This window comes from Streptomyces sp. NBC_01515, from assembly GCF_045040345.1.
Lineage (GTDB): Bacteria > Actinomycetota > Actinomycetes > Streptomycetales > Streptomycetaceae > Streptomyces.
The window spans coordinates 8,442,522-8,673,207 of record NZ_CP109416.1; the positions used below are offsets into that span (position 1 = coordinate 8,442,522).

Sequence of the window (230,686 nt, forward strand, 5' to 3'; positions counted from 1 at the left end):
GCCCACGTCGTCCGTGTCGACGGCCGCCGCTCTGACGGCGGCCAGGCACAGCCGCGTGCACGCCGTGCCGGCGACGGCCCAGGCCAGGAGCAGGAGGAGGACCCAGAACATGCCAAATTTCTATGCCAAAGGCCCAGTGCGACGCCATGCCTTGTTCACAATCCGGACGGAGCGTTGTCGGTATGTGACGTTCCGATTGTCCGGAAACGAACCATGGACGGACTACGCCCGCAACGGTTCTACGGCTGGCCCGACGGCGGTGGGGCGGAGGCGGCCGGCGGGAGCGTGTAGGTCGGGGAGACCGACGGGGCCAGCGGGACCACCTGGCCGGGGTCGGCCGCGGCCGAGACGCTGGGTACGGGCGAACTCGACGCCGCCATGTCCCGGGCCAGCGTCGCGAAGTCGACGTACCCGGTGGCCTCCAGGACCTTGATGTGGTCCAGGACGGTCGTGTTCGCGTCGTCGGCGAGGGCGCGGACCAGGGAGTTCTGGGTGGTGGCACGGACCTGCGCGACCACCGTGAACACCCTGCCGTGCGCCAGGCGCAGGATGTTGGCGAACTTGCGGTCGAAGTCCACGCCCTGCGCCGCGTTGAGCGTCGCGAGCCACTGCTGTTGCTGCGCGTTGGGCTGGTTCGGCAGCGGCAGCCCGAGCCGGGCGGCGACATCGCGCACCCGCTCGTCCAGGAACGTGTGTCCGTCGATGAGGTGCTGCCCCGCCGTCCGTACGGCCGCGGTCGTGCCCTTCTCCTCGGCCTGCTGGCCGGCCGGCAGCTCCCACAGCCCGGCCAGCCGGACCTTCGTGACGAAGTCCCGGTCCAGGGCGGACAACGGCCCGTACTGGGTCGTCACCGTCTGGGCGCTGAGCACGTTGGCGCCGGTCGTCCCGGACCGGTCGGCGTAGGACCAGACCGGGAAGACCAGCGCGGCCAGCGTCGCGGTCAGGCCCATGACGATGACGCCGGTGCCACTGAATATGCCTCGGCCCTTCACGGGGGGTCGCGGTCGCATGGGGTGCCTCCTGTCACGGCACCGCACGTGAGTGTGCTTTTCGTGCGCTTCTCGTGCGGAACCGCAATATTACTGTGGAGTCACTGTCGGCTTCCAAGGCCCCACGAAAGCCCCACGTCAGCCCCGCCCCGAGCCCTCAACGGCGCAGCAGCACCCGCCGGGTGGCACGGGCGAGCCGGACCGCGGGCCGCGTCGAACGCGGGGCCGGCCCCGACCGCTCCAGCCACCACTCCCGCACCCCCCGCCGCACCTCCGCGTCCTCGGGTCCGCCCGACAGCAGCAACTGCCCGGCGAAGTCCAGCGCGTCCCGCCGGTAACCGCCGGTCATGGGGTGCGAGTGCGCGTACGCGAGGAAGGCCGGCCGGTACAAGTCCCCGAGGATCACCGGCAGTTCGGGAGCCACCTTCGCCACGACGTCGGCCCGCTTCACCCCGAGCGCCCGCGCCTGCACACCGAGCCGCACCCGGTCGAACCCGTCGGGGACGGGAGTTCCGGCGACCAGGGCGGAGAGGAGGGCGGTCTGGGCGAGGGCGAGGCGTTGGCGGGCGCACTCGGAGGACCGCGGTGCGGCCGGGGGAGCGGGCGGGGTGGCCGGAGCGGCGGCGGTGGCCTGCGGCGCCGGTGCCGCCTTCGCCTCCCGCGCGGGCACCCTGCTCGCGGCCGACCGTGCCCACCCCTTGGTCAGCGCCCCCTGAATGGCCTCCAACTCCCGCTCCAGCTCGGCCGGTTCGGGGAAGTTGTCGTCGCGCTCCAGCAGTACCCCGGGCGGGGAGACGCGGGACGCGAGGTCGGTGAGGATGGCGAGGACCGGCGCGGGGACCGGGTGGGCGTGGGTGTCGTGCCAGACGCCGTCGCGTTCGACGCCGCCCGCGACATGGACGTAGGCGATGGCCTCGACGGGGAGTTCGGCGAGGGCCTTGGCCGGGTCCTCGCCGCGGTTGACGTGGTTGGTGTGCAGGTTGGCGACGTCGATGAGGAGGCGTACGCCGGTGCGGTCGGCCAGGTCGTAGAGGAACTGTCCCTCGGTCATCTCCTCGCCCGGCCAGGCGAGCAGCGCGGCGATGTTCTCGACGGCGAGGGGTACGGGGAGCGCGGCCTGGGCGATGCGGATGTTCTCGCAGAGCACGTCGAGGGCGTCCCGGGTGCGCGGGACCGGCAGCAGGTGGCCGGCTTCCAGGAGCGGGGAGGCGGTCAGGGGGCCGCCCGCGCGGACGAACGCGATGTGCTCCGTGACCAGCGGTGCGCCCAGCGCCTCGGCCCGCTCGGCGAGCGCCGTCAGCCGGCCCTCGTCGGGTCGGTCGGCGCCGCCGAGGCCGAGGGAGACGCCGTGCGGGATCACGGTCACGCCGCGCTCGCGCAGCCGTAGGAGGGAGTCGGGGAGGTGGCCGGGGCAGACGTTCTCGGCCACGGCCTCGACCCAGTCGATGCCCGGCATGCGCTCCACGGCGTCGGCGATCTCCGGCCGCCAGCCGATGCCCGTTCCCAGTCGCTCCATCGTCCGTCCCCGTTCTCCGTGCAGGCCATGAACTCCACAGGTCCGCTGTTCGGCGTGACGGGGGTATCGCCCACGGGCAAGGCCCCGAACCTCGGCCGCGTCACTTTCAGAGCAACATTTGAGGTTCGGGGCCAGGACTTCGGGGCCGGGACCCGGACGGCCGGGAGGGCCCTAACCCAGCACGCCGTTCGAGTCGACCGGATCCGGTCGGCCGGTGTTGACCGTGCCCGGTGCGGTCGGGGACGGCCGGGAGGTGGTCCGGATGTTCGGGCTCGCCTCGGCGACGGGGGCCGAGGGCGCCACCTGGCCGGGCACCGGCGCGGCGGGGCCGGTCGGGCTGGCGGTGGAGGCGTTCGCGATCCCGTTGGCGATCGCGTCGAAGTCGACCCGTCCGGTCTTCTCCAGCACCGTGATGTGGTCCAGCACGGTCTGGTTGGTGTCCGAGGCCAGCTGCCGCACGAGGGTGTTGCGCGTGCTGTTCCGTACGGCGCCGATGGCCGGGAAGATCTTGCCGTGCGCGGCCCGCAGCAGGTTGACGAACTTGTACTCGTACTCGGCGCCGGTCGCCGCGCTCATCTCCCGCAGCCAGCCCTGCTGTTGCTCGTTCGGCACATTGGGCAGCGCGACATTGAGCTGGGCAGCGACGATCCGCACCCGCTTGTCGAGGTCGGTGTGGCCGACGATGAGATGGTCCCCGGCCTCCTTGATCGCCTGGCTGGGCGCCCGCTCGATCGCCTGCTGCCCGGCCGGCAGCTCCCACAGCCCGGCCAGCCGCACCCGCACGATCAGATCCCGGTCGGCGGCCGTCAACGGCCCCCACTCGGTGTTCACGGTGCCCGCCGCCACGTTCGCCTGCCCGGTCCCCGCCCGGTCGGCGTAGGACCACACGGGAAAGACGAGCGCACCGGTGGTGGCGAAAATGGTGGCGACGAACACAGCCGTACCGTTGATACGACGCAAGGGAGCCTCCCGGGGGAACCAACTGGTCGTTGGAGAAGTTGACGCGTGGCCAGTGCCAGGAGGTACGCGCGGAGCGGTTTCCTTGTTCAAAGGGAGGGCAGCTTTGCTCAAAGGGCAGGCAAAGGAAGCGAGTTCAGCGGTCCTTCACGGGCCAGTGCTCCGGCGTCCGGCCGAGCAGTCGTAGCGTCTCGTCGAGCGGGCCGGCCTCCGGCGGTACGTCGAGCGGCGGGCCGAAGGCGAACTCCGGTCCGCGTACGGCCGGTTCGGTGGGCACCAGTCGGGCCACCACCAGGGCGATGTCCAACACGTCCTCCGACAGGTCGAGTGCCGTGCCGAGGGTGGCGGCGACGTCCCACGCGTGGACGACGTAGTCGATGAAGTGGAAGCCGATCGCGGTCCGGCCCGGGAAGCTCGCGCCCAGCTCGGGAAGCGCGAACTCCCGCTCGGTGGCGCCGGGTTCGGCGAACGCGGCGAGGACGGCGGTGGCCGCCGCGCGGTGTGTCCGGGCCGGCTCGCTCATGTCCTCGGGTTCCTGCCAGTACGCCCTGTCCTGGCCCGCGTCACGTGCGGCGGCGGCGAACCCGTGATGCTGCGCGGCCATGTGCGCCACGAGCCGCCGCAGGTCCCACCCCGCGCAGGGGGTGTCCCGCTGCCAGTCCTCCTCCTGCGCCAACTCCACTACGCGCAGCGCCTCGTACACGGCAATCCGGTCGAGCTCGACGATGTCCGTTCCGGTGGCTGTCATGGGCTTGAGCCTAAAACTGCGCGAACGGTCGTGCTACTTGTTTTCGGCCGAAGTGAGGAGAGGGGAAAAGCGCTGTGCGCGGAGAGGGCCAATGCCTTGTATGCCGCATGCATGTCGTTTGTATGTCAGGGGACTTGAGGAGCTGTCGAAGGGTCGGTGGCCGCGCCCCGCAGTCGTGCCGCTATGCCGATGCGGGCCCGGCGGTACGCGGTCTCCTCGTCGTGCAGTACGGAGACCGCGTTGGCCGTCTCCATCAACGCGACGATCTCGAAGGCGAGTTGGGGTATGTCCGTGTCGGTCCGCAACTCGCCCGCGTCCTGGGCCTCGGTGACCGTCCGTTCCACGAGGGCCATCCAGTCGCGCTGCGCGCCGACCATCGCGTCGTGCACCGGCCCGGAGCGGGCGTCGAATTCGGCGATGACTCCGTAGAAGAAACAACCGCCGGGGAAGACCCGCCCCCGTGAGTACTCCAGCCACAGCTCGCACAGCCGCCACAACCGCCCTACGCCGGGCGGGACTTCGGCGGCGGGCCTGATGACCTTCTCGGTGTAGATGCGGGCGGCCTCGCGCACGGTGGCCAGTTGGAGTTCCTGCTTGGAGCCGAAGAGTGCGAACACCCCGCTCTTGCTGAGTCGCAGCTCGGTGGCCAACCGGCCGACGGTCAGGGCCTCCAGGCCCTCGACGGAGGCGATGTCGACTGCGCGGCGCAGGACGAGCCGCCGGGTGCGGTTGCCCCGCTCGACCCGGCCGTCGAGCCGTGCCGTACCCGCGTCCTCGTCAGGTGTCCTGGTCGCTCCGCCTGCTCTCATGGTGGTCCACCCTAAGCAACACGGGGGAAACGGACCCTTCCTAGGATGCGGCGCGTGCACCTGATCGTCCTGGACGCCCCCACCGAGTGGAGCCGGTTCGCCGAGGGTTCCGTCGAGCGCCGCATGCTGCTCGCGCTCGGCGACCACCTCGGCACGCCGCTGCGCCCGAAGCCGCTCATGCTGCCCGACGGCAGCCGGGTCGAGGTCGAGGGGATCGACGCGGGCTGCCGCGTACTCGTCCAGCTCGTCGGCAATCAGGGTGCGTACAAGCCCGCCTACCGCAACAAGGTCATGGCGGACATGTTCAAACTGCTCTGGCTGCGGGAGTCCGTACCGACTGCCGAGCGCGCGGTCCTGCTGGTCACCGAGCTGATCGTGCAGGCCCTCGGCGGCTGGGTGGCGCGCGCCGCGGCGGACCTCGGGATCGAGATCCACGTCTTCGACGGCAGCGCGGTCGCCCCGCTGCACCTTCCGTCGCGGTCAGACGTAAAACGCCCGTAACAGTCAACTGCGCTGTCCCGAAACACAATCTTCCTACGGTCGGGGGCACCTAAGCGGATTTCCGCGTGGCAGTCAGTCGCACTCGCTACGCACGCTCTCCGACTTCCAGGATCGGGCACTTGTGCCCGCGACATGGATGGGAGCGTGAAGGTGACTGGTACGCCAGCACTCCAACTGCGGTCGGTACGACGGGTCTACGGCTTCGGGTCCGCCGCGACCACGGCCCTCGACGACGTCCACCTCACGGTGCCGTCGGGCCGTTTCGTCAGTCTCATCGGCCCCAGCGGCTGCGGAAAGTCCACCCTGCTGCGTCTCGTCGCGGGCCTCGAACAGCCGGACCTCGGCGAGGTGTTGGTCCACGGGGTGACACCGGCGGAGGCGTGCGCGGCCAAGATGATCGGCCTTGTGCCGCAGAGCCCGGCGCTGCTGCCGTGGCTGTCCGTCCTGCGCAACGTCACGCTGCCGCAGAAGATCAACCGGGGTGCGGGCAAGCGGCGCGAGCGCATCGCCGACTTCACCGAGCGGCAGGCCGCGGCCGTCCCCGACATGAAGGAACTCCTCGTCAAGGCCGGTCTCGGCGACGCCCTGCACAAACTTCCCGCCCAGTTGTCCGGCGGCATGCGCCAACGCGCCGCGATCGTGCGGGCGTTCGGCCTGCGGCCCGACGTGCTCGTCATGGACGAACCCTTCTCGGCGCTCGACGAGTTCACCCGCGAAAGCCTTCAGGATCAACTCCTCGACCTGTGGGAGGAGTTGAGGACGACCGTCCTGTTCGTCACCCACTCCGTCTCCGAGGCCGTGCGGCTCTCCGACACCGTCGTCGTCATGGCGCCGAACCCCGGCCGGATCGTCGAGAGCATCGACGTCGACCTGCCTCGGCCTCGCGGTGAACGGCTTTTCGGGGAACGGCGGTTCCACGAGTACGAGGATCTGGTGCGAGAGCGGCTGCGGCGCGCGTGGAACAGTGAAGCCGCGTGAGTGGGGGCGTGAGGGATATGACCGTCGCCGACGAACGCACCACGGAAGCCCCGGCGGGCGGGACGACTGGCAAGGCCGGGAAGCGACCGCCTGTTGAACCGTCCCGGTTCAGTCTGAAGCACCCGAGGTCGCGGATCGCGTGGATCCGGCCGGCCGTGTGGTTGCCGCTTGTCGTGATGCTGGTGCTGCTGGCCGGGCTCTGGCATTGGGGGGCTGAACAACTTCCCTATCTGCTACCGCCGTTGTCGGAGGTGGGCAGTTCGCTCTCCGATGAGCTCGGCTACTACGTCCACAACGCGCTTGTGACTCTTGGTGAGGCTACGGCCGGGCTGGGGATGGGGTTCGTCGGGGCGTTCGTCCTTGCGGTGCTGACGAGTGAACTTCCGTTGGTGCGGCGGGCGGTGATGCCGATCGCTGTCGTCCTCAATGTCACGCCGCTGGTTGCCATCGCGCCGGCCCTTGTTGTGGCTTTCGGGTTCGGGCCGATGCCCAAGCTGATCATCACTGGGCTGATCTGTTTCTTTCCGATTCTCATCAACACGGCTACGGGGTTGCGGTCTGTTCCTCAGCAGGTGTTGCAGGTGTATCGGACGATGGATGCGAGCCGGGTCGAGTTGTTGTGGCACGTGCGCGTTCCTAATGCCCTGCCGTATCTCTTTGCCGCGCTGCGTATCGTCTTTCCGCTGTCGATCATTGGCGCTGTGGTGGCGGAGATGTCGGCGTCGGGGTCTACGGGGGGACTGGGTACCGCGATCAGCGTGGCCTCCTCGATGAATCAACTCCCTGTTGTCTACGCCTCGATCCTCGTGCTTGCGGTGATGGGCGTGTTGTTGTTGCTGGCCGTCACGTTGGTTGAGCGACGTGTGTTGCATTGGCACGACAGCGTGCAGGAGTAGCTGCGCCGGCTCGGTTGTCTTGAACCTGCGGGCCCGGTGGGGGTTGGTCGCGCAGTTCCCCGCGCCCCTTTGGGGCGCGCCTGTCTGGACCTTGTCCATTAACTTCTCGGCATTCACGCCAGTTTGGAGTCACCCATGCGTCATCACCATCGCCTCACCAGATCTGCCCTCGTCGCCGCCGTGTTGGTGCTCGGAGTCGCCGGATGTGGCTCCGGGTCGGACGACAGCACCTCTGCGGGCTCGGCAGGTTCCGCGATTTCCGCGAAGCGGTGTGCTGAGAACAAGGCTGCCGGGAAGATCACGTATCTCTCCGGCTATCAGTTCCAGTCCTCCGTCTCGATCCTCGAATACATCGCCGCCGCCAAGCTCGGCTACTTCAAGGACCTTTGCCTCACCGTCGATCTGAAGCCCGGCAGTGGTGACACCGCGCAGAACACCAAGTTGCTGGCCGGGGGACAGGCGACCGTGTCCGCGATCTCAGAGCAGGATCTGATCCAGGCGCAGGCCAACGGGATTGACATCAAGGGGATTTCCTCGTACTCGAATGCCGGGCTCGACATTCTGATGACGAACAAGGACATCACCGATCTGACCCAGTTGGACGGGAAGGTCGTCGGGCACAAGGGGTATGTGCCCGCCACCGTGGAGGCGATGCTGGTCAAGGCCGGCGTGAAGTGGGACTCGCTCAAGCTGGTCAAGGAGGGGTACGACCCCTCGGTGCTGCCGCGTAAGCAGGGCGGCCTCGAAGCGCTCACCGGGTTCGTCTCCAACGAGCCGAATCAGCTCAAGGCGGCCGGCAAGGACGTCACCGTGTGGAAGCCGGTCGACTATAAGATTCCGAGTTCGATCGGGGCGATGGCCGTCAACCCGGCGTTCGCCAAGGCGCATCCGCATGCCGTCGAGGACGTGTTGCGGGCCGCGCTGCACGCGTACGCGTACTGCTCCGCCAGCGAGGCGCACATCAGCGAATGCGTCGGCTACGCGGCCAAGTTGTCCGGCCCGACCTACGACAAGAAGCTGAACGCGACGATCTGGAAGACCGAGACGCAGGTCGTCAAGGAGAACCCGACGCCCGGACAGCCGCTCGGCGGGATCGACCCCGACAACGTCACCCAACTCGTCGCCATGCTGCACCAGTTCAAGATCGTGTCGAGCGGTGTGACCGCCGCCAAGGCCACGGGGTGGTTCGACACGTCCTTCGTCAAGGACATCTACAGCGGCGACAAGCTCGTCTGGCCCGCGCCGTAAGAACGCAAGAGACCCGCAGAGCCGTAGAAAGGTCCGTGACGTGCCCGCGAAAGAGTATGGAATCTTCCTTCCCATCGGGAACGGCGGCTGGATGCTGTCCACCACCGCGCCACATCCCGAGGCGACCTACGCGTACAACAAGCGTGCCGCCGTGCACGCGGAGAGCATCGGGCTCGACTTCGTGATGTCGATGGCCAAGTGGCGTGGTTTCGGCGGGAGTACGGACCACTGGGGCCGTTCGCTGGAGTCGATGACGATGATGGCGGCGCTCGCCGAGGCGACCAGCCGGGTCAAGATCTGGGCGACTCTGCACGCGAATATCCACAATCCGGCGATCGCGGCGAAGATGCTCACCACGCTTCAGGACATCTCCGGCGGGCGGGCCGGGATGAACATCGTGAACGGGTCGTACGCGGGGGAGTTCGAGCAATTCGGGGACTGGGACCCGGAGTTGAGTCACGAGGACCGGTACCGGATGACGGAGTTGTGGACGGAGGCGGTCACGCGGTTGTGGACCGAGGACTCGGTCACGCTGCGCACTCCGTACTTCGACCTCGTCGACTGCGAGTCCCGTCCGCATCCGGCGACCCGGCCGACCGTCATCAGCGCGGGGCGGTCCGAGGACGCACGGCGGTTCCAGGCGCGGTACGCCGACGGCGCCTTTCTCGCCGCCGACAGTCTCGACGACATGCGGTCGCTCTCGGCCGACGTGCATGCGCGGGCGAAGGTCAACGGCCGTGTCTGCAAGACGTATTCGATGCTCACCGTCGTCCAGGACGACACCGACGAACTGGCCGTCAAGAAGGTGAAGGAGTGGGGCGTCGGCGTCGATCGTGAGGCGCTCGCCCATATGCGGCACACCTGGGGCGTCCCCGCTGACCAGGCCCGCGCGTGGGCCGACGGCGCCAACGGGGAGGCGGCCTTCCAGACGCCGTACGTCGCCGGATCGGCCCGCACGGTCACCGAGCACATCGAGTACATCGTGCGGGAGGCCGACCTCGACGGACTCATGCTGATCTTCCCGGAGTACGACGAGGACATGCTGCTGTTCGGCGAGACCGTGCTGCCCGAGCTGCGCGCCCGCGACGAGGTGGCGGCCTGATGTCCGACCTGCGGGACAGACAACTCGCCCAGCTCGCCGGGCTGTTCAGCAGGCCCGCGCTCGTCGTGGTCGACGTGCAACGCGACTTCGCCGATCCGGAGCGGCTCGGGGCGTACGGCCTGACGGACACGGCGCTGGCGACCCTCGACCGGACCGTCACCCGTATCGCCGAGCTCGTCGACGTAGCGCGCGCTGCCGAAGTGCCCGTCGTCTGGGTCGAGTTGGGCAGCGACCCGGCACAGCCGTGGCGGTCGAGCAACTGGCTGCGCGAGGGCGACTACGACGCGCCCATGAGCCCGGACGAGCCGTGCCGGGTCGGGACGGCCGGTGCCGAGTGGTATCAAATGCAGCCGGAGGAAGGGGAGTTGCGTGTTGTCAAGCGCGGCTACAGCGGCTTCCTCGGTACCGATCTCGACACGCGGCTGCGCGCCGCCGGTTACGACTGGCTCACCGTCGTCGGGCTGACGAGCGAGTGCTGTGTGTACGCCACCGCGCAGGACGCCGTCCAACTCGACTGGCCCGTCGTCGTACCGCAGGACACGACGACGGCCTACGACCACCACGTCAACGCCGCCGCCCTGTTCCAACTGGGGCTGAACGTGTCCCTGTTGAGCGACGCCGACGAAGTGGCCGAGCTGTGGAAGAAGGCCGCGCGATGACCGGAATGCACATCGGCTACGACCTCTCCTTCACCCACACCGAGGGCGCCTGGGCGCGACAGGGCTCCTGGATCGGGCGGGACTTCCCCGACGTCCGCATGTTCATGGAGCTGGCGCAGACCGCCGAACGCGCGGGCGTGGGACTGCTGTTCTTCGGTGACGGCAGCGGCATCCCCAGCACCTGGCGGGGCAGTATCGCGCCGGCCGTGGAGTGGGGCATCCAGTGGCCGCGCCACGACATGGCGCCGGTGATCGCCGCGATGTCCACGGTGACGGAGAAGGTCGGCTTCGGGCTGACGTACTCCTCGACCTTCATGCATCCCTTCTACGTGGCACGGCTGTTGAACTCGCTCGACCATGTGACCGGCGGCCGGATCGCCTTCAACGTGGTCGCCTCCACGCGCGGCGCCGACGCGGCCAACTACGGGTTCGCCGAGCTGATGGACCACGACCTGCGTTACGAGCGGATGGAGGAATTCGTCGACGTCTGCCGGGCGTTGTGGGACTCCGTCGCCCCGGACGCCATCGTCCGCGACCGGAGCACGGGCCGGTTCGCGGACCCCGAGAAGGTCCACCCCATCGACCACGAGGGGCGCTTCTTCACCGTCAAGGGCCCGCTCGCGTCCGTACCCGGTCCGCAGTACCACCCGCTCATCGTCCAGGCGGGCAACTCGCCCCGGGGCATTGCCGCTTCGGCCCGTTTCGCCGACCTCGTCTTCGGCTTCGGCGGCAACCTCGCCGGCCAGCAACGCCACCGCAAACTGCTCGACGAGGCCCTCCTCGCCGAGGACCGGGACCCGGAACACGTGGGCATCCTCTGGGCGACCCAGGTGATCGTCGGCCGCACGAAGGCCGAGGCGTCGGCACGCTGCGAGGCGGTGCACGAGTTCTGGAACGAGGAAGCCGTCGCCACCTACCTCTCGCACAACGCCGGCTACGACTTCTCGACGCTCCCGGCCTCCTTCCAACTGGGAGAGCTGCGCGACGAGTTGGCGGCGGCCAACGCGAGTCCCGCGGGGATCGTCGGCTCGCTCGTCGCGGAGTTCGGCGCGGCCCACACCATGAGCCGTGGCGAGTTCTTCGAGCACGGCCGGGGGCGGGCGACGGGCCTGGACCACAGCGTCGTCGGCGACCCGGCCACGGTGGCCGATGCGTTGGAGGAGACCTTCGCCGCGACCGGATCGCGCGGCGGCTTCATGTTCTCCAGCCCGCTCGCCATGCCCTCCGGCTTCGCCGCGATCAGCGAACTGCTGCTGCCCGAACTGCGCCGCCGGGGTGCTCTCGCCCCGCCGTACCAGGGGCCAACTCTCCGCGAGAACCTGGCAGTTTGAGATGCCCGCGGTCAGTGCGGGTGCGATTGCGGATGGGGATGGGGGTGGGGGCTCGGGCGTGCGGCGCGAGTGGTTCGCGCTCGGCAGCCTCTGCACCGGGTTCTTCATGCTCCTGCTGGACAGCACGATCACCTCGGTCGCGCTGCCGTCCCTGATCAGCGGGCTGCACGCCGACGAGACGGCCGCGATGTGGGTCAACAGCGGCTACCTCATCGCTTATGCGGTGCCGTTGGTCGTCGCGGGCCGGCTGGGGGATCGCTACGGCCATCGGCGAGTCCACCTGGTCGGCCTCGCGGCCTTCACACTCGGCTCGCTGTTGTGCGCAACTGCCGCCTCCATCACGGCACTTGTCGCGTGGCGAGTGGTGCAGGGCATCGGGGCCGCGCTGATGACACCGCAGTGCCTGACCCTCATCAAGGCGCTGTTCCGGCCGCCGCGGCTCGCCGTGGCGCTCGGGGTGTGGGGCGCGGTCGGGGGCGCGGCGGTGGCTGTCGGGCCGTTGCTGGGCGGTTTCCTCGTCGCTGCCGGGGGCTGGCCCGCGGTGTTCTGGGTCAACGTCCCTGTCGGGGTGGGCGCGTTGGTGGCCGTGGCCGTGTTCGTGCCGGTCCTGCCGCGGCAGGAGGCGCGCATCCCGGTGTGGGCGATCTGCGCGAACGCGAGCGGGGTCGGTGCGCTGGTGATCGGCATCCAGGGGACGGATGCGGCGAGTGGTGAAGTGCTGGGCGTGCCACGGTGGTTGCTCGTCGTCGTCGGTGTGGTGGTCGTCGCGGGTGTGGTGTGGTTCCAGCGCCGGGACGGTCAACGAGCCCTGGTGCCGGTCGAGTTGTTGCGCAGCCGGGGGTTCGTCGTCGCGGCCTGGGCCGGTGCGGCGGCGGCCTTCTGTTCCGGGTCGGCGATGATTCCGCTGATGCTGTACCTCCAGCGGGAGCGCGGGCTCGACGCGGGCGCGGCTGCGCTCACCCTCGTACCGATGGGCGTGGTCTGCCTGTTGGGGGCGCCGGTGTCGGCCCGGCTCAACAATGGGATCGGGTCCCGCGCGGTCGCCGTCATCGGCTCCGGTGCTCTCGTACTGGCCATCGGGACGTCGGCGGTGCTCGTGGCGACGGACGCCCCGATCTCCGCACTGACCGCCACCTTCGCGGTGTACGGGGTCGCCAACTCCTTTGTCTGGTCGCCCCTTTCGATCGCGGCGGTGACCTCGGTAGCCCCGGACGAGGTCGGGGCGGCGTCCGGAACCTTCAACGCCATGAAGCAACTCGGCGCGGTGCTGGGCAGTGCCGTGTGCGCGGTCCTGCTGGCCGGGCACGGCTACGCGACGACGCTCGGCGGGCTCGCGGCGGTCGGAGTGCTCTGCCTCCTGGCGTGCGCATTCCTACGTACCGAGCCTCCCGGCAATGGAGCCCTGCCGGTGTCCGCCGCGCCACAACTACCCACAGGAGTCGCGTGATGAATCCTGACGAGGCCTCATGAGGCCCGATGCGGACGGGGGCTGCACGATGACGGCAACGGAAGGCATGGCCGGCCTGGAGGATCTGGACGGCATCACCTCGGATCCCGGCGAGATCACGAGGGCGTTCTCCGGGTTCCCGTCGGGCGTCGCGGCACTCTCCGCGCGCGTCCACGGCGACCCGACCGTCATGATCGTCTCGTCCTTCGCGGTCGGCGTCTCCCACGACCCGCCCATGGTCTCCTTCGCCGCACAACACACCTCCACGACCTGGCCGTTGCTGTCCCGCGCGCAGACCATCGGAATCTCCGTCCTGGGCGAGGGCCACAGCGACAAGGCCCGCCAGCTCGGCTCCCGCAGCAAGGCGGCCCGCTTCACCGACCTGCGCACGGTGGAGGCGGAATCCGGCGCGATCTTCCTCGACGGCGCACCGGTGTGGCTGGAGTGCACCGTTGAGCACAGCTATCCGGCGGGCGACCACGACATCATCGTGCTGCGGGTGCTCGCGATGCGGTCCGACGATGAGAGGAGTCCGTTGGTGTGGCATCGAAGGACCTTGAAGATGCTGGGTAGTTGAGGGTGCTTCACACTCAGGGGGCGCTCGCGGCGGACGGCCCGCGCCGGGTCTGCCGTAGCCGCTCGGGAAGCGGTCTGCGGTAGTCGGGCAGCAGGCGCTGGGCGAGGAACGCGGACTTCAGGAAGAGGCGGACGGCACGCTCGCGGCGAGGGGAGAGCCAGCCGATCCGATGGAGCCGGCAGACCCGCTCGCCGGCGAGATACCGGGTCAGGTCCCTGCCGAACGCCCGTAAGGGGGTGGGGAACCAGTACTCGGCGAAGAACTCCATCATCGCGGTCGCCACCCGGTGGCCGGACTCCGTCTCCTCGTACGGCCGGGACTCCGACTTCAGGGCGAACTCGGTCATCGCGTCCCAGTCCTCCGGGAAGGCCTCGTCGGCCAGCGGGCCGGACTCGCGCTCCAGGAGGCGGAAGAGGGTCCGCGCCCAGCGATGCCAGGCGGTCTTCATGTTCTCGCTCGTACCCGGCAGGCCGAGCGAGGTCTGCAGACGGTCGGCGAACGTGGCCAGCAGAACCAGGGGGTAGACGAAGTCGTCGACGTCGTCGAAGTTGCCGGGCAGGTGCGGTGTCCCACGGGCGATGGCCAGGTGCATCCGGTTGAGCCGTCCGGCGGCCTCGCGGCCCGCGGCGCTGGACAACCCGTCCACCATCCAGGCCATCAGGAACGCGTTGCCGTCCTCGAAACGCCGCCGGGGCCGAGTCTCCAGCTTCTTGGTGTGGGCGAGGGTGGCGGACCCGAAGCCCGGCCGCATCATGCGCATGGTGCCCGGATAGACCATCATCGCCAGCGCGAACTCGGGGACGCGGTGGCCGACGTAGAGCGAGATCATGCGCTCCCAGTCGGTGTCCGGATCCATCCGGGCCAGTTCGCGGTCGACCCATTTGTAGCCACGGCGCACTGCCGGTACCCCCTCGTGGACGTTCAGAAGGGAGACGCCGCAGCAGGGCTGTCCGATGCCACGACCCGTCGTGATCCGAGTCACCTCGACCGTGAGTCATGGCGTGAGCCATGGATCTCCACCCGAGGGTGGAGCCGCTGAATCAGCCCGTGGGTGGTGGTGATCGACGTGGGTCGGGGCGCAGCCTTGTGCCATGGGCTCACTACATTCCGCACTCGTCGCTCTCACCGGCATCTGTGTCGCGATCTTCGTCGTCGCGTGGATCGTGGGCGCTGTCTACTTCGGCGTGAAGGGCGAGGCCGGGTCGCGCGGCTGGGCGCGAGGCCTGCGCCGTACGCTGCCGCAGCGGGCTCTGCTGATCGCGGGCTGCTGCGCGTTCTCCCTGCTGGTCAACCACACCCCGGACTCCTTCTGGCGCCACCTCCAGTACTGGCAGCCCGAACTCGCGATCCTGGGCGCCCTGCTCGCCGTAGCCTCCACCGCGCTGCTGCTGTGGGCCCGTTGGGTGCTGGGCGTCATGTGGGCCAGCATCCCGCTGGTCCACGAACACCACGAACTGCGCACCGAGGGCCCCTACCGCATAGTGCGGCACCCCATCTACACCGGACTCCTCGGCCTCGTCCTCGGCGGGATGCTGGCCTGCGGCTTCGGCATATGGATCGTGTTCCTGGCCGTCGCCGTGCCGTGGCTGCTGCGCCGGGTGCGCATAGAGGACGGGATGATGGCCGACCGGTTCGGTGCGTCCTACGACGCCTACCGCGCCCGCGTTCCGGCGTTGATCCCGTGGACCCGGCCCGCTCCGGTCGGACCCCGGGCGGTCGACAGCCCGCAGGGGTAGTCCAGTCCGGGTCCCTCGTGTGGCTGCCATCGGCGTCAATTTCTGCCCCAGGAGCGGGAGTTGACGGGGTCACGTGGTGTTCGTGCCGATGTTCTTCACCTACTCCGGCCTGAACACCCGGTTCGACGTCTTCTCCGACCCGTCCGTGCTGCTGTTCGGGGCGGCCGCCGTCGTCCTCGCCGTGGCCGGAAAGTTCGGCGGCTGCTGGGCCGCCGCCCGGCTGCGCGGCGAACCCGGCCCGGTGGCCGTCCGGGTCGGCGCCCTGATGAACGCCTGCGGTCTCATGCAGCTGATCGCGCTCAACATCGGTCTGTCGGCCGGCATCGTCAGCGAGGAGCTCTTCACCGCGCTCGTCCTGGTCGCCCTGGTCACCACGGTCATGACGGTTCCGGTACTGAGCCGGCTGGACCGCCGCGACGCCAGATCCCGGACAGCGGAGGGGGCACCCGAGGGCGAGGAGGAGGTGGCGGCGGCGCCGAGTTGAGCGGGCGGATGCGGGGTGCTGGACGGAGTGGCGCACTCCGCACCCCGCACGCCGTACGTGTCCGGCGCCGAAGGGGACGGTGGTGGCGCGGCTCCGTCCGACCGGCCGCCGACACGGCCGTACGCCTTCCGCGACGGTCGGCGTGGGCGCCTCGGTTGAGCTGGATCAGCCTCGTCGCCGCAGCGCCGGATGCTCCGCCACGACGGTCGCCGAGCCCGGCGCGATCTCGGTGAAGCCCGCGTCCTTGACCAACGGCAGCCCGCTGCCGATGAGTTCGGTCCACTGGGCGGGGCCGGCGGTGCGGACGGAGAGCGGGAAACCCGCCTGGCGCCAGGCGGTCCGGTCCTCGTCCGACAGTTCCCACCAGGCGAGTTGGGCGCCGTGGCCGGTCTGGGCCATGGTTTTTCCGGCGGACATGTCGAGATCGGGGTTCAGCCAGAGCACCGGTGCCGTGCGGTCCGCGTCGGCCGGCGGTTCGGGGTCGTCGAGGTCGGTGCCGGAGACCTGGAGCCGGGCGAGATCCTTGGGCCAGCCGTCGAGCGGGACGGGCGGGAAGACCCGTACCTCCGCCGACTTCCCGGTCACGGTGATGCCCGGCAGCGCCTCGGCCCGCCGCCACTCGGCCCCGCGCGCCCGCCGGACCACCTTCCGGATCCGCGCGTCCTGCCAGTCCCGCATGACCTGCGCCCACTCCCCGTCCCCGACGGCCCGCTCGTCACTGAGGATCGTCAGCACGGCCCGAGCGGCGGTCTCCAGCGCGTCGGTACGGGCCGGGGGAGCCTCCCGCTCGATCCGCACCACGAGGGGCAGTACGAACTGCGGAGCCTCGTCGCGAACGGTGGGCTCGTTGAGGAAGGGGTCGGCGTTGTCGCCGGGAACGATGGAATCACTGGTCACACCCTCCAGTCTGCCAGGCGGAAGATCGGCCCTTCGAGGCACCGCTGCGAGGACCTCCCAGGGCACTCACCTCCCGCAGTTCATCCTGAACAGGCGGTGCGCTGGGCCTCCTGCCACTCGCAGACGGGGCACAGCGTGATCCCCTTGTGCGACTCCGGGTACTCGGTCGGTTCCTGGCACAGCACACACTCCGCGTACGCCGGCGCCGGCTCTTCGTCGCTCATACGACCAGCGTAAGAGGAGCGCGCGACCAGCCGATCCCGGCCGACCTCAGCGGTGCCGGTCCGTCGCCCCGATCAGCTCGGAGACCTTCACGAACCGGTATCCCTTCTTCCGCAGCTCGGGCACGATCATGCGGACGGCGCGTTCGGTCGCCGGGGCGGCGCTGCGCGTGCAGTGCATGACGACGACCGAGCCGGGCTTCACACCCTCCAGCACCTGCTGGGCCACGGCGTCCGAGTCCGTCGCGAACGCGTCGCCGCTCACCACGTCCCACTGCACCGCCGTGACACCGACCGCGCTCAGCGTCTTCAGTGCCTGCCGGTCGTAACACCCGCCGGGGAAGCGGAAGTACGGCATCGCGTTCGGCACGCCGGCCTTCTTGAAAGCGGTGTACGCCCGCTCCACATCCGCCTTCATCCGGTCCGGGGACACGGTCGGCAGGCCGTAGCAGTCGCCGGTGAAGGCGTAGTGGCTGTAGGAGTGGTTGGCGATCTCGAACTGCGGGTCGCGTCCGATGGCGCGGGCCTCGGCCGGGTACTCGTCGGCCCACCGGCCCGTCATGAACACGGTCGCCGGCACCTTCAGCGTGCGCAGCGTGGAGATGAGCTGCGGATTGTCGAAGTGCTCGCCCCGCGCCGCACGCGGCCCCTCGTCGGCGGTCATGTCGGCGTCGAAGGTCAGCGCGACGGTCTTGCCGTCCACCCGCGGACCGTTCTTGAAGACCGGGGTCAGACCGGCGGGGCCGGGCGCGAGCGTCGGCGGTCGCGAGACGGCGGCGGTGGGCGCGCTGGGCGCCGGACGGCTGGCGTGGGGCGCCGAGGGGGCCCCGCAGGCGGTGAGCGCGGCGCCGAGTGCACAGGCGGCGGCGACTCGTCGTACTCGAATGGTCACCGAGCGAACGTAACGCAGCAAAAGGGATTATTCGGTTATATGCATCCCTTGAGTGTCCTGCGTCCCCTGGCCTCCCCGCGTCTCCAGGGCCAGGGCCAGTTCCGACCGGACCAGCTCCAGCAGCCGCCCCACCCAGTTGCGCCCCCGGTCGTCACGGGCGTCGAGCCAGAACCGCGAGTCGGAGAGGCCGGTGTAACTGATCCGCGCGTCCTCGGTGCCGAGCAGAACCGCCGCGAGTTCCGGATGCTGGGTGAACTTGGCCCGCAGCAGCCCCGCCATCACCGCGAGCCGCAACCCGGTCCAGCCGTCCCGCCGTACGACCCCCCTGCCCACCTCCTGCGTCTCCCGCCCGGAGGGTGCCTCGCGGATGCGGGCACGGTCGGCGGGGTCGGCCGCCGACAGGGCCCAGTAGCCGTGCAGGACGGACGGGTACGTCTCGCCGTCGTAGGAGATGGGCGCGGGGAACTCGTTCCGCAGCACGAACAGGTCCGGCTCGGCCGGCCAGCCCCGCGGGTAGACGGCCTGGTGCGAGGTGATGGTCGCCCGCCCGGCCGTGACCGGGTCGTCGGCGTGGAGCGCGGCCCGCTGCCGCTCCGCCTCCGCGAGCGCCGCCTCCCCGCGCCGGAAGTACTCCAACTGGGCCTCGTGCATCTCCGCCGTGATCAGGGGGCCGTCCCCGTCGACGTGCACGCCCACGTCGGTGAGGAGGATCCGCAGCGGGCGGTCCTGCCGGTCCATGTCGCCGAGCACGAAGATGCGCAGGTGCTGCGGCACGGCGAGATACGCCGCCCGCAACAGCTCCCGGTTCGCTTCGCTCGGCTCCCGGGCGTAGCGCTCCGCGGCATCCCAGCAGCGCCGAGCGGCGGTCGGGCGGCCGTTCAACTCCTCGACGCGGTCGGCGACTTCGAGCAGAAAACTCTCCGGGGTGCGCGGCCGGCCCCACCGGGAACGCCACTCCGACTCCTCGTCCGGCCGGTCGGGAGCGTCGGGAGGCGTGAGCGCCAACCGGCCCGTGTCCAGGTGTTTCTTCAGGCCGGGCAGATCCTCGGCACCGCAGGAAACGCTCCCGTCGGCGTACAGGACGAGATCGTCGACGTAGTACTCGCCACCGAAGTCGGCTCGCCGCCAGATGTGGCACCAGACCCCGTCGATCCGTTCCCCGTCCACCATCCGATACGTCGGTCCCCGCCATGCCATGGGTGAACCGTACCGGTCCCCGCTCAGCCCGAACTCAGCAGCTGCTCCCGGGACTTGGCCACGTCGAAGTCCGCCTTCGGGTACTGCGGGTCCAGTGCCGTCAGGTGTTCCAGGAGGAGGCGGCTGATCGCCCAGTTGCGGTACCACTTGCGATCGGCCGGGATCAGGTACCAGGGGGCGTCCGGCGTGGAGCAGCGGTCGAGGGCGATCTCGTACGCCTGCCGGTACGCGGGCCACAGGGCGCGTTCCGCGATGTCGCCCGGGTTGAACTTCCAGTGCTTGTCCGGGTTGTCGAGGCGTTCCAGCAGGCGGCGCCGCTGCTGGTCGTAGGAGATGTGGAGGAAGCACTTGACGACGGTCACGCCGTCGTCGGTGAGGGATTTCTCGAAGCGGTTGATCTGGGTGTAGCGGTCGTTGATCTCGCGGTGCGGGGCGAGTTCGCGGACGCGGGCGATGAGGACGTCCTCGTAGTGGGAGCGGTCGAAGATGCCGATCTCGCCGGGGTGGGGGAGGGCGCGTCTGATGCGCCAGAGGAAGTCGTGCTTCCGCTCCTCGGGGGTGGGTGCCTTGAAGGCGCTGATCCGGCAGCCGGAAGGGTTGAACAGGCCGATGACGTGCTTGACCGTGCCGCCCTTGCCGCTGGTGTCCATGCCCTGGAGGACCAGGAGCAGGCGGCGCCCGTCGCCTGCCGTGCTCGATGCCCAGAGGCGTTCTTGCAGGTCGGCGAGGTGTTCGCCCATCCGGGCGGTGTCCTTGAGGCCGGCGGACTTGTCGGCGGGTCCGCCGGGGGTGGCTGCCGCGTCGTAGGAGGAGAGGTCGACCGGGCGGCCGGCGGGGACGCGCAGCAGGTCGGCGACGGGGACCGCCTCGCTCTTCTTCCCGTTCCCGCTCTTGCGCTTCGCGCCCTTCTCGGCCATGGGGCACCTCTTCCGGTCGGCTCCCTCGATCCTGCGGCGCGGGGGCCGTGCCCGCCAGTCAGCGGGCGGGACTACTGGTCCACGGCGGGCGGCGGCGGAACGGGAGGCGGCTGTTGCGGCTGCGCACGTTCCAGGAAGCGCAGCAGTTCGACCGGGAAGGGGAGGACGAGCGTCGAGTTCTTCTCGGCGGCGACCGCCACCACCGTTTGCAGCAGCCGGAGTTGGAGTGCGGCGGGCTGTTCGGACATCACCCCGGCGGCCTCCGCCAGCTTCTTCGAGGCCTGCAACTCGGCGTCCGCGTTGATGATCCGGGCCCGGCGTTCGCGGTCGGCCTCGGCCTGGCGGGCCATCGAGCGCTTCATCGTCTCGGGGAGGGACACGTCCTTGATCTCGACGCGGTCGATCTGCACGCCCCAGCCGACAGCGGGGCTGTCGATCATCAACTCCAGCCCCTGGTTGAGCTTTTCGCGGCTGGAGAGCAGATCGTCGAGGTCGCTCTTGCCGATGATCGAGCGCAGTGACGTCTGGGCCATCTGCGAGACCGCGAAGCGGTAGTCCTCGACCGTGATGATCGCGTCGGCCGCGTTGACGACCCTGAAGTAGACGACCGCGTCGACGCGCACGGTCACGTTGTCGCGGGTGATGCCCTCCTGCGCGGGGATCGGCATCGTCACGATCTGCATGTTGACCTTGCGGAGCCGGTCCACGAACGGGACGACCATGGTGAAGCCGGGTGCCCGCACCTCGCCGGCCACCCGCCCGAGGCGGAAGACCACCCCGCGCTCGTACTGCTTGACGACCCTGGCCGCCGCAGCCACGTAGACCACGCACGCGGAACCGGCCGCCGCGCCCGCCACCAGCAGTTCCTGGAGCATCCTGACCCCCTCGTCGAGAGGCCGTTCTGTCTGCTCCTGCAAGGGTATGCCCGACGCCTGCTCCGGGGCCACGATCACCCCGGAGCAGGCACCGCCGCCGCTACTTCACGGTAGTGGCCGTGGCCTTGATCGCCGTGACCTTCACCGGCTCGGTACCGGCCGCGCTGTGCCGCTCGGCCCAGTTCTCCAGGGCCGTACGGCAGGCGTGGTCGAGGTGGTGCAGGCCGGAGAGGTGCAGTTCGACCGGGCGGTCCTGGGGGAGCGCCTCCAGGCTGTCGAGGATCTTCGGCAGCCGCAGGAAGGTCGCGTTGCCCGACAGGTAGGCCTGGACCGGGCCCGCGCCCTTGTCGACGACCTCCAGCTTGATGTGCGAGGCCTCCCACGCCGTCTTCGCGACGGCCAGCGCGAGGCCGATGAGGACGCCCTCGAACATGCTGACCGCGACGATCGACAGCGCCGTGACTACCAGGATCAGCGCTTCGCCCCGGTGCTCGCGCCACAGCGACACGATCTCCCGGACCGGGATGAGCTTGGCGCCGGCGTGCACGAGGATGCCCGCCAGGGCCGGGATCGGGATGTACGCGAGGACGTTCGGCAGCAGCGCCGCGAACAGCAGCAGCCATACGCCGTGCAGCACCCGGGACGCCTTCGTCCGCGCGCCCGCCTGCACGTTCGCCGCGCTGCGCACGATCACCGCGGTCATCGGCAGCGCGCCGAGCATCCCGCACAGCGCGTTGCCCGCGCCCTGCGCCACCAACTCCTTGTCGTACTGGGTGCGTTGACCGGAGTGCAGCCGGTCCACGGCCGCCGCGCTGAACAGCGACTCGGCGGACGCGATCAACGTGAACGCGACGATCGTGCCCAACACCCCGACGTGCGCCAGCTCACCGAACGCACTCAGCGGCGGCGGCTGCAACGAGCCGAGCAGCCCCTGCACTTCGACGGTCGCCACCGGCAGCCCGAACACGAGCGCCGCGAGCGTCGCCAGTCCTACGGCGGCCAACGGACCCGGCACCGTACGGACCTTGGCCGGCATCCGCTTCCACAGCACCAGCACGGCGATGGTGGCGGCGCCCAGCGCGAGCGAGGCCAGCGCCTTCGTGCTCCCGACGGCGTCGACGAGCGCGCCGGGCAGCTCGGCTATCTTGTCCAGCCCCGAGGCGGGGGCCTTCGCCCCGGCCACCGAGTACAACTGCCCGGCGATCAGCACCAGTCCGATGCCGGCCAGCATGCCCTCGACGACCGAGACCGAGATGGCCCGGAAGTAGCGCCCCAACTTCAGGACGCCCATGGCGATTTGAAGCACACCGGTGGTGAGCACGATGACTCCGAGGGCGGGCAGCCCGTACTCCCGCACCGCCTCGAAGACCAGCACGGTCAGACCGGCGGCGGGACCGGACACCTGGAGGCTGCTGCCCCGCATGAGTCCGGTGACGAGCCCGCCCACGATGCCGGTGACCAGGCCGAGTTCGGCCGGCACACCGGAGGCGACGGCCACGCCCACGCAGAGCGGGAGCGCGACCAGGAACACCACGAGCGAGGCCGCGAAGTCCTGCCGTAGATAAGGGAACTTGGGCGTGCCGTCGTTCTTCTTCGGGTCGTTCTTCTTGTTCTTCCTCAGGTCCATGGCGCGGCTCACAGGGCCTCGAACCGGTCGGTGTCCGCGCTGTGTTCGAGCACGGCACCGGTGTGCACCTCGTAGTACCAGCCGTGCACCCGCAGCCGTCCGTCCGCCAACCGCCGCTCCACACAAGGGTAGGAGCGCAGCCGCAGCAACTGGGCGAGCACATGGTTCTGCACGGCCCCGGCGACCGTCGGGTCGGCCGTGTCGCTCGGGGCGGGTTCGTCGGCGGCGTGCGCGAGCCAGTCGCGTACGGCCGGGACGGCGGCGAGGTCGTCGCCGCGCACCAGCGCGCCGACGGCTCCGCAGTGGGAGTGGCCGCAGACGACGACGTCCTGGACGCCGAGCACCTCCACGGCGTACTCGATGGTGGCCTCCTCGCTGGTGGGGCTGCCGGAGGCGTACGGCGGGACGATGTTGCCGGCGGTGCGCAACTCGAAGAGCTGGCCCGGGCGGGCGCCCGTGATCAGGGCCGGGACGACCCTGGAGTCGGAGCAGGTGATGAACAGCACCTGCGGGGACTGGCCTTCAGCGAGTCCGGCGAACTCCTCAGGGCGTTGTCCGAACGTACGGGCGTTGTCGATGAGGGGCTGCATGGCGTGTTGGCTCCTCCTGGCGCGCCCTCTGGGCGCGTCGGGCTTGCATGACAGTGTGCGTGGGGGAAGTGACTGCCTGCTCAGCTCTCAGCAGCGGAAGACCTGAAGTGCCGCCGGAGTGTGTGCTGTCGAGGATCTCGATGTGCGGTGCCGCGCCGTGCCGGGCGCCACGGAGGTGCGTACGGCGGCCGGGTCCTGTGTCAGGAGCGGGCGTTGGGGCGTCTCGGGTCCGCAGTCGGCGGAGCGGTATCGGTCGCGCAGGCGCAGCGGGACGGTGGGAGTTCCGGAGGCGCCGCAGTCGCGGAACGTGATCGTCTCGGCGCGCAGGGCCTTGCCGCTGAGCTTGAGCCCGGGCTGTGCCTTGGCCTCCGCATGACGCGCTGTGTGCGCGGGTGCGAAGGATTCCGTGGAAGCGAAGACCTGGAGGGCGAACAGGACGAGGGTGAGGAGCGTCACGACGCTCCGAGCCGTCTTACCTCGGAACATGCGCCCCCCTTCAGCCCGTTCGCGTTCCTAGTACAGACCAAGGCCAGGTCAACGGCTGGTCAAGTAACACGGTAACCCGGTGAAGTTGTTTGCAGGGTTAACGTGGCGTTTCCGATGCAAGAGAGCGTGAAAAGCGCGCCTGGGCTGGCGTGAACTAAGCGGTTTTGACGAGGCCCTTGGCGTCCCGGGCCAGCGCGGTGAGGCGGGAGATCGCGCGGAAGTACTTCTTGCGGTAGCCGCCGTTCAGCATCTCCTCGCTGAACAGCCGGTCGAAGGGCAACCCCGAGGCCAGGACCGGCACTTCACGGTCGTAGAGCCGGTCCGCGAGGACGACGAGCCGCAGCGCCGTCGACTGGTCGGGTATCGGCTGGACGTCGGTGAGGCAGACGGCCGTGAGGTCGTCGGTGAGGGCGCCGTAGCGGCTGGGGTGGACCTTGGCGAGGTGGGCCAGCAGGTGCGGGAAGTCGTCGAGGGAGGCGCCCGGGGTGGCGTACGCCGCCTTCGTCACCTGCTCGTCGGAGAACGGGGGCGGGGCCTCCGGCAGGCCGCGGTGGCGGTAGTCGTCGCCGTCGATGCGCAGCGAGCGGAAGTGCGCGGACAGGCCCTGGATCTCGCGCAGGAAGTCGACGGACGCGAAGCGGCCCTCGCCGAGCTTGCCCGGCAGGGTGTTGGAGGTGGCGGCGAGCGCCACGCCCGCGTCGACCAGCTTGCCGAGCAGGGTCGACACGAGGACGGTGTCGCCCGGGTCGTCCAGCTCGAACTCGTCTATGCACAGCAGGCGGTGGCCGGAGAGCGTCTGGACCGTCTTCTGGAAGCCGAGCGCGCCGACCAGGTTCGTCAGCTCGACGAAGGTGCCGAAGGCCTTGAGCGCGGGCTCGGCCGGGGTCGCGTGCCAGAGGGAGGCCAGGAGGTGGGTCTTGCCGACGCCGTAGCCGCCGTCGAGATAGACGCCACGAGGGCCGGCCGGGGTCTTGGCCGCCCTGCCCTTGCCGAAGCCGAGGAAGCCGCGCTTGGCGGTGCCGGCGGAGTGCGCCCCGCCGAGTCCGGCGGCGAAGGCCTCCAGGACGCCGACCGCCTCGGTCTGGCTGGGCTGGTTCGGGTCCGGGATGTACGTGGCGAAGCGCACGGAATCGAAGCGGGGCGGCGGCACCATCTCGGCGACCAGCCGGTCCGCGGGGACATACGGCTCACGGGTGCACAGGGACAGCGGGGCCGCGTCTGCTATCGGGCTGATCCCGGAGGCGGCGGAGGAGGATGACACGGTTCATCAGTCTAGGGGGCGTGCCACACTGCACGACATGCGACGCCTGTTCCCTGTGACGGATGAAACAGCAGCCCAGGCCTCGAACGGGGGCCCCGATGCGCGTGGGGCGGACCGGGAGTGGGGGCTTTCGGAGCTGGCGGAGGCGTACGCCTACCCCGCCGCCGACAGCCCCTGGCTGCGCGCCAACATGGTGTCCACGCTCGACGGGGCCGGTCAGCACGAGGGGCGCTCGCAGCCCATCTCCGGTGACGCGGACATGCGGATCTTCGGCACGCTGAGGGCGCTGGCCGATGTCGTGGTCGTCGGTGCGGAAACGGTACGCCAGGAGGGCTATCGGCCCGCACGCGCGCGTGCGGAGTTCGCGGCGGCACGCACGCGTGCCGGGCAGGGGCCCGCCGCCGTGATCGCGGTCGTCACCGCCAGCCTCGACCTCGACTTCTCGCTTCCGCTTTTCGCCTCGCCCCTGGTGCCGACGCTGATCCTGACGGGCGCCCAGGCGGCGCCGGACCGGGTCGCGGCCGCCGGGAAGGCGGGCGCCCGGGTGGTGGTCGCCGGTGACGGCGCGGGTGTGGACCCCGCACGGGCCGTACAGGCGCTCGCCGAACTGGGGCACACCCGGCTGCTGGCCGAGGGCGGGCCGCGGCTGCTGGGGCAGTTCGTGGCCGCCGGGGTGCTCGACGAGCTGTGTCTGACCCTGTCGCCGACGCTCGTGGCGGGGGAGGCACAGCGGATCTCCGGCGGGCCGTCGGTTAAGGTTCCCCAGCACTTCGAACTGGTGTCCCTGCTGGAAGAGGCCGGGTTCCTGTTCGGTCGCTACCGTCGGTCCTGAGAACGGGCGGAATGATCCGTTCCGTTTGTCTTTCGACGGGCACACTAAATCCGGCAGTACCCGTGCGATCACGGGGCAGGATGGTTTCCGCAGGGCCTCGACGGCCCACGGAGGAGAGAGGGCCCGCGGGTCCTCGAAGGAGAAGGGGCGCCTGGTGTTCACAAGCGTACTGATGATCGAGAAGGCCCTTACGTCCGCCGACGTGGAGTTCGTCACCACCTTGCACGGTGACGAGACCGTCTCCTTCCACGTGTTGCTCCAGCCCCGCGGCGACCAGGCGGACCGCCTGCTGCGGGCCATCGACGACGTCGCCCTCGGCGAACTCGACGAGGCGGCACACGAGCGGGAGACCCCCGAGGGCAAGGACGCGGCGGCACTCGGCACGCAGGCTCTGGAGGTGTCCCTGACGGCCCTGCACGCGGCCGGCAGCGAGGCGCAGGGGCAGCTCATCGAGGACCACCCGCTGGACGCGCTCAAGACCCTCGTGGACGAGATCGGCGCGGACGAGGTGATCGTGCTGACCGATCCCCACTACGTGGAGGAGTTCTTCCACCGGGACTGGGCCTCGCGCGCCCGTCACAAGGTCGGCGTACCGGTACTGAAGCTGTTCTCGCACAGCAAGGAGTAGGTGACCTCCGGTGTCAACGTTTGACCGCACCTCGGCTTAGGCTGGCCGTCGAACGTCCGCCGTACCAGTACGGAACCAGCACGCACAGGGAGACACACATGGCACCCGGCCTTCCCGCCGCCATGGACCGACCGCACTTCATCGGCATCGGCGGGGCCGGGATGTCGGGGATCGCCAAGATCCTCGCGCAGCGCGGGGCGAAGGTCGCGGGCAGCGACGCCAAGGACTCCCCGACCGCCGACGCCCTGCGCTCCCTGGGCGCCACCGTGCACGTCGGGCACGCCGCGGAGCACCTCGCCGACGACGCCACCTGCGTGGTCGTGTCGTCGGCGATCCGCAAGGACAACCCCGAGCTGGCCCGCGCGGCCGAGCTGGGCATCCCGGTCGTCCACCGTTCGGACGCGCTGGCCCGCCTGATGGACGGCCTGCGCCCGATCGCCGTGGCGGGCACGCACGGCAAGACCACCACGACGTCGATGCTCGCGGTCTCCCTGACCGAGCTGGGCCTGAACCCGTCGTACGCGATCGGCGGCGACCTGGACGCCCCCGGTTCGAACGCGCTGCACGGCGACGGCGAGATCTTCGTCGCCGAGGCCGACGAATCGGACCGCAGCTTCCACAAGTACGCCCCCGAGGTCGCGATCGTCCTCAACGTGGAGCTCGACCACCACGCCAACTACGCGTCCATGGAAGAGATCTACGAGTCCTTCCAGACCTTCGCGGACCGGATCGTGCCGGACGGCACGCTGGTGATCTCGGCGGACCACGAGGGCGCGCGGGAGCTGACCCGACGGGTGTCGGCCGGTTCGGTGAAGACGGTGACATACGGCGAGGCGGAGGACGCCGACGTACGCATCCTCTCCGTCGTCGCACAGGGCCTGAAGAGCGAGGTGACGGTGGTCCTCGGCGGCGAGGAACTCACCTTCACCGTCTCGGTGCCCGGCCGCCACTACGCGAGCAACGCGGTCGCGGCCCTCGCCGCCAGCGTCGCGCTCGGCATCCCCGCCGCGGAACTGGCGCCCGCGATCGCCGCGTACACGGGCGTGAAGCGGCGCCTCCAGCTCAAGGGCGAGGCGGCCGGCGTCCAGGTGATCGACTCCTACGCCCACCACCCCACGGAGATGACCGCCGACCTGGAGGCGATGCGCGCGGCGGCCTCCTCCGCGCGGCTGCTGGTCGTCTTCCAGCCCCACCTCTTCTCCCGCACCCAGGAACTCGGCAAGGAGATGGGCCAGGCCCTCGCCCTCGCGGACGCGTCCCTGGTCCTGGACATCTACCCGGCCCGCGAGGACCCGATCCCCGGCATCACCAGCGACCTGATCATCGAGGCCGCGCGCGCCGCGGGCGCCGACGTGACCCCGGTCCACGACAAGGCGGACGTACCCGAGGCCGTCGCGGGAATGGCGAAGCCCGGTGATCTGGTTCTCACCATGGGAGCGGGCGATGTGACAGACCTCGGCCCGCGGATCCTGGACCGTCTCGCGAAGTAAGGGGCTGAGCTTCATGTCGTACGACGTCGAAAAGCCGGACGAGGAATGGCGCGCGGAGCTGAACCCGGCCGAGTACGCGGTGCTGCGGCAGGCCGGCACGGAGCCCGCCTTCGTCGGTGAGTACACCGACACCAAGAAGAAGGGCGTCTACTCCTGCCGGGCCTGTGGCGCAGAACTCTTCACCTCCACCGAGAAGTTCGAGTCCCACTGCGGCTGGCCGAGCTTCTACGACCCGAAGGACACCGACGCGGTCGAACTGATCCAGGACCGCTCGCACGGCATGGTCCGCACCGAGGTGCGGTGTGCCCGGTGCGGTTCGCACCTCGGTCACGTCTTCGAGGGCGAGGGCTATGCCACGCCGACCGATCAGCGGTACTGCATCAACTCCATTTCGCTGCGGCTGACGCCTGAAGAGGGCTGACGCGGGCTGGTTAGTCGCCTGGTAGCGGGGTGGTGAGAGCGCTCTGGGACAGCGAGGCGGCCCCGCACCTGCGTGCGGGGCCGGCCGGGAAGCGCAGCCGGCCGGTCGTGTCGTGCGCGGCGCGCCGCACCGTCTCGGCGACGTCGCTCTCCTTGGTGAACAGGTCCTGGCCCGTGAAGGAGCCCATGGTCTTCTTCGCCCATGCCGCGTAGGGCTCGACCGTCTTGGCCCGCACGCCGAAGGGCGCGAGTTCGAGCGAGAGGGGCATGTGGCCCGGCACCACGCTGGAGGTCACGCTGACGACCACGCCGGAGCCCCACTCGCGGAACTGGGGGAGCACGGCCTGCGTCGTCGCCATCACGCCGAACGCGTTGGTCTCGAAGACGTCCCGTACCCGGGCCATGGGGGTGCCCTCGAACACGCCGATCGACGGGACGCCCGCGCGAGTTAGATCGCGCTCGCTGAGCCCGTCGTTCGAGTACCTTTCGTCGCGGCCGACGCCGGACGAGAGCTGACGGTCCGTCGAGGGTGCCTCGTCAGGCCTTGGCGCCGGACATGCCGCTGGTCACCACGATCGCGGCCACCGCGCCGGTCCCGGTGCGGCCCAGCCAGACCACGCCGCCCGACTCCGCGGTGAACGTGACGAGGTCTGCCTGTCGGGTCTCGTCGCTCAACCGCTCGCAGTCGTCGGGCAGTTGCTCGGACTCGCGATCCACCGGGGCCCCGTCCACGAACGTGCGGAACGGTGCGACCAGGGTCGTCCACGCCTCGGCGTCGGCGAAGCAGCCGACGTTGGCGTCGGAGGAGAACCCGACCTGTTCACCCGGCTGAAGCCGGTCGATGTCGTCGTGGATCCCCAGGCCCATCTCCCACCCGGCCACGGGGTCGTGGCTCAGGCGTATCCGGGTCGCGGCGCACGCGATGCCGTCGAAGTGCTCACCGAAGAACTCGTACGGCCCCGCCGTCCAGGCGATCTCCACCGGGTAGGTACCCGGTGGAATCCGCACGGCCAGCTCGCGCGGGGGTCTCGTCGGTGACCCGTCCTCGTAGTCGCCGTCCTCGTCGTCGTGCCACGGCGCGTCCACGATGAGCCGGCCGGTGGGTAGGCGGATGGTGGTCATCCGCTCAACTCCCGTGACCACGACCGGCGTTGACGGATCGTCGTACACCGTCCCCAGGTGCGCGCCGGGCGTGAACGCCGTCTCCAGATACCAGGCCGCCTCCGGCCCGGCGGCCAGCCGGGCATCCCCGAACCACTCCATGTCCCGTCCCTCCCTTGCCGCCCGGCCGGACGGTCAAGGGAAAAGGTACGGCGGGCCACTGACATCGAGCCGGGCGCACTGACAGCGAGCCGCGTGCACCGACACCGAACCGCGTGCTACGACCCGGTCGTCCCGAAGGTGACCTTGTAGTAGCAGGCCCCCTTGCACGGCATCGTCGCCCCGTCGTCGAAGGCGTACGAATAGGCGTACGGGGCCGCCCGCTTGAAGACCTGGGTGTAGTCGACCGGCCACTTCGAGGGGACGCAGTTGTCGCGGCCCGCCCAGGCGCCGCGGCAGCAGTACGTGTCGCCGCCGAACGCCGCGCAGGGCGGCTCGCAGCCGACGACCTGGCCGCCCGACACCGCCTGCATCGCGGTGGGGCAGTCGACGTCCGACGTGCAGACGCCCTTGTAGCAGCCCGAGGAACTCACCGGGTCGACGGTCGTGGTGTGCGAGATGTTGATGTACATCGGCAGGTTCGAGCCGTCGACCATGCTCACGTCGTAGAAATCCATCCCGGCGTACGCGTCGAACGTGAACTCACCCAGTGTGGTGGGCGGGTTGGCGCCCTCGCACACGCTGGTGCAGTCGCCGGTCGCGCAGTGGCCGGCCGCCGTGGAGGTGCAGCCCGTGCGGCCCCAGATACGGCCGCCCCAGTTGTTCGCCACGGTCACCGACAGGCTCTGGCCCGGGGCGAGTCGGCGGCCCTGCGGGTAGACGGCGGTGTTGGTGACGATCGCCCAGACCGTCTTCGGGGTGCGGTTGACGACCGTGATCAGGCGCTTGCCGACGGGGGCTGTAGAGGGGTGCTCTGCCGGGTCAACTGCCTTGGCGGTGGGCTTGCTTGTGCTCTTCTTCGAGGCGGCGGTCTTGGGGGACGGAGAAGCCGAGGCGCTCTGACTGGGAGAAGGCGAAGGTGAAGGCGAGGATGACGCGCTTCGGGACCCGGCCGGGCGCGCGGCCGTGTCCTGGTGGGCCGTCGTGCGGGTGCCGCCCGTTCCGGACGGCGTCCACACGCTGTAGGCGATCAGCACGGTGGCGGCCGTGGCGACGGCGGCCGCCGCGACGTACCACCAGCCTCGGCGGTGTCGCCGCGGGCTCGCGCCGAGTCTTCTGCGTCCTCGTGCCATGGTCCTCGCGCCTTCCTGATGCTCTCCGGATGTGGTCCAGATGTGGTCCTGCCTATCGGTGACCTGTTCGGCGACGGCTCGACAACATAAATTCGGACGCGACCGGCTGATTTCTTTTGCTGTCCTGTTTTCTGTAGTCCTTGCGCGCGTCGGCGGTCTCCGAATCAGGGACACGTCACGGCCGGACCACACGCGGAGGAACGAACGCAGATGACCGAGAAGCCCAGGAGTGGACCCGACGCGGGCGTGGTGACGGCCGCGTGCGCGGGTGACCGGCAGGCCCTGGACCACCTGCTGACGCAGTGCCTGCCGCTGGTCTACAACATCGTCGGCCGGGCCCTGAACGGTCACGCCGATGTCGATGACGTCGTACAGGAGACGCTGTTGCGCATGGTGCGGGGGCTGCCGAAGCTGCGGGATCCCGCAGCGTTCCGGTCGTGGCTGGTGGCCATCACGATCCGGCAGGTACGGGACCGTGAGCAGATACGGGCCGCCGACCGCGACCGCAGGGCGCACCTGGAGGACGCGGAGGCGATCACCGACCCCGCGCTCGACTTCGCCGGACTGACCATCCTGCGGCTCGGGTTGACCGAGCAGCGCCGCGAGGTCGCCGAGGCCACGCGCTGGCTCGACCCAGACGACCAGGAACTGCTGTCCCTGTGGTGGCTGGAGGAGACCGGCGAACTCGAACGGGCCGAACTCGCCGGTGCGTTGGGGCTCTCCGACCGGCACGCCTCCGTCCGCGTGCAGCGGATGAAGAAGCAGATGGAGGTCTCGCGGGTGGTGGTGCGGGCACTGGTGGCCGCGCCGCGCTGTACGGCGCTGGAGGAGACGGCCTCGACGTGGGACGGCACGCCAAGTGCCTTGTGGCGTAAGCGGTTTGCCCGTCACATCCGTGGCTGCGGGGTGTGCCAGGGGCTCGACGCGGGGCTGCTTCCGATGGACCGGCTGCTGAGCGGGCTTCCGTTGGTGGCGGTGCCGACGGGACTTGACCCGGCGCGGGTGCTCAACGCCGTGCTGGGGCAGGGCGGTTCGTCCTCACCGGCGGACCAACCCGCGCACTCCACGCACTCCGCGCACCGGGGAACCCGTCGGCGGCACGGACGCCGGTCCGGTCGTATGGGCAAGCAGATTGTGGGTGGTTCGGCGGCGGTCGCCGTCGTCGTGGTGGCCGCGCTGGTCGCGCCCCGGCTGACGGGCGGTTCCTCCGCTACGACGGCTGCGGCATCGCCCGCTCCGGTGGTCAGCGTCACCCCGAGCCCCACGCCCACGCCCTCGGCCTCTCCGAGCGCGTCGCCGAGCCCGTCCCCGACGCCGAAGGCCAAGCCGAGCCCCTCTCCCTCGACGCACACCGCCGCCGCCCCCGCGCACATCGCCTCCGGTGCCAAGAAGGGGGTCGGGGTGTGGTCGTTCGGCGGGGTGAGTCAGGCGCTGGCCGCGAGCGGGGCGAGCTGGTACTACACCTGGTCCACACAGCACTCGGGGATCACGACGCCCTCGTCGGGGTCGTTCGTGCCCATGATCTGGGGAGCGAAGTCCGTCACCGACTCCTCGCTGGCCCAGGCCCGGTCGTACGGCCCGTATCTGCTGGGGTTCAACGAACCGGACATGGCACAGCAGTCGAACATGACGGTCGAGCAGGCGCTGCAGCTGTGGCCCCGGCTCATGGCGGCGGGCAAGATCCTGGGCAGCCCGGCGGTCGCCTACGGCGGTGACACGGCGGGTGGCTGGCTGGACCGGTTCATGTCCGGGGCCGAGGCGAAGGGGTACCGCGTCGACTTCATCACCCTGCACTGGTACGGCGGCGACTTCCGCACCCCGCAGGCCGTCGAGCAGCTGAAGTCGTACCTGGCGGCGGTGTACGCCCGCTACCACAAGCCGATCTGGCTCACCGAGTACGCGCTGATCGACTTCTCCCAGGGGACCCGTTTCCCGTCCGCGCAGCAGCAGGCCGATTTCGTCACCGCGTCCACCAAGGCGCTGGACGGGCTGTCGTACGTGCGGCGCTACGCGTGGTTCGGGCTCGGCGCTGACGCGTCGAAGCCGAGCAGCGGGCTCTTCACGGACGGTACGACGACGACCGCGGCCGGGCGCGCCTTCCAGTCGGCGGGCTGACGCACACGCGATGGGCGCCCGGTCCGAGAGGCCGGGCGCCCATCCTGTGCGCGTGCCGAGGTCAGGGGCACCGCGGAGTCAGGGGCTCACGCCCCAGGTGATGCGGTAGCCGCACTCTCCCGAGCAGGTGAGGACGCTGGTCGCGTCGTCGTTGACGTAGGAGTAGGCGAAGGGTTCGGCCTTCTTGAACACCGCCGCCGAGTCGACGGGCCAGGACGACGGGACGCACTGGGGTCGTGCCGCGTAGGCGCCGGTGCAGCAGGTCCTATCCGTCTTGAACACCAGGCAGGCGCTCAGGCAGGCCACGACCCGGCCGTCCCGGATGCGCTGGAGCTTGGTGGGGCAGGTGGCGTTGGCGTCCCGGGTGCACCCGGCGGCGGAGCAGCCGTTCGCGTCGAGCTTGTCGTGGGACGAGCCGCCGTAGCTGTTGATCCACATCGGCAGGTTGTTGCCCTCGACCAGGCTGACGTCGTAGAAGTCCATGCCGTTCCAGGCGTTCAGGTTGAACTCGGCCAGCGTGGAGGGGAATTCGCCCCAGGTCGAGCCGCACTGGAAACGCCCGCAGTCGCCGGTCAGGCAGTGGCCGTCGCCGGACGCGTCGAAGGAGCAACCGGTGCGCGCCCACACCCGGACGTCCCAGTGGTCGGGGACGGTGAAGCTCAGGCCGGCCCCCGGCTTCAGCACCCAACCCGTCGCCTCCACAGGGTGTTTGGGGTCCGCGGCGATCGCGGGCCAGATCGTCTGGTCGAGGCGGTTGACCAGGGTCACGGTCCGCTTACCGGCGGGCGCGGTCTTCGGCTGACCGGCCGCGCGGGACGGCGAGGCGCTCGCCTTGGACGGCTTCCGCGCCTCGGGGGTGGGCGAGGGGGAGGGCGTGGCGCGCGGCGACGACGTCGTCGTGGCCGGGGGTCCGGAGCGGGACGGGGTGCCGGCCGCCGCCGTGCTGTGCCCGGACGGCGGACCGGCGACCGTACGGTCTCCCGGGGTTCCCGTCTGCGCGCGGGTCAGCAGGACGCCGGTCACCACGGCGAGGCAGGTCAGGAGTACCGCAGCGGCCAGGCCGACCTGTCTGCGTACGGGGCGGGGCGGGCGGAGCGCACGGCGGTGGCCCGCCACGGCTCGTGCGCGCCCTTGTCGGCGGATGGACAACCGGCAACGAGCCATGTCTCAACACTCCTGTCCGTACCCACGCTCCGCCGCGCGGCGATCCGGCCGGCGGAGTCTTCCGTAGAGGAGACCGGCGCGGGTCCTGCCGGACAACGGAAACGGGGACGGCAATACCCACTTCGCCGTGGCGGTGAGCAGTGCTGGTCATAAGTCGATCAGAAGTTGGCACCCTGGCCGCGCGTAATCCCCCGTACATTGCGGCAGCGGGGCCGAAGATCATCTGATCGGCCCGGGAGTCCGGACCTCCGCGACCCCGATACCCGCGATCCTGTTCAGAAATTGCTCTGGAGACACACCGATGAAGATCGCCAAACGTCTCATCCTCACCACCGCGGCCGTCACCGCCGTGGCCGCCGGCACGCTCGTGAGCGCGACCGTCGGCCAGGCCGCCACCCCGCAGCCGCCCCTCCGCCTCGGCGTCACCGTGCCCGACGCGCTGAAGGTCCCGGACGGCAACAAGCTCACCGGCGTCTTCTCCGCCGCCGGCGTCCAGACCTACACCTGCACCAACAGCGCCTGGACGCTGCTGGAGCCGGCCGCCACCCTGTGGGCCAAGAACGACCGCGCCAAGCGTCCCGTCGCCCTGCACTCCCGCGGGCCGGTGTGGGTGTCCACGGTGGACGGCAGCGCGGTCAACGGCTCCGCGATCGCCAACTCGCCCAAGACCGGCGCCATCCCCGAGCTGCTGGTGAAGGCCACCGCCACCCGCGGCACCGGGACGTTCGCCGCCGTGTCCTACGTCCAGCGCCTCAACACCAGTGGCGGCGTCGCCCCCGCCACGGCCTGCACCGGCACCAGCACGGACCAGGTCAGCGTGCGGTACACCGCCACGTACGCGTTCTACAAGCCCGCCAAGTAACTCGTCGGGTGGTGAAGGCAGTTGGCCCCTCGGGCAAGTTTGAGGGGCCAACTGCCGGAACACGTCCGTGAACGGCCCCGCCGCGGACGCCCTCTCAACTCCCTTGCGGGGGCTCCTGTCCGGCCCTGATCCGGCCGTGCACCTCCCAGTCCCACACCGTCTCGCGCACCTCGTCCAGGGCGCGGGCGAGATGCCTGCGGTAGGTGCTGAACGCCAGGTTGAGCTTCCGCGCCACGGCATCCTGCGTGGACGTCGAGTGGTACGTCAGCGTCAGCACGTCGTGCAGATGCCGGGTGCGGGCATGGGCGTTGAGCCGCTGAACGGCCTTGCCGATCAGGTCGCGCAGCGCGGTCACCGGGTCGCCCTCACTGAGTTCCTCCACCAGCCGGCCGCGCAGCAGCGGGTTGTCGGCGAGCCCGCCGGGGTCCAGCCAGCCGCGCAGCGCCTCCCGGACGGCGGCGTCCGACTCCTCCCGACTCAGCGGTGTGACACGGGACTTGGGCTTCCCGGCGACCACGGCCGGTGCCCCGCCGAGCAGACGCGCGTCGATGCCCTCGGCCCACTCCTCCGCCCGCGCCGCCCGCCAGTCGTGGCAGAACAGGCCGTACCCGCGATCGGCGTGCACGGCCCGGCGGGGCGGCTGGAACATGCCCAGATACGTCAACAGCGGTGCCCAGAACTTCGGTTCGGCGCTGACGAAGCACGACCAGGCGCAGTGCTTGGCGCGCAGCACCTCGAAGACGATCCGCATCCGCACCAGGTCCCATGACCGCGAGGGGCGGTGGTGGTTCTCCTCGTGCACCATGAACCGTGCCACGCCGAGGTGCTCGCCCTGGCGTGGGGGAGTCATCGCGGAGACCAGCTCCCACGCCTCCGCCAGCACGGGGTCGGCCGCCCGGGTCTCGTCGTCGAGCGCGTCGATCCTCAACCAGGCCATGAAACCGAGGAGTTGACCCGTGTCGCAGCGCCGGTGGACGTGGAACGCCTCGGGCTGACGTCTCAACCAGTACGAGACCGTACGGGCGTTGTGCTCGCCCTCGACCTTGAGGGCCAGCTCGATCAGCGCGGGGGCGTCCTCCGGGCGCATCGGCTGCTCGTGGACGTCGGGTTCGTCCCGGGTGCCCTGGAACTCCCTCAGCCACTGGGCCCTGGAGACGATGTGGTCGAACTCGCGGGCGGCGCGCAGGGCTTCCTTCTCCGGTGCGTCGCGGACTCGTTCCACCAGGTGGCGGCGGATCGTGCGGTGCATGGCCTTGTAGCGTTCCGGGTCGCGCCAGCGGAAGTCGCCGTCGAGGGCGTCACGGACGACGTCGTAGGGGCACATCCCGAAGGGGCCCGACTTCATGAACGACAACTGCCGCAGCCAGGCGAAGAGTTCGGTGGCGTCCTCGTCCGGGAGCGCCACGCGGAGCAACTCCTCGGTGGTGTCGGCGACATGGCCGCACACCTCCAGTGCCCGCCGGTGGGCGGGCGAGGGCGGTCTGCCGACGATGTGGGTCAGCAGGCGGTCGACGACCGTGCGCAGCGGGGCCCAGAAGACCTCGTCCGTCGACGAGTTGCCGTGGGTCGCTGCTTCGGCCACCAGGCGCAGGGCGAGCGGATGGCCCGCGGCGAACCGGAGGAGGGACGCGTGCGGTGCGGGGTCGGCGCCCTGCGCGGTGAGCAGCGCCGCCGAGTCCGCGGGCCCCAACTCCCGCAGGGGCACGACCTGGAGGACCTCGCTCCACGCGAGGTCCGCCTTCCAGAGGGGGTCGGGTGCGTGCCGTCCGGCGACGACGACCAGGGCTCCGGCCGGTAACCGCGGCAGGAACCGGTCGCGTATCCACTCCTCCATGGCGCGGTAGCGCTCGAAGTCGTCGACCAGCAGGACAGCGTTGTCGCGGGCGAAGACCTCGGCGGTCGCCTCCTCGAAGGCCGCCGGCGAGAGCTCGACCGTACGGGCGTCGACGCCGACGACCGGCCGCCCCGCAGCCTGTGCCTCCGCGGCGAAGCGCTGCAGCAGCGCGCTCTTCCCCATGCCGCCCGGGCCGTGCAGCACGATGACCATCGGGGCGCCGGGTTCGCCGGCCAACGCCCGCCGGAACAGGGCGAGTTCCTCGCGCCTGCCGACGAAGTTCTGCAGGCGGGCGGAGGCCAGTCTGTCGGCCAGCCGGCCGTTTCCGGCCGATCTGCCGGGTCCGTCCGCCGAGTTGGCGTCGCCGGGGCCGGACCGCAGGGCGGAATCGTCCTTCGCCATGCCGTTCCCTTCCCCGGAGTCGACCGCTTCGGACCGCTGCGAAACCTACCGGGTCGGGCCGGACGACGGGGCACGGCGAGACCTTACGGCGGGCTTACGGACGACTCCGCCGATCGCCGGAGAGCCTGCGGCGGGACGCCGACCGGACACCGGACAAGACGCCGTAAACCTGCGAGGGGGCCGTCCGTGGAAACCCCTGCCGACCCGCTTCTTTGTCCTATTCGTGCTCGTTGAGGAACGCAGAAGGGTCCGTAGCCCTCCTTCTGTGTGAAGGAAACAGCACAGGCAAGGAAACCGGGGACTGAGTGGCATGGGTTTGACCAGCGAGACTACCGTTTATGTGGTGGCGGCCGTGGCTGCCGTCTGCGTGGCGCTGCTGGTCTGGGTGTGGCCGCGGCTCGCCAATCGGGGTGTGCGGCACGTGCTCGGGCGGCTGGCAGCCATTGGAGTGACTCAGGTCACCATCATCGCGGCGTTCGCGTGCTGGCTGAACTCCTCGTACCAGTTCTTCGGATCGTGGGGCGAGCTGTTCGGCAACGTCGACACCGCTCCCGTCGGCGTGACCCAGGCGGCCGACCACAGCGGTGACGGCTCGATCGGCGGCGTCACCGTGAAGGGCGCGCTGGTGCAGCCCGCCGGCGACGAGCAGCTGAGCCGGGTCAGCGGACTGCCCACCGGCAACCCCGCGGTGAACGGCAAGGTGGAGTCCGTGAAGGTCATCGGCCGCCGTACGGGAGTGGTCGACCCGGCGTTCGTCTACCTGCCGCCGCAGTACTTCCAGAAGGCCTACGCGCGCCAGCGCTTCCCCGTCGTCGTCGCGCTCAGCGGCTACCCGGGCAGCATCTTCAACCTCGCGCAGTACCTGCGGGTGTCGCAGACCGCCGGGCAGCTGCAGAAGAGCGGGCAGATGCAGCCGACCATCATGGTGATGATCCGGCCGACGATCGCCCCGCCGCGCGACACCGAGTGCGTGAACGTCCCTGGCGGACCGCAGACCGAGACCTTCCTCGCCAAGGACCTTCCGCAGGCCCTCAAATCCGTCTACCGGGTGGGCCACGACGCCAGCGCCTGGGGCGTCATGGGCTACTCCTCCGGCGGCACCTGCGCCCTGCAGCTGACGATGCGCAACCCGCACGTGTACACGACGGCCGCCGCGCTCTCCCCGGACTACCGGATCAAGGACGACCCCACCACCGGCAACCTCTTCGGCAGCGGCCTCGGCCGGGTGAACCGGGTCAACGGACACGACCTGATGTGGCGGCTGAAGCACCTGCCCGTACCCCAGGTCTCCGTCCTGGTCGCCGACAGCAAGCACGGCGAGCGGGGCTATCCGCAGACCGTCGCCTTCATCAAGGCCGTCAAGGCGCCCATGCGCGTCGCGTCGATCCTGCCCGAGTCCGGCAGCCACAACTTCCCCACCTGGGTGCGGGAGATGCCCGCCTCCCTGAAGTGGATGAACCAGCAACTCACCTTCCCCCAGGACGTCGTGCCCCGGCACGTCCCCAAGAAGGGCAACAGCACCGTGCGGGCGGAGGGCACCGAGCCCAAGAAGCCGACGGCCGGGACCCGCAAGTAACTCGCGGCGGGTCACGGCCCGTTCGTGCGCCCCAGCGTCCCGGGCAGTTCGCCCCGCCGCCGGATGCCCAACTTCCGGTAGGAACTGGTGAGATGGGTCTCCACCGTGCGGCGGGCCAGATGCAGCAGATCGGCGATCTCGGTGTTCGTCCGGCCGTCGGCGGCCAGTTCGGCGATCCGCCGCTCACTGGTCGTGAGCGACCGCGAACCGGTACGGGCGGGCGCCGAGCGCCGGGCCCCGCTCTCGCCCAACGCCTCTTCCGCCAGGGCCCATTGACGCGTCGCTCCCAGCCGCTCGGACCGCTCCGCGGCCTCCCGCAGACAGGCCCGGGCCCGCCCCCGGTCCCCGGCCGCGGTCAGCCCGCGGCCCCGCACGATCAGCGCCGACACCAACTCGGCCTCCGTGCCCACCGGCCCGCCCCGCAGCAGTCGTACGGCCTCCTCCGCGAGCTCCAGACCGCGCGGGCCGCCGGTCGCCGCGGCCAGGACGCGCAGTGAACGGCCCACCGCGCGGGGCGTGTTCCACACCCGGGACAGCCGCAGCTCCTCCTCCGCCAGGGCGATGGCCTCCCGGGGGCGGGCGAGCGCGAGACGGCATTCGGCGGCGGCCGTGCGCCACGGAGTGACGACCGGGCTGACCACCTCACGGGCCGACTGACGGCGCCCGCACTCCAGGAAGTCGTGCAGCGCGCCCGCCGTGTCGCCGGTGGCGGCGCGCACCACTCCCCGCGCGTAGAGAAAGCGGTTCAACTCCCAGGAGTCGGGCGCCGACCGCAGATCGAAGCCGTCCGCGAGCCGCAGCGCCCGCGCCTCCTCGCCGGTCGCCACGAGCGAAAGCAGCACGTGCGCCTGCCGGTTGGAGGGCCCGCTGCGCGCCTTCTCGCGCGGGCACGGGTCCGCCAGCAGCCGCGCGTGCTCGCCGCGCGCGGCCAGGATGTCGGCCCGTACGTTGACCAGCGCCTCGTGCATCGGGTGCAGCACGTCGGGCCGCTGACCGACCAGGCCGCGCTCCACCAGCCGTTCCGCTTCCGGAAGTTCGTCGGCCCACTGGGCAACGGCGGCGGCCGTGCCGATCAGGAACGGCTCGGTCAGCGGATCGGCGGGCTGCGCGAGCAGCGCCCGCAGCCGCCGCATCGCCTCCGCGGCCGGGATCAGCCCGGCCGTGGCCGCATGCCGTACGACCAGCGCGTGACCTGCCGTGCCGACCAGCTCGGGCGAGTGCTCGGCGGCGTCGCACAGCCACCGGTACACCTCCTTGCGCACCGTCTGGTCCTGCTCGGACAGCAGCACCGAGGCGGTCTGGAGGGTGCGGATCAGCTGCGGCCGGTCCGTCAACTCGTCCTCCACCGTGCGCAGTACGTCCACGGCGGCCAGGGTCCGGCCCCGGCCGGCCAGCGCCGTGCCGAGCGCGACCGCAGCCCGCACCGTGTCCTGCGGCGCCCCCGACAGCCGTAGCGCCTCGCTCAGGCGGGGGATGCCGGCCGAGGACGTCTGCGCCCTGTACTCCAGGGAGCCCAGTTCGGTCAGCAGGCGCTGTCTGGGGGCGTCCCGGAGCGGCTCCTCCAGGACCCGGCGCAGGAAGGCCGCCGCGTCGGACGTGCGGCCGTCGCGCAGCGCGAGCGAGGCCGCCTCCTGGAGCGCGGCCGATGCCCAGGGCTCGCCCACCGGGTCGGACAGCAGCAACTGCCGGGCGACCGTGTCGGGGGAGACCCCGTGGCGCTGCATCGTCTCGGCCGCCGCCGCGTGCGCGGCCCGCCGCCGGGTCGCGGGCACGCCGGTGAGCACCGCGTCGCGCAGGAGTGGATGCGCGTAGCGCGGACGCCCGTCGGGGTCGGGGCGCAGCACCCCGAGCCCGCTCATCGCGGTGAGCCAGCCGGTCACCCGCGCCGGGTCGGCACCCGCCAACTCGGCGATCACGGCGGCCAGTTCTTCGGCGGGGCAGGTGGCGTGGCCGCTCGGCAGATCCCGCGGGGTGCCCCCGTCCCACCCCTCGTCCAGCGCGGCCAGCGTCCGGGCGACCTCGCCGGTGGCCGGACCCGCGCTGTCCAACCACCAGGACACGGCGGCCGGATACGCGCCCGGGTACAGCGCGGCCGACGACTCCGGCACGGTCGGATGCCGACCGGCGCCGAGGTCGTCGAGCAGGGCCCGCAGCAGCAACGGATTGCCTGCCCCGGCCCGTACACAGTCCTCCACCCACGGCTCGGGCGCGTCCGGGTGGGCCGAACGCACCAGCTCGGCGGCCGAGTTCGCGGTCAGCGGGGCCAGCGTGAGCGTGCGGACCAGGGCGGGCGACAGGGTGTGGGTCAGGCCCGGTGTCGATGGATCGACGTCGTACTGGCTGCGTTCCGTGACGACCAGCAGGATCCGTAACCGGTCGACGTGCCGGGCGGACTCGACCAGCCAGCGGTGCGAGGCCGGGTCGGCCAGATGGACGTCGTCCACGGCGATCAGCAGCGGTGCCCGGTCGGCGTACGAATGCAGCACCCGCCGGAACAGATCCGCGCTCGCCCGCTCGTCCCCGGCGAACTTCGCCTCCCCGAACTCCGGTACCGGAGCCATCAGTTGCAGCACGGTGGCGTACGGCACCGCCCGGTCGCGGGGCGAACAGCGGGCCCGCAGCACCCGCATGCCGTGCGCCCGGGCGTCCGCCACGGCGGTCTCCAGCACGGTGGTACGGCCCGTCCCGGTCGCCCCGCGCAGCAGCACGAGCCGGCCGGCACCGGCCCGGGCCCACGCGGCCTCCGCCACCAACAGCCGTGTCGCGTCCCGGTGTTCGGGCGGTGTCGCGAACGCTCCGGCGTCAGGCGTCGACCCCGTCATCGCGGTCCTCCTCGTGTCCCTCGTACCCGTCGTGCCGGTCGCCTCCGCCACCTTGGCCGCTCACTCGCCGTGGTCCGCCGTACGTCCGATCTCGTGGTGCTGCTCGTGGTGCTCCACGATTGCGCGCGCCCCGCCCGCCCGTGAGGGTGAGGAGTACACGGCCGCCACCAGCACACCTGGGGTGGCACGTAGTTGGATGTGGATTCGAGGGAGAACGTTGCTCAGCTCATCGCGGCCCGCACACCCCGGTACGGCCGACCCCGCCGACCGGATACCCGTGGCGGTGCACGCCCCGGACCCGATCTCCCGCGAGGGAGCCCTCAGCCAGCTGCGCCGATACCCGGAGATCGACCTCCGCGAGGAGAACGACACCGGGCCCGGCAGAGTGGCCCTGTTCATCGCCGACACCCTCGACGAGACCGCGCTCACCCGGCTGCGCCGGCTCGTGCGCAGCGAGGGCGGGCGGGCCGTGCTCGTCGTCGGGGCGCTGCGCGAGGCCGAGTTGCTCGACGTGATCGAGTGCGGGGTCGGCGCGATCGTGTGGCGCGGGGAGGCGACCGCGCAGCGCCTGGTGCAGGCCGTGGTCGCCGCGGCGCGTGGTGACGGCGACCTGCCGGCCGATCTGATCGGCCGGCTCGTCGAACAGGTGGGGACTCTGCATCGCAGCGCGGCGGGCCGGTCCGGAGGCCATCCCTCGGGACTCTCGCCGCGTGAGGTGGACGTCCTGCGGCTGGTCGCCGAGGGGCTGGACACCGGAGAGATAGCCAGCAAGCTCTCCTATTCCGAACGAACCGTCAAAAACGTCGTGCACGGGTTGACCACACGCCTTCACCTGCGCAATCGGGCGCATGCCGTGGCGCATGCCCTTCGGGAAGGCTACCTCTGACCGAACGGGCACTCGAAGGAGAACACGCGGGCAGCGTGTCGTGCCCTGTGCCCGTCCCCAAGGTGCTTGCGGGGACGGGCGGTTGGGACGGCACGATCGGGGGACGGCCGACACGGGCGTACCGGGCGCCGACGCGTACCGCGGGGCACGACAGCACGGCAGGGCGGGAGTTCGGCGGTGATCCACGAGGTGGACGAGGTTCTGGGTGACCTGATCGGCGGCGGCGCACTGGCCGGTTCGGGCATCGAGGTCTCCTTCGACGCCCCGACCCGCGACTGGGCCGCCCGCCGCAACACCCCCACGATCAACACCTACTTGTACGACATCCGGGAGGACGTGCACCGTCGCCAGCGCGGGCATGTCGTCGTGCGCGACGAGCGGGACGTGGTCGTCAAGCGCCGCCAGCCGCCGCGCTGGTTCCGGCTCTCGTACCTGGTGACGGCGTGGACGAAGCGGCCGCAGGACGAACACCGGCTGCTGTCCGCCGTGTTGTCGACCCTGATCCCGCGCGAGCTGCTCGCCCCTGCCGAACTTCCCGGCTCCCTGCGTGAGTTGGGCCTGTCGGTGCCGATCTCGGTGGCCGGTATCCAGACCGAGTCCCGCTCCCTCGCGGAGATCTGGTCCGCCCTCGGCGGCGAACTCAAGCCGTCCCTCGACCTCGTGGTCACCGCGCCCTTCCCGGCCTACCCCGAGTACGACGTCGGCCCGCCCGTCACCGAGGGCGCGGCGGTCCGCGTCAGCGGCCTCGACGGCACGGAGCCGGGCGTGGAGGAACGCGCCCACCGCCCCCGCCAGGTGGTGGCGGTACGGGAGGCCCGCGAGGTGGCCCGGCGCAAGAGGGCGCCGGGGACGCCGACATGACGGTCACGGAGGACGCGTTGGCCTTCGCCGTCGAGCCGGAGACCGACGCCCTCCTCGCGCGCCTCGGTCACCTCCGTGAGCGTGTCGCCCTGCTCGTCGACCGGCGTTCCGCCGCCGACCCCACGGCCGGTGACCCGATGCGCGGCCTGTACCTCCCGGAAGAGGCGGTACGGCAGCTGCTGCTGCGCTCGCCGGAACCGGAGCGGGAACTGGTCGCGCCCGCACCGGAGTTGGCGCACAGCCCGGCCGACCGACTGGCCGCCCTGCGCCTGACCGACCTCGACACCGCCCTCCTCCTCGTCGCCCTCGCCCCCGACCTGGACCGCACCTTCGAGCCGCTCTACGGCTACCTCAACGACGACGTCAGCCGCCGCCGGGCCACCGTGGGACTCGCCCTGGACCTGTGCGGCGTACCCGCACACCAGGCGGAGGGCCGGGCCCGGTTCCTTCCGACGGCCCCGCTGTCCGCCCTCGGGCTGCTCACCGTGGAGGACCCCGAACGCCCCTTCCTCAGCCGCTCGTTGCGCGTGCCCGACCGGGTCGTGGCGCATCTCCTCGGCGACGACACCCCGGACGCGACCCTCACCGGGCACCTCCACCCGCTGCCGGTGCCGAGCGCGTCGCACGACGGGCAAGAGCCTGGCGGGCAAGAGTCGGGCGCGGACGGCGAGTTCACCGGCTTCGTGGACCGGCTGGCCGCGCTGCTCGCCGAAGGTCCGCCCCTCGCCGTGTATCTGAGGGAGCGTCACGAGGGCGACGGGCTCGTGTGCGTGTCGGGTGCCCTGCACGCGGCCGGTGTGGCCGCCGTGCGGTACTCCGGACCTGTGGAGCGGGTGCCGGAGCTGTTGCGCGAGGCCCGGCTGAGTGGCCGTACGGTCGTCGTGGGTGGACTGTCCGACCAACCCGGCGCACTGGTACGGGCGTTGACCGATGCCGCCGACGTCTCCGTGCTGATCGCCGGTGCGCGGCCGTACGACCCGCAGTGGTGCGAGAGCGATCCGCTGATCCTGGAGGCGCCCCGGCAGCGGGCCGCGGCGGTGCGGGCCTGGACGGACGCCGTCGGCGAGCAGAGCGGCTTCGACGTACGGGCCACCGTCGCGCCGTACCATCTCGGCGCCGACCGCATCGCGCGCGCCGCCCGGGCGGCACATGGTCTTGCCGCGTTCGACGGCACCCCGATGAGCGCCGCCCATCTGCGGCTCGCGGCACGGCAGCAGTCGGCGTCCGGGCTCGAACAGCATGCCCGGCGGATCCGGCCCGCCGTCGACTGGCGGGACCTGGTCCTGCCCGAGCGGTCGCTGACCCAGCTGCACGAACTCGCCCTGCGCGCCCGGCACCGCGACCGGGTCCTCGGCGACTGGCGGCTCAGCGCGGGAGGCGGCCGGGGGCGTGGTGTGCTCGGCCTGTTCGCGGGGGAGTCCGGCACCGGCAAGACGCTGTCGGCGGAGGTCGTCGCGGCCGAACTCGGCCTGGATCTCTATGTCGTTCAGCTGTCGTCGATCGTCGACAAGTACGTCGGCGAGACGGAGAAGAACCTCGAACGGATCTTCACGGAGGCCGACCGCACCGACGCCGTGCTTCTCTTCGACGAGGCCGACGCCGTCTTCGGCAAGCGCTCCGAGGTGAAGGACTCGCACGACCGGTACGCCAACATGGAGAGCGCCTATCTGCTCCAACGCCTTGAGTCCTTCGACGGGATCGCGCTGCTCACCACCAACCTGCGCGCCAACATCGACGAGGCGTTCACCCGCCGGCTGGACCTGGTCGTCGACTTCCCGTTCCCGGACCCGGCCCAGCGGCTCGCGCTGTGGCGGCACGGCCTGACCCATGTGCCGAGCGTGCCCGACCTCGAACTCGGGCCGTTGGCCAAGGAGTTCGAGCTGGCCGGCGGTTCCATCCGAAGCGCCGTCGTCACCGCCGCCTACCTCGCCGCCGGACGCGGGGACACGGTGACCGCGGCGGACCTCCTCGAAGGGGCCCGCCGCGAATACCGCAAGGCGGGGCGGCTGGTGCCGGGAGAAGGCACCTGGTAACCGCCCCTCCAGAGTGGATCAAGAGCCGTCAGTTCGGCACCGTCAGCCTGACCGCCACCAGCCAGTGGTTGTTGTCGAGGGTGCCCGAGAAGCCGTAGTCGGGCCGCGGGTTGGTGCATTTCTGAGGGTCCCAGCCCCAGCCGGAGCTGCGGACGATCCAGCAGAGCTGACCACTGCCGATGTTGTTCGCGAAGCCCGTCATGTACGCGGAACCCGGCTTCGGGGTGCCGATGTAGTTGTCCTTGCCGTCGGCGATGATGTGCGTCCACCCCGGGTCCCAGTACTTGCCGAGGCCGTTGGTCGACGCGGGGTCGTGGATGAAGGCGTTCGCGGCCGAACCGGCGGTCCCGGAGACCGCGATGTTCACGGAGAGGATCTGCTCGTCGTCGGTGGAGGTGGCGGCCGTGGCACCGTCGCACTCCGGGGTCTGCCAGCCCTTGCCCCCGATGTAGATCCGGTAGCAGACATGGCGTCCGGAGTCCTGCGCGGCCAGCTTGTTCACGGCCGTCGCCGCCGTCACGGGCTTCGGCTTGGCGGACGGCTTGGAGTCTCCGCCGCCACCCGACCCACCACCCGCGGCAGCTGCGGCCGAGGTCTCGGCCGCCGGGGGCGCGCTCGTCACGACGGGCGAGGGCGGCGGGGGAGCGGCGCTCAGGGTGGGGCTGGGCGCGAGCGTACTGACGCCCGCGTCCTTCAACTGCTCGGTGGCGGCGGTCCGCACCTGCGGCTTGTACGCGATCCACAGCATCACGAAGGTGAGCGCGAGCGCCATGAGGACACCGAGGAAGGTGGCCAGCCAGCGCGGCAGGAATCCGCGCTGGAGGTAAGTCCCCTCCACGGGAAGGGGGTTGGCGCCGGACCGCAACACGCTGAGCGTGTACGGCCGTTGCTCCTTCGGCCCGAACCAGATGATCTTCCGCGGCTTCAGGGACGCCTTGACGAACGCGGCCCGGCCCGGCTCGATCTGCACATTGCCCGGATGGATGTCGTACGACAGCTGGTCGCCGTTGTCGCTGCCGCTGATCGACGCCGTGAGCTTGGTATTGCCGAGGTTGTCCACGGCGAGTTGGGGGCGGCCCCGGAAACGTCCCTTGACCGTCGGCGGCACCAGCTCCGCCCGCACCTCCGTGAACGGGGTGATGGTCAGATTGCCCTCGGGGACGGTGACCGCCTCCGGATGCTCGGTCGGCGTGATCCGCACCGCGTACGGGTTCGGGCCCGCCGTCGCGTCCGGGGTGCGCGGCGGCGCGAACGTCAGGTCGACCGTCCCCGTCGTGCCCGGATAGAGCCGCAGCGTCTGCGGCTCCACAGTGGTCCAGGGCGCGATGCTCCCGACCGGCTCGAAGCGGTACTCGTCCACGACGTCGCCGGTGTTGCGCAGCCGCAGCCGCACGCGGGTACTGCCACCGGGATCGACGGTCGCGGACGCGGGCTCCAGGGAGGTCCACAGACTCATGAGCCGACGCTACGACGGATGGTGAGGGCGCGTCAGCAGCCGCCGGGGCAACAGGAGTTGCCCAAAAGGGCCGCCCGCCAAACCCGTCACTGCCCCCGCGGCGACGGCGTCCACCGCGGTGGCACGGTACTACGGAGGACATGACGCGGCGGGCTGCCCGCGAACCGTGCCGCGGACTGCCCCTGAGGGCAAGGAAGTTGCCCCGAGGCAGGCACTCGGGGACGTTTCGGCGGCCGGGTCGCGCGCGTGACGCTTGAGGGCGTCCTGTCTCGTACCCCGAGGAGAGCAGAGTATGCCGTCCTATCTGTCGCCCGGCGTCTACGTCGAGGAGGTGGCCAGCGGCTCGCGCCCGATCGAGGGAGTGGGCACCTCGGTGGCGGCCTTCGTGGGCCTGGCCCCGACCGGTCCGCTGAACGAGCCGACCCTGGTGACCAACTGGACGCAGTACGTCGCTGCCTTCGGTGAGTTCACCGACGGGTACTACCTCGCTCACTCCGTCTACGGCTTCTTCAACAACGGCGGTTCGGCCGCCTACGTCGTCCGCGTCGGCGGCACCGGCGAGGGCACCGCCGCCGAGTCCAACTCCCCGTCCGCCGTGACGGGTTCGGCCGCCCCGGCCGCGCTGCCGCCCGGCGAGCCGGCCCAGCTCGGCACCTTCGCCGTGACCGCGCTGGCACCCGGCGACCTGAGCGTCGAGGTGACCGACGCCGAGGGCGAAGGCCCCGCCGAACGGTTCCGGCTGATCGTCAAGGACGCCGGCAAGGACGTCGAGAGCTTCGACGTGACCGCGAAGAAGGGTGGCCGCAACTACGTCGTCACCCAGGTCAAGGAGCGCTCCAGGCTCATCGCCGTGGCCGAGACGGCGCCCGCCGCGCAGCTGGCCCGCCCGGAGAACCAGACGGTCGCCCTCACCGCGCCCGCTCCCGCCTCCGCTTCACCCGCCGTACCCGGCAAGGGAAATGACACGGCGTCGCATCCCGGCCCGGCCACCTACCTCGGCGACTCCTCCGACCGCACCGGCTTCGGCGGTCTGGAGGCCGTGGACGAGATCTCCATGGTCGCGGTGCCCGACCTGATGGCCGCCTACCAGCGCGGCGCGATCGACCTGGAGGCCGTCAAGGCGGTCCAGTTGGGCCTGATCGCGCACTGCGAGCTGATGGGCGACCGGGTCGCGGTCATCGACCCGCCGCCGAGTCTGAATGCCCGTCAGATCCGGGTGTGGCGGCAGGAGACGGCCGGTTACGACTCCAAGTACGCGGCCCTGTACTACCCGTGGATCAAGACCTTCGACCCGTCCAGCGGACAGTCCCGGCTGATCCCGCCGAGCGGCCACATCTCCGGCGTCTGGGCCCGCAACGACTCCGAGCGCGGCGTGCACAAGGCACCGGCCAACGAGGTCGTACGCGGCGCGGTCGATCTGGAGACCCAGATCACCCGCGGTGAGCAGGACTTGCTCAACCCGATCGGCGTCAACTGCATCCGCGCCTTCCCGGGCCGAGGCATCCGCGTCTGGGGCGCCCGCACCATGTCCTCCGACCCGGCCTGGCGCTACCTCAACATCCGCCGGTACTTCAACTACCTGGAGGAGTCGATCCTGATCGGCACCCAGTGGGTGGTGTTCGAGCCGAACGACCACGCCCTGTGGGCGCGGATCCGGCGCAACATCTCGGCCTTCCTGGTCAACGAGTGGCGCAGCGGTGCCCTGTTCGGCCAGCGGCCGGAGGAGGCGTACTACGTCAAGTGCGACGAGGAGACCAACCCGCCGGAGTCCGTCGACGTCGGCCGGGTCGTCTGCGAGATCGGCATCGCGCCGGTCAAGCCGGCCGAGTTCGTGATCTTCCGACTGGCTCAGTTCTCCAGCGGCAGCGGGGAGTTGGAGGAGTAGGCGAGGCCGGGCCTCCCGTCACTCCAGGTCGTCATCTCCCCAGGTCGTCTTCAACACCCTTAGAAGGACAGCGAATTCATGAGTCTCCAGCCGGGTGACGCCCTCACCTCACACAATTTCGGCCTGCAGATCGACGGCGTGATGGTCGAGTACCTCGCGGAGGTCAGCGGCCTCAGCATCGAGCAGGACGTCATCACGTACCAGCAGAACACCCCCAACGGCCAGAACGTGGTCAAGAACATGCCGGGCGTGAAGAAGAACGGCACCTGCACGGTGATTCGTGGCATGACCCAGTCGGCCTCGTTCACCCAGTGGATCAACGAGTCGATCTCCGGTCAGATGACCACCGCGCGCAAGAACGCGTCGATCATCATGATGGACTTCCAGAACAACCCGGTGAAGCGCTACCACCTGCGCAACGCCTGGTGCAGCAAGATCGACGCGAGCACGGTGAAGGCGGGCGAGGCCGCCGCGCTCACCGAGTCCGTGACCATCGTGTTCGAAGAACTGGTCATCGAATAATGAGGCGTTCGGCGGTGGGCGCGGCTGTGGCTGCGCCAAGTGCGGAGCCGGTGGCGGAGATGGGGGCCGGTCCGATACCGGCCCCGGCCGCCCCCGCGCCCGCTCCGGCCGTACGGCAGACGCTGCGGACCGAGTTCCCCTTCCAGCTGCCGCGCGGTTACGTCGACGAGTCCGGCACGGTCCACCAGGACGGGGTGATGCGACTGGCCACCGCACGCGACGAGTTGGTGCCGCTGCGGGACGTCCGCGTGCAGGAGAACCCGGCGTATCTGTCGGTGGTGCTGCTCGGCCGGGTGATCACCAGGCTGGGCACCGTCCCCATGGTCCACGACGGGATCGTGGAGAACATGTTCGCCTCCGACCTCGCCTTCCTCCAGGACTTCTACCGCCAGATCAACGCGGAAGGCCACACCCGCGCGGCAGTTCAGTGCCCGCACTGCGCGGAACCCTTCGAAGTGGAGCTCGGCGGGAGCCGCCTGGGGGAATCGTGACGTACGCGACCGACCGGCTGCACGAGGAGATCGCGTACGTCGCCTACCACTTCCACTGGAGCCTGGAGAACATCCTGGACCTCGAACACCACGACCGCCGCCGCTACTTGGGCGAGATCGCGTCCCTGGTGACGCGCTCCGGGGCGGAGGGCTGACCGGTGGGGTTCTTGGACCGGTTGCGGGGGCGGGCTGGAGGCGACGCCAACTCCGGTGCGGGTAAGGGAGTTGGCGAGGGTCGGAGTTCCGGTGAGGTGGCTGGCTCCGCAGGTCCGGTGAGTTCTGCTGCTGCGGCTGCTGCGGCTGCTGCGGCTTCTACGGCTTCTGCGGTGGCCTTGGCCGCGTGGCCGGGGTTGCCGCCGATTCAGCGGGCTTCCGCTGCCGGGGGGACCGGGGTTGCCGACGCCGGGTTCGGTGCACGCTTGCCCACCTGGCAGAACCCGTCGTTCACGGGGTCGGGATTCCGTGCGGTGCTGGACGCGGAGCGGAGTGCCCGGATCGCGGGTTCCTCGCTGCCTGCGGCGCCGGTGCGGGCGGTACCGAGCCTGGGTCAGCCTGCGGGTGAACTGCCGTTGGCTGGGCGGGGGCTGGTTGCGCAGCCGGGGCCGGTGGTGCCGTTGCGCGCGACTGCGGGGCCTGTGGCGCAGCGGGCTGTGCCTCTTGCGTCGAGGGGGGCCGTGGGCGTGCGCGGTACTGCTCCGGCTCCTGTGGTTGGTTCGGTTGAAGCGGTGGGCCCGGCTTCCGGTATTCGGGTGACCGCGGTGCCGGCGTCGGAGCAACTCCGGCCGAGGACGGGGTCGTTGACGAGGTCGAGTGCGGCTGCGGTGCAGCGGCGGCTGGTTGGGCGGCGGAACTCGGGGGCTGTGGGGGGTGGTTCGGGTGGGGAGTCCGCGTCGGATGCAACTGGCGGTGATCGAGGGGAAGCTGAGCCGGGCGGCGGATCACCTGTTCCGTTCGCCGTCCCGGCCGCCGGTGACGTTGTAGAGCAACTCGGTGCTGTTGCGGGCGCAGTTCGTGGTGGGGGGGAGCGGCGGGACGTGGTTCCGGCGGCTCCGAGCAGGCCGGCGGTCGGCTCCGGTGAGGCGAAGCCCGCGGTGCAACGACGACCGGCGACGCCATCGGGCACACCGCAGATGCGACTGGCGGACGGTAGTAACGAACTCGTTGGCCCCAGCGTGACCGGGCCCGAAAGTCGCCCCGTCAGGCGCGGTAGCGCAGCTCCAGTTTCCGGGAACGGGACGGACCGCGTGCAGCGGGCGGGTGCCACGCCGGGTGCCACGGCCGGTGCTTCGGCCGCTCCGAAGTCCACGATGCCCTCGACGCCGACGCCGACGCCGACGCCGACGCCGACGCCGACGCCGACGCCGACGCCGACGCCGAACTCCGCAGTGCCGTCAGCCGAGTTGTCACCAGCCACGCCCGCTGCCCCTGCGCAGCCGACGGCCCCGAACACCTCCCGCGCACCGATGCCCGTACAGCGCGCCGCGACTGCTCCCGGCCCGCACGGAGACGGCATCACCCAGCCCCAGCCCCAGCCTCACGCCCCGGCATCCCTCGCAGAGCCGACGGACTCCGCCCGCACCCGGACCGACGATCCAACCCCCGGTCCTACGCCCCCTCCCGCACCCCAGATCCAACGCAGCGCCGCCCACCGCCCGCCTCGCAGCCCCCTCGGCGCCCCTCTCGCCACGCGCCCGAACGAGACACGGCAGCCCTCAACACCCGTACTGCAGATGCCCAGTTCGACTACTCGTCCCGCGCAGGGCAACATGCCCAATGCCCCTGCCCCGCACGATGATTCGCTCACGGCTCCGGCGCCCACGTCCTCGTCGGCAGTAGGTTCGCCAGCACCCGACCCCGACCTTCCGGCTCCCGTGACGCCCACTCCCGTCCGGCGCCGTTCACCCCTCGGCGCTCCGGTCACCGCCACCCCCGCAGACGCGAGGCCGCTCAGCGGTTCGCCGTTCTCGCCGGAAGGCGCTGGGCACCGTACGGAACCGGGTTCGAGGCCAACAGCGGGACCCGGGCCGACGATCCAACGAAGCGTCGCCCCCAACACGGCCGTGCCGCCCCCGGCCACAGCCCTGCCCCACCAGCCCGCCGCATACCCGACCACCGCCCATCCGCTTGCCGCACCCCCAACCACCGCGCCCAGGCCGACCGCACCTCCGGCCAACCCGGCGACACCGGCTCCAGGGCCGACGGTCCAGCGGAGTGTTGCCCCGGGCGGGCTGGTGTCGGCTGCGCAGGTTTCCTCGGTCACGGGCTCCACACCTGCCGCGCTCCCGATCACCGCAGCTCCGGTCGATCCGGCGACACCGGCAGTTCCGGCAACACCGGCTCCGGGGTGGGCGATTCAGCGGAGTGTTGCCCCGGGCGGGCTGGTGTCGGCTGCGCGGGTTCCCTCGGCCACGGGCTCCACACCTGCCGCGCTTCCCATCGCCGCAGCTCCGGCCGGGCCGGCGGCTCTGGTGGCACCGGGTCCGGGGTGGGCGTCTCAGCGGAGTGTTGCCCCGGGCGTGCCGGTGTCGGCTGCGCGGGTTCCCTTGGCCACGGGTTCCACGCCTGCCGCGCTCCCGATCGCCGCAGCTCCTGCCGAGCCGGCGACACCGGCGGCTCCGGCAACACCGGGTCCAGGGTTGGCGATTCAGCGGAGCAGTGCGCTCAGCACGCCGGTACCGGCCCCGCAGGCTCCGTCAGCCACCGCTCCGTCAGCCACCGCTCCCTCGGCCACCGCTCCCTCACTCGCCACGCCTACGACCACCGCAGACCCGACGCCTGTAGCCCCGGCCGCGAGCCCGTCTCGGGCCGCGTTTCCGTCCTCGGTCGGTCCCCGGCCCCCGGCGATGACTCCAGCCTCAGCCGTGACGCCGTCTCCAAGCGGGCCTCCGCCCTCGGCCGTGCCCTCAACCCCTGCTCCGCCCAGCCCGACCGCTCTCGCCCCGACCGCGCCCGCCCTCACCACCTCCCCGCTCACCCCGCCCCACCCCAATCCCCCAGGGGCGCGGGGAACTGCGCGACAAGCCCCCACGCACCTGCACCCGGCAAACAACCCGAACCACCCACCCCCGGCGCAGCGCCCCGCACCCCCATCGCCCTTCACCCCCGTACAACGTCACCGCCGCACGGCACCCACCAGGCCTGTCACACCCGTAGTACCCGGCACGAGCGCACCCCCCAGCACCTTCGGAGCACCGGGCGCCCCCGTACTACCCGGCACGCCCACAGTCCTCGGCGCCCCCAACGCCCCTGCCGTACCCGTAGTACCCCTACGCCTCTCCACCCCCGCACCGCACACCCCCCTCCCGGTCCTCACCCCACCCGCACCCGGACCCCTCCCCACCGCATCTCGCTCGCTCGCCCCGATCCCCACGGTCCAACGCACCCCCGCCGCCCCCGCCACCCTGAACCAGGCCCGCCCCACCCTCACCAAAACCCCCACCACAGTCGCCGCCCCCGCCTCACCCCCGCCGTACACCCCACCCCCCTCCCAGTCACCCCCACCCCCCGACCCGCCACCCCCGTACTCCCCGACCACAACCGCCAACGCCGCAGACCCCCCACCCCCCGCCTACGAGGCAATCCCCGCAGGCCAGTTCGACCCCCGAGACCTAACCGACTTCCAGCTCGACGAACTCGTGCACCGGATCATCGGCCGCATCACCCGCCTGATCCGCACGGAACTCCGCCTGGACCGCGAACGAATAGGCAAACTCCGCGACCCCCGCCACTGACCGGCACCGCAAGGCAAAGCACCGCAACAACAGAAAGGCAGGCCCACCCCCGATGTCCCGCCTCGACCCGGGCTCCACCATCTGGTTCACCCTCAGCATCGACGGCGAGAGCCTCGGCTACTTCAACGGGTGCGACGGGCTGTCGTCGACGGTGGAGATCGAGCACCGGCAGGAGGGCGGCAACAACGGCTTCGTCTGGCAACTCCCCACCCGTGTCACCTTCTCCACCATCCGGCTGACCCGCCCGCTCACCCCGGACACCGCGAAGGTCGCCAAGTGGATCTCCTCCGTGCAGACCGGGATCAAGCGCCCCACCGGACAGATCGCGGCCCTGCGCGCGGACGGTTCGGAGGTCGCGCACTGGGGGCTCATCGACGTGCTGCCCGTCAGCTGGCAGGGGCCTTCCCTCGACCCGGCGGGACCGGCCGTCGCCACCGAGGTCCTGGAGATCGCGCACCACGGATTCACGGACTGAGCGCGGCGGAGGAAGGGAGAGCAAGACCATGGCCACCACCAGCAGGGGCGCCGGCAAGAGCCTTGTCCGTGCCAGCCTCGCGATACATGAGCCACCCGTCGGGGGCAGTACCACCCCGGGCGGGCTCATCAAGACCTTCGCCTTCGACTTCAACCCGGCGCAGCTGTCCCTCACCCGCCGCGCCCAGTGGAAGACGACCCCCGCACAGATCGAACGGGACGGCTCCCTCCCGGAGTTCATGGGTTCGCAGCCGCGCGAGATGGGCGTGGAGATCTTCCTCGACTCCTCCGACGAGCCGACCAGCAACTCGGTGCTGAAGAAGGTCGAGTCACTGCTCGCCTGCTGCGACGTGACCACCAAGTCCATTGCCGCCAAACAGCCTTCGCCGCCCTGGGTGGTGTTCCAGTGGGGGTCGTTCTCCACCGCCCGGTTCACCGCCTACGTCTCCTCCGTCGAGGCCGCCTACTCGCTCTTCGGCACCACCGGCGTCCCCATCCGCGCCACCTGCCGGCTCCAACTGCACGAGATACCGAGCAACACCAAGGGCCAGAACCCGACTTCGGGCGCGCTCACCGCGCAGCGCGTCCACCGGGTCGTAGCGGGCGACTCGTTGCAGTCGCTGGCCTGGCGGGAGTACGGCGACTCCGCCGCGTGGCGGGCGATCGCCGAGGCCAACGGGATCGACGACCCGACGCGACTCGCGAACGGTGTCGAACTCGTGCTGCCCGCCGCCGAGGAGGTGCGTACCTGATGGTGAAGTCCGCGTTCTCCAACGTCGTCGAAGTGAAGATCGGCGGCGCCAAGATCCCTTCCGAGTACGCCCGTTACCTCGTCGACAGCTACGTCGACCAGGGCGTCGGCGTCCCGGCCGCGTTCCGGCTCACCTTCCGGGACCCGTACCGGCTGATCCTCGGCAAGCTCGGGGTCACCTTCGGCACGAAGGTCGTCATCGCGCCGGTCGCCGACGGACAGGGCGCCTCCGATCCGCTGCTGACCGGTGAGGTCACCGGACTTGAGGCCGACTACGACGGCACCGGCACCTTCACCGTCGTGCGCGGCTACGACTTCGGGCACCGGCTGCTGCGCCAGCGCCGCGTCGCCGCCTACCGCAACCAGAGCGCGTCCGACATCGCCCGCAAACTCGCCGCCCAGGACGGGGTGCCGATCGGGAAGATCACGTCCACGCGCACCGTGTACGAGTTCATCTCCCAGTCCAACGTGACCGATTGGGACTTTCTCGCTCGGCTCGCGGACGAGAACGAGATGGTCATGTCGGTGGACGCGGACGGCAAGTTCCAGTTCGTGGAGCCGAAGCCGTCGTCCGGTGCGCCGTCGCCCGAAACCGACGGCGACAAGAGCCCGTTCGTGCTCCAGGCCGGGCACGACATCCTGCGGCTGCGGGCCGCCGTGACCGCCGCCGACCAGGTCGGCACGGTCGAGGCGCGCGGCTGGGACGTCACCACGAAGAAGAAGCTCACCGCCACCTCGCCCGGGGCCTCCAATCCGTCCATCGGCATCGGGACCACCCCGGGCGCGGCGGCCGGAAAGTTCAAGACGGCCAAGCTGGTCGAGACGGGCACGCCGTACGACAAGCAGAACGAGGTGAAGTTCGCCGCCGCCGCCCTCGCCGACGACGTGACGTCCTCCTTCGCCGAGCTGGAGGTCGTCGCGCGCGGAAATCCCAAGCTGCGGCCGGGAGTTCCGGTCGCGCTCGCGGACGTGGGCTCGCCCTTCGAGGGCAAGTACACGGCCACCTCCGTACGGCACGTCTTCGGTGACGGCAAGCACTACGAGACCTGGGTGACGGTCAGCGGACGGCAGTGGCGTTCGCTCTACGGGCTCGCCTCGGGCGGCTCGGAGACCGCACCCCGGCTGCCCGGCGTCGCCAACGCCGTGGTCACCGACGTCAACGACCCGCTCAAGCAGGGGCGGGTGAGGTTGCAGTTCCCTTGGCTGGACGACACCTACGTCAGCGACTGGACGCGCACCGTGCAGTGGGGCGGGCTCGGCGGTGGCGGGATCTTCCCCATGGACGTCAACGACGAAGTGCTGGTCGCCTTCGACCGGGGGGCACTTGACCATCCGTTCGTGATCGGCGGGCTCTACAACGGCAAGGACAAGCCGACCGTCGTCGGTGACGTGCCGCTGCACGACGCGGTACGGAAGAAGGCGAGCCGGCACACCGTCTCCGACCGGGACGGCAACCGGATGGACCTGCTCAGCCAGAAGACCGGCGGACGCAAGCAGGGTGTCCGACTGGCCTCCGGGGACAAGCGGTTGACCATCACCCTGGACCGCACGAACACCGAGATCGTCGTGGACAGCAAGGGCGAGGTCACCATCAAGGGCAGCCGCGCGGTGTCGGTCGAGGCCGGTACCGACCTCACCCTCAGCGCCCGGCGCAGTCTCACGATCAAGAGCGGCGGGCCGCTGAACATCGAGGGGCGCGGGCTGGTCAACGTCAAGTCGACCACCGGAGCGATCACGGTGGACGCGATGGGCGCCCTCAACATGAAGGCGCTCGGCAACGCGATGCTCACCGGCGGCGCGAGCGTGCAGATCAACTCCATCGCCAACGTGGGGATTCGGGCCGTCACCGTGCCGATCATGGGCGTGGTCACCCTCAACGGCCTTGTCCCGATGGTGATTCCGGCATGAGCGGCCCAACGGCCAAGGACATGAGTGGTCCAACGGGCAGGGAACAGGCGGGTGTTGTCTGATGGCCGAACAATTCGTGGGCTCCGGCTGGTCGTTCCCGCTGCGCATCGGGCCGACCGGCGGCATCGCGCTGGTCAGCGGGGAACGCGAGGTCGAGGAGGCGATCCGGCTCGTCCTGTCGACGGCGCCGGGCGAGCGGCCGATGCGGCCCGACTTCGGCTGCGCGATCCACGACCTGGTGTTCGCACCGGTCAACGAGCAGACCGCGGGCCGGATCCAGCACGAGGTGCACGTCAGCCTCGACCGCTGGGAGCCGCGCATCGAGGTCGACGACGTCGAGGTCACCGCGGGCACCGAACAGAGCGTGCTGTACATCGATGTCCGCTACTCGATCCGCGGCACCAACAACCCGCGCAGCCTCGTCTTCCCCTTCTACGTCATCCCGTCCCACGACGAGCCGGACACCTCCGGTACGCCCGGCACGGCTGCTGAAAGCGACAACTGACCGATGGCCCTCCCCTCCCCGAACCTCGACGACCGCCGCTTCCAGCAGTTCGTCGACGACGCCAAGCGCTACATCCAGCAGCGCGCCCCGGAGTGGACCGACCACAACGTCTCCGACCCCGGCGTCACCCTCGTCGAGACGGTCGCGCACATGGCCGACCAGATCGTCTACCGCCTCAACCGGGTACCGGACAAGAACCACTTGGCCTTCCTCGACCTGGTCGGCATCACGCTCTTCCCGCCGTCCGCGGCCCGTACCGACGTCACGTTCTGGCTGTCGGCGCCCCAGGAGGAAGCGGTGCAGGTGCCGCTCGGCACCGAGGTGGCGACGATGCGCACGGAGGGCGAGGAGGCGGTGGTCTTCGCCACCGAGCGCGAACTCGCCGTAGTACCAAGCGCGTTGCGGCATCTCGTCGTGCAGCACCGGGGCAAGCAGGTCGTCGACCGGACCCACGACCTGGCCGAGGGCAACCACGTCATGTGCTTCGCCGAGGCGCCCGACCCCGGCGACTCCATGCTGTTCGGCCTCACCGCCGCCGTCCCGCACTGCGCTCTCGCCCTCGAACTCGACAGCCGCGTCGACGGAGTTGGCGTCGACCCGCGCCAACCGCCCCTGGTCTGGGAGGCGTGGACCGCCGACGGCTGGCAGCCCTGCGAGGTGGACCGTGACGGCACCGGCGGCCTCAACCGCCCCGGCGCGGTCGTCCTGCACGTCCCCGGCGGCCACACCCTGTCGCGCAACGGCGGCCAGGAAGCGGGCTGGTTGCGCTGCCGCGTCACCGAACCCCACTCCGACCAGCCCTTCTACACCACCTCGCCGACCGTCCGCTCCGCCGAGGCCTTCACCATCGGCGGCACCACCACCGTCGTCCACGCCGACACGGTCTACGACGAGGCGCTCGGCGAGTCCACCGGCCTGCCCGGACAGCGGCTGCGGCTCTCCCACACACCGGTCGTCGGCGACGCCGTACCCCTGCTGCTCCAGACCGCCGAGCACGACGGCTGGACGGACTGGCAGGTCGTCCCGCACTTCGCCGCCTCCGGCCCCGACGACCGCCACATCACCCTCGACGCGGCCACCGGCGAACTCGCCTTCGGACCCGCCGTCCGCGAACCCGACGGCTCCCTGCGCCAGTACGGCGGGGTCGCCCCCAAGGGCTCGGTGATCCGCGCCCGCCGCTACCGCACCGGCGGCGGCCGGTCCGGCAACGTGGCACGTGGCGCGGTCCAGATCCTGCGCAGCTCCATCCCGTACGTCTCCGAGGTCGTCAACCGCGAGGCCGCGCGCGGGGGAGTGGACGGCGAGACCGTCCAGGAGGCCAAGACCCGCGCGCCGATCACCCTGCGCGCCCAGGAACGGGCGGTCACCCTCCGGGACTACGAGGAACTCTCCCGCCGGGCCGCCCCCGAGACCGCGCGCATCACCTGCCTGGAGGGCGACGAGGAGGAGCACGGGGCTTATGCCGTACGGGTGTTGGTGGTCCCGCAGGCCGTGCCCGACCCGGGTGGCCGGCTCCGCTTCGAGCAACTGGTCCCGGGTGACGCCCTGTTGGAGCGCATCACCCGGCATCTCGACGAACGGCGGCTGATCGGGACCCGGTTGGCGGTCGGGCCGCCCTTCTACCAGGGCGTCACCGTCGTCGCCACGGTCCACGCCTTCCGGGGTGTCGACACCGACCGGGTGCGCCGTCAGGCCCATGACGCCCTCTACCGCCACCTCGACCCGCTCACCGGCGGTTCGGACGGAAAGGGCTGGCCGTTCGGACGTCCCGTGCAGTCCGGCGAGGTCTTCGCGGTGCTCCAGCGCGTACCCGGCGTCGAGTTGGTCGACGAGGTCGTCCTGCACCCCGCCGACCCGCTCACCGGCAAGCGCGGCGACCCGACCGACCGCATCGACCTGGAGCGGCCGTCGCTGGTGTTCTCCTTCGACCACCGCGTCCGCGTGATCGGAGACGGCGCGTGAACACCATCAACTCCCAGCAGGGAGGCGTGTGTTGAGGGGATCAGTTGACGGCCTCGGTTCCTCCGCGCCGATCGGTGCCATGCTGCCCGCCGTGTTCGCCGACGACGACCTCGCCCAGCGTTTCGTCGCCGGGCTAGACGAGGTCGTGGCGCCGATCCTGAGTGTGCTGGACTGCCTGGACACGTACTTCAGGCCGTCGCTCGCACCGCTGGATTTCGTTCAGTGGCTGGGGAGTTGGGTCGGTGCCGAGACCGACGGCAGCGAGCCGGAGGAGCGGCTACGGGCCGCCGTGGCCGCCGCCACGTACCTCCACCGTATTCGCGGCACCCGGCGCGGACTGGCCGAGGCCGTGCGGCTCGCCTTCGGTGCCGAACCGGAGATCACCGAGAGCGGGGCCGCCGACTGGAACGCCCGCCCGCTCGGCCCGGTACCCGGCGAGCGCGGCCCGCGTCTGCACGTCCACCTGCGGCTGCCCGCGCCGACCACCCTCGACACCCACCGCCTCGACGCCCTCGTGGCTGCCGCCCGCCCCGCCCACATGCCGTACACGGTCCAGGTGACCGCCACCGTGCTCCCCGAAAGGAACCCCGAGAGATGACGACCACCCAGAGCTGCGCCGAATGCGGAACCCGCGCGGAACCGGGCCAGTCGTTCTGCGACGCCTGCGGCGCCGTCCTCAGCTGGACGGACCGCGCGGGCGCCCGCACCGGGGCCCCGGCCGAACGCGGCGAGAGCGCCGGGGGAGCCCCGGCCGTCAGCGGTGACCCTGGCTGGAACGCCTTCTCCCAGCCCGACAACCAGCGGCCCGCACCAGGGAGTTCGGGCTCGGACGACCCCGCCGCCCGACTCGACGCGCTCTCCCTGCGCCTGGACGCCCTGGCCGCCGGCGGCTCCTACGATTCGGTCGGCGCGAGCGCCCACCAGGAACCGGCGAGCGGCGAGGCGTCCGGCGCTTCTACGGCTCCCCGTCCCTCCGGAGCTTCTACGACTCCCCACGCGTCCGCCGCCGCCACGACCCACCCCGCGCCCCACCCGAGCGGCGACCCGGCGCCCGCCCCGACCCCCGCGCCCGACGCACCGTACGGTCACCACCACGACGGCACCACCACCCGCACCCCTTCCACCACCGACACCGCTCCCACCGAACCGGTCCCCGCCACCTCCCCGGAACCGGAACCGGAGTCCGAGGCCGAGCGCGCCCGGCGGCTTCTCGTCCCGGTCTCCGACCCCGAGCCCCGCCAGGTTCCCTCCGTTGCCCCGGTCCTGCCCGGCCGCCCGGTCGCCGCGCGTCCGCAGGCCGTACGGGCACCCGGCGTCGAACCGGGCGCCGTCGGCGGAGTGCCCTGCCCCTGGTGCGCGACGGGCAACCGGCCCGACCGGCACTACTGCGCCCGCTGCGCGATGCCCATGGCCGGAGAGGAGCAGGCCCCCGGCCGGCTGCCCTGGTGGCGGCGGCTGCTCGCGTTCCGGAACGGCGAGATCCCGTGGGCGGGCGACCGGCCCCGGCTGCGCCGTACCTTCGACCGGGTGCTGACCTGGGTGGGCGCGGCGGTGGTGCTGACCCTGCTGATCGTGCTGGCCGTCAACATCCCGCGTGGCGTGGACGCGACGAAGGACCACTTCGCCAAGCGGGCCCCCGTCTACCCGGACCGCGTCACCGCCTCCCGCTCCTTCCCCGGGCACAAGCCGGACCTGGCCTTCGACCGGCTGAACAACACCTGGTGGGGGCCGGGGGTGACCCAGTCGGGCAAGGGGGAGTGGCTGGAGGCGACGTTCGACGAGCCGACCCGGCTGCTGGACCTGATGATCACCCCGGGTGAATCCACCCGCCCCGACCAGCTCAGCCAGTCGGCGCTCCCGCACCGGATCGAGGCGGAGATCACCACGGCCGACGGCAAGAAGATCACCCGCCAACTCACCCTGGACCAGGGCGCGGGCGCCCAGCGCCGCTCCTTCCGGGTCGGCACGGTCAGGTCGGTCCGCTTCACCATCGAGTCCGCCTACGGAGCCTCCGGAGGCAAGCAAGTGGCCATCGCCGAGATCGAGTTCTTCGGCCCGTCGAACTCGGGCGGCTCCTGACGGACGGTCCGTGAGGCGGTGAGCGCGGGGCCTCAGGCGTAGTCGGTCGCAGGGACCGTGCCGTAGCGGCTCATCGTCTCGATCGTCGACTCGGTGTTGAACTCCCGGCCGCCGGCGATCATGTCCCGCAGCTCGCGGAAGTACTGCACGAACAGGTCGGGCGTGAAGGTGTTGACCATCACCGCGGGCTCGTCGCCGGGGTTGGCGAAGGTGTGCGGGGCACCGGGCGGGATCATCGCGAGGGTGCCGGCCGGGGCGACGTGGACGGTCTCGCCGATGGTGAAGTGCACGGTGCCGGAGACGACGTAGAAGCCCTCGTCGTGCTGGGCGTGGCGGTGCTGCGGCGGGCCCTGGGTGTGCGGGGCGAGGGTGATCTCGCCGATCCCGAGACGGTGGCCGGTGGTGCTGCCGTCCTCCAGGATGCGCATCGTGACCGGGCCCAGCTGGATCGACTCGCCGTCGTCCGGACCGACCACGGAAACCTCGTTCATCGCCGACTCCCTTGTATGTGGCGCGAGTTGAGCGTTCGTCGCGCTGTGGCGCGCCCTCAGAAGAGTAGGCGGACATCTCTCGTTATGCAAGCAGACTCTCACAATGAGAGCTTGTCGTGATAACGTAAGGAAGACGGACGGCGACGACGAGCGAATACGGGGAAGTGACGCACCGATGGCGACAGCACAGACGGACACGGGCCGCAGCAACCAGAAGAAGCGCACCCGTACGGCGATCGTCGAAGCGGCGCGCGGGCTGATCGGCACGGGCAGCGAGGTGACCATGCCCGAGGTCGCCCGCGTCGCCCTGGTCTCCGAGGCCACCGCCTACCGCTACTTCCCCGACCTGCCCTCGCTGATCGGCGAGGCCCTGGCCCGTGTCTGGCCCGACCCCGTCGACGCGCTCGGCCCGGTCGCCGACTCCCGCGATCCGGTCGAACGGATCGCGTTCGCCTGCGAGTTCCTGCTCCGCGGCACCCTGGCCCGGCAGGGCGGGGTGCGCGCGATGATGGCCGCGACCATCGTCCGCCCCGACACGGCGAACATGCGCCCCGGCATCCGCTTCGGCCTCATCGACCACGCCCTCGCCCCCCTGACGGCCACCCTCGGGGAGTCCGACCCGGACGCGTTCACCCAGCTCAAGCGGGGTCTCGCGGTGGTCATGGCGGCGGACGCCCTGTTCACCCTCACCGACCAGTGCGGCCTCACCCCCGACGAGGCGATCACCAGCGCCGTAGGCACCGCGAAGACCCTCACGGAGGCGGCGGTACGCGCGGTGGCCGACGGGTCCTAGCGGCCGCCGGCGTGCGTGCTTCTCAACTCCCCTTTGTATCTACGGCGGTTGGGTCCGTCGCCAGCCAGTGGCCGTCCGTGGTCCAGCCGAGGAGTCGGCGGGCGCGGCCCCCGTCCACCGTGCCGTCGGGGGCGAAGGCGCCGCCGTCCGCGACCAGGCGCAGCCCGGCCAGCGCGGGCGCGAGGCGGGCGGTGACATGGGGAGCGTGGCGGGCCGCCGCCACGTCGAGGTCGTCGAGCACCCGCCGCTGTTCGGCGGCCGTGCAGAGGGACAGGTGGAACACCAACTGCCGCCAGGCGTACGCCGCGTCCTTGATCGTGGAGTACGGCCACGGGGTGCGCTGCACCCGGGCCGTCAGCCGGCACACGGTGCCGAAACAGCGGCGCGCCAGATCCGCCCACCCCGGCTCGGGGGCGATGCCGACCCGGTGGACCAGCGTGGCCAGGTTGTGCGTGGTCAGGATCTGGGACTGCTCGATCACCTTGCCGTTCGCCGCCACCCAGGACCCGGACGAGGAACCGGACTTCGGCCCCGCCGGAGCCGATGAAGCCGCCGCGGCCCGCTCCGCGCACAGCCGCGCGAACCCCGGGGACGTGCGGGGCCCTGCCCCCGCTTTGTCCGACCGGCCCGCCAACTCGCCCGCGTGGACGGTCCCTTCGGCGATCGCCAGTTCCCGGATCGCCGCGTAGTCGATGCCGTAGTACCGCTCGTACAGCGAACCACCGAGCAACTCACCCGCGATCCCTGCCGCTACAAGGAACTTGGGGCCGAAGGCGTCCATGAAGATGTCGGCGGCCAGCTCCTCCACCAGTGGGGCGCCCAGCTCCGACTGGCGGGCGAGCACTCCGAGTTCGCGCACGAGCGGGTTGGGCAGGATCGTGCCGGGGAACCCGCGCACGGCCAGCTCGCCCAACTGCCGTAGCAGCAGGGCGGCTTCGGCCGTTCCATCACCGCGCTGCGCGGCCACCGCCCGTACCCAGGGCAGTTCCTCGATCCGGACCTGCCGCTCCAGGTTGAGCAGGAGCAGCGAACGGCGGGTGCGGAACGCGCGGTAGTTGGCGGCCATCAGCGTCCGCAGCGCCTTGTCGTCGTAGCTTCGCGCGGTGGTTTCGGCGACCAGCTGCGGTACCAGTTGAGCCAGTACCTCGGCCGAGGGGACAACTCCCCTTTCCACGAGGGTGGATACCGGTGCGCTGAGCGCGTCCTCGACCACCCGGCTTACGGCGGATGGGAGTTGAGAACCGGCGGGCAGGCCGGTCTCCCGCTGCTCCGGCTCGGAGACCGGGGCGAGTACGGGTGCGAGGTCGGCGATGCCCGACTCCTGGGGCAGCACGGCGAGCCGGCCCACCACCACTTGCGCCAGGGCGTAGTGGGAGGGGAGTGCGGCCTGGCTCCGCTGTACGCGGCGCAGTTCCGTGTGCGGTGCCGAGCCCGGCAGGCCGCGCCGCCGCACCATCGACGTGACGGCGTGCCGCAGCAGCCCGAGCCGTCGCGCGTCCAACTCCCGCCCGGCGACGGTCTCTTCGAGCGCACCGCGCAGAATGCCCAGGTTCTCCTTGGGATTACGGTGCTTCCCGCAGCGTGTGTGCTCCTCGGCCAGCAGCCGGTAGCGGCTCAACAGCGCGGCACCGCGCTCCAACCAGTCGGCATCCGGGGCGAGTTCGAGCACCCGCGCGTCCTCCGCGCCCGCCGTCTCCAGCCAGTGGACGAGCAACTCGTCCCCGAACGGCTGCCATACGGCGAGTGCCTCGCGCTGTGTCTCCACGGCCGCGTTCGGGCGCCGCCGGACCAGCCGGTCCACGGTGTCGGAGACGCTACGGCGGTACAGCGCGTCGGTGACGTCCGGCGCGGGCCGACCGGTCGACGGGCGTGGCAGGAAACGGAGTTGATCCGCGAACGGCTCCAACTCCGCGACCAGGTCCAGGGCGGCGGCCGACTCCCCGTGCCGCACCAGCCAGGCCATGGTGAGCAGTGCGCCCTCCTCGGGCACGGTCACCTCGTACCGCCCGCTGTTCAACTGCCCCCACAGCCAGGCGAGTCCGGTGTCGGTGAGGCAGTGCGCGAACAGTGCCCGCCGGTCCGCGGGCACGCCGAACCGCTCCGCGAGCCGCGTCTCGTACGGCTGGAGCGGGCCGCCCGCGCCCGGGGTGCCCGTGGCGAAGCCGCCGTGCACCACCTCGGGGGTGATCCAGGCGGGGAGTCCGGCCACCGGGGTGCGCGAACCGATCGACAGCAGGCCGCCGGCCATCCCCGCGAGCACGGCACGCCAGCGCGTCACGCGGCTCTCCGCGCGACGGCGGGTGTCGGCGTCCTCGTGGGTCAGCGCGGTCGTGAAGGCCTTGGCCAACTGCCCTTGGGCATAGCCGGGGTTCGCGGTGAGGTGCTGCTGGTCAGCGTCGTCATTCATAAGCCGACGTGGCAGGTCCTGCCCCTGCGCCCTCCGGGACAAGAGCCCGGTGCTCCGCTGCTGAGCCACACGCCGATGAGCAGCGACGCTAGACGCCGGACGGGTGGCCGTACAAGGGGATTTCGACGGACAAGGGGATGCCGATGTACAGGGGGGTGTCGACGTACAGGGGGAAGTCGGTCACAGCACCTTCCGGTGGACCAGCGCCGACAGCATCAACGCGCCCGGCAGCAACGGCACCCACACCGTCAGGACCCGGTACCCGATGACGCTCGCCGTGGCCAGGTCCATGGGGGCGCCGAACGCGACCATCGTGAACACCGTCGCCGCGTCCACGGGACCGATCCCGCCGGGTGCGGGAACCGCGCCGACCGCGGTGCTGGCGGCGAGGAACGCGAGGACGACCTGTGGCCAGGACAGCGGCATGCCGAGCGAGGCGCCGACCGAGAAGATCACGGTCGCCTGGAGTACCGGTGCGGCCGCCGCTCCGCCCCAGAGGGCGAGGACGCGACTGGGCATGGTGTGCAGCTGCCGTACGTCGGTCAGGGCGGTGCGGAAGCAGCGGAGGACCGGGCGGCGCAGCGGAGGGACCACGGCCAGGAGCAGGCCGGCCGTGCCGAACGCGACCCCCAGCCCGCCGAAGGCGAGGACCAACGACCAGCCCCGCGGGACGAGTTGGCCGGACCTCAGCATCTCGGGGAAGGCGATGAGGAAGGCGATGAGCACGATGGTCTTCGCGATCGGCCGGACGAGTGAGTACAGGGCGAGCGAGGCGGTGGCGCGCGCGAGGGGGATGCCGCGGCCCTGGAGGAAGCGCAGCGTGACGGCGTGCGCGCCGATGCTGGCCGGCAGCGCGTGGTTGGCGGCACCGGCGGCGAACTGCGAGGCGATCAGCAGACCGGTCGGCAGCCGCTCGGGCACGGCACCCTGGCGGACGAGGGCGGCGGTGCCCCAGCCGAGACAGGTGAAGAAGAACGCGGCGAGCAGCCACCAGGGGTCGGCGGAGGCGAGCCGGGCCGTGCCGTCGTACATCGCACGCCAGTCGACCGCCGCCCACACCGCGATCAGCAGCAGGGGCAGCAGGGTCAGGATCCTGGTGGCGAGGCGTGCCGCGGAGGGGAGGCGGGGGAGGCGGAAGGGGACGGGGGCGGTCGTAGTGGCGTCGGGGCCGGCGGTGGAGACGGGGAGCGGCCCGGGGATCTCTTCGAGCGGAAGCAGGGACACGTTGCGAAACGTTCCCGTCCGGTATGACGTCGTGGTGTCCGCCAGCGGAAGGGGCGCGGGCGGCTGGGCGACGCGGACGGCGTGAATGGCTTGAAGGGCCCGGGTGAACGCACCGGGCGCACCATCGGCGTCATCTGTGACACCGCCCACGTCACCGCCCGCTCCACCGCCCACGCCACCACCCCAGATCATTGCCTGAATCAACAATCCATCGGTTTGTTGACTTTAGGTTGAGCGAGCCATTTGAATTCCAGTATGACCCACGCCGAGCGTACGTCCGCCGCCGTCACCGCCCTGCCCGTCGACCTCGACGAGGCGGCCCACCGCTGTCTGGTCGCCGGGTTCGACGGCGCGACGACCGTGCCGGACCAGCTCAAGCGGCTCATCGACCGCGGCCTCGGCGGGGTCATCCTGTTCACCCGCAATGTGCGCGACGCTCAGCAGGTGAGCCGGCTCACCGACCAACTCCGGTCCATCCGCCCGGACCTGCTCGTGGCCATCGACAACGAGGGCGGCGACATCGGCCACTTGGTGAACGCCGGAGCCCCGGACGTCCCGGGCTCCTACGCCCTCGGAGTCGTCGACGACCCGGCCCTGACCGCCCGTTGCGCCGACGCGCTCGCAGGTCACCTCGCCACACTGGGCATCACCGCCTCGTACGCACCCGTCGCCGACCTTCAGCACCAACCGCGCAACCCGATCGTGCGCACCCGCTCCTTCGGTGCCGATCCCGCCCTGGCCGCCCGCCATCTGCGCGCCTGGATCACCGCCACCGACGTCCGCGGCATCGCCTCCTGTGCCAAGCATTTCCCGGGCCACGGCGGCACAATCACCGACAGCCATCACGGTGTCGCCACGGACCCGCGCCCGTACGACGAACTCCTCGTCGACCTCGCACCGTTCCGCGCCGCCATCACCGCGGGCGTGCCGATGCTGATGAGCGCGCACGTCGTCTTCCCGGCCCTGGACGCCAACCGCCCCGCCACCCTCAGCCGCCGCATCCTCGGCGACCTGCTCCGCCTCGAACTCGGCTTCGACGGCGTCCTCGTCAGCGACGCCCTGGAGATGAAGGCGATCGCCGACGCGTACGGCGAAGCCGCCGGGGCCCGGATCGCCCTCGCCGCCGGAGCCGACCAAGTCATCGTCGCCGTACCGGACTTGGACGTCACCCTGGCCTGCCGGGACGCCGTGCTCGACGCGCTGCACTCGCAGGTGCTGTCCGAGGAGCGGGTGTGGGAGGCGGCCGGCCGGGTCCGACGGCTCGCCGAGCGGTACGCGACCCCGCGCCGCACGGCCGCCCCCTGGGACGCGGACGCCGGCCTGGAGGCGGCCCGCCGCGCCGTACGCACCCGGACCCTGCCCCCGCCACTGCGCGGCGCCCACGTCGTCGACCTGTTCCCGGCCCCGCACCCCGCCCTGAACTGGGGCGGCGAGGACCTCCTCACCGAACTCCGCGCGATCGACCCCACGGCCACCGGCACCGCCCTCAACACGGAACCGGCCGACCCCGCCGCCCTCGTCGACGGGATCGTCCGGACGGGCGCCTCGCTGGTCGTCGCCACCTCCGACGCCGGCCTGCACCCCTGGCAGGCCCGGCTGCGCGACACGCTCACGGCCTGGCGACCCGATGCCGTACTGGTCGACACCGGGCTGCCGGAGGGCGGCGCCCTCTGCTCCTACGGGCGCGGGCGGGTCAACCTGCGGGCGGTCGCGGAGGTACTCGCGGGCGCATGATCTCTATGGGAGGCGTACGACCTCCTTGATGCCCCGCGCCGCCAAGTACCCCTCGTCCGCCGCCCGTTCGGCCAGCACCACCGCGGGCCGGACGCCCTCCGTGCGCAGCCGCATCCACTCCTCGAAGTACGCGCCACCCGGACCGGACACCGAGCGGGTGCCCGGAGTGCAGTCCAACACCAGCGCGGTGTCGCGGAGTTGGACGGTGTGCGGCTCCGCGATGGCTTCGGCGAAGGCCTCGGCGATCGGCTTGGGGCGGCCCGCCGAGTCGAACAGGCCCAGCGTGTATTCGAGTTCGGGGTAGTCGGCGAGCGAGCGGTCCACGTCGTGCGAGCACCACCAGGTCACACCCCAGAGACCTTCGCACTCGGCCGCGTTGCGCACGGTCGCCTGCGCGAACTCCGGGGCGTCCGCCGCCGGGATGTGCGGCTCGGGCGCGCCGGTCTCCTGTACCCAGACCGGACGGGCCGGGTCGATGGCGTACGCCTTGGCCAACTCCGTTCCGTACTCGGCGAGATGGAGCACCTGTGGCGAGCGCGGGCCGTAACGGCGGGCGCAGTCGCCCGAGAACACCCACGGGTGGACGGTGGTCAGATCACCCTTGCGGGCCGAGGCCTCCGGGGTGAACGGGTGGTCGTCGCCGTACCAGGCGGCGTCGTACGCGGAGTGCGTGACCAGGCGGTCCGGCGGCAGATGTTCGCGGGCGGCGGCCAGCAGGGTGTCGAGATAGTGGTCCACCTCGGCCACCGTCACCGGGTTGTGCTCCACCAAGTTGTTGAGCTCGTTGCCGAGTTGGAGGCCGATCAGGTTCGGGCGGTCGGCGAGGGCGCTGCCCAGCGTGCGCATCAGCTCCGCCTGGGCGGTGATGGTCTCCGGGTCGGTGAAGACGTTGCGATGGTGCCAGCCGCGGGTCCACTCCGGGTAGAAGTCGAAGCTCGACAGATGACCCTGGACGCCGTCCACGAGCACGTCGAGGCCCGCCTCGCCCGCCAGGTCGACGAGGTGCACCAGTTGGTCCACGGCCGCCCTGCGGATCAGCGTGCGGTTGGGCTGGAGCAGCGGCCAGAGGTGGAAGATCCGGACGTGGTCCAGGCCGAGCCCGGCTATCTGGGCCAGATCCTCGCGGGCGTGCGCCGGGTCGAAGTCGTGCCAGGAGTGGAACCAACCGCGGCGCGGCGTGTAGTTGACGCCGAAGCGGAGCGTAGGAATGGGATCCTCCCCAGGTCCGGTCTTGCCCTGTCTGTGTCTTTGGCTCTTGTTCTGCGGTCTTCGGCTCTTGTTCTGCGCGAATGTATCAACCACCATAGTCAGTGATGAGCAACGATTTGAACCAAGAATTCGCCGGTGACCTCACCGGTGACCTCGTCGTCGGCCTCGACGCCGGTGGCACCCGCACCCGCGCCGTCCTCGCCGCCGCCGAGGACGGCCGCCCCCTCGGCGAGGGCGCGGCCGGGCCCGGCAATGCCCTGACCGTCCCGGTGCCGCGCCTCACCGACCACCTGGTCGAGGCGATCGGGCAGGCCGTCCCGGAGTCGGCACGCGCCCGCGTGGTCGCCGTGTCCGGCGGCTTCGCGGGCGCCACGGCCGCCTCCACCGAGGAACCGGGACACGTCAACGCCCGCACCGCCCTCACCGCCGCGCTCCGGCGCCTAGGCATCCCCGCCGACCGCATCCGCGTCCGCAGCGACATCGAGGCGGCCTTCGCCTCCGCCCCCGGTACCCCCGCCGACGGCCTCGCGCTGGTCGCCGGCACCGGCGCGGTCGCGCTGCGCATCACCGACCGCCGCTCCACGGCCACCGTCGACGGCGACGGCTGGCTCCTCGGCGACGACGGCAGCGGCTTCTGGATCGGCCGGAGCGCGGTACGCGCGGCCCTGCGCATGGCGGACGGACGCGGCCCTACGACCGTGCTGGCCGGGTCCGTCGGCCAGGCACTCGGCGTGCCGTTCGAGGAACTGCCCGCCGACGGCGACTGGTCCCGCGCCCACCGCGAGGCCTACCGCATGCACGTACTCCCCGCCGTGATGGCCGAACTCCCCATCCGCCTCGCCCGGTTCGCCCCGCTGGTGGTCGAGGCGGCGGGAAAGAAGGACGCCGTGGCGGAAGGCATCCTCGACGAGGCGGCAGACCAACTGACCGACACGGTAAGGGCGTTGGAGCCGTCCCCGGGTGAGCGGATCGTCGCCACCGGCGGCCTGCTCGGCCCCGAGGGCCCGCTCACGATCCCCCTCACCGCCCGCCTCCACACTCTCGGCCTGACCCTCGACTGGGTCCCGGACGGCTGCCGGGGCGCGGTCGCCCTCGCCCGACTCGCCTACGACGGTGACACCCGATGACCGACACCACCGTCCCCGTCTGCCGAGACACCACCGTCCCCGTCTACCGCGACCCCAACGCCCCCGTGGACAGCCGGGTTTGCGACCTCCTCGCCCGGATGACCCTGCGCGAGAAGGTCGGCCAGCTCAACCAGCGGATGTACGGCTGGAATGCCTACCGCCGCACTCCCGACAGCCCCGACGGGTTCGAACTCACCGACGCCCTCCGCGCCGAGACCGACCGCTTCGCCGGACTCGGCGCGCTCTACGGCCTGTTCCGCGCCGACGCCTGGTCCGGCGTCGACCACACCAACGGCCCCGGCGCCCAAGACAGCGCCGCGCTGGCCGAGTTGGTGCAACGCCATGTCATCGCGAGCAGCCGACTCGGCATCCCGGCCCTGTTCGTCGAGGAGGTGCCGCACGGCCACATGGCCCTGGACGGCACGGTCCTCCCGGTCAACCTGGCCGTCGGCGCGACCTGGGACCCCGACCTGTACGAGCGGGCCGCCGCCCATGCCGCCGCCGAACTCCGCGCCCGTGGCGGCCACGTGGCCCTCGTCTCCGCCCTGGACATCGCCCGCGACCCGCGCTGGGGCCGCACGGAGGAGTGCTTCGGCGAGGACCCGCACCTCGCCGCCCGCCTCACCGAGGCGCTGGTGCGCGGGATGCAGGGCGAGCCCGGTGACGGCTTCGCTTCCGACAAGGCCCCCGTCGTCCTCAAGCACTTCGCCGGCCAGGGCGCCACGGTCGGTGGCCGCAACTCCGCCGAGTCGGAGCTGGGCCTCCGTGAACTCCATGAGATCCACCTCCCCGCCGCCCGCGCCGGAGTCCGCGCAGGGGCCGCCGCCCTCATGTCCGCCTACAACGAGGTCGACGGCCTGCCCTGCTCCGGCAACCACGCCCTGCTGACCGAACTCCTGCGCGCGGACTGGGGTTTCGAGGGCCTGGTGATGGCCGACGGTCTCGCCGTGGACCGGCTGGCCCGCATCACCGGCGACAAGGTCTCGGCGGGCGCCCTCGCACTCAACGCCGGTGTCGACCTGAGCCTGTGGGACGAGGGCTTCACACACTTGGAGGAGGCGGTCGGGCGGGGACTGGTGACCGAGGAGGCCATCGACACCGCCGTGGCGCGCGTGCTCAGCCTGAAGTTCCGCCTGGGCCTCTTCGAACGGCCTTACAGCACAGGCGAGTTCCCTTCCGCACAGCAGGGCCGCGAGCTGAGCACGACCCTCGCCCGAGCCGCCGTCACCCTCCTCCACAACGACGGCGACGTCCTGCCCATCCCGGCGACCGCCTCGCGTATCGCGGTCATAGGCCCTCAATCAGCCACCACCGCCCACCAGTTGGGCGACTACACGGCACCCCGGACGTCCGGTGTCAGCGTCCTCGAAGGCCTACGGCGACTCGCCCCACCCGGCACCGACATCCGCCACACCCTCGGCTGCGCCCTCACCGGCGACGACCTCTCCGGCATCCCTGAGGCGGTTGCCGCAGCCGCTGCCTCCGACCTGGCTGTCCTGGTGCTGGGCGGCAGCAGCGCCCGTACCCCCGACACGGACTTCGACGCCAACGGGGCCGCACGGAACGCCGTTTCGGAGATGACGTGCGGCGAGGGCGTCGACCTCGCGGGTCTGAGCCTCGGCCGGGCCCAACTCGCCCTCCTGGACGCGGTCACGGCGACCGGGACACCCACGGCGGTGGTCCTGATCCAAGGCCGCCCGCACGTCGTCCCCGAACATGCCGGCGCCCTGCTCACCGCCTGGTACCCCGGACCGTGGGGCGGTGAGGCCATCGCCGAGGTACTGCTCGGCCACGCCGAACCGACCGGCCGCCTGCCGGTCTCCGTGCCCCGCTCGGTGGCCCAACTCCCCGTCTACTACAACCACAAGGACACCGAGTACGGCGGTTACGTGGATGCCGAGGCCGAGCCGCGCTACTCCTTCGGGCACGGGCTGTCGTACACGGGCTTCGAGTACGCTCCGCCGCGCGTCGCGGGGAACGTGGTCGAGGTCGACGTCACCAACACCGGCGTGCGACACGGGCGTTCGGTCGTCCAGGTGTACATCCGGCGGCTGATCACCCCGGTGTGGCCGCGCACGCTCGAACTGCACGCCTTCCAGGGCGTCGAGTTGGCCCCGGGGGAGCACCGTAGGGTCGAAATCCCCTTCGGCACCGACCAGTTGGAGCAGGTCGGTGCCGTGGAGGTTCGGGTCGCTCAGTCCGCTCGGGGCGCGCTCGCCGTCGAGCCCATTGTCGTACGCCTCAGAGCTTGACGGCTCCCGCTGAAACGCCCTTGTAGAACCAGCGTTGGGTGATGACGAACAGCACGAGCACCGGGATCACGGAGATCACCGAACCGGCCATCACCACGCGCTGGTCGTAGCCGAACGACGAACTCTGCAACCGCGAGAGGCCCAGCGTCAGTGTCATGTGGTCCTCGGAGCGGAGGACGATCAGGGGCCAGAGGAAGTCGTCCCAGGCGCTGATGAAGGTGTTGATGGTGACCACCATGATCGCGCCCCACGCGGACGGGAGATAGAGGTGGCGGAACCGCTGCCACTCGCTCGCGCCGTCCAGCATCCCCGAGTCCTCGATCTCGCGCGGTACCGCGAGGAACGCGCCGCGCATGAGCAGGACGTTGATCGCGCCGACGAAGCCGGGCAGCCACACGCCCACCACGTTGTCGACCAGGCCGAGGTCGCGGATGCTCAGGAACAGCGACACCATGATCGACTCGAAGGGGAACATCATGGAGGCGACGAGCAGGATCCAGACCGCTCTGCGGCCCTTCCAGGCGGGCTTGGAGAGCATGTAGCCGGCCGTGGTGGAGAACAGCAACTGGCTGCCGACCGACAGGAGTACGACGATCAGGCTGTTCTTGATGTACGTCGCCACCGGGACCTGGCTGAAGACCTCGCGGTAGGCGTGCAGGGTCGGGTGATGGGGCAGCAGGGAGGCGTTCGCGCCGAAGACGTCCTCCCCGGTGCCCTTGAGCGAGGCCAGGAGCTGCCAGATGAGTGGCCCTACGGTGAGGCCGAGCACCAGCAGCAACAGGAGGTAGCGGACGAGGAGTTCGCGAGGGCGGCCGTAGTCACGCCAACGCGGCGTCAGGCGGCGGGACTTGGGCCGCACTGCGGTCGTCGTCATGACTCGTCCTCCTTGGTGAGGCGCTGCGCCAGCAGGGTCAGGCCCAGGGTCAGGACGAACAGCGCCACGCTCACCGCCGAGCCGTAGCCCGCGTTGCCGGTGATGGGGTCCAGGCCGACGTCCCGGATGTAGAAGGGCAGCGTGCGGTCGGCGCCGCCGGGGCCGCCGGTGGAGCTGCCGAGCATGTAGATCTCGGTGAACACGCGCAGCGAACCGATGCCGGTGAGGGTGCCGACCAGCATCATCGCCTGGCGTACGCCGGGCACGGTGATGTGCCAGAAGCGGCGGGCGGCACCGGCGCCGTCCATGGAGGCGGCCTCGTGCAGCTCTTTTGGAACGTTCCCGAGGGCGGCCAGGTAGAAGACCATGTACCAGCCGAGGCCCTTCCACAGGGTGAGGCCCATCGCGGAGAGCAGGATCAGCCAGGAGTCGGAGAGGAAGGGGATCGCCGACCGGATCAAGTGGGCTTTCTCCAGCCAGGTGTTGACCAGTCCGTCGTCCGCCAGCAGCCACTGCCAGCTCAGCCCGACGACCACGCTGGAGGCGAGCACCGGGGTGTAGAAGGCGGAGCGGAAGAATCCGATGCCGGGGAGGTTCTTCTCCACCAGGACGGCGAGCAGGAGCGGCAGCAGCACCATGAGCGGGACGACGATCACGGCGTACAGGACGCTGTTGCGGGTTGCCAGCCAGAAGTCCGAATCACCCAGCATCCGGGTGTAGTTGGAGAGCCCGACGAAGCCCGCGGCGCCGCCGAGCGGCTTGGCGTCCGTGAACGACAGCAGCAGCGTGTTGAGGAACGGGAACACCCCGAACACCGCCGCGCAGACGATCGCTGGAGCGGTCCAAAGCCAGGGCAGCCACCAACGGCGGTACAGGGCGGCCCCGTTGGCGCCGGGGGCGGGACCGGGCAGGACGGCGTGGGCGAACTTACGTATGCGGGACGTGCCCGGTGCGGAGACGACGGCCTCCGCACCGGGCACGGTCACCGGCTTCGCGGTCTGCGTCGCCACCATCAACCAGCCTGCTTCAGCAGCTCGTCGGCCTTCGCCTGGGCGTCCTGCACGGCCTGCGCCGCGCTCTTCTTGCCCTGCATGGCCAACTGCACCTGCGACACGATCGCGTTCTGCACGGCCGGCGAGAGGTTGGTCTGGTAGGCCGTGGTCGTCTTGAGTTGGTCGGCGACGAGCTTGCGGGCCTGCGCGAACTGGTCGTTGCCGCCCACCTTTTGGAAGAACGGGTCGTTCAGCGAGGTGGTGGTCGTCGGGAAGATCACCACGTCCGGGTCCTTGGCCCAGGCCGTCTGGTTCTCGGCGTTGGTGAGGTACTCCGCGAACGCCAGTGCCACGGGGGCGTGTTTGCTGGTCGCGGCGACCGAGACGTACTGCGGGGCGCCGGTGGTGTGGCCCAGCGCGTCGAAGGGCTGCTGCCCGACCGCGGTCTTGGCGTAGATCGAGGGGCTGTTCTGCTTCACGAACCGCACATAGCTCGGGTTGGTCGAGCCGTAGGCGACCTTGCCCTGCGTGTACGGCGTGGACGGGTCGTTGCTGGAGGACAGCGAGTCCTTCGGCATCGCGCCCTCCTTGTACAGCTTCGCCATCCAGGCGACCCACTGGGTGGTGCGCGGATCGTCCGCGAACACGGCCGACTTGCCGTCGCTGGAGAGGGTCTTGATGTTCATCTGGTCGAAGTCCGCCGGGATGCGCCAGATCGGGTTGGCCATCGTCGCGTAGTACTTGCCCTTGGCCGACTTGGCGATCTTCTCGTAGTCGGCGAACAGCCCGAAGATCGTCGTCGGCGGCTTCGCGGGATCGATCCCGGCCTTCTTCAACAGGTCGGTGTTGTACGTCAGGACGATGCCGCCGGTGTACCAGGGGAGCACGGTGTGCAGCGCGGAGCCCGAGGCGTCCTTGAAGGTGCTCGACTTCCAGAACGCGGGGACGAACGGCTTGCCGACCGAGGGGTCCTTCACGCCCAGGTCGAGCAGATAGCCGGCCTTCGTCAGTGCCGTCGCCGTCTCCGAGTTGAGGTTGAGGACGTCCGGCAGCGTGCAGGCCTGGGCGTCGGCCACGGTGCGCTGGGTGAAGGTGCTGTCGCCCGGATCGTCGATCCACTTGACCGACGTACCGGGGTGCGCCTTCTCGAAGGACTTGATGACCCCGTTGAAGAACTTCCCGAAGTCCTTCTTCAAGTTGGTGGTCTGGAAGGTGATGTTGCCCTTCACCTCACCGGTGAGCTTCCCGGACCCCACATTGCCCTTGTCCACCTTGCAGCCGCCCGCGGTGGAGTCGCTGTCGCCCGAACTGCCGGACAGCCCGCAGGCGGCGGCCGTCAGGGTCAGGACGATGATCCCCACCATCGATCCGGTCAGTCTTCCTGTGCGCATCGCTGCCCTCCTGAGCATCAGCCAACAGCTGGTTCAATTAACCAACTTCGACTCCGATTGATGAAAAGGTGGACCAGAATTCATCGGAGGTCAATGGGTTCCCGTGTTGCTTTTAGGTTCCGGGAGTGATCAGTGCCGGTGCTCGTGGTCCGGGTGCGCCGGATCGCCGGGGTGCTCATGACCCACGGCATACACAACGCCGGACTTGGACTGGTCCAACCAGCCGAAGAAGGCCCGCCGCCCCGCCGCCCGCCGCAACTCCCGCGCGACCCCCGCACGGGCCTGCCCGTACGGCACGAAGTCCTCCGATGACACCCCGCTGAACGGGTCGACACCGCGCCGGAGCGCCTCTGCGGTGAGGAAGCGGTCCCGGTTCCGGTCGTAGTAGTCCCGCACGGCCCCCTCCGCGACCTCCTGCTCGCCCTCCAACTCGGCCAGCAGCAGCCGGGCGGCCGGGGAGTGCGCGAGGGCCGCCGCGACGATGCTGCCGAGATCCGCGACGTCGGTCTCGGCGACGGCGAGCACCTGGTCCGGCGACACCTCCGCGGGAGGCTTCAACCCCCGCTCCGCGCAAGCCCGTTGAGCCAGCTCGTCGATGACCACCACCTGCGTCGCCCACCGCCGGCGCTGCCGCTCGGCCCGTGCGAGCGCCTCGGGCCGGGTGCTCTCCCGGTCCCGGGCCGGTACGGCCGCCAGCAGCGCGTCCACCCGCCTTTTTGGAACGGTCCTGCCGCGCACCACGGCCGCGTGCTCCGTCACGGCGTCACCTCCAGCGCGACGGCCTCCGTGTAGGCGACACACCCGTGCCAGGCGACCTTCGCGAGCAGCCAGTACGACCCCGGCGGCACCGCCGAGCCGTCCACCTCGATGAAGCACTGCTCTTCCGCGCCCCCTGCGACCGTGAACCCCTGGCAGCCCGGCCCGACCCCGGCCCAGGTGCCCCACGAGGAAATGGCCCAGAGGGTGCCGTGGACCGGTCCACGGGTGGTGTTGCGGAGGTTCACGGGTACCCGCACCCGCTCTCCGCCGCGCACGCTGATCCGTTCAACGCCCAGACTGGACAGCAGAGTTGGCCCGTACTGCCCGCCCGCCACATCCAGCGCCACGACGTCCTCGTACGTCTGCCCGCCGTACTCCAACCGGGCCGCGAGCCAGTGCCGGCCGGGCTCCGGTTCCGACGGTGGTGTCACGGTCACCTCGGCCAGCGTGAACCCGCCGGGGCCCAACGCGTACGGCAGCTCGGCGGGTTGGGCGGTCCAGCCGGGCGGGACCTCGATCCTCACGGTGCCCGACACCGGCGCGTCGGTGAGTTCCGAGCCGACCCGGACGGTCGCGGTGACGGGGCCGGACACGGTGAGCGTCCCGGGGGAGAGGTACACCGACACCGGCATGTTTCCCCGGGGCGCGGGCCCGGAGTTGTGGAGCCAGTAGCGGGTGTGGACGGGCTGCGCGGGCTCATCTGCCGCGATTCCAGGCCCGGTTGAGGTCTCGGCGTCGGAGGTCGCCAGCACCGTCGCGACCTCGAAGCCGGTCAGGTCGAGGGCGAGTCCACCGTCCCGCTCCGGCACCAACTCCTCGCCGGGCGCCTCCAGTACGTCAGTCCGCGCACCCTCGGCCCAGTCGCGCGGCCCGCGTATCCGGGCCCGCACCGGACGGCCGTTCACCTCGTGCATCCGTACGACGACACCGCGCCCCGGATCGACCGGCACCGCGCTGCCCCGGGCCAGCGGGGAACCGGCCGGCTTGAGGGCGTCGAGGACGACCTCGCCCGCGGGTTCCAGGGCGAGCAGGGCGAACTTCCTTGGCAGGGTGCCTTGTTGGGTCGAGGTCCGCAGGCGGGCCGTGAGCGGGTGGTTGAACTCATGTCCGGCCTGAGGGAGTCGGACGTCGCGCCAGTCACCCGCGCCCGCGACCACCGCGTACTCGAACTCATGCGTCCAGCGCTGGAGTTGGAACGCCGAGCCATCCGGTGCCGTGCGGCGGGGCGGGTCGACCCAGATGCCGGAGGGCCAGCCGGTGCAGGAGCGCATGAGGGACATGTAGAGGTCGCCGGAGGAGGTGACGACACAGCCGGGCGTGCCCCGGTTGAGGACGGCGAAGCTGCGGCCGTCCCACGCGTCGCCCGGCGGCAGCGCCTCGCAGCCGCCCGCCGCCGTGGCCGTGAGGACCGCGTCGTCTAGGTCGGCGATCAGCGCGTCGACCGCCTTGGCGTCGTCCTCGGGGCGGGCGCCCGCCACCACGAGCAGCGGCAGCCGTTCGAGGTCGCGCAGGTCGGCCCCGGGCACCCACTCCTCGCGCAGCCCGGCACGCGGCGCGACCCACACCACCGCCACACCCCGCTCGGACAGTTGCCGACGCACCTCGCGACCTGCGGCCGGGTCCCAGCCGAGGGCCTCGGCTACCACGGAGTTGCGCTCGGGCGCACCCACGGCGATCCGGAAGTCGGGGAGATTGGAGTCGACTTCGAGGTCGCCGTAACGCGGGCCACCGGCGATCGTCGAGGTCGCGGTGACCCCGGCACGGACCAGGGCAGCCGCGAGCGGGGTACCGAGTTCACCTGCGCCGTCCCAGTCGGCGTAGACGAGTTCGGCGACACCGATCGACCGGTGCCCGAGCAGCTGCCCCGACTCGTCCCGTACCGCGACCCGTGCGGTGGATCCCAGTCCGAACCACGTGTTCGCCGGGTTGTCGAGCGTCCACGGGAACTCCTCGCTGTCCACCTCCACGAACCCGAATCCGCGCCCGATCACCGCGTCCGCCACCTCGTGCACCGGCAGCCCGCCGGTCACGTCGGACGGCCAGCGCACCCGGATCAGCCGGTCGGCGCCGTCGTAGCCGTCGATGGTCGTGGTCAGATCGAGGCGCGGGACTCCGGCCCACAGCGTCAGCCGCTGCGTGTACCGGAACAGTCCGAGGTCGGCGGTGACGGTGACCCGTGAACCGGCGGGGGAGTGCTGGACATCGATGTCGGCGACGACGTCGCGGCTGCGTGCGGCGGTGGTCCCGGTCGGCGTGAGATGCCACGGCCCCTCACCGAAGCGCGGGTGCCGTGCGTACTCCTCCTGTACGACGAGTTCGTTGCCGATGTCACCGGCGCGCAGCAACTCCCTTCCGTCCCCGGCCAGTTCGCGCAGGCTGCTGACGCCACCGCCGCGCGCGGGGTCGACCGTCACCTCGTAGAACTCGTTGCGGATGGTGAGGCCCTCGCCGGGCGTCCACTCGGGTACCGAACCCTCGGTGAGCGGGAGGGCCTTGAGGCCCATGCCGGGTACGTCCGGTACGACGACGCGGAGTTGGTCGCCCTCGCGTACGGCGGGGAGGGGCAGGCCGTTGTCGTCCAGCGGGACGCGGCCCGGGTCGGCGACCGTCAGCACGTCCCGGCGCTCCCAGGTCGCCGCGTTGAACACCACCAAGTCGTCTGTGCCGCCTGGTAGTTGGGCGACTTTCCCGGCCAGCGCGTCTGTCGCGTCGGCGTGCACCGTCTCGGCCAGGTCGTACAGCTCGCGCCAGCCGGTCATCAGGTCGATGTACACCTGGTCCGACTCGGAGCCGGTGATGGCGTCGTGGTGGGCGCCGTAGATGAGCTGGCGCCAGGCCTTGTCCAATGCCGCGTCCGGATAGGGGTGTTGGGCGACGAGCGAGGCGAGGGTCGCCCAGGCCTCTGCGTCGGCGAGGAGGGTCTCGCCGTGGCGCTGGGCCTGCTTGGTGTCGATGTAGGAGACGTCCTTGCCGGTGTAGACCGGGTTCATGTCCCGGGTCTGCGGGGACGCCTTGCGGCCCTCCTCGTCCAACTGGGCGCGGACGGCGGCGAAGAAGTCCCGGGGGATCGCGCTGACGAAGCGCGGCGAGACGTAACGGGCGTTCCAGTCCCGGTGGATGTCCATCACCCAGCGGCACGGGGGCGCGTAGTCACCGCCGACCGGGAGGAGCACGTTGCGGGTGAGCGCGACCTTCTTCAGCCCCCGGAAGAGCTTCAGCGCCGCCGCTTCGGCCTCGGGGAGCGTGGGCGCGTTGTCGATGGCCCAGCCGGCGCCGTAGTGGTTGACCATGTAGGCCGTGAGCAGCCCGCGTCCGGAGGGGGCTATCCAGCTGAACTCGGCCGGGAACTGCATGCGTTGGGGGTCGCGCGGCTCCTCGCCGAACACGGACAGGGTCGGGCCCCACTGGTGGAACGGTCCACGCGCCCATGAGCTGGAGGTGACCCCCGCGTCCGCCATCAGTCCGGGGAACTGCGGGTCGTGCCCGAACGCGTCCAGCTGCCAGGCGGTTTCGGGGGTCGCACCCAGGATGCCACGCTGGAAGCCGTCCCCGTACAGGGCGTTGCGTACGGTCGCCTCGGCGCCGGTGAGGTTGGTGTTGGGCTCGTTGTAGGTGCCGCCCATGATCTCGACGCGGCCGGTGCGGATCAACTCCCGCAGAAACGCCCGCTCTTCGGGGAAGGCGTCCCAGTACGGCTTGAGGTAGTCGACCTCGGCCAGCACGAAGGTGTACGCGGGATCGCGGCGGGCCAGGTCGCAGTGGGCGCGGACGAGGGTCATGCCGGACTGGCCCCGGGAGTCGAAGGTGCGGGCCGGGAGACCGGTGGAGGCGGGGTCGTCGGCCACGTCCCAGGTCTCGGTGTAGGCGCCCTGGGTGTTCCACCAGACGGGGTCGTAGTGGAAGTGGCTGACCATGAACATGGTCCAGCCGGGTTCGGCGGCCGTGAACTCGGCGGTGAGCGTGGCCAGTTGGTCGCCGTCGGCCGCCGTCACCTCGATCGCGCACCGCTCGCCGGGCGCGAGGTCCGAGGTCACGGGTATCTCGACGTGCGCGGTGCCGTCCTCGCCCGCGACCGTCTCCGCGGTGCCGTGGACGCCGGGGCCCTCGACCGTGAGGCGGACCGGCCGGCCGGGGACATGGGCGAGGTCGGCGGCCACCACCTGGAGCGGATGCTCGGCGGTGCCGACGAACAGCTCGGTCGACAGGGCAGCGGTGACGCGCATGGGTCTCCTACCAGAGGCTCGGCGGAGCGCCCATCCTGACACCGCGAAGATGATTCAAACAACCATCCCCGCGTAACTTCGGTGGTTCATCCATGCAGACTCGGCCGAGGTCACGGCCGGGTCCCGGCTGGGATCACCGGCCCCGGCGGGACTTCACGGCATGCTCCCCGGCGATGTGGTCGGTGAGGGCCAGCGAGGCGCTCGCGCGCTGGTAGGAGAGCTGCGCGACGCGGACGTAGAGGCAGTCGATGAGGACCAGGACCGAGTGGCGGGCGCCGATGATGCCGGTGGGGAAACTGGTCGCGGAGGACGAGGAGATCAGCCGGATGTCGGCGGCGCGGGCGAGTGCGGAGCGCGGGTCGGAGGTGAGGGCGATGGTGGTGGCGCCGCGCTCCTTGGCGAGCTCGAAGGGCTCGATGGTCTCGCGGGTGGAACCGGAGTGGGAGATGCCGATGGCGACGTCCGCCGGGGTGAGCAGGGCGGCGGAGGTGGCGGCCGCGTGCACCTCGGTCCAGCCGCGCACCGCGCAGCCGATGCGGAACAGCCGGGTCTCGGTCTCCTGGGCGACCGCCCCGCTGCCGCCGATGCCGTAGACGTCGATGCGCCGGGCGCGGGCGGTGGCCGTGGCCGCGCGCTCCACCGCGTCGAGGTCGATCCGGTCGATCGTCTGCTGCACCGCGCGGAGGTCCGCACTGCCCACGACCTGCACGACCCGTTCGAGATCGTCGTCCGGCGAGATGTCCGGGCCGATCTCGGCCGTGCCCCAGTCGGAGACCTCGCCGCGACCGCGCTCCTGGGCCAGCTCGATCAGCAGATGCTGGTACGAGTCGAGGCCGACCGCCCGGCAGAACCGGGTCACCGTCGCCTGCGACGTGCCGGTGCGGCGGCCCAGCTCGGCGGCCGAGCAGTGGGTGACGGCGGCCGGATCCTCCAGGATCAGCTCGCCGACCTTCCTCAGTGAGCCGGCCAGTCGGGGCAGCTCGGTGCGGATGAGGGTGGTGACGTCTGTCGGGGGCATGTGCAGAAGGTATCAGCCACCCCAGAGGCCATCGATTGAATACCAGGACCGCATGTGATTTATTGATTCATTGATCTAGAAAGAACAGGTGGTTTGATCCACCGGTGGGGAGAATCGCGTGTCCGCCGAGTCCGTAAGCGCCGAGACCTTCGCGCGCGAGAGCCTGGCCGTCCTCCAGAACATCACCGAGTCCAGCCGCGACACCGTGTCCCGCGCCGCCGAACTGATCGCGGACTGCGTCCGCACGGACGGCGTCATCCAGGCCTTCGGCACCGGCCACTCCCAGGCCATGGTCCTCGAACTCGCGGGCCGCGCCGGGGGTTTGGTGCCCACCAACCGCCTGAGCATCGCCGACCTCGTCCTCTACGGCGGCGACCCGCCCAGCGTCCTCGACGACCCGCTGCTGGAGCGGCGGGCCGGGGTCGCCGAACGTCTCTACGACCTCGCGGCACCCCGACCCGAGGATCTCTTCGTCATCATCTCCAACTCCGGTGTGAACAAGGTGATCGTGGAGATGGCCCTGCGCGTGAAGGAGCGCGGCCACCGGCTTCTCGCCATCACCTCGCTCGCCCACACCCGCGCCGTCCCGGCCGGTCACCCGAGCGGCAAGAAGCTCGCCGACCTCGCCGACGTCGTCCTCGACAACGCGGCCCCGCGCGGCGACGCCCTTCTCGAACTCCCCACGGGCGGTGCCGTTTGCGCCCTGTCCACGCTCACCGGCGCGATGCTCGTCCAGCTGTCGGTCGCGGAGGCGGCGGCGCGGTTGCTCGCCTCGGGGGAGCGGCCTCCGGTGTACGTCTCGGCCAATGTGCCGGGCGGCTTCGAGGGCAATCTGGAGCTGGAGAAGCGGTACGCGGGGCGAATTCGCCGTACCGCGAGCTGACGCCTCGCGGGGACGGGGTGACGACGAGCGGCCGGGACCCCCGGAACCGGGCCGCGGCCGCTCGTCGTCACCCCGCCGATGGGCGTGTGAAGAGGTGAACGGACGTCGACGTCGGCCAGGTCAAGGGTAAATGGATTCACCGGTCAGTGCCAGAGGCGGCGAATGCATCATCCAGCCATGTGCTGGGGAACCCGGGCTATGCGGAGGGTGCGGGTGGGGCCGGAGGGTTGGTGAAGGTGTTGCCCGAGATGTCCCGACCCAGGATGACCGGGCCCTGGTAACTCCCGCCTGAAATAAGGTTGTTCACCCCGCGATCCCGCTCGCCCACGGTCCTGGCGAACTGCCACCACTCCTCCAGCGCCTGCCGGAAGTCGGCGTCCACCGTGGCCCTGACGGCCAACGCCGTGCTCAGGGCATGGGCCCGCGTGGAATCGTCCGGGGCCTGGGTGAGCGCGGTGAGCTCGGGTTCACCCGAACTCACCGCTTCGGTGTGCCGGAAGGGGCGCCGGATCAACGCGACGAGTCCTTGCCAGGCCTGCTGCCCGGCTTCTCCGCCGAGACCTCCGGCCATCGCTGCGAGGAGAGCGACCGAGATGGGATCCACGAGGCAGTGCCCCTTTCCGCGGCAGCGGGGTGTCTGTGAGGGTGCGGCGGCGGGAGAAACCTTCCGTCACCGCACCGGCCGGACTAGGTGAGGTAATTCTGGACGCTAGGGATGCAAATCGCTATCCCGAGGGTGAAGGCGGAGAGGCCGGCGAGCTTGAGGATCAGGCGGTGCCCGAAGGCCTTCGCAATCGTGGGTCTAACCATGGGCGGGTGGTTCTCCAGAGTCACTCGGTGGCGGCTGTGGCGGCTTGTGCCCCAAGTGATTTCATACAGGGGTGAGGCTGGCGAAGCAACTCTGGGTATGGCTGCATTCGCAGGGGTATTCACGGAGCCCGGGAGCTGATAGTGGGTCCTTCGCGGGGCCATGCGCCAGTCCGCTCACTCCGTCTTCGTGGAAGGCGCTTTCTGTCCAGTGGCGCTTACGGCGGCCAGGCTCTCCCGGGCCTGCGCGGCCTCGCGTGCCGCACCGATTCGGTCGGCGACCTCGATGGCGTGCGTGATGTGTGCGGCGGCCGAACTTCCTTGTCCAAGCCGGTGTTCGGCAAGTCCGAGTGAGTGGAGAGCCTGGGCCTCCTCGTGGGCGGCTCCCACGCTGCGTGCCAGTTCCAGGGCATGTTCATGACGGGCGGCGGCTTCGGTGAACCTGCCCGCGGTATGCAGCGCGGTGCCCATCGCGTGCAGGGTCTCTGAGGCGTTGCGGCGATCTCCCAGTCTCCGAAACGTATTCAGGGATTGCTGCAGGACTTCAAGCATGGCGACCAGTTCACGAGGGGAACTCATTGTATTGGCCAGATTCACCTGGGTGATAGCGCGCTCCGATGGATTTCCCGACTCCTTGAGGGTGTCGAGCGCTTCATGGAGTAATTTCCGGGCGGAATCCGTGTTCCCCATGCGGATGTGGAGATCGGATAGGTTGTTCAGTACGTGGGCGTATTCCCGCATGTCCGTTGATGTTCGGAACCCGGCGAGCGCCAGGTCGAAGTTCTCCTGAGATTCCTGAAATCTGCCCAGATATAAATAGGTGATTCCCAGGTTGTTCCGGGATCGGGAGATCTGCCAGATGTCGCCCGACGCGGTGCGCAGGCGCAGGGTGCTGAGCTGGAACTCCAGTGCCTCCGCCAGTTGCCCGGTGTTCCAGTGCAGGACGCCGAGTTGGTGGAGGGCCTCGGCGCCGGCCTCCGCGTCGTCGAGGTCGGCGGCGGCCCTGTGTGCCTGCCGGAGTGCGGTGCGGGCCTCGTCGTAGCGTCCGCAGTGGGACAGCGCGTTGCCCAGGTCGATCAACGCGTGCGCCTCCGACTGCCGTTCGCCGACGGCGTGCCAGTGCTGCACGGCGGACGCGTGCATGCTTCGAGCGTCGGCCGAATACCCTTCGTCGTCGAGGAAGGCTGCCAACGCACCGGCGAGCAGGGCCCCTTCGCGCAGTCGTCCGGTGGTCCGGCAGTGGCGCTCGGCGGTGATCAGGGCGGCCCGCTCGGCGAGCAGCCAGCGGCGGGCCGTCGGCGCGTCGTCCCAGGGCGGGAGCGGGTGCCGTGCGGGCGGAGCGGGACGGTCCGGGCGGAGGCCTCGCGGATAGATCATCCGGTCCGCCGTGTCCGATGCCTGTAGGTAGAAATCGATCACACGGCTGATCGCCTCGTCGCGTGCGGAGTCCGTTTCCCCGGACATGGCGAGGGCGCGTGAGTATTCGCCGAGAAGATCGTGGAGCGTGTAGCGCTCCGGCACAGGTTCCTGAATTAGATGGACGTCGAGCAACGACTCCAGGGCGTCCTCCGTGGTGTCGTGCGGAAGGCCGGTGAGTGCCGCCATCCCGAACGTGTCGACATCCGGGCCGAAGCGTAGTCCGAGAAATCGGAAAACTGTTTGCTCTTCGCTGGTGAGTGCCCGATACGAAATGTCGAACGCCATGCCGATCTCGCCGCGCGCACCGTCCCGGATTTCCTTGAGCCGACCCTGTCCGTGCGTGAGTCTGCGCAGCAGGTGGGCGGTCGTCCAGGACGGGCGGGACGCCAGGCGTCCCGCCGCCAACTCGATGGCCAGCGGCAGATATCCGGCAAGTCTGACGATGTCGGCCACTTCGCCGGACTGGAGGGTGCGATCCCCGCCGGCCACGCTACGGAAGAGGGTGACGGCGTCCTTCGGGGGGAGGACGTCGAGTTGGATCGACCGGATGCCGGGTAGCCCGGTCAGCCGGCGGCGGCTGGTGACGATGATCAGGGAGGGGGAGGACCCTGGAAGCAACGGCCGCAGTTGTTGGGGGCCGGCCGCGTCGTCGAGGACGACCACCGCGCGACGGTTGCTGAGCAGGCGGCGCCACAGGCTCACCAACCCGTCCGTGTCGTGCGGCAGTTCCGCGGCGGGGACACCGAAGGCCCGGATCAGGGAGGTGAGCGCGGCGTCGGCGGTGAGGGGTTCCTGCCCCGGTGAGTGGGCCTGGAGGTCGAGGTACGCGGCCCCTTCCGGGAAGAAGGGGGCGAGACGTCTGGCCGCGTGCAGGGCGATGGTCGACTTGCCGACCCCGGCCATGCCCGAGACGGTCTGCAGTGCGATGACCGTACCGGTGGTCGGCGAAGCCGTCGACAGGGGTACGGCGTTGTGCATGATCACCGCCAACTCCGCCTCTCGGCCGATCAGTTCGGCATGGCTCGGCAGGGTCTGCGGAGCGGTCGCGGCGGGTTCCGTGCGGGGCAGGAGACTGTGGACCGGTGCCCCGTTCAGGACGAGTCCGTGCAGCCGGGTGAGGGACTCGCCCGGATCGGCGCCCAGGTCCTGGAGCAGGCGCCGGCGGACGGTGTCGTAGACGCGCAGGGCGTCGGCCTGTCGGCCGCAGCCGTAGGTGGCCGTCATGAGCTGGCCCGCGAGGAGTTCGTCGGTGGGGTGTTCCTCCAGCAGGGTGGTGAGGTCCGGCACGACCTCGGCGAAGTGGCCGCTCCGCAGTTCGATGCCGATACGGAGCAGCTGGGCGGAGAACTGCCGCTCCTCAAGGACGCTCCTGATGCGCTCGGCCCACAGGCCCGGCAGGCCGGTGAGCGGCTCGCCGTGCCGGAGTTCCTCCGCGTCCAGCAGTACCCGAAGTGCCTCGCGGTCGTCGCCGCTGTCGCTCAACGCGCGGGCCCTCGCGGTCAACCGCTGGAACCGGTGGCAGTCGATCTGGTCGGGGCGCACGTCCAGGGTGTATGCGTGGGCCTGCTGGACGAGGACCTCGCCGCAGTCCAGCGCACGGAGCCGGCGGCGGATTCTCGCGATGTAGGTGTGCAGACTCGCGCGCGGCTGGGCGGGCGGGCTGTCGTCCCACAGCCGGTGGATCAGCGTGTCCAGGGAAACCGGTCGTCCGGCATCAACTCCCAAGGCGGCGACCACGAGACGCTCTTTGACCGAGCCGAGCGTGTCGACGTGATGTTCTCCGCGCAGTTCGACCGGTCCCAGTAAGCGAACCTCCAAGTCCACCGGTGCCCCCGTCCGACGGCCGACCTGTGCTCTTGAAGGGTTAAGAATCGCACGCGGTCAATAACTGTTCAAATATGAAACCTACTTCAATAGCACAATGGCTCATTCTTGACTGATTCGATCGCATCAGGAATCGCTTCGGTCTGCTGAGCGCGTCGGTTGGGTAGGAGGCGGGACGTCGGGCACCGGGGCACAGGGGGAATGCGGCGAAATGGATCAGGTGACGGCCGTGGAACTGCGAGCTGCCCTGACAATGGCCGCGTTACGGCCCGCGGCTCGGCAGACGCTCGCGGACCTCGTCCGCCCGGTGTCGTCCGGCGCGCTCGCCGACGCGGTCCGCGACTGGGCGGCGACGGGCTCCCGGGCGGGCGGCGATGACCAGGAGCTGGCCGAACTGCTCGCGCGCGAGGCGGCGAGCCGGCCGTGGCTGACGGAGGGACTGCGGCTGTGGCGCGCCGGGTTGGTCACGGTCGCCGATCCCCTCGGTGGTGCCGACGCCATGAACACCATCGGTACCTCCGCCCGCATCACCGGCCCCGTGGTCCAGGCCCGTGACATCACGGGCGGGATCCACTTCCATCCCCTACGGGATCCGACGGCCGTCTCCGCACCCGCCGTGCCACGCCAACTGCCGCCCGTGCCAAGCCATTTCATCAACCGTCACGACGAGCTGGCCACACTGGACCGGCTGACGGCGACCTCCCACGACAGCCCCGTGGTCGCCGTCATCAGCGGACCGGCTGGCATGGGGAAGACCACGCTGGCCCGCCGCTGGCTCCTCGGCAGAACCGAGTCCTACCCCGACGGCCAGCTGTACGCCGATCTGCGCGGCCACTCCGCCGACGGCCCGGCGCGGCCCGGCGAACTGCTCACGGAGTTGCTGAGATCCTTCGGCCACGAGCGCATTCCGGCAGAGCTCAACGAACAGGCGGCGCTGTGGCGTTCGGTCACCGCGAAGGCACGGATGGCACTGCTCCTCGACAACGCCCTAAGCGCGGCGCAGGTTCGCCCGCTGCTGCCGGGATCACCGTCGGCGCTGACCGCCGTGACCAGCCGAAATCGGCTGAGCGTGCTGGGCCTGGACGGCGCGGTCTTTCTGCCGCTGGACGTCCTGGGCACGACCGAGTCCGTCGAGCTGCTCACTCGGCGGGTGGGCGCGGACCGGGTGAACCGGGAGCCGGAGGCCGCGCTGGCCATGGCGGAGGCCTGCGCGGGACTGCCACTGGCCGTGTGCGTGGCCGGGGCCCGGCTCGCGGCCCGGCCGCGACAGCCCTTGGCCGCCATGGCGCGGGCGTTGAGCGGCGGTGAGGACGGCGCGCTGAACGCGCTGCGCGTCGGGGGCGAGTCCGCCGTACGCGCCGCGTTGCAGGAGTCGTATCGCCTTCTCGGACCCGAACTGGCCTCCGCGTACCGGCGGTTGAGTGTGCTTCCGGTGCCGGTGGTGACCCCGCCCCTGGCTGCGGTCGTCTGCGGGACGGCACTGGACGAAGCGGATCGGGAGCTCGACGAGCTGGCCGAGGCGAACCTTGTCGAGGACCTCGGACCCGACCCCCGGACCGGCCTCGGCCGCTACCGATTCCACGATCTGCTCCGTGCTCACGCGCGGGAACGGGCTGCCGAGGAGGAGACGGCTGAGGGCGTCGAACAGGCCGTGCGGGCGGCCGTGGACTTCCATCTGTCCGCCGCCACCGCCGCCGAGGTACTGCTGACACCCAGCCACCGGACCCTGCGTCGTGACTATGCCCGGCCCCCGGACCCGCCCCCGTTCACGGACGCCGCGGGCGCGCTGACCTGGCTCGACGCCGAACGCACCGCGCTGATGGCCGTGCTACGCGATGCGGCGCGGCGTGGCTGGAACGCGGCGGCCTGGCAACTCGCCGACGCGCTCTGGCCGTTGGTCCTTCGGTTGCGTCCCTACGACCTGTGGATCGAGGCGCACGAGATCGGCCTCGCCGCGGCCCGGCGCGACGAGGACCGGGACGGCATCAGCCGCATGCTCACCTCGGGCGGCGCCGGGCTGCGGAACGTGGGCCGGTACGAAGAGGCCGCCTCCTGGTTCCGGCAGGCACTCGACGCCGCCCACGAGGAGCTGGCCCTGCTCCGCGGACAGGGAGGGGAAGCGGACCTCACCGTCGCCCGCCGTGCCGAGGCCCAGGCACTGCACGGTCTGGGGCAGACGCATCGGCTCGCCGGCCAACTGGACGAGGCACGTGCCTACTTCGCCCGTGCACTGACCCTGCGCGAGGACATCGGATACCGGCGCGGAGCCGCCCTGACCCGGCTCGGTCTCGGGGACACCGCCCTCGCGGCGGGACGGCCCGAGGAGGCCCTGCCCCATCTCGCCCGGGCCCGCGAGGAGCTGCTCACCGAACACGATCCGCACGACGCCGCCCGGGCTCTCGCCCACCTCGGCCGTGCCCACGCCCTGCGCGACGGCACTCGGTTCGAGTATGCCGAACACCAACTTCGCACCGCGCTCGCGGAGTTCGACGAGAGCGGGTCCGTTCCCTGGCAGGCGAGAGTCCTTGAGATGCTCGGCCAGGGGGCCGAGGAACGCGGCGACACCGAGCGGGCCAGGGAATGGTACGGGCAGTCCCTGGCCCGCTACGGTCCGCTCAGCGGTCCGGACCGGGGCCGTCTCGAAGAGCGGCTGCGCAACCTGCCGTGACTCCGGGGAACCGGTCTCGCACCACACAGCCGCCGCCCACCCGGCGGACCAGCACGAGCACACAGCCCGGATAGCGCTCCAGAACCTGCCCCGCCAGCAGCCACGCGTCGACGGGCGGACGCGGCAGCGCGCAGTACAGCACATCGGCGCACTCCCGTCGGACCTCGTCCGAGCCGACGTCCAGGCAGGCGATCACCAGGTCGCTCATGCGGGTACGTCACCCAGGTGCGAGCGACGGGTGCGGTGCGTGCCCCACAGGCGCCGCGGCAGAGGCAGCGGAGGCAGCGACGGCTCGTACGCCGGCTCGCCCAGTTCGAGCAACCGGTACATCAGCCGACGGGTGTTGCGCCCGAACCGTCCCGGCTCCGAGGAGATGCGGTGCGCGATCCGCGCGTACTCGACCGCCGGGTGGGCCGCCCGGGCGTACGCCAGTTGCTCGGGCAGCGGGTGCGACGGCGACAACGCCGGGGCGATGCGGGCCAGTTCGGCACCCGGCGACGCCGGATCGACGTCCTCGGCGGGGAAGCGGGCCAGGATGATCGCCGCCTGGGTGAGAGTGGCGTAGAGCGTCACGGAGCCGTGGTCGCCGATCACCCAGTCCGCCGCGATGATCATGGAGCGCCAGTCCGCGTCGGGCGGAACCAGCGCGATCCCGCGACGGCGGGCCGCCGACAGCCAGGACCGTACCTGCCAGTCGCCGTGCCTGGACCAGACGTTGGGATGGACCAGCACCGCGATCCGGTAGTCGTCGGACGGGAGTTCGGACAGCAGCCGGGGCAGCAGCGAGTCCAGCCGGTTGAAGGAGGACTCGGCGCCCCAGGTGGACGAGACCAGCAGCAGACGCTGCCCGCCTCGCAGCCCGAGGGCCGTACGGCAACGGGTGCGCAGCGGCAGACTCGCCGTCAGCCGGTCGTACGTCGCGTCGCCGACCACCTCGGCGATGGGCAGCGCCTCGGGGCAGTGCCTGCTCAGCGTCAGCAGTTCGTCGCGGTGTGCGAGAGCCAGCGCCCTGGGCACCACCCGCCCGTTCCTGACGAGGTAGCGCCTGCCGAGCCCGCCGACGGTACGGGGTGCTCCCGGGTCCCGGTCGTCGGCGGGCCGTGACAGTTTCATGTGGCCGGCGCCGTGCGGCAGCCGGAGCAGCGGACCACGCAGTGCGTCCACGCCCTGCGACCCGGCGGCCAGCACCAGGTCGTAGCGGCGCGAGAGGGCCGTCTGCCAGGGCAGCGGACTGCCCTGCGCCCAGGGCAGGGAGCGTGCCGCACCCGCGTTGAACGCGTGCGGAGCGATGGTGAAGTCGACCTGGATCCGCAGATCCGATTCCAGCAACGGCAGCACGTCCCGCAGCCGTTGCCCGTACACCTCGGTGTGGACGACGACCAGGACCCGCTTGCAAGCCGACAGCGTCAGCCACTGCGACGCGCCGGCCGCGTTCGCGGGTTCGGCGGGTGCTGTCCCGGCACCGATGTCGCGTTCCATGATTACCCCCGTTGTCGTGTGACGAGCGTTCTGCTCGGAGGTGCCCCGACAACAGGACGGAAGGCTTGCGGCGGCCTTGCCGAAACCTTGCAGACGCGTGGGCTCAGTCCCGGCGCACCACGATCCGGTACGCGTTCGACACCCCCAGCCGGTGCGACAGCCGCTTCACCACGAACCGGTCGAGCAGCGTGCCCAGCAGCAGCGCCGGAATCCCCGCGATCAGCACCGCCGCGCGACCCGCACGGGCCAGTCCTGACGGCGGCTTCGGCAGCCACGGCAGGTTGTCGCGGGGCGCGGCCGTGTCCAGGGCCAGCCAGGTCCCGGCCAGGAGATCGACCGGGTCGTGCGGCTCCGCGTGCTGTTCGGCCACGACCGTGAAGCCCAGGTCGGTGAGTCGGCGGCGGAGGTTCTCGACCGGGATGAAGTGCAGGTGCTGCGGCTGGAGCCACGGCAGCCACCAGCGCCCGAGGAGGCGGGAGTAGCGGCTGTCGGGGTCGGGGACCTCGATCAGGAGGTGGCCGCCGGGGCGCACGGCCTGGTGTGCGGCGGCCAGTTCACGCTCGGGCTCGGTGCTGTGCTCCAGGTAGTGGAACATGCTGACGACGTCGTAGTGGCCCGAGAGACCCGGGGCCAACTCGGGGAAGCTGCCCCGGTACCCGCGCTCCACCCGCCCCGCCCGCTCGGCGAGTTCGGCGCCGTCCGTGAAGTCGAGGCCGTCGAAGGTGGTGTCGGGATACACCGTGCGCGCCGACTCGCAGAAGTGACCGTGGCCGGTGCCGACATCCAGCCAGTTCTTGGGGGTCGGTGAGTGCGGGAGGAGCGATTCCGCGCGCTGCTCGTACATCTTGGTACGAGCGGCGAACGTGTTGCCCAACTGCTTCTCGCCCAGGCCGTCGTAGAAGTCCCGGTAGTAGAACTCCAGCCCCGCCGGGCTCAGTCGGGGGTTCTGGAAGGTGTGCCGGCAGTCCTCGCAGCGGTCCAGGACGAAGGTGCCCGGCTTGTGCTGGATCAGGTCCTTCGTGCGCAGCCTGGTCTTCAGACGGGACGAGTCGCACCAGGAGCAGGTCTCGCGGCGGGGTTCGAAGAAGCGGTCCAGGCCGTCGGCCAAGTCGGCCTGGTAGGTGGGCCGCAGGGCTGCCACCTGGTCGTTCCGGCTCGGGGGCCTGGGGTCGTCCTCGTTGCTCACGGGGTCTCCTTCGGGGACGCGCCGGTGGCCAGCAGCTCCAGATGGGTCGCCGCCGCGCGGGTGCCTCCGGCCGCGCGGAACGCCGTACGGATGCGGCCGGCCGCGGCGCGGTGGTCGGGTTCGTGGAGCACGGCGTCGATCGCCGCGCCCAGCCTGGGGGCGGTGACCCGGCCGAAGCGGACGCGGATGCCCGCGCCCGCGCCGGTGACCTGCGCGGCGATCACCGGCTGGTCGTCGCGGATCGGCGCCACGACGAGGGGGACGCCGTGCCACAGCGCCTCGCACACCGTGTTGTGCCCGGCGTGGGAGACGACCGCGTCCGCCCTTTCGAGGAGCGGGAGTTGGGGGATCGAGGGGAGGACGAGGATGTCCTTGTCCTGCTCGTCCGGTGCGCCGAGCGCCTTGCCGGGGTCCGCGATCACCGCCTGTACACGGTCCGTTCGTGCCCGCAGCGCCGTCACGCACTCCGCGAGGAAACGGGCGCCCACATCGGTGTTGGCGGTGCCCAGACTGACCAGGACCAACGACCGGGCCGGATCCAGCCAGTCCCAGGGGAAGTCCGGCGCGGCCGGGCGGGGCGCGATCGACGGACCGACCCAGCGGAACTGCTCGCCCTGCCGCGCTTCGGGGCCGACGAGCTCCGGGGTGCTGAACGCGAGCACGAGCTGCGGGGAGAAACGCGGGTCGGCGGTGCCGGACGGATCGCCGATGCGGGCGCGGAGTCCGTGCAGCAACTCGTCCAGCCACAGGGCGACTTTGGGCATCCCGGCGAGGACGTCCGTGAACTCGGCGGAGGTGGTCGCCGAGGTCGCCCACGGCACGCCCAGCCGTTCCGCCACCAGGCCGCCGGCCAGGGCCTGTTGGTCGGCGACGACCGCGTCGGGCCCGAACTCCTCGACGGCCGCGGCGACTCCGGGCGCCATCTGTTCGGCGAGCGGCGCGAGAAATGCCTCCCACAGGAACTTCAGGGCCTCGGGGCCACGGATGTCGGGTGGGCGTACTCCCTCGCCCTCACCCGGTACCGGTCCGGCGCAGGGGAACACGCGCGCCGACTCGCCCGCGAGCCGCCGTACGAGATCGGGGTCGGCGCAGGCCCACGCCAACTCGTGCCCCCGTGACGCCAGTTCGGCCGCCACACCCACCGCCGGGTTGATGTGGCCGACCAACGGCGGGACGACGAACAGGAACCGGCTCACCGGGCCGCCACCTCGGCGGCCTCCGGCGAACTTGCCCGGATCAGGGAGAGGATGTGCCCGCCGACCGTGCCCGCCGCCTCGACCAGTACGGAGTGCTCGTGGCCGGGGACGACGACGGTCCGGCAGTCGGGGAGCACGGACTCCAGCCAGGGTGCGAGCAGGGCGAGGTCCGAGTCGCCGCCGTAGACGCCGAGCACCGGGCAGTACACCGCGCGGATCTGATCCTCCGTCAACACACTGCTGGCGGGGATGTCCTGGGAGAGAGAGGTCTCCCGGGCCAGACGGGCGGCGCCCCTTGCGAGGCGGGCGGTGTTGTGGCCGCGGTGCGCGCTGATCCAGGCGATCGCGTCGTCCTCGTTGTGCGCCAGCTCGTGCAGCACACGGTCCAGGATGCCGCCGAGTTTCGGTGCCCAGGCGGTGGTCGCCGGTTCCGACTCGATGAGGGAGACACTCGCGGCCCGCTCGGGGTGTCGGGCCGCGTAGCCGAACGCCACCGTCCCGCCATAGGAGTTGCCGACCAGATGGACCGGTCCTGTCACCTCCAGGCGGTCGAGCAGCGCCTCCAGGTCGTCGATGTTGTCGTCGAGCGTGTAGCCGGTGGCCGGGCGCCCGCTGCGGCCGTGGCCGCGCAGGTCGTACATGACGACGTCGACGCCGGCCAGCGCGAACGGCGGCGCGATGGTGAAGTAGTAGCTGGCCAGGCTGTCGGTGAGCAGACCGTGCACGAGCACCGCCGTGGCGGTGACCGGGCGGCCGTCGGGCGGGCTCATCCGCTGTACGTGCAACCGGAGTTGACCGGTGTCGACCATCGCCATGGCTCAGCCCGCCTCGGCTGCCTTGAGGCTCTGCACGACGTACTCCACGAGCCGGCCGACGGTGAGTTCGATGATCTCGTCGAACTCCATCCAGGCCAGGAACTCGGCGAAGTTGACCTTCGTCCCGTAGTGCTCCTGGAGCAGCCCGGCCAGCGTCACCAGGTCGATGCTCTCCAGCTCCAGGTCGCGGTTGAAGGTCGTCGTCATGGTGATCTCGACGTCGTCGACGCCGTACTCGTCCTCCAGCAGCGTGGTGAGCATGCCGGTGAGGTCGGCGAGGACCGTGTCCTCGGTGGTGGTGGTCATCGGTCGTACTCCTCTTCGTGCGCGGGTCCCGTCGTCCAGGCCACGACGTAGGTCCTGTCCGGCAGATTGGGGGGATTGCCGGCCGGCTCGTAGTGCACGGTGTAGGCGCGCTCCAGGCGCCCCGACACCAACAGCCGTGATCCGGAGACCACTTGGAAGACGGCGAAGTCGCGCGGCCGTCCCCGGAAGCCAGTGCCCTCCGCCTTCGCGACCGCCTCCTTCGCCGCCCAGAAACGGGCGAACCACAGCGCCTCGGACTCACCGGTGGCGGTCAACTGGGTGCGCAGGAGCGCCAGTTCCTCCTCACCGAGAGCGGTGGTGAGGGTGCTCGGGGGGCGTTCCACGACCTCCTCGATGTCGATCCCGGGGCCGGGACCAGGAACATGCGGCCGTACGATCGCGACCGCCGCCTCGGCGCGATGAGCGAGCGAGACGTCCAGCGGGGGCAGGGTCCTGCCGTGCAGTCCGGTGATGTACGGGCGGCCCGACTCGTCGTTGTGGACCCGGATCTCCGCCGGAAAGACCGGCCCCTCGCCATGACCCCACAGCCACTGCCGTACCGCGTCCTTCACCGCGATCCGGCCCAACAGCCACTGCCGGCGCCCGCGCGGCGGATGCTCGGCGTACTGCGAACGCTCCACGCTGCTCAGGGAGTTGCGCATGATCAGATCGCGCGAGGCGAGGTCGGGCCAGCGCTCGTTGAGCAGGGTCCGGCCGCCCGGGCGGGCCTCGGAGAGCGTGTTGCGTTCCGGGAAGCGCTCGACCGGCTTGGTCTGCGGGTCGTTGTCGAACCGCCGGTCCTGCCAGCCGGTGAGGTCCGCCCACACCTCGCCGTCCACGGTGAGTTGTACGTCGGCTTCGAGCGCGGTGTCGGTCAGCGAGGTGATCCGCACCAGGCACTCCACCTCCGTGCCGGGGCGCGGATGGGGGCCGTAGAAACGCATCTCGCGCATGCCGACCGGGAAGACGACGGTCCGTTCGGTGCGGGTCGCCATGATCCAGTAGCCGAGGATCTGGCCGACGTTGTCGAGCAGGGCGCCGGGAGCCGGGGGTGTGGTGATCACGCCGCGTACGTGGCGGTCGCCGATCGCGGTGAGTTCGGTGACGCCCTGGAACGCCGGGCCGTGGAACATCCAGCGCTCGTCGTAGAGATGGGCCGCCGTGTGGTCGGGGGCGCGTTCGGTGGCCGTATCCGGGCGAGGGTGCGGTGGGGGCGATACGGCGTGGGCGGGGGCCAGTTCGACCACACCGCGGGCGTGCGGGCCGAAGGAGACGGCGAGTCGGTCGGGGGTGTCCGCCACCACCCGCACCGGTACGTCGACCGACGGTGTCGCCGTCAGCCATCGGTCGAACCTGGCGTCGTGCACGGTGACCGCGCGCATGCCCGGCGCGGTGCGTTCCGCCGCCTCGATGAGGTGCTGGACGATCGTGGTCGCGGGGACCACCGGCCAACGGTCCGCCACGTCCGGCCAGTTGGGGCGCTGCGGGAAGAAGCAGTGGTCCATGAGGTAGGGCATGGACTCGGGGGAGACGTGGACCGTGGTCTGCCATTCCCTTGGGGGAGCGGGGAGTTGGGGCGGTGGGACGGGTGCGGGCACCCGGGGTGCGGGCACGTGTGCGGGTGCGGTCGGTGCGGTACGACGGCTGCCAGCGCTGATGAGTTGGGCGGCCGTGTCCGCGGTGTCGCGCATGAGGGCGTGCAGTTCGGCGGCGGCCGGGAAACGGTCGGTGAGGGCGTCCAGGGGTGAAAGGGCGGCGAGGGCCGGGGTGTTGGCGGTGGCCGGTGTGCGTAGTTCCGCCCGCAGCTTCACCAAGGTCGGGGCGTCGAGGGAGACGAGTGCGCCGCCCATGTCCAGCCGTACCGGGGGCCGTTCCCGTCGTGCAGCCGGTTCCTGCGGGGCCAGTGTCGTCGGGTCGACCGTTCCGCCCGCTGCCCACAACGCCGTGGCCACGCGGCGGAGTTGGGCCAGCCCGGAGCGGTGGGGCGAGTTGGCGGCGACGACCAGGTGGTCGCGCCCGCTGAGTGTGGCGTCGATGAGGGAGCCGAGTTGGCCGGTGCCGACCTGGACGAAGGCGTGGTGGCCGGCGGTGTACATGGCCTCGACGAGCTGGCGGAAGCGGACGGGTTCCAGGAGGTGGCGGATGAAGAGTTCGCGTACCGCCTTCTCGTCCGTGGGGTACGGCGAGGCGGTGGTCCCGGACCAGAGGGGGACCGTCGGCGGGTGGAGGCGGAAGCGGTTCGTGGCTTCTTCGATCGGGGCGAGGTAGGGCTTCAACATCGGTGTGTGGAAGCCGGACTGGAACGGGAGGACCTGGCTCAGGACACCCTGCGCGCGGAAGGACCGCACGAACTCGTCCACGGCCTTGTCCGGACCGCACACCATCGACTGACCCGGCGCGTTGTCGTGCGAGAGCACGATTCCCGCGTCCGGCCAGTCGGCGGCGAGCGCCGAGAGCACGCGCTCGGCCGGGGCTCCGATCGCCCCGAAGGCGAGGCCGGGGACCGTCACCGAGTCGGGGTCGAACGCCTCCATGAAGTCGCTGACCTCGTCCGGCGAGTACACCCCGGCGGCCGTCATCGCGGTCCACTCGCCGACACTGTGCCCGGCGACCGCGTCCGGGACGACACCCATCTTCCGCAACGCGGCGTCCAACAGTCGCCCGATACCGACGACATCGAAGCCGTGGCGGCCAACATCCCCTACTTGTGCGGGTGTTGCGGACCGGCTCTCACGGAGACCGAAGTGCGCGGCGACGTCTTCGACCCGGGGCGCGAAGTCGCCCTCCAGGCCCGGGAAGACGAACGCCAGCTTTCCCGCGCCGGGTCCGATGAGCGGGCTCGGCGTGAACCACACATCGCTACGACCCTGCCAGGCCCGTCCCTTGGCGACCGCCCGGCGGGCGAGCGCGAGGCGCTTGGCGTCCGGGGCGACGATGCCGAGCCGCGAACGACCAAAGCTGGAAGGGGAGTTGTGTGCGGCCAGTAGAGCGGAGTCGTCCGCCTCCAGCAGTGCGGCGAGAGCCTCGGGGCTGTCGGCGGCGAGCATCAACACGCGTTCCGGTTCGGCCACGGAGGCTGTGCGAGCGGGGGTGTTGGCGCGTTCCGGTTCGTCGATGACCGTCGCCGCCGAACGTGATGCGCGCGCCCCCGGCGCCTCCTCCAGCACCACATGCGCGTTGATGCCGCCGAACCCGAACGCGTTGACCGCCGCTCGCCGCACCGGCTGTTCGGGAGTCGTCTCCCAGGGTGCCGCCTTCTCCAGCGGACGGAACCGCGTCGCCGCGAGCGCGGGGTGCGGGTCGTCGCAGTGCAGGGTCGGCAGGAGCATGCCGTGGTGGACGGCGAGGGCGGCCTTGACCAGGCCGGCGACCCCGGCGGCCGGCATCGTGTGGCCGATCATCGACTTCACCGAGCCGATGACCGCACGGCCCTGGGAGGTGCCCGTGTCCCCGAACACCTCGGCCAGCGTGGTGAGTTCGGCCGTGTCACCGGCGGGTGTCGCCGTGCCGTGCGCCTCCAGCAGGCCGATGGAGGCGGGCAGCGCGGGGTCCAGTCCCGCCGCCCGCCAGGCCTGGCGTACGGCGTGGGTCTGGCCGGTCGAGTCCGGGTTGACGAGACTCGCGGCGCGGCCGTCGCTGGAGACGCCGGTGCCGCGGATGACGGCGTAGATCCGGTCGCCGTCGCGTTCGGCGTCGGCGAGGCGCTTGAGGACGACGACTCCCGTGCCCTCGCCGATCAGGATGCCGTCGGCGTCGCGGTGGAAGGGGCGGATGCGCTGGCTCGGGGAAAGTGCGCGCAGTTGGGAGAACACGCTCCACAGCGTGATGTCGTGGCAGTGGTGGACGCCCCCGGCGAGCATCAAGTCGCAGCGCCCGGAGGCGAGTTCGGTCACCGCCTGGTCCACGGCGATCAGCGAGGAGGCGCAGGCCGCGTCCACGGTGTATGCCGGGCCGCGCAGGTCGAGGCGGTTGGCGACGCGGGACGCCGCGAGGTTCGGGACCAGGCCGATGACCGACTCGGGACTGTCGGGGCCGAGCCGTTCGGTGAACGCGCTGCGGATGCGGTCGAGTTGGCCGGGGTCCAGGTCGGGCAGCAACTCGCCCAGGGTGCGGACGAGTTGGCCCGCCGTACGGACCCGCTGGTCGAGGCGGACCAGACCCGGGGTGAGATAGCCGCCCCGGCCGAGGACGACACCGACGCGCCGCCGGTCGGGCAGACGGGACTCGCCGCCCGCGTCGGCGAGGGCGGCGGCGGCCACGTGCAGGGCGATGAGCTGGTCGGGTTCGGTGCCGGGCACCGAGTTCGGCATGATGCCGAACCGGGTGACCTCGACCTCGGCCAACTCGTCCACGAAACCACCGCGTCGGCAGTACACCTGGTCGGCCACGGCCGGACCGCTCGCGGAGTCCGGCCGGTAGTAGTCCGCGTCCCAACGCCCCTCCGGCACCTCGCTGATGGCATCCGTGCCGCTCAGCAGGTTCCGCCAGTACGCGTCGAGGCCGGCGGCGCCGGGGAGCAGCACCGACATGCCCACGATGGCGACCGGCACTTGACGGTCCGTCACGGCTACCAGCCCGAAGCGGTGTAGACGACGGCCCCTGCTGACTCGTCGCCCCAGGCGAGTTCGCGCAGCAGGGCCGCGGTGCCCTCCTCGGGGTCGATCAGCGAGATGCCGCGCCGGGCGTACTCACGCCCCAACTCCGGAGTGACCATGCCGTGATGGCCACCGGTGGGCGCCCACGGACCCCAGTGCACGGTGAGCGCACGGTGCCCGGTCCGGGCGGCCCAGGCGGTGCCGAGGCTCTGCAGGGCGTCGTTGGCGGCGGCGTAGTCGACCTGGCCCCGGTTGCCGAGGACGGCCGAGATGGAGCCGAACAGCACAGCGAAAGAAGGGCCGTTGGGCAGTTCCTCAAGGGCTGACAGCAACGTCTCGGCGCCGTGCGTCTTCGTGCCGTAGACCCGCTGGAAGGACTCGGTGGTCTTCTCGGCGATCAGCCGGTCCTCGATGACGCCGGCCGCGTAGACGACACCGTCGAGGCGGCCGTGTTCGGCGTGGATCTCCTTGACCGCCTGGAGCGCGGCGTCCGGTTCGCGGAAGTCGACGGAGTGGTAGCGGGCCTGGCTGCCGAGGGCGGTCAGCTCGTCCAGGGTCGCGGTGATCTCCCGCTGGGCGAGCAGGAGTTCGGCGGTGCGGTTGATCTCGGCTGGGGTGAGTCCACGGCCCTTCGCGGCGAGCGCCGCGCGCAGTTCGGCCGGGGTGCGTGCGCCCGCGGTCGCCGGGTCCTCGGGGCCTGCCGGTGCGGCCGTCCGGCCGAGGAGTTCGATACGGCACCGGGAGGCGGCGGCGAGCGCGACGGCGAACTTCGCGGTGATGCCCCGCGCGCCGCCCACCAGCAGCACCACCGAGTCGCGGTCGAGCCCGATCGCGGAGGCTTCGGCGACTCCGTCACCGGCCGGTCCGGCACCGTTGGTCGCGAGCGCGCCGAGCGGTGTCTCGGTCAGCTCAAGTCCGTGGCGTCCGGCCGTGGTTCGCAGTACGACGGGCTCGGTGCCGGGCGCCAGCAGTTCGGCGATCAGCGCGTCGGCGACGGCGGCCGGTGCGGTGTCCGCCAGCTCGACGACCCGGGCGGTGGTGTCCGGGTACTCGCGGGCCACCGTACGGAACAGTCCGTGCAGGCCCGCCGATCCGCCGTCCGTGCCCTGTATCGCGAGGAGTTGGCGCGGGTTGCGCCGCAGGGCGGCCTGGAACACGGGGAAGGCCTCGGGCAGCACCGGGGCCGACGCCGTGAGGGGTGCGAGGTACAGGACGGTGTCCACCCGGCCGTCCGCGTCGGTGAGTTGGTGCTCGGGGGCGACGGTCACCGTGTCGGCGCCGTAGGAGGAGAGGCGCGCTGCGACCGTCTCCGTGGCGTCACCGTCGCCGTAGAGGACGAAGCGTCGGCCGCTCAGCGCGGATGCCGGGTCCGTCGGGTTGTCGCCGTCCTGGTGCGACAGCAGCACCGGGCGCAGTTGGAGCCGTTTGGGTGCGGTGCCGGTGACCTCGTCCTGCGGGGCGCTGACACTCGGGGGCGCTTCGTCCGCTGCTGCGGGCTCCGTCAGTCGTGCCGACAGCCAGCTCGTGACGGAGGCCGCCGTGCGGGCCTTCGCCAGGTCCTCCAACTCGGCGTCGTCGAGCGTGGCGACGTCCATCCCGCCGCCGATGCCGAGGCGTTGGGCCAGTTCGCCGGCGATCTCGGCGCGCTTGATGGAGTCGATGCTGAGGTCCGCCTCCAGATCGAGGTCGGGCTCGATCATGTCGACGGGATAGCCGGTGCGTTCGCTGATGATCTCCAGGACGACCCGGAGTACGTCGGCTTCGGTGACGGCTTCGGGGGCGGGGGCCAACTCCGGCTGGGCAACGGGTTGTTGGGCGGCCGGTGTCTCTACAGCAGCCGGCAGGGCGGGTGTCTGCGGAAGCGCCCCGATGGCCGCAGGTGCCGGTGCCGGAACCCACGTTCCCTGCGGCACCGCCCCCTGCACCGCGCCGAAGTACGTCATCAGCACATCCCGTTGCGCGGCCACCATCTCCCGGCTGGTGCGCAGGAATTCGGAGATGAGCGCGTCCCTGTTCGCCTCGACGGGGACACCGTCCTGAGGGTTCGTCGTCACAGTCGTCTCCACAACGCGTCGGGCCGGTGCGAGGGCACCGGGCAGGAGTGCTCCGGCGGCGGTACGGACGAGCTGTCCGTCGACCGTCCAGCCGGGTCGCGAGGGCACGGGGGTCCGGGCCGCGTCGACGGCGTCGCGCCCGTTGAAGAGCCATCCGGTACGCACCGGCAGCCCTGCGACGGCCAGTTGGGCCAGCGCGTCGAGCCAGCCGCGCAGCCCGCTGTCCTGCCGGGGCTCGCACGCGACCGTGCGGTGCGGGCGGTCGCCGAGGATCTGTTCGACCAGCCGGGTCAGCACGGAACCGGGACCGGCCTCGACGAAGATCCGCGCTCCCGCCTCGTACATCGCCTCGATCTCCGCGACGAAGGCGACCGGGGAGCCTATCTGCGCGGCGAGTTCGGCCCGGACCGCGTCGGCGCCCTCGCCGTACGGGGCGGCCGTGCGGTTGGACCAGACGGGGAACTCGGGTGTGAGCACCGGCCGTTCGGCGAGGGACTCCGCGAAGCGTTCGCCCGCCCCAGCCACCAGCGGGCTGTGGAAGGCGCAGGCCACGGGAATGCGCTTGGCGCCGAGACCGGCGTCGCGCAGGAGCCGTACGGCTGTGGCGACTGCCTCCGTCGGACCCGAAATCACCGTCTGGCGGGGCGAGTTGTGGTTGGCGATGACGACGGAGTCCGGTGCGTTCGCTGCCTTCAAGGCCTGTTCGACGTCCTCGGCACCGGCCGCGACCGCGGCCATGGTTCCCGGGTCGTCCGAACCGGTGGCTTCGAGGATCGCCGCCGCACGCTCGGCGCTCAGCTCCAGCAGTGCCTCCGGCGTGATCGCGCCCGCCGCGCACAGGGCGACCAGCTCGCCGTAACTGTGCCCGGCGGCCATGTCGGGCCGTACGCCCGCCTCGGTGAGCAGGGCGTGGGCGGCCAACCCGGCGATGCCCAGGGCGGGTTGTGCGACCCGGGTGTCGGTGAGACCGGCCTGCTGGCGGTCGCGGGCGGTGTCGTCGAAGGCGGTGGGCGGGTAGAGCGCGTCGGCGTGGTCGCGGCCGAGGTGCAGGTAGTGCTGCAACTCGGGGAACGCGATGAACACGTCGGCGAGCATGCCGGGACGCTGACTGCCTTGACCGGGGAAGAGGAACGCGACTTCGCCGGAGTCCGCGCTCGCGTCGGCCAGGTGGATTCCGGCGACCGGATCATGTTCACCCGCCAACGCCCGCCGCAGTTGCCCGGCCAGCCCCTCCACATCCCGCGCCACGACCGCCACCTGCACCGGCTCATGCCGGGCATCCGCGCGGCGCGACGCGCTCAGCGCGAGGTCGCGCAGCTTCCAGGAACCCGTCTCCGCAAGTTTCAGGATCTCCTCGACGCCCCGCCGCGCCGCCGCCCGGTCCGCACCCCGGAACGTGAACAGCTCCGCGGGCCACGCGTCCAGACCCTGCGCGGGCGGAACCGCTTCGCCGTACGCCCCGATCACCGCGTGGAAGTTGGTGCCGCCGAAGCCGAACGCGCTGAGGCCCGCGACGCGTTCCTCGGCCGGTGCCGCCCATGGCCGGGGCCGGGCGTGGAAGACGAACGGGCTGCTGTCCTGCTGCCAGGCCGAGTTGGGCCGCTTCATGTGCAGGGTGGGTGGCTTGACGCCGGTGTAGAGGGACAGCACGGTCTTGATGAGACCGGCGAGTCCCGCGGCGCACTTCGTGTGCCCGATCTGGGACTTGACCGAGCCGAGCGCACAACTGCCCGTCTCCGCACCGGACTCGGTGAACACCTGGCTGAGGATGGAGAGTTCGGTGCGGTCGCCGACGACCGTTCCGGTGCCGTGCGCCTCCACCAGGCCGACCTCGGCGGGGGAGACGCCCGCGTTGCGGTACGCCCGTTCCAGCGCGGCCCGTTGGCCCTCGGGGCGGGGTGCCGTCAGACCCAGGGAGCGGCCGTCGCTGGAACTCCCGACTCCCTTGATCACGCCGTAGATCCGGTCGCCGTCCCGCTCCGCGTCCGCGAGCCGCTTGAGGACCACGCACGCGACGCCCTCGCCGAGCGCGATGCCGTCCGCCGAGCTGTCGAAGGCGCGGGAGCGGCCGGTGGGGGAGAGGGCGTGCACGGAGGAGAAGAGGACGTAGTCGTTGATGCCGTTGTGGAGGTCGGCGCCCCCGCACAGCACGACATCGCTGGTGCCGCCCACGAGTTCCTTGCAGGCGACGTCGACGGCGGCCAGCGAGGACGCGCAGGCCGCGTCGACCGTGAAGTTGGCGCCGCCGAGGTCGAGGCGGTTGGCGATGCGGCCGGAGATGACGTTGGAGAGCATGCCGGGGAAGGAGTCCTCGGTGAGTGTGGGGAGTTGCTCCTCGATGCCCTGCGGGATCCTGCCGTAGTAGGAGGGGAGTACGGCGCGCAGCGTGGTCGCGTTGGACAGGTCGCTGCCCGCCTCCGCGCCGAACACCACGGACGTGCGTGCCCGGTCGAACTCCCGCCCCCGGTCGCCGTATCCGGCGTCCTCCAGCGAACGCCGGGCCGCTTCGAGGGCCAGCAGCTGGACCGGTTCGATGCTGCCGAGGGAGGCCGGCGGGATGCCGTAGCGCAGCGGGTCGAAGGGGATGCGCGGCAGGAAGCCGCCCCACTTCGACGGGGTGGCGCCGTCCTTGTCCGCTGAGTAGTGGACGGCGGGGTCCCAGCGGTCCTGCGGGACCTCGTCGACGGAGTCGCGTCCGCCGAGGATGTTCGCCCAGAACGTGGGGAGGTCGGGGGCCTGCGGGAACATGCACGCCATGCCGATGACAGCGATGTCCAGGGGGGCCGGTGCCTCCGGCTCGGCGGTCTCCTCGACTCCCAGGCGGGCGCGGGTGGTTCGCGCGCCCTCGGCCAGGAAGTCGGCGGCCTCCTCCGTCACCGAGCGGTGCAGGGCGTCGATCGTGGTGGTCGCCGAGCGCAGCACGGCGACCTCGCCGGCCATGAACATCCCCTCGGCGAGCTGGCGTTCTTCGTCCACGGAGGTCAGCGCACCGGTCGCGTCCCGCTCCACGCCCTTGCTGGCGATGCGGAGCCGGCCGACGTTGAGCCGTTCCAACTTCTCCCAGATCTGCCGGTCCGGGACGCCCTGCTCTCGCAACTGGGCTTCGAAGACCAGGTAGTTGTCGCTGAACGGGCTCGGCACACAGCGGGTGGCGTGACCCGGCGCGGTCTCCAGCAACGCGGTCCGCGTGGCACGGACCACCTGCTCCTGGAACAGGGGTTGGACCGCTCCACGCGTCACCGCCTCCTTCGTGAACAGGTAGGCGGTGCCCATCAGTACGCCGACGGCCGCACCCTGTGCGGTGAGTGGTGCGGCGAGGGCGGCCACCATCGCCGCCGAGCGCTCGTCGTGGACGCCGCCCGCGAAGAACACCTCGATGTGTTCCGCCGTGCCCGCTGCAGCGGTCTCCAAGAAGTCGTCCAGGACCGCGAGTTGGGCCTCCCACAGGGGGAAGCTGCCGCGCGGTCCGACGTGGCCACCGCACTCGGAGCCCTCGAACACGAACTTGCGGACACCGGCGTCCAGGAACTGGCGGAGCAGTCCCGGCGAGGGCACATGGAGGAAGGTGGAGATCCTGGACCGTTCCAACGCCTCGGCCTGCGAGGGGCGTCCGCCCGCGATGATCGCGTGGGTCGGCCTCAACTCCCGTACCGCTTCGAGCTGGGCGTTGCGCATCTCCTCGGGTGCGAAGCCGAGCACCCCGACACCCCAGGGGCGGTCGCCCACGGCGGCGCGGGTCTCGGCCAGCACCGCCCGCGACTGCTCGCCGCTCGACAACGCCAGCGCGACGAACGGCAGGGCACCGCCCTCGGCGACGGCCGCGGCGAACTCCGCCTGGTCGCTGACACGGGTCATCGGGCCCTGGGCGATGGGGAGTTGGGTGCCGAGCGTCCGGCTCATGGGGGAGCCTGCGCGCAGTGCGTCGGCCGGGCGCTCGTCCCGTACCGACTCCCTTATGGCGGCGGTCAGTTCGCGTACCGTGCGACCCGTGTCGCCCCAGCGTTCCGCGAAGCGCGCGGCGAGGAAACCGTCCTGGCCGACCGGCAGCAACTGGGTGCGGGGATCGCGGGCGCCGAGCAGCTCGGACACCCGGTCGGCGGGTACCTGCGGGGCGTCAGGACCACGCCGTAGGAGCACGCGGTGACCGGCCACCAGTGTGGTCTCGGAGCCGTCCATCGAGCGCAGGGCCGCGGCGGCGGCCTCCGGCAGGACCGACTCGGCGAGCAGGGCCAGTTGGCTGTCGAGGACGACCCCGGCCGCGCCACCGGCCACGGCCGCGGCGGCCGTACGGGGGCCGATGCCGCCGCAGGCCCAGACCGGGACGTCCACACCGGGCTCGGCGAGCAGCCGCTGGAGGAGGACGAAGGTGCTCAACTCGCCCACCCGGCCGCCGCTTTCGGCGCCCCGCGCGATCAGTCCGTGGGCGCCGGCGCGGACCGCCGCGAGTGCCTGGTCCGGGTCGGTGACCTCGACCAGCACCCGGTGCTCCGCCGCGACCTCGCCCACCTGCCAGGCGGCGTCCGCGCTGAGGACCACGGTGTGCGGGGTCGCGCCGCCGCCCGTCGTGAGGTCACCGGGGCCGATCCGGCAGTGCGGCCCGATCCGTACCCCGAAAGGGCCGGGTGACCAGCGCCGGATGCGGGCCAGGGCCTCTCTGGATCTTCGGTCGCCCATTCCCAGGTCGAGTACCCCCAGCCCGCCGGCACGGCTGACGGCCGCCGCGAGTCGGGCATCCGGTTCATGGAACGGAGTGATTCCAATGATCATTTCTGCGGCGCGCGCGACAGGCGTCATGATTCTCCGAATAAACGGTGAAACTGCACGGTGGGGGGTTTCGGCAGGGGACGCCGAATGTAATCGCAGAGGCGCAAGAGGGCTGATGGAAAGCTAGCCCCCCGGTTACTCGTCGGTCAACAACGCCATGGCAAGCAACTGGTCGAGGGCAGTGATCCAGCCAGCCGGAAAGGGGTCCCCAAACGACCGAAAACCCTGCCAATTTCCTTCAGAGGGCACACCACTCGGACCGCAGTGGCGCAAGCGGTCCAAAAGCCCCTGATATTCATCCGAGGCTCACAGTCCCGAAACACTACTGACGGCTGGACGGAATTATGTAAACGTTGGGTGTCGCTGCCTCCTCGCATAAGCCGCGCTAGGTTGGCACCCATGAGCACACCGCGGGACCTGATGATCGTGGCCATGGATGTCGCACCCGACCGCCCCGTCGAGACGGGTGATCTTTCGCTCGCGCTCGCCGGAGCGGAGGTGGTCGACCTCCTCGCCGCCGGAGCCGTCGTGCTGGACGGCGACCTGATTGTGCCGAACCCCCAAGTTCCCTTGGAAGACGGCCTGTTGGACCAGGCGGCGACCGCGCTCGTGCGGGAGACGCCGTACGAGTCGGTCGAGGACTGGCTGTGGCGGCGCGGGCGGCGCCTGTCCTCCGCCTATCTCGCCGCGCTGGAGGCGGAGGGACTGGTCGCCCGGCAGCGCGGGCGCTGGATCCCGGTCCGCACCGGCCGGACGGCCCTGGTCGACTCCCCGGCCCGCAGCCGCGCGGCGGACCGCTGGGCCCAGGGCGAACCCGTCCTCGCCCAGCTCGCCGCGGCCGCCGGGATCCGCGAGGTGTCCGACGAGGACTCCGCCAAGGTCACCGACGAGTCGCTGGACACGGTGATCGCCGTGGTCCACGACGCGGTGACGGAGCTGGAGGCCGTACGGCAGCGGAAGAGTGTCGAGGACGCGGCCTACGACAACGTGTGGCGCGGGATGTGACGGCGACTTTCCGGCTTCGAGGTGCCGCAACTGGCTGTGAGGCAGAGCCAGTTGAGTGTCCTGAGTCTCAGGTGACGCCACGTCAGTAATGGTGGCACAAGCCCGGCGCCGAGCCTAGAGCGAGGAACGGCGCACGCTACCCGCGTTCACCGGGACGAAGCCGCGCCCGACAGGATCGTCACGGGTGCGAAGCCGCGTCCACCGGGATCGTCACCGGTACGAAGCCGTCCCCAGCGGGATCGTCACCGTGAAGACCGTCGCGCCGGGCTCGGACGTCAGCTCCACGGTGCCGCCGTGCGCCTTCGCCAGTGACCGGGCCACCGCGAGGCCCAGCCCGCTGCCGCCCCGGTCCCGGGTGCGGGCCTTGTCGACCCGGTAGAAGCGGTCGAAGACCCGGGCCCGGTCGTCCTCCGGGATGCCGGGACCCGCGTCGGCGATCCGTACGGATGCCGTGCCGGCGGCGACCGACAGCGACACCGACACCCGCGTCCCGGCCGGGGTGTGCACGGCCGCGTTGGCCAGCAGGTTGTCCAGCACCTGCCGGATACGGACCGGGTCGACGCGCAGCCGGACCGGGGACTCGGGCACCGACACCGTCAGCGGATGGTCCCGGTGTCCGGCGCGGAAGGCATCCGCCGCCTGCCCCACCAGGTCCACCAGATCCGCGTCCTCCGGCCGTAGCGGAGTCTCCACGTCCGCCGCGTCCAGGCGGGCCAGCAGGAGGAGGTCGTCGAGGAGGACGCCCATGCGGGCGGCCTCGGCGCGCAGCCGGGCCAGGTGCTTGTCGCGCTCCTCGGGGACGTTCGCGGCGGCGTACTGGAACAGGTCCGCGTAGCCGCGCACCGACATCAGCGGGGTCCGCAGCTCGTGCGAGGCGTCCGCGACGAACCGGCGCAGCCGCTGCTCCGCCTCCGCGCGCACCGCGAGGGAGTCGTCGATGTGCTCCAGCATCGTGTTGAACGCGGTGCGCAGCTCCTCCACCTCGGGCCCGCCGTCGCCCCGCTCGGCGCGCAGCGGCAGCCGGGCCGCCGACTCGGTGAGGTCGTGCGAGGCGATCCCGTGGGCCGTGGTCGCCATGTCGCTGAGGGGGCGCAGCCCGCGCCGCAGCAGGTTCCGCCCTATGGCCATCAGCACCAGCAGCGCCAGCGCGAACGCCACCACCTGGACCGTGACGAGCTGCCGTACCGTGCTCTGCACGTCCGCCAGCGGGGCCGCGCTCACCAGGACCACTCCGGGTTCGACCTCGCAGGCGCGCAGCCGGTAGGTGCCCTCGCCGTCGATCGTCACCGTGCGGGAGATTTCCGTGGTGGAGTGCGCCATGGTCTTGGCGAGGGCGGTGAGCGCGCTGGTGTCGTCCGGTACGTCGGAGGGCTCGCGCAGTTTCGGGGTCGTGCCCTTGACGTCGTAGACCGCCGTGTACCAGCCGTAGTACGGCTTGCGCTCGACGATGCCGTGGACTTGGGCGTCCTTGGACTGGACGACCTGGACGAGCTTCATCTGGTCGCTGACCTGGCGTTCGAGGTAGTCCCGCATGTACATCGTCAGGGCCGTGCCGACGACCGCGAACACGATCAGGGACAGCACGCCCACGCCCAGGGCGAGGCGGGTGCCCAGGCGAACCCGGCGCCAGTTGTGGCGCAGTCGTCGGATCATTCGGCGGCCTGCCGGATCACATAGCCGAAGCCGCGCACGGTGTGGATCAGTGGATCGTGCCCCTCGTCCAGCTTGCGGCGCAGGCGGCTGACCACCAGCTCCACCACATTGGAGCGGCCGCCGAAGCCGTACTCCCACACGTGGTCGAGGATCTGCGCCTTGGTGAGCACGGTCGGCGACTTGCGCATGAGGTAGCGCAGCACCTCGTACTCGGTCGGGGTGAGCGTGAGGAGGTGGTCGCCGCGGCGCACCTCGCGCGTATCCTCGTCCATCGTGAGGTCCGCGACCTGGAGGACCGACCGCTGGAACCCGGGCCCGGCGCTGCGCCGCAGCACGGTCCGCAGCCGGGCCATCAGCTCCTCCACCGCGAACGGCTTGACCAGGTAGTCGTCACCGCCCCGCGTCAGCCCCGCGACCCGGTCGGCCACCGCGTCGCGCGCCGTGAGGAACACCACGGGCACCATCGTCCCGGAGTGCCGCAGCCGGTCCAGCACACCGAAACCGTCCAGGCCGGGCAGCATCAGGTCGAGCACCACGATGTCCGGCTTGAACTCGGCGGCCACGGTCAGCGCCTCCTCACCGGAGTACGCGCACGCGGCCTCCCAGCCCTCGTACCGGGCGACCGTCGCGACAAGATCGGCGATCGGCGGGTCGTCGTCCACGACGAGGAGTCGTACTTTTTCCACCTGCTCATAGTGCTTCACGCACCGGTGGACGCCAGACCCGCGGCACCGCCACACGCACATCGATAGGCACTTGAAAGTTGTCCGACAGGAAAAAGACAGCTCCCCGAGGTCAAGCTCGTCTCCCAGGACCCGATCAAGGAGCTGCCGTCCGTGACGACCGTCCAATCACCCCCTGCGCCCCCCACGGCGATACGCCCCAGGGTGGTGGCCCGCACGGGCCTGTACGCCGTGCTGGCCGCGAACGTCGCCGTGGTGACCGTCTTCTTCGCCCAAGCAGGATTCGCCTCCAACGCGCTCATCGTCATCGGCCGCCTCCTCGGCCTCTACGGCGCCCTCGTCATGGCCTTCCAACTGCTGCTGGTGGCCCGCCTGCCCTGGCTCGACCGCCGGATCGGCATGGACCGGCTCACCAACTGGCACCGCTGGACCGGCTTCGCGCTGCTCTGGACGCTGCTCGGGCACCTCGTGTTCATCGCCTTCGGCTACGCGCAGGGCACCGACACCGGCCCGGTCGGCGAGGTCGTCGACCTGGCCGAGACCACCGAGGGCATCCTGCGCGCGCTCGTCGCCTTCGCCCTGATCCTCGTCATCGGCGCGACCTCCGCCCGCTACGCGCGACGCCGACTCGCCTACGAGACCTGGCACTTCATCCACCTCTACACCTACGTCGCGGTGGTCCTCGCCTTCACCCACCAGGTCGCGGTCGGTACGACGTTCACCGCGTCGTCCGCCGCCACGACGTACTGGTACGCGGTGTGGGGCGTCGCGCTCGGCTCGGTCGCCCTGGGCCGCGTGATCCTCCCCCTGTGGCGCAACCTCCGCCACCAACTCCGGGTCGAGGCGGTCGTCCCCGAGTCCGACAACGTCGTCTCGATCTACATCACCGGCCGCGACCTCCACCAACTCCCGGCCCAGGCGGGCCAGTTCTTCCTCTGGCGCTTCCTGACGAAGGACCGCTGGTGGCAGGCCAACCCCTTCTCCCTCTCGGCCGCCCCCGACGGCACCCGCCTCCGCCTCACCGCCAAGACCGCGGGCGACGGCACGGCCGCCCTGCGCCACCTGAAGGTCGGCACCCGCGTCTTCGCCGAGGGCCCCTACGGCGCCTTCACCACCCTGCACCGCACGAAGCCGGAGTCCCTGCTCATCGCGGGCGGCGTCGGCGTCACCCCCATCCGCGCACTGCTGGAGGACCTGGAGGGCCACGCGGTCGTCATCTACCGCGTCGCCACCGACCGCGACGCCGTCCTCTACGACGAGCTGGTCGAACTCGCCCAGGCCAAGGGCGCCCAGCTCCACCTGGTCACCGGCCCGCCCGTCCCCGACAAGCTCGCCCCGCGCGAACTCGCCCGGCTCGTACCGGACATCGCCGACCGCGACGTCTTCCTCTGCGGACCGCCGCCGATGATGAACGCGGTGCTGCGCAGCCTCGGCGACATCGGCGTGCCCAAGCAGCAGATCCACTTCGAACGCTTCAGCCTGGCGGGATGAGAGACATATCGTGAAGCGAGTCATACCTGTCCTGGTGCTGTCCGTCGCGGGGTTGATCCCCGTGTGGCGCTACGAGCCGTCCATCGGGACGACGACGAGTTCGACGACAACGACTGAGGCGGTCTCGACACCGACTCCTACGGCCACTTCGTCGTCCCCGTCCTCGTCCGGCTCTTCGTCGACCCCCTCCGCGTCCTCGAAGAAGGTCGTCCAGGGCACCGCGATCAACACCGACAAGGGCACCGTGCAGGTGCAGGTGACCTTCGAGAGCGACAAGATCAGCTCCGTGAGCATGCTCCAGCAGCCGGACCACCCGCAGACCACGGCGGCGGTCCCGGTACTGATCGAGGAGACCCTCAAGGCGCAGAGTTCGAAGATCGACACGGTGTCCGGCGCCACGATCACCAGTGACGCCTACGTCCAGTCGCTCCAGGCCGCGATCGACGCCAAGGGCGCGTGAGATGCGGCGAGTTGAGCATGTGATGGGGTTCCCGGTGTCGTTGCGGATCGACGACGAGGACATCGGTATCGGTATCGACGAGGACATCAGTATCGGTATCGGGGAAGAGGTGGCGGACGCGCTGTTCGCCTGGCTGCGCGAGGTCGACGCCCGCTTCAGCCCGTTCCGCCCGGACAGCGAGGTCTGCCGTTACGACCGCGGCGAGCTGCAACTCCGGCACCTCAGCGCCGACTTGACCGAGGTCCTCGACCTCTGTGAGCAGTACCGGCTCTCGACCGGCGGCGCCTTCGACGTCCGCCTGCCCGGCCGGCCCCTCGACCCCTGTGCGGTGGTCAAGGGCTGGTCGGTGCAGCGGGCGGCGGAACTCCTCACCGCCGCCGGCGCCCGGCGCTTCATCCTCAACGCCGGTGGCGACGTGGTCGTGGCCGGCGGACCGTGGCGGGTGGGCGTGCGGCATCCGGAATACGCCGACCAGCTGTGCACAGTGCTGAAGTTGACGGACGGGGCGGTGGCGACCTCCGCGCGCTACGAGCGCGGCGACCACATCGTCGACGGCCGCACCGGCACTCCCGCGACCGGCCTGCTCAGCGTCTCCGTCGTTGCCGCCTCCCTCACCGAGGCCGACGCCACGGCCACCGCGGCCTTCGCGATGGGCCCGGAGGGCGTCGACTGGGCCGCCGCCCGGCCCGGCTGCGAGGTGTTCGCGGTCGACGCCGGGCGACGGGTCCGTCGTACGCCCGGATTTCCGGTCGCGATGGCGACGGCCTAGGACTCCTGACAAAAGGCTGGGCTTGGCCTGGTCGGCGGTCGGCGGTCGGTGTCGTGCACGAGGCTGCCGGGCGGCGGGATGCTGTCAGCCGCGCGATCGCGCGCGACAGGCCCGGCGACGTGTTCCCGAAGGTGGACGCCGATCAGGCACGCATCGACGTCGAGACGATGACCCTGGCGCCGGTCCCACCCCCGTAAGTCCTTCGGCGCAAGCCGCCCGTGCTCGCGATCGCCGCAGCCCCGGGGTGTGATTGAGCGAGGTGGTTGGCACTTGGGCGCGAGGACTGGAACCGCCGTGGGTGACAGAAAGCTTCACAAGTCGGCGTATTCGAGGCCGCTCAATCACAGCCCCCTATGGCTGAGTTGGTCCGGCTGACGGGATGCCTTGTCGGCGTAGGAGCAGCCCTGCGGGCCGCCACAGGGCGAAGGCCAGGCCGAGGACGAGGGGGATCTGCAGGAACTGCTGGATCACCGGAGGCCCGGGCTTGTCCCCTCGCCTGAGCGGGGCACTGCCCTGCGGATCGACGGTCACCGTGTAAGTGCCGTCTACCGCCCACTTCCAGCCCATGAGCCCGTTCTCCTCGATCCGAGCCAGCGGCGGGCCGTCGAGGACGGTGACCGTGTAGCGGTGGACGCTCGCACCCGTGCCGTCGCCGGCGGACCACTGAATCTGTCGGACCCTGACGTGTTCGGTACGCCCGTGCCGGTGCAGCGCCTGCTGATCCAGCTCCCGGTTCTGCAGGAACAGCATCCCGAAGAGGCACACCGCGCACAGCAGCCACCGGATGTCCAAGTACCAGCACGTACACAGGAACACGCAGCCGAGGAGGATCACCAGCGCGCACAGCGCGTCGATCCACAGGGCGTGCGTGACGAAGGCCGTGCGCCCGATCAGACGCAAGATCGCCCACAGCCCCAACGCCGCGCCGGTGCTCGCGGCGCCCACCAGCACCCGCCGACCCACGCCTGTCCGCCTTCTGCCTGCTTCCTCCGCGCTCACCCTCACCCCTGCTCTCGACGAAACCGTCGGCCTGGTGGTGCACGCGTTCCAATGTATGGATTGTTGAACGATCCTTCAATAGAATGGTTCAACATCAAATCGTCTGCTTCGCGGACGCGGAACGGCAACCAACCGGAGGGCTGAAGGAGATGAGCCGGCATCAGGACGAACAGGTCGACGACAACGGGCAGATCCTGTTCAGCGACGACCCCGCGCTGCGGCTTGAGGGGATCGTGATGGGTCTGGAGACCGCGGAAGGCACGGTCACCCTCGATCCCGTACAGACACACCGCATGCCCACGGCCCTCTTCGAGTTCAGGCATGCCCGGGGCGTGGGCTACTTCGGGTACATCGTGCCGAAGGGAGCCTCGCTCGACGGGATACCCGAGGAACCGCAGATCGAAGGCGCCATCCTGTTCGGCATGAGGCGCCTGCCGCCCGAGTTCTCCGACCTGCGTCTGCCCGACCCACCAGGATCCGACGACGACGGGGTCCGCCTCGACGAGAAGCGGCCCACCATATTCGACGAACTGTGCATGCCCGAGCCGCGGCGACGCGACCCCGACGAGGTCCACTTCGGCATGAGACGCAGGCCGCCCGGCCACGCCGACCTGCGCTCGATCCCCGGATGGGAGCTGCACGAGATACCCGATGAACAGCCAGGGCAGTGGCAGCGCTACGGACACACCCACTCCCGGCTGGAACTGCGGACGCCCGACGGGGACATCTACTCCCGGACCTGGGTCCCGCACGACCCCGACTGGGCAGCCGCCGCCCGGCGTCACGGCTACGTCGTGTGCCTGTGCGGCGTGGAACTGGGGATCCGCGCGCCGTATGCGATGACCGACGCCCAGCACACCCCGCGCATGCGCCACGAGGCCTTCCGTCACGGATGCGCGGTGGGCCTGACCGTCGGCGGGCTCGTCGCGTACGTCGACCACCGCTGACTCGACGTGCTGAAAACCCGGCTGTGAGGCCGCGCGGGCTCGACTGCTACGAGTGCGCTCCGGCGCAGCGAGCAGGCCATCTCCTCAAGCACATCGCCTGCCCTCACTCCCGGCAAGGTCGTCTTCGATCTCCCAGGGCCTGGCAGCGGTCTTCTTCGTCTCGACTGGCTCGCACCCCCGACATGCGGAAGGGCCGCCGGGTGACCGGCGGCCCTTCCTGTCGGGAGATGTGGTTCGGGGAGTGGATCAGCTGACGTCGGAGGCGTCCAGGCGGTACAGGCCGCTGCTCGTGCTCGTGCTCGTCGAGGAAGTGGACGTAGACGAACTGGAGCTGTACGCCGAGGACTTGACCGCCGTGCCGTGGGCCTTGACCCACGTCGCGATCGCGGAGTTGGTGCCCTGGCCGCCGTCGCTGCTGACGATGATGTAGTGCAACTTGCCGGACTTCACCAGGGACTTGAGCTTGGCGAGGGTCATCGCGTTGTCGCTGCCGGACCAGCCGCCCATGGAGATCACGGGCTGACCCGACTCCAGGATGATCGAGGACGCCGTCTGGTCGGTGGAGACCGCCAGCAGCCAAGTCGCGCCGTCCTGATGCTTCTTGAGGTAGGCGACCATCTCGGACGAGACCTGCGAACCGCCGCCCATACCGCCACCGGCCTGCTGCGTACCGGACTCGGACGTGGACTTGGAGGTGGATCCGGACTCGGTGCCCGACTCCGTGGTCCCGGTCTTGCCGGTCGAGGAGCCGGTGCCCGAGGGAGCCGTGCCACCGGACGGCGGCGTGCCCATCTTGCCGGAACCGGAGCCCGAGCCGGACCCGCTCGGCGCGCTGCCCATCTTGCCCTTGGTGCCGCTGGAGCTGCCGCCCGGGGCACCGCCCATGCCACCGCCGCCGCCACCCATGCCGCCACCGGTGCTGGGACCGGCCGTCGGGTTGGTGCCGTTGGTCGAGGAGGTCGCCGCCGAGACCGAGTAGGCCGCCGGTCCGGCGAGGAGGGCGACGACGGCGGCCAGCGCCGCGAGGCCCATCAGGCGGTGGCGCTTGGTGAACCGGCCGACCAGCAGGCCGAGTACGGAGGCCACGCCAGCCACCGCGACCACGATCTCCGCGACCGTGTACACCGTGCCGGAGCCGGAGACCCGCTGGAGCAGGACGACCGCCCAGACGGAGCTGGCCGCGATCGCCGCCGGCAGCACCCAGGCCCACTTGGCCGCCGAACCCTCACGGAAGGCGCGGTACAGCAGGACCCCGCCCGCACCGGCCAGGGCCGCGATACCGGGGGCCATGGCGGTGACGTAGTACGGGTGGAACGTGCCCTCGGCGAGCGAGAAGGTCAGGAAGTGGAGGACGAACCAGCCGCCCCAGAGCATCAGCGCGGCGCGCTTGGCGTCCGTGCGGGGAGCCCGGCCGCGCAGCACCAGACCGCCGACGAGGGCGATCGCCGCGAAGGGGATCAGCCAGGAGATCTGGCCGCCCATGATCTCGTTGAACATCCGGTACAGGCCCGAACTGCCCCCGAAACTCGCCCCGTTGCCCTGCGAGCCGACCGAGGAGCCGGCGCCGAAGATCCGGCCGAAGCCGTTGTAGCCGATCACGAGGTCCCACACCGTGTTGTCGGTGGAGCCGCCGATGTAGGGGCGGGAGGACGCCGGGATCAGGTCGACGATCACCATCCACCAGGCGCTGGAGACGACCAGCGCGACGGTGGCGACGGCGAGGTTGCGGATGCGCTTGCCGAGGGAGACGTTCGTCGCCCAGAGGTAGACGAGGAAGAACGCGGGCAGGACGACGTACGCCTGCATCATCTTGGTGTTGAACGCGAAGCCGATCGCGACCGCCGACCAGACCAGCGGCATCAACTTCCCGTTGCGGACGGCCTTCATGAGGGCCGCGGCGCCGAGCATCATCAGCAGGACGAGGATCGGGTCCGGGTTGGTGTCCCGGGTGATGGCGACGGTGATCGGGGTGAGGGTGAGGACCAGTGCGGAGATCGTGCCCGCGATCGGACCGAAGTCCCGCTTGATCTGCCGGTACAGCAGGGCCACCGAGCCGGTGCCGGCCGCGACCATCGGCAGCATCAACTGCCAGGTGCCGTAACCGAATACGCGGGCGGAGAGGCCCATCACCCAGAGGGCGAACGGTGGTTTGTCGACCGTGATGAAGCTGCCGGAGTCGAGCGCGCCGAAGAAGAACGCCTTCCAGCTCTTGGTGCCGCTGTAGACGGCCGCGTCGTAGAAGGTGTTGCCGGTGATCGAGGTCAGGTTCCACGCGTAGAGCGCCGTGGCGAGGAGCAGGATGCCCCACAGGGCGGGGCGGGCCCAGCGCGGGTCGTCCTCCGGGCCCGTGAACAGCCTTCTGGCACGGGCGGCGACGCCGCCGTCGGCGGGCGGGCCCGCCCGGTGCGAGCGCCGGGCGTCTTCCTGGCTGGGGGGCGGGGCGAGGGTCGTCATGACGCGTACTCCAGGTGTTCCGCGGAAGAGGCGGGCGCCCCGACGGGCAGGACAGGGGTGGTGGTGCGGGTACGGCGGGGTACGGCGGCGATGCGGGCGCGGCCGGTGACCGTCTGCTTGAACATGCGGCGCATGCCCTTGAGGTCGTCGAGGGCGGTACGGACGATGTCGACGCGGCTGTCGGGGTCGTCGATCCAGTCGACCGGGACCTCGTGGATACGGAGCTTGTTGCGCTGGGCGAGGACGAGAAGCTCGGTGTCGAAGAACCAGGCGGTGTCCTCGATGTGCGGGGCGAGCGCCCGGAACACCTCGGTGCGGACGGCCTTGAAGCCGCACTGCGCGTCCGAGAAGCGGGCCGCGAGGCCTGCCTTGAGGAGGAGGTTGTAGGAGCGGGAGATGAACTCGCGCTTGGCACCGCGCTGTACGGCCGACTGCCGGTGCAGCCGGCTGCCGATGGCCACGTCGCTGTGGCCGGACAGGAGCGGGGCGACCAGGGGCAGGAAGCCTTCGAGGCCGGTGGACAGGTCGACGTCCATGTACGCGACCACGTCCGCCTCCGACCGGCTCCACACCTGCTTCAGCGCGCGGCCCCGGCCCTTGGCGTCGAGGTGTACGGCGTGCACGTGCGGCAGCCGCTGGGTGAGGCCGAGCGCCTCCTGCCAGGTGGCGTCGGTGCTCGCGTTGTCCGCCACGGTGATCGTGAACGGGAACGGGAAGGACGTTTCGAGGTATGCGTGGAGACGGCCGATGCTGCCGGCGAGGACGTGCGCCTCGTTGTACACCGGCACCACGATCTCGACCGACCGCTGCCGGACGCCTCCCGCGTTCTGTTCGTTCATGACGGTGACTTTCCGGTCCCCGTCTGGGGCATTGCTGTGGCTTCGCTGAACGGTCGATGAGAATCAGCGGACTCACAGGTCGCGCACAGCGTCCTCAGGCCGGGCCCCAATGCTGGGGCCCGGAAAGGCAGTTCGGACGGGGTGCGGACGGGTCTTTGAGGGGCTTCGGGCGGGCTTCAGATGGGCTGCGGCTCGAAGTCCCAGCCGGGTGGTTCCTCCGTTCCGGTCGCCGGCGCGTCCTCGCAGGCCCGTACGAGGGGGTGGTCGGGGCCGACGGCGTGGCGGGCCCGCAGCAGGGTGTCCCGGCGCAGTTCGGCCGCCTCGTCGGGCCGTCCGGACAGCCGGCGGACCGCCGCCGCGTTCAGGGCGCAGCCCAGGGTCCACGGATGGTCGGCGCCCACCGCGTTCGTCATGCCCCGCAGCGCCTGCTCGATCAGCCGGGCCCCGGCGGGCCGGTCGCCGGCGAGCCACAGCAGCAGGCCGCGGTTGCCGAGGACGCCCACGGTGTACGGGTGGTCGTCGCCGAGGAGATGCCGGTAGCCGTCGGCCACCGCGTCCGTCAGCTCGGCGGACTCGGTGGGATCGCCGTGCGAGCGCAGGAAGGAGGCGTGGTCGGCCTGGATCATCAGGGTCATCGGATGCCGGACGCCCTGGAGGTTCCGGCACCGCTCGACCAGGCTGCGCAGCAGGTCGGCGGCGGCCGGGACATCGCCCGAACGACGCAGGCACAGCGCCTGGTTGTGCTGGGCGGCCAGGGTCTGGGGGTGATGGTCGCCCATGGTCTGCCGGTGCAGCAGGGCGTTGGTCTCCTGGAGCGCGGTGGCGTCCTGGTGACGGCCCAGGAGGCGCAGCGAGCGGGCGTACGTGAGACCGCTGAGCAGCGTCGACTGATGGTCCGAACCGAACGACTCCCGCCGTAGCAACAGGAGTTGGGCGTGCACGTCGGCCGCTTCCTGGTAGCGGCCGAGGAGGCCGAGGGCGACGCCGAGGTTGTTGAGGCAGGCCTGGGTGCGGGGGGCCTCCGGGCCGTCGAGGACGTCGTAGGCCCGCCAGACCTCCTCGAAGAGCTGGTGGGCCTCCTTGAAGAGGCCGAGCGCCATCAGGGAGCCGCCGAGGCCCGCTTCGGCCCGCAGGAGGTCGAGGTCGTCGGAGGGCCGCTCCTCGGCGAGTTGCTCGACGACGGACCGGCCCACGGCCTCCGCCTCGCGGTAACGGCCGCAGCGGCGCAGCATGTTGGCGTGCTGGTGGACGAGGACCAGCATCGACGGGTGGGTCGGTGCGAGCCTGATCCGCCAGCGGGCCAGGACCTGTTCGCACAGGGTGAGGCCGGTGCTCTCCTCGTCGCGCAGCCGCAGGTACTCGATGCAGTTGAGGACGAGATCGCGCACCGCGGCCTCGGAACTCTCCAGGGCGCCGGACGGGTGCAGATGCGGCAACAGCTCCGCGTACACAGGCCAGTTGGCGACCTCGGACGGTGACCGGGGATCCGCCGAGACCAGCACCCGGCAGGCGACCGCCGAGAGTTCGTCGCGCTCGCCGGGGGTGAGGGTGCGGCGCAGGAAGCGGTGGTAGAGGCGGTGCATCTCCACGCTGTCCACATAGCCGACGCTGTCGGAGGGCTGAACGTAGTCCATCCGTACGGCAGTCGACTCCGAGAGGCGACGCAGCGCGCCGAGCCAGCGGGCCGGGTCGGAGGCCAACTCGGCCAGCAGCGTGGGGAGATCGCCGGGACGGGCCCGCTGGAGCTGGCGTACGGGGATCGAGCCGGGGGAGAACATGGCGAACAGGCGCAGGAGTTCGGTCGCCTCCGGGCTGTCCTGCTCCAGGGAGTCGAGGGTGAGGGCCCAGCTGGTCTGGAAGCCGATCGGGTAGTCCGGCAGGGTCTGGATGCCGATCTCGTCGGCGTCGGCCCGGCGCAGCAGCCCGATGTACTCGGCCGCCGACATCCGGTTGGCGTCCAGCCAGGCCGCGGTCTGGGCCAGCAGCAGCGGGAAGTCCTCGACGGCGTCGGCGAGTTGGTCGGCCTCCTCCTCGGTGAGCCGCTCCACGTGCCGGCGGGCGTAACTGATGCTCTCCGCCCGGGTGAAGCGCTCCACCTGGACCTCCGCGACCCCGCCGGACGCCGTCCAGCCCTGCGTCACGGTCGTCACCGCGACATGGCCGCCGGCCTCGGGGAGAAGGTCGTAGACCTGTTCCAGGTCGTCGGCGCTGTCGAGCACGAGCAGCCAGCGGCGGTGCGGGCGGCCGGTGCGCAGGGCCTCGCGGACCGCGCGGACCCGCTCGGGCAGGGCGCTGCTGTCGGCGAGGCCGAGCGGTTCGGCGAGGTCGGCGAACTGCTGGCGGGCCGTGGCCCGGAAGCTCGCGCTGATCCACCAGACCACGTCGTACTCGTTGGCGAACCGGTGCGCGTACTCGATGGCGATCTGGCTCTTGCCGACGCCCGAGATGCCGCGCAGGGCGACCCGGGCACCCGTCGGCGGGCCGTTCTCGAAGAGGGCGCGGAGTTCCTCCAGGACCGTGTCGCGGCCGGTGAAGCGGAAGTTGCGGCGTGGAACGTTCCAGACCGCGGGCGGCGCGTCCGGGAAGCGGGGGGCGACGGACTCGTCCTCGGGCTCCGGCCGGGCGTCCTGCAGATCGAGGGTGGCCAGCAGCCGGCGCAGCGCCTCGGCCGGGTCCAGTTCGCGCAGACTGACCGGTCCCAGTACGGCAGTTGCCGCGGGGAGCGTGCGCGCGGAGAGGTCCACGGCGGCGAACCGGTCGGGGTCCGCGGTGACCACCGAGCCCAGCGCCTCGCCCCATTCGAGTTCCGTGCGCTGCCCGAGCCGCAGATACTCCTCGTCGAGCAGCAGCAGCACCCGGCCGGGGGCGGCGAGGAGATCGGCCAGCAGTCGGGCCAGCGGCACCCCGGGCGGCGGGTCCCAGCGCAGCAGGAACGTCTGGCAGCCGTGCCGCTCCAGCTGCCGCGCCGTCCACACGGCCCACGCGCGGTCGGTGCCGGCGTAGCTGATCGTGATGTGGTGCGGCGACCAGACACCGGACACCGGACGCCGTCCGACGCGCTGCCCGGGGACGGTGTGCTCGGCCGGCAGGGTGGCGGTCGCGCCGTTCAGCGTCGGTACGACGACATGCCCCTGTCCTACGACGGCGTCCGCCACGATCTCGCTGGGCAGCTCGACGGTACGGACCGGAACACCCCAGCGGTTGCTGATGGTCAGCCAGATCGTGCCCGGACCCGGCGCCCGGCTCGCCTTGATCACGAAGCGGGCCGGGCCGTAGGTGCCGCCGAAGCGGTGCAGGACGACGCTGGGTTCGTTCAGGGCCTCGCACACGAAGCGGCGGGAGCCGTCCAGGGAGACGCCGAAGTCGAACTCCTCCTCCTCGTACGGCCAGTCCTCGGGCGCCGCCGGGCCGTTGAGGTCGACGGTGACGAGATAGCTCTGCCCCGCCTGGGCCCTGCGGGGCCAGCCCACGAGGGGTTCGATCATCAACGCAGCGGGATCGCCGCTCATGTCCTCGCCTCCTGCGCCCGGACGCTGAGCCGGAGCGTGGTCAAGGGGTGTCCGAAATAGAGGAACATGAAGCTGTAGAGGATCGGCAGCATCTCCAACTGACCCGCGTTGTTGAACGTGTCGTCGTCGCCGTAGACGAACGGCAGCGGGTCGGGCAGCCGGGCCACGGCGGCGGCCCGGAAGTCGCGCAGCGCGCGGGCCACCGGGAGTTCGGGGTCGGCGCAGAGCCGTCCGACCAGATCGCGGATCAGTGTGTGCGCCACGTCGTCGCCGACCTTGCCCGATGTGGCGATGCAACCGCCCGCCCCCTTGCGGAGGAAGAGTTCGGCGAAGCCGCGCAGGGCGTTCTCGCCGAGCGGGCGGTTGTTCACGAACCGGGCGGAGTGGCACGCGTTCAGGCACACCAGGGTGCGGCGGCCGTCCAGGGCGGACATGTCCAGGCCGTTGAGCTCGTTCCAGGTGACCGTGCCCAGCTTGAGCTTGTACAGGTTCGGGCCGTGCGTGGCGTGGCAGCCCATGTAGACGAGGCCGGCGCCGAGGCCCGGGCGGGCGAGTTCGGTGAGGAAGGTGCGGGTGGTGCCGAAGTGGCCGATGTGCTCGAAGTTCTCGAACACCGTGGCGTCGCGGCGCATCTCCTCCGCGTAGTAGCCCAGCACATGGCCCGAGCAGACCGCGGGTTCGTTGAACGGGGTGCGGCCGGCCTCGCGGATGGTGGTCCAGCGCACGACGGTCACCAGGGCGCCGAGGATGCCGTCGTCCACGCCGATGTCCCGGCCGCCGGTGAGGCGCAGCATCTCCCAGGGGATGTCGTAGTCGGTGTCGTCCCAGATGACGAGGTGCAGGTCGGAGCCGAAGCGGGCGCGGAGTTCGTTGATCCAGCGCACGACGTCCTCTTGGTGGCCGGACCATTCGGCTACCGCGCGGAAGATCTCGGTGGGTGGGAAGCCGTCGGGGCGGAGGTTGTTGAGGGCGAGGTCGGTCGGGCGTAGGCGGGTGTCGTCCGAGTCGAGGGAGAGTTCCAGGTCGCCGCTGTGGCCTGTCAGCCAGAACACCTCTTGCCCTCGTTCGTCGTAGGCCCGGTTTACTGCCAACTTCGCGAATCCGACGGGGAGTTGGGCGTTGGGGTCTACGGGGGTCGCCGTGAGCGGAATGGGTTCGTAGGGCTCTACGACGTGTTCGGGGATGCCGGCTGTTCGTGGGGCGGTGAGGGGCTCGGGGGCGGGGCGGCGGGCGGGGGTTCCTGGGCCCAGGGGGACGGCTCCGCCGAGGGGGCGGGGGCCGGGAGGTTCAGCGGGCATTCGTCACCCCCGGTGTGAGGTTGTCGGTTGGGTGCGGGTGCGTGGGGGCTGGGCGCGCAGTTCCCCGCGCCCCTTCAGGGTGCTGACCCTTGGGGTGTTGAAAAGGCACAGGCTCAATGGGCATGGGGTAACGCCCCCCGCGTTGTGCGGCCTGCCACGGTTACGCCGCCCAGGGCGTCGGCCAGGAGGAACGGTAGGTCGGGGTGGGGCTGCCGAGCCGCGTCGACCACGACCGAGTGCAGGCGCATGCGACCCATCGCGCCGATGCGGGCGGCGGCCGTGATCGCGTCGTCGATGCCGGTGCGGCGGACCGGGGCCTGGAGGCGGCCACCCGCGCTGGCGTCCAAGGGGACGTTGCCTCGGCCGTCGGAGACGACCACGAGCCAGGCCTCGACCAGGTTGGAGCGTTGTTGGAAGGCTCGGCGCAGGAGTTGGTCGGTGAGGGTGAGGCCGTGGGCGAGGGGGCTGCTGCGGCCGGGTCGGCGGTGCAGGGCGCCGCCGACCCTCGGGTCCAGGACGCTGCGGGCGATGAAGTGGTCGGCCCGTAGTTCGTGGGCCGCGTCCTTGCTGCCCACCTCCACCAGACAGACCGAGGCTCGTCCCGTGTAGGCCCACTGGAGGTAGGGGGCGAGCGCCGGTTGCCAGTCCCAGCCGCGTCGGCAGGTGTGGTCGAGGAGGAGCACCAGCATGCGTTCGGCCACCGGAAGGCGGGCGTAGCTGCGGAAGTCGCCCGGCAGGACGACCAGTTGGCCGTCCCCGTTCGCGCGCAGGGTGCGGCGGCCGGGCAGGTTCTGGTGTTTGGCCGCCTCGACGACGGTGGCTACGACGGCCAGGTCCCGGAGCGTGGTGGCGGACCGGACGCCTATCACCGGGCCGCGTGCGGAACTCGGCTCCGGACGGCGTTGCCAGGGGATGCGCAGGGGCGCGAACTCCCGCAGGAAGCGTGCGTCGTCCTCCGGGAACGGTGAGCCCGGCCCGTCTCCCGTGTCGGCCGTGAAGGTGTCCAGGGCCTCGGCCGGCCCGGCGGGGAGTGCCATCGCGCCGCCGGGCTGACCTGCCGGGCCGGTGTCCTCGGGGACCGGGTCCGGCTTCGGCTGCTCGGGTGGCGGCGGCCGGCCGTCGGTGTCGTTGCCGGTGGCGAGGGAAGTGCCGTTGGTGGAGCGGCCGTTGCCCGTCGGGGAGGTCAGGGGTGCGGCCACGCCCAGGAGGCGGGCGGCCTCGTCGACGCGGTCGGGCCCGCAGGTCTCGGCGCCGTTCACCACGGCCAGTACGCGGGCCAAGCGGGCCAGTCCGATCGCCCGTCGACCGCTCGTGTCCCCGCGGAACAGGCCCACCGCGTGCGCCGCGGCCTCCTCGGTGAGCGTGCACGCCGGACGTGTCCGGGCCGTGAGCGCGCTGCGCCAGGACGGTGGCAACTCGCCCAGGCCCGGCTCGGGTTCGCGTCCGTCGAGCGCGTCGAGCACCCGGTCGGGGCCGCTGCTGGTCCGCCGTAGACCGGCCGCGTTGAGGCGGATCGGGAAGCGGTCCAGGAGGTGGGGGGAGAGGCGGCCGATCTCCGCCTCCTGGCAGGCGGCCAGCCAACGGGCGCGGGGGCGCCAGCGGGCCCGGAAGCCGGACCGCTCGACCGCCGCCACGTCCGCGCCCAGGAGTTGTACGGCCGCTCGCATGCCCGGGAGGCTGAGGCGGACCAGGTCGGGGACCACGACGACCATCGCGGAGTCGGGGGTGTTGTCCACCAACGGGCCTGGTGCCAGGGAGAAGTTGACGCCGTTGCCGTCGTGGCGCAGCGTCGGGCGCAGCCACAACTCGTCGTCGCCGGTGACCGAGCCGAGCGTCGTCCGCAGTACGGGACGCTGCTCGCGGAGCTGGAGCAGGCCGGCGAACGCGTCCGTCACCGGGGCGACCATCTCCGGCTCCAGGTCGAACAGGAGCACCCCGTCGAGGCCGGGGCCCAGCGCGGAGCAGGCCAGGACCTGTAACAGGCGCTGCCGGGATCCGACCGGGCGGCCGTCGGCGGGCGCGCTCATCCCAGCAGCCCGTCGAGCAGCTCCGACTCCTCCGCCGTCCACTCGACCGGACCGCCGTGCGCCGCCTCCGGCCGCCGGTGCCGCAGGGACAGTGGGACCACCCGGCGCACATGGTCGGCGGTCACGGCGTCCGCCTCCTCGAAGGCGGCCAGCGCGCGGGCCGCCCAGGCCGTGACGACCTCGCCGCGATGCCCCACCGCCCGCAGCCGGGTGGCGACATCGGCGCACAGCTTCGCGATGTCCTCGCTGAGCCGCACGTCCTGCACACCGTCCCGGGCGCGGTCGAGGCGCTCGCGCAACTCCCGGTCCCGGTCGAGTCCTTCGGCCAGCCAGGGGGAGTCCGTACCGGCCGCGTCGTCGAAGCGGAGCACGGCCAGCACCATGGCCCGGCGCTGCTCCTGGTCCAGCTCGGACACGGCGACCATCAGACCGAACCGGTCGAGCAACTGCGGGCGCAGACCGCCCTCTTCGGGGTTCATCGTGCCGACCAGACCGAAGGCGATGTTCCGTACCGTGTCGATGGCCTCGCGCTGCACGGACAGCACGCCGGTGGAGACGACGTCCAGGATGATGTTGACGATGTGGTCGTCCAGCAGGTTGACCTCGTCGATGTACAGCATCCCCTTCTCGCCGGCCTCCTCCAGCAGCCCCGGCTGGGTCCGCGCCTCGCCCCGCATCAGCGCGTCCAGCTCCCAGCCGCCCAGCACCCGGTCGTCGGTCGCGTTGATCGGCAGGGTGACCGGCAGCTCGCCCCCGGTCAGCAGCGAGAAGGCCCGTACCACCGTGGACTTGGCGGTCCCGCGCTGCCCGCTGATGAGGACCCCGCCGATCCGCGGCGCGATGTAGTTGAGTTCGAGCGCGAGCTTCAGTTCGGCCTGCCCGACCACATGGCTGTACGGCAGGATGTGCACGTCCGAGCCGTCGACCGCACCCGTCACGACGCGCTGCCCGGTGTCCAGCGGAAGGTCACCTGGAGCTGCGCCTCGGCCCCCGACTTCACCAGGAACGCGCCGAGTTCGGCGTCGAGCTTGATGGACAGCTGCAGTTCCACCTCGTCGGGGGTCAGCCCGTCACCGAGGTCGTGGAGCCGGCCGGCCGCCTGCCGGGCGCAGCGCCGGGCCAGTTCCAGGCCGTCGCCGTAGACGTCCCGGGCCACCGCCAGCACCCGCTCGGCGGCGTTCTCCCGAGTGTCGACCCCGTCGTACATGCCCGCCAGGCCGCCGGGCGGCGGCGCGGTGTCGACCTCCACGTAGATCGGCACCTGGTGGTCCTGGCCGTCCGCGGCCGCCCTTGTCACGATCGCCATGCGCACTTCCCCCGTTGGAGAGCCGGAATACTCCCCTTACCTTCCCCAATTCTGGCGTGCCATCAACAGCCTTGGGGTCAACGGGCGTTGATCGGTCTGCGCGGGAAGTCGGCGTCGGCGGCGCTGCGCACCCGGCGGGCGATGTGCGGGATGAGGAGGTGCAGGTCGGCGCAGTACACGGACGGGTTGAGGAATCCCTCGACCGGGCGGTAGCGGTGCGCGTAGTTGCCGCCCCCGCACACCTCCGCGAGCGGACAGGTGAGGCAGGTGGGGGAGAGCGCGTCGGTGCCCAACTGCCGTGCCACCACGCCCGGATGGTCCAGGACGTTGTCGAAGGAGTGGTCGAAGACGTTGCATCCGGTCGCCGGCGCACCGGCATACGCGGTCTTCAGCGAGTCGACCTGCTCGATGGTGCCGTCGGTGTCGACGACGACGGCGACCACGGGCGCGTTGCCCACCGCCTCGGCACGGCAGGGCACGCCGAGCAGCAGGGCGATGATCTCGTGGAACAGCCGTACGGGCACGGCCCGTTCACCCGTGTCGAACCACAGGTCGAAGAGCCGGACGAGCCAGTCGCCGTAGGGATGCGGGCCCTTCGCGGCGGGCGGGAACGCGTGGTTGGCGTGCGGCAGCAGCAGATCCATCGACGGGGGCTCGAACGCCGCCAGCGACGCGTAGACCTCGGCGGGATCGGAGTCCGGGTCGATCACGCTGAGGATCCCGGCGTACGCCTCCGGACGGCCGCGCAGCACCTGGAGCCCGGCCGTGGTCTTCGCCCACGTGGAGCGGCCCGCGTGGTCGAGCCGGTGCCGGTTGAGCCAGGGGGTGCCGCCGTCCAGGCTCACCCCGATCCGGACGCCGGCATCGGCGAGTTCGGCCACCGCGTGCTCGGTGAGGAGCGTGCCGTTGGTCTGGACGGAGGCGTCAACAGTGCAGCTTCGGCCACAGCGCTCGCGGACCGCCTCGCGCACCGCGTTGACCTGGGCGACGAGGTTCGACACCCCGGCAAGCAAAGGTTCACCACCGTGCAAGTTGATCTGCAGGGAGGTGAGTTGGTGGGTCGCCGCGTGCTCGGCGATCCGCGTCGCGGTGCGTTCCACGACGGCGGGGGAGACCCGGTTGGGGCGGTCCCGCCAGCTGCTGTCGGCGCCCTCGTAGACGTAGCAGTAACTGCACGCGAGATTGCAGCGGCCGTTGACCTTGAGGACGAACTGCCGGAAGGGCACGGCCCGCAACCCGGACCGCCGTAAGGCCGCGACGTCGAGTTTCTCAAGGGGCCACAGGGCGGTCACAGTTGGTAGGGGCCGTCCTCGTAGAAGGCCATCGCGGGTTCGCCGCGCAGCATCCGGGGCAACAGGCCGCTGGCCACGGCGGCGAGCACCGGATGCGATGACTGACGGGACAGGGTCCTCAGATCCAGATCCGCGAAGTCGGGCAGCACGCCACCCGGCCCCCGCTCTCCCAGCCCGGAGGGGCCGTCCCCTTCTCTTCCCCGCACGATCTACCTCTCAGGAAGGCCGAAGTCCCCCTTGGGCTACGGAACTCGGCCATGCTAGCGCCCTGGGACCCCGGCGACTCCCGTTGCGGGTGGGTCCGCGGGAGTCACGTCGTCAGGGGCTCGAAATCCCAGTACGGCCGCTCCCTGCGGCGCACGGACAGGGTGTGCGGATGCTGTGGCCCGAGGGTGTCGGAGAGTTGCTGGAGTGCCTCGTTCTCCAGCTTCGTGGCCTCCTGGCCGCGGCGCAGCGCCCGCTGGTCACCGGCGAGGGCGGCCTTGCAGGACAGGGTGAGGGGGTGGGTCTCGCCGAGGGTGGCGCGCGCCGACTCCAGGACCACGCGGCTGAGTTGGGCCGCACCTTCCTCGTCACCGGCGAGACTCCGCGCGCCGCTCGCGTTCAACGCGGCCCCGAGTGCCCACGGATGGGTGGAGCCGACCGCCGCACGCATCCGCGTCAGCGCCTGCTCGGCGATCCGCAGTGCCTCGTCACGTTCCCCGTACTCCCACAGCGCGAGCCCGACATTCCCCAACGTGCCCACGGCGTAAGGGTGTTCGGGGCCGACCAGGCGGGCGTAGTCCTCGGCCACGGTCGTGGCCAGCTCCCGGGCCTGCTCCAGATTGCCGTGCTCGCGGTTGAAGGTCGCGAAGTCGGCCTGTACCAGGAGCGCGTCGGGATGGCGCGGTCCCTGCCGCTGCACGAACCGTTCCACCACGCTGCGCATCAGCGACTCGGCGCCCAGCAGATCACCGGTGCGCCGCATGCACAGCGCGAGATTGTGCTCGGCGAACAGGGTCTGCGGGGTGAACCGGTCCATCGCCTGCCGGTGGGCCCGGACGTTGAGCTCCTGCCGTGAGGTGGCCTCGGCGTACCGGCCCAGCAGCCTGAGCATCCAGGCGTAGAACATGCCGGAGCGCAGGGTGAGATGGTGGCGCGGGTTCAGCAGCCGCTCGCGGATCAGCAGGATGTCGCGGTGCAGTTGCAGGGACTCCTCGTAGCGGCCCAGCAGGCTGGTGACGACGGCGAGGTTGCCGCGGTCCTGGAGGGTGCGCGGGGCCTCGGCGCCCAGGGTGTCGGAGTACGCGTGGACGCACTCCTCGAACATCCGGTGGGCCTCGTCGTAGCGGCCCAGCGACACGAGTGTCCCGGCCAGGCCGTTCTTGGCGCGCAGCAGATCGGGGTCGTCGTCGGCGCGGGTCTCCGTGAGCTGGTCCAGGACGGCCCGCCCTACGGCCTCCGCCTCGCGGTAACGGCCGCTGCGGCGCAGCATGTTGGCGTGGTCGTGGGTCAGGACGAGCATGTCCCGCTCGTCGGGCTGGAGCCGGGTGCGCCAGCGGGCGACGGTCTGCTCGCACAGGCGCAGTGCGGCCCGGTTCTCGCCCCGTACCCGCATGTAGTCGATGCAGTTCAGGACGAGTTGGCGGACCACGGGCTCACGGCTGTCCAGCGCGCCCGCGGTCTCCAGGTGCGGGATCAGCTCCGCGTACCGCGTCCACTCACGGGTGTCGTTGGGCCGGCGCGGGTCGGCGCCCGCGAGCAGCGTGCAGGCGATCGTGGAGAGCGCCTCGCGGCGGTCCTCGGTCAGGGTGCTGAGCAGGAAGCTGTGGTAGAGGCGGTGCATGGACACGCGGTCCACGGTCGGCTCGGCCTCCGACGACTCGACGTAGTCCAGGCGGACCGCGGTCGACTCGGACAGCCTGCGCAGCGCCGTGTGCCAGCGGATCGGGTCGCCGGCGAGCGCGGCCAGATGGGCGGGCAGGTCGGACGGGTGGGCGGCCTGCATCAGCCGGACCGGGATGGCGTCCGGCGAGAACAGCGCGAACAGGTGCAGCAGCTCCACCGCTTCGGGGTTGTTCTCCTGCAGCGTGTTCAGAGTTATCGACCAACTGGTCTGGAAGCCCATCGGGTAGTCCGAGGAGATCCGGATACCGATCTGGCTCGCCTCGCCGCGCCGGATCATCGCCACATAGTCCTTGGCCGGCATGACGTTGGCGTCCAGCCAGGCCGCCGTCTGCGCCAGCAGCAGCGGCAGGTCCTGTACGGCGTCGGCGAGATCGTCGGCCTCGGCCTCGGTCAGCCGCTGGGCGCGGCGGCGGGCGTAGGCCACGCTCTCGGGACGGCGGAAGGGCTGCACCTCGATCTCGGTGACGCTGCCCGAGGCGGCCCAGTCCTGGGTGAGGGTGGTGATCAGGACATGGCCGTTGCCCTCCGGGAGGAGGTCCTCGATCTGCTCCATGTCGTCGGCGCTGTCCAGCACGAGCAGCCAGCGGCGGAACGGCCGTCCCGTGCGCAGCGCCTCGTGGACCGCGCGGATCCGCTCGCCCAGCTCCTGCCCGACCGGCAGTTCGAGCCGCGGCGCCAACTGCGCGAACTGCTCGCGCGCCGGAGCCCGGAACCGTGCCCCGACCCACCACACGATGTCGTAGTCGTTGCCGAACCGGTGCGCGTACTCGATCGCGATCTGGCTCTTGCCGACGCCCGAGATACCGCGCAGCGCGACCCGGGCGCCGCCGCGTCCGCCCTCCTCGAAGCGGGCGTGCAGCTTCTCCAGGATGGCGTCGCGGCCGGTGAAACGGACATTGCGGCGCGGTACGTTCCACACGGCGGGCGGGTCGTTCGGGAAGCGCGGCGCGGTGCCGCTCACCGGTCCTGGCGTGGTGGCCGCGTCCAGGTCCAGGCGGCGCAGGATACGGCGCCGGGCCTCGCGCGAATCGAGGTCGCGGAGATCGACCGGGCGCAGCGGGGCGGCGGTGGCGGGCAGCGCCCGGGTGGCCACGCTGACCGCCGAGAACCGGTCGACGTGCGGCGGCACCACCTCGTGCAGTGCCTGTGTCCACTCGGCGTCGGTGCGCGGGCCCAGCGAGAAGTACCAGTCGTCGAGGACCAGCAGCACCCGGCCCGGCGCCTGGAGCAGATTGCGCAGCGCGTCGGCGAGGGACATCTGCCTCGGCGGGTCCCAGCGCAGCAGGGTCGTCTCGTGCCCCAACTGCTCCAGCTGGTGGGCGATCCAGGTGGCCCACGGCCGGTTGAATCCCGCGTAGCTGATGGTGAAGTGCTCGTGGGACTCGGCGCCCTTGGACCTGTCGGTCATCCGACCGTCTCCCCTTACACCGAAAATGGACTTATTGACTACGTTTAATCTGTTGACTACGTTTCGGCCGTTTCGCGAGTTTTCGCGTGCACCCTAGTCGATGCGCGGTCGGTCCTCGGGCATTACGGCACTCAGCCGTCGGGCCGCGTGCCGGACCAGTTGTTCCAGATCCGCGCAGTAGACGGAAGGGTGCAGGAAGCCCGTTCCGGCGGAGTAGCGGTGTCCGTAGTTGCCGCCGCCGCACACCCGCCCGACCGGACACGCCCGGCACTCGTCCGAGAGCCCCTCCACGCCGAGTTGACGGGCCACGATCCCGGGATGGTCGAGCGCCTCGTCGAAGCTGTCGCCGAAGACGTCGAACCCGGTGGCGGTGGCGCGGTCGTAGGCGAGGTTGAGGGAGTCGATCTGCTCGACGGCCCCGTCCGTGTGGACGACCACCGCGCAGGTCGGCGACAGCCCCACGGACTCGGTGGCGCTGGGGACGCCGAGCAGCAGCGCCACGATCTCGGTGAACAGCCGCACCCGCGGCTGTGTCCCGTCCGGCGGGCCGTCCCACCAGAGGTCGAAGGCGGTGGCCAGCCAGTCGCCGTACGGCGTGGGCACGGCCCGCTGCGTACGGGCGTCACGCGGCGGACGGGCGGCCAACCCGGGCGGCGGACTGGACCAGTTGGCGTGCGGCAGCAGCAGGTCGAGGCGGGGCGGGCGCAGCGCGGCCAGCGAGGAGTACACGTCCTTGGGATCGCTGGTGATGTCGATGGCACACAGAATCCCGGCATACAGCTCGGGCCGGTCGGCGAGCAGACGCGCGGCCCGGCCGGCGGCCGGCCAGGAGGACCGCCCCGCGTGGTCCACCCGGCGCCGGTTCAGTACGGAGGTGCCCCCGTCCAGGCTCAGCCCGACCCGGATGTTCGCGTCGGCGAGCCGGTCCAGGGTGCGCTCGGTGACCAGGGTGCCGTTGGTCTGCACGGTGGTCCGCAGCGCGGTGCGGGAGGGTAACGCGGCGCGCACGGCGGCGGTGTAGGCGAGCGCGGCCTCGGGCCCGGACAGCAGTGGTTCCCCGCCGTGCAGATCGATCCGCACCTCGGACAGCCGGTGCGCGAGGGCGTGTTCGGCGATCCGGCGGGCGGTCTGCCGCATGACCTCCGGGCTCACCCGGGCCGGCCGGTCGCGCCAACCGGCGTCCTGGCCCTGGTAGATGACGCAGTAGGTGCAGTCGAGATTGCACCGCCCGTGCACTTTGAGCACGAACTGCCGGAAGGGAAAGGCCCGTTGCCCCGCCCGCCGCAGGGCCGCCACGTCGAGCACGGCATGCGGCCACGGCGCGAGCTCCCGGTCCCTGGCCGTCCGTAAGGTGTGCTCCGGCACCCTGTGCACAGCATCGCCTCCCGTCGGCCGGCGCTCTGCCGCCCCTATCGTTCTGCCCCGGGTGAGTCCTCGTGATACGCGACAAGCCCCCCGTCGGCACCGCAGGACCGGGCGAGCAGAGTCGCGAGCACGGCCCCCAGCACGGGGTGATCCACCCGCGCCCGCAGCGCGGTCAGGTCGACGCCGGTGTAGTCGGGCAGGGGTGTGTCGTCGTTGCCCGCGTGTCCCTCGGGTCCGCCCGGCTCGTGCCGCGTGGTTTGTTGCTGCTCGGGCGGGTCGGGCAGCCCGTACTCCGCCACGTCGTAGCGCGCCAAGTCCGACACCCTGCACTCCTCTACGTCTGCGTCGTCGCCCCGAGCGCGGTCATGCGCTCGAACGTGGACCGTGCCTGTGGTCCCTGGGCCGCGCCGGCGCGCTGCCACAACTCCCAGGCGGCCTGGTAGGACTTGAGGGCCCGTGCGGGGCCGGCCGTTCGTTCCAGGACCGCGCCGCGCTGGTGGTGGGCCTGGGCGGCGAGCAGTGGCTCGGCGGCCCGGAGGGCGCTGCGGACGCCGTGGTGGTACGACTCCGCCGCCAGGTCGAGCCACTCCGGTGCGCCGGTCGCGCCGGCCAGGGTCAGGAGTACCTCGCCGCGTTCCAGCCAGGCCAGCGCGGCCGTACGGTCGGCCGGGGCGCCGCGGGCCGCGCGGGCCAGGATCCACTCGGCCTCGTGCAGGTCGGTCGCCGCGCCGCCCGCCGTGTGGTGCCGGCGCAGCGCCCTGCCGAACAGCAACTGCCGTTCCGCCAGCCGGGGTTCGCCGCCCGGGGTCAGGGCCAGCGCCGCGCGCAGTTCCCGTACCGCCTCGGCGGCCACCGCCAGTCCGCCGCCGCTCTCGACCCGGGCCAGCAGTACCCCGCCGCGGCCCGCCAGCAGCTCCGCCCGGACCGGGTCGTCGCGCTGCACCAGATCCTGCGCCTGCGCGAACACCCGGTCGGCGGCGTCGAGTTCGGCCGGGTCGGCGGTGTACCGGTAGCGGGCACTGTGCGCCTCGGCGAGCCTGCGCAGGGCCAGCGCCCGTAACTCCGGGCTCACGTCCCGGACGTCCGCCACCGCCTCGTGCAGCGCCTCCAGCACCCCGGTCGCCCCGCTGTCGGCCGCCGCGACGGCCCGCGCCTCGGCCAGGTCCAGCAGAGCCCGGCACCGTACGGCGGAGGTCGCGCCCGCACCGCCGGTGAGCCGCACACCCCGCTCCAGATCGGCGGCGGCCCGCAGCGCCAACGTCCGTGCCTCGTCCGCCGAGTCGCGGACCCGCGCGTCCCCGGCGAGGGCCAGCAGCCTGCGTCCCCGGGCGAGCACGGCGGCGTCGGAGGGGGACGTACCGCCGTTCGTCACGTCGCGCTCCTCGTCATCGGACGGTCGGATGCGTGCGTTGTCGCGTGCGTCATGCGGTCAAGAAGGATCGAGCGGGATCAAGAGGGATCGAAAAAAGGTCCGGGACGGTCAGTAACTGTCCATCACCGTCCATGACAGTACGCGGCTACCCACCGGTCAACAGCGCTTTCCGGCCGCCGGATACCGATCACGACCGGTCACACCGAGGCGGATCCCGCCAAGTTCCCGCAACACTCGCGGTCTAGACTCTGCCCCCAGTGGCCTGCGACCGTGGCCGAGAACGGGCAGTTTCTGCCAAACCCGAAGGGTATTCGGCGTTTTGATACGGATAGATTCAGTCACCAAGCGGTACCCGGACGGCACGGTGGCGGTCGACCAACTGTCCTTGGACATACCGGACCGCTCGATCACCGTCCTCGTCGGCCCCTCGGGCTGCGGCAAGACGACCACCCTGCGCATGATCAACCGGATGATCGACCCCAGCGAGGGCACGATCTCCCTGGACGGCGCGGACATCACCAAGCAGCCGGTCAACACGCTGCGCCGGTCGATGGGTTACGTCATCCAGAACGCCGGGCTCTTCCAGCACCGCACGATCGTCGACAACATCGCGACCGTGCCCCGCATGCTCGGCTGGGGCAAGGAGAAGGCCAGGGCGCGGGCCACCGAACTCATGGCGCGGGTCGGCCTCGACGCCGCCCTCGCCAAGCGGTACCCGTACCAGCTCTCCGGCGGCCAGCAGCAGCGCGTCGGCGTCGCCCGCGCCCTCGCCGCCGACCCGCCGGTGCTGCTGATGGACGAGCCGTTCTCCGCCGTCGACCCCGTCGTCCGCAAGGGCCTCCAGGACGAACTCCTGCGCCTCCAGGAGGAGTTGGGCAAGACGATCGTCTTCGTCACCCACGACATCGACGAGGCGATCAAGCTCGGCACGATGGTCGCGGTGCTGCGCACCGGCGGCAAGCTCGCCCAGTTCGCCCCGCCCGCCGAACTGCTCTCCGACCCCGCGGACGCCTTCGTCGAGGACTTCCTCGGCACCGACCGGGGCATCCGCCGCCTGTCCTTCTTCTCCTCGGCCGGTCTCGATCTCAAGACCTCCCCGATCATCGCCGTCGACTCCACCGCCGAGCAGATCGCCGAACGCACCACCCCCGACATCCCGTACCTCCTCGTCACCGACCTGGACGGCAGGCCGCTGGGCTGGAGCGAGCCGGGCGCGCTGACCGCCGGAGCCGTCGACACCACCCAACTCCTCGCCCACGGCCGCCCGTTCGAGGCCGGCAAGGACTCGCTGCGGGCCGCGCTCGACGGTGCGGTGCTGTCGCCGACCGGGTGGGCGGTCGGCGTCGACGGGACCGGGCGCGTGGTCGGTGTCGTGTCGCAGGGTGCCGTGGGCGAGGCGATCCGCAGCGCCCACGCGGCGGGTCGCGGCGGCGCGAAGGTCGCCGGATGAACGACTGGTTCCGCATCCCGAGCGACCTCCAGAACAGCTACTTCGGTCTGATCGGCCTGCACCTGCGCGAAGCCGTCATCCCGGTCCTCGTCGGCCTGGTGGTCGCGCTGCCCATCGCCCAACTCTGCGTGCGGCTGCGCTGGTTGTACCCGCCGGTGCTCTGGGTGACGACCGTGCTCTACGCGATTCCCTCGCTGGCCTTCTTCGTCGTCCTCATCGACTACACCGGCCAGACCGAGACCACCGTGATGATCCCGCTCGGCGTCTACAGCCTCGTGGTGTTCGTCCCGGCGATCGTGGACGGCGTCCGCTCGGTGCCCCAGGAGACCCTGGACGCGGCCACCGCGATGGGCCTCGGGCCCGTACGCCGGTACCTCCAGGTGCAGTTGCCGATCGCCGTGCCCGCGATCATCGCCGGCCTGCGGGTGGCGACCGTGTCCAGCATCTCCCTCGTCAGCGTCGGCATGCTGATCGGCAACCAGGGCGCGCTGGGCAACCTGCTCAACGACGGCCAGATCTACCACCAGCCGCGGCTGATCTGGCTCTCCGTGATCACCACGGCCGTCCTCGCCATCGTCGTGGACGCCGTCCTGGTCGGCGTACGCCTGCTCCTCACGCCCTGGATGCCGCGCGGCACCCGCAAGGCCCGCCCCGCCGAGGACCGGCCGGAACCGGCCGAACTCGCACTGGAGGACGCAGCCCGGTGAACGTACTCCACTACATCAACCTGTTCTTCAGCGACAGCAGCCACTGGCACGGCTACGACGGCATCCCCACCCGTCTCGTCGAGCACGTCCGGTACTCGCTGATCGCGCTCGCGATCGCCGCCGCCATCGGCCTCCCCATCGGGCTGCTGACGGGTCACACCGGCCGCGGCGGCAACACCCTCTCGCTCATCGCCACCGCCGCCCGCGCCCTGCCCAGCTTCGGCCTGCTGGTGCTGATGTTCGTGCTGATCGGCTTCGGCCTGGTGCCGGTGATGATCCCGCTGGTCGTCCTCGCCGTACCGCCGATCCTGGTCACCACGTACGAGGCGATGCGCTCCGTCGACCCGTCCCCGGTCGACGCGGCCCGCGGCATGGGCATGAACGAGACGAGCGTCCTGTTCCAGGTGGAACTCCCGGTCGCCCTCCCGCTGATCCTCAGCGGCCTGCGCTCGGCCGCCATCCAGATCGTCTCCACGGCCACCATCGCGGCCTACGTCAGCCTCGGCGGCCTGGGCCGCTACATCATCGACGGCCTCTACCAGAAGAACTACGAGAAGGTCGTCGGCGGCGCCACCCTGGTCGCCGGGATGGCCCTGGTGACGCTCGGCGTCTTCTGGGGCATCGCACGACTCGCGGTGTCACCGGGTGTTCGTAGGAGCAACTGAGCCCGCTGAACGCACAGTTGGGGGGAGCGGCCACCGGCCCTCCCCTCAACTCGCTTTCCACCGCCGTCAGTTCTCCGTACGGGCCAGCGCCAACTCCAGTACGACCAGCAGCGCGTCCCGCACCGAGCCCCGCTCCCGCGCGTCGAACGAGAGGACCGGGACGCGCTCGTTGACGTCCAGGGCCCAGCGGACCTCGTCCAGGGTGTGCTCGATCTTGCCGTCGAAGGCGTTGAGGGCGACCGCGAACGGGATCTGCTTGTGCTCGAAGTAGTCGACCGCCGCGTAGCAGTCGTCGAGGCGCCGGCTGTCGACGATGACGAGACCGCCGACCGCGCCCTCCACGATGTCGTCCCACATGAAGCCGAACCGGTCCTGCCCGGGCGTACCGAACAGGTACAGCTTCAGCGTGGGGTCGATGGTGATGCAGCCGAAGTCCATCGCGACCGTGGTCGTCGTCTTGCGCGGGGTGAGCGACAGGTCGTCCACGCCCGCCGCGACCTCGGTGATGGCGGCCTCGGTGGTGAGCGGCTCGATCTCGGAGATCGCGCCCACGGTGGTGGTCTTGCCCACGCCGAAGCCGCCCGCGACGACCATCTTCACCGGCAGCGGCGGTCGTACGGCGGTCTGCGCAGCCGCACCGCGGGCGACCGGTTCAGTCGGTGTCACGGAGTACTCCCCGGGAGTTGGGGATGGCGCGGAGGCCATCGATGACCCTTCGCAGGACGGTTGCGTCATGGGTGATGTCGGAGTTGGGCACGTGCACCGTCAACTGCCCGGCGGCACGCAGGTCCTCGGCGAGGACCCGCACCACGTTCAGGTGCAGCCGCAGCCGGGCCGCGATCTCCGCGAGGGACTGCGGCTGCCGGCAGGCGGCGACGATGTCGTGCTGCTCGAAGGAGAGCCGGTCGAGCACCTCAAGACCGGCGGCCGTGGCCACCACCTGGGTCTCGACCGGGATCGGCCGCCCGGAGGCGGCGGTGTCCGCGCCCGCCACCCGGCCGGCGGTGACCAGGAACGGCCGTACGGCGGAAGGCGTGCGCACCGGATCGCGACCCGGGGGTGTGGCCCCGTCCGCGCCGGCACCGCTCGGAGTGCGGCCGTCGGGCATGAGTGGCTGTTCCTCTCTCGACCGGTCGGGGACCGGTCACCGAGCCGAAGCGGCGCCGACGCTGTTCTTCAGCTGGAGCACCAGCTGGGGGTTGAGCGCGGAACCGGCACGGTTGGCGAACAGCGTCATCTCGTAGGCGATGTTGCCGAGCTTGGCCTCCTTGTCGGTGACGACGCCGAGGACGGCGCCGCTGCCGATCGCGGAGACGAGGACGTGGCCGCCCTCCAGGTCGATGATGACCTTGTTCAGGCCACCGAGACCGTAGTTGCCGGAGGCCCCGGCGGCGAGGCTGGTGATGCCGGAGACGATGGCCCCGAGCCGCTCCGAGTGGGCGTGCTCGCGCAGTTCGGCCACGGCGATCAGCAGGCCGTCGGACGACACCGCGATGGCGTCGACGACACCCGCGGTCTCCGTCGCGAAACGGTTGAGCAGCCAGTTGAAATCGGCCGCGGCTGCCTGCAGATCGGCCGGCGTGGTGCCCCCCGTGGGAGTGTCACCTGTCGACGTACTCACTGCTCCGCTCCTTTCGGGAGGTGGTTCGGGTCGTGCGGGTGGTTCGCGTCCGGGCGGCGCAGGCCCGTGAGGGTGTCGCTGTCGCGATGCGCTTGCTCCACGGCGGCCTCGAACTCTTCGAGGGCCGAGCGGACGGCGTCCGCGTCGGCGGGCCGGGGGGCCTGCCGGGCGGCTTGCTGGGCGGCGTCGTCGGCGCCCGTACGAAGGGTGGCACCCCTGACCCGCCGCCGCAGCGGCCGGGAGCCTCCTGCGGCGTCGTCGGGGGCGGCGGACTCGTCCGCCGGGGAGTGGTGGGTGGTGACGGCGGCGGACTCCGCTACGGCGGCTGCCGGCGCCGTCTCGTACCGGGAGACCCGGCGCGGCAGCGGGGCGGGCTCATCGTCGGCCCAGGCGTGCTCCCGCACGGGTTCGGCGGCGACGGAGGGCCGGGGACCGGAGTCGGCGTACCCGGAGTCGAGTCCGGCGGGCGCCCCGACGGCGGGCGTCGGCCGTACGGAGTCGGTGCCGTGGCCGGAGGAGCCGTAGCCCGAAGTCGTGGCCGACAGGCCGGAGTCGGTGGTCCGGGCGGCACCGGAGTCCGCGGTGGCCCAGGAAGGAGCCGGACGCTGGTCCGGTACGAAGCCCGCGGATGCGAGTGCCTTGCCCGACCCCGACCCCGACCCTGATCCCGATTCCAACCCCGCGAACCCTCCCGCCGAACCGCCGGAGGCCAGCGCGCTCATGCGGAGCAGCAGCGTCGCCGGGATGGTGATCTCGGACGTCACACCGCCGCCCGGCGTACGGGCCAGCGTGACGTCGATGTCCCAGCGGCGGGCGAGGGTACCGACCACGAACAGGCCCAGCACCTTCGTCGGCACCAGGTCGAGGCGCTCGCGGCGGATCAGCCGGGCGTTCTCCTCGGCGATGCGCTCGGCGCTCATCCCGAGTCCGTGGTCGGCGACCACGATCAGCGCGTCGTCGCCGTCGGTCCGTACGACCACCTCGACGGGGCTGCCCGCGGGCGAGAACGAGACCGCGTTCTCCAGGAGTTCGGCCACCATCAGCGTGAGGTCGCCGATGATGTCGGGCTCCACCATGACCTCGGTGTCGGCCCGCAGGCCCACCCGCTGGAAGCCCTCGATCTGGCCGAGCGCGGCCCGTACGACGTTGGTGAGTTCGGTGGGTCCGCCGTCCAGCACGGTCTCGCGGATGCCGGCCAGCAGCATCAGGCTGTCCGCGTTGCGGCGCAGGCGGACGGCGATGTGGTCGATGGAGTAGAGGCGCTCCAGCAGTGCCGGGTCGGTCTCGCCGCGCTCCACCGCGTCGATCAGGGCGAGTTGACGGGTCGTCAGGTTGCTGACGCGGCGGCCGACGTTGCCGAACATCTCGGCGACGTTGCGGCGGCTGATCACCTGGCGGGCCAGCAGCGCGGCGGCCGTGGTCTGCACATGGTTGAAGGCCTCGGCGAGGTCACCGATCTCGTCCTTCGCGGTGACCGGCATGTCGCGCAGCAGCGGCGGCCCGTCGTCCTCGGCGTCGTCGTCGGCGACGCGGGCGAGTTCACGGCCCGCGACGTCGGCGACCTGCTTCGCGGCAACGGTGAGGGCCTGCACGGGACGGACCACCGAGCGGCGCACGATCACCACGAAGCCGAGCCACAGCGCGAAGCCGAGCAGCGAGAGGCTCAGCAGCAGTCCGGCGCGCCAGGAGGCGGCGGAGGACGCGCTGTCGGCGCGGGTGGCGATCTGGCCGATGAGCGAGCCGGTGATCTTCAGCCGGCCCGCGGCCTGCTGCGGGTAGGACGGGTAGTCGCTCATGGCGTCCGCGAAGGCCTTGCGGACGGCGCCGGGCGTCCCGGCCTGCAGCCCGCTCGGGTCGATCTGCAGCTCGGCGTAGGCCTCGGCGATCAGCCGCTGCGCCGGGGTGTGCTCGATGCCGGAGAGCTGGTCGGCCTGGTCCTCGGTGGCGAACCGGGCGAACCTGGCGGCCTGGTAGGTGTAGAGGTCGTAGGCGCCGACCGCGTTGTTGAACTCGATGAGCGCGTTGCTGTCACCGGTCGTCGCGGAGAACACGCTGGTCTCGAACGAGCTGTGGGCGGCGTCCGCCCGCAGCACGGAGTCCAGCAGGTTGCCGGTGAAGGTGGTGGCGAGGTTCGCGTTGTGTTCGAGGTCGAGTCCGTCGATCAGACCGTCGGAGGCGCTGGTGTACGCCGGGTCGATGTTGTCGGCGGGCAGATAGCTCTGCTCGACGGTGTCGCGCAGCGTCTCCAGGCCGTTGATCTCCTTCAACGCCTGGGCCTCGCTGGCCGGCAGCCGGTCGCCGAAGGTGTCGCGCACCTTCTCGACCTGCTTGTCCACGGCCAGCTGAGCCTTGCGGTAGGCGCTCTGCGAGGGAGTGCCGCCGTCGTTGGTGGCCTCGAAGCGGACGGAGAGCAGGATGGCCTGCTGGTGCTCCGCCTCCACGAGGTTCACCAGCCTGGCGACCTGCCCGCTGTCCCGCACCAGTCGCGCCGCGTCGCTCGCGTCCGTCGACTGCCCGACCTCATCCGAGATGAGATACGCCAGCAGCACAGCGACCACCGCGAGCGGTACGCCGACGAGCAGATTGAGCTTGCGCCTGAAGGGCCAACGGTCTGCGAAGCCCCGTATGGACACCAGGCCTCCTTCGTGGGGTGTTGTCACGATACGCGCAGCGACGCGTGTGACTGTTTTTGATCGAAGCGGCCCCCGCACACCGCTGTGACCGACGCCAACTCCGGGGAGACTACCGCCTCTTCGAACGATCAAGTACGTCGCCCTACGTCAAGAATCAGTTACAAAGCGACCGTGTTCGTGACCAGTCTGTTTACGTTGCCTTCACAACTGGGCACCCATTGAGGCCAATCGGTGACCAGAGTTCTCTTGACTGACCAAGAACCGGCTGGATTGGATCAGCGGAGTGCGGCGTTCACGCCTCGCGCGTCGACGCCACCGCCATGCCTGCACGCCTGTGCCAACATCCAAACCCGGAACGGGAATTGTGACTTCAAAAGCGAAGAACAGCTGGTCCAGTACTAGGTACCCCGGCGCGGCCGCCATCGCGCTCGCCGCGACGGCTGCGCTTGTCACGGGATGTGGTTCGTCCTCCGACGGCAAGTCCGACAACCCGCTCTCGGGCGACAAGGCCAGCGGCGACACGGTCGTCGTCGGCTCCAACAACTTCGCCGAGAGCATCCTCATCGCCGACATCTACGGCGAGGCGCTCAAGGCCAAGGGCGTCAAGGTCACTTACAAGCCGAACATCGGCAGCCGTGAGACGACGTACGGCCTGCTCAAGAACGGCACGATATCCGTGCTGCCCGAGTACAACGGCGCGCTGCTGGCCTACCTCGACCCGAAGGCCACCCCGGCGACCCTCGCGGCGACCACGGCCGCGATCAACGCCAAGCTGGACTCGAAGCTGACGCTGCTGGACCCGGCGGCCGCGGAGGACAAGGACACGGTCACCCTCAACGCGGAGACCGCGAAGAAGTACAGCCTCACGTCCGACTCCTCCATCGCGGACCTCAAGTCCATCGCCAAGGACCTGGTCATCGGCGCCTCGCCGGAGTTCCAGACCCGGCAGCAGGGCCTGCTGGGCCTGAAGTCGGTCTACGGCCTGGAGTTCAAGTCCTTCAAGGCGCTGGACGCGGGCGGCCCGCTGACGGCGGCCGCGCTGAAGAAGAACACGGTGCAGGCCGCCGACCTCTTCAGCACGGACCCGACCATCGTCAAGGAGAAGCACGTCACGCTCCAGGACCCGAAGAGGCTCTTCGGCTTCGAGAACGTGCAGCCCCTCGTCTACAAGAGCGGCCTCTCCGCGGCCGGCGTCGCCGCCCTCAACGCGGTCTCCGCCAAGCTCGACACGGCGACCCTGCTGGACCTCGACACCCAGGTCCAGTCCCAGAACAAGGACCCGCTTGACGTGGCGAAGGCCTGGCTGAAGACGGCCGGCCTGAGCTGACCCGTTCCGGCGACGACGCGGGTGCCTCCGTTTCTCCGGGAGGCACCCGCGTCGTGCTCAGTACCCGACGTGGAACGTCGCGTCCTGCTGAGCCGTCGTCGTGGAGATCGGGTCGATCCGCAGGACGTAGTTGGAGTGCCGGATGTAGCGCGTCGGATTGTTGTACGACCGGAAGGACGCCCAGGAGGAGTCCGCTAGCCCCGCCGTCCGGTAGAACGTGGCGTCCCCGGCGAACGTCGACGTGCCGTCGTTCACGTCGAGTCGGAGCGCGTAGTCGTAGTGCCGCAGATACCGGGTCGGGTAGTTGACCGACTGGAAGGACACCCCGGCCGAGTCCGCGAGACCCGGTACCAGGGACCACTGCGAGTCGGTGTACGGGTCGAAGGCGTACTCGTCGATCCGGCCGATGAAATTCGAGTGGCGGACGTAACGGGCCGGGTAGTTGTAGGACTTGAGCCGGTTCCAGGCGGGCGTGCCCCACTTGGCGATCAGGTTGGTGTACTCGGCCGTGGTGATCGGCTGGATGCCGCAGTGCTTGGAGTTGAGCGGCTGTGTGTACAGCTTCTGGTCGACGGCGGTCCAAGTGCCCGCGGCGAGACTGCTGGTCTGCCAGGCGTAGAAGACGCCGTTCGGATCCCAGGTGTCACCCCAGAGGTACCAAGTAGCGCTCGACGTGAGGGACTTGACCAACGTCGGTGCCTCGGTGCCGTTGTGCGAGACCGCCGTGCTGAACTCGGTGAAGCTGCCCGGGTCCAGTGACGTGGACTTCGCGCCGACCAGCGTTGAACTCTTCTTGAAGTAGAGGTAGTTGACGCCGTTCACGCCGACCGCGAGGTCGCCGTCGATGACGTCGTACCCGGGGTCGAAGAACACCTGCGGATCACCGGCGGTCACGAAATCACTGGTGTAGTTGACCATGATGACGTTGTGCCCGCTGTCGTTCACGGCCGAGTAGATCACCCCGTACTGCCCGCGCCCCGCGTCCCAGAACGACTCCGGCGCCCAGGCATGGGTGTCCAGGTCGTGCACCTTCATCCGCCGGTAGCCGGTGAAGGTACGCAGATCGGCGGAGTCCCAGACGTGGATGTACTGGCTGACGTACGTCCAGTCGGTGCCGTTGAGGTCGGTGGCGAGGACCACGAAAGTGCCGTCCTGCTTGCGCAGGATGAACGGGTCGCGCAGGCCGAGGGAGCCCGCCGTGGGGGTGGCGACGGGGGCGTTCTGGTTGAGCGGGGTCCATTCCAGGCCATCGGGGCTGACGGCCAGGTGCAGGCCGTAGTTGGCGCCCAGGAACGTCGGCGACTCGGTGAAGTAGCACATGACGTAGGCCGAGTTGGTGGCGGCCCGCGCGCTGCCCGCGCCGAGCGTGAGCGCGCCGGTGGCCGCGAGGGGGACGGTCGCGGCCATGCCGAGGAACAGGCGGCGGGAGGGGTGGGGGAGAGGGGGGACGGCCATGTGTTCTCCAGGGGGGATACGAGCGGCCCATTGATTCCTGTTGTTCGACATCCCGAACGAAGTTCGGTAAGTCGATCAGAAGGTAGGGATGTGGCGTGTGTGCGTCAATCGCACGGTCGTGCTTGGCCGGTTCCCGTCGTTCACGTAGGTGTCCGCTACGAGCCTCCTGTGTGGATCAGGAGTTCCGCCCGCGCCCGGGCCGCCGCCCCGACCGCCACCGCGTCCCCGCCCAGCCGGGCCGGCAGCACCCGCACCCGGTGACCGCTCACCGGCGGCTCCACCGCCAACGTCTCCTGCACGGCGGACTCGACCAGCGCCCAGGACCGGCTGACGCCCCCGCCGATCACACACGTCGTGACATCCAGCAGCCCCGCCGTGATCAGCAGCGCACGGGCGACCCCGCGCCCCACCGCCGTGTACACGGCCCGCGCGTCCGGATCGCCCGACCGGGCCGCCTCGGCGACCTCACGGGCCGTGAGCGCCCGCCCCGTCCGCTCCCCGTACCGCGCCGCGATCGACCGCCCCGACGCCAGCGTCTCCAGATGCCCTCTTCCCCCGCACGTACACGGCAGTTCACCGAACCCGGGCACGTGCCCGATCTCGCCCGCCGCCCCGCGCGGCCCCTCGTACAGGGCGCCATTCAGCCACAACGCGCCGCCCACCCCGGTGCCGAGCGTCATCCCGAGCACGTTCTCCGCACCCGCGACCGCACCCTTCGCGACCTCCCCGCGCAGAAACGCGTTCACGTCGTTGTCGAGGAACGCCGGTACGCCCAGGGCCTGTTGGACGGTGGCCGTCACCTCGAACCCGGCCCAGTCGCGAAAGGAGTCGCTCGCCACGAGGATCCGCCCGGCCCGCACATCCACGAGCCCGGCCGCGCCGACCCCGACCCCGAGCAGCCGGGCGGGCGTACGGTCCAGCAGCAGCCGTAGCGCGGAGAGCGCGGCGTCGAGCATGGCCGTCCCGCCCTCACTCGCCGGGGTGGGCACCTCCGTCCGGTCCAGGACGTCGAGTTCGGCCGTGCACAGCACGACCTGGGTGGTCGTGCCGCCGATGTCGACGCCGACGACCACCTGGGGAGAGTCCGTCACGCGCCGGCCCCCGTCCCCAACGCCAACCGGCGCTCCCTGCGCTCCCGTTGGAGCACCGGATCAGGTACGGGCACCGCGGCGATGAGCCGGCGTGTGTACGCGGTCTCCGGGTGCAGCAACGTGCTCATGGTCGGCCCCTGTTCCTCGACCCGCCCGCCCCGCATCACGACAACACGCCCCGCGAACCGCTGCACCACGGCGAGGTCGTGCGACACGAAGAGACACGCGAACCCAAGCTCTGCCTGCAACTCGGCGATCACTTCCAACACGGTCTGCTGCACACTCACGTCCAGCGCGCTCGTCGGCTCGTCCGCGACCAGCAGCCGCGGTTCGAGGACCAGCGCCCGCGCGAGACTCACCCGCTGCCGCTGTCCACCGGACAGCTCACGTGGCCCGCGCCGCGCCAACTCCCGTGGCAGTCGCACCAGTTCGAGCACCTCTGCAACCCGCTCCCGCCGCTCGGCGGCACCCATCCCACGCCGGTGCACCCGCAACGGCTCGGCCACGCACTCCGCGACACTCATCCGCGCGTCCAGCGAGGCCACCGGATCCTGCAACACCACCCCGACCCCGGCCAGCAGCGCCCGCCGAGCCCGCCCCCGCGCCTTGCGCAGATCGGCCCCGAAGAGCGAGACGCCCCCCGACTCCGGCGAGACCAGCCCAAGCGCCACCCGGGCGGCGGTCGACTTTCCCGACCCGGACTCCCCGACAAGCCCCACGGTCTCACCGGCGTGCACGGTGAGCGACACCTCCTCCAGCGCCCGCACGGCACGAGGCCCACGCCCGAACTGGACGGAGACTTCCCGCAGTTCGACCACCGGAGCAGCCGTCTCGACAGACTCACGTACAACGGCACCCACCGGCTCGCTCACCGCCAGCCGAGGCACAGCGGCCAACAACCGCCGCGTGTACTCGTGCGTCGGCCGCAACAGCACGTCCTCCACCGCCCCGGTCTCCACGACCTCCCCCTCCAGCATCACGGCGACCCGGTCGGCGAAGTCCGCGACGACCCCCATGTTGTGCGTGACCAGCAGCACCCCGGTCCCGGAGTCGGCGGCCAACTTCCGCAGCAGATCCAGGATTTCGGCCTGCACGGTGACGTCCAGCGCGGTGGTCGGCTCATCGGCGATCAGCAACCCGGGCGAGTTGGCGATGGCCATGGCGATCACGACCCGCTGCCGCTGCCCACCGGACAACTGGAACGGAAAGGCGGAGGCCCGCCGTTCGGGCTCGGGAATCCCGACCCGGCGCAACAACGCGACGGCCTCGGCAGCCGCCTCCTGCCGCGACACATCCCGATGATTGCGCACAACTTCCGCTATCTGCCCACCGATTCGGGTCAGCGGATCCAGCGCGGTGGCCGGCTCCTGGAACACCATCGAAGCCGTACGCCCCCGCAGCCGCGCGAGTTCGGCCTCACCGGCCCCCACCACATCCGTACCGCCGACCGAAACGCCCCCGGAAGCACGGGCGTTGCCGGGCAACAACCCGAGCGCGGCAAGGGCCACGGTCGACTTCCCGGACCCTGACTCACCGACAAGGGCAAGCGTCTCGCCGGGCTCGACCCGCAGCGAAACTCCACGCACGGCGGGCACATCACCGCTCTCGGTGGAGAAAGTGACGCCCAGATTCGCTATCTCCAGGATGCTGTTCATCCCCGTCCCCTCACGTCGAAGGCGTCGCGCAGCCCGTCGCCGACCGCGTTGAACGCGCACACGACGAGGATGATCGCGAGACCCGGCGGCACGATCAGCCACCAGCGTCCCGAGTAAGCGGCCGTCAGCCCGGCCGAGAGCATGCCGCCCCAGTCGGTCGACGGCGGCTGAACTCCCAGCCCCAGATAGGACACATAGGCCACGAGCAGAATCGCGTCGGCGACCTGGAAGGTGGCCGCGACGACGATCGTCGACACCGAGTTGGGCAGGATGTGCCGCGTGATGGCCCGGCTGTGCGACCCCCCGATGGCCCGCAGCGTCAGCACATAGTCCCGGCTCTTCAAGGTCAACGTCTCCGCCCGCACGAGCCGCGACGGCACCAGCCAGGACACCAGCCCCAGAATCAGGATCAGCCCAGGCACACCAGGCGTGGTGATGGCAGACACGACCAGCAGGATGAAGAGGGCAGGAATGGCGATCCCCGCGTCCACCACCCGCATCATCACGGCATCGACCCACCCGCCCGCATACCCGGCGACCGACCCCCAGAGAGTCCCGATCACGGTGGCAAGCACCCCGGCGGCAAGCCCGACGAGCAACGACACCTTCCCGCCGTACATGAGCCGCCCCAGCTCGTCATGCCCGACAGCATCTGTACCGAGCCAATGCGCCCCACTGGGATGGAGATTGACCTGCGTGAGATCGGTATGGATCTGATCGGTGGAGTAGAGGGTCGGTCCAACGAAGCAGAACAGAAGGAAGAGGGCCACGACGAGGAGTCCGCCGACTGCGAGCTTGTTGCGAGCGAAGCGAGCAATCAGGGGCGCGGGGAACTGCGTGACAAGCCCCCACCGGCCCGCACTTTGAACACTCATGTCCGCCCAGCCTTCACTCGGGGATCCACGATCCGCTGGACGACGTCAGCAAGGAGCGTCCCCACCACAGTCGCGACAGAAATGACAAGCACGCACCCGAGAAGCACCGGATAGTCCGAGGACTGAGCCGCACTCCAGAACAACAGTCCCATCCCTGGGTAGTTGAAGAGCTGCTCAACCACCAGCGCACCCCCGAACAACACCGGCACGTAGTACCCCAACATCGCGATCACCGGCGTAAGCGAGTTCCGGAACACGTGCCTGAAGAGAATCGCCCCCTGCCGAGAACCCCCCGCCCGAGCAGTCCGCACGTAGTCCTCGGAGAGGTTCTCCAACGTCGAGGCCCGCATGTACCGACTGAACACGGCAACCATCGACGCCGCCCCGGTCACCACAGGCAGCACCAACGCCACCGGATCCGCGAAGACCTGAGCCACCGTGTCCCCCTGCGGCGCCTGCGAGGGAAACCACCGCACCATCTGCGTGAAGACCAGCACCAGCACAAGTCCCAGGAAATACACGGGAGTCGAGTACGCCACGAAGCTCAACGTGGTGATGACGTAGTCGGCCGGCTTGTTCCGCCGCACCGCCTGCCACATGCCCAGCGGAATCGCGAGCGCCAGCCCGAGAACCGCCGACAACACGGTCAACACCAGGGTCTTCGGGAGGCGTTGCTCGATGAGCCGGGACACCGCCTCGTTCAGGGTGTACGACGTGCCGAGGTCACCGTGCAGCAACTGCCGCAGGTAGTACAGGTACTGGACGGGCAGCGGCCGGTCGAGCCCCTGGTCGTGGTTGAACAGCGTGATCTGCTGAGGCGTGGCCTGCGGGCCGAGGATCCCGCGCGCGGGACCCCCGGGCAGCGCGTGCAGCAGGCCGAACACCACGACCGTCACGATGAGGATCACGACCAGCGCTTGGGCGATCCGCCGGGTCAGATACAGGAGGGTGTCCATGCCTCAGCTGGTCCACTTCCACTGTGCCGGGTGGAAGTTGGCGAGCGGGTCCTGCGAGAAGCCGCCGAGGCCGTTCTTGACCACGGAGATCTGGTAGTCCGGCTCGGGCAGCCAGATCACCGGCAGGTCCTTGGCGAGGGCCGCGCTGTAGTCCTGGATCGCCTGGTTCGAACTCGACGTCGTGGACGCGGAGATGAGCTTGTCGACATCGGCGTTGGAGTAGTTGCCGAAGTTCGCGCCGCCCTTCGTCTGGAAGAGCGAGTCACCGGTGGGGAAGGCGCTGAAGTACCAGCTGCCCGCCGTACCGAAGAAGGACAGCTGCCACTTGCAGATCGACTGCGAGGCCGTGCACTGCGGGGTCTGCGACAGCACGGAGTTGACCGGTGCGGTCTTGATGGAGAACTTGATGCCGGTCTTCGCGAGCGAGGACTGGATCGCGCTCATCATGTTGTCGGTCACCGTCGAACCGGACTGCGACAGCACCTGCATCTGGAACTTCGTCCCCTTGGCGACCCCCGCACCGCACTGCGCGGCACCGGTGCCGGGGCTGGTGCAGGTCATGACCCCGCCCTGCTCGCTCCAACCATGGCCGCTGAGCAGGGACTTGGCGGCCGAGGTCGAGAACGGGTACGGGTCGCTCTTCTGCGTGGCCGAGAGGAACGACGAACTCTGCGCCTGCGGTATCGGCCCGTATCCGGGCACCGCCGTCCCGTTGAAGATGACCTTCGCCAGCGCGCTCTGGTCGATGGACTTCTGCACGGCCTGCCGGGCGTAGAGCTGCTTGAACACGGCACCCATGGAAGGGTTGTTGAAGTTGTACGGCATGTAGGTGATCGCCCAGCCCGACCACGGCTTCACCGTGTAGCCCTGCGCGGTGAAGCTCGCCTTCTGGTCGAGGTCGGTCGCCTCGATGTAGCCGTAGTCGACGCTCCCGGACCGCAGCGCGTTCTTCTCGGCGTCCGCCGTCGTGAAGGGGAGGAGGTTCACGGTGGGGATGCCGGGATTCTCGCCGCCGTCGTACTTCGAGTTGGCGGTCAGGACGACCTTGCCGGCCGTGGAGAAGGACTTGACGGCGTAGGGGCCGCTGACCGTCTTCCACAGGGCGTTCGTCGCGTAACCGCTGATGTTCTTGGCCGCGTTGTTGAGGTACGTCCAGTCCTTCTTGGCGTCCCCGGCCTTGTCCCACACGTGCTGGGGGAGCGGGGTGATGGAACTCAGCTCATTGGCCAGCATCCACTGCGGGTTGTAGGCCTTGTCGAAGGTGATCGTGAAGTGACCGGCGTCCACGGTCTTGAAGGACGTCCAGTTGTCCGGCGCCTTGCCCGGGTTGTAGCCCGCCCACTGGGACTTGTTCGCCTTGATGAGGTCGAACCAGAACTTCACGTCGGCGGAGGTGACCGGCTTCCCGTCGCTCCAGTGCCGGTCGCCGAGGGTGATCGTGACGCTCTTGTTGTCGGCCGCGAAGTCGGCGGCGGTCGCCACCGAGCCCTTCTTGTTCCAGCCCATGGTCCCGGTCGAGCCGTCGTAGGCGATGAGCGGCTCCCACAACGAGTTCGCGATGGAGATGTTGTTGGTGTTGAGGTGGGCCGCGGTGCCGATCGGGAGGATCCAGTTCGGGGTGAAGTTCGCGGGCAGCGCGTAGTTGATCGAGTCGTGGGACCCGGACGACGACGTGCCGCTCGACCCGGAACAGCCCGCGAGCAGCAGCGAGGCCGTGGTCAGGGAGGCACCGGCGAGGAGTCTCTGGCGAACAGGGGACATGGTTCTCCTCGGAAAAAGAGGGGCGGAGGCGGGGGTAAGGACAGTCAACGGCTCCCGGTGTCGAAGAAACAGGCGTCCCGCTGTAAAAAGCCTGTTTCTGCTGTTCTGAAAAAAGGTGAGAGGGCATCCGGGTGACTTACGCTCGTCGCCTCGATCACCCGATCCGGAAGTAACTTCCTTCATGCCTGAAAAAAGTGCGCACCGCCGGAAGAGCACCTCGGGCGTCTCCTCACTGGCCGAGCACGTCCTCGAACTCCTCGCCTCCGGGCAGGCCGCCACCCGCACCGAACTCGCCGAACTGCTCGGCGCCGCGCCCTCGACGATCTCCCTCGCGGTGGGCCAGCTGGTGTCCCTCGGGCTGGTCGCCGAGCACGGCACCCGCTCGTCCACCGGCGGACGCCCGCGCAAGGTGCTGCGGCTGGGCGGCAGCGACGGTTTCGCGGTCGCGGCCGAGCTGGGCGGCAAGCACGCGCACGTCGGGGTCGTACTCCCCGGCGGAGGCCTGACCGACGTATCGACCGTGCCGTTCCCCACGGCGGACGGCCCCGAGGCCGCACTGCCGGGCCTCGCCGAGACGCTCACCGCACTCGCCGAACGCCACGGACGTGACCGCCTGCGGGGCGTGGGCCTGTCCCTCCCCGGCCCGGTCGACATCGCCTCCGGGATCGTCACGCTCCCGGCCCGGATGCCCGGCTGGAACAAGTTCCCCATCCGGGACTGGCTCGCCGACCGCTTCGAGGTACCGGCCGCCGTCGAGAACGACGCCAACTGCATGGCCGTGGGCGAACACACCGTCCAGCCCGCCGAGCGCCGCCAGTCGATCATGGTCAAGGTCGGCACCGGCATCGGCGCGGGCGTGATCGCCGACGGCCGCCTCTACCGCGGCGGCACCGGCGCCGCCGGCGAGATCACCCACGTCCGCGTCGAGGCCGCCCAGGACATCCCCTGCTCCTGCGGCAACACCGGCTGCCTGGAGACCGTCGCCTCCGGCGCCGCCCTGGTCCGCATCCTGCGCGGCCACGGCCTCGACGTGACGTCCACGGAGGACGTCGTACGCCTCGCCACGGACGCCCACCCCGAGACGACCCGAGCAGTCCGCCAGGCCGGCCGCTACCTCGGCCAGGTCCTCGCGGCCAACGTCAACTTCTTCAACCCCGACGCCGTGTACCTCGGCGGCATCCTCTCCACCCTGGAACCCTTCGTGGCGGCAGTCCGCAGCCAGCTCTACGAGGGCTGCCACCCCCTCGTCACAGAACACCTGGTGATCGACCGAGCGAGCCTCGGCGCGGACGCGGGGCTGGTGGGCGCAGGCCAGTTCGCCCTGCAGCGGGCTTTGGCGCAGGCACTCCAGACGGTCACAGACCAATCGGGCCCGCGATGAACCTGTCGTGCTCGTGGGGCGCCGCGATGATCCCGTCGTGCGCATCGGGGCCGCGATGACCGTGCCGTACTCATCGGGCCCGCGATGACCCACCACTTTTAGGGGCGCGGGGAACTGCGCGACCAGCCCCCACGTACCCGCACCCGACCCACAACCTGGAGCCCCCTTGCCGTCACCCCGCCCCACCATCGCCATCGCAGGCCTGGGCATCGAATCCTCAACCTTCTCCCCGGCCCGCACAGAAGCCCCGGCCTTCCACCCCCAACGAGGCCCCGAAGTCCTCACCCGCTACCCCTTCCTGGCCTCCGGCACCCCCCTCCGGGAAGCCGCCGACTGGCAGGGCGCCCTCGTCGGCAAGGCCCTCCCCGGCGGCACGGTAACGGCCACCGCATTCACCGCACTCACCGACGAACTCATCGCACGCCTAAGCGAGTTGGGCCCCCTGGACGGCCTCTGGTACGACATCCACGGCGCGATGACGGTAGAGGGCACAGACGACGCCGAAGCCCAACTACTCGCCCGCATCCGGGAAACCATCGGCCCGCACACCCTCGTGTCCACCTCGATGGACCTGCACGGCAACGTCTCCCGCGAACTGGTCCACCAGAGCGACCTGATCACCTGCTACCGCATGGCCCCGCACGAAGACGCCATGGACACAAAGGAACGCGCCGCCCGCAACCTCGTAGACCTCCTGACAAGCGGCGCCCCCCGCCCGGTCAAGGCCTGGATCCCGGTCCCCGTACTGCTCGCAGGCGAACAGACCTCCACCCGCATCGAACCGGCGAAGAGCGTCTACGCCGCCGTAGAAGAAGTAGAAGCAACCGCGGGAGTCACCGACGCGGCGATCTGGGTCGGCTACGCCTGGGCGGACGAGCCCCGCAACCGAGCCGCGGTCGTCGTGACGGGCCAGTCCGCCGCCCAAGTAACCGCCGGCGCCGAACAGTTGGCCCGCGGCTTCTGGCAAGCAAGGCACGACTTCGAGTTCGTGGCCCCGACCGGCACTCTCCACGACTGCCTGGACGAGGCCCTGGCCTCCCCCGCCCGCCCGTACTTCATCAGCGACACCGGCGACAACCCGACCGCGGGCGGCGCCGGCGACGTCACCTGGGGACTCCAACAGGTGCTGGAACGACCGGAGTTCAAGCACGAGGACGGCCCCACGGTCATCTACGCGTCGCTCCCCGGACCGTCCGCCGTAGCCACGGCGGAGCGCGCCGGCGTCGGCGCCACCGTCACCGTCACGGCGGGCGCGGAGGTCGACGACCGGCACGCGGGCCCGCTCACCCTCACCGGTGTCGTGCACTCGATCCGGCACGGCGACCGGGACGCGGAGACCGAGGTCGTGCTCAAGGTGGGCAGCGTGTACGTGATCCTGACCCGGCTCCGGAAGCCGTACCACCACGAACACGACTTCACCGACCTGGAGTTGGACCCGCGCTCCGCGGACCTCGTGCTCGTCAAGATCGGCTATCTCGAACCCGAACTCTTCGCCATGGCCGCCGACTGGAAGATGGCCCTCACCCCGGGCGGGGTCGACCAGGACCTCGTACGGCTCGGGCATCACCGCGTCCGGCGGCCCCTGTTCCCCTTCGACCGGGACATGCCCGACCCGGACCTCACGGCCCGGGTCATCGCCCCCTCGGACGAGCCGCTCAGCGGGGCGGACGAGTGAGCTTGCCGCCCCCGCCGTCCTCGATGGCGGCGGCGATCAACTGGTCGAGCAGCGCGATCAGTACGTTCCGGCAGGAGTCGCGCTCCCGCGCGTCGCACAGCAGCACCCGGACGTCCTCGGGGAGGGCCAGCGCCTCGCGCACCGCCTCAGCGGGGTACGGGTGCTCGCCGTAGAAGCCGTTCACGCCCACCACGAACGGGATGCCCCGGCGTTCGAAGAAGTCGACGGCCGCGAAGCTGGACTTCGGGCGGCGGACGTCGATGAGGACCACCGCGCCGAGCGCGCCGAGCGCCAGGTCGTTCCACATGAACCAGAAGCGCTGCTGGCCCGGGGTGCCGAAGAGGTAGAGCACCAGGTCCTGGCCGATGGTGATGCGGCCGAAGTCCAGGGCCACGGTGGTGGCCCGTTTCTCCTCGATGCCGTCGAGGTCGTCGACGGCGAGGCCCGCCACGGTCAGTGGCTCCTCGGTGCGCAGCGGCGCGATCTCGCTCACCGAGCCGACCATGGTGGTCTTGCCGACGCCGAAGCCCCCCGCGATCAGGATCTTGACCGTCTCGGGTGGCGCGGGTGCCGGAGCGATGGTGTCAGAGCCGGTCAAGGCCCTCCCTCACTTTCTGCAGCAGGTCCATGTCCGGGCTGGTACGGGAGACCGGGTGCGGCGGCCGGGCCGTGATCAGGCCGGCCTCCAGCAGATCGCAGAGCATGATCACTACCACGCTCACCGGAAGGTCGACAAGAGCGGCGACCTCCGCCACCGCCAGCGGCTCGGCGCACAGCCGCAGGATGCGGGACTGCTCCGGCTGCGGCCGGGGCGCCCGCGCGGGCACCGGATCGACCGCGGTCACCGTGGTGATGAGGGTGAAATCGGCGCGGCTGGGCCGGGTTCTGCCTCCGGTCAGCGTGAACGGCCGTACGAGCCGTCCCGCCGCGTCGCCACCGCTCACCTCACTCGCCGGAGCCGGCCGCGGGGCCGACGTTGGCCCGCGGCGCGGCGCTGAGATGCTCGCCTATCTTCTTCACCAGCATGTTCATCTGGTACGCCACGACCCCGACGTCCGCGCCCGGACCGGTCAGGACGACCAGATGGGCGCCGGGGCCCGCCGAGGTGAGGATGAGATAGCTGTTCGCCATCTCGATCAGCGCCTGGCGCACCGGACCGCCCCGGAAGTCCATGCTGACCCCCTTGCTGAGGCTCATCAGCCCGGACGCGGTGGCCGCGAGCCGCTCGGCGTCGTCGCGCAGGAACCCGGTGGACTTGCTGACGACCAGGCCGTCCTCGGACAGCACGACGGCCTGGTTCACCTCGGCCACCCGGTCCACGAGTCCGGTGAGCAACTGGTCGAGCTGGGTGTGCGTGGCGGGGACGGGTCGTGTCATGGCGGAGTCCTTCATGAGCGGTCGGCGGGCGGATTGGGGGAGGCTGCTGCTTCCTCCCGGTCGTACTGCGACGGCGCGTCCTCGTCACGCGCCTGGAACGTGCCGCGCTGGAACCCGGCCAGCGAGGAGGCCGCACGCTCCGCGGTGAAGTCTTCCAGCTCCAGGTCCTCCTCGACCGGCCCCGCCTCCTCCCGCAACTCACTGGCCAGACTGGTCTGCGGCACCCGCCGCGGCAACGGGGTCAGCCCACCCAGCCCGGCCGTCACCGACTCGGACTCGGACTCGGGCGACCGTGCCGGGGGGACGACGGGCCGGACCTTGGGCGCGGGACCCGACGCGTCAACTGCCCGATCGGCCAGGGTGGTTGTTGTCGCGGGGGCGGCCGTCTTCTCCGCCTTCTCCGCTACGAGGGCCTCGGCGTCGATGGTTCCCGCTGCGCCCCGAGCGGGTTCCTCGGGTGCCTCGGGTACGACGATCTCGTGCGGGATGAGCACGATCGCGGTCGTGCCGCCGTACGGCGAGGAGCGCAGGGTCACCGCGATGCCGTGCCGGGTGGCGAGCCGGGCGATCACGAACATGCCGAGCCGGAGGTCGTCGGCGAGGGCGACCACGTCGAACTGCGGGGCCACCGCCAGCTGTCCGTTGAGCGAGGCGTAGTCCTCCTCCGACATGCCGAGCCCGCGGTCCTCGACCTCGATGACGAGCCCCTTGGCGACCATCGCGGCCCGTACCCCGACGGGGCTCGGCGCGGGCGAGTACACGGTCGCGTTGTCGATCAGCTCGGCCAGCAGGTGGATCACGTCGGCGACCGCGGGCGGCGCGAGGCACACCTCCTCCTCGGTGTGCACCTCCACCCGCTGGTACTCGGCGACTTCGCCGACAGCGCTGCGCAGGATGTCGATCAGGGCGACCGGCTCGGTCCAGCTGCGGCGCGGCTGCTCGCCGCTGATGACGACGAGGTTCTCCTCGTAGCGGCGCAACTGGCTTGCGGTGGAGTCCAGTTCGTACAGGCCGCGCAGGACCTCGGGGTCGTCGTGCCGGCGCTCCAGCTGGTCGAGCTTGGTGAGCTGGAGGTTGACCAGGTTCTGGCTCTGCCGGGCGATGCCGAGGATGACCTTCTGGAAACCCCTCCGGGTGTCGGCGAGTTCGACCGCGGTGTGCACGGCGGTGCGCTGCGCGGTGTTGAACGCCTGGGCCACCTGGCCGAGTTCGTCGTTGCCGTAGTCCAGGGGCGGGGTCGCCGACTCCACGTCGATCTTCTCGCCCCGGTTCAACCGGGCCACCACATCGGGCAGTCGGTCCTCGGCGAGGCTCAGCGTGGCCGCCTTCAGGCCGCGCAGCCGGCGGGAGAGGGAGCGGGTGATCCGCCAGGACATGCCGATGCAGAGCAGCAGGGCGGCGAGTCCGCCCGCGCTCAGGGAGGCGGCCGTGACGAGCAGGTTGTGCGCCTTGTCGGAGCTGCGGTCGAGGAGGCCGGCCGTCTGCTGCCGGATCAACCCCTCGTACTGTTCGGCGACTTCGGACAGGGCCGCGTTCCACTGCTTCTGCTCGGCGGGCAGGACGATCCGGCCGGCCGAGCCGTCGTCCGGATCCGCCTTGCCCGCCGTACCGGCCCTGAGGACCGCGTCCTCCGTGGACTCCAGCGTGCTCCACTCGACGCTCTGCAGAATGTGCTCGATCCGCGTCTTGGTGGCGCCCTGGAACCCGGTGGCGATCTGGTCCTCGACCAGCCAGCGCCGGGCGTGCACCAGCTCGGCGAACTGTTCCCACGACTCGTCGTCGAGGCGCCCGGAGTGCCAGGCCAGCGTCAGCTGCGCGTCCTCCTGGGAGACCAGCTCCGCGCCGTGCTCCAGCGCGACGAGCGGCTCCGCCTGCGAGGTGAGGTCGCCGTCGTCGACCTGGGACAGCTCCTGGAACGCCTGGATCTGGTCGTCGATGATCGAGGTGTACTGGTCCAGCACCTGCTGGGGCGTGATGTCGGTGGGGTTGTCCACCTGGTCCCGGTAGTACTCAAGGCTGTCGACCGACGCGACGACCGAGTACATCCGGTCCCGGATCCGGGTCGGCGCCTTCTTGATCGCCCCGGACTGGGCCACGAGTTGGGCCACCGCCTTGTCCGTCGCCGTGCGCTGGGCCTCCAGCGCGGCCTGCGAGCCGTGCGGGTCCGCCATCCACGCCGCCGAGAGACTGCGCTCCTTCTGGAGCGCGAGCGCGGCCTCGGTGCCCATTGCGCCGGTCGACCTGCTCAACTCCGTCTGCGAGCGCAGCCGTAGCCCCTCCGTGAACATCTGGGTCGTCGTCACTCCCCACATGGCGGCCAGCGTGACGCTGGGGACCAGGGCGAGCAGGATCAGGGAAAGACGTATGGAACCGACGCGGCGCCGGGCACCTGTCCGTGGAGACATCGTGGTCGTCCTCGCTACATCCTCGTACGAAGTGTCCGGTCAGCGCGTTCCGTCGGCCGCGAACTTCGCGACCGCGCCGACGTTCGTCTTCGTCACGAACGCCGGGCCGGTGAGCACGGGAGCCACCCCGCCGCCACTGATGTTGCCGTTGGTCTTGTAGAGCCACAGCGAGTTCACGGCCAGATAGCCCTGCAGATAAGGCTGTTGATCGACCGCGAACTGTACGTCGCCGTTCTGGACGGCCTTGACCAGGGCCGAGTTGAGGTCGAAGGTCGCGACCTTGGCCCTACTGCCCGCCGCCTTCACGGACTTGACCGCGGCCAGAGCGAAATCGGCGCCCAGCATGACCACTTCGTCGATGCTGGGGTCCTGCTTCAGCCGGTCCGTGACCCCCGCGGACACGGCGTCCATGTCGGTGCCGTCCACGTAGAGCATGTCGGTCTCGCCGGTGAACGCCTTCTTCACGCCCGCGCAGCGCGCCTCCAGGGCGACATTGCCCCGCTCGTGGATCACGCACAGGGCGTGCTTGGCCTTGAGGGCGTCCAGTTTCTGGCCGATGGCGCGGCCCGCGACGCTCTCGTCCTGCCCGAAGAACTCCAGGACGCCCTCCGACTGCCAGGAGTCGATACCGGAGTTGAGGCCGACCACGGGAATGTCCGATGCCTTGGCCTCCTTGATCGGCCCCTTCATCGCGTCCGGCTTGGCGAGCGTCAGCGCGATGCCGTCGACCCCGTCCTTGATCGCGTTCCGCACCAGCTCCGCCTGTCCGGTGGCGTCGGGGTCGCTCGTGTACGTCAGGTCGACGCCGTCCTTGGCCGCGGCGGCCTCGGCGCCCTTCTTCACCAGCAGCCAGAAGGCGTCGCCCTTGCTAGCGTGGGTGACCAGCGCGATCCTGAGCCCGCCGGTGCTCGCGGCACCGGCCCCGTCCGTGCCGGAGCCCGCACCACCGGTCGCCGAGCAGCCGGAGAGCAGCAGACAGCCGGTCACGGCGAGGCTGAGCGCCGTACCGCGTATCGGACGGAAGGGGGCGTGAGGTGAGGGAGGAGTGGTCATGGGCGGTGCGGCACCTCGCTGTGCGGCCGAGCGGGGGACGGGGAGGGTGTGCCCGGAGCCGTATGAGGTGCGCCGACCGGGTTACTCCCGTTGGCCCGGAGCCAATCGCGTGTGACCGCTGGTAGTCAAGTGAGCAGCGACATGGAGTGAGTTGTTGGCGCCGCATTGTGATCATCTCGACGTCGTACGGAAGTTGAGCACGCCGATGAGGAGATTACGGGCTGGAGGACGGGTGGTTACGCCAAGGACCGCGGCCGATCCCCCCGAAGGGCTGCCCGGCCGTCGAGGGGCGGGGCGTGGATCGGACCGCGGTCCAGGTCGTCAGGTGTGCGCCAACTCCCTTACGACAAAGGGGAGTCGGCGGCTGGTCAGAGGTCGAACTCGTGCGGCGGTAGGTCGAGGCTGAAGCACGCCTCGCGGACCACGGCCTGCTCGGTCTTGTCGAAGTCGCCGTCCGCGCCGCCGATCACGATGCCGATCTGGATCACGGCACGCGCCTCGGCGGGCTTCTTCTTCGCCTTGGCGATCTCCTGGAGCACGCTGACCTTGCCGAAGGCGAAGTCGGCCGTCAGCTTGTTCAGGTTCTCGTCGAAACGGCGCTGGAGGTCCATCGCGTCGAAGTTCTGCAGCACCTCGTTGCTCGCGATGAGCTGGGCGACGCGCTGCCGCTCCGACGGGTCGACCGTCCCGTCGGCCGCCGCCACGAGCGCGCACATCGCCATGCTCGCGTCGCGGAACGCCCCGCTCTTCAGGTCGTTCTTCTTCGCCACGAGCTGGGTCTGCATCGTCGACGCGGACTCCTTGAAGCGGTCCCACAGGGCCATGCGAACTCCATATGTATTAAGTCGTGCGTCAGGTGAGCGGTCGTGCGTCTGCGGCACCGTGGAAACTCCCCGGCCCGGGGAGAAGTTCCGGCCGCCTAGACTGGGCGATTCACGAACGGGACCGGTCCAGGACGGGAGGCGACGACGGTGGCGACAGCCGGCAGCGGCTTCGAGGACCCGTCCGCCGACGTGCTCGCGGACGCCGCCGCGGCCTTCGGGCTGCTGGCCTCGCCCGCGCGGCTGCACATCGTGTGGGCGCTGGCCCAGGGCGAGAGCGATGTCACCGGGCTCGCGGAGCGGGTCGGCGGCGCGCTGCCCGCCGTCAGCCAGCACCTCACCAAACTGAAGCTCGCCGGCCTGGTCCGGTCCCGCCGCGAGGGCCGCCGCCAGGTGTACTTCGTCGACGACCCCGACGTGGTCGACGTCGTCCGGCTCGCGGTCACCCGCATCGGCGACCGCGCCGACCGGGCCGATCTCCCCGCCCCCCGACTCCGTGGCCTCTGACACCGCCGCCCACCGGCACACCCCGCTCCAGGTGCTGCGGCACCTGGACACCGGCCCGCGCGGACTGACCGACCCGGAGGCCGCCGCCCGGCTCGCGGCTACCGGCGAGAACACGGTTCCCCGGCGCCGTACGACCTCCTGGCCCCGCCTGTTCCCGCGCAGTCTGCGCGACCCCTTCACCGCCGTCCTGCTGCTCCTCGGCGTGGTCTCGGCGCTCGTCGCCTCCTGGGGCACCGCCGCGGTGATCCTCGCCCTCGTCGCGGTGAGCTGCGCGCTGCGCACGAGCGGGGAGCACCGGGCCGACCGCTCGCTGCACGACCTGCGCGAGCTGGTCGGCGCCACCGCCTGCGTGCTGCGCCGCACGGACGCGGACGCGCCGGTACGGGCCCGGGAGACGCCGGTCGCCGAGCTGGTGCCGGGCGATGTGATCCGGCTGGGGCCCGGCGACCTCGTCCCCGCCGACGTACGACTGCTGCGCGCGACCGGGCTGACCGTCCACCAGGCCGCCCTCACCGGCGAGTCCGCGCCGGTCGCCAAGGCCGCCGTAGAGCTGCCCGGGGCGGCGGACGAGGGTCCCTTCGCGCAGCCGTATCTCTGCTTCCAGGGCAGCGGAGTCGTGTCGGGGAGTGCCACGGCGGTCGTGCTGGCGACGGGGGCGCGGACGCGGTTCGCCGCCGCGCACGGCGGGCCGGTGCGGCGGGAGGCGAGCGCGTTCGACCGGTCCGTGCACGGGATCTCCTGGGTGCTGATCCGGTTCATGCTGCTGACGCCCCCGCTCGTCCTGATGGCCAACGCGGCGCTGCGCGGGCGGGGCCTGGCGACGCTGCCGTTCGCCGTCGCGGTGGCGGTCGGGCTGACGCCCGAGATGCTCCCGGTGATCGTGACGACCTGCCTCGCGCGCGGGGCCGCGCTGCTCGCCCGTACGCACGGCGTCGTCGTCCGGCGGCTCCCCGCGCTGCACGACCTCGGGGCCGTGGACGTCCTCTGCCTCGACAAGACCGGCACGCTCACCCAGGACCGCCCGGTCGTGGAACGCGCCCTCGGCCCCGACGGCGCCCAGGACCCGGACGTCCTGCGCCTGGCCTCCGTAGCCGCGTGGTGGACCCTCCAACTCGCCGAGGCCCCCGTGCCGGACGCCCTCGACGAGGCGCTGCTGGAGGCGGCCGGGCCGGTGGGGGAGGAGTACGACGGGGTCGGGGCCGTGCCCTTCGATCCGGTACGGCGGCTCGCGACGGCGGTGGTGCGGGGCGAGGCCCTCGGCACGCACACGCTGATCGTGAAGGGCGCGGTGGAGGACGTACTGGAGCGGTGTGTGCTCGAACAGGCCGAGCGCGACCGGCTGCTGGCCCTGGCCGAGCGGGAGGCGGAGTCCGGCCTGCGCATCCTGGCGGTCGCCACCGCCGAACGCCCCGCACGCGCGCGTGACTACGGCCCCGCCGACGAACGGGGCCTGGTCTTCCGGGGGTTGGTGACCTTCCACGACGCCCTGAACCCGGACGCCGGGGAAGCCCTACGGGCCCTCGCCGACCTGGGGATCGGCGTGCGGATCCTCACGGGCGACCATCCGGCGACGGCGGCGCGGGTGTGCCGGGAGCTGGGGCTGGCGCCGGGGGAGGTACGGATCGAGGCGCGCCGCACGCCTCAGGACAAGGCCCGCGCGGTCGCCGCCCTGCGCGCGGCCGGGCACACGGTCGGCTTCCTCGGGGACGGTCTCAACGACGTGCCCGCGCTGCGTGCCGCCGACGTCGGCATCGCGCCGCGCGCCGCCGTGGACGTGGCCCGGGAGGCCGCCGACGTCGTGCTCGCCGGCAAGGACCTCGCCGCGATCCGGCACGCGGTCACGGCCGGGCGGCACAGCAGCGCGAACATCGCCTCGTATCTGCGGATCACCCTCTCCTCGAACCTCGGCAACGTCATCGCGATGCTCGCGGCGGGCCTCCTGCTGCCCTTCCTGCCGATGCTCCCGGCCCAGGTACTCGCCCAGAACCTCTGCTTCGACGCCGCCCAACTGGCCTTCGCCTACGACCGTCCCGGCGCGGAGGCGCTGCGCCGCCCGACCGTGCTGCGACCGCGGGCGTTCCTGCGCTTCATCACCGGGTTCGGGGTGCTCAACGCGGTAGCGGACCTGGCGACCTTCGCCGTACTGGCCCTGGCGCTGCGTGGCCCGGACGCCGTGGACGACGAGGTGCTGTTCCACTCGGCGTGGTTCACGGAGAACCTGCTCACCCAGGCGCTGGTGATGCTGTTCCTGCGCATGAGGGGCGGTCCACCGGGGCCGGTGGGGCGAGCCGCCGTCGCGCTCGCCGCCGCGGGAGTACTGCTGCCGCTGAGCCCGCTGGGCGCCGCGCTGGGCATGACGGGCCTGGCGCTCCCTTACTACGTCCTCCTGGCAGCCGTGCTCGGTGTGTATGCCCTGGCCCTGAGGGGTTTGCGATCCACCTCAGGGTTGTACAGTTGCGCAACATAGCAACTGTCGTGTGAGGGAAGAGGAGGGCGAGGTCATGCTCCGCAACGGACTGGAACCTTGGCACCTGCTGGTCGTGGCGATCATGGTCATCCTGCTGTTCGGCTCGAAGAAGCTCCCGGAGGCCGCCCGCGGACTGGGCAAGTCCATGCGCATCCTCAAGAGCGAGGCGAAGGCGATGAAGACCGACGACCTGGCCACCGCGGCGCCGGCGGAGCCGATGTCGGTGCAGATGGCGACGGAGCCGGCCGCGACCCCCGCACAGCCGGAGCCCAGGACGGCCCCCGAGCCGACCGGCACGGCTGGCTGAGGCCTCCTGCCCCGTGCTTCGCGGGTAGTTGACGCGTCCGGTGGGACCGGCCGGGGCCCAGCGCTCCGGTCGGCCCCGGGGATCGGCACCACCCCCGCGCAGCCGGACCCGCTCCGGACGATCAGTGCCGGGCGGCGATGAAGGCGCTGACCTTGTCGGCCAACTTCTTTCCGGCCTGTGCCTTCGCGGGGTCGTCGGGCGCAGTGATGGCCGAGATGCGGGGGCGTGCCGAGGTGGCGCCGATGATCACGAACTCCTGGTGCGGGTTGGCGCGCGCGGCGGCCTCGGTCGCTGGTTTCATGCCGGTGCCGACGGTGACGATCAGCTCGCAGTGGTGCTGCACGGCGCCGTTGAAGTACGGCAGCGCCGCCTTGACGTCGATGGTGGGGGCGGGGAAACGCTGGGCGTTGACCCGGCCGGAGCGCGCCGCGTCCTGCATGCCCTGCCAGGACGCCTGGCTGAGCCGGGCGTCGGTGGCGCCCGCGGGCGAGACGAGCAGACAGGCCCGGAAGTTGCGGGAGACGTTGGCGGCCCGGGGCTGAGTGCTCCCGCCTCCGGTGAGCAGCGCGGTGAGCGACAGGACCACCACGAGGACGGCGGCCGTGACGACCGGGTGGCCGCGGACGAGACCCGTGAGGCGGTGGACGGGGCGCGCGGTGATCGTGGCGAGCCGCATGCTGATCGGGTTCCTCCTGTGGATCATGTACGAGGACTGGATCACGTACGACGACGGGAGCGGCGGCGGACGAGGAGGCCACCCGCCCCGGCGGCGGTCACCACGGCCGCCGCGCCGACGACCGCGACGGTTCCGCCTGGAACGCCGCCCGTCGTATCGGCGGCTGCCTTCGGGACGCCGTCGCCGGTGGCGGTGAGCAGCGGATTGGCGCTGGAGGCCGGAGCCGGTGCGCCCAGGGCCTTCAGGGGGTCGACGATGCCGTAGCCGAAGCGGTCGTCACGGCCGGAACCCCCGCCGGGGCGGTCGGCGGTGCCGATGAGCCGGGCGATGATCTGACCGGCGCTCTCCGACGGGTACGCGGCTCGCAGCAGTGCGGCGGCGGCGGACACATAGGGAGCGGAATAGCTGGTTCCGTCCTTGGTGAGGTAGCCACCGCTGTTCCTCGTCGAGTAGATGTCCACCGCCGGGGCGGCCAACGCGACATAGGAACCCGATTCGCCGGAGGACCAGAACCCGCCGTCGCGGGTGGTGCCGGAGACGGCCAGGACGCCGGGGAAGGCGGCCGGATACCCCACCGGATTTCCCGTCAGGCCATTGTTGCCCGCCGCCGCGACCACGACGGCGTCGTGGCGGCGCGCATAGGCGACCGCGTCCCGGATCTGGGGGTCGGGGTCGGTGGTCACCATCGAGATGTTGATGACCGAGGCCCGGTGGTCGGTGGCGTAGACGATGCCCCGGGCAAGGGCGAGCGGATCCGCGGCGTTGTCGGCGCTGACCCGGACCGGGAGCACCGTCGCCCGGGGAGCCAGTCCGGCCATGCCCTTGCCGGTGGTGCCGGAGCCCGCGATGACCCCGGCGACCGAGGTGCCGTGCGAGTCGGCCGAGACGTCGACCCGGCCGTCGGTGGCCTGGCCGGTGACATCGGTACCGGGAAGGACCCGGCCCGCCAGGTCGGGGTGACGGGCGTTCACCCCGGTGTCGACCACCGCGACCGTGACGCCGGCCCCCTGGCTGAGCCGCCAGATCCGGGAGGCGTCGAAGTGCTGGGCGTCCAGCGGCCATTCGGCACTGAGCGGCGTGGGTGCGGCGGGCTGCCCGGCGGTGGCCGCGGGTGCGGCACCCAGGAGGAGCAGCAGCGGCAGGCCGACGTATGCGCAGGCGTGCAAAGCGCCCGACGGTTTTGGTCTCATCCGCCCCCGCAGCCCCTCCGATGTCCTGTGAGTGCAGCCTTGCTCGTCAACTGGAAAGAATGGGACGGGAGTTGGTCAGGAAAGCCGCATGGACTTGCAATGTACTGGTCAACCTTGGTGTGTGATGCGGTCTTTGGCTCCATTGGCCCGGGATATACGGCTGTCCCGGTCCGTCGTCCCGCTGATAGAGATCCGGCTGTCCGGAGTTGGATGTGGGGTACCGCTGGGGGGCAACGACGATGGGCCGCTTGTGGAGATCCGTCCGGCATGTGTCGACGGCACTGAGAGCGACGGCGTTCGTGGCGGTCGCCGCACTGGTCGCGGTGCAGGGCGGCCAGGCCGCCCAAGCGTTACCAGGAACGGCGGCCACTCCCGCCACCCCGGCACAGCAGACCGGTACCGCTGCGGGCGGGAAGCACACGGTCCCCGCCTCGGCGACGAAGAGCAGGGCCGGAACCACACTGCCCAACTCCGAGCCCGGCCAGGTCAAGGGCGCGGTGGGCGCGTACAAGGCGCACGGCGCGAAGAGCGGCCCGGTGAACTCCGGCAGCAGGATCCACAAAGCCCCGAAGCCCGTCGCCGCACCGGCGACGAAGAAGCATCGGGGCTTCGTCGCGTCCACCAGCGTGGAGCAGCCCAAGCTCGACACCGCCACCACGACCGTCTTCAGGAACGCCGACGGAACCTACACCGCGCAGGTCCATACGCACGCGGTCAACTACCGTAAGGCAGACGGAAGTTGGGCGCCCATCACCGCCGCCACCAGCACCCCCGCCGGCCCCCCGGGAACGGCCGACGCGACCTCCTACCGGACGGCGGCCGTCGCCGCGGGCAACCCGACCGGCCAGGGCAACGCGTCCTCCTCGACCTACGTCGAGTCCGGCGTCACCCAGAACTTCAACGGCAACGGCCAGCTGTACGTCGGCAAGTACCAGAGCCACGACTACAACTCGTTCCTCCAGTTCAGCGGCCTCGGTACCCAGTTCGCCAACGACTACGTCGTCAACTCGACGCTCTGGCTGGACACCGAGTTCTCCGGCCTGGACACCTCCGGCACGTGCTCCGCCCAGGCGGTGAACGTATTCCCGGTCAGCGCCTCCTGGGACCCGGCGAAGATCAACACCTACCCGGGCCCGGCCTACGGGTCGCAGGCGGGCAGCGCCTCCTTCGCGGCCGGCACCGACTGCTCCAACGGCCGCCAGTGGGAGGGTATTTCCCTCGACACCAAGACGGTCATGAACTGGGCCCATGGCTGGGCGCCGAACTACGGGCTCGCGCTCACCGCGGCCAGTACCGCCGCCGCGGCCAAGGAGTTCTACGCCGACGACCCGTACCTGGCCATCGAGTACACGCCCAATGGCGCCGGCGCCTCCTACTCCGAGGTCAGCTACGCCTCGCCGTGGAACAACCAGCCCGGCTGGGGCAAGGTCACCGTGCAGAACCGCGGTACGGCCACCTGGACCCCGACCAACGGCTACAAGCTCTCGTACCAGCTCTACACCGTCTCCGGCACCACCCGCACCCTGCTCACCAGCCCCGCCTCCACCCCGGCCGCGATGCCCTCGGCGGTCGCGCCGAACAAGCCGGTCACCGTCACCGCGTCCATCCCCGCGCTCACGGCCGGGCAGACCTATCTGATCTGCTGGGACATGTCCTACAACGGGACGCTGTTCTCCACCTACGGGGTCCCGCAGACCTGTTACTCCCTGCCGGTGGTCAACAACCCGCCGATCGTGGACACGTTCACGCCCGGCAACAACGGCTCGGTGTTCAGCCTCACCCCGACGCTGGCCGTGACCGCGCACGACCCGGACAACTACCCGGGTACCGCACTCAGTTACTCGTTCAACGTCTACGCCAACGGTTCGACCACCGCGCTGGCCTCCTCGGGTGCGCTCACCACGCCCGCCTGGACCGTCCCGGCCGGCAAGCTCGCGTACGGCAAGACGTTCTACTGGACCGCCCAGGTCGGCGACGGCAACGCCGCCTCGCTGTGGTCCGCGCCCGACTACTTCACCATTCCGGCCGCGCCCCAGCCGCTCGTCACCGCGCATCTCGGCGCGGCCCCCTACGACGCCACCGTCAAGGGCGTCGACCCGCAGCTCGGCGACTACTCGACGCAGACCACCGACGCGACCATCCCGGGCCCGTCCGACGGCCCGACGCTCAGCGTCCAGCGCACGTACAACAGCCTCGACCCCGGTGTGTTCAAGGCGTTCGGCGCGGGCTGGTCGTCGTTGCTGGACATGCGCGCCACCGAGGACGCGGACGGTTCCGGCAACGTCGTGATCACCCTGGCGGACGGACGCCAGGAACGGTTCGGCGCCAACGGCGACGGCACCTACAGCCCGCCGGCCGGCGACTACGCCGTCCTGTCCGCACCGACGGATGGATACGGCACCTCCGGCTTCATGCTGACGGAGAAGTCGGGCACACGGTACTTCTTCCAGGACCAGAACACCGATCCGGTCACCGGTCAGACCTACTGGGGTCTGACCCAGTACGGCAACCGCAACGGTCACGGTCTGGACATCCAGTGGCTGCCCGTCACCCTCACCCTTCCGGACGGCAGCACCATCAAGCCCGAGGAGCCGACGGGGGTCGGCTACAACCTGGATCAGGACAACGGGTTCAACGCCGGTGACCACAACACGGCCGACATGCCTGTCACGCTCCAGCTCACCTGGGGCATCCAGCAGGTCACCGCCTCCGACGGCACCGTCAAGAACGTCCCGCACGTCGACAAGGTCACCTCCAAGCCGGGCCTGTTCGCGACCACCCGCAACCCGTGGGCGTACGGCTACGACTCCGCCGGTGACCTCACCTCGGTCTGTCCGCCCGCCACCAGCAGCACCACCGCGTCGGCCTGCACCCGGTACAGCTACACGTCCGGCTCCGGCTCCGGGTCGCACTTCGCCTCGATGGTCCTGGACTCCAACCCCACGGACTACTGGCGGCTCGGCGACGCGACCGGCTCGGCCACCGCCAAGGACGGCGTCGTCGCCAACGAGGGCACCACCGACGCCACCGCCGCCAACGTCACGTTCGGCCAGGCGGGCCCGCTGGCCGGCACCTCCGCCACCGCGGCCTCCTTCAACGGCACCAGCTCCTACCTGGCGCTGCCCGACAACCTGCCGGCCAACAGCAGCAACCTCGCCGTCGGCATGTGGTTCAAGACCACACAGGCGGGCGGCACGCTCTTCTCCTACCAGAGCGGAAAACCCGGTACCTCCGTCACCTCCGGCTACGTCCCCTCGATGTACATCGGCACCGACGGCAAGCTCCGCGCCGAGTTCTGGAACGGACACGCCGCACCGATGGCCTCGCCCAACGCCGTGAACGACGGCAAATGGCACTACGCGGTGCTGTCCGGCGCCCGTACCGACCAGACCCTGTACCTGGACGGCGCCAAGGTCGCCACCCTCACCGGCACCACCATCAGCTTCGGAGCCTGGCCCTACACCACCGTCGGCGCGGGCGAACTCGCCGGAACCTGGCCGTCGGTCCCGACCGGCAACGCCCTGGGCTGGTTCAACGGCCAGATCGAGGACGTCTCCTTCCTCCAGCACCCGGTCGGCCTGCCCGCCGTCCAGCAGGAGTACGCCTCCGCCACCCTCGCCGCCCGCGAACTGACGGGCAGTACCCTGCCCTCCGGCAAGACCGCGCTCGCCGTCGGCTACGACGCGCTGACCGACCGCGCGTCCACCGTCACCGACGCCGACGGCGGCGCCTACCAGCTGGCCACCCCGGTCACCACCGGCAGCAACGACTACTACTACGGCGCCGTCCGCGGCACCCGGCCCGCCCACGACTACCCGATGACCGAGTCGTCCGGTCTCACCGCCGCCGACCAATACGGCGTCGACCGCCCGGCCGGCGGCGCGTCCGACGGCATCTACAACGACGTCATGCTCGGCGAACCCGGCATCTTCGGCCCCGGCGGGGACTCCGCGGCCGGCTTCAACGGCACCGACTCCTCCCTGTCACTGCCCACCGGAGCCCTCGACGACAGCAGCGGCAACGCCTCCGTCGCTCTCTGGTTCAACACCAAACAGGCGGGCGGCGTCCTCTTCTCTTACCAGAACGCCCCGATCGGCTCGGTGCCCACCAGCTACACCCCGGCCCTCTACATCGGTACGGACGGCCTGCTGCACGGCCAGTTCTGGGACGGCACCACCTCCCCGATGGCCTCCAAGGCGGCGGTCAACGACGGCAACTGGCATCTCGTGGTGCTGACCGCGAGCGGCACCGGCCAGACCCTGTGGCTCGACGGCCAGAGCCAGGCCACCCGCACCGGCAAGACCATCGCGGGCCAGGTGAAGACCTGGGGCGAGACCACGGTGAGCGTCGGCGCCGGATACATCACCGGCTCCTGGACGAAGCCGCCCACCAACGCGCAGGGGTACTTCAATGGCGAGATCGGCCAGGTCGGGATCTACCAGACCGATCTCGGCCAGAGCAGCGTGGAGGCCCCGCTCGGGCTGTACACGGCCAAGGGCTCGGCCACCCTGCTCACGCCGTCGACCACGGTGACGGTCACCGATCCCGCGCAGCACACCGAGACGTACACCTTCGACCCGTCGAACGGGAACCGCACCACCGCCATCACCGACGCGGGCGGCGGCCGGACGACGTACGCCTACGACTCCCTGGGCTTCCAGGACGCCGTCACCGACCCCGACGGGCACTCGACCAGCCGTCAGCACGACACGTACGGCAACGTCCTGGCGACGACGACCTGCCGCCAGCCGAACTCCTGCCAGACCTCGTACTTCAGCTACCACACCAACGCGGCCGACCCGATGGATCCGCTCAACGGCAAGGTCCTCTACGCGGCCGACGCCCGCTCCGGCGCGACCGGCACCGCCAACCCGGCCTACCGGACGGCCTACACCTACACCCCGTTCGGTGCCTTGGCCTCGGTCACCACGCCCCCGACCCCGGACCACCCGACTGGCCGGACGACCAGATACACGTACTACAACGACAACGAGTCCTTCACGGACAACTACGGCGTGCCGTACACCGAGGTGTACGGGATGCTCGCCACGGTCACCGACCCGAGCGGCAAGGTCACCCGCTACCACTACTGCGGCACCGAGTGGGACGGGAAGGTATGCAGCGAGAGGGACCCGTCCGGCCAGATCACGTACTACCTGAACGACACCCTCGGCCACCTCACCACCAAGGCGGTCAGCTCCGACACCTACCCCGTGACGTTCACCTCCACCGGCGCGCCGGCCGGCGGCGTGCAGACCCAGTACACCTACGACCCGCTGGGCCGGACCCTCACCGAGACCGGCCCGGCGACCACCGACGCGGTCAGGGGCGTCACCCACACCCCGAAGACGACCTACACGTACGACGCGGACGGCGATCTGACCGGCACGTCGACCGCCGACACCACCGGCCAGGACACCACCCGCGCCACGACCTACGCGTACGACGACAACGACCGCGTCAAGACCGTCACCGATCCGGCAGGCCAGGTCACCGCATACACGTACGACACCTTCGGCCGGAAGACGACCGAGACGAACCCGGCCGGCACCGCCTACCGGTACGCCTACTCGCCGACGGGTCAGCTGCTCACCACCACCCTGCTCGGCTGGACCGGTGACCCGACCGCGCCCTCCGACCCGACCGACCTGGTCGTGGAGTCCCGGGCCTACGACCCGGCGGGGCGGGTCGCGTCCGTCACCGACTCCATGGGCCGGACCACCGCCTACAGCTACTTCGACGACAACCTGCTCCAGTCCCAGACCGACGCCTCCGGCACGTCCGTCGCGACCACCACCAAGGCCTACGACTACGACGCCGCCGGCAACATGACGTGGGAGTGCGACGTCTGGTCCGGCACGGCCTGCCTGAAGCAGACCCAGTACACGGTGGACGCGGCCGACCGGACGACGAAGACGGCGGTCGACCCGTCCGGTGTCAACCGGATCACCGTCAACACCTTCGACCCGGACGACAACGTCCTGTCCCGCGTCCTCACCGGGGGCGGCCAGACCCGGCAGATCGGCTACTCCTACGACGCCGCCGGAAACCGGACCGCCCAGTCCGTACGGACCGACACCACGGGGCCGACCGGTTACTGGCCGCTCTCCGAGGGTGCGGTCACCGCCGCCGACTCCTCCGGCAACGGCTTCACCGGCACGCCGTCCACCGGCACCTCCTGGGGGCCGCCCGGCAGTAACTACACGTCGTTCAACGGCACTTCCGGTGCCGTCCTCACCAGCGGCACATCCGTCGTGGACACCACCAAGGCATTCTCCGTCTCGGCGTGGGCCTACCTGAGCGCCACCAGCACCACGAAGGACTTCACGGTCGTCAGCCAGCAGGGCGCCCAGAACAGCGCCTTCCAGCTGGAGTACAACCACACCACCAAGTCCTGGGCCTTCGTCCGCGCGAGCAACGACACCACCACGGCGACGAGTTACGTCGCCAGCGCCCCCGCCGCCGCCACCGCCGGCACCTGGACCCATCTGGTCGGCGTCATGGACGCGCTCGGGAACCTGAGCCTGTACGTCAACGACGTCGAGGTCAGCGGCGACTGCCTCAACTGCACCCTGGTGACCGACCCCACGCCGATGGCCAGCACCGTGGGCGTGGCGATCGGCCGGGGCAAGGCCGCAGGCGCCTCGGTCAACTGGTTCGCGGGCCGGGTCCGAGACGTCCAGCTCTACGGGCGCGAACTCAAGCCCAACGAGATCGGCCAGCTCTACGCCTCGGCCACCACCACCGGTGAGTCCCCGGTCACGGTGGGAGCGGCGGGCTGGTGGAAGCTGGACGACGGTGAGAACCCCTCGGCCGGCGACCACTCAGGCGCCGGGAACGCCGGCACGCTGAACGCCTCGACGAGCTGGTCGACGGAGAACGGCGGCTCCGCCGTCTTCGCCGGGGCCGGCCAGATCGCCACCGGCGGCCCGGTGGTCGACACCACCAAGAGCTTCTCGGTGTCCGCGTGGGCGAAGATCACCACGACCCCGGCCGGCACCTGGCAGACGGTCATGGCCCAACAGGGCACCCAGGCCGCCGGGTTCTCCCTCGACTACAACCCGACCGCGGGCCGGTGGGCGTTCGACCGGGCCACCACGGACGTCGCGTCCCCGACCCTCGCCGGTGCCACCTCCACCGCTGCCCCCACCCTCAACACCTGGACCCATCTGGTCGGCACATACGACGCGAGCAGCGGCAAGATGACGCTCTACGTCAACGGCACCGCCCAGAACACGGCGACGGACACCACGCCCATCGCGAGTTCAGGACCGTTCGTCATCGGCCGGGGATACACGGCCGGCGCGTCCGCCCAGTACCTCAACGGCTCGGTCGGCAACGTCCAGACGTACAACCGCGTCCTGTCCGCCACCGAGGTCGCCGCGCTGCACACATCGGCGGCCGGCACCGCGGGCTCCGCGCCGCTGACCACCACCTGGAGCTACGACCAGCGCGGCCTGCCGGTCACGATGACCGACGCACGCGGCAACGCCGCCGGCGCCACCGCGTCCGCGTACACCACCACCTACGCCTACGACGAGGACGGTCGGCTCACCACCACGTCCTCGCCGCCCGTCAGCACCGAGACCGGAGGGGGCGCCGCCCAGCAGACCGTGGCCGTCGCCGAGTCGGGCTATGACACCTTCGGCGAACCGGTCGAGACCGACGACGCCGACGGCGACATCGTCACCACCACCTACGACCTCGACGGCCGCGTCCAGGCCGTCTCCCAGCCGGCGTACACCCCACCGGACGGCTCCGGCACGATCACCCCGACCACCTCCTACACCTACGACGCGCTCGGCGACGTCCACACCCAGACCGACCCGCTGAACCACACGGCGTCGTACGTCTACGACCAGCTGGGCGATCGCGTCCAGCAGACCCTGCCCGGCGGCCTGGTCACCCACGTCGGCTACGACACCGACGGCGAGGTCCTCAACAGCACCGACCCGACCGGAGCCAGGACCGAGGCGACCTACGACGCGCTCGGCCGCGAGGCCACCAGCACCCAGGTGGAGCGCAGGCCCGCCCCGGCCGCGTACACGACGAAGTACGGCTACGACGGACTCGGCGACCTCACCTCCATCCAGGACCCGCTGGGCAACACGGCCACCGCGACCTACGACGCGCTCGGCGAGACCAGCACCGTCACGGACGCCCTGAACAACACCACCTCGTACGCCTACGACGTAGCCGGACAGGTCGCCAGGACCACCGCCGCCGACGCCACGGCGGCCACACAGAGCTACGACCAGGCCGAGCGGCTGGTCGCCACGGCCCAGCTCGACGCGACCGGCGCCACCCTGGCCTCGACCTCGTACGGCTACGACGCGGCGGGCAACCAGACCTCGGCCACCGACGCCCGACAGCACACCACCACGGCGACCTTCGACGCGCTGAACCGGACCGTCAGCCAGACCCAGCCGGTGGACGCGAGCACGTCGATCACGACCGCCTTCGGCTACGACGCGGCCGGCAACGAGACCCGCTACACGGACGCCGACAAGAACGCGACCTACTACACCTACAACCCGCTGGGTGCGCAGGAGACCAGCGTCGCCCCCGGCGTCACCGGCCTCACCTCGGCCGCGGACCGCACCACGACGTTCTCCTACGACGCCGACGACCACGAGCACACCATCACGCGCCCCGGCGGGGTCAAGCTCACCGAGTCCTACGACGACAACGGAATGCTGACGGCGGAGGCCGGCAGCGGCGCCGAAAGCGCCACCGCGAGCCGTGCCTTCGGCTACGACGACGACGGCCGCCTCACCTCCGTGTCCGCACCGACCGGCACGGACACCTTCACCTACGACGACCGAGGACTCGTCCTCACCCTGGGCGGCCCCAGCGGCACAGCGAACTACGCCTACGACGCCAACGGCGGAATCAGCAGCCGCACCGATGCCACCGGCACCGCCACCTTCGGCTACGACGCCGACGAGCGGGTCAACAGCGAGACCGACCCACTGACCGACACCACGGCGACCCTGACCTACACCCAGCTCGGGCAGCCCAAGACCGTCGCCTACGGCACGAACGGCGCCACCCGCGGCTACGACTACAACGCGCTGCACCAGCTCACCTCCGACGTCCTGAAGAACCCCTCCGGGACGACGGAGGCATCGGTGGCGTACACGTACAACCCCGACGGCCAGACGGCCACCCAGACCACCACCGGCACGGCGGGCTCCGGCACCAGCACCTACGACTACGACTACGCGGGCCGCCTGAAGTCCGCCACCACCGGCTCCTCGACCACCGCGTACGGCTACGACGCCAACGGCAACCGCACCAGCGCCGGTACGAGCACGGCCGCGTACAACGCCCGCAACGAGCTGACGTCCGTCACGTCCGGCTCTACCACCAGCACGTACGGCTACACCGCGCGAGGCACGACGTCGAGTGTCACCTCGGGCGGCGCCACCACCACGTATACCGCCGACGCCTTCGACGAGTTGACCGCCACCAGTGCGGGCGGCGGCTACACCTACGACGGCCTGGGCCGCCTGGCCACTGCCACTTCCGGCGGCTCCACGCACACCTTCAGCTACGCCGACGGCACGAACAACGCCGTCTCCGACGGCACGCAGGACTTCGCCCGCGGCGCGGACGACGGCCTGCTGGCGGTGAGCGCGGCGGACGGCACCTCCCCACGGCTGGCGCTGACCGACAGCCACGACGACGTGACCGCCACCTTCACCGCCACCGGCTCGGCGCTCGCCGGCTCCACCGCCTACGACCCCTACGGCACACCCACCTCCACCAGCGGCAGCCGGACCGACCTCGGCTACCAGTCCGGCTGGACCGACCCGGGGACCGGCTACGTCAATGCCGCCGCCCGCTGGTACAACCCGGCCAACGGCGACTTCACCAGCGCCGACACGGTGAGCAACCCGCCCACCCCGGCCGTCAACGCCAACCCGTACGCCTACGGCGACGACGACCCGTTGGACGCCACGGACACCTCCGGCCACGACGCCTGCACCAGCGACGACATCAAGGCCCAGGAGGAGGCGTACGAGGCGCAGCAGGCCTATCTCAAGCAGTGGCAGGCGGGTGCCTGGGACCGGATGGAGAAGTACTCCCAGGAGGGGCACCAGGCCTGGGAGCGGGAGAACGCCCGGGAGATGGCCCGCAACGCGGCCGACGAAAGGGCCCTGCAGCAGCAGATCGCCGACCAGGAGCGGCAGTTCCAGAACGAGTTCGACGAGGCGATGAACTGGCAGCCGTCGACCCACTCGACCGGCCAGGGCTCGGGATCGGGCAGCGTCTCCTACGGCAACTCCTATGGCTCGTACGGCTCTTCCGGTTCCTCCGGGGGCGGGGGCAACTACTCGTCCCTCTACTACGGAGTCGCGCTGGGCGGCGCGCTGTCCTACGGCTACGGCGCCGCGAGTTCCGCGAGCGGCGGGGCCGCCGCCGGGGGACTGGAGGCGGTCGGCGACGTCATCTGGGAGGAACTGGCCTCCGCCAGCGCCGAGGAACTCCTCTTCGGCCTGGTCCTCGCAGCCTCGGCAGCCGACGACTGCGGCGCCCACGGAGTTCCGACCCGCCCCAAGAACCAGAACCTCGGCGGCGTCAACACCACCCCGGTCATCGGCACCACGCCGGACGAGGATGCGGCCGCCGCGGCAGGGCATCTCGCGACCAGTTCGACGGCCGGCGCCGATACCGAGACCGCTACGGCCGACAGCGGAGGACTGGGCGGTGGCGGGGGAACCGGCGGGGGTACGACCGCGGTCGGGGCCGAAGGATGCGATCCGGGCGAGATCCTGACGTCGGTAGGATGCGAGGACCCCGACGACACCATGAGACGCGCGGTGAAGGAAACGTACGACCAGCTCCGGGCGAATCCCAGCATGGCGCTCTCGGAACTGTCCGACGCAGAATTGGACTACCTGATGGACAACCCCGGGATGGGGCAGGCGAACTTCGGAAAGGCCCTGGAGCGGGCGGTGGCCAGGCACCCGGACGTCAAGCCGTACTTCATGCAGGTGGGAGGCGCGTCCATGCCGGACTTCGTAGGACTCCCCAACCTTGAGATGTACGAGATCACCACGGACACTCTCGCTCAGATGATCAAGCATTTCGCCAGGTCGTATGTGAACCCCATGACATACATCACCTATCCCAGCGTTCCGTACGGATTCGGAGTGTTCTAGCGGTGCAACCGTCCAGTTACAAGAAGCTGCCTGGCAGCACCGGTGCGCTGCGGGCGGTGCCCGGCACGGTGGTCGAGGACCTGCATCTCGACGGGTACGAGATTTTCGGAGGATCCGCGGAGGCCGTCGACGATCCCCGGCGGCGCCCCGTCTTCCGCCGCGTCACGCTGCGCGACTGCAAGGCGCGGGCCTGCACGTTGGAAGGCGCGCTGCTCGACGAGGTCACCGTTGACGGGCTTGTGGTGGACGACGACGAGCTCCTGCGCGTCGCGGCATGCGCGTTCCGGCGAGTGGTGCTGCGCGGGGCGATCCGGAACCTCCTGGTCGTCCCCGGTCTGGGCGTTCACCCCGGGCTTCCGCAGCTGTACGACCGGGCCAACGGCGAGCACTGGGTGGAGCTCCTCAGCGAGGGAGACTGGGCGCTGGACATCTCCGAGGTCTCCGGAAGCCTGAGCCTTCGACCCGGAATCCCTGCCCGGCTGATTCGACGGGATCCGCTCACCCAGGTGGTGATGACGTCCGAACAAGTCGCGAGCGGTGCCTGGCGGGCCGTCCGCGGAATCGAGCGGACTCGTCTCCGTACGCAGATCCATGTCTTCGGAATGTCCGGCTGTCGCGACACGGTACTCATCGTCGACAAAGCGTCGGCGGACCTGGCCGAGCAGGTCGACATGCTGCGGGAGCTGCAGAGAACCGGCGCGGTTCTGCCGGACTGAATAGTCTCTGGCCCGAACATGGGGAAGAGACGGACCGAGGGTCGTCGGCCCGCCTCTTGCGCGGATTCAGGCAGGCTCTCCCGCACCGTCCCCGAAGCCCTGCGCGGCAGCCCGCGCCACCTCGCGCCGCTTGCGCCGCTTGCGCCGGCTCACCCGCGGTTCCTGGTCCGGCAGCCAGCCGAAGATCATGCAGCTGCCGACGGCCCCGAGGATGAGGCCGACGAAGAAGCCGCCCAGGTTGGAGGTGACCCAGCTGCCCAGGGAGCACAGGATGCCGACGACGGAGTAGAAGAGGCGTTGCGAGGGGCTGAAGAGGGTCAGCAGGCCGCACAGCACCATGACCGCCGGCAGCAGATAGCCCGCCACACCCTGCATGCCGACATGGATGATGACCGCCAGGGAGGCCTTCTCGGTGAGCAGGATCCAGCCGCCGCCCAGGGTCAGCAGCAGGCCGCCGAGGAAGGGCCGATGGGCCCGCCAACTACGGAAGGTGGGCCGCCACCCCTGATCTGGAGTGTCTGTGCCGGACATCAGCAACCTGTGTCGCTGAAGCTGAGTTTCAGGCCGGGAAGCGTGAACGTCCCAGCGGTCGTCTTGTAGTTGGTCTGCCGCAGGTTGCCGATGTGCACGGTGTCGGCCTGCTGGCTGAAGACGCCCGCCGGTCCCTGGACCCCGGCCTTGTCGAGGGTGCTCGCGTCGTTGCCGATCTCGATGTTGTTGAACGACGCGTCGCCCGACAGCAGGGTCGAGTCGGTGGTCAGATCGGTCGCCTGCACCTTCGACGAGCCGCTGCCCGCCTTGATGAGCAGGTTGATGCCGCCGAGGTCGACACTCTGGCACAGGCTGTCCAGCGTCGCCTTCTTGATCGCGGAGGTGACGACCAGCACATCGCCGCCGGTGTCACCGGCGTTCGGGCTGTCCTTGATCATGTGGTCGAGCGCACCGAACTGCTCGAAGCCGGTGCCGTCGAGCGACTTGGCGGTGACCGTGAAGGGCATGCCGGAGATGTACATCGACACCCCGAGTGCCCCCTGGGCGGTCAGGACCGCGAGGCCGGCGAGGGCCGCGGTGGCCGGGACGGCCATCACGGCGGCCCGGCGGCCCCGGACCCGTCCCCGTCTCGGTGTCCCTCCGGTGCCCCCGGTGGTGTCTGGTGTTTCGGAAAGAGAACCGCTTCCCGGGTTCTCAGGCGTGTTGTCGGCGGACGAAACGTCCGGGGACTCGGCCATGTCTGCTCCCATGTGCTGCTCTGGTTCAACGCGAGTCGATATAGAAGTGGCGCGTTGTCCTGGCGCGGACAGCGAGTGCGGCGCAGCCCTCCTCGCAACTCCCGGCGGATGCAAGGGCTTTCAGGTTACGCAGCAGTAGCCGTCGACGAAGTTACCGGGGGTTACATTCGAGGGTCAAGGGAGTTGTGAAAAAAGAGTGTTGGTCATGCGCCACCTGTGAGGCAAGCCCTTCCCGGACTTCCGCAAAGCCTCGACTTGTACATCAACTTGCGCTGCATCTCTTGACGTTGACGGACACTCAGGTCTACAACTCTCCCTTGTTTGCCGGATCCGTGGCGCCGGATCCGCCGCGCGGCTCAAGCCGCGTTCCCGGACTTCCCTGCCTACGGGGGCACTTCACCGCCCCCCAGAGTCCGAACCCCCCGCGGCCCGGCACGGCCGCTTTCCCCCTGGCCCGTGCCGTCCGCCCCACCGCCCGGCCCGGCCGGAGACCCCCAACCCCCGCGGGCCTCCGGCCGGTGACCGGCCGGCCGCCGCCCCGGCCCGTCACGTACGGAGAAGGCGTAACGGGTCGGCGGCGGCGAACTCGCGTCCCCCAAGGCGCGGTTGCCTCACCCTCGGAAGTCCCCCAAGCCGCCGTCGACCCATCCTCGGAAGTCCCCCAAGTTCCCCCACCCCCCAAAGAACCCCCCGGTTCGACCCTCCATCTCGAAGAAGAGGTACACCCGCATGCGTACTCGCACCGTCCTCACCCTCGTCGGCTCCGTCGCCGCGCTCACCCTCCCCTTCACCGTCCCGGCGTCGGCGGACGGCTCCGCCGTGCTCACCACCGGCAGCCTCGGCGGCACCGCCGTCGCCGTCGGCGATGTGCTGACCGCGCCCCTGGCCACCGGCACCAGCGCCACCCTCTACTCCAGCGCGACCGGCACCAGCGGCATCAAGTGCACGACGTCGCAGTTCACGGCGACCGTCACCGACAACCCGACCGCGCCGGGCACCGCCACCGAGTCCGTCTCCGGGCAGAGCTTCGACAGCAGCAGCTGCACGAGCAACGTCCTCGGCGTCACCGGTGTCACCAGCATCACGGTCGACAACCTGCCCTACACCACCGCGGCCGTCTCGGACGGCACCCTGACCGTCACCCCGGCCAGCGGCTCCACCATCCAGACCACGGTCAAGCTGAAGACCCTGCTGGGCAGCATCACCTGCGTCTACCAGGCGCCCAGCCTGAGCGGTACGGCCTCCAACACCGACACCAGCATCAACTTCACCAGCCAGGCCTTCACCAAGACCTCCGGCTCGTCCCTGTGCTTCAGCGCGGGCTACTTCACCGCGAAGTACGCCCCGGTGACGGACGGCGGCGCCGCGGTCTACACCAACTAAGGAGTACCGACCAAGGAGCAAGTAGGGCCTGTACGCGTCGGGTTGGAGTTCAGCGTCGACGCAGTCGCAGGGCCAGGGCGGCGCCCCCGGTGAGGACGAGCACCGCGGCGGCGCCGCCCGCCACCATGGGCGCCGAAGGACCGCTGGACGCGGCGTCGGTGTCGGACGCCACCGGACTGCTGCCCGGCGCGGTGCTCTCCTCGGCCGGGGACGCCTTCTGCGCCGTGGCCGATTCACCGGCCTTCGCCGAAGGGCTCGCGGCGGTAGGGGACTTGGCCGTGGACGACGACGGACTCGCCGACTTGTCCTTCGAGGCGGCTGTCTCCTTCGAGGAGGACGAAGAAGCGGTGCTGCCGCCCGGGAACACCACGTCCGAGCACGAGTAGTACGTGTCCTCGGTACTGCTGTTCTGCCAGATGGTGTAGATCAGTTGGCGCCCGGTCCGGCCCGTCGGCAGCGTCGCCTTGATGCGGTACGCGCCGCCGGTCAGCGGCGGGTCCTTCACCTCGGCGAACGGCGTCGTCGGCAGCTCGGACCAGGTCAACGGCTTCGACGCGTCGTAACCGGCCTTCGTCAGATACAACTTGAACGTCCCGGTGTGCGCGATCGTCGACGCGTACGTCATCGTCAGCTTCGCCCCCGGAGTCAGCCGCGTCGACGGCCAGTCGGTGCGCGCGAGGTTCAGCCCCTTGTAGTCGGCCAGGCCACCGCTGCACAGCTTCCCGTCGGGGATCAGCTGCCGGTCCCGGCCGTTGATGTCGGGGACCCGGATGTTGTCCCAGAAGGTGAAGGGCCCCCCGTTCGCCGCCACGGCCGCCGTGCAGGCCGTCGACCCGGCCGCGCTGCCGCCCTGTGGCGAGCAGGCGTAGACCCGGCTGACCGGATACGTCGGCGCCCCGTGCGCCTGCGCCGGACCCGCCGCCCAGACGGTGAGCAGCAGCGGGGCCATGGCGGCGGCCGCCATGGCAGTGCGATGTGCGGTCATCCGGGACATCCGGAACGTCTCCTCGGCCGGGGGCGGCAACGGTCTGTTCGTGCAATACGCGAAGCGGGCCCGGCGCGTTCAGTCCGTTCCCCTGCCGCGATTCGGGACGCACCCGGTCAACGGCACGATATTCAGGGGTGGTTTCCGGCCCGATCGAGGGTTTCCCCCGTATCCGCATGGCCTTCTCTTTGCCTATCGTTTGACCACAGCTGACCCATAGGCAACCCCTTTCGAGGCGGCCGCCCGCGCCCGGCGCTCTCGGGTTCGACCCCCCACCGCTTCGACGGCGAAGCGCATCGACCGCCGCTCCGCGCTGCTTGGAGTACGGCCACGAAAGGCAAGCCCTTGCGCACTCCCACGGCATTCCCCACCGGACGGACCCTGATATCCGTCGCCGCGGTCTCCTCGGCCCTCCTCGTCACGGCCGTCAACGCGGTCGCCGTCGCCCAGGTGCCCCCCACCCGCGCCGCCGCACCCGCCCTGCCCGGACAGACCGAGGCTGCCCCCGGCACCCTCGCCGAGCGCCTCATCGTCGGCTACAAGTCCGGTGCCGCGGAGGCGAGTTCGAACCGCGCCGCCGAGGCCGACGCCACCGCCAAGGGCGAGGAGACCGGCGAGAGCGTCGACTTCCAGCGCCGCCTCGGCACCGGCGCCGCCCTCGTCGGCCTCGGCGACGCCCGCAGCACGACCGAAGTCGCCGACGTCATCGCCGAGTTCAGGTCCGACCCGCAGGTCTCCTACGTCGTACCGGACCGGCTGAACACCCCGCAGGCCGACCCGAACGACACCGGGTACGGCAAGCAGTGGGACCTCTTCGAGTCCACCGCCGGGATGAACGTGCCCGCCGCGTGGCCGACTTCGACCGGCAGCGGTGTCACGGTCGCCGTCATCGACACCGGCTACGTCGCCCACTCCGACCTCGCCGCGAACATCGTCGCCGGCTACGACTTCATCGGCGACACCACCGTCTCGGCCGACGGCGACGGCCGCGACGGCAACCCGGCCGACCCCGGCGACCACTACGCGGCCAACGAGTGCGGCGCGGGCATCGGGGCGAGCAACTCCTCCTGGCACGGCACGCATGTGGCCGGCACCATCGCCGCCGCCACCAACAACGGCAAGGGCATCGCGGGCATCGCCCACGGCGCGAAGATCTCCCCGCTGCGCGTCCTCGGCAAGTGCGGCGGCTACGACTCCGACATCATCGACGCCATCACCTGGGCGTCCGGCGGCAGCGTCTCCGGCGTCCCCGCCAACGGCAACATCGCCAAGGTCATCAACATGAGCCTGGGCGGCGACGGCGCCTGCACCTCGGCCACCCAGAGCGCGATCACCGCCGCCGTGAACCGCGGCACCACGGTCGTCGTCGCCGCGGGGAACGACAACGACAACGTCGCGAACCACTCCCCGGGCAACTGCGCCAACGTCATCTCGGTCGCCGCCACCAACCGCGCCGGCGCCAGGGCGTCCTACTCCAACTACGGCTCCGGCGTGGACATTTCGGCCCCGGGCGGCCAGACCGGCACCGGCACCGCCAACGGCATCTACTCCACGCTGAACTCCGGCACGAAGACGCCGTCCACCGAGTCGTACGCCTACTACCAGGGCACCAGCATGGCCACCCCGCACATCGCGGGCCTGGTCGCGCTCATGAAGTCGGCGAACTCCGCGCTCACCCCGGCGCGGATCGAGGCGGCCATCAAGGCCAACGCCCGTGCCCTGCCCGGCAGTTGCTCCGGCGGCTGCGGCGCCGGTCTCGCGGACGCGGCCAAGACGGTCCGGGCCGTGAGCACCGGCAGCGGCAACGTACCCTCCGCCCGGTAGTCCGGCGGCACAGGGGATCCACAGAAACCGACCGACTGACCCGTACGGCAAGGCGCTTCTTCGGAGCTGCCTCGCCAGGGCGGTCGGTCTTCTGTTTGGCCGGGAAGTGGCGCTGACACGTGCCACAGCAACCGAAAGTGGTCAAGAGCCGGGGCAGGGGTGACAGAGAGACGCAAGTGATGGGAACGTGAGGGGTGTTGGTGGTCTTCGGGTACAAGGTCGACACCGCCGGACGGTGAGCTACTGTGTACAGGGGGTAACAAAAAACGGCATGGGCCGTTGTTTTTCCTTCATCGGGAGTGTTTCAGTCGATGGCGAGGCAGCTACGGGCCGAACAGACCCGCACAACGATCATCACGGCCGCCGCCGAGCTGTTCGACCGGCAGGGCTATGAATCCACCAGCCTGAGCGACATCGTCGACCAAGCCCAGGTCACCAAGGGCGCCCTGTACTTCCACTTCGCGGCCAAAGAAGACCTGGCCCACACGATCCTGGAGATGCAGGCCAAGGCCTCGCGCCAGATCTCCACGGAGATGGACAGCAGAGGCTACTCCTCACTGGAGACGTTGATACGTGTCACTTTCGGCATGACGCGGCTGGCCGTCGACGGCCCCATCCCACGTGCCGGACTCCGGCTCGCCGCGGGGGAGATCGAGGTACGGCCCCCGATGCCGCACCCCTTCGCCGAGTGGCTGGACATCGCCTCCCGCAAACTCACGGGCGCCGTCGCGGAGGCCGACGCACACGCCGACACCGACGTGGACGCCGTGGCCCGTACGCTCGTCGGCCTCTTCGTCGGCATCCGCGTCCTGGGCCGCACCCTGGAACCGGTGGCGTTACAGCCCCGCAGAACGGCCGAGATGTGGCACCTGGTGATCCGCGGGCTGGTCCCCGTCCCGCGCCGCGCCCGTTATCTCAGCCTCGCCGCGCGCCTGGAGCGGGAGATCGAGACCGACTGACCCGCCCGGTACGGTGAGGCGCATGCCCGACACCCCCACCGCGCCCGTGATCCTCGGCAACGAGCCCGGCTCGTTCCCCCGCAGCGTGCTGGCCGAACGGCACCCCGCGATCATCCAACAGGTCCGGGACGCCTTCCCGTACGGCCCCGGGCAGCACCGCGCCCTCGACGCCCTCCTGAAGAACTGCACCGAGGGCACGATCGAACCCCTCCCTCTTGACGCCCCCGACCATGACCAATGGGCGGCGTGGGGCACCGACACCTACGCCGGACAGTCCTGGTACGACGTGCCCTGGCTCTGGTCCGAGAGCTATTTCTACCGCCAACTCCTCGACGCCGTCGGCTACTTCGGCCCCGGCGCCTGGCAGGGCATCGACCCGTTCCGCCCCGCCAAGCGCGCCGAACTCGACGCCCCCGAGACGGACGAGGAACTCGCCGCACTCGACGAGCTTGAGGCCAAGCCGCCCGAGAAACGCGCCAACTCCCTTCTGCACGGCTCCCTTTGGGGAAACCGCGCGGACCTCGGCTTCCGCCTCTCGGCAGCGGGAGCGGGATCAGACGGGGGCGCGGGCGCTGAGCCGGCCGAGTCGCAGGCCCCGGTGCCGGCCCTTGTGGCCGACGACAGCGAACTGCTCTGGTCACTCCTCCCCGGCCCCGGCACCCTCTGCCTCGTCGCCGACAACGCCGGCCGCGAACTCATCCCCGATCTGCTCCTGTTGGCCCACCTCCTCGACCAACGGCGTATCGAACGCGCGGTGTTGCACATCAAGCCGCACCCGTACTACGTCTCCGACGCCACGACCGCCGACGTGGTCGACGCCCTGCACCGGCTCGTCGGCGCGCCGGGTGCGGCGGCGGCGTACGGCCGCCGCCTCTGGTCGGCGATGGCGGACGGCCGTCTCACCGTGCGCGCCCACCCCTTCTCCTGCGCCCCGCTGCCGTACGCCGAGATGCCCGCCGACCTCCGCGCCGAGTTCGCCGGGGCCACCCTGACGATCGTGAAGGGCGACCTCAACTACCGTCGCCTGGTGGGCGATCGCCGCTGGGCCCCCACCACTCCGTTCGCCGACGTCACCGCGTACTTCCCGGGCCCGGTCGCCGCCCTGCGCACCCTCAAGTCCGATGTCATCACGGGCCTGGACGCCTCCACGGAGTCCGCGCTGGTCGCGGCGGAGGGACAGCGCTGGCGTACGGGCGGCACGCATGCGCTGATCCAGGTGCGAGGGGTGTCCCCGGCGCCCGCCGTGTAGTTGGCTCGGGTCACTGGCGTTCTTGTCGGACGTGGCGTCGCACGAGGGGAGTACGACCGAGATGCGTATCGGAGTGGCACCGCACCGGCTGTGGCCCGACGGGGAGGGGGAGTTGGACGAGGTCCTCCAAACCGCCGTCAGGGCGGAGGAGTTGGGCCTCGACCATGTCTTCGCGAACGGTCACGCGGTGGCCGGTGACCTGGGCGTGACCCCGGACCCGCTGGTCCTGCTGGCCGCGATCGCCGGGGCGACCCGACGGATCGGGCTGGTCACCAGCATCCTGGTCCTGCCGCTGTACAACACGCTCGTCCTGGCCCACCAGACCGCCACCCTCGACCGGCTCTCCGGAGGACGATTCACGCTCGGCGTCGGTACGGGCTGGGACGCCGAGGAGTTCGCGGCCGTAGGCGTCCCGTTCGCGGGCCGGGGCCACCGCATGGACGAACAGCTCGCCGCCGTACGGCAGTTGTGGCGCGGCGAGGGTTCGCCACGGCTCGGGGTGCTGCCGCGCACCGAGGGCGGTCCGCCGGTGTGGATCGGCGGACAGGGCGACGCGGCACTGCGCCGGGCCCTGCGGTTCGGCGACGCGTGGCACGGCTCCGGGGTCGACGCGGAGGCGCTCACCGGAGTGCGGGCGCGGCTCGACGTGCTCGGCGGTGAAGTGGGCCGCGACCCGGGCACGTTGGAGCTGACGGCGGGTCTGTTCCTGGTGCCGCCCGGGTTCACCCCCGCGGTGAAGGTGCCGGGCCGGCCGCTGGGCGGGGAGGACGCGAGTGCCGAGAGCGTCCGGGACGAACTGGGCCGGCTGTCCGACGCCGGGCTCGTCTCCGCGTCCCTGTGGCTGCCCGTGGCCACGGAGGCGCTGCCGGACGCGCTCGCCTGGGTCGGCGAGGAACTCGTTCCGCGCTTTCCCTAGACGGTGGAGGGAGTGCGGGGGAGCGAACGTCACAGGACGCGGGGAAAACGCATGGGTTCGCCGCTGATTCACGCGATGGTGTGATCATGTCCCCCGCCCGGGATGGCCGTTGAGGGGCGCGGGTAGGGCCCGGCCATGACCCAGCCGTTCGAACTCCCGCACTTCTACATGCCGTATCCCGCGCGCCTCAATCCGCATCTGGACGAGGCCCGCGCCCACTCCTCCACGTGGGCCCGCGAGATGGGCATGCTGGAGGGCTCCGGGATCTGGGAGCAGGCCGACCTCGACGCGCACGACTACGGCCTGCTCTGCGCCTACACCCACCCCGACTGCGACGGGCCCGACCTGTCGCTGATCACCGACTGGTACGTGTGGGTGTTCTTCTTCGACGACCACTTCCTGGAGACCTTCAAGCGCAGCCAGGACCGCGCGGGCGGCAAGGCCTACCTGGACCGGCTGCCGCTGTTCATGCCGCTCGACCTCTCGACTCCCGTACCGGAGCCGGAGAATCCGGTCGAGGCGGGGCTCGCCGACCTGTGGGCGCGCACCGTGCCCTCGATGTCCGTCGAGTGGCGCCGCCGCTTCGCCGTCTCCACCGAACATCTGCTCAACGAGTCCCTGTGGGAGCTGTCCAACATCAACGAGGGGCGGGTCGCCAACCCCGTCGAGTACATCGAGATGCGCCGCAAGGTGGGCGGCGCGCCCTGGTCCGCGGGCCTGGTGGAGTACGCGACCTCCGAAGTGCCCGCGTCCGTCGCCGAGGAGCGGCCGCTGCGAGTGCTGATGGAGACCTTCTCCGACGGCGTCCACCTGCGCAACGACCTCTTCTCCTACCAGCGGGAGGTCGAGGACGAGGGCGAGCTGAGCAACGGCGTGCTCGTCCTGGAGACCTTCTTCGGCTGCACCACCCAGGAGGCCGCCGACACCGTCAACGACGTGCTGACCTCCCGGCTCCACCAGTTCGAGCACACCGCGTTCACCGAGGTGCCCGCCGTGGCCCTGGAGAAAGGTCTCACTCCGGACGAGGTCGCGGCCGTCGCCGCCTACGCCCAGGGCCTCCAGGACTGGCAGTCCGGCGGCCATGAATGGCACCTGCGCTCCAGCCGCTACATGAACGAAGGCGCCCTCGACAACTCGTCGCTGAACGGACCGACCGGCATCGGCACCTCCGCCGCCGACATCGGCGCCCTGCTCGCCGCGGCCGGCGCCGAACGGCTGCGCGCCTACACGCACGTCCCCTTCCAGAAGGTCGGCCCCTCCCAACTCCCCGACTTCTACATGCCGTTCGAGGTCGAGCTGAGCCCGCACCTGGACGGCGCCCGCCTCCGCCTCGTCGACTGGGCACACGCGATGGGCATCCTGGAGGAGGGCGTCTGGGACGAGGAGAAACTCGCCGCCGCCGACCTCCCGCTCTGCTCCGCGGGCATCGACCCGGACGCCACCGAGGCGGCCCTCGACCTCAGCTCCCGCTGGCTCGCCTGGGGGACCTACGGTGACGACTACTACCCCCTCGTCTACGGCATCCGTGGCGACCTCGCCGCCGCCCGCGTCACCACGGCCCGCCTCTCGGACTGCATGCCCATCGAGGGACCGGCGGTCATCGTGCCGGTCAACGGCATGGAACGCGGGCTCATCGACCTGTGGGCCCTCACCACCGCCGAGATGCCCCTGGGCGACCGGCGCACCCTGAAGACCGCGATCAACACGATGACCGAGAGCTGGGTCTGGGAGCTGGCCAACCAGATCCAGCACCGCGTCCCCGACCCGATCGACTACCTGGAGATGCGCCGCGCCACCTTCGGCTCCGACCTCACCCTCAGCATGTGCCGCATGGGCCACGGCCCGAAGGTCCCGCCCGAGGTCTACCGCACCGGCCCCGTCCGCGCCCTGGAGAACGCGGCCATCGACTACGCCTGCCTCCTCAACGACGTCTTCTCCTACCAGAAGGAGATCGAGTACGAGGGCGAGGTCCACAACGCGATCCTCGTCGTGCAGAACTTCTTCGGCATCGACTACCCGACCGCACTCGGCGTCGTCCACGACCTGATGACGCAGCGCATGCACCAGTTCGAGCATGTCGCCGAGAACGAACTGCCCATCGTCTACGACGACTTCGACCTCTCGGACGAGGCACGCGAGATCATGCGGGGCTATGTGACCGACCTCCAGCACTGGATGGCGGGCATCCTGAACTGGCACCGCGAGGTCGACCGCTACAAGTCCGCGTACCTGGCGAGCCGTTCCCACGGCTTCGTCCCGGACCGGGTACCGGCGCTGCCCTACAGCTGACAGCCCCTCAACCGAGATCCCTGAGGTCCTCGACCCGCCTCGCCGCGTATCCCGTCGGCGGGGCGGCGAGGATCTCCCGCAGGGCCGCCAACGTCCTGTCTGCCCGCGCGAGTTGACCCGCCCCGCGCTCCGGGCGGGCCCGCGTCAGCCGCGCCGGGACGCGGTCCCATGCCGTGTCCTGGAGAGCGGCGTAGAGGTGCTGGGCTCGCAATGCCTGCCGGCGATCGCCCAGTTGCTCGAAGTCGTGCGCGAGCGAGGACGGGACAGGGGAGATGCGATCGCTTCCACTCCTGACCCTCGGTCAGTCTCACTCGTTCGTGGCACGTCGCGCGCCGGTGCGCCGGGTAGAGCATCTGCCGGAGGCGATCCATGGAACAGACTGCGTTGCGTCCCAAGCCGATGCCCGGTCAGGAACCCGGCGACGGCACCAAGCCCGGCCCCACCCGGCGCCCGCACGCCGCGCGGCGTCGCGGCCGACGGCTCATGACCCTGCTGTCCGGCCTGTTCGTCGGGACCGTCCTGGTGCTGTCGGGGGTCGGGCTCGGCACGGTCGGCGCCACGGTGATCGGCCTGAGCAAACTCGCCGAGACGCAGCGCCAGGCGGCCGGGCAACCGGCGCCGGCGACCCGTCCCACCGGCCGGCCCGCGCCCTCCGCGAGCCCGTCGCCGTCGTCCGCCTCCGCCGCCGCGTCACTCGGCGTGGAGGCCGTGGACGCCGAGAAGGCGGGCGCCCTGATCGTCGGCGTCCACATGCCCGGGCCCGGTTACACGGCCGGCCTGATCCGCGGCGACGTCCTGCTCACGTTCGGCGGCACCCGGGTCGACTCGGCGGCCGACCTCGCGCGCGCGGTCGCGCGTGCCCACCCCGGGGACGAGGTCACGATCACGGTGCGGCACCACAGCGGAGGCTTCCAGCAGTTCACCGTGGTCCCCGGGTACGTCGTCTGACACCACATCGTGCGTCCCCTTGGAAGCGGCCTACGACGTGACGCCGATCGTCGGCCGGGACAGCCCCGAAGGCGATGCCCGGGCCGGGGAAGTCCCGCCGATCGGCTCGCGTGGCCCCCCGGGTCCGGGCAGGATGCTGACCGTAGCCCCGTTCCGTCCGTCCTCGGAGGCCTGAATGACCGGTAGCCCGCCCGCGCCCTTCACCGCCGCCGACTACCGGGCCCGCATGGACCGCGCCGCGCACGCCGCCGCCGACGCCGGTCTCGCGGGGCTCCTGGTCGCTCCGGGACCGGACCTGGTGTGGCTCACCGGCTACGCGCCCACCGCGATCACCGAACGGCTCACCGTCCTCGTCCTGGCCCCCGGCCGCTCCCCGGTCCTCGTCGTGCCCACCCTGGAGGCCCCCGACGCGGCCAAGGCGCCCGGCGCCGACGCCCTCACCCTGCGCGACTGGACCGACGGCAAGGACCCCTACGCCGCCACCGCCGCGCTCCTCGACGCGACGGGCCGCTTCGGCATCAGCGACAACGCCTGGTCCATGCACCTGCTGGGCCTCCAGAAGACGCTGCCCGACACCACCTACGCCTCCCTCACCGACGCCCTGCCGATGCTGCGCGCGGTGAAGGACGCGGCGGAACTGGACCTCATGGCGGCCGCCGGAGCAGCCGCCGACGCGGCGTACGAGGAGATCCGGAAGGTTCCCTTCGCCGGCCGCCGCGAGTCCGACGTCGGCGCCGATCTCGCCGATCTGCTCCGGCAGTTCGGGCACTCCCAGGTCGACTTCACGATCGTCGCCTCGGGCCCCAACGGAGCCAACCCGCACCACGAGGTCGGCGACCGTGTCATCCAGCAGGGCGACATGATCGTCCTCGACTTCGGCGGCCTCAAGGACGGCTACGGCTCCGACACCTCGCGCACGGTCCACGTCGGCGAACCCAGTGACGAGGAACAGCGCGTCCACGACCTCGTCCGCGAGGCCCAGGAGGCCGGTTTCCGCGCGGTGCGCCCCGGAGTCGCCTGCCAGGAGGTCGACCGCGCCGCCCGCGCGGTCATCGACGACGCCGGATACGGCCCCTACTTCATCCACCGCACCGGCCACGGCATCGGCGTCACCACGCACGAGCCGCCGTACATGATCGAGGGCGAGGAACAGCCCCTCGTGCCCGGGATGTGCTTCTCCGTGGAGCCCGGCGTCTATCTGCCCGGCCGCTTCGGGGTGCGCATCGAGGACATCGTCACGGTGACCGAGCACGGTGGCCGCCGGCTCAACAACACGGACCGCGAGCTGGCCCTGGTGGACTGACGACGACCAGGAGCCCCCGACACCCCGAACGGCGACGGCGCGACCATGACCCAGGCACCGACACCCACCGCGGACACCGTCCGCCAACTGGTCCGTTCCCTGCTCAAGGACGGTACGGCCGACGGTGCCGGACCCGAGATCGGGCCCGTCGCCGAGGGCGGTGAGCACGCCACCTGGTGGGTCGGCTCCCGCCATGTCCTGCGCCTCGCCCCGAACCGTGCGGCCACCGTGCGGCAACGCCGTGAACTGCGCCTGCGCGACCTCGTACGGCCGTATCTCCCCGTCGCGGTTCCGACGAGCGTGGCGCACGGCGAGTGGGCGCCCGGGCTCACCTACACGCTCGACACCAAGGTGCCCGGCTGTTCCGGCGAGGACCAGGACGTCTCCGCCGTGGGCGAGGCCGACCTGGCGGGGCTGCTCACCGGGCTGCGCGAGGTGCCCGTCCGGCAGGCCGAGTCGCTCGGCATCCCGCGCACCGCACCGCGCTCCCTGGAGGCACTGCGCGGCGCCGCCGGGCAGGCCGCCGAACGCCTCGCCGCCGCCGACGAGTTCGAGGCCGCACGCCTCCACCAGCTCACCCAGCCCGGCGCGATCCAGCTCGCCGCCCAGCCCGGCACCGCGGTCCTCGTCCACCACGACCTCAAGGGCGAACACCTCGTGGTGAGCACCGACGGCCGGGTGCGCGGCGTCCTGGACTGGACCGACGCGACCCTCGGCGACCCCGCCGAGGACATCGCAGGGCTCGCCCTGGCGGTCGGCTCGCCCGCCGCCGTACGCGCCGCGACCCTCGCCGGCTACGGCGCCCGCCCCTGCCTGCGCGGCCTCTGGCTCGCCCGCTGCGACACCGTCGTCCGCCTCGCCGACCAGCTCAAGGGCCGCGACGCCGGTCCCGTCCCGCTCCTCAGGACCCAGCTACGACGCACCTGGGAGGCGATCCTGCTGGAGCGGGTGACGGAACTACGGGACGGGGAGGGGGAGTTGTAGCACGTAAACGCTCGCGCAAGCGTTTACGCACACGATTGCGCAAGCGTTTACGTCGGCCGTCCGCAAGCGATTGCGCAAGCGTTTACGCCTGCGCCAGCACCACGCACGACTCCCCGGGCAGCCGCAGCAACCCGTCCGCCCCCGGCGCCTCCACCGGCTCCCACGCCGCCAGGATCTCCGCGGGACGCGTGCCCAGGGGGATCGCGGCCGGTTCCTTGCCGAGGTTCACGGCGACGCGTACGTCCCCGCGGCGCAGGGCGAGCCAGCGGGCGTCCTCGTCGTAGGCCACCTTCGTGTCGGTGAGGTCGGGATCGGTGAGGTCGGGCTGTTCGTGCCGGAGGGCGATGAGCCGGCGGTACCAGGCCAGCACGCGCGCGTGGGGCTCGTTCTCCGGCTCCGACCAGTCGAGGCAGGAGCGGTCGCGGGTCGCCGGGTCCTGCGGGTCCGGTACGTCCTCCGCGGCCCAGCCGTGCGACGTGAACTCCCGCCGCCTGCCCTGCCGTACGGCCTCCGCGAGGTCCGGGTCGGTGTGGTCGGTGAAGAACTGCCAGGGCGTGCCCGCCGCCCACTCCTCGCCCATGAACAGCATCGGCGTGAAGGGCCCGGTCAGGGTCAGCGCGGCGGCGCAGGCCAGCAGCCCGGGGGAGAGGGAGGCCGAGAGGCGGTCCCCCTGGGCGCGGTTGCCGACCTGGTCGTGGGTCTGGCTGTAGCCGAGGAGGCGGTGCGCGGCCACGCGCGTGCGGTCGAGGCGGCGGCCGTGGTGCCGGTCCCGGAAGCTCGAATAGGTGCCGTCGTGGAAGAAGCCGTGGGTCAGCGTCTTGGCGATCGCCGCGAGCGGGGCCCGCGCGAAGTCCGCGTAGTAGCCCTGCGACTCACCGGTCACCGCGGTGTGCAGGGCGTGGTGGAAGTCGTCGTTCCACTGCGCGTGCAGCCCGAAGCCGCCCTCCGCGCGGGAGGTGACCACACGCGGGTCGTTCAGGTCGGACTCGGCGACCAGGAACAGCGGCCGGCCCGTCTCGGCCGCCAACGTGTCGACGGCGGCCGACAGTTCCTCCAGGAAGTGGCACGCGCGCGTGTCCTGCAGCGCGTGCACCGCGTCCAGCCGCAGCCCGTCGATCCGGTACTCGCGCAGCCACGCCAGCGCGCTGCCCAGGAGGAACGCGCGCACCTCGTCCGAGCCGGGCGCGTCCAGGTTCACGGCACTGCCCCAGGGGGTCTGGTGCGTGTCCGTGAAGTAGGGGCCGAACGCGGGCAGGTAGTTCCCGGACGGGCCGAGGTGGTTGTGCACCACGTCGAGCACGACACCCAGGCCCAGTCCGTGGGCCCGGTCGACGAACCGCTTGAGCCCCTCGGGGCCGCCGTAGGGCTCGTGCACGGCCCACAGGGAGACGCCCTCGTAGCCCCAGCCGTTGCGGCCGGGGAACGGGCACAGGGGCATCAACTCGACGTGGGTGACGCCCAGTTCGACGAGATGGCCGAGCCGGTCGGCCGCCGCGTCCAGGGTGCCCTCGGGCGTGTACGTGCCGACGTGCAGCTCGTAGAGCACCGCGCCCGGCAGCGGGCGCCCCGGCCACGCGGCGGCACGCCACGCGTAGCGCTCGTGGTCGACGACCGCGCTCAGCCCGTCCGGGCCGTCCGGCTGCCGGCGTGAGCGCGGGTCGGGCAGCGGCGGGCCGTCGTCCACCGCGAACCCGTACCGCGTGCCGTCCTCCGCCTCCGCCTCGCCGCTCCACCACCCCACGCGCTCGGGATCGCGCTCCAACGCGCGCGTGGCGCCCTCGCGATGGAGCGTCACACGGTCTGCCTCTGGTGCCCACACCTCGAACTGCACGGACGGTTCCCCTTCGTCTGCTCACCGGGATGTAGCCCGTCCATCGTGCTTCAAACGAGATCAATCCGCTTTTGAATCCATCCCTTTGGCGCAGGTGTCGTCATCTTCACGCGCGTGCGTGCCGTTTCCGCGTCTTCTGGACACCCGGGGTTCACTGCCCGACAATCACGAGCGTGACGTCGTCCTTCGAGTTCCACACGTACCCCGCGCGGATCTCCGACGCGGAGCGCGACAAGGCGCTGAAGGTTCTCCATGACGGCGTCGCCATGGGGCGGTTGTCCCACGACACGTTCATCCGGCGCATGGAGCTGGCGCTCGCCGCCCGCCGGTCCGAGGACCTGGTGCCGCTCACCGCCGACCTGCCCACCGAAAGCCGCCTCTCCCGCGCGCTGTTCGGCACCGTGGAGGCCGTCTCCGGCTTCACCGTACGACTCCGGAGGGCCTGGCAGGCCGAGCGGCTCCCCAAGCTGCTGCTGCCCCACCCGGGCAACGGCCATCCGCTGCGCATCGGCCGCGACCCCGCCAACGGGCTGCGCCTGACGCACGAGACGGTGTCCCGGGTGCACGCCGAACTCAGCCGCCAGGGCGGCATGTGGGTCCTGCGCGACCTCGGTTCGACCAACGGCACGACGGTCAACGGCCGACGGGTGATCGGCGCGGCCGTCGTCCGCGAGGGCGACCAGATCGGCTTCGGCCGGATGGTGTTCCGGCTCGCCGTCACCTGAGCCGCGCACGGTCCGGACGCGGCCCGACCACCGCGCGACCATACCCCGACCTCACCTCTGGCCTGGGCTTTACCCGATGTGGCGACCATGGACGTACGTCAAATCCCTTTCCGTACGGCGGTGTTGACGTACCCCTCGCGCCGTGACTGACTGTGCGTACACCATGCACATCAGGTGAACCGACGGCACCACATTCGTGGAGGTGTGCCCTGCCGCCACTCCTCCGCTACCCGTCCGTGGACGAGTTGGCCGCCCAGGCCGCCGCGCTCGTCGCCCGCCGCCCCCAGGACGCCCGGCTGCGCCGCGTCGGGACCTCCCGCGCCGGTACGCCCCTGTGGCTGCTCTCCGTGGGCCACGGCAGCCGTCAGGCCCTCGTGGTCGCCGGACCGCACGCCAACGAGCCCGTGGGCGGCGCGACGGTGCTGCGGCTGGCCGAACGGGTCCTCGCCGACCCCCGGTTGAGCGAGGGCGCCGACGCCACCTGGAACCTGCTGCTGTGCCTCGACCCCGACGGCTCGCGCCGCAACGAGGGCTGGCTCCCCGGTCCGTACAGCCTCGGCCGGTACTTCCGGAACTTCTTCCGCCCCGGCTTCCTGGAACAGCCCGAGTGGCTGCCGGACGGCGCGGCCGGGGCCCGACTGCCGGAAACGCGCGCCCTGTTGGAGATCCAGGACGAACTGAGGCCCTTCCTCCAGTGCTCCCTGCACGGCGTCGACGTGGGCGGCGGCTTCGTGGAGCTGACCCACGACCTCCCGGGCCTCGCCCGCCGCGTCGCCCACACCGCGGCCCGCCTCGGCATCCCGCGCGAACTCGGCCCCTACGACACCCTGTACTGGCCGAGCCTCGGCCCCGCCGTCTACCGCATCCCGCCACCGCGCCCGGGCGACCTCGCCGCCGCCATCACCGAGGCCGCCGTCGAGTCCACCTGGTACCACCCGCACCGGCACGGCACGATCACGGCGGTCGTGGAGGCCCCGATGTGGGGCGTGGCCGGCGTCGAGAACGGCGCACCGCCCGCCGACGCGGACGCGTTCCTCCGCACCGTGAGCCACACCCTGCGCCACGACAGCCGCATCCTGGAACAACTCCTCGCGCGGATACGGCCGTTCGTGCAGGGCGGTACCGAGACGGGGACGGGCGTCGGGCTGCGGGACGCCTGGCCGCGGCCCGCCGCCGACCCGATCGGCACGCGCGCGCGGGACACCACCGACCCGCGCCCCCGCACCCTCGTCGTGTCCGACGTGGCGCGGCTGCTCGCCCCGGTCGACGACTATTTACTGGTGATCCCCGGGCTCGCCGACGCGTGGGATCCCGATGTCGACACCGGCGCCGCCCGCCCGCTGCCACCGCTCAACACCGCCCACCTGGCCGCCCTGCGCATCGCGGGACGGCGGCTGGCGCTGCGGACGGCGGGGCTGCTGTACCAGCTCGTGATCGTCTCCGGGCGCGATCAGGCCGGTGTGCTGCCGGAGCTGGACCGGCTGATCGACGAGTGGTGCGCCGACTACCGCGACGGCTGCGGGGCACGCTGGATCCCGGTCGCGCGCCAGGTCGAGTACCAGTCGCGCGTGGTGCTCAGCGCGTTCGAACTGGCCCTGCGGCACACGCCCGTGCGCTCCCGTTCGGGTGAGCCGGGCTGGGGTACGGAGACCGCGGTGCCGATGCACCGGGAATGACCCGCACCGTCAAGACCTTCACAGCGTCCCTTCTCCGGAGTGCCCTGCTTCCGGCGGCACTTGTGCTCCTCGCCGCCGGACAGGCACCGGCCCAGGCGTCCGCTCCCCGCCACGGCATCCAGGGCGACTGGCTCTACCTCACCGTCACCCGGGGCGACAGCCGGTCCAGTGACACGCGCGGGACATTGCTGCTGTGCGACCCGCCCCAGGGGCACGCCCACGCGGCCGAGGCCTGTGCCCAACTGGGCGCCGCGGACGGCGACATCGACGCCGTCCCGGCCAGGAGCGTGTTCTGCCCGATGATCTACGCCCCGGTGACCGCCCACGCGCGCGGGGAGTGGAAGGGGCGCCAGGTCGACTACAGGAAGACGTTCTCGAATGCGTGCGTCCTGGCCGCGCGCACCGGAGAGGTCTTCGCGCTGGACAGCTGAGGTGTGCTCGGGGCGGCCGGCGTCAGGCCGAACGCTGGGCACGCGCGCGGGGTACGTCTCCGAATCCGCCCGCCTGCACGCGCGCGTGCAGCGCCGCCGCCACGACCGTGCGGGACTGGTGCTCGACCTGGTGCTCCAGGGGCACCCAGCGGGCCCGGAAGCGTTCCGCGAAGGCGTCGCTCCAGGACGCCACGAGGTGTTCGAGCAGGGGCGCCGCACGGTCGTCCCGCTCCCGCAGGACCCGCAGCAGCATCGCCGCGGCCCGCAACGGCAACCGGCGCCCGAACGCGTCCACGCTGCCGACGTACGCCATCGTCGTGTCGGCCGGCGGCGTGTGCATCCAGTCCGCGGCGAGACCGGGCACCAGCTCCAGGGCCCACTTCGCGGCCCGCAGCAGCGGAGTGTCGACGCCCTGGAGGCGCGGCAGCGCGTCGGCGAGGACCCACTCCACCTCCCGCGTGTCCCGCAGCAGCCGGCGCGCCAGCCGCCGTATCGCCGCCGCCGGGGCGGGATGCGGTGCCGGGTCGTCCACCAGGTCGCTGGCCCACATCGGCACCTCCACGACCGCGGTCAGACCGCCGTAGCGGTGCGCGTGGTACCAGGTGCTGTGCCGGGCGTCGTCCGGCATGCTCGGGTACGCCACGTCCGATCCGGGCGCCGGCATCACATGCACCCCGGGCCCCGAAGCGGGCCAGCCCGCCGCGTCCGAGGCGCCCGTCTCCACCGGGATGCGCAACTCGGCCGCCGACTTGGCGAACGGCTCGGCCAGCCCCGGTATGTCCTTCGTCAGCTGCACCCAGCTGCCGCCCAGATCGGTCCCGTGCAGGGTCACCTGGAGGTAGGGCCGCAGCTCGTCGATCACCCGGATCAACGCCCGTGTCTCGGGCGGCAGTCGATCGGGCGGCAGCACGGAGGGCGACCACTCCGGCTGCTCGGGCCCGGCCGGACGGTAGAAGCCCAGGTGGTAGTCGAGCAGACTGCGCGGCGCCGGCGTGACATGCAGACTCGCCCCGTCCGGGTCCGCGCACAGCAGGAAGTGCCAGGAGGTGTCCGACCTCAACTCCCTTTCCCTTATGACCCGTTCGGCCAGGGCGAGGAGAGTGGAGCCGCCGGTCGGCTCGTTGGCGTGGGCGCCCGCGACCACCAGCACGGCGCGGTGGGCGTGCCCCACGGACAGCAGCTGGAGTGGTCTGCCCGCGCGGGAGACACCCACCTGCCTCAGGGCGCACAGGCCCGGCCGATGCGCGGCCAACGCCCTTGCGGACGAGACCAGTTCGGTCACACTGGGGTATCGCAACTCCGGCAGGAGACTCACCCCCGACTAGTCAGCCCCGGCTTCGCAACCGCAGTACTTCACGGGCTCTGGGAAGTGTCAAGAAGAGCGCGGGGGAGGCTACCGGGGGCGCCCAGGCGCATTTACCGGCAGCCGGTAGAGGCGTTGGTGCCAGCAGGGGGCCGGGGTTCTCCAGGGGGTCTCCCGGGCATCGGCCCGCACTCCCGGTGACATCCCCATCGGGCACACGCGCGTACCCCCGCACCGGGAGCACCGACGACGCCGTTCGTCCCCGCACGCCCGCCGCCCGGCCCGCACCCCGGGTCCGTACGCGGGTACGAGCCGGTGGCCGAGACCGTCCTACGGCGTGCGGCCGGTCCGCGTACGCCGTAGGACCACGGCATGCCTGCTTCACCCGTACGGCCCTACGAGGGCTGCGTCCCGCGCGGGACGGTGGTCGGCTGGAGGCATCCGCGTGTGCGCACGGCGCGGACGACCGGCCGCGCGCCCTCCACGGCGCGGGGCGGAGCGACGACCACGGGAGCGGACGGCGGTGCTGTGTCTCACGGACGTGCTCGTCACGCGGACCGCGGGCACCCCGGCCCGTCCACCGGGACCGCCGAGCCTGCGGACGGCCGTACGGGACCCGTATCCGCTCTACCGCACCCTCCGCACGCACTACCCCCTGGTGTACGACGAGCCCTTCGGCGCCTGGCTCGTCAGCCGCTACGACGACGTCCGCGCCGCGCTCGCCGACCCGCGGCTCGTCGCCCTGCCCGGCGACGGGCCGGCCGAAGCGGGCCGGCTCCTCGACCGGGCGCTGCGCGGGCCCGCCCTGGCCGCCCTGACCGCCGCCGTCGAACGCGGCGCCCATGTCCTCGCCCGCCGGCTGGCCGCGCGTGAAGAGGCCGACCTGGTGGCCGAGTTCTGCGACTGGCTGCCCACCGCGACGGTCGTGGCCGCGCTCGGCCTGCCGTACGAGGAGACCGCGCGCGTGCACCGCTGGTGCCGCAAGGGGCTCGGCCCCTCCGGGGGCGCGCGTTCCGAACTGGGCGTCTTCCTAAGGCCGTTGCTGGCCCGGCGCCGCGCCCACCCGGGTGGTGACCTGCTGTCCGTGCTGTGCTCCGCGCGAACTGACGAGACCGTCACGGAACTGGTGGGCGCGCTGCTCGCCGCGGCCGGTGAGACCACCGCGCGGGCGCTCGCGTCGTTCCTCGCCAACCTCCTTGACCATCCGGGCCAGTTGGAGGTGCTCCGCGCCCGTCCCGGGCTCATGGCCGGTGCCTGGGCGGAGTCCCTGCGCCGCGATCCGCCGCTGCACGTCGTGCTGCGCAGGGCCGCCGAACCCGTCGGCGCGATCCCCGCCGGGGCCACCGTCGCCTGCCTCCTCGGCGCCGCCGGCCGTGACCCGGAACGCTTCACCGACCCCGACCGCTACGATGCCTTCCGCCCCGGCCCCGGCCCGCTCGCCCACGGCACCGGGCGCCCCACCTCCTCCGAAGCCCTCCTCGCCCGTCTCACGGCCGAACACGGTCTACGAGCACTCCTGACCGCCCTGCCGGGCCTCCGCCGCGCAGAGGGGGCCCGGACGGCGCCTGAGGACCTGGTCCGGCGCTCACCAAAGATCCTCAGGGTCCACACCCGCTAGTGGCTCTCGCCCACCCGCTCCAACAGCACCACCGGCAACTCCCCGAAAACGTCCTCCACGCGTGCGTGCCCCGTGAACTCCCGCTCCGGAGCCAGCACATCGGCCCAGCGGCCCGGCGGCAGCGGCAGCACCGTGTCGCGCCAGCCGCCCGCCTCCGTGAGCCGCGCCGACAGCCGGGTCACCGCCGTGATGACGGCCTCCGAGCGCGCGAACGCCACGCAGTGCGCCGCGGCCGATCCCTCCGCCGTCAGCGGGGCGTACGTCGCCGCGTCCCCGAAGACCTCGGGGCGACGGGCGCGCAGCCGTAGCGCGGCGGCCGTGAGCGCGCCCTTGTCGCCGGGGTGCGGGGGCGGGAACGGTACGGGGCGCCGGTTGTCCGGATCGACCAGGGCCCGGTACTCGGACTCCGTGCCCTGGTAGAGGTCCGGTACGCCGGGCATCGTCAGCTGGACCAGGGCGGCGCCCAGCATGTTGGCCCGGATGTGCGGCTCCAGTGCCGTGCGCAACGCGGCCACGTGCTCGCCGGGCGCCCCGCACGGGCCCGCCGCGACGAACGCCGCCACCGCCTCCTCGTACGGCGGCTCCTGCTCCGTCCAGCTCGTGTACAGGCCCGCCTCGCGCACATGCTTCAGCAGGGCCTCCTGGACGCGCTCCGCGTCCGCCGGGCCGAGCCCGAACACCGTCTGCCAGGCCGCCCACGCAAGTTGCGCGTCCGGCACGCCCTCCCCGGTACGGGTCACCTCGGCCAGCACGTCCGCCCAGCGCTCCGGCACCTCGGTGAGCACGGCCAGCGCGGCCCGTACGTCGGCACTGCGCTTGGTGTCGTGGGTCGACAGGACGGTGCCCATGGCGGGCCAGTCGCGCTGCACGCGCGCGCAGTACGCGTGGAAGTCCTCCGGGGACACGGCCGGACTTCCCGGGTTCCCGCCCACCTCGGTCGCCGACAGCAGCGGCACGTAGCGGTAGAACGCCGTGTCCTCGACAGACTTGGCCCGCAACGCGGACGACGTCTGCGCGAACCGGGTCCGGAACTCCACCTGTTCGGGCCCGTCCCCGTACCGCCCCAGCAGCAGCTCCCGTACGACGTCGACGGCGCCCGCCTCCTCCGGGACGACGAACGCCTGCCGGGCCTCGGCCGCCGCCTCCTCGGTGACGACGGCGGCGGTGTCGCCCGAGGTGTACGGCCGGTACACCTCCAGGCGGACCAGGAGCTCCAGCAGCGCGGTCCGCAGCGCCCAGGGGGCACGGTCGCGCAGCGCCGGGTCCGGGGACGTGGCGCACAGCCGGGCCGCGACCCGGGTCAGCCGGTCCATCTCGGCGACCAGCTCGTGCGTGAGCACCTTGTAGGCCGCCCGCCGTACCGTCGCCTCCCACTGCCCGCCCCGGTCCGTCTGCGGGGCCGCGAACCTCCGGTACTGGCCCAGGAGTTCACCGGCGCCCGCCGGGTCCGTGAACAGGCCGTCGACCTGCCGGAGGGCGTCGTAGCCGGTGGTGCCCGCGACGGGCCAGGACGCCGGCAGGCGCTCACCGTCCGCGAGGATCTTCTCGACCACCGTCCAGCGGCCCCCGGTCGCCTCGTGCAGCCGCGCGAGGTAGTCGTCGGGGTCGGCGAGGCCGTCGGGGTGGTCGACGCGCAGGCCGTCGACGACGCCCTCGCGCAGCAGCTGAAGCATCTTGGCGTGGGTGGCGTCGAAGACCTCCGGGTCCTCGACGCGCACCCCGATCAGCTCCGAGATGCTGAAGAAACGCCGGTAGTTGAGTTCGGTGCGGGCCAGCCGCCACCACACGGGGCGGTACCACTGCGCGTCCAGGAGCCGCGGCAGCGGCAGTTCCGCGGTGCCCTCACGCAGCGGGAAGACGTGGTCGTAGTAGCGCAGGACGTCACCGTCGACCTCCAGATGCCCCAGCTCCGCGCCGACCGGACCGCCCAGCACCGGCAGCAGCACCTGCCCGCCCTGGGCCTCCCAGTCGATGTCGAACCAGCGCGCGTACGGCGACTTGGGGCCCTCCCGGAGGACCTCCCACAGGGCGTGGTTGTGGCGCGGGGCCATGGCCATGTGGTTCGGGACGATGTCGACGACGAGCCCGAGACCGTGCTCCCGCGCGGTGCGCGCTAGGGCCCGCAGGCCGTCCTCGCCGCCGAGTTCGCCCCGCACGCGCGCGTGGTCGACGACGTCGTAGCCGTGCGTCGAACCCGGCACCGACTCCAGGACGGGGGACAGGTGCAGGTGCGAGACGCCGAGCGACGCCAGGTACGGCACGGCCGACGCCGCCGCCGCGAACGGGAACTCGGGCTGCAGCTGCAGCCGGTAGGTGGCCGTGGGCACTGCCGGGTCGGGTCGCTCAGGTGTCATGCAGACCTACGTACCCGCCCGGCCGTCTTTCGTGTCATCGACTCCCGCATCCGGTCCGCTGATCGGCCGACCGCGCGTCCGGCCGGCCGACCGTGCTCCTCCTAGGTGGGCCGTTGCAGCACCGTCATGCTGCGGTCCACCAGGGTCAGCCGGTCCCCGGCCTTCACCTTCGCGCCCGTGCCCGCCGGCACCCCCTCCGGGCGGCCCGTGTCCACGATCACCTCCCACTGGCGGCCGTGATTGACCGGGACGACGAATTCCAGCGTCTCCGGAGAGGCGTTGAACATCATCAGGAAGGAGTCGTCGGCGATCCGCTCCCCGCGCTGACCCGGCTCCGAGATGGCGTTGCCGTTCAGGAACACCGACAGCGCGGACGCCTGCGCCGAGTCCCAGTCCCGCTGGGTCATCTCCTTGCCCTCCGGAGTGAACCAGGCGATGTCCGACAGCTCGTCGTGGGTGCCCTCCACGGGCCGCCCGTGGAAGAAGCGTCGGCGCCGGAACACGGGATGCTCCTTGCGCAGCCACACCAACGCGCGCGTGAAGGCCAGCAACTCCGACGAATCGGCGTCGCCCTCGGGCCACTTCACCCAGGCCAGCTCGCTGTCCTGGCAGTACGCGTTGTTGTTGCCCTTCTGGGTGCGCGCGAACTCATCCCCGTGGCTGACCATCGGCACACCCTGGGACAGCATCAGCGTGGCGACGAAGTTGCGCTTCTGCCGCGCGCGCAGCTCCAGGACGGCCGCGTCGTCGGTGTCGCCCTCGGCCCCGCAGTTCCAGGACCGGTTGTGGCTCTCGCCGTCCCGGTTGTCCTCGCCGTTGGCCTCGTTGTACTTGTCGTTGTACGACACCAGGTCGTTCAGGGTGAACCCGTCGTGGCAGGTCACGAAGTTGATGGAGGCCAGGGGGCGACGGCCGTCGTCCTGGTAGAGGTCGGACGAGCCGGTCAGCCGGGACGCGAACTCCGCGAGCGCGCGCCCCTCGCCCCGCCACATGTCCCGCACGGTGTCGCGGTACTTGCCGTTCCACTCGGTCCACAGGGGTGGGAAGTTGCCCACCTGGTAGCCGCCCTCGCCGACGTCCCAGGGCTCCGCGATCAGCTTCACCTGGGAGACCACCGGGTCCTGCTGCACGAGGTCGAAGAACGACGACAGCCGGTCCACCTCGTGGAACTGCCGTGCCAGGGTGGCCGCGAGGTCGAAGCGGAAGCCGTCGACGTGCATCTCGGTGACCCAGTAGCGCAGCGAGTCCATGATCAGCTGGAGCACGTGCGGGGACCGCATGAGGAGCGAGTTGCCCGTCCCCGTGGTGTCCATGTAGTAGCGGGGGTCCTCCGCCAGCCGGTAGTAGGAGGGGTTGTCGAGGCCCCTGAAGGACAGCGTCGGCCCCAGGTGGTTGCCCTCGGCGGTGTGGTTGTAGACGACGTCCAGGATGACCTCGATACCGGCCTCGTGCAGCGCCCGTACCGCCGACTTGAACTCCAGGACCTGCTGGCCGCGGTCGCCCCAGGAGGCGTACGCGTTGTGCGGGGCGAAGAAACCGATCGTGTTGTAGCCCCAGTAGTTGTTCAGCCCCATGTCGACCAGCCGGTGGTCGTTCACGAACTGGTGCACCGGCATCAACTCCAGGGCGGTCACCCCCAGCTCGACCAGGTGCTCGATGACCGCCGGATGCGCGAGCGCCGCGTACGTGCCGCGCAGCTCCTCCGGCAGCCCCGGGTGCTGCATCGTCAGGCCCTTGACGTGGGCCTCGTAGAGCACCGTCTCGTGGTAGCCGTGCCGGGGCAGCCGGTCGTCGCCCCAGTCGAAGTACGGGTTGACCACGACCGACGTCATGGTGTGCGGCGCCGAGTCCAGGTCGTTGCGCTTGTCGGGCGCGTCGAAGTGGTAGCCGTACACCTCCTCGCCCCAGGCGATCGATCCGCTGACCGCCTTCGCGTACGGGTCGAGCAGCAGCTTCGCGGAGTTGCACCGCTGGCCGCGCTCGGGGGCGTACGGGCCGTGCGCGCGGAAGCCGTAGCGCTGTCCGGGCATGATGCCGGGCACGTACGCGTGCCGCACGAACGCGTCGCTCTCGCGGAGTTCCACCGCCGTCTCCGAGCCGTCGTCGTGCAGCAGACACAGCTCTACTCGGTCCGCGGCCTCCGTGAAGACCGCGAAGTTGGTGCCGGCGCCGTCGTACGTGGCACCGAGTGGATACGCCTCTCCAGGCCAGACCTGCATGGTCACGACTCTTTCAGCCGGGCCCCGCCACCGGGGCGCCTTGGCCATGAGTCTCCCCGAAAGTGAGGGAACCACCTATGACTTACGTCCCTCTTACCAAATGACCAGTGGATACGACGTATGCCGTATCCCGAAGCGAGCGCGACAGACACCGCTCCCAACGGTCCGGGGAGGACCCAGGGGGAGTAGGGGGAAATGTGCGAAGGACAGTGCACCGCCACCTGGGCAAAGTGGTGGCGGGTACGGCCATAGCGGTGGCCGGGACCGCCGTGATGGTCGCCGTCACCCTGCCGGGCACGGCGGGGGCCGACGAGTCGGGCGGCACCGGCAAGGCGGCCGGATCCGCCCAGCAGGCGGCGGACGGGCAGGGCGCGGCACCCGGAGTGGTGCAACAGGCCCCCGCCGAGGGCGAGAAGGGCACGGGCCGCGACCCGCTCACCGACGACGAGACCCAGCGCGTCGAGCGGATCGCGGTGAACCAGCAGTTCCTCAACTCCAGCGAGAACGTGGACGGGAAGCGCGGACCGCAGCGCCTCGACGTGCAACTCGCGGACCCCGAGACGAGCGAGCTGGACAACCCGAACGCGCCGCGCCGCGCGGACGTGACGTTCTACGACTACAAGGACGACACGGTCGTCACCAAGACCGTCAACCTCGACACCGGCAAGGTCGAACAGACCGGCACCCAGCACGGAGTGCAGCCGCCGGCGAGCCACGCCGAGAACGTCGAGGCGGCCGAACTGCTCCTCGCCAGCCCGCAGGGCGCGGGCCTGAAGGCCGACTACAAGGACGCCACCGGCAACGAACTCACCTCGCCCGACCAGCTGTTGCTGATGGCCATGGTCTACAAGGCCACTCCGGGACGGCAGTCCGGAGACCTCGACCAGTGCGGCGAGCACCGCTGCGTACGGCTGTTCCCGAAGGTCAAGAACGGGCCGTGGATCGACGCCCGTGACTTCGTCATCGACCTGAGCGCCCGCAAGGTCGGCAAGCTCACCGGCTGAACCGACCGCGCAGACAGCGCAGTTCCTCGTCCACTGTCCTAACTTGCTTCTCCTGTAAGGGAGTCACTTCTTCATGCGCGTCAACAGAATCAGCCGTGCCCGCAGGCGGGGGGCCGTCGGGCTCGCCCTCGCCACCCTGGCCGCCGGTGCCACGGCCGGCGCGGGACCGGCCGTCGCCCAGCCGAAGACCGCCCCGGCCGCCGCCGCACCCGGCTGCAGCGCCGCCTACACCATCGAGCAGAAGCTCTCCACCGGCACCACCTGGCGGATGTGCTGGCACTACGAGCGCGAGGCCGGCCTCGTCCTGGAGAACATCTCCTACCAGCCGCCCGGCCAGGCCACCCCCATCAAGGTGCTCGCCGACGCGAAGCTCGCCCAGATCCACGTCCCGTACGACGACGGCAAGAACGAGTACAGCGACCTCACCCAGTACGGCTTCGGCACCGGCCTGATGAACATGCAGCCCGGCGAATGTCCCGGCGGCACCATCAAGACCGTCAAGGTCCCCGACGCCATCGACCCGGCCCACCCGAACGTCAAGGGCCTCTGCACGACGACCCGTTCGCGCGGTCACGCCTTCCGCATGCAGGGCGACAGCGCCAACAAGGTCTTCCAGACCCAGGGCAAGGACTTCCTCGTCTACACGGTCAACCAGGTCGGCTGGTACGAGTACATCACCGAGTGGCGCTTCCAGGACGACGGCACCATCAACATGAACGTCGGTGCCACCGGCAGCCTTTCGCCCTACGACTACGACGCGGGCGACGGCCGCGGCTGGCCGCTCGGCAAGGGCGCCACGGCGTACGCGACGAGCCACCAGCACGACGTCTTCTGGAAGTTGGACTTCGCCCTCGACGGCTCCTCCAAGGGCCGCGTCGAGCAGTACGACTCCAAGGTCACCACGCACGGCGCCAACACCCCCACCAACAAGACCACGTTGACCAAGGTCACCAAGGAACTCGCGGGCGACGCCAAGAACATGCGCTGGTGGCGCATCGTGAGCGCGACCGGCAAGAACAAGGACAACCACGCCCGGTCCTACGAGATAGTCCCCGGCCCCACCACCAAGTACCCGGGCCGCAGCTTCACCACGCACGACGTGTACTTCACCGAGTACAACAAGTGCGAGCAGTTCGCCAGCGACAACCTGCCCAACTGCGGTGCTGGGCACCCGAAGCAGGTCGACAAGTGGGTCAACGGACAGACCCTCACCCACCCCGTGGTCTGGGTGAACGTCGGCTTCCACCACATCGCCCGCGACGAGGACCAGCAGCCGATGCCGGTCCACTGGCAGGGATTCTCCATCGCCCCGCGTGACGTCACCGCTATGAATCCGCTCACTCCGGCCGCCCTCGCCAACCAGAACGGCAATGTGCTCGGCGGAAGTTGAGAAATGACCCTGTCCATCCGGCTGCACCGCCGACCGGTCCCGGAGTACCCTTCCTTGATCGTTGAGACTGGGGAGAGCTCGGGGGAGCGGAAGGCGGTGCACGGGTGGGCTCGGGAGGGCTGGAGTTGCCCCCTGGTGACGAGGGTCACGAGGGGAACTCCGCAGAAGTCCCGCCCGGCGCGGTGTCCCTGGCACGTCCGATGGACGCGGCTGGTTCCATCGGTCCGGAGCTGGACTGGGACGCCGACGCCTGGCGCGAGGTGCGTACGCGCGCCCAGCGAGCCGGCCGCGCCTACATCTGGCTGAACCTGGTCGAACAGCGGCTGCGCGCCGTCGTGGCCGCCGTGCTGCGGCCCATCTACGAACCCGTCCACGGCGACGAGTGGGTGGTCGCCGCGGCCGGTCCGGCCGGCCAGGAGTGGGTGCAGCGCGCGGTCGCCGTACGCGAAGTCAGCCGCCGCAAGGGCTACTTGCTCGACCCGGCCGACGACAACGTCATCAGCTTCCTGACGCTGCCGCAGCTCCGCGAGCTGATGGTGCAGCACTGGCCGTGCTTCGAGCCGTACTTCGACGAGCGCCGGGACGTCGAACTCGCCCTGGACGAGCTGGAAGTGACCCGCAACGTCGTCTCCCGCAACCGCGCCCTGTCCGAGGCCGTCCTCAACCAGGCCGAGCGGGCCTCCGCGAAACTCCTGGAGACCCTCGGCGCCGGCAGCGACGTGCCCTCGGCGCGCCGGCTGCCTGTCGACGCGGTCGAGGAACTCATCGGCGACCGGTTCGCGGACGTGGTCGCCGTCCACCCCGACCGGGTGCGGCTGATGCGGCAGTTCCCGGCCGAGGACATCTTCGGCGGGGCCCGCCGGGTCGACGCCATCGGCATCGGCCTCAACCTGCTCGTGCAGAACTTCTCCGGCCGCCGACTGGTCCGCCTCGCCGAGTCGGGCTGCCGGACGCGGCTGCTGTTCCTCAACCCCGCCTCCAGCGCGGTGAAGCGGCGCGAGCGTGAACTCGGCATCAAGCGGGGCGAGTTGAGTCGCGCCGTCGAGATGAACATCCTGCACATGCGGCGGGTGCGGTCCCGGCTGCGTGACCCGGCCGCCTTCGAGATCCAGGTCTTCGACGAGACGCCCCGCTTCACGGCGTACCTTGTCGACGGCGACGGCACGGACGGCATAGCCGTCGTGCAGTCCTATCTGCGCCGCAGCCGCGGCATGGAGGCGCCGGTGCTGGTGCTGCGGAACGGCAGCCGACTGGTCAAGTCGGACGAAATGGATGACAGCGCACTTTTCCCCATCTACCGCGATGAGTTCGAGCAGATGTGGGCGGATTCGCGACCGGTGTCCTGACCTGTCCCACGACCGGGGCCGGGATCGGGATCGGGAATGGGGTCCACTCCGGCGGTAAGCGGAACGCGGTCATCGGATTGTCAGTGGCGCATGCGATCGTGGAGACCACTGGGGGAAAGCACCACCGAGAAGGGGGGCCGTCATGGCCTGGCACCAGGAGCTGCTCATCGGCTTCGACCTGGAGACGACGGGGACGGAGCCGCGCGAGGCGCGCATCGTCACGGGCGCGGTCATCGAGGTCAGGGGCGGACGGCCGATAGGCCGCCGGGAGTGGCTGGCCGATCCGGGCGTGGAGATCCCGGCGGACGCCGTCGCCGTGCACGGCATCACGAACGAACGGGCCGCCGCCGAGGGCCGCCCCGCCGACCAGGTCGCCGAGTCGATCGCGGACGTCCTCGTGACGTACTGGAAGACGGGCGTCCCCGTCGTCGCCTACAACGCGGCCTTCGACCTGACCCTGCTCTCCGCCGAGCTGCGCCGGCACGGACTGCCTTCCCTGCGCGACCGGTTGGGCGGCACCGACCCCGCCCCGGTCATCGACCCGTACACGATCGACCGCTCCGTCGACCGCTACCGCCGCGGCAAGCGCAACCTCGAAGCGGTCTGCCAGGAGTACGGCGTGGTCCTCGACGCCGCGCACGACGCCTCGGCGGACGCCCTCGCCGCCGCCCGCCTGGCCGGCGCGATAGCCGACCGCCACCCCAAGGTCGCCGCCCTCGGCCCCGCCGAGCTGCACCGCAGCCAGATCGAGTGGTACGCGGAATGGGCCGCCGACTTCCAGAGCTTCCTACGCCGCAAGGGCGACCAGACCGCGGTAATCGACAGCACGTGGCCACTGCGCGAACTGGAGGACGAGACGGTCTGACCCGGCGGCTCGGGCAGCGCCCCGAAAGGGGCGCGGGGCTGTGTCGATTTGCGGCTCCGCCGCGTGGGCGCGACCAGCCACAGACGACCGTCAGTCGCCCGAATACCTATCGGCCCGGATCAATAGGCGCTCAGAACGGAAACCACCGCACCGTCTCGTCCCCGTCCCGCAAAGACCCCACCCGACGCTCGAACTCGGCCAGCGCATCGGGGTTGCTCGGCGCATGCTGAGCAACCCAGGCGCAGCTGGCCGTCTCCCGGGCACCGCGCAGCACCCCGCACCCCTCCCACTCCCGCACATCCCACCCGTACGCCTCGGTGAACTCGTCATAAGCCGCCGCGGGCAACCCGTAACGGTCACGGGAGAGCGCCATCACCACCAGATCGTGCTCACGCAGGTCGGCGGAGAAGGTCTCCAGATCCACCAGCACCGGACCATCCGGCCCGACATGCACATTGCGGGGCAACGCGTCCCCGTGGATCGGCCCCGGCATCAGCCGCGGCGTGAGCGCTGCCGCCGCTGCCGCGAACCCGTCCCGCCGCTCGCGCAGATAGCCCGCGTCCGCCGGATCGATCGCGTCACCGGCAAGCCGCAGCCAGCGTTCCACCCCGCCCAGCAGCTCGCGGGGCGGGAGTTCGAAGGAGGGGGAGGGAAGCGCGTGGACGAGGCGTAGCAGTTCGGCCAAATCCCGCGGCTCGGCGGGGCGTACGGCATCGGCCAGCCGGTGCCACACCGTCACCGGGTGCCCCTCGGCCAGCCGCGCTTCCGTCTCGGCGGCCCGCACCGCGGGCACACCCGCGTCGGCCAGCCACAGCGCGACATCCAGCTCGCGCCGGGCACGGTCGAGGAGTTCCGCGTCACGCCCCACCTTGACGACCAGGTCACCCGCGGCGAACACCGCGTTCTCGCCGAGGGCGAGCAGCCGCGCGTCCCGCGCCGCGCCGGGCAGTACGTCCGCCGCGGCCAGTACGTCCCGGGCCCGTGCCTCGTCCATCGTCCGCCTCCGAGTGATCCCTGTGCGTGTGCGTACGGCGTCGGGTTCCCGCCATCCGACGGCCAGTGTCCCATTCGCACAGGTGGGACGGCGTGCGAGGTGCCTTGACGAGGCACGACGTGTTCACGACCATGACGGGGCCCGACCGGGCCGTGCAAAGGGGCTGATTCCATGACATCGGTGACGGGGGTATCGGTGACGGAGGTGCGGAGGCCGCCGGGCCGCGCGCCGAGCCGCGACCGACAGCGACGCGCTCCCGACCACGCGGCCTGGTTCCTGGTGCTACCCGCCCTGATCCCGATCCTGGTGCTCAGCGTCGGCCCCCTCCTCTACGGCGTCCTGCTGGCCTTCACCGACTCCCAGTCGGGCCGCACCGCGCCCACCCAGTGGATCGGCGGTCTCAACTTCCGGGATCTGCTGCACGACACCCTGTTCTGGGAATCGTTCCGCATCGGCCTGGTGTGGGCGGTCGGCGTGACCGTCCCGCAGTTCCTGCTCGCCCTCGGCCTCGCCCTGCTGCTCAACCAGGACCTGCGGCTGCGCTGGCTCGCCCGGGCGCTGGCGATCGTCCCGTGGGCGATGCCCGAAGTGGTCGTCGGCATCATGTGGCGCATCGTCTACAACCCGGACGCGGGCATCCTCAACGAGACCCTGCACGACCTCGGCCTCGGCAACGGCCGCGACTGGCTGAGCGGTTTGACGACCGCGCTGCCCGCCGTGATCGTCGTCGGCGTCTGGGCCGGCATGCCGCAGACGACGGTCGCCCTGCTCGCCGGACTGCAGAACACCCCGCGCGAACTGCACGAGGCGGCGGCGGTCGACGGCGCCGGAGCGTGGCGCCGCTTCCGCACGGTCACCTGGCCCGCCCTCAGACCGGTGGCGCTGGGGATCACGGCGCTCAACCTGATCTGGAACTTCAACTCGTTCGCCCTGGTCTACGTCCTGACCAACGGCGGACCCGGCGGCCGCACCCGGCTGCCCATGCTCTTCGCCTACGAAGAGGCCTTCCGCTACGGCCAGTTCGGCTACGCGGCGGCGATGGGCTGCGTGATGGTCGCGGTGATCTCGGTACTCCTGGCCGTCTTCCTCGTAGGCCGGTTGAGGGGAGGCGACGACGCATGAGGACCAGGCGCACTTCAGGGATGAGGACGAGTACCGGGGCCCGCGTCGGCCAGTACGTCGCCCTGCTCGCGTACCTCGTCTTCCTCGCCTTCCCCCTCCTCTGGCTGATCTCCACCGCCTTCAAGTCCCCGCGCGAGCTGGGCAGTCTGCACCCCACCTGGATCCCGAGGCACCCCACCCTCGCCAACTTCCGCCAGGCCTTCGACGAACAGCCGCTGCTGCACGCCGCGTTGAACTCCCTGCTCGCCGCGCTCGGGGCCGCGCTGATCGCCGTGGTGATCGCGACACCGATGGCGTGGGTCATGGCCAGGCGCCGGACACTGCTCGCGCGGGCCGCGACCGGATGGGTGGTGGTCAGCCAGGCGTTCCCGTTCGTGCTGGTGATCATCCCGCTGTTCCTGGTGCTGAAGAACCTGCGGCTGATCGACTCCCTGGCCGGGCTGGCGCTGGTCTACGTGGTGTGGTCGCTGCCGTTCGCACTGTGGATGCTCGTCGGCTATGTCCGGGCGGTACCACCGGAGTTGGAGGAAGCGGCGGCGGTCGACGGAGCCGGGAGGCTTCGCACGCTCGTGTCGGTGACGGCACCCCTGCTCGCGCCGGGGATCGTGGCGACGGCGCTGTTCGCGTTCGTCACCGCGTGGAACGAGTTCTTCTTCGCGCTGGTCCTCCTCAAGACCCCGGAGAAACAGACCCTCCCGGTCGTCCTCACCCACTTCATCGGCGCGGAGGGAGTGGCCGACCTGGGCCCGCTCGCCGCCGCCGCGTTCCTCGCGACCCTGCCCTCCCTGATCGTCTTCGCCCTGATCCAACGGCGAATCACCGGCGGCATGTTGGCCGGGGCGGTGAAGAGCTGATGCGCCCCCGATGGATCCTCGCCCTCGCCCTGACCCTGCTCCTCACCGGCTGCACGAGCGGCGAAAACAACTCCGCGAACGGCCGGATCACCCTCCGCTTCCAATCCCTGGCCTGGCAGGACGAGTCCGTCACCGCCAACAAGGAACTGGTCAAGGAGTGGAACGCCACCCACCCGGACGTCAAGGTCGAGTACGTACAGGGCAGTTGGGACAGCGTCCACGACCAACTGCTCACCTCCTTCGAGGGCGGTGAGGCCCCGGACATCATCCACGACGCCTCCGACGACCTCGCGGACTTCGCCTACGGCGGCTACCTGGCCGACCTCCGGAACCTGCTCCCCACTCGCCTCAAGTCGGAGATCCCACAACGCAGTTGGGCTACGACAACCTTCGGGAACGGCATCTACGGCGTCCCGTTCCTCCAGGAGCCCCGGGTACTCATCGCCAACGCCACCTGGCTGAAGAAGGCGGACGTACGCATCCCGACCCCCGAACACCCCTGGAGCTGGCCCGAGTTCAGGGACATCACCCGAAGGCTGAGCGGCGACGGCAAGTACGGCGTGGCCTGGCCGCTCAAGGAACCGGTGTCCGCCACGCTCAACCTGTCGCTGTCGGCGGGCGGCGAACTCTTCCACCGGGGTACGGACGGCAAGGTGACCGTCCGCTTCGACAAGGCCGACCAGGTCGTCCCCCGCACGATCCACGACCAGGCGAACATGGACCACAGTGCCTCGCCCACCACCCTCGGCAGCGGCGGCTCGGACACGCTCCCCGGGTTCTTCGGCGGCAAGTACGCGATGATCCCGCTCGGCTTCTCCTACCGCCAGCAGATCGTGCAGCAGGCCCCCAAGGGCTTCGACTGGCAGGTCCTGCCCGCCCCCGCCGGCGCCGACGGCCTCACCCAGGGCGTCAGCCCACAGACCCTGTCCATCGCCGAGGACAGCCCGCACAAGAAGCAGGCCGCCGAGTTCATCGACTTCCTCCTCCAGCCCAAGAACATGGTCCGCCTGGCCCTGGGCGACTGGATGCTCCCCACCGGAACCCAGGCCCTCAAGTCCCCGGCCCTGCACACCCTCAAGGACGACTGGTCCACCGGCACCGCACTGGCCAGCGACCTGGTCTCGGCCCCCGCACAGTCGGTACGCGGCTACCCCGAATGGAAGGACAAGGTGGCAACCCCGGCGTTCCAGGAGTACTACAGCGGAGCAATCACCCTCACCGAACTGCGCCAACGCCTGGAGAGGGACGGCAACTTGGTCCTGGCGAGGTACCAACGCTGATGAGCTGATGCCCAGTTTCTAGGGGCGCGGGGCTGTATCGATTTGCGGCTCCGCCGCGCGGGCGCGACCAGCCACAACGCACCCGCACCCGCCACCAAACCGCACTCCCCTCCCCAGACGGCGCTCCCCTCCACAGAAACCCCGTTGCCCCCACCTCAACCCCGCCACCGCCGAATACGTAGCCCGCCTGGCCGTCCCGCAGGGACACCACGTACCGCTCCTCCTCGAAGTAGGCGCGGGAAAAGGCGCGTTGACCGCGAAACTCGCACCCCACTGCCACGAACTCCACGCCCACGAGATCGACCCCCGCCTCGTACCGATTGGCGGCACCTGGTCGAGCTGGGTTTCTCCGGGGTCGGCGGCTCGCCGCACGCCTCGCTGTGCCGGGCCCACCCGGGACGACGCGTGGACGCCGCGTTCCGTGCGGCACGCCTGGATCCACGCGTCCTGGTGGGCGAGGTGTCCCCGGACCACTGGCTACGGCTGCACGCGGCGCTGAAAATGTCGTAGGACAGAGGATGTCGTAGGACACGGGTGAGGGCCTGCTGGTTCCCCCGGGATACCAACAGGCCCTCGATCATGGGGAGTTACCTCCGCAGGCTCACACCCGCAGGGGCTCGCCCTCGCCCGTCACCGTGGACGTGGGCGCGACCTCTTCCGGCGACTCGTCGTGCGTGAGGTCGGGCAGGCGGTGGAGCCACTTCGGGAAGTACCAGTTGCGCTCGCCGAGCAGGGCCATCACCGCGGGGAGCAGGACGCCCCGGATGACCGTGGCGTCGATGAGGACCGCCGCCGCGAGGCCGACGCCCATCTGCTTCATGGACTGCATGGACAGCGTGCCGAAGATCGCGAAGACGGCGACCATGATGACCGCGGCGCTGGTGACGACGCCGGCCGTGGTGACCACGCCGTGCTGGATCGCGTCCTGGGTCGAACGGCCGCGCAGCCGCGCCTCGCGGATACGGGAGACGACGAACACGTGGTAGTCCATCGACAGGCCGAACAGGATGACGAAGAGGAACAGCGGCAGCCAGGTGACGATCGCGCCGACCCCCTCCGCGCCCACCAGCGAGGCGCCCCAGCCGTGCTGGAAGACGGCGACGAGGATGCCGTAAGCGGCGCCCACGGAAAGGAGGTTGAGGACGATCGAGGTGATCGCGACCGTCAGCGAGCGGAACGAGAGCAGCATCAGCAGGAAGGCGAAGACCACGACGAACGCGAAGACCGGGACGACCGATCCGAGGAGCTGGTCGTTGAAGTCCTTCGATCCCGCGACGTTTCCGGTGATCGGGGCCTGGACGCCGTCGACCTTGCCGAGGGTGGCGGGGCGTACCTCGTCGCGCAGTTTCTCCAGGCTCTTCGAGGCCTTGTCCTGGTCGGAGCCGCCGACGAGCGGGACGTAGACGAAGGCGACGTTCTGCGCGTCGTGCAGCTTGATGTCGACCGGGCCGCGCGAGGCACCCGAACTGACCGCCCGCGCCTTGAAGTCGGCCAACGCCTGCTTGACTTCGGGTGAGTTGATGTCCTTCGCCCTGACGACCACCTCGGCCGGGTCGGAGCCGCCGGGGAAGGCGTCGTTGACGCGGTTGTAAGTCCCCACGATCGGCAGGGAGTTGCCGAACTCCTGGTCCAGGGTGAGGTTCTCGGTCTTCATGCCGACCGCGGGAGCGGCGATCGCGAGCAGCGCGCCGGCCGCGACGAGCACGGAGACGAGGGGCTTGGCGAGGACACCCTTCAGGACGGCGGTCCAGAACCGGCTCTCCCCGTTGCCCCGGCGACCGCGCCGGCGCAGGAACGGGATGCGGCCCTTCTCGACCCGCTCGCCCAACAGCGAGAGCAGCGCGGGCAGTACGGTCACCGAGCCGACCATGGCGACCGCGACGACCATCAACGAGGCCAGGCCCATCGCCTCGAACTCGGCGAGCCCGGTGAACAGCATGCCCGCCATCGCCACGCACACCGTGACACCGGAGACGATGATGGCGCGGCCACTGGTCGCGGCGGCGATCCGCAGCGCGGCCCCGGCGTCGCGGCCGGCCTCGCGCTCCTCGCGTTCACGGCGCAGATAGAACAGGCAGTAGTCGACGCCGACGGCCAACCCCACCAGCAGCATGACGGAGTTGGCGGTGTCGCTCATCGGCTGGACATGGCTGACGAGGCCCATCAGGCCCATCGTCGCCACGATCGCGGTGATGGCCAGCGCCACCGGCAGCAGCGCGGCCACCAGCGCGCCGAAGGCGATCAGCAGGATGCCGAAGGCGACGGGTACGGCGGAGTACTCGGCCTTCTTGAAGTCGTTGCCGAACGCGTCGGAGTACTGCTTCGCCATGCTGGCGCTGCCGATCTCCTCGATCCGCAGCGAGCCGTGGTCCTTCTGCACCCCGGCGACGGCCTTCAGCACCGGCTCCACCCGGTCGCCGGCGGTGTCCGCGTCGCCGCGCATGTCGAACTGGACGAGCGCGCTCCGGCCGTCCTTCGAGATCGTCTTCGTGTCGTACGGCGAGGTCACGTCCGTGACCCGGCCGGTCCCCTCGACGGCCTTGACGACGGCGGTGACCGTGGAGCGGAACTCGCTGTCGGTGGACGTGACCGACGCGTCCTTCGACTGGATCAGGATGGTCTCACCGGCCGGTTCCTTGATCCCGGCGTCGTCGATGATCGTGGCGGCGGTGTGTGTCTCGCCCTTCAGCTGGTCGCTCTCGTCGACGTCGACACGGCCCGCCGCCGAACCGATCCCCATCGCCAGCACCACGAACAGCATCCAGATGCCGACCGCGGCCCACCGGTGCCGGGCGCTCCAGCCGCCGGCTCGGGCGGCGAGCCCCCGTACCCGCGAATCTCCGTTCCCCATGACGGGCTTGCCCCTTTGCGCACGGTGCCAGCCCCCTGCCGCCACCTCATGGTTCGAAGGTATGTGCGGAATAAGAAAGTCCCCTCGTGCTGACCGGTGAGGTATTGGACGACCGGCTCCTCCGCACGGACACCGGTCCCTCACCACTGGGGAGGACGGCGGCCCCTTACATCTATCGCGGCGGCTCGGGGGTGGTGATCAGGGTGTCCGTTGCGTCGGCCGGGGTCCGCTTTGTTATTGCGAAACCTTGTTGGACAAGTCACAGGTGGCGGTGGACGGGCCTGTGGGTGTTGATCCGGAGCCACCTCGTCCGCCAGAGTTTCCGCACACCCGCACCTCACAGGGAGCGGACACCCGCACCTCCGCACACCACATGGAGCCGCCCTCGTGCCCACCCCCACGGGGCACGAAGGCCGCTTTATGGTGTGCGGATGACGACGACCTATGCGGCGCTCCTGCGTGGAATCAACGTGGGCGGCAACAAGAAGCTCCCTATGGCCGAGCTGCGCACGCTCCTCGAAGGCCTCGGACACGACCACGTACGCACCTATCTCCAAAGCGGCCAGGCCGTGTTCGCGAGCGGCCACGGCGACGAGGACTCCCTCACGACGGAACTCGCGCAGGCGATCGAGAAGCGGTTCGGGTTCACGGTCGACGTCATCGTCCGCGACCACGCCTACCTCAAGGCGATCGCCGACAACTGCCCTTTCCCGGCCGCCGAGTTGGAGGGCAAGCAACTCCACGTCACGTACTACTCGGTGCCGGTCGCCGAGGACCGCTTCGCGGAATTCGACCGGTCCGCGTACCTCCCCGAGGAGTTCCGCCTCGGCGACCGCGCCCTGTACCTCTACGCCCCCGACGGCCTCGGCCGCTCCAAGCTCGCCGCGGAGCTCTCCCGGCCGCGGCTGAACAAGGGGCTGATCGCGACATCCCGCAACTGGAACACCGTGGTCAAACTCGTCGAGATGACAGCCAGTTGACCACAAGCCGTACCCGACGACCCGGCCCGCACGCGCTGTGCGAGGCTCGTCCCATGCGCTACATCATCATCGGAGCAGGGGCGGTCGGCGGGGCCATCGGTGGCCGGCTGGCCGGGGCGGGGTGCGAGGTCGTACTGGCCGCGCGGGGTGCGCAACGGGCGGCGCTGGCCGAGCACGGGCTGCGGCTCAAGGTGCCGGACGGCGAGTCGACGTACCGGCTGCCGGTCGTCGAAGACCCCGCCGAACTCGGCGAGTTGAGGACCGACGACGTACTCGTGCTCGCCGTCAAGACACAGGACAGCGAGACCGCGCTCGCGCTCTGGGGCCCGGCACCGGTCACCGGCGGCGGCACGGCCGCCGAGCGACTCCCCGTCGTCTGCGCGCAGAACGGGGTGGAGAGCCAACGGCTCACGCTGCGCCGCTTCCGGCGGGTCTACGGCGTCTGCGTCTGGCTGCCCGCGACCTTCGTCGAACCGGGTGTGGTCGCCGCCGAGGGCACCCCGCTCACCGGCATCCTGCACCTCGGCCGCTACCCGCACGGCACGGACGAGACCGCCCGGCTGATCTCCGCAGACCTGGAGAAGTCGAGGTTCGAGGCGCCGGTCGTGCCGGACGTGACGCGCTGGCAGTACGCCAAGCTGCTCGGCAACCTAGGCAACGCGATCGAGGCGGTCGCCGAGATGCGCGGCACCGAGGAGCACCTGGCGTTCTACCGGCGGGTCCGGGCCGAGGGCGCGGCCGTGCTCGACGCGGCCGGCATCGCGTACGCGGACGCCGAGGAGGAGAAGGCGGTGCGCGGCGACAAGATCCAGCTCGTGGAGATCGACGGCGCCCCGCGCGGCGGCGGCTCCTCCTGGCAGTCGCTGAACCGGGGCACCGGCACCATCGAGGCCGACTACCTCAACGGCGAGATCGCGCTGCTGGGGCGGTTGCACGGAGTGCCGACCCCGCTCAACGACCTGCTGCAACGGCTCGCGAACGGGTTCGCGCGCGAGCGCAGGACGCCCGGGTCGCTGCCGTTCGACGAGCTGGTCCGCCTCGCAGACGAGGCTGTCGCGTTTGTTCAAGAGTCCTGAGGGTGCCCTCCCTAGCGTGGGAGCCATGAGCAACCACGAACAGCACCCGCACCCGCACGACCTGTACCCGCACATGATCGAATGCGCCGCCGAGGCGGCCCGCGTCGCGCGCGGTGTCACCTCGGACCAGCTGGGTGACCCCACGCACTGCCCCGACTGGGACGTCCGCGCGATGGTCAACCACTGGGTCCTCTACACCTCGCACGGCCTGGAGCACCGTGCCCTGCGCAAGCAGCTCTCCGAGGAGCTGACCGCGCGCGACTTCACCGCCGATCCGGACTGGGCGGAGGCGTACGCCGCCCAGCTGGACCGGGCCGTCGCCGCCTGGGCCGACCCGGCGGTGTGGGAGGGCGAGGTCGACCTCGGCATGGCGAAGATGCCGGCCGACGAACTCGCCTCGATGATCATCAAGGAGCTGGCGGTGCACGGCTGGGACGTGGCCACGGCCACCGGCCAGCAGTACGCCGTCTCGGACGGCGCGGCAGGCCTCGTCCTCGCCGTGGTGGAGAAGCACGGCGACCTCTACCGCCAGTACGACGGCTTCGCCGACCCGGTCCCCGTACCGGCCGACGCCCCCGTCTTCGAACGCGCCCTCGCGTCCAGCGGACGGAACCCGAGGCAGCAGGCCATGAGCAAAGTGGACCAGTGAGGGAGTGCCGTATTGGGCCGAGCGCTCGGCCCGATCGGCGGTTAGCGTTGTCCGTATGAGTCACGACAACCCGGTCCGCGTCGACTTCTACTTCGACCCCGCCTGCCCCTTCGCGTGGATCACCTCCCGCTGGCTGCTGGAGGTCGAGCGCGAGCGCCCGCTCGACCTCCGTTTCCACGCGATGAGCCTGTACCTCCACAACACCGGCAACGAACTCCCCGACTGGTACCGGGAGTTGGTCGACAAGTCCATCGGCCCGGTCCGCGTCGCCGTAGCCGCAGCCGAACAGCGGGGCGACAAGGTCCTGAGGGACCTCTACACGGCCTTCGGCATCCGCATCCACGAGCAGGGCTACGACGACTTCGACGCCGTCATCGCCGAATCCCTCGCCGAACTCGGCCTCCCCGCCGAACTGGCCGCCGCGGCCCACGATCCGTCGTACGACGAGGCCGTGCGCCGCAGTCATGAGGCGGGCGTGGAGGAGGAGTCGGGCGGATACGTGGGGACACCAACCCTGCACGTCGACGGAACGGTGTGGTTCGGGCCCGTGCTGCGGGCGATTCCGCGCGGCGCGAAGGCGGCCGAACTCTTCGACAGCTTCCGGGTGTTGGCCACGAACCCCGACTTCTTCGAGCTGAAGCGGACACGTACCGGGGGTCTGTCCTTCGACTGAGCCCGGTGACCGTCAGCAGCGGCGGGCGTCGGGGTGGTTGTCGTCACGCAGTGACATAAACGCGGCGAGCGACGCAGTACGGAAAGCGACTCCCGCGATCATACTCATGCCGCCGGGGGCCGTGCCGCGGACGGGCCGTCCGGGGTCCGACATCACAGGGGAGTGTCGGACTCCGGGCGGCGCTTCCCCTCCGATCGCAAGGTGGGTCACCTTCCGAGGTCGCTCATCTCCCGAGGTCGGTCACGCGCCGGGCTGTTCGGCCCGCCGCCCCCGTCCCGACAGCCGTCCCGCGAGTCGGCCCAGTGCGCCGGGGCGGTTCCAGGCGCGAAACGCTTCGAGTTTGTTGCGGCCCGCGTGGTCGAGTGCCGTCTCGACCGCGCCCTGGTCCGCTGCGGACAGGGCCCGTACGGCCGGTCGCAGTACCTTGGTCAGCAAGGACGTACGGGTCTCGTCCCAGGCGGGATACGTGCCAGGGAACGCGCTCCAGTCGCAGAAGCGGGCGGCGACGTACGTCGGCTCGGTCCGCAGCCGGTCGCCCACCCGCTCGGAGCGGGCCGTCCGTTCGTACACCGCGAGGAGGCGCGGCTCGGCCGAACGGGCCAGTGCGTACAGCTCGTTCTCCGGTGCCGTGCCCGCCAGGAGCCGCGCCGCGAGGGCCTGGAAGGCGCGTTCGGCGACGGCGTCCGGTATCGGGTCGGTGGCGGTACCTGTCATCAGCTCCAGTACCCGGCCGACCCACTCCTCGCCCTCACTGCCGGTGCCCAGCAGGCCGGTGAACTCCAGCAGGAGCAGGGCGGTACGCCGGCCCGGTCCCAGTTCCGTGGTGAAACAGCGCAGAAGATCCGTGGCGAGCGCCGGGATGTCGGGGTCGTCCGGGGGAGCGGCGAGTGCCGCCTCGATCAGCAACTCCCGGGTGCCGGCGGTGCGGTGGGTGTCGGAGCCCAGTTCCGTCAGGAGCAGGGCGGCCTCCCGGCCGGTGGGCAGTTCGGCGCCGGGCCAGGTGAGGCGGAACGCCGTGCGCAGGACGGTCGGGTCGGCGTGCGGCGAGACCCCGGCCGTGCGGAGCAGACCGTGGAACCGGTCGAGCGGATCGTCCGGCCCGGCGGGCGTGACACACATCCGCAGATGCGGGAACCCGGACTGCTGGAGGTCGAGCGGCAGCCCCGAACCCTTCAACACCCCTGCCACAGAAGCTGGTTCAGCGACGGCGAGCGTGTCGAGCGAACCGAACAGCGCGACCCGTAGCCCGGGATGGGTGTGCACCGCGTCGAGGAGCCCGGGCGGACAGCCCACACCGGGAGGCTCGCCGCCCGACAAGGACGCGGCCGAGGCGCCCACCAGCTCCCGCGCCAACCGCTCGGCCAGCTCCGGGAGTTGGTCCTGGCAGTCGACGTCGAGCAGGTCGGCGGCCCGCAGCAGCGCGAGGGGCCGTCCGACGGCCGGTTCGTGCGTGTCCGCGATACCGGCCCGCAGGGAGGGCGCGAGATCGCGGGCCAGGTCGTCATGGGTCCGCGCGGTCAGGGACCCGGCGCGCAGCACGGGCACCGGTCCATGGGCGAGGACCGCCGACGCCAGCACACGCGCGGCGAGCGGCGCCGACACCGCGGCCGTCACGCGTCCGTCCAGCCGGGCCAACAGCGCGGCCAGGGCGACTTGTTCGGCCGCGCCGGGCAGGGTCGCCGAGGGGGAGCCCAGGTGCGGCACCGGGCCGCCGCACAACCCGGCGACCAACGCCGTCAGCCTGTCGTCGGACAGTGCGTCCACCTGCTCGGCAGCCCAACTCGCCGCCACCGCACGGGCGTCCGTACGCAGGTCGATGCCGGCGACGAGGGCGGACACCGCCAACGGGCCAAGATCCTCGGGGTCGTTGTGGAACAGGTCGGGGCGGCCCGCACGCCAGACTCGGGCGCACACCTCGGCCCAGGTGTCCGTGACCGGCCCGGACGGTTGGCGGCCCGTGCAGTTGTGCACGCGGTAGCGCCCGTCGTCGGCGACGGGCTCGGAGGAGGGCAGCGCGCCGACCAGTTGCTGGCGGGTCTGCCGGGGGTCGCGGGTGTAGGTCGTGAACGTGAGCCGGTGCGCCTGTTCGCGGGGCAGGACCGTGCAGGCGAGCGCGATCCACCGGGCCACGTCGGCGCTGTCGTGCTCCACGACCACGATCTGCCCGGCACCCGGATCCGCCGCCACCGCCCGCAGATCGCCGAAGAACGCGGCGAGCCGTCCGGCCCGGGACACCGCGAACGGGACCAGCGCCTCCTTGCGCAGCAGCCCGGAAGGTTCGACACGGTCGACGGGATCGGGGCCGCCGTCCGGGGGAGTCGACTCGGCCCAACGCGGGGACTCCCACGTGGAGATGGGCAGGACACCGTCCGGCAGCCGGGTCCCGGCGGGCAGCAGGACGGCGTGCGTGTGAAAGGAGGCAGGGCCCCCGGCCCAGTCCGTGCCGGTGCACACGGAACGGCTCAACAGCCTTCCGCCGTCGGCGAGTTCACTGAAGCTGAAGACCGTGGGAAATCTCTTGAGCTGCTCGGCGTCGGGCTGTTGCGGGCTGTCGGGCGGCGGCTCGTACCCGAGGAGCCGCCCGGCCTCCCTCAGCACTCCCGGCGGCACCTCCGCGCCGACCGCCGCGAACCGGGGGCCGGGATCCTCGGAGCCGGACGGCGCCGAGGTGTAGTGCAGCTGGGCCAGGACAGGCCCTTCGCGATGCCCGAACTCCCTACCCGCCACGTGTACTTGCTCCCCACTAGCCCTCAGAGGAACCATCCCAGCAGATCCGGGGGCGGGGGGAGACCCCTTTCCGGGAAACCGGGCAGGTGGGAACCGTGAAGGCGTTACGCGCCGACGGCCGCGAGCAGCGGCGCGCGGGCCGTGTCGTAGCGCTCCAGCAGGACCCGCGCCACCTCGGGCGCCGGACCCAGCACGTCGGCGAGGACGTCCGCCTCCGTCGCGCCCCGCGCGATGCGGTCGGGCAGGAAGCCGGGCGCGAGGACGTACGGCGCGACCGCGATCCGGCGGCAGCCGAGCGCCCGGAGTTCGCGGACCGCGTCCTCGGTGCGGGGGAGCGCCGCCGAGGCGAACGCGGGGCGCACGGCGCGCCAGCCGGTGTGCCACCACTCCCGCGCGAGGTCGTCGATCACCGCGATCGCCTCCGGGTCGGTGGACCCCGCCGAGGCCAGCACGATTCCGGTCGAGGACTTGTCGGCGGGCGTCAACCCGGCCTCGTAGAGCCGCCGTTCGAGCGCGCGCACCAGCAGCGGCGACGGTCCCAGTACCTCCGCCTGCCTGATCCGCAGCTGCGGCGGCGCGTCCCGCAGGACGGCGGGGATGTCCGCCTTCGCGTGGAACGCGCGGGTCAGGAGCAGCGGGAGGGCTACGACGTCACGCACGCCCTGTGCTGCCAGCGACTCCAACACGCCTTGTACGGAAGGGATGGTGAAGTCCAGGAAGCCGACCTCCACGCGCAGCCCGGGCCGCCGCGACCGTACCCGCCGCACGAGGGCGTGGACGGTCGCGGCGTGCCGCGGGTCGCGGCTGCCGTGGGCGATGACGAGGAGAACAGGCTTCTGGTGCACAGGACTTCAGCTTTTCACCAGCAGACCGCGGCTGCGCAGCACCCATCGCTCCAGTGGGCTGAAGATCAGCAAGTCGATGGCGATACCGACGAACAGGATCAGGATGATGGCCTCGAACACCATGGACATGTCGCTGTTGGTACGGCCGTTCTCCAGCAACTGGCCGAGGCCCACGCCCAGGTCCGGGAACTGGGCGATGATCTCGGCAGCCATCAGCGAGCGCCACGAGAACGCCCAGCCCTGCTTCAGGCCCGCCACATAGCCGGGGAGTGCCGCCGGCAGCGTGACGTACCAGACGCCCTTGACGCCGGTCGCGCCCATCGTGCGGCCCGCGCGCAGGAACAGCGGCGGCACCTGGTCGACGCCGGACACCAGCCCGTTGGCGATCGAGGGGACCGCGCCGAGCAGGATCACCGCGTACATCATCGAGTTGTTCAGGCCCAGCCAGATCACGGCCGGCGGCACCCACGCCACCGACGGCAGCGACTGGAGGCCGGACAGGATCGGGCCGATCGCCGCGCGCACGAACTTCACCCGCGCCACCAGCAGCCCCAGCGGGGTGCCGATCAGCAGCGCGAAGAAGAAGCCCAGCAGACCGCGCGAGACGCTGGTCCAGATGTAGCCGAGCAGATCGCCCCTCAGCCAGGCGTCCTTGAACTCGCCGCCCACGGAACTCAGCGAGGGCAGCTTGCTCGGGTCGTCGACGATCGGCGTCAGGATCAGCCACACCACGATGACCACCGCGAGCGCGACGATCGGCGGGAAGATCTTGTTGACGAAGGTCTGCCGCAGGCTCGGCCGGCCGGTGGCCGTGAACTCCAGTGCGTCCAGGCCCGCTTCGACGCTGCCGCCGTCCTTGACCGTCGTCGTCTCAGTGCTGGCCATGACGGCGGATCTCCCCACGCAGTACATCGGTGATCTCAAGGGACAGTTCGGCCACGGGCGCGTCCTCGATGCGGCGCGGCTGCGGAATGCCGACCGTCCACTCGCGGGCGATCCGGCCGGGCCGGGAGGACAGCAGGATCACCCGCTGGGCGAGTCGTACCGCCTCGCGCACGTTGTGCGTGACGAACAGGACGGACAGGCCCGTCTCGCCCCAGATACGGGTCAGTTCGTCGTGCAGGACGTCCCGCGTGATGGCGTCGAGGGCCGCGAACGGCTCGTCCATCAGCAGGATGCGGCTCTCCTGGGCGAGCGCGCGGGCCAGGGCGACCCGCTGGCGCATACCGCCGGACAGCTCGTGCACCCGCTTGCCGTACGCGTCCTGGAGCCGGACCAGTTCGAGCAGCTCCTCGGTCCTGCCGCGCCGCTCTTCCTTGGCAACTCCCCTGAGTTTCAGGGCGAGTTCGATGTTCTTGCCCGCGGTGAGCCAGGGGAACAGGGCGTGCTCCTGGAACATCAGCGCGGGGCGGCCGTCCGTCGTGATGGACCCGGTGGAGGGCTTGTCGAGGCCCGCCACCAGGTTCAGCAGGGTGGACTTGCCGCAGCCCGAGGCCCCCAGGAGGGTGACGAACTCACCCGGCGCGACATCGATGCTGATGTCGTCGAGGACGAGCTGCTGCCCGCCCGGCGTCGCGAAGGACTTCGAGACATGCTCAAGGCGTGCCGCGTGCTCGACCGACGCGGTGGTCTCCTTGGCGAGAGTCGTGGCCATGGTCGTCACCTCCTGGGAAGTCATCGGGATCCCTCGGTCAGCTCGTGCCGAGGCCGGCGGCGTCGACCGTGCTGTCGCCGTCCGCCTTGAGGACCTTGTTGAGGAGCGTCAGGTCGTAGATGCCCTTCAGGTCGGGCTTCTCCAGCAGGCCGGCCTTCACCGCGTGCGCCGCCTCGGCGTTGAGCGTCGAGGCCAGCGGGTCGTTGGTGAACTGGATCGAACTCCACGCGGGGTCAAGCACGTTGGCGGGCAGCGCCTTGCCGGAGTCGGCCTCCAGCTGCTTGTTCGCCGCGGCCTTGGCCTCGGTCGGGTTGGCGTTGATCCACTTGTTGGCCGCGACCGAGCCCTTCAGGACGGCCTCGACGACCTTCGGGTGCGCCTTCAGGAACTTCTGCGACACGATGATGTTCGTGATCACGAACTTCTTGTCGGGCCACAGCGTCGACTCGTCGAGCAGCACCTTGCCGCCCTCGGCGACCAGCTTCGACGCGGTCGGCTCCGGCACCCAGGCGCCGTCGATCGAACCGGCCTTGAAGGCGTCCGGGGTGATCTTGTTGTCGGTGCGGACGACGGTGACGTCACCCTTGCCGCTCTGCGCGTCGACCTTCCAGCCCTGGTCCGCGATCCAGTTGAGGAACGCCACGTCCTGCGTGTTGCCCAGCTGAGGCGTCGCGATCTTCTTGCCCTTGACGTCCTTCAGAGACTTGATCTTCTTCGGGTTGACGACCAGCTTCACGCCGCCCGACGCCGAACCACCGATGATCTTCAGGCTCTTGCCGTCGGACTTGGTGTACCCGTTGATCGCGGGGGAGGGGCCGATCCAACCGATGTCGATGGAGCCCGAGTTGAGCGCCTCGATCTCGGACGGGCCCGCGTTGAAGGTCGCGTAGTCGGCCTTGGTGGCGCCCAATTCCTTCTGGAACAGGCCCTGTTCACGGGCGACCAGCGCGGTCCCGTGGGTCAGGTTGCCGAAGTAGCCGATCTTCACGGAGGCGAGACCCTCGATCTTCGAGGACCCGGCGGCGACCTTCTCCTTGGAGTTGGTGCTCTTGGAGTCCGACCCGTAACCGCAGGCGGCGAGGGTGAGCAGAGGGAGCGCGGCGAACACGGCTATGCCGCGACGCAGGTAGGTCGAGCGATTGGCAGGCACGGGAGGTGTTCCTCTCGTTGGCCCGGCGGTCACGGTCTCAGCTCGTGGCCGGGAGGTCGGCAGGTCTTCGTTTTCGTCGCGTCCGGGACGGCGGGTGGGGGGACTGGGCGCGCAAGCGGTGCGCGTACGTCAGCACGCACATCGCGCCACCCCGCCCTGCCCGCTGCCGAGGGCGCCGCTGCCGACGCGGCCGCCCTCCTTCGCGAACGTGGAGTAGAAATCCGTGGAGTTCATGGTCAGAAGTCCCAACCGTCCTCGTCCGACGCGTCCTTGACCGGCTCCGGCGCCGCGAACGACTCGCCGACCATGCCGGCGGTGAGCGTGGTGCCGTCGGCCGGGTCGATCAGGATGAACGAGCCCGTACGGCGCGAGTCGGCGTACGAGTCGACCGGCAGCGGCTCCGCGGTGCGGATCTTCACCCGGCCGATGTCGTTGGCGACGAGCTGTCCCGGATGCGGGTGCAGGGACAGGTCGTCGAGCGTGAGCCGGGACGGGATGTCCTTCACGATCGCCTTCACCGTGCGGGTGCCGTGCTTGAGGAGCACCCGGTGGCCCACGGTCAGCGGCGCGTCCGCGACATGGCAGACGGTCGCCTCGATGTCCTGCGTGGTCGCCGGGGCGTCCTCGCTGGGCACGATGAGATCGCCGCGGGAGACGTCGATGTCGTCCGCCAGCAGGATCGTCACCGACTGCGTGGTCCAGGCGGTCCTGACCGGCTTGCCGAGGAGGTCGATGCCGGAGATCTTCGTGGTGCTCCCGGAGGGCAGGACCGTCACGGGGTCGCCGACGCGGAAGCTGCCGGCCGCGATCTGACCCGCGTACCCCCGGTAGTCCGGGAGGTCGGCGCTCTGCGGCCGGATCACGTACTGCACGGGCAGCCGCGCGTGGCAGCGGCTCAGGTCGTGGGCGACCGGCACCGACTCCAGGTGCTCCAGGAAGGTCGGCCCGCCGTACCAGTCCATGTTCGCGGACGGGTCCACCACGTTGTCCCCGGCCAGCGCCGAGATCGGGATCGCGGTGATCTCCGGGACGCCCAACTCGCTGGCGTACGCGGTGAATTCCTCGGCGATCGTGGCGAACACGGTCTCCTTGTACTCGACCAGGTCCATCTTGTTGACCGCGAGCACCACGTGCGGGACCCGCAGCAGCGCGGCGATCGCCGCGTGCCGCCGGGTCTGCTCGACGACACCGTTGCGGGCGTCGACGAGGATCACCGTCAGCTCGGCCGTGGAGGCACCCGTCACCATGTTGCGGGTGTACTGCACGTGACCGGGCGTGTCGGCGAGGATGAACCGGCGCCGGGGCGTGGCGAAGTAGCGGTACGCCACGTCGATCGTGATGCCCTGCTCCCGCTCGGCCCGCAGCCCGTCGGTGAGCAGCGCGAGGTCGGGACCGTCCTGGCCGCGATCGGCCGACACCCGCTGCACGGCTTCGAGTTGGTCGGTCAGCACCGACTTGGAGTCGTGCAACAGCCGTCCCACGAGGGTGGACTTGCCGTCGTCGACGGAACCCGCCGTGGCGAACCGCAGCAGCGTGGTGGCCGAGAGCTCCTCGGTCGTGATGGTGCTCATGGTTAGAAGTACCCCTCGCGCTTGCGGTCTTCCATCGCGGCCTCGGACATCTTGTCGTCGGCACGCGTCGCGCCCCGCTCGGTCAGCCGGGACGCCGCGATCTCGGTGATGACCTGCTCCAGCGTCACCGCGTCGGAGTCGACGGCACCGGTGCACGACATGTCACCCACGGTCCGGTACCGGATGAGCCGCTTCTCGACGGTCTCGCCCGCCTTCGGCCCGCCCCACTCACCGGCGGTCAGCCACATGCCGTCCCGCGCGAACACCTCACGCTCGTGCGCGAAGTAGATCTCGGGCAGCTCGATGCCCTCACGGGCGATGTACTGCCAGACGTCCAGCTCGGTCCAGTTGGAGAGCGGGAAGACGCGGACGTGTTCGCCGGGTGCGTGGCGTCCGTTGTAGAGGTTCCACAGCTCGGGGCGCTGGCGACGGGGGTCCCACTGCGAGAACTCGTCGCGAAGGCTGAACACCCGCTCCTTGGCGCGCGCCTTCTCTTCATCCCTACGTCCGCCGCCGAAGACCGCGTCGAACTTCTCGCTCTGGATCTTCTCCGTCAACGGCACGGTCTGCAGCGGGTTCCGGGTCCCGTCGGGGCGTTCGCGCAGCACACCGCGGTCGATGTAGTCCTGTACGGAGGCCACATGCAGACGCAGCCCGTGCTTCTCGACCGTGCGGTCCCGGTATTCAAGGACCTCGGGGAAGTTGTGTCCGGTGTCCACATGCAGCAGCGTGAACGGCACCGGCGCGGGCGCGAACGCCTTCAGCGCGAGGTGCAGCATGACGATGGAGTCCTTGCCGCCGGAGAAGAGGATCACCGGCCGCTCGAACTCGCCCGCCACCTCGCGGAAGATGTGCACCGCCTCGGACTCAAGGGCGTCCAGGTGGGAGAGTGCGTACGGCGTGTCCGTACCGTCCTCGGCCTTGGCAACGGTCGCGGTCATGCCAGTCCCCTCTCGGTGAGCAGCGCGTGGACAGCCGCCGCCGACTCCTGCACGGTCTGGTGCTGCGACTCGATCCGCAGGTCCGGCGACTCGGGCTCCTCGTACGGGTCGTCGACCCCGGTGAGCCCGGTCAGTTCACCGGCGGCCTGCTTGGCGTAGAGATCCTTCACATCGCGTACGGAGCACACGTCGACGGGGGTCGCCACATGCACCTCGATGTAGCCGGCGCCGCTCTCCTGGTGCCGCTTGCGGACGGCCTCGCGGCTGTCGGTGTACGGCGCGATGACCGGGACGAGCGCCAACACACCGTTGCGGGCGAGCAGTTCGGCGAGGAAGCCGATGCGCTGCACGTTGGTGTGCCGGTCCTCGCGGCTGAAGCCGAGGCCCGCGGAGATGAACTCGCGGATCTCGTCGCCGTCGAGCACCTCGACGAGGTGGCCCTCCTCGCGCAGCCGGCCGGCCAGCTCGTACGCGATGGTGGTCTTGCCGGCACTCGGCAGTCCGGTGAGCCAGACGGTGGCTCCGGTCGTCACGTGCGACTCCTTCTCGGTGATGGTCATTCGTGCAGCCCGCACTCGGTCTTCCCGCGCCCCGCCCAGCGGCCGGCGCGTGCGTCCTCGCCCTCCAGGACCCGGCGGGTGCAGGGCGCGCAGCCGACGGACGCGTAGCCGTCCATCAGCAACGGGTTGGTCAGCACGCCGTGTTCGGCGACGTACGCGTCCACGTCGTCCTGCGTCCAGCGGGCGATGGGGGAGACCTTGACCTTCCGGCGCTTCTCGTCCCAGCCGACGACCGGGGTGTTGGCCCGGGTCGGGGACTCGTCGCGGCGCAGCCCGGTCGCCCAGGCCGTGTACTTGGTCAGGCCCTGCTCCAGCGGCTGCACCTTGCGGAGCTTGCAGCACAAGTCCGGGTCGCGGTCGTGCAGTCGGGGGCCGTACTCGGCGTCCTGCTCGGCGACGGACTGGCGCGGGGTGAGCGTGATGACGTTGACGTCCATCACGGCCTCGACCGCGTCGCGGGTGCCGATGGTCTCGGGGAAGTGGTAGCCGGTGTCGAGGAACACCACGTCGACGCCGGGCATCGCGCGGGAGGCGAGGTGGGCCACCACCGCGTCCTCCATCGAGGAGGTCACACAGAACTGTTTGCCGAAGGTGGTGACCGCCCACTGGAGGATCTCCAGCGCGGAGGCGTCCTCCAGGTCGCGGCCCGCCTGCTCGGCAAGGGCCTTCAAGTCGTCGGTGGGGCGCGCTTTCTGAGTCGTCGTCATATCTCGTCTCCCCCTGCGTCGGTCTGCCGGAGCCCCCGGGCGAGGAGCCCGAGGAACTTCAGCTGAAAGGCCCGATTGCATGCCGCGCATTCCCATGCGCCATGGCCCTGCTCGTTGGGACGCAGGTCCTCGTCACCGCAGTAGGGGCAGTAGAAGGGGGCGGCCCGGTCGCTCACGACAGGGCCTCCTCGGAGGCGCGGGTGGCCCAGACGGCGAAGCGCTCGCCGTCCTCGCGCTCCTGCTGGAACCGGGTGAGGACCCGCTCGACGTAGTCGGGCAGTTCCTCCGAAGTGACCTTCAGGCCACGGACCTTGCGGCCGAAGCCGGCCTCCAGACCGAGGGCGCCGCCGAGGTGCACCTGGAAGCCCTCGACCTGCTCGCCCTGGTCGTTGAGGACCAACTGGCCCTTGAGACCGATGTCCGCGACCTGGATACGGGCGCAGGCGTTCGGGCAGCCGTTGATGTTGATGGTGATCGGCTCGTCGAACTCCGGGATGCGGCGCTCCAGTTCGTCGATGAGCGTGATGCCGCGCTGCTTGGTCTCGACGATCGCGAGCTTGCAGTACTCGATGCCGGTGCAGGCCATCGTGCCGCGCCGGAAGGGGGAGGGCTTGGCGGTGAGGCCGAGCGCTTCGAGACCCTCGACCAGGGACTCGATCCGCCCCTCCTCGACATCGAGCACGATCATCTTCTGCTCGACCGTCGTACGCAGCCGGCCCGAGCCGTGTGACTGGGCCAGCTCGGCGATCTTCGTGAGCGTGGTGCCGTCGACGCGGCCGACGCGCGGGGCGAAACCGACGTAGAACAGGCCGTCCTGCTGGCGGTGGACGCCGACGTGGTCGCGCCAGCGCTGGACCGGCTGCGCGGGGGCGGGGCCGTCGACGAGCTTGCGCTTGAGGTACTCGTCCTCCAGGACCTGGCGGAACTTCTCCTGGCCCCAGTCGGCGACGAGGAACTTCAGGCGGGCGCGGGTGCGCAGCCGCCGGTAGCCGTAGTCGCGGAAGATGCCGATCACGCCGGCCCAGACGTCCGGGACCTCGTCCAGCGGGACCCAGGCGCCGAGCCGGACGCCGATCTTCGGGTTGGTGGACAGACCGCCGCCGACCCACAGGTCGAAACCGGGGCCGTGCTCGGGGTGGTTGACGCCGACGAACGCGATGTCGTTGATCTCGTGGGCGACGTCCAGGAGCGGGGATCCTGAGATCGCCGTCTTGAACTTGCGCGGGAGGTTGGAGAATTCCTTGGTGCCGATGTAGAGGCGGTGGATCTCGTCGATGGCCGAGCTGCCGTCGATGATCTCGTCCTCGGCGATGCCGGCGACCGGGGAGCCGAGGATGGTGCGGGGTGTGTCGCCGCAGGCCTCGGTGGTGGAGAGACCGACCGCCTCCAGGCGGTTCCAGATCTCGGGCACGTCCTCGATGCGGATCCAGTGGTACTGCACGTTCTGCCGGTCCGTGAGGTCGGCCGTGCCGCGCGCGAACTCCTGCGAGATCTCGCCGATCACGCGCAGCTGGTCCGTGGTCAGCCGGCCGCCGTCGATCCGGACGCGCAGCATGAAGTACTTGTCGTCCAGCTCCTCCGGCTCCAGGATCGCGGTCTTGCCGCCGTCGATCCCGGGCTTGCGCTGGGTGTACAGCCCCCACCAGCGCATACGGCCGCGGAGGTCGTTCGGGTCGATCGAGTCGAACCCGCGCTTGGAGTAGATCGTCTCAATGCGTGTCCGCACATTGAGACCGTCGTCGTCCTTCTTGAACTGCTCGTTGCCGTTGAGCGGGGTGAAGTGTCCGGCTGCCCACTGACCCTCACCGCGGTGACGGCTCACCTTGCGGCGGGGCGCTGCGGCTGCAGGGTTCTCAGGGGTGGCGGCCATGGTTCTACGTCCTCCGGGACAGGCGGGTGATCGGCTCTGACCTGCGTGTACGGGCGCATACGGGCATACGCGCGCGTCTTTGCGCAGTATGAGGCAGATACGGGGAAAACCGGCGGTGCTGCGGCTCGGCTAGCCCGCCGGACAGATGGCGCTGGACATGCGGCCGAGGTCGACGTGCCGCCGACTCACCAAGGCAATTCCAGTTCCGGACATGACGGAAGCGTGTCACGGCGTTCTGGACACAGTCCAGCTTCGTCCGCCATGCGGACACCCTGGTCCCGCTATGTGAGACGAGGGTGTCATCGGTCACAAGCCGCGCACGCTGTCTTGTCGGCGCAGGTCAGACGCGGTAGGCGCCCGGCCAGGGGCCCGGGGTGGGCGCCTGTGTCACCTCCTCGACCTGCGTGTCGAAGAGCTTGAAGCCCCGGCGCTGATAGTTGTCCATCGCATGCACCCCGTCCAGGCTGCAGGTATGCAGCCAGACCCGCTTCGTGGGGGCCCGCCCGGGCCAGCGGTCGGCGAGGTCCCAGGCACGGGCGGCGCCGTAGGAGAGGAGGTGGCCGCCGAGGCGGCGGCCGCGGAAGGCGGGGACCAGACCGAAGTAGACGATCTCGACGACGCCGTCGTCCTGCGGCTCCAGTTCCACGTACCCGCCGGGCGTGCCCCGGTCGTACACGACCCAGGTCTCCACGCCCGGCCGGTCCAGGTGCTCCTGCCACTGCGCGAACGTCCAGTGCAGCCGGTCGATCCAGAGGATGTCCCCGCCCACGGACGCGTACAGATAGCGGCTGAACTCGGGGGAGGAGACCTCGGAGCGGGCGATCCGCACGTCCCCCTCCGGCGCGATGGCCGGGAGGAGGTCGCTCGGGTCGGTCTGCTCCAGGGACCAGGTGGTCACCGGCATGTTCGTCATGCCCGTCAGGGAATCATCCGGCCAGGGGATCTGTCGATCGGATGATCAACCGAGCGAGCTGTCGATCGAGTTCAGCGGCAGCGCGAACAGCATCCGCCCCGACACCGACCAGACCTCGCCGGTCTCCTGCCAGTAGGAGAGGGAGTCGGTCTGCGGGCTCCAGCACTGGTGCGTCTCGTCGGCCCCGCACTCGGTGGCCTTCGCGCCGCGGGTGTCCTGGCGCCACATCGAGCCCCGGCCGCCGTCGTTCCCGGCCGCGCCGCCCACGTACCAGGCGGACCCGTTCGTGAGCACGCCACCTGCGCCGTCGACCTTCGTCGCGTACGCCTCGTCGGCGGTCGCGCGCCCCGCCGAGTCGGTGGCGAGCAGCCCCGGACGCGCGGGATCCCCGCTGAAGGAGTAGCGCCACAGCCGCTTCGACCCGCTCGCGACCAGACTGTCCGGCACGGTGCTCCGGTCCAGGGACAGACCCGCGGGCCGTACGGCCGCCTTGCCGCCGGCCAGCCGGTACGACCCGACCGCGGGCAGCACATACCGGTACCCGGCCGCCGACCAGCCCTCGCGCACCCGGCCGACCGCGGAGGCCGTCACCGTGGTGCGCTGGATGCGGTTCATGTCGTACACGTACAGCGCGTCGCGGGTCCCGCTGGTGGTCGTGACCAGGAGCTTGTCCTCGTACCAGACCATGCCGGAGATCTTGGAGACGAGCCCTCGATAGTTCCGGCCGCCGTCCGTCGGTACGGCGAGGAGGGCCCAGGTGTAGGTGAGATGCGCGGTGTCGGCGGCGTTCACGAAGGCGACCCTGGCCAGGCCGCGGGTGTTCGCGCTCCAGCCGGAGAGGATCACCCGGTTCGAGCCCCACCAGCCGTCCTCGTCGGCGTCGCCCGAGGTGGTCACCGAGCGTGGTGTCCAGGCGGGGTCGGCCGCGTCGCCGCTGTCCCAGCAGTACGCGCGGGTTGCCGCAGGTTCGACGGGCAGCGCCGACTTCTCGTCGGTCGTGCAGTCCGCGGCGTCGCGCAGGGTGTGGTCGGCGCTCTCCAGGACGGTGCCGACACCCACCGGGCGGCCCATCGCCGAGGAGAGCCGGTCCAGGGACCGCTGTGGCTCCAGATGCTCCCGCAGCCGCAACGCGCTCATGTCGGAGGCCGAGGTGAGGGGCTTCAGCGCCCCGGGATCGGAACCGACCGTCGCCTGCGAGGCGCTGATCATCGTCGCGGCCGCGGTGAGGCCGAGCGCGGCCCCGGTAAGCACGGCGCGCAGCGCCCTGCCCCGCCTGCGCCGGCGATGTCGCCCACGTGCACTCATAGTGTCCTCCCGAGGCGAGCCAACTGCGCCTGGTGATCCGTGCGTTGACCAGGGAGCAGGTGGGGTGGCCCGTAGAGGGATGCTACGGCAGTCAGGGCCGCCCCAGGGGTAAGACCCCGCAAATATGCGGAAGATGCAGCCGGACGCGCCTTTTGCGCCACCTGTCCGCAGCAGCGCCCTGACCCGCGCTTCCGCCTCCGGCAGGCTCCCGCCGTCCGGGCCGCGGCACATAAACCGACTTCTCCGCTACGGCACTTGGGCCGACGTCCGTCCCCTGGTCACCCCGGGTGCCGTCGAGTGCGGCAGCAGCTCGCGCGGGTCGTCCGGCAGCAGCACCTCGACCTCGGCGTCCTCGCGGAACCGGTACGGCCGGTGCTCCAGGAGCGCCCCGAGATACCGCCGTACCCGAGACATCTCGGCACGCACCGTCACCGTGCGGCCCTGGTCGCCGAACATGTCCTCGGCCAGGGCCGCCGCGCTGCGGCCGGTGCGGTGCAGGGCCAGGAGGTACAGCAACTCGGCGTGCCGGGGGCTCAGTTCACGGGTCCAGGAGCCCGCGCTGCCGTAGACCGTCACCGACCAGCGGCGCGGCAGGGCGAGGTCGAGGACGATCCGGGCGGCGCCGGGCAGCGGTTCGTCGGCGGCACGGACCAACCAGCCCCCGGCCAGCGGCTCCAGCGAGCACAGTCCGAGCGACGGCAGCCAACGGCGTCCCCCGGAGGGCGACTTGGGCAGCGCGATCCGCTTCACGTACGGCATCCCGGTGACCGCGGCCGTCCAGCCGTCCCGGTCCACCACCAGGGCCTGCCCGCCGATGCGGGGCAGGATCGGCGCCGCCACCGCGCGCAGCCGCTCCAGCGAGGTCATGTGCAGCTCACGCAGCCGGGCCTCGGCGAGCTTGGCCACCGAGTCGACCC

At 70.9% G+C, this 230,686-nt stretch carries 179 protein-coding genes, 1 tRNA gene and 4 pseudogenes (2 of these 184 only partly in view); 80 read left to right on the top strand and 104 right to left on the bottom strand.

Annotated features, from left to right (window positions below):
* From OG407_RS37940 to OG407_RS37965, 6 genes are all read right to left on the bottom strand, one after another.
* Positions 1 to 111: the 5' end (the start) of a TIGR04222 domain-containing membrane protein gene (locus OG407_RS37940; RefSeq protein WP_405864254.1), read on the bottom strand. It extends 666 nt beyond the left edge of the window; the window shows 111 of its 777 coding nt (coding positions 1–111); its start codon is at positions 109 to 111; its stop codon lies off the left edge, out of view.
* 128 nt (positions 112 to 239) lie between these two features.
* The gene (locus OG407_RS37945) at positions 240 to 1,010 is read right to left on the bottom strand and encodes a DUF4142 domain-containing protein (protein WP_405864256.1); all 771 of its coding nucleotides are present in this window, start codon (positions 1,008 to 1,010) and stop codon (positions 240 to 242) included.
* Between the two features lie 136 nt (positions 1,011 to 1,146).
* Positions 1,147 to 2,505 (bottom strand): DUF692 domain-containing protein, encoded by a 1,359-nt coding sequence (locus OG407_RS37950; RefSeq protein ID WP_405864258.1) that lies wholly within the window; start codon positions 2,503 to 2,505, stop codon positions 1,147 to 1,149.
* A 171-nt stretch (positions 2,506 to 2,676) separates the two neighbouring features.
* Positions 2,677 to 3,465, bottom strand: a complete 789-nt coding sequence (locus OG407_RS37955) for a DUF4142 domain-containing protein (RefSeq protein ID WP_405864260.1) — start codon at positions 3,463 to 3,465, stop codon at positions 2,677 to 2,679.
* Positions 3,466 to 3,598: 133 nt separating this feature from the next.
* Positions 3,599 to 4,210: a TIGR03086 family metal-binding protein gene (locus tag OG407_RS37960; protein WP_405864262.1), complete on the bottom strand. Its 612-nt coding sequence runs from the start codon at positions 4,208 to 4,210 to the stop codon at positions 3,599 to 3,601.
* Positions 4,211 to 4,335: 125 nt separating this feature from the next.
* Positions 4,336 to 5,019, bottom strand: a complete 684-nt coding sequence (locus OG407_RS37965) for a TetR/AcrR family transcriptional regulator (RefSeq protein WP_405864264.1) — start codon at positions 5,017 to 5,019, stop codon at positions 4,336 to 4,338.
* Positions 5,020 to 5,064: 45 nt separating this feature from the next.
* On the opposite strand from OG407_RS37965, the gene OG407_RS37970 reads away from it, so the two are divergent.
* The 9 genes from OG407_RS37970 (at position 5,065) to OG407_RS38010 (ending at position 13,758) form a co-directional block, all read left to right on the top strand.
* Positions 5,065 to 5,520: a hypothetical protein gene (locus OG407_RS37970; RefSeq protein ID WP_405864266.1), complete on the top strand. Its 456-nt coding sequence runs from the start codon at positions 5,065 to 5,067 to the stop codon at positions 5,518 to 5,520.
* Positions 5,521 to 5,670: 150 nt separating this feature from the next.
* Complete coding sequence (locus OG407_RS37975) at positions 5,671 to 6,498, top strand: ABC transporter ATP-binding protein (RefSeq protein WP_405864268.1); 828 nt, start codon at positions 5,671 to 5,673, stop codon at positions 6,496 to 6,498.
* Positions 6,499 to 6,515: 17 nt separating this feature from the next.
* The gene (locus OG407_RS37980; protein WP_405864270.1) at positions 6,516 to 7,394 is read left to right on the top strand and encodes an ABC transporter permease; all 879 of its coding nucleotides are present in this window, start codon (positions 6,516 to 6,518) and stop codon (positions 7,392 to 7,394) included.
* 135 nt (positions 7,395 to 7,529) lie between these two features.
* Entirely contained in the window at positions 7,530 to 8,642 is a 1,113-nt protein-coding gene (locus tag OG407_RS37985) for an ABC transporter substrate-binding protein (RefSeq protein ID WP_405864272.1), read from the top strand.
* Positions 8,643 to 8,682: 40 nt separating this feature from the next.
* The gene (locus OG407_RS37990) at positions 8,683 to 9,744 is read left to right on the top strand and encodes an LLM class flavin-dependent oxidoreductase (RefSeq protein WP_405864274.1); all 1,062 of its coding nucleotides are present in this window, start codon (positions 8,683 to 8,685) and stop codon (positions 9,742 to 9,744) included.
* Positions 9,744 to 10,403 carry a cysteine hydrolase family protein gene (locus OG407_RS37995; protein ID WP_405864276.1) on the top strand — a complete coding sequence of 220 codons (660 nt, stop codon included), beginning with the start codon at positions 9,744 to 9,746 and terminating at the stop codon, positions 10,401 to 10,403. The genes OG407_RS37990 and OG407_RS37995 overlap by 1 nt, the downstream gene beginning before the upstream one ends.
* A complete protein-coding gene (locus OG407_RS38000) occupies positions 10,400 to 11,734 on the top strand; it encodes an NtaA/DmoA family FMN-dependent monooxygenase (protein ID WP_405864278.1) in 1,335 nt (444 codons plus the stop codon). Before OG407_RS37995 ends, OG407_RS38000 begins: the two co-directional genes overlap by 4 nt.
* Before the next feature lie 58 nt (positions 11,735 to 11,792).
* Positions 11,793 to 13,181 carry an MFS transporter gene (locus OG407_RS38005; RefSeq protein ID WP_405864280.1) on the top strand — a complete coding sequence of 463 codons (1,389 nt, stop codon included), beginning with the start codon at positions 11,793 to 11,795 and terminating at the stop codon, positions 13,179 to 13,181.
* Between the two features lie 49 nt (positions 13,182 to 13,230).
* Positions 13,231 to 13,758, top strand: coding sequence for a flavin reductase family protein (locus OG407_RS38010; RefSeq protein ID WP_405864282.1), 528 nt, complete (start codon positions 13,231 to 13,233; stop codon positions 13,756 to 13,758).
* 13 nt (positions 13,759 to 13,771) lie between these two features.
* Here the strand turns inward: OG407_RS38010 and OG407_RS38015 are convergent, their stop codons facing one another.
* Positions 13,772 to 14,656 (bottom strand): DUF2236 domain-containing protein, encoded by an 885-nt coding sequence (locus OG407_RS38015; RefSeq protein WP_405864284.1) that lies wholly within the window; start codon positions 14,654 to 14,656, stop codon positions 13,772 to 13,774.
* Positions 14,657 to 14,849: 193 nt separating this feature from the next.
* On the opposite strand from OG407_RS38015, the gene OG407_RS38020 reads away from it, so the two are divergent.
* Positions 14,850 to 15,494: a methyltransferase family protein gene (locus OG407_RS38020; RefSeq protein ID WP_405864286.1), complete on the top strand. Its 645-nt coding sequence runs from the start codon at positions 14,850 to 14,852 to the stop codon at positions 15,492 to 15,494.
* Positions 15,495 to 15,567: 73 nt separating this feature from the next.
* Positions 15,568 to 15,978 (top strand): annotated as a pseudogene (locus OG407_RS38025) (cation:proton antiporter); the annotation flags it as partial.
* Positions 15,979 to 16,143: 165 nt separating this feature from the next.
* Here OG407_RS38025 and OG407_RS38030 read toward each other — a convergent pair.
* The 10 genes from OG407_RS38030 to zapE form a co-directional block, all read right to left on the bottom strand.
* The gene (locus tag OG407_RS38030) at positions 16,144 to 16,875 is read right to left on the bottom strand and encodes a peptidyl-tRNA hydrolase (RefSeq protein WP_405864288.1); all 732 of its coding nucleotides are present in this window, start codon (positions 16,873 to 16,875) and stop codon (positions 16,144 to 16,146) included.
* An 80-nt stretch (positions 16,876 to 16,955) separates the two neighbouring features.
* On the bottom strand, positions 16,956 to 17,099 hold the full coding sequence (locus OG407_RS38035) for a hypothetical protein (protein ID WP_363095410.1): 144 nt from the start codon (positions 17,097 to 17,099) through the stop codon (positions 16,956 to 16,958).
* A 46-nt stretch (positions 17,100 to 17,145) separates the two neighbouring features.
* On the bottom strand, positions 17,146 to 17,988 hold the full coding sequence (locus OG407_RS38040) for a polysaccharide deacetylase family protein (RefSeq protein ID WP_405864290.1): 843 nt from the start codon (positions 17,986 to 17,988) through the stop codon (positions 17,146 to 17,148).
* A gap of 27 nt (positions 17,989 to 18,015) precedes the next feature.
* Positions 18,016 to 19,185, bottom strand: coding sequence for an NADAR family protein (locus tag OG407_RS38045; RefSeq protein ID WP_405864292.1), 1,170 nt, complete (start codon positions 19,183 to 19,185; stop codon positions 18,016 to 18,018).
* Positions 19,186 to 19,208: 23 nt separating this feature from the next.
* A complete protein-coding gene (locus tag OG407_RS38050) occupies positions 19,209 to 20,102 on the bottom strand; it encodes a PPK2 family polyphosphate kinase (protein WP_405864294.1) in 894 nt (297 codons plus the stop codon).
* Between the two features lie 71 nt (positions 20,103 to 20,173).
* Complete coding sequence (locus OG407_RS38055; protein ID WP_405864296.1) at positions 20,174 to 20,977, bottom strand: slipin family protein; 804 nt, start codon at positions 20,975 to 20,977, stop codon at positions 20,174 to 20,176.
* A 100-nt stretch (positions 20,978 to 21,077) separates the two neighbouring features.
* Positions 21,078 to 22,604, bottom strand: a complete 1,527-nt coding sequence (locus tag OG407_RS38060) for a SulP family inorganic anion transporter (protein ID WP_405864298.1) — start codon at positions 22,602 to 22,604, stop codon at positions 21,078 to 21,080.
* 8 nt (positions 22,605 to 22,612) lie between these two features.
* Positions 22,613 to 23,194 carry a carbonic anhydrase gene (locus OG407_RS38065; protein ID WP_405864300.1) on the bottom strand — a complete coding sequence of 194 codons (582 nt, stop codon included), beginning with the start codon at positions 23,192 to 23,194 and terminating at the stop codon, positions 22,613 to 22,615.
* A gap of 87 nt (positions 23,195 to 23,281) precedes the next feature.
* Positions 23,282 to 23,680, bottom strand: a complete 399-nt coding sequence (locus tag OG407_RS38070; protein ID WP_403584602.1) for a hypothetical protein — start codon at positions 23,678 to 23,680, stop codon at positions 23,282 to 23,284.
* A gap of 154 nt (positions 23,681 to 23,834) precedes the next feature.
* The gene (gene zapE, locus OG407_RS38075) at positions 23,835 to 24,941 is read right to left on the bottom strand and encodes a cell division protein ZapE (protein WP_405864303.1); all 1,107 of its coding nucleotides are present in this window, start codon (positions 24,939 to 24,941) and stop codon (positions 23,835 to 23,837) included.
* 37 nt (positions 24,942 to 24,978) lie between these two features.
* On the opposite strand from zapE, the gene OG407_RS38080 reads away from it, so the two are divergent.
* The 4 genes from OG407_RS38080 (at position 24,979) to msrB (ending at position 28,312) form a co-directional block, all read left to right on the top strand.
* Entirely contained in the window at positions 24,979 to 25,773 is a 795-nt protein-coding gene (locus tag OG407_RS38080) for a pyrimidine reductase family protein (RefSeq protein ID WP_405864305.1), read from the top strand.
* A 154-nt stretch (positions 25,774 to 25,927) separates the two neighbouring features.
* Positions 25,928 to 26,401, top strand: coding sequence for an indole-3-glycerol phosphate synthase (locus OG407_RS38085; RefSeq protein WP_405864307.1), 474 nt, complete (start codon positions 25,928 to 25,930; stop codon positions 26,399 to 26,401).
* A gap of 98 nt (positions 26,402 to 26,499) precedes the next feature.
* On the top strand, positions 26,500 to 27,891 hold the full coding sequence (gene murC / locus OG407_RS38090; protein ID WP_405864309.1) for a UDP-N-acetylmuramate--L-alanine ligase: 1,392 nt from the start codon (positions 26,500 to 26,502) through the stop codon (positions 27,889 to 27,891).
* A gap of 13 nt (positions 27,892 to 27,904) precedes the next feature.
* Entirely contained in the window at positions 27,905 to 28,312 is a 408-nt protein-coding gene (gene msrB / locus OG407_RS38095) for a peptide-methionine (R)-S-oxide reductase MsrB (RefSeq protein WP_405864311.1), read from the top strand.
* Positions 28,313 to 28,322: 10 nt separating this feature from the next.
* Here msrB and OG407_RS38100 read toward each other — a convergent pair.
* From OG407_RS38100 to OG407_RS38110, 3 genes and pseudogenes are all read right to left on the bottom strand, one after another.
* A pseudogene (locus OG407_RS38100) lies at positions 28,323 to 28,742 on the bottom strand (SDR family NAD(P)-dependent oxidoreductase); the annotation flags it as partial.
* 106 nt (positions 28,743 to 28,848) lie between these two features.
* Positions 28,849 to 29,574 carry a DUF4241 domain-containing protein gene (locus OG407_RS38105; RefSeq protein ID WP_405864313.1) on the bottom strand — a complete coding sequence of 242 codons (726 nt, stop codon included), beginning with the start codon at positions 29,572 to 29,574 and terminating at the stop codon, positions 28,849 to 28,851.
* 116 nt (positions 29,575 to 29,690) lie between these two features.
* The gene (locus OG407_RS38110) at positions 29,691 to 30,704 is read right to left on the bottom strand and encodes a thaumatin family protein (protein ID WP_405864315.1); all 1,014 of its coding nucleotides are present in this window, start codon (positions 30,702 to 30,704) and stop codon (positions 29,691 to 29,693) included.
* Between the two features lie 210 nt (positions 30,705 to 30,914).
* Here OG407_RS38110 and OG407_RS38115 point away from each other — a divergent pair, with 210 nt between their 5' ends.
* Entirely contained in the window at positions 30,915 to 32,819 is a 1,905-nt protein-coding gene (locus OG407_RS38115) for a sigma-70 family RNA polymerase sigma factor (protein WP_405864317.1), read from the top strand.
* Positions 32,820 to 32,897: 78 nt separating this feature from the next.
* Here the strand turns inward: OG407_RS38115 and OG407_RS38120 are convergent, their stop codons facing one another.
* On the bottom strand, positions 32,898 to 33,935 hold the full coding sequence (locus tag OG407_RS38120; RefSeq protein ID WP_405864319.1) for a thaumatin family protein: 1,038 nt from the start codon (positions 33,933 to 33,935) through the stop codon (positions 32,898 to 32,900).
* Between the two features lie 349 nt (positions 33,936 to 34,284).
* On the opposite strand from OG407_RS38120, the gene OG407_RS38125 reads away from it, so the two are divergent.
* Positions 34,285 to 34,845, top strand: a complete 561-nt coding sequence (locus OG407_RS38125) for a DUF3455 domain-containing protein (protein WP_405864321.1) — start codon at positions 34,285 to 34,287, stop codon at positions 34,843 to 34,845.
* 94 nt (positions 34,846 to 34,939) lie between these two features.
* On the opposite strand, the gene OG407_RS38130 is transcribed toward OG407_RS38125, so the two are convergent.
* On the bottom strand, positions 34,940 to 37,081 hold the full coding sequence (locus OG407_RS38130) for an AAA family ATPase (protein WP_405864323.1): 2,142 nt from the start codon (positions 37,079 to 37,081) through the stop codon (positions 34,940 to 34,942).
* Positions 37,082 to 37,391: 310 nt separating this feature from the next.
* On the opposite strand from OG407_RS38130, the gene OG407_RS38135 reads away from it, so the two are divergent.
* Entirely contained in the window at positions 37,392 to 38,657 is a 1,266-nt protein-coding gene (locus OG407_RS38135; RefSeq protein ID WP_405864325.1) for an alpha/beta hydrolase, read from the top strand.
* Positions 38,658 to 38,668: 11 nt separating this feature from the next.
* On the opposite strand, the gene OG407_RS38140 is transcribed toward OG407_RS38135, so the two are convergent.
* Entirely contained in the window at positions 38,669 to 41,479 is a 2,811-nt protein-coding gene (locus OG407_RS38140) for a LuxR C-terminal-related transcriptional regulator (RefSeq protein WP_405864327.1), read from the bottom strand.
* A gap of 217 nt (positions 41,480 to 41,696) precedes the next feature.
* On the opposite strand from OG407_RS38140, the gene OG407_RS38145 reads away from it, so the two are divergent.
* The 3 genes from OG407_RS38145 to OG407_RS38155 all read left to right on the top strand — a co-directional run bounded on the left by OG407_RS38145 (position 41,697) and on the right by OG407_RS38155 (position 45,259).
* Complete coding sequence (locus OG407_RS38145) at positions 41,697 to 42,365, top strand: LuxR C-terminal-related transcriptional regulator (protein ID WP_405864329.1); 669 nt, start codon at positions 41,697 to 41,699, stop codon at positions 42,363 to 42,365.
* Between the two features lie 177 nt (positions 42,366 to 42,542).
* A complete protein-coding gene (locus tag OG407_RS38150; RefSeq protein WP_405864331.1) occupies positions 42,543 to 43,226 on the top strand; it encodes a DUF4255 domain-containing protein in 684 nt (227 codons plus the stop codon).
* Positions 43,223 to 45,259: an ATP-binding protein gene (locus OG407_RS38155; protein ID WP_405864333.1), complete on the top strand. Its 2,037-nt coding sequence runs from the start codon at positions 43,223 to 43,225 to the stop codon at positions 45,257 to 45,259. The genes OG407_RS38150 and OG407_RS38155 overlap by 4 nt, the downstream gene beginning before the upstream one ends.
* A gap of 28 nt (positions 45,260 to 45,287) precedes the next feature.
* Here OG407_RS38155 and OG407_RS38160 read toward each other — a convergent pair whose 3' ends face one another.
* Positions 45,288 to 46,715: a hydrolase gene (locus tag OG407_RS38160; protein ID WP_405864335.1), complete on the bottom strand. Its 1,428-nt coding sequence runs from the start codon at positions 46,713 to 46,715 to the stop codon at positions 45,288 to 45,290.
* Positions 46,716 to 47,007: 292 nt separating this feature from the next.
* On the opposite strand from OG407_RS38160, the gene OG407_RS38165 reads away from it, so the two are divergent.
* The 12 genes from OG407_RS38165 (at position 47,008) to OG407_RS38220 (ending at position 61,023) form a co-directional block, all read left to right on the top strand.
* Positions 47,008 to 48,600 (top strand): phage tail sheath family protein, encoded by a 1,593-nt coding sequence (locus OG407_RS38165; RefSeq protein ID WP_405864336.1) that lies wholly within the window; start codon positions 47,008 to 47,010, stop codon positions 48,598 to 48,600.
* 78 nt (positions 48,601 to 48,678) lie between these two features.
* Positions 48,679 to 49,122 (top strand): phage tail protein, encoded by a 444-nt coding sequence (locus tag OG407_RS38170; protein ID WP_327400579.1) that lies wholly within the window; start codon positions 48,679 to 48,681, stop codon positions 49,120 to 49,122.
* Complete coding sequence (locus OG407_RS38175; protein ID WP_405864339.1) at positions 49,122 to 49,613, top strand: hypothetical protein; 492 nt, start codon at positions 49,122 to 49,124, stop codon at positions 49,611 to 49,613. Before OG407_RS38170 ends, OG407_RS38175 begins: the two co-directional genes overlap by 1 nt.
* The gene (locus tag OG407_RS38180) at positions 49,610 to 49,768 is read left to right on the top strand and encodes a DUF6760 family protein (protein ID WP_019063377.1); all 159 of its coding nucleotides are present in this window, start codon (positions 49,610 to 49,612) and stop codon (positions 49,766 to 49,768) included. Before OG407_RS38175 ends, OG407_RS38180 begins: the two co-directional genes overlap by 4 nt.
* Positions 49,769 to 52,510: 2,742 nt before the next feature.
* Positions 52,511 to 53,344: a hypothetical protein gene (locus tag OG407_RS38185; RefSeq protein WP_405864341.1), complete on the top strand. Its 834-nt coding sequence runs from the start codon at positions 52,511 to 52,513 to the stop codon at positions 53,342 to 53,344.
* Positions 53,345 to 53,396: 52 nt separating this feature from the next.
* The gene (locus OG407_RS38190; RefSeq protein ID WP_200691099.1) at positions 53,397 to 53,819 is read left to right on the top strand and encodes a phage tail protein; all 423 of its coding nucleotides are present in this window, start codon (positions 53,397 to 53,399) and stop codon (positions 53,817 to 53,819) included.
* 28 nt (positions 53,820 to 53,847) lie between these two features.
* Positions 53,848 to 54,570: a peptidase M23 gene (locus OG407_RS38195; RefSeq protein WP_405864343.1), complete on the top strand. Its 723-nt coding sequence runs from the start codon at positions 53,848 to 53,850 to the stop codon at positions 54,568 to 54,570.
* A complete protein-coding gene (locus tag OG407_RS38200) occupies positions 54,570 to 56,477 on the top strand; it encodes a VgrG-related protein (protein WP_405864345.1) in 1,908 nt (635 codons plus the stop codon). The genes OG407_RS38195 and OG407_RS38200 overlap by 1 nt, the downstream gene beginning before the upstream one ends.
* Before the next feature lie 61 nt (positions 56,478 to 56,538).
* Positions 56,539 to 56,982 (top strand): GPW/gp25 family protein, encoded by a 444-nt coding sequence (locus tag OG407_RS38205; RefSeq protein WP_019062855.1) that lies wholly within the window; start codon positions 56,539 to 56,541, stop codon positions 56,980 to 56,982.
* A 3-nt stretch (positions 56,983 to 56,985) separates the two neighbouring features.
* Entirely contained in the window at positions 56,986 to 58,944 is a 1,959-nt protein-coding gene (locus OG407_RS38210; protein WP_405864347.1) for a putative baseplate assembly protein, read from the top strand.
* A gap of 31 nt (positions 58,945 to 58,975) precedes the next feature.
* Positions 58,976 to 59,542 (top strand): phage tail protein, encoded by a 567-nt coding sequence (locus OG407_RS38215; RefSeq protein ID WP_405864349.1) that lies wholly within the window; start codon positions 58,976 to 58,978, stop codon positions 59,540 to 59,542.
* Entirely contained in the window at positions 59,539 to 61,023 is a 1,485-nt protein-coding gene (locus OG407_RS38220; RefSeq protein ID WP_405864351.1) for an NADase-type glycan-binding domain-containing protein, read from the top strand. Before OG407_RS38215 ends, OG407_RS38220 begins: the two co-directional genes overlap by 4 nt.
* A gap of 32 nt (positions 61,024 to 61,055) precedes the next feature.
* On the opposite strand, the gene OG407_RS38225 is transcribed toward OG407_RS38220, so the two are convergent.
* Entirely contained in the window at positions 61,056 to 61,514 is a 459-nt protein-coding gene (locus tag OG407_RS38225) for a cupin domain-containing protein (protein ID WP_405864353.1), read from the bottom strand.
* 175 nt (positions 61,515 to 61,689) lie between these two features.
* Here OG407_RS38225 and OG407_RS38230 point away from each other — a divergent pair, with 175 nt between their 5' ends.
* Entirely contained in the window at positions 61,690 to 62,307 is a 618-nt protein-coding gene (locus OG407_RS38230; protein ID WP_405864355.1) for a TetR/AcrR family transcriptional regulator, read from the top strand.
* Between the two features lie 22 nt (positions 62,308 to 62,329).
* On the opposite strand, the gene OG407_RS38235 is transcribed toward OG407_RS38230, so the two are convergent.
* The 3 genes from OG407_RS38235 to OG407_RS38245 all read right to left on the bottom strand — a co-directional run bounded on the left by OG407_RS38235 (position 62,330) and on the right by OG407_RS38245 (position 65,938).
* A complete protein-coding gene (locus OG407_RS38235) occupies positions 62,330 to 64,714 on the bottom strand; it encodes a hypothetical protein (RefSeq protein WP_405864357.1) in 2,385 nt (794 codons plus the stop codon).
* 3 nt (positions 64,715 to 64,717) lie between these two features.
* A tRNA-Lys gene (locus OG407_RS38240) sits at positions 64,718 to 64,789 on the bottom strand.
* A gap of 105 nt (positions 64,790 to 64,894) precedes the next feature.
* Positions 64,895 to 65,938: a YbhN family protein gene (locus tag OG407_RS38245; RefSeq protein WP_405864359.1), complete on the bottom strand. Its 1,044-nt coding sequence runs from the start codon at positions 65,936 to 65,938 to the stop codon at positions 64,895 to 64,897.
* A gap of 255 nt (positions 65,939 to 66,193) precedes the next feature.
* Between OG407_RS38245 and OG407_RS38250 the strand changes: the two genes are divergently transcribed.
* Complete coding sequence (locus OG407_RS38250; protein WP_405864361.1) at positions 66,194 to 67,672, top strand: glycoside hydrolase family 3 N-terminal domain-containing protein; 1,479 nt, start codon at positions 66,194 to 66,196, stop codon at positions 67,670 to 67,672.
* 3 nt (positions 67,673 to 67,675) lie between these two features.
* Here OG407_RS38250 and OG407_RS38255 read toward each other — a convergent pair whose 3' ends face one another.
* Positions 67,676 to 68,977 carry a glycosyl hydrolase gene (locus OG407_RS38255; protein WP_405864363.1) on the bottom strand — a complete coding sequence of 434 codons (1,302 nt, stop codon included), beginning with the start codon at positions 68,975 to 68,977 and terminating at the stop codon, positions 67,676 to 67,678.
* A gap of 8 nt (positions 68,978 to 68,985) precedes the next feature.
* Here OG407_RS38255 and OG407_RS38260 point away from each other — a divergent pair, with 8 nt between their 5' ends.
* Together OG407_RS38260 and OG407_RS38265 are read left to right on the top strand one after the other, a co-directional pair.
* Positions 68,986 to 70,008: an N-acetylglucosamine kinase gene (locus OG407_RS38260; protein ID WP_405864365.1), complete on the top strand. Its 1,023-nt coding sequence runs from the start codon at positions 68,986 to 68,988 to the stop codon at positions 70,006 to 70,008.
* Positions 70,005 to 72,260, top strand: a complete 2,256-nt coding sequence (locus OG407_RS38265; protein ID WP_405864367.1) for a glycoside hydrolase family 3 N-terminal domain-containing protein — start codon at positions 70,005 to 70,007, stop codon at positions 72,258 to 72,260. The genes OG407_RS38260 and OG407_RS38265 overlap by 4 nt, the downstream gene beginning before the upstream one ends.
* Here OG407_RS38265 and OG407_RS38270 read toward each other — a convergent pair.
* The 6 genes from OG407_RS38270 to OG407_RS38295 all read right to left on the bottom strand — a co-directional run bounded on the left by OG407_RS38270 (position 72,250) and on the right by OG407_RS38295 (position 81,517).
* Positions 72,250 to 73,134 (bottom strand): carbohydrate ABC transporter permease, encoded by an 885-nt coding sequence (locus OG407_RS38270; RefSeq protein ID WP_405864369.1) that lies wholly within the window; start codon positions 73,132 to 73,134, stop codon positions 72,250 to 72,252. The two genes, OG407_RS38265 and OG407_RS38270, sit on opposite strands and share 11 nt — an antisense overlap.
* Positions 73,131 to 74,147, bottom strand: coding sequence for a carbohydrate ABC transporter permease (locus OG407_RS38275; protein ID WP_405864371.1), 1,017 nt, complete (start codon positions 74,145 to 74,147; stop codon positions 73,131 to 73,133). Before OG407_RS38275 ends, OG407_RS38270 begins: the two co-directional genes overlap by 4 nt.
* Positions 74,147 to 75,517: an extracellular solute-binding protein gene (locus OG407_RS38280; protein WP_405864373.1), complete on the bottom strand. Its 1,371-nt coding sequence runs from the start codon at positions 75,515 to 75,517 to the stop codon at positions 74,147 to 74,149. The genes OG407_RS38275 and OG407_RS38280 overlap by 1 nt, the downstream gene beginning before the upstream one ends.
* 129 nt (positions 75,518 to 75,646) lie before the next feature.
* The gene (locus OG407_RS38285) at positions 75,647 to 76,276 is read right to left on the bottom strand and encodes a peptidyl-prolyl cis-trans isomerase (protein WP_405864375.1); all 630 of its coding nucleotides are present in this window, start codon (positions 76,274 to 76,276) and stop codon (positions 75,647 to 75,649) included.
* Positions 76,273 to 80,499: an NEW3 domain-containing protein gene (locus tag OG407_RS38290; RefSeq protein WP_405864377.1), complete on the bottom strand. Its 4,227-nt coding sequence runs from the start codon at positions 80,497 to 80,499 to the stop codon at positions 76,273 to 76,275. The genes OG407_RS38285 and OG407_RS38290 overlap by 4 nt, the downstream gene beginning before the upstream one ends.
* Positions 80,500 to 80,632: 133 nt before the next feature.
* A complete protein-coding gene (locus OG407_RS38295; RefSeq protein WP_403584678.1) occupies positions 80,633 to 81,517 on the bottom strand; it encodes a MurR/RpiR family transcriptional regulator in 885 nt (294 codons plus the stop codon).
* Positions 81,518 to 81,635: 118 nt separating this feature from the next.
* Between OG407_RS38295 and OG407_RS38300 the strand changes: the two genes are divergently transcribed.
* Positions 81,636 to 82,400, top strand: a complete 765-nt coding sequence (locus OG407_RS38300) for a sugar isomerase domain-containing protein (protein WP_405864379.1) — start codon at positions 81,636 to 81,638, stop codon at positions 82,398 to 82,400.
* Positions 82,401 to 82,596: 196 nt separating this feature from the next.
* Here OG407_RS38300 and OG407_RS38305 read toward each other — a convergent pair whose 3' ends face one another.
* The gene (locus OG407_RS38305; RefSeq protein WP_405864381.1) at positions 82,597 to 83,004 is read right to left on the bottom strand and encodes a hypothetical protein; all 408 of its coding nucleotides are present in this window, start codon (positions 83,002 to 83,004) and stop codon (positions 82,597 to 82,599) included.
* A gap of 380 nt (positions 83,005 to 83,384) precedes the next feature.
* Entirely contained in the window at positions 83,385 to 86,450 is a 3,066-nt protein-coding gene (locus OG407_RS38310) for a tetratricopeptide repeat protein (protein ID WP_405864383.1), read from the bottom strand.
* A 211-nt stretch (positions 86,451 to 86,661) separates the two neighbouring features.
* On the opposite strand from OG407_RS38310, the gene OG407_RS38315 reads away from it, so the two are divergent.
* Positions 86,662 to 89,118 carry a tetratricopeptide repeat protein gene (locus tag OG407_RS38315; protein WP_405864385.1) on the top strand — a complete coding sequence of 819 codons (2,457 nt, stop codon included), beginning with the start codon at positions 86,662 to 86,664 and terminating at the stop codon, positions 89,116 to 89,118.
* Here OG407_RS38315 and OG407_RS38320 read toward each other — a convergent pair.
* From OG407_RS38320 to OG407_RS38355, 8 genes are all read right to left on the bottom strand, one after another.
* Positions 89,066 to 89,326, bottom strand: coding sequence for a hypothetical protein (locus tag OG407_RS38320; RefSeq protein WP_405864387.1), 261 nt, complete (start codon positions 89,324 to 89,326; stop codon positions 89,066 to 89,068). The two genes, OG407_RS38315 and OG407_RS38320, sit on opposite strands and share 53 nt — an antisense overlap.
* Positions 89,323 to 90,597: a hypothetical protein gene (locus OG407_RS38325; protein WP_405864389.1), complete on the bottom strand. Its 1,275-nt coding sequence runs from the start codon at positions 90,595 to 90,597 to the stop codon at positions 89,323 to 89,325. The genes OG407_RS38320 and OG407_RS38325 overlap by 4 nt, the downstream gene beginning before the upstream one ends.
* Before the next feature lie 103 nt (positions 90,598 to 90,700).
* Positions 90,701 to 91,783, bottom strand: a complete 1,083-nt coding sequence (locus OG407_RS38330) for a class I SAM-dependent methyltransferase (RefSeq protein WP_405864391.1) — start codon at positions 91,781 to 91,783, stop codon at positions 90,701 to 90,703.
* Positions 91,780 to 92,979, bottom strand: a complete 1,200-nt coding sequence (locus OG407_RS38335; protein ID WP_405864393.1) for a glycosyltransferase — start codon at positions 92,977 to 92,979, stop codon at positions 91,780 to 91,782. Before OG407_RS38335 ends, OG407_RS38330 begins: the two co-directional genes overlap by 4 nt.
* On the bottom strand, positions 92,976 to 93,794 hold the full coding sequence (locus OG407_RS38340; RefSeq protein ID WP_405864395.1) for an alpha/beta fold hydrolase: 819 nt from the start codon (positions 93,792 to 93,794) through the stop codon (positions 92,976 to 92,978). Before OG407_RS38340 ends, OG407_RS38335 begins: the two co-directional genes overlap by 4 nt.
* A 3-nt stretch (positions 93,795 to 93,797) precedes the next feature.
* Complete coding sequence (locus OG407_RS38345) at positions 93,798 to 94,100, bottom strand: acyl carrier protein (protein ID WP_405864397.1); 303 nt, start codon at positions 94,098 to 94,100, stop codon at positions 93,798 to 93,800.
* Positions 94,097 to 98,665, bottom strand: coding sequence for a beta-ketoacyl synthase N-terminal-like domain-containing protein (locus tag OG407_RS38350; RefSeq protein WP_405864399.1), 4,569 nt, complete (start codon positions 98,663 to 98,665; stop codon positions 94,097 to 94,099). The genes OG407_RS38345 and OG407_RS38350 overlap by 4 nt, the downstream gene beginning before the upstream one ends.
* A gap of 2 nt (positions 98,666 to 98,667) precedes the next feature.
* On the bottom strand, positions 98,668 to 105,543 hold the full coding sequence (locus OG407_RS38355; protein ID WP_405864401.1) for an SDR family NAD(P)-dependent oxidoreductase: 6,876 nt from the start codon (positions 105,541 to 105,543) through the stop codon (positions 98,668 to 98,670).
* A 369-nt stretch (positions 105,544 to 105,912) separates the two neighbouring features.
* Here OG407_RS38355 and OG407_RS38360 point away from each other — a divergent pair, with 369 nt between their 5' ends.
* On the top strand, positions 105,913 to 106,518 hold the full coding sequence (locus OG407_RS38360; RefSeq protein ID WP_403584710.1) for a GPP34 family phosphoprotein: 606 nt from the start codon (positions 105,913 to 105,915) through the stop codon (positions 106,516 to 106,518).
* Positions 106,519 to 106,728: 210 nt separating this feature from the next.
* Here OG407_RS38360 and OG407_RS38365 read toward each other — a convergent pair whose 3' ends face one another.
* Together OG407_RS38365 and OG407_RS38370 are read right to left on the bottom strand one after the other, a co-directional pair.
* Entirely contained in the window at positions 106,729 to 108,171 is a 1,443-nt protein-coding gene (locus OG407_RS38365; RefSeq protein WP_405864403.1) for a sensor histidine kinase, read from the bottom strand.
* A complete protein-coding gene (locus OG407_RS38370; RefSeq protein WP_405864405.1) occupies positions 108,168 to 108,857 on the bottom strand; it encodes a response regulator transcription factor in 690 nt (229 codons plus the stop codon). The genes OG407_RS38365 and OG407_RS38370 overlap by 4 nt, the downstream gene beginning before the upstream one ends.
* 150 nt (positions 108,858 to 109,007) lie before the next feature.
* Here OG407_RS38370 and OG407_RS38375 point away from each other — a divergent pair, with 150 nt between their 5' ends.
* Genes OG407_RS38375 through OG407_RS38385 form a run of 3 tightly spaced genes read left to right on the top strand, consistent with a single transcriptional unit; the run spans position 109,008 to position 111,574 of the window.
* Positions 109,008 to 110,345 (top strand): ferric reductase-like transmembrane domain-containing protein, encoded by a 1,338-nt coding sequence (locus OG407_RS38375; RefSeq protein WP_403584718.1) that lies wholly within the window; start codon positions 109,008 to 109,010, stop codon positions 110,343 to 110,345.
* A 10-nt stretch (positions 110,346 to 110,355) separates the two neighbouring features.
* Positions 110,356 to 110,805: an FMN-binding protein gene (locus OG407_RS38380; protein WP_405864408.1), complete on the top strand. Its 450-nt coding sequence runs from the start codon at positions 110,356 to 110,358 to the stop codon at positions 110,803 to 110,805.
* 1 nt (position 110,806) lies between these two features.
* Complete coding sequence (locus OG407_RS38385; protein ID WP_405864410.1) at positions 110,807 to 111,574, top strand: FAD:protein FMN transferase; 768 nt, start codon at positions 110,807 to 110,809, stop codon at positions 111,572 to 111,574.
* Between the two features lie 351 nt (positions 111,575 to 111,925).
* Here the strand turns inward: OG407_RS38385 and OG407_RS38390 are convergent, their stop codons facing one another.
* Positions 111,926 to 112,537 carry a hypothetical protein gene (locus OG407_RS38390; RefSeq protein WP_405864412.1) on the bottom strand — a complete coding sequence of 204 codons (612 nt, stop codon included), beginning with the start codon at positions 112,535 to 112,537 and terminating at the stop codon, positions 111,926 to 111,928.
* 185 nt (positions 112,538 to 112,722) lie between these two features.
* Between OG407_RS38390 and OG407_RS38395 the strand changes: the two genes are divergently transcribed.
* Positions 112,723 to 113,520 (top strand): hypothetical protein, encoded by a 798-nt coding sequence (locus tag OG407_RS38395; RefSeq protein WP_405864414.1) that lies wholly within the window; start codon positions 112,723 to 112,725, stop codon positions 113,518 to 113,520.
* 246 nt (positions 113,521 to 113,766) lie between these two features.
* Here the strand turns inward: OG407_RS38395 and OG407_RS38400 are convergent, their stop codons facing one another.
* The 13 genes from OG407_RS38400 to OG407_RS38460 form a co-directional block, all read right to left on the bottom strand.
* Complete coding sequence (locus OG407_RS38400; protein WP_405864416.1) at positions 113,767 to 115,974, bottom strand: ArnT family glycosyltransferase; 2,208 nt, start codon at positions 115,972 to 115,974, stop codon at positions 113,767 to 113,769.
* Complete coding sequence (locus tag OG407_RS38405) at positions 115,971 to 116,813, bottom strand: dolichyl-phosphate beta-glucosyltransferase (protein ID WP_405864418.1); 843 nt, start codon at positions 116,811 to 116,813, stop codon at positions 115,971 to 115,973. Before OG407_RS38405 ends, OG407_RS38400 begins: the two co-directional genes overlap by 4 nt.
* Before the next feature lie 176 nt (positions 116,814 to 116,989).
* Positions 116,990 to 120,322, bottom strand: a complete 3,333-nt coding sequence (fxsT, locus tag OG407_RS38410; protein ID WP_405864420.1) for an FxSxx-COOH system tetratricopeptide repeat protein — start codon at positions 120,320 to 120,322, stop codon at positions 116,990 to 116,992.
* Positions 120,319 to 121,620 (bottom strand): CHAT domain-containing protein, encoded by a 1,302-nt coding sequence (locus tag OG407_RS38415; protein ID WP_405864422.1) that lies wholly within the window; start codon positions 121,618 to 121,620, stop codon positions 120,319 to 120,321. Before OG407_RS38415 ends, fxsT (OG407_RS38410) begins: the two co-directional genes overlap by 4 nt.
* Before the next feature lie 113 nt (positions 121,621 to 121,733).
* Positions 121,734 to 123,647 (bottom strand): magnesium chelatase, encoded by a 1,914-nt coding sequence (locus OG407_RS38420; protein ID WP_405864424.1) that lies wholly within the window; start codon positions 123,645 to 123,647, stop codon positions 121,734 to 121,736.
* Positions 123,644 to 124,585, bottom strand: coding sequence for an AAA family ATPase (locus OG407_RS38425; protein WP_328677358.1), 942 nt, complete (start codon positions 124,583 to 124,585; stop codon positions 123,644 to 123,646). The genes OG407_RS38420 and OG407_RS38425 overlap by 4 nt, the downstream gene beginning before the upstream one ends.
* Positions 124,582 to 124,953 (bottom strand): CU044_2847 family protein, encoded by a 372-nt coding sequence (locus tag OG407_RS38430; RefSeq protein ID WP_405864427.1) that lies wholly within the window; start codon positions 124,951 to 124,953, stop codon positions 124,582 to 124,584. Before OG407_RS38430 ends, OG407_RS38425 begins: the two co-directional genes overlap by 4 nt.
* Positions 124,954 to 125,030: 77 nt before the next feature.
* Positions 125,031 to 126,245: an FxsB family cyclophane-forming radical SAM/SPASM peptide maturase gene (locus OG407_RS38435; protein WP_405864429.1), complete on the bottom strand. Its 1,215-nt coding sequence runs from the start codon at positions 126,243 to 126,245 to the stop codon at positions 125,031 to 125,033.
* Positions 126,242 to 126,451 (bottom strand): YxD-tail cyclophane-containing RiPP peptide, encoded by a 210-nt coding sequence (locus tag OG407_RS38440; protein WP_403584754.1) that lies wholly within the window; start codon positions 126,449 to 126,451, stop codon positions 126,242 to 126,244. The genes OG407_RS38435 and OG407_RS38440 overlap by 4 nt, the downstream gene beginning before the upstream one ends.
* Before the next feature lie 104 nt (positions 126,452 to 126,555).
* Complete coding sequence (gene fxsT / locus OG407_RS38445) at positions 126,556 to 129,540, bottom strand: FxSxx-COOH system tetratricopeptide repeat protein (protein ID WP_405864431.1); 2,985 nt, start codon at positions 129,538 to 129,540, stop codon at positions 126,556 to 126,558.
* A 93-nt stretch (positions 129,541 to 129,633) separates the two neighbouring features.
* Positions 129,634 to 130,905 (bottom strand): FxsB family cyclophane-forming radical SAM/SPASM peptide maturase, encoded by a 1,272-nt coding sequence (locus OG407_RS38450; RefSeq protein ID WP_405864433.1) that lies wholly within the window; start codon positions 130,903 to 130,905, stop codon positions 129,634 to 129,636.
* 44 nt (positions 130,906 to 130,949) lie between these two features.
* Positions 130,950 to 131,228: a YxD-tail cyclophane-containing RiPP peptide gene (locus tag OG407_RS38455; RefSeq protein WP_405864435.1), complete on the bottom strand. Its 279-nt coding sequence runs from the start codon at positions 131,226 to 131,228 to the stop codon at positions 130,950 to 130,952.
* 11 nt (positions 131,229 to 131,239) lie between these two features.
* Entirely contained in the window at positions 131,240 to 132,277 is a 1,038-nt protein-coding gene (locus OG407_RS38460; RefSeq protein WP_405864437.1) for a hypothetical protein, read from the bottom strand.
* 319 nt (positions 132,278 to 132,596) lie between these two features.
* On the opposite strand from OG407_RS38460, the gene OG407_RS38465 reads away from it, so the two are divergent.
* Genes OG407_RS38465 through OG407_RS38475 form a run of 3 tightly spaced genes read left to right on the top strand, consistent with a single transcriptional unit; the run spans position 132,597 to position 135,099 of the window.
* Positions 132,597 to 133,727 carry an ABC transporter ATP-binding protein gene (locus OG407_RS38465; protein WP_405864439.1) on the top strand — a complete coding sequence of 377 codons (1,131 nt, stop codon included), beginning with the start codon at positions 132,597 to 132,599 and terminating at the stop codon, positions 133,725 to 133,727.
* Positions 133,724 to 134,434, top strand: coding sequence for an ABC transporter permease subunit (locus OG407_RS38470; protein ID WP_328677350.1), 711 nt, complete (start codon positions 133,724 to 133,726; stop codon positions 134,432 to 134,434). The genes OG407_RS38465 and OG407_RS38470 overlap by 4 nt, the downstream gene beginning before the upstream one ends.
* The gene (locus OG407_RS38475) at positions 134,431 to 135,099 is read left to right on the top strand and encodes an ABC transporter permease (protein ID WP_405864442.1); all 669 of its coding nucleotides are present in this window, start codon (positions 134,431 to 134,433) and stop codon (positions 135,097 to 135,099) included. Before OG407_RS38470 ends, OG407_RS38475 begins: the two co-directional genes overlap by 4 nt.
* Before the next feature lie 66 nt (positions 135,100 to 135,165).
* On the opposite strand, the gene OG407_RS38480 is transcribed toward OG407_RS38475, so the two are convergent.
* Genes OG407_RS38480 through OG407_RS38495 form a run of 4 tightly spaced genes read right to left on the bottom strand, consistent with a single transcriptional unit; the run spans position 135,166 to position 139,353 of the window.
* Complete coding sequence (locus tag OG407_RS38480; RefSeq protein WP_405864444.1) at positions 135,166 to 135,765, bottom strand: GTP-binding protein; 600 nt, start codon at positions 135,763 to 135,765, stop codon at positions 135,166 to 135,168.
* Positions 135,752 to 136,207 (bottom strand): DUF742 domain-containing protein, encoded by a 456-nt coding sequence (locus OG407_RS38485; RefSeq protein WP_405864446.1) that lies wholly within the window; start codon positions 136,205 to 136,207, stop codon positions 135,752 to 135,754. The genes OG407_RS38480 and OG407_RS38485 overlap by 14 nt, the downstream gene beginning before the upstream one ends.
* Before the next feature lie 36 nt (positions 136,208 to 136,243).
* Positions 136,244 to 136,720: a roadblock/LC7 domain-containing protein gene (locus OG407_RS38490; RefSeq protein WP_019062808.1), complete on the bottom strand. Its 477-nt coding sequence runs from the start codon at positions 136,718 to 136,720 to the stop codon at positions 136,244 to 136,246.
* On the bottom strand, positions 136,717 to 139,353 hold the full coding sequence (locus tag OG407_RS38495; RefSeq protein WP_405864448.1) for an ATP-binding protein: 2,637 nt from the start codon (positions 139,351 to 139,353) through the stop codon (positions 136,717 to 136,719). The genes OG407_RS38490 and OG407_RS38495 overlap by 4 nt, the downstream gene beginning before the upstream one ends.
* A 364-nt stretch (positions 139,354 to 139,717) precedes the next feature.
* On the opposite strand from OG407_RS38495, the gene OG407_RS38500 reads away from it, so the two are divergent.
* Positions 139,718 to 140,680 (top strand): ABC transporter substrate-binding protein, encoded by a 963-nt coding sequence (locus tag OG407_RS38500; RefSeq protein WP_403584781.1) that lies wholly within the window; start codon positions 139,718 to 139,720, stop codon positions 140,678 to 140,680.
* A gap of 57 nt (positions 140,681 to 140,737) precedes the next feature.
* Here OG407_RS38500 and OG407_RS38505 read toward each other — a convergent pair whose 3' ends face one another.
* The 6 genes from OG407_RS38505 to OG407_RS38530 form a co-directional block, all read right to left on the bottom strand.
* Positions 140,738 to 142,135 carry a glycoside hydrolase family 43 protein gene (locus tag OG407_RS38505; RefSeq protein ID WP_405864450.1) on the bottom strand — a complete coding sequence of 466 codons (1,398 nt, stop codon included), beginning with the start codon at positions 142,133 to 142,135 and terminating at the stop codon, positions 140,738 to 140,740.
* A 155-nt stretch (positions 142,136 to 142,290) separates the two neighbouring features.
* The gene (locus OG407_RS38510) at positions 142,291 to 143,226 is read right to left on the bottom strand and encodes an ROK family protein (protein ID WP_405864452.1); all 936 of its coding nucleotides are present in this window, start codon (positions 143,224 to 143,226) and stop codon (positions 142,291 to 142,293) included.
* Positions 143,223 to 144,881, bottom strand: a complete 1,659-nt coding sequence (locus OG407_RS38515) for a dipeptide ABC transporter ATP-binding protein (protein WP_405864454.1) — start codon at positions 144,879 to 144,881, stop codon at positions 143,223 to 143,225. Before OG407_RS38515 ends, OG407_RS38510 begins: the two co-directional genes overlap by 4 nt.
* On the bottom strand, positions 144,878 to 145,756 hold the full coding sequence (locus tag OG407_RS38520; RefSeq protein ID WP_405864456.1) for an ABC transporter permease: 879 nt from the start codon (positions 145,754 to 145,756) through the stop codon (positions 144,878 to 144,880). The genes OG407_RS38515 and OG407_RS38520 overlap by 4 nt, the downstream gene beginning before the upstream one ends.
* Positions 145,753 to 146,712 (bottom strand): ABC transporter permease, encoded by a 960-nt coding sequence (locus OG407_RS38525; protein ID WP_403584793.1) that lies wholly within the window; start codon positions 146,710 to 146,712, stop codon positions 145,753 to 145,755. The genes OG407_RS38520 and OG407_RS38525 overlap by 4 nt, the downstream gene beginning before the upstream one ends.
* Positions 146,713 to 146,715: 3 nt before the next feature.
* A complete protein-coding gene (locus tag OG407_RS38530) occupies positions 146,716 to 148,473 on the bottom strand; it encodes a peptide ABC transporter substrate-binding protein (protein WP_405864458.1) in 1,758 nt (585 codons plus the stop codon).
* A 181-nt stretch (positions 148,474 to 148,654) separates the two neighbouring features.
* Between OG407_RS38530 and OG407_RS38535 the strand changes: the two genes are divergently transcribed.
* Together OG407_RS38535 and OG407_RS38540 are read left to right on the top strand one after the other, a co-directional pair.
* Complete coding sequence (locus OG407_RS38535) at positions 148,655 to 149,854, top strand: ROK family protein (RefSeq protein WP_405864460.1); 1,200 nt, start codon at positions 148,655 to 148,657, stop codon at positions 149,852 to 149,854.
* A gap of 166 nt (positions 149,855 to 150,020) precedes the next feature.
* Positions 150,021 to 151,529 (top strand): M81 family metallopeptidase, encoded by a 1,509-nt coding sequence (locus OG407_RS38540; RefSeq protein WP_405864462.1) that lies wholly within the window; start codon positions 150,021 to 150,023, stop codon positions 151,527 to 151,529.
* On the opposite strand, the gene OG407_RS38545 is transcribed toward OG407_RS38540, so the two are convergent.
* The 6 genes from OG407_RS38545 to OG407_RS38570 form a co-directional block, all read right to left on the bottom strand.
* Positions 151,510 to 152,127, bottom strand: a complete 618-nt coding sequence (locus tag OG407_RS38545) for an ATP/GTP-binding protein (RefSeq protein ID WP_366493111.1) — start codon at positions 152,125 to 152,127, stop codon at positions 151,510 to 151,512. The two genes, OG407_RS38540 and OG407_RS38545, sit on opposite strands and share 20 nt — an antisense overlap.
* Positions 152,114 to 152,473 (bottom strand): DUF742 domain-containing protein, encoded by a 360-nt coding sequence (locus OG407_RS38550; RefSeq protein WP_328677335.1) that lies wholly within the window; start codon positions 152,471 to 152,473, stop codon positions 152,114 to 152,116. Before OG407_RS38550 ends, OG407_RS38545 begins: the two co-directional genes overlap by 14 nt.
* A 1-nt stretch (position 152,474) precedes the next feature.
* Positions 152,475 to 152,906 carry a roadblock/LC7 domain-containing protein gene (locus tag OG407_RS38555; RefSeq protein WP_019071426.1) on the bottom strand — a complete coding sequence of 144 codons (432 nt, stop codon included), beginning with the start codon at positions 152,904 to 152,906 and terminating at the stop codon, positions 152,475 to 152,477.
* Positions 152,907 to 152,917: 11 nt separating this feature from the next.
* Positions 152,918 to 155,311 (bottom strand): nitrate- and nitrite sensing domain-containing protein, encoded by a 2,394-nt coding sequence (locus tag OG407_RS38560; RefSeq protein ID WP_405864465.1) that lies wholly within the window; start codon positions 155,309 to 155,311, stop codon positions 152,918 to 152,920.
* Positions 155,312 to 155,350: 39 nt separating this feature from the next.
* Positions 155,351 to 156,364 carry a substrate-binding domain-containing protein gene (locus OG407_RS38565; protein ID WP_405864467.1) on the bottom strand — a complete coding sequence of 338 codons (1,014 nt, stop codon included), beginning with the start codon at positions 156,362 to 156,364 and terminating at the stop codon, positions 155,351 to 155,353.
* A gap of 368 nt (positions 156,365 to 156,732) precedes the next feature.
* Positions 156,733 to 157,188, bottom strand: coding sequence for a tellurite resistance TerB family protein (locus OG407_RS38570; RefSeq protein WP_019062789.1), 456 nt, complete (start codon positions 157,186 to 157,188; stop codon positions 156,733 to 156,735).
* A gap of 147 nt (positions 157,189 to 157,335) precedes the next feature.
* Between OG407_RS38570 and OG407_RS38575 the strand changes: the two genes are divergently transcribed.
* Genes OG407_RS38575 through tatA form a run of 3 tightly spaced genes read left to right on the top strand, consistent with a single transcriptional unit; the run spans position 157,336 to position 160,466 of the window.
* Complete coding sequence (locus tag OG407_RS38575; protein WP_327400507.1) at positions 157,336 to 157,692, top strand: metalloregulator ArsR/SmtB family transcription factor; 357 nt, start codon at positions 157,336 to 157,338, stop codon at positions 157,690 to 157,692.
* Positions 157,682 to 160,159 (top strand): magnesium-translocating P-type ATPase, encoded by a 2,478-nt coding sequence (gene mgtA, locus OG407_RS38580; protein ID WP_405864469.1) that lies wholly within the window; start codon positions 157,682 to 157,684, stop codon positions 160,157 to 160,159. Before OG407_RS38575 ends, mgtA begins: the two co-directional genes overlap by 11 nt.
* A gap of 34 nt (positions 160,160 to 160,193) precedes the next feature.
* Positions 160,194 to 160,466: a Sec-independent protein translocase subunit TatA gene (gene tatA, locus OG407_RS38585; protein WP_405864471.1), complete on the top strand. Its 273-nt coding sequence runs from the start codon at positions 160,194 to 160,196 to the stop codon at positions 160,464 to 160,466.
* Between the two features lie 121 nt (positions 160,467 to 160,587).
* Here the strand turns inward: tatA and OG407_RS38590 are convergent, their stop codons facing one another.
* Both OG407_RS38590 and mycP read right to left on the bottom strand, forming a co-directional pair.
* A complete protein-coding gene (locus OG407_RS38590) occupies positions 160,588 to 161,169 on the bottom strand; it encodes a hypothetical protein (RefSeq protein ID WP_405864473.1) in 582 nt (193 codons plus the stop codon).
* Between the two features lie 14 nt (positions 161,170 to 161,183).
* Positions 161,184 to 162,332: a type VII secretion-associated serine protease mycosin gene (gene mycP, locus OG407_RS38595; RefSeq protein WP_405864475.1), complete on the bottom strand. Its 1,149-nt coding sequence runs from the start codon at positions 162,330 to 162,332 to the stop codon at positions 161,184 to 161,186.
* 248 nt (positions 162,333 to 162,580) lie between these two features.
* On the opposite strand from mycP, the gene OG407_RS38600 reads away from it, so the two are divergent.
* Positions 162,581 to 173,500, top strand: coding sequence for a LamG-like jellyroll fold domain-containing protein (locus OG407_RS38600; protein ID WP_405864477.1), 10,920 nt, complete (start codon positions 162,581 to 162,583; stop codon positions 173,498 to 173,500).
* Positions 173,501 to 173,502: 2 nt separating this feature from the next.
* Positions 173,503 to 174,216 (top strand): hypothetical protein, encoded by a 714-nt coding sequence (locus OG407_RS38605; RefSeq protein WP_405864479.1) that lies wholly within the window; start codon positions 173,503 to 173,505, stop codon positions 174,214 to 174,216.
* A gap of 66 nt (positions 174,217 to 174,282) precedes the next feature.
* Here OG407_RS38605 and OG407_RS38610 read toward each other — a convergent pair whose 3' ends face one another.
* Positions 174,283 to 174,747 carry a DUF6114 domain-containing protein gene (locus OG407_RS38610; RefSeq protein WP_405864481.1) on the bottom strand — a complete coding sequence of 155 codons (465 nt, stop codon included), beginning with the start codon at positions 174,745 to 174,747 and terminating at the stop codon, positions 174,283 to 174,285.
* Positions 174,747 to 175,445: a DUF6230 family protein gene (locus OG407_RS38615; protein WP_405864483.1), complete on the bottom strand. Its 699-nt coding sequence runs from the start codon at positions 175,443 to 175,445 to the stop codon at positions 174,747 to 174,749. Before OG407_RS38615 ends, OG407_RS38610 begins: the two co-directional genes overlap by 1 nt.
* A 729-nt stretch (positions 175,446 to 176,174) precedes the next feature.
* Here OG407_RS38615 and OG407_RS38620 point away from each other — a divergent pair.
* On the top strand, positions 176,175 to 176,828 hold the full coding sequence (locus OG407_RS38620) for a Tat pathway signal sequence domain protein (RefSeq protein WP_405864485.1): 654 nt from the start codon (positions 176,175 to 176,177) through the stop codon (positions 176,826 to 176,828).
* 49 nt (positions 176,829 to 176,877) lie between these two features.
* Here the strand turns inward: OG407_RS38620 and OG407_RS38625 are convergent, their stop codons facing one another.
* Positions 176,878 to 177,822, bottom strand: coding sequence for a lytic polysaccharide monooxygenase (locus tag OG407_RS38625; protein ID WP_405864487.1), 945 nt, complete (start codon positions 177,820 to 177,822; stop codon positions 176,878 to 176,880).
* Between the two features lie 336 nt (positions 177,823 to 178,158).
* Here OG407_RS38625 and OG407_RS38630 point away from each other — a divergent pair.
* The 5 genes and pseudogenes from OG407_RS38630 to cyc2 all read left to right on the top strand — a co-directional run.
* A pseudogene (locus tag OG407_RS38630) lies at positions 178,159 to 179,616 on the top strand (S8 family peptidase); the annotation flags it as partial.
* Between the two features lie 332 nt (positions 179,617 to 179,948).
* Positions 179,949 to 180,596 (top strand): ScbR family autoregulator-binding transcription factor, encoded by a 648-nt coding sequence (locus OG407_RS38635; RefSeq protein WP_405864489.1) that lies wholly within the window; start codon positions 179,949 to 179,951, stop codon positions 180,594 to 180,596.
* 22 nt (positions 180,597 to 180,618) lie between these two features.
* Positions 180,619 to 181,845: a damage-control phosphatase ARMT1 family protein gene (locus OG407_RS38640; protein WP_405864491.1), complete on the top strand. Its 1,227-nt coding sequence runs from the start codon at positions 180,619 to 180,621 to the stop codon at positions 181,843 to 181,845.
* A gap of 61 nt (positions 181,846 to 181,906) precedes the next feature.
* Positions 181,907 to 182,761 carry an LLM class flavin-dependent oxidoreductase gene (locus OG407_RS38645; protein WP_405864493.1) on the top strand — a complete coding sequence of 285 codons (855 nt, stop codon included), beginning with the start codon at positions 181,907 to 181,909 and terminating at the stop codon, positions 182,759 to 182,761.
* Between the two features lie 135 nt (positions 182,762 to 182,896).
* Positions 182,897 to 185,050, top strand: coding sequence for a germacradienol/geosmin synthase Cyc2 (cyc2, locus tag OG407_RS38650; RefSeq protein ID WP_405864495.1), 2,154 nt, complete (start codon positions 182,897 to 182,899; stop codon positions 185,048 to 185,050).
* A gap of 7 nt (positions 185,051 to 185,057) precedes the next feature.
* Here the strand turns inward: cyc2 and OG407_RS38655 are convergent, their stop codons facing one another.
* Positions 185,058 to 185,261 (bottom strand): hypothetical protein, encoded by a 204-nt coding sequence (locus OG407_RS38655; RefSeq protein ID WP_405864497.1) that lies wholly within the window; start codon positions 185,259 to 185,261, stop codon positions 185,058 to 185,060.
* Between the two features lie 158 nt (positions 185,262 to 185,419).
* On the opposite strand from OG407_RS38655, the gene OG407_RS38660 reads away from it, so the two are divergent.
* From OG407_RS38660 to OG407_RS38670, 3 genes are all read left to right on the top strand, one after another.
* Complete coding sequence (locus OG407_RS38660) at positions 185,420 to 185,998, top strand: PDZ domain-containing protein (RefSeq protein WP_405864499.1); 579 nt, start codon at positions 185,420 to 185,422, stop codon at positions 185,996 to 185,998.
* A gap of 175 nt (positions 185,999 to 186,173) precedes the next feature.
* The gene (locus tag OG407_RS38665) at positions 186,174 to 187,301 is read left to right on the top strand and encodes a M24 family metallopeptidase (protein ID WP_405864501.1); all 1,128 of its coding nucleotides are present in this window, start codon (positions 186,174 to 186,176) and stop codon (positions 187,299 to 187,301) included.
* 45 nt (positions 187,302 to 187,346) lie between these two features.
* Complete coding sequence (locus tag OG407_RS38670) at positions 187,347 to 188,285, top strand: phosphotransferase family protein (protein WP_405864503.1); 939 nt, start codon at positions 187,347 to 187,349, stop codon at positions 188,283 to 188,285.
* 82 nt (positions 188,286 to 188,367) lie between these two features.
* On the opposite strand, the gene treZ is transcribed toward OG407_RS38670, so the two are convergent.
* A complete protein-coding gene (treZ, locus tag OG407_RS38675) occupies positions 188,368 to 190,116 on the bottom strand; it encodes a malto-oligosyltrehalose trehalohydrolase (protein ID WP_405864505.1) in 1,749 nt (582 codons plus the stop codon).
* A gap of 173 nt (positions 190,117 to 190,289) precedes the next feature.
* Between treZ and OG407_RS38680 the strand changes: the two genes are divergently transcribed.
* The 3 genes from OG407_RS38680 (at position 190,290) to OG407_RS38690 (ending at position 192,948) form a co-directional block, all read left to right on the top strand.
* Positions 190,290 to 190,841 (top strand): FHA domain-containing protein, encoded by a 552-nt coding sequence (locus OG407_RS38680; RefSeq protein ID WP_405864507.1) that lies wholly within the window; start codon positions 190,290 to 190,292, stop codon positions 190,839 to 190,841.
* A gap of 236 nt (positions 190,842 to 191,077) precedes the next feature.
* Positions 191,078 to 192,517 carry a M14 family zinc carboxypeptidase gene (locus OG407_RS38685; RefSeq protein ID WP_405864509.1) on the top strand — a complete coding sequence of 480 codons (1,440 nt, stop codon included), beginning with the start codon at positions 191,078 to 191,080 and terminating at the stop codon, positions 192,515 to 192,517.
* Positions 192,514 to 192,948 (top strand): SSI family serine proteinase inhibitor, encoded by a 435-nt coding sequence (locus OG407_RS38690; protein WP_405864511.1) that lies wholly within the window; start codon positions 192,514 to 192,516, stop codon positions 192,946 to 192,948. The genes OG407_RS38685 and OG407_RS38690 overlap by 4 nt, the downstream gene beginning before the upstream one ends.
* Before the next feature lie 22 nt (positions 192,949 to 192,970).
* Here the strand turns inward: OG407_RS38690 and OG407_RS38695 are convergent, their stop codons facing one another.
* Positions 192,971 to 194,263: a M14 family zinc carboxypeptidase gene (locus OG407_RS38695; RefSeq protein WP_405864513.1), complete on the bottom strand. Its 1,293-nt coding sequence runs from the start codon at positions 194,261 to 194,263 to the stop codon at positions 192,971 to 192,973.
* 511 nt (positions 194,264 to 194,774) lie between these two features.
* On the opposite strand from OG407_RS38695, the gene OG407_RS38700 reads away from it, so the two are divergent.
* On the top strand, positions 194,775 to 195,869 hold the full coding sequence (locus tag OG407_RS38700) for a cytochrome P450 (protein ID WP_405864515.1): 1,095 nt from the start codon (positions 194,775 to 194,777) through the stop codon (positions 195,867 to 195,869).
* On the opposite strand, the gene treY is transcribed toward OG407_RS38700, so the two are convergent.
* Positions 195,866 to 198,223, bottom strand: a complete 2,358-nt coding sequence (treY, locus tag OG407_RS38705; RefSeq protein ID WP_405864517.1) for a malto-oligosyltrehalose synthase — start codon at positions 198,221 to 198,223, stop codon at positions 195,866 to 195,868. The genes OG407_RS38700 and treY overlap by 4 nt on opposite strands.
* Positions 198,224 to 198,324: 101 nt before the next feature.
* Positions 198,325 to 200,442 carry a glycogen debranching protein GlgX gene (gene glgX, locus OG407_RS38710; RefSeq protein WP_405864519.1) on the bottom strand — a complete coding sequence of 706 codons (2,118 nt, stop codon included), beginning with the start codon at positions 200,440 to 200,442 and terminating at the stop codon, positions 198,325 to 198,327.
* Positions 200,443 to 200,639: 197 nt separating this feature from the next.
* On the opposite strand from glgX, the gene OG407_RS38715 reads away from it, so the two are divergent.
* The 4 genes from OG407_RS38715 (at position 200,640) to OG407_RS38730 (ending at position 205,047) form a co-directional block, all read left to right on the top strand.
* Entirely contained in the window at positions 200,640 to 201,446 is an 807-nt protein-coding gene (locus tag OG407_RS38715; RefSeq protein ID WP_403584874.1) for a Tat pathway signal sequence domain protein, read from the top strand.
* A 73-nt stretch (positions 201,447 to 201,519) separates the two neighbouring features.
* Entirely contained in the window at positions 201,520 to 202,836 is a 1,317-nt protein-coding gene (locus OG407_RS38720) for a copper amine oxidase (protein ID WP_405864521.1), read from the top strand.
* A gap of 104 nt (positions 202,837 to 202,940) precedes the next feature.
* Complete coding sequence (locus tag OG407_RS38725) at positions 202,941 to 204,182, top strand: SAV2148 family HEPN domain-containing protein (protein WP_405864523.1); 1,242 nt, start codon at positions 202,941 to 202,943, stop codon at positions 204,180 to 204,182.
* A 142-nt stretch (positions 204,183 to 204,324) separates the two neighbouring features.
* Entirely contained in the window at positions 204,325 to 205,047 is a 723-nt protein-coding gene (locus OG407_RS38730) for a 3'-5' exonuclease (RefSeq protein WP_405864525.1), read from the top strand.
* Between the two features lie 130 nt (positions 205,048 to 205,177).
* Here OG407_RS38730 and OG407_RS38735 read toward each other — a convergent pair whose 3' ends face one another.
* Positions 205,178 to 206,041 carry a phosphotransferase enzyme family protein gene (locus tag OG407_RS38735; RefSeq protein ID WP_405864527.1) on the bottom strand — a complete coding sequence of 288 codons (864 nt, stop codon included), beginning with the start codon at positions 206,039 to 206,041 and terminating at the stop codon, positions 205,178 to 205,180.
* Positions 206,042 to 206,212: 171 nt separating this feature from the next.
* Between OG407_RS38735 and OG407_RS38740 the strand changes: the two genes are divergently transcribed.
* The 4 genes and pseudogenes from OG407_RS38740 to OG407_RS38755 form a co-directional block, all read left to right on the top strand.
* Positions 206,213 to 207,163, top strand: coding sequence for a carbohydrate ABC transporter permease (locus OG407_RS38740; RefSeq protein ID WP_405864529.1), 951 nt, complete (start codon positions 206,213 to 206,215; stop codon positions 207,161 to 207,163).
* Positions 207,164 to 207,183: 20 nt separating this feature from the next.
* The gene (locus tag OG407_RS38745) at positions 207,184 to 208,017 is read left to right on the top strand and encodes a carbohydrate ABC transporter permease (RefSeq protein ID WP_405864531.1); all 834 of its coding nucleotides are present in this window, start codon (positions 207,184 to 207,186) and stop codon (positions 208,015 to 208,017) included.
* The gene (locus OG407_RS38750) at positions 208,017 to 209,297 is read left to right on the top strand and encodes an ABC transporter substrate-binding protein (RefSeq protein WP_405864533.1); all 1,281 of its coding nucleotides are present in this window, start codon (positions 208,017 to 208,019) and stop codon (positions 209,295 to 209,297) included. Before OG407_RS38745 ends, OG407_RS38750 begins: the two co-directional genes overlap by 1 nt.
* Before the next feature lie 204 nt (positions 209,298 to 209,501).
* Positions 209,502 to 209,807, top strand: a pseudogene (locus tag OG407_RS38755) (ErmE/ErmH/ErmO/ErmR family 23S rRNA (adenine(2058)-N(6))-methyltransferase); the annotation flags it as partial.
* Positions 209,808 to 209,898: 91 nt separating this feature from the next.
* Here the strand turns inward: OG407_RS38755 and OG407_RS38760 are convergent.
* Positions 209,899 to 212,148 (bottom strand): MMPL family transporter, encoded by a 2,250-nt coding sequence (locus OG407_RS38760; protein WP_405864535.1) that lies wholly within the window; start codon positions 212,146 to 212,148, stop codon positions 209,899 to 209,901.
* Between the two features lie 431 nt (positions 212,149 to 212,579).
* Here OG407_RS38760 and OG407_RS38765 point away from each other — a divergent pair, with 431 nt between their 5' ends.
* The 4 genes from OG407_RS38765 to OG407_RS38780 are packed head-to-tail and all read left to right on the top strand — an operon-like array spanning position 212,580 to position 215,526.
* Positions 212,580 to 213,128, top strand: coding sequence for a DUF1697 domain-containing protein (locus OG407_RS38765; protein ID WP_405864537.1), 549 nt, complete (start codon positions 212,580 to 212,582; stop codon positions 213,126 to 213,128).
* A gap of 53 nt (positions 213,129 to 213,181) precedes the next feature.
* Complete coding sequence (locus tag OG407_RS38770; RefSeq protein ID WP_405864539.1) at positions 213,182 to 214,204, top strand: ketopantoate reductase family protein; 1,023 nt, start codon at positions 213,182 to 213,184, stop codon at positions 214,202 to 214,204.
* A gap of 25 nt (positions 214,205 to 214,229) precedes the next feature.
* Positions 214,230 to 214,853 carry a TIGR03086 family metal-binding protein gene (locus tag OG407_RS38775; RefSeq protein WP_405864541.1) on the top strand — a complete coding sequence of 208 codons (624 nt, stop codon included), beginning with the start codon at positions 214,230 to 214,232 and terminating at the stop codon, positions 214,851 to 214,853.
* A gap of 55 nt (positions 214,854 to 214,908) precedes the next feature.
* On the top strand, positions 214,909 to 215,526 hold the full coding sequence (locus OG407_RS38780) for a DsbA family protein (protein ID WP_405864543.1): 618 nt from the start codon (positions 214,909 to 214,911) through the stop codon (positions 215,524 to 215,526).
* A 240-nt stretch (positions 215,527 to 215,766) separates the two neighbouring features.
* Here OG407_RS38780 and OG407_RS38785 read toward each other — a convergent pair whose 3' ends face one another.
* The 15 genes from OG407_RS38785 to OG407_RS38855 all read right to left on the bottom strand — a co-directional run.
* Complete coding sequence (locus OG407_RS38785; RefSeq protein WP_405864545.1) at positions 215,767 to 218,253, bottom strand: GTPase-associated protein 1-related protein; 2,487 nt, start codon at positions 218,251 to 218,253, stop codon at positions 215,767 to 215,769.
* 104 nt (positions 218,254 to 218,357) lie between these two features.
* Positions 218,358 to 219,098, bottom strand: coding sequence for a sirohydrochlorin chelatase (locus OG407_RS38790; RefSeq protein WP_405864547.1), 741 nt, complete (start codon positions 219,096 to 219,098; stop codon positions 218,358 to 218,360).
* Positions 219,099 to 219,104: 6 nt separating this feature from the next.
* Positions 219,105 to 219,983: an ABC transporter permease gene (locus OG407_RS38795; protein ID WP_405864549.1), complete on the bottom strand. Its 879-nt coding sequence runs from the start codon at positions 219,981 to 219,983 to the stop codon at positions 219,105 to 219,107.
* Positions 219,970 to 220,776, bottom strand: coding sequence for an ABC transporter ATP-binding protein (locus tag OG407_RS38800; RefSeq protein ID WP_405864551.1), 807 nt, complete (start codon positions 220,774 to 220,776; stop codon positions 219,970 to 219,972). Before OG407_RS38800 ends, OG407_RS38795 begins: the two co-directional genes overlap by 14 nt.
* A 13-nt stretch (positions 220,777 to 220,789) precedes the next feature.
* The gene (locus OG407_RS38805) at positions 220,790 to 221,902 is read right to left on the bottom strand and encodes an aliphatic sulfonate ABC transporter substrate-binding protein (RefSeq protein WP_405864553.1); all 1,113 of its coding nucleotides are present in this window, start codon (positions 221,900 to 221,902) and stop codon (positions 220,790 to 220,792) included.
* Between the two features lie 236 nt (positions 221,903 to 222,138).
* A complete protein-coding gene (locus tag OG407_RS38810) occupies positions 222,139 to 223,473 on the bottom strand; it encodes a sulfate adenylyltransferase subunit 1 (protein WP_405864555.1) in 1,335 nt (444 codons plus the stop codon).
* Between the two features lie 2 nt (positions 223,474 to 223,475).
* Entirely contained in the window at positions 223,476 to 224,414 is a 939-nt protein-coding gene (cysD, locus tag OG407_RS38815; RefSeq protein WP_405864557.1) for a sulfate adenylyltransferase subunit CysD, read from the bottom strand.
* Positions 224,411 to 224,947, bottom strand: a complete 537-nt coding sequence (gene cysC, locus OG407_RS38820; RefSeq protein ID WP_405864559.1) for an adenylyl-sulfate kinase — start codon at positions 224,945 to 224,947, stop codon at positions 224,411 to 224,413. The genes cysD and cysC overlap by 4 nt, the downstream gene beginning before the upstream one ends.
* A gap of 23 nt (positions 224,948 to 224,970) precedes the next feature.
* Positions 224,971 to 225,681: a phosphoadenylyl-sulfate reductase gene (locus OG407_RS38825; RefSeq protein WP_405864561.1), complete on the bottom strand. Its 711-nt coding sequence runs from the start codon at positions 225,679 to 225,681 to the stop codon at positions 224,971 to 224,973.
* A complete protein-coding gene (locus tag OG407_RS38830; RefSeq protein ID WP_405864563.1) occupies positions 225,678 to 225,857 on the bottom strand; it encodes a hypothetical protein in 180 nt (59 codons plus the stop codon). The genes OG407_RS38825 and OG407_RS38830 overlap by 4 nt, the downstream gene beginning before the upstream one ends.
* Complete coding sequence (locus OG407_RS38835) at positions 225,854 to 227,551, bottom strand: nitrite/sulfite reductase (RefSeq protein ID WP_405864565.1); 1,698 nt, start codon at positions 227,549 to 227,551, stop codon at positions 225,854 to 225,856. The genes OG407_RS38830 and OG407_RS38835 overlap by 4 nt, the downstream gene beginning before the upstream one ends.
* Positions 227,552 to 227,680: 129 nt before the next feature.
* Complete coding sequence (locus OG407_RS38840) at positions 227,681 to 227,764, bottom strand: putative leader peptide (protein ID WP_309500612.1); 84 nt, start codon at positions 227,762 to 227,764, stop codon at positions 227,681 to 227,683.
* A gap of 127 nt (positions 227,765 to 227,891) precedes the next feature.
* Positions 227,892 to 228,464, bottom strand: coding sequence for a GNAT family N-acetyltransferase (locus OG407_RS38845; protein ID WP_405864567.1), 573 nt, complete (start codon positions 228,462 to 228,464; stop codon positions 227,892 to 227,894).
* Between the two features lie 45 nt (positions 228,465 to 228,509).
* Positions 228,510 to 229,769, bottom strand: coding sequence for a hypothetical protein (locus OG407_RS38850; RefSeq protein WP_405864569.1), 1,260 nt, complete (start codon positions 229,767 to 229,769; stop codon positions 228,510 to 228,512).
* 246 nt (positions 229,770 to 230,015) lie between these two features.
* Positions 230,016 to 230,686 carry the 3' portion of a GAF domain-containing protein gene (locus tag OG407_RS38855; RefSeq protein WP_405864571.1) on the bottom strand. The gene runs 616 nt beyond the window's last position, so 671 of the gene's 1,287 nt are visible here — the last part of the coding sequence; its start codon lies off the right edge, out of view; the stop codon is at positions 230,016 to 230,018.

Excerpts from the sequence above, each read along its gene's own strand:
- OG407_RS37945 (WP_405864256.1), bottom strand. The coding sequence starts at position 1,010 with ATGCGACCGCGACCCCCCGTGAAGGGCCGAGGCATATTCAGTGGCACC.
- OG407_RS37950 (WP_405864258.1), bottom strand. The coding sequence starts at position 2,505 with ATGGAGCGACTGGGAACGGGCATCGGCTGGCGGCCGGAGATCGCCGAC.
- OG407_RS37960 (WP_405864262.1), bottom strand. The coding sequence starts at position 4,210 with ATGACAGCCACCGGAACGGACATCGTCGAGCTCGACCGGATTGCCGTG.
- OG407_RS37965 (WP_405864264.1), bottom strand. The coding sequence starts at position 5,019 with ATGAGAGCAGGCGGAGCGACCAGGACACCTGACGAGGACGCGGGTACG.
- OG407_RS37970 (WP_405864266.1), top strand. The coding sequence starts at position 5,065 with ATGCGGCGCGTGCACCTGATCGTCCTGGACGCCCCCACCGAGTGGAGC.
- OG407_RS37980 (WP_405864270.1), top strand. The coding sequence starts at position 6,516 with ATGACCGTCGCCGACGAACGCACCACGGAAGCCCCGGCGGGCGGGACG.
- OG407_RS37985 (WP_405864272.1), top strand. The coding sequence starts at position 7,530 with ATGCGTCATCACCATCGCCTCACCAGATCTGCCCTCGTCGCCGCCGTG.
- OG407_RS37995 (WP_405864276.1), top strand. The coding sequence starts at position 9,744 with ATGTCCGACCTGCGGGACAGACAACTCGCCCAGCTCGCCGGGCTGTTC.
- OG407_RS38000 (WP_405864278.1), top strand. The coding sequence starts at position 10,400 with ATGACCGGAATGCACATCGGCTACGACCTCTCCTTCACCCACACCGAG.
- OG407_RS38010 (WP_405864282.1), top strand. The coding sequence starts at position 13,231 with ATGACGGCAACGGAAGGCATGGCCGGCCTGGAGGATCTGGACGGCATC.
- OG407_RS38020 (WP_405864286.1), top strand. The coding sequence starts at position 14,850 with ATGGGCTCACTACATTCCGCACTCGTCGCTCTCACCGGCATCTGTGTC.
- OG407_RS38035 (WP_363095410.1), bottom strand. The coding sequence starts at position 17,099 with ATGAGCGACGAAGAGCCGGCGCCGGCGTACGCGGAGTGTGTGCTGTGC.
- OG407_RS38045 (WP_405864292.1), bottom strand. The coding sequence starts at position 19,185 with ATGGCATGGCGGGGACCGACGTATCGGATGGTGGACGGGGAACGGATC.
- OG407_RS38050 (WP_405864294.1), bottom strand. The coding sequence starts at position 20,102 with ATGGCCGAGAAGGGCGCGAAGCGCAAGAGCGGGAACGGGAAGAAGAGC.
- OG407_RS38055 (WP_405864296.1), bottom strand. The coding sequence starts at position 20,977 with ATGCTCCAGGAACTGCTGGTGGCGGGCGCGGCGGCCGGTTCCGCGTGC.
- OG407_RS38060 (WP_405864298.1), bottom strand. The coding sequence starts at position 22,604 with ATGGACCTGAGGAAGAACAAGAAGAACGACCCGAAGAAGAACGACGGC.
- OG407_RS38065 (WP_405864300.1), bottom strand. The coding sequence starts at position 23,194 with ATGCAGCCCCTCATCGACAACGCCCGTACGTTCGGACAACGCCCTGAG.
- OG407_RS38070 (WP_403584602.1), bottom strand. The coding sequence starts at position 23,680 with ATGTTCCGAGGTAAGACGGCTCGGAGCGTCGTGACGCTCCTCACCCTC.
- OG407_RS38080 (WP_405864305.1), top strand. The coding sequence starts at position 24,979 with ATGCGACGCCTGTTCCCTGTGACGGATGAAACAGCAGCCCAGGCCTCG.
- murC (WP_405864309.1), top strand. The coding sequence starts at position 26,500 with ATGGCACCCGGCCTTCCCGCCGCCATGGACCGACCGCACTTCATCGGC.
- msrB (WP_405864311.1), top strand. The coding sequence starts at position 27,905 with ATGTCGTACGACGTCGAAAAGCCGGACGAGGAATGGCGCGCGGAGCTG.
- OG407_RS38105 (WP_405864313.1), bottom strand. The coding sequence starts at position 29,574 with ATGGAGTGGTTCGGGGATGCCCGGCTGGCCGCCGGGCCGGAGGCGGCC.
- OG407_RS38110 (WP_405864315.1), bottom strand. The coding sequence starts at position 30,704 with ATGGCACGAGGACGCAGAAGACTCGGCGCGAGCCCGCGGCGACACCGC.
- OG407_RS38115 (WP_405864317.1), top strand. The coding sequence starts at position 30,915 with ATGACCGAGAAGCCCAGGAGTGGACCCGACGCGGGCGTGGTGACGGCC.
- OG407_RS38125 (WP_405864321.1), top strand. The coding sequence starts at position 34,285 with ATGAAGATCGCCAAACGTCTCATCCTCACCACCGCGGCCGTCACCGCC.
- OG407_RS38130 (WP_405864323.1), bottom strand. The coding sequence starts at position 37,081 with ATGGCGAAGGACGATTCCGCCCTGCGGTCCGGCCCCGGCGACGCCAAC.
- OG407_RS38135 (WP_405864325.1), top strand. The coding sequence starts at position 37,392 with ATGGGTTTGACCAGCGAGACTACCGTTTATGTGGTGGCGGCCGTGGCT.
- OG407_RS38140 (WP_405864327.1), bottom strand. The coding sequence starts at position 41,479 with ATGACGGGGTCGACGCCTGACGCCGGAGCGTTCGCGACACCGCCCGAA.
- OG407_RS38155 (WP_405864333.1), top strand. The coding sequence starts at position 43,223 with ATGACGGTCACGGAGGACGCGTTGGCCTTCGCCGTCGAGCCGGAGACC.
- OG407_RS38160 (WP_405864335.1), bottom strand. The coding sequence starts at position 46,715 with ATGAGTCTGTGGACCTCCCTGGAGCCCGCGTCCGCGACCGTCGATCCC.
- OG407_RS38165 (WP_405864336.1), top strand. The coding sequence starts at position 47,008 with ATGCCGTCCTATCTGTCGCCCGGCGTCTACGTCGAGGAGGTGGCCAGC.
- OG407_RS38170 (WP_327400579.1), top strand. The coding sequence starts at position 48,679 with ATGAGTCTCCAGCCGGGTGACGCCCTCACCTCACACAATTTCGGCCTG.
- OG407_RS38175 (WP_405864339.1), top strand. The coding sequence starts at position 49,122 with ATGAGGCGTTCGGCGGTGGGCGCGGCTGTGGCTGCGCCAAGTGCGGAG.
- OG407_RS38190 (WP_200691099.1), top strand. The coding sequence starts at position 53,397 with ATGTCCCGCCTCGACCCGGGCTCCACCATCTGGTTCACCCTCAGCATC.
- OG407_RS38195 (WP_405864343.1), top strand. The coding sequence starts at position 53,848 with ATGGCCACCACCAGCAGGGGCGCCGGCAAGAGCCTTGTCCGTGCCAGC.
- OG407_RS38200 (WP_405864345.1), top strand. The coding sequence starts at position 54,570 with ATGGTGAAGTCCGCGTTCTCCAACGTCGTCGAAGTGAAGATCGGCGGC.
- OG407_RS38205 (WP_019062855.1), top strand. The coding sequence starts at position 56,539 with ATGGCCGAACAATTCGTGGGCTCCGGCTGGTCGTTCCCGCTGCGCATC.
- OG407_RS38210 (WP_405864347.1), top strand. The coding sequence starts at position 56,986 with ATGGCCCTCCCCTCCCCGAACCTCGACGACCGCCGCTTCCAGCAGTTC.
- OG407_RS38220 (WP_405864351.1), top strand. The coding sequence starts at position 59,539 with ATGACGACCACCCAGAGCTGCGCCGAATGCGGAACCCGCGCGGAACCG.
- OG407_RS38225 (WP_405864353.1), bottom strand. The coding sequence starts at position 61,514 with ATGAACGAGGTTTCCGTGGTCGGTCCGGACGACGGCGAGTCGATCCAG.
- OG407_RS38230 (WP_405864355.1), top strand. The coding sequence starts at position 61,690 with ATGGCGACAGCACAGACGGACACGGGCCGCAGCAACCAGAAGAAGCGC.
- OG407_RS38235 (WP_405864357.1), bottom strand. The coding sequence starts at position 64,714 with ATGAATGACGACGCTGACCAGCAGCACCTCACCGCGAACCCCGGCTAT.
- OG407_RS38250 (WP_405864361.1), top strand. The coding sequence starts at position 66,194 with ATGACCCACGCCGAGCGTACGTCCGCCGCCGTCACCGCCCTGCCCGTC.
- OG407_RS38255 (WP_405864363.1), bottom strand. The coding sequence starts at position 68,977 with ATGGTGGTTGATACATTCGCGCAGAACAAGAGCCGAAGACCGCAGAAC.
- OG407_RS38260 (WP_405864365.1), top strand. The coding sequence starts at position 68,986 with ATGAGCAACGATTTGAACCAAGAATTCGCCGGTGACCTCACCGGTGAC.
- OG407_RS38265 (WP_405864367.1), top strand. The coding sequence starts at position 70,005 with ATGACCGACACCACCGTCCCCGTCTGCCGAGACACCACCGTCCCCGTC.
- OG407_RS38270 (WP_405864369.1), bottom strand. The coding sequence starts at position 73,134 with ATGACGACGACCGCAGTGCGGCCCAAGTCCCGCCGCCTGACGCCGCGT.
- OG407_RS38275 (WP_405864371.1), bottom strand. The coding sequence starts at position 74,147 with ATGGTGGCGACGCAGACCGCGAAGCCGGTGACCGTGCCCGGTGCGGAG.
- OG407_RS38280 (WP_405864373.1), bottom strand. The coding sequence starts at position 75,517 with ATGCGCACAGGAAGACTGACCGGATCGATGGTGGGGATCATCGTCCTG.
- OG407_RS38290 (WP_405864377.1), bottom strand. The coding sequence starts at position 80,499 with ATGCGCGTCACCGCTGCCCTGTCGACCGAGCTGTTCGTCGGCACCGCC.
- OG407_RS38295 (WP_403584678.1), bottom strand. The coding sequence starts at position 81,517 with ATGCCCCCGACAGACGTCACCACCCTCATCCGCACCGAGCTGCCCCGA.
- OG407_RS38315 (WP_405864385.1), top strand. The coding sequence starts at position 86,662 with ATGGATCAGGTGACGGCCGTGGAACTGCGAGCTGCCCTGACAATGGCC.
- OG407_RS38320 (WP_405864387.1), bottom strand. The coding sequence starts at position 89,326 with ATGAGCGACCTGGTGATCGCCTGCCTGGACGTCGGCTCGGACGAGGTC.
- OG407_RS38325 (WP_405864389.1), bottom strand. The coding sequence starts at position 90,597 with ATGGAACGCGACATCGGTGCCGGGACAGCACCCGCCGAACCCGCGAAC.
- OG407_RS38340 (WP_405864395.1), bottom strand. The coding sequence starts at position 93,794 with ATGGCGATGGTCGACACCGGTCAACTCCGGTTGCACGTACAGCGGATG.
- OG407_RS38345 (WP_405864397.1), bottom strand. The coding sequence starts at position 94,100 with ATGACCACCACCACCGAGGACACGGTCCTCGCCGACCTCACCGGCATG.
- OG407_RS38355 (WP_405864401.1), bottom strand. The coding sequence starts at position 105,543 with ATGACGCCTGTCGCGCGCGCCGCAGAAATGATCATTGGAATCACTCCG.
- OG407_RS38360 (WP_403584710.1), top strand. The coding sequence starts at position 105,913 with ATGAGCACACCGCGGGACCTGATGATCGTGGCCATGGATGTCGCACCC.
- OG407_RS38365 (WP_405864403.1), bottom strand. The coding sequence starts at position 108,171 with ATGATCCGACGACTGCGCCACAACTGGCGCCGGGTTCGCCTGGGCACC.
- OG407_RS38385 (WP_405864410.1), top strand. The coding sequence starts at position 110,807 with ATGCGGCGAGTTGAGCATGTGATGGGGTTCCCGGTGTCGTTGCGGATC.
- OG407_RS38395 (WP_405864414.1), top strand. The coding sequence starts at position 112,723 with ATGAGCCGGCATCAGGACGAACAGGTCGACGACAACGGGCAGATCCTG.
- OG407_RS38400 (WP_405864416.1), bottom strand. The coding sequence starts at position 115,974 with ATGACGACCCTCGCCCCGCCCCCCAGCCAGGAAGACGCCCGGCGCTCG.
- OG407_RS38405 (WP_405864418.1), bottom strand. The coding sequence starts at position 116,813 with ATGAACGAACAGAACGCGGGAGGCGTCCGGCAGCGGTCGGTCGAGATC.
- fxsT (WP_405864420.1), bottom strand. The coding sequence starts at position 120,322 with ATGAGCGGCGATCCCGCTGCGTTGATGATCGAACCCCTCGTGGGCTGG.
- OG407_RS38415 (WP_405864422.1), bottom strand. The coding sequence starts at position 121,620 with ATGCCCGCTGAACCTCCCGGCCCCCGCCCCCTCGGCGGAGCCGTCCCC.
- OG407_RS38420 (WP_405864424.1), bottom strand. The coding sequence starts at position 123,647 with ATGAGCGCGCCCGCCGACGGCCGCCCGGTCGGATCCCGGCAGCGCCTG.
- OG407_RS38430 (WP_405864427.1), bottom strand. The coding sequence starts at position 124,953 with ATGGCGATCGTGACAAGGGCGGCCGCGGACGGCCAGGACCACCAGGTG.
- fxsT (WP_405864431.1), bottom strand. The coding sequence starts at position 129,540 with ATGACCGACAGGTCCAAGGGCGCCGAGTCCCACGAGCACTTCACCATC.
- OG407_RS38470 (WP_328677350.1), top strand. The coding sequence starts at position 133,724 with ATGAACGACTGGTTCCGCATCCCGAGCGACCTCCAGAACAGCTACTTC.
- OG407_RS38485 (WP_405864446.1), bottom strand. The coding sequence starts at position 136,207 with ATGCCCGACGGCCGCACTCCGAGCGGTGCCGGCGCGGACGGGGCCACA.
- OG407_RS38505 (WP_405864450.1), bottom strand. The coding sequence starts at position 142,135 with ATGGCCGTCCCCCCTCTCCCCCACCCCTCCCGCCGCCTGTTCCTCGGC.
- OG407_RS38515 (WP_405864454.1), bottom strand. The coding sequence starts at position 144,881 with ATGAACAGCATCCTGGAGATAGCGAATCTGGGCGTCACTTTCTCCACC.
- OG407_RS38520 (WP_405864456.1), bottom strand. The coding sequence starts at position 145,756 with ATGAGTGTTCAAAGTGCGGGCCGGTGGGGGCTTGTCACGCAGTTCCCC.
- OG407_RS38525 (WP_403584793.1), bottom strand. The coding sequence starts at position 146,712 with ATGGACACCCTCCTGTATCTGACCCGGCGGATCGCCCAAGCGCTGGTC.
- OG407_RS38530 (WP_405864458.1), bottom strand. The coding sequence starts at position 148,473 with ATGTCCCCTGTTCGCCAGAGACTCCTCGCCGGTGCCTCCCTGACCACG.
- OG407_RS38535 (WP_405864460.1), top strand. The coding sequence starts at position 148,655 with ATGCCTGAAAAAAGTGCGCACCGCCGGAAGAGCACCTCGGGCGTCTCC.
- OG407_RS38555 (WP_019071426.1), bottom strand. The coding sequence starts at position 152,906 with ATGACACGACCCGTCCCCGCCACGCACACCCAGCTCGACCAGTTGCTC.
- OG407_RS38560 (WP_405864465.1), bottom strand. The coding sequence starts at position 155,311 with ATGTCTCCACGGACAGGTGCCCGGCGCCGCGTCGGTTCCATACGTCTT.
- OG407_RS38565 (WP_405864467.1), bottom strand. The coding sequence starts at position 156,364 with ATGACCACTCCTCCCTCACCTCACGCCCCCTTCCGTCCGATACGCGGT.
- OG407_RS38570 (WP_019062789.1), bottom strand. The coding sequence starts at position 157,188 with ATGGCCCTGTGGGACCGCTTCAAGGAGTCCGCGTCGACGATGCAGACC.
- tatA (WP_405864471.1), top strand. The coding sequence starts at position 160,194 with ATGCTCCGCAACGGACTGGAACCTTGGCACCTGCTGGTCGTGGCGATC.
- OG407_RS38590 (WP_405864473.1), bottom strand. The coding sequence starts at position 161,169 with ATGATCCACAGGAGGAACCCGATCAGCATGCGGCTCGCCACGATCACC.
- mycP (WP_405864475.1), bottom strand. The coding sequence starts at position 162,332 with ATGAGACCAAAACCGTCGGGCGCTTTGCACGCCTGCGCATACGTCGGC.
- OG407_RS38610 (WP_405864481.1), bottom strand. The coding sequence starts at position 174,747 with ATGTCCGGCACAGACACTCCAGATCAGGGGTGGCGGCCCACCTTCCGT.
- OG407_RS38615 (WP_405864483.1), bottom strand. The coding sequence starts at position 175,445 with ATGGCCGAGTCCCCGGACGTTTCGTCCGCCGACAACACGCCTGAGAAC.
- OG407_RS38620 (WP_405864485.1), top strand. The coding sequence starts at position 176,175 with ATGCGTACTCGCACCGTCCTCACCCTCGTCGGCTCCGTCGCCGCGCTC.
- OG407_RS38625 (WP_405864487.1), bottom strand. The coding sequence starts at position 177,822 with ATGTCCCGGATGACCGCACATCGCACTGCCATGGCGGCCGCCGCCATG.
- OG407_RS38635 (WP_405864489.1), top strand. The coding sequence starts at position 179,949 with ATGGCGAGGCAGCTACGGGCCGAACAGACCCGCACAACGATCATCACG.
- OG407_RS38640 (WP_405864491.1), top strand. The coding sequence starts at position 180,619 with ATGCCCGACACCCCCACCGCGCCCGTGATCCTCGGCAACGAGCCCGGC.
- OG407_RS38645 (WP_405864493.1), top strand. The coding sequence starts at position 181,907 with ATGCGTATCGGAGTGGCACCGCACCGGCTGTGGCCCGACGGGGAGGGG.
- cyc2 (WP_405864495.1), top strand. The coding sequence starts at position 182,897 with ATGACCCAGCCGTTCGAACTCCCGCACTTCTACATGCCGTATCCCGCG.
- OG407_RS38660 (WP_405864499.1), top strand. The coding sequence starts at position 185,420 with ATGGAACAGACTGCGTTGCGTCCCAAGCCGATGCCCGGTCAGGAACCC.
- OG407_RS38665 (WP_405864501.1), top strand. The coding sequence starts at position 186,174 with ATGACCGGTAGCCCGCCCGCGCCCTTCACCGCCGCCGACTACCGGGCC.
- OG407_RS38670 (WP_405864503.1), top strand. The coding sequence starts at position 187,347 with ATGACCCAGGCACCGACACCCACCGCGGACACCGTCCGCCAACTGGTC.
- OG407_RS38690 (WP_405864511.1), top strand. The coding sequence starts at position 192,514 with ATGACCCGCACCGTCAAGACCTTCACAGCGTCCCTTCTCCGGAGTGCC.
- treY (WP_405864517.1), bottom strand. The coding sequence starts at position 198,223 with ATGACACCTGAGCGACCCGACCCGGCAGTGCCCACGGCCACCTACCGG.
- glgX (WP_405864519.1), bottom strand. The coding sequence starts at position 200,442 with ATGCAGGTCTGGCCTGGAGAGGCGTATCCACTCGGTGCCACGTACGAC.
- OG407_RS38720 (WP_405864521.1), top strand. The coding sequence starts at position 201,520 with ATGCGCGTCAACAGAATCAGCCGTGCCCGCAGGCGGGGGGCCGTCGGG.
- OG407_RS38730 (WP_405864525.1), top strand. The coding sequence starts at position 204,325 with ATGGCCTGGCACCAGGAGCTGCTCATCGGCTTCGACCTGGAGACGACG.
- OG407_RS38735 (WP_405864527.1), bottom strand. The coding sequence starts at position 206,041 with ATGGACGAGGCACGGGCCCGGGACGTACTGGCCGCGGCGGACGTACTG.
- OG407_RS38740 (WP_405864529.1), top strand. The coding sequence starts at position 206,213 with ATGACATCGGTGACGGGGGTATCGGTGACGGAGGTGCGGAGGCCGCCG.
- OG407_RS38745 (WP_405864531.1), top strand. The coding sequence starts at position 207,184 with ATGAGGACGAGTACCGGGGCCCGCGTCGGCCAGTACGTCGCCCTGCTC.
- OG407_RS38750 (WP_405864533.1), top strand. The coding sequence starts at position 208,017 with ATGCGCCCCCGATGGATCCTCGCCCTCGCCCTGACCCTGCTCCTCACC.
- OG407_RS38760 (WP_405864535.1), bottom strand. The coding sequence starts at position 212,148 with ATGGGGAACGGAGATTCGCGGGTACGGGGGCTCGCCGCCCGAGCCGGC.
- OG407_RS38765 (WP_405864537.1), top strand. The coding sequence starts at position 212,580 with ATGACGACGACCTATGCGGCGCTCCTGCGTGGAATCAACGTGGGCGGC.
- OG407_RS38770 (WP_405864539.1), top strand. The coding sequence starts at position 213,182 with ATGCGCTACATCATCATCGGAGCAGGGGCGGTCGGCGGGGCCATCGGT.
- OG407_RS38775 (WP_405864541.1), top strand. The coding sequence starts at position 214,230 with ATGAGCAACCACGAACAGCACCCGCACCCGCACGACCTGTACCCGCAC.
- OG407_RS38780 (WP_405864543.1), top strand. The coding sequence starts at position 214,909 with ATGAGTCACGACAACCCGGTCCGCGTCGACTTCTACTTCGACCCCGCC.
- OG407_RS38795 (WP_405864549.1), bottom strand. The coding sequence starts at position 219,983 with ATGGCCAGCACTGAGACGACGACGGTCAAGGACGGCGGCAGCGTCGAA.
- OG407_RS38800 (WP_405864551.1), bottom strand. The coding sequence starts at position 220,776 with ATGACTTCCCAGGAGGTGACGACCATGGCCACGACTCTCGCCAAGGAG.
- OG407_RS38810 (WP_405864555.1), bottom strand. The coding sequence starts at position 223,473 with ATGAGCACCATCACGACCGAGGAGCTCTCGGCCACCACGCTGCTGCGG.
- cysD (WP_405864557.1), bottom strand. The coding sequence starts at position 224,414 with ATGACCGCGACCGTTGCCAAGGCCGAGGACGGTACGGACACGCCGTAC.
- OG407_RS38825 (WP_405864561.1), bottom strand. The coding sequence starts at position 225,681 with ATGACGACGACTCAGAAAGCGCGCCCCACCGACGACTTGAAGGCCCTT.
- OG407_RS38835 (WP_405864565.1), bottom strand. The coding sequence starts at position 227,551 with ATGGCCGCCACCCCTGAGAACCCTGCAGCCGCAGCGCCCCGCCGCAAG.
- OG407_RS38840 (WP_309500612.1), bottom strand. The coding sequence starts at position 227,764 with ATGTCCGGAACTGGAATTGCCTTGGTGAGTCGGCGGCACGTCGACCTC.
- OG407_RS38845 (WP_405864567.1), bottom strand. The coding sequence starts at position 228,464 with ATGACGAACATGCCGGTGACCACCTGGTCCCTGGAGCAGACCGACCCG.
- OG407_RS38850 (WP_405864569.1), bottom strand. The coding sequence starts at position 229,769 with ATGAGTGCACGTGGGCGACATCGCCGGCGCAGGCGGGGCAGGGCGCTG.